This window comes from Bacillus seohaeanensis, from assembly GCF_042684945.1.
Classification (GTDB): domain Bacteria; phylum Bacillota; class Bacilli; order Bacillales; family Bacillaceae_B; genus Rossellomorea; species Rossellomorea seohaeanensis.
The window spans coordinates 1-191,690 of sequence record NZ_JBHUMF010000008.1; the positions used below are offsets into that span (position 1 = coordinate 1).

The window sequence follows — 191,690 nt, forward strand, 5'->3', positions numbered from 1 at the left end:
CTTATAAAAGGCCACCAAGCAAAAGCGCGGTAGCCTATGTTACCCCAACATTTGACGTAGAACCTAGTATATTCACTACCCTGAATTCAATAACCTGCTTCTTTTTTACAATTCCATTACATAAATTAATAAGGTAATGCGATAGTTAATTGACCTAGAGGAATAGAACCTATAGTTACAAGAAGACAGTAGTGCTTTTCTCTGATACACGGATCCCCTTTCACTCTAAGAGAGGTTGCTGTTAATTTTTATAGGAGTGACATTTCCTTGGAAATTTCGACAGGATGGGTGAAAATTCTCTTTCTTTTCACGTTGTTCCCTTGGTACAATAAGAAGAGTGAAATTAATAGAATGCGTGGTCAATAGATTTAAAGAGGAGAGATTAATAGTGAAATGGAGTAAAATAGCAGCATCATTGGGCTTAGCTACTTTATGTTTTCTACCGTTTGGATCTGCACAAGCAGAGGATGGGAAAGTTACTGGGAAGGAACTTTCTTTAAGAGAAACATCCTTACAAGTTAAAACTTTACCAGAGGCGATGCCTCGTTTCGTATACGACTCAGGGTTTACTTTTGAGTATCCAGATGCTGTAAGAGGTATCTATGTTACTGGACACTCAGCTGGCGGTGGTCGTTTTGAGCAGTTAACGAAATTATTAGATAAAACAGATTTAAATGCGATGGTAATAGACATTAAGGATGATTGGGGGAATTTAACATATGAACCGGAAGCTTCTTCTCCGTATGCTAGTATTGGCCAACCATATATAAAAGATCCTAAACAACTTTTGAAGAAAATGGAAGAAAAGAAAATTTATCCGATTGCAAGGGTAGTGGTATTTAAAGATTCCGTTCTTTCCAAAGCGAAACCAGAACTTTCATTCAAAAATGGAAGCCAAGTTTGGAAAAATGGTAGTGGGGAATCTTTTGTTAATCCTTTCATGAAAGAAGTGTGGGATTATAATGTTGGAATAGCAATCGAAGCAGCAAAAATGGGATTCCAAGAAATTCAATTTGACTATGTAAGGTTCCCAGAAGGTTTTGAAACACGTGACAAAGAGTTAACGTATAATGGTGGTCCTTATGCAGAACGAAATTCCACTAACGTAGAAAAACGGGTTCAAGCTGTAACAGATTTTGTGGAATATGCCAAGAAGAAGCTTGAGCCATATGGAGTTAAGGTTTCTGTCGACATTTTTGGTTATACAGCAACACTCCCAGAAGCACCTGGTATCGGACAAAACTTTTCAAAAATTTCGGAGCACGTTGATGTTATTTCGTCTATGATTTATCCGAGTCATTGGACATCTTATTTTGGAATAGCAAAGCCTGATTTGGAACCATATAAATTAGTTAAAGAATATGCAAAGGTGGAGAAAGCCAAAATTGCAAAGCTTGATAATAAACCTATTTCTAGACCTTGGATACAGGATTTTACAGCTTCATGGTTAGGGGCCGGGAACTATAAAGTTTATGGTAAAGCAGAAATAGAAGCGCAAATTAAAGGTCTCCAAGACGAAGGGATAAATGAATTCCTTTTATGGGATGCAGGGAACACATATACAGAGGGTGTTGACTATACACCATAAGCAAAACGTCCACAATCGTTAGTGATTGTGGACGTTTTTTATTCGGAAATACTTAACATAAAAGAATAAAGCAGATTTGACATTTTTCGGATTATTGCTATCATAATATTGGAAACATTAACCACAGTTATGCCACAACCTACCTCTTCAAAGGTGATTCCTTTGATAACTCACTTTATCTAAACCTACGGATAAAGCTAACACCTAACATAATCAAACTGAATTCGGAGAAAATAGTTGTATTCCGTTAGTCAACAAAAAATTGTGAAGGAGTAGATCCATGCATTGGTATGAAAAGTTAAATCAATATTTTCCACAAGAAGAAATGAAATCAAAAGAGCATATGGAAGCTTTATTAAAAGAACGCAGTGATATTTACCATAAAGACGAAGGAAAGTACCATGTGTTAATGTATGCTGAGTTTGAAAAGTTCATATTTGTTGATTACGTTTTTGTTTCGAAGGATGCTCGAGGTCAAGGACTTGGCCATAAGTTGCTGGAAAAGCTTAAACAAAAAGCGAAGCCAATTATTCTTGAAGTAGAACCAGTCGATTATGATGATTCAGACACAGAAAAAAGATTGAAATTTTATAAGCGTGAAGGCTTCGAACACGCAAAAAATATCGGTTATAAGCGCCGGTCCTTAGCAACAAATAAAATAAATGAAATGGAAATCCTTTACTGGGCTCCAGGGGATGAATCGGAAGAGTTAATATTTGAATCTATGCAAAAAACATATGAGTTAATACACACTTATAATGATGAAAAATTCTATGGCGCATCATATCAGCCGGTTGATGAAGTGCTTGAAATTAGCGAAGACAAGCAAAAAGACATGTTGGAAAATATTTAATTTTGTATGAAAACCTAAAAACCTTATTGCTTTTTCATTCGCAATAAGGTTTTCTAAATGATAATATTTTATTCACTTTTACGTTTAAATAATAAATGTATGTGGTATAGTTTATTGTAAGCATTCTGATAATCATTTGTGAAAGTTATGTGTAATTAATATGACAAATTGCTTGAAACTATATTCAATAGAATTGTTTTAGGGTATAATACATAATAAGGATTTCTTCTTTAAAGTGATTTTAATTTAGGTGTAAATATAATGAAGTTTTCCTATAAATTATTCTAAATTTTTAAGGGAGTGTGAATGACCGTGGTAACATTATACACTTCACCTAGTTGTACATCTTGTCGTAAGGCAAAAGCTTGGTTAGAAGAGCACGAAATTCAATATAAAGAACGAAATGTTTTTTCTGAGCCTCTAAGTATCGATGAAATTAAAGAAATTCTTCGTATGACTGAGGATGGTACAGATGAAATTATCTCTACTCGTTCTAAAACATTCCAAAAGCTAAATGTTGATTTAGAAACATTACCTTTACAGGATTTGTTCGAACTTATTCAAAAAAACCCAGGCTTGCTGCGTCGACCAATTATTCTTGATGAAAAAAGATTGCAGGTCGGGTACAATGAAGATGAAATTCGTCGTTTCTTACCAAGGAAAGTTCGTACGTTCCAACTGTTAGAAGCACAAAAAATGGTGAATTAGTATATCCATATATATGGAACATTACATTGACCTATAAATTAAAAGGGCTGTCCTCAAAAGATGTTGAACACCTTTAGAGGGGAGCTTTTTTTCTTATGTATAATACTGCATGTCTTACACGTAATATTATATAAACAGGGAAAATAACCGGTGACTTCTAGTGACAGCTTAACGAGGGGGCCGCTCCTGATGGAAGTTAAACTTTATCCCGTATTAACAGCTAGTAAGCCTCTTTCATATTTCAAGAGGCAACAAGTTGTAAACGCCCGATCAGTTCAACTAATCATTAGTGCGGAAAACCACCACACAAAGTTAAACTTTATCACTTGAATTTTCTGCAAATATTCGCTAAAATGACAAAAACACGATGAAAAGATAAAATGGTTGGGTTAAAAAATGGGTACTCTTTTTATTCCATTTTCACTCTTTTTATCATAAAATAGAAGTACAAGGTACAGACTAATTAAAAAGTATGGTAATCTTCACCAACAGTCAGAGCAGGAAGCTCAGAGGGTGTAGTCCCTTCACAACTGAAGCAAGAAGGGAGAGGTGTTAAATGGAAATAGAACGCATAAATGAAAATACAGTTAAATTCTATATTTCATATGGAGATATAGAAGAGAGAGGTTTTGATCGCGAGGAAATTTGGTACAATCGCGATAGAAGTGAGGAACTTTTCTGGGAAATGATGGATGAAGTTCATCAGGAAGAGGATTTTGGAATTGAAGGTCCACTTTGGATACAAGTTCAAGCATTAGATAAAGGTCTTGAAGTGCTTGTAACGAGGGCACAAGTGACAAAAGATGGTCAACGTTTTGAATTGCCAATACCGGATGAGAAATTAAAAGAACTTCCTGTTGATGAACGAATGGAAGAACTCCTCGATCAACACTTTCAAATTAAGGAAAATGAAGAAGAAAATGCTGAAGTTTCCTTAGATTTCACACTAAAGTTTAACGACTTTGAGGATGTCATTTCTCTGTCTAAGCAAATGGTTTCGCTTTCTTTCGAGAACTTAACCACGAAATTAATGGCCTATGACAATACCTATTACGTATATGTCGACTTTGCTGAAGATCTCTTTACAGAAGAAGAAATGGATAATATTTTAAGCATTATGCTTGAGTACGGGGATGAAACTCGTATGACTATACATCGATTAGAAGAATATGGTACATTAGTAGTTCCTGAAAATGTATTTCAAACAATTACTACACATTTTTCATAATAAGACTGCCGGTTTCATGTTGAAATCGGTATTTTTTTGGTTACTTTTTAAAATATAACTTGTCACATTACCTCCTGTTTGAGTAGAATAGATACAAAATATAAAAAAGGGAGGCAAACAGTTGTTAACAGCTCTTACCGAAAGCAATAAAATAGTTAACACGCTAAATTTTACACGATTACAACTTAAATCACTTACAACGATTAAGAATCAATTTTATTGTCCTCATTGTAAATCACCTTTGCAATTAAAGGTTGGCTATCAAAAAATCCCCCATTTCGCCCATATTTCTACAAAAACATGTTCTTTCACCAATCAATCAGAATCAATTCAACATTTAACAAGTAAAAAGCTACTTTATGACTTATTAAAAACGAAGTATGATCAAGTACATCTTGAACATTATTTTCATAATGTTGAGCAAATAGCGGATATATGGTTAGAAACAGATACAGATTCGATTGCTATAGAGCTTCAGTGTTCTTCAATCTCTATTTCCGAACTAAGAAGGAGAACAAAAGGTTATTTGTCATCAAGAATACAGCCACTGTGGATCCTAGTTCAGCCTATTACCCACAGACTCCCCCTTTCGCTAACTTCTTTCCAACAATCTTTTATTCGGTATTCATCAACATTAGGGTATTTTTTACTCCAATTTTCCCCAGAAGAACGCCAATTCAATATTTATACACACCTTGTTCCTATATCACTTACTAAATTTAGCGGTAATAAAACCATACTCCCTTTAACAGGATTTTCCTTTCCGATAACATTATCACAAGTAAATCAAACTATTTGTTTAACGCCGGAAGATTGGTGGCGGTATCGAAAAAAGTGGAGTGCAAACAAAATTGGCTTCAGTGGGAGAAGAAAGGATTTGTTTTTACAAGAGGTTTACAATGATGGAGATATTTTTCAGTATTTACCTGCATATATTGGTCTCCCAGTCCCCCATATGATCCTTATAAAAAATCATCCTATTGAATGGCAATATTATATATGGAAAGATATCCTTAAAGGCAAAATGATACGTAGTAATATAAGGGTGTCGGAAGTGGTTAGTACATTGAAAGAAAGAATCAAGAAAAATAACCTCGTACTTAGGAATTTTCCATTTATTCGTACTCATCGATATGATTTGACCTATATTGTTCAGCAATATTTATTTTTACTACAAGAGTTAGGGATACTAGTAGAAGTGCAACAAAATATTTTTCAACTGATTCAGCCTTGGCAAACCTTTCAAACATTTGATGAAATGGAAGGATATAATGATGAGTTATTTTTAAAATGGAAGCATATATTAAATAGAACAAAGTTGCAGGAAAAGTCTTTTTAAGAGAGAATATGATTATAAGGAATTTTCTGTGTATTACGGAATGGAGGATTACGATGACAAAAGATACAGCGACAAAAAAATTACCAAATCGTGATGAGGTAGCAGAAAACTTAACTTGGAGATTAGAAGACATTTTTGCTACCGATGCTGATTGGGAACAAGAATTTAAGAAAATTAAAGAGCTTAGTACTAAAGCAGGGGAATTTAAAGGAACTCTAGGGGAAAGTGCTGAACAGCTTTACAACGCTTTATCGTTCCAAGATGAGATTATGGAACGGATGGGTAGGCTTTATACATATTCTCATATGCGTTATGACCAAGATACCACAAATTCTAATTATCAAAGCTTTGATGATCGGGCACGGAATCTTTATACTCAGCTTTCAAGTGAATTTGCTTACATGGTTCCAGAGGTATTGGCGATAGAGGAAGATAAGTTGAACAGATTTTTAGAGGAGAAAAAAGATCTACAACTTTATAAGCATGCACTGGAAGAATTAAATTTGCAGCGTCCACATATTCTATCAGCGGAGCAAGAAGGCTTATTAGCTCAAGGTTCTGAAGTATTGAGTGCTGCTAGCAATACATTTGGCATGTTAAATAATGCAGACTTAGAATTTCCAAGCATTAAGGGTGAAGATGGAGAAGAAGTAGATGTAACACACGGTCGTTATATCACTTTCTTAGAGAGTGGAGATCGTCGTGTCCGAAAAGACGCATTTAAAGCAGTGTATGAGACTTACGGAAAGTTCCAAAATACATTTGCCTCTACGTTAAGCGGCACTGTTAAAAAGGATAATTTTGTGGCAGAAGTGAGAAATTATGATTCTGCACGTCATGCCGCATTATCAGCTAATAATATTCCAGAGTCTGTATATGATAACCTTGTGGATACAGTAAATAAAAATTTAAACCTTTTACACAGATATGTGAAGTTGCGTAAAAAAGTATTAGGTGTTGAAGAGCTTCATATGTATGACCTTTATACGCCATTAGTGAAAGATGCAAAGATTGAAGTCAGTTATGATGAGGCAAAAGACTATGTTCTAAAAGGACTAAAACCATTAGGAGAGGAATACTTAGGCATTTTAAAGGAAGGGTTTGAAAACCGCTGGGTAGATGTAGTGGAAAACAAAGGAAAACGTAGCGGTGCCTATTCTTCTGGGGCATATGGTACAAATCCTTATATTTTAATGAACTGGCAAGATAATGTGAATAATTTATTTACATTAGCCCATGAATTTGGACACAGTGTTCATAGCTACTACACGAGAAAGTCACAGCCTTACACTTACGGAGATTATTCTATCTTTGTTGCAGAGGTTGCATCGACATGTAACGAAGCATTGTTAAATGATTATCTCTTAAACACTATCGATGACGACAAAAAGCGTTTATACTTACTAAACCACTATTTAGAGGGCTTTAGAGGTACTGTATTCCGTCAAACAATGTTTGCTGAATTTGAGCATTTAATTCATAAGAAAGCACAAAATGGTGAGGCGTTGACTTCGGAATTACTTACAAAAGAATACTATGCACTAAATGAAAAATACTTTGGTAAAGAAGATATTGCTATTGACGAGGAAATTGGCTTAGAATGGGCAAGAATTCCTCATTTCTATTACAATTACTATGTTTATCAATATGCAACAGGTTTTTCGGCGGCAACAGCGTTAAGCAAGCAAATTTTAGAGGAAGGCGATAATGCTGTGGAGCGTTATGTGGAGTTCTTGAAGTCAGGAAGTTCTGACTACCCAATTGAAGTGTTGAAAAAAGCAGGAGTAGATATGACGACTGCAAAACCAGTGGAAGATGCATGTAAAGTATTTGAAGAAAAATTAAATGAGATGGAACAGTTATTGGACAGAATAGAAGGGTAAGAACAAAGACCTTGAACAGCTGGAGTTTTAGGTGACGTAAACCATTCTTACGCAAAATTTTATCCATAATTGAACAGTCTATAATCTAAACATTAAAAAGAAGACCGATTAGTGCCTGCACTGAATCGGTCTTCTTTTTAATGTTATTGTGTCGAACCTTTAGTGAACGAAGGAATGTTATTGTTTTGATGAAAATGAGTTTATTAGAAAGTTCCTCCGTTATACCAATGAATTGGAATAGAGTTTTTAATACGAGGTTGAAATAGAGGATTAATTACTCTTTCTATTGTTAAATCCCCGAAACCTTTTACGTTCATTGAAGGATAAAGTGAGTAGAAGAAGTGACACAAATAATATTGGCGAAGTGATGTAAATTGGAATGACTTGCATTATACCGAGTATGTTCAAAAAGAAACTTATAATGACCAATAATAAAAGGATAATAAATTTTAATCGTCGTTGTCCCAAACTATTCACTCCTGTATTCAAGGTCTTTAGTATAATTTATGATGATCGACACGATTACATTCAAGGATTTTGACAATATTGTGAAATAACGTACAAACTACTTGTCAATACAAGTTTAGGAGTGATATATTAGGACTGTGAAGTTGATCACAAGCAAACATATACCCCTTTGTTTGACCGTGAAAAATTTCTCCCATCCCCTTTGTTCGTATGGAAAAGCCGATGTCAATTGGACATCGGCTTTTCTTTTATAAAATAATATTTTTTTGGCGTAAAATTAATAGAATTAAGACAGGAATCTCCAAAATGTTCCGTGTTTAGCTGGAACCTTCTCTACTTTTTGTTGAAGCATCCATTTCTTCATTTTCATTTTTACTTGAGAGAGGGGCATGTCATAGACAACAGCAATCTCTTTTTCTGCAACTAGCTTGTAGTATTGCATAAATTGTTCTAATGCAGGTAGCTCTTGTCTTGTTGGTTTTTCCGCCAGCAATTCCTCCAATATATGAACATATACCTCATAGGAATACACACCTGTAACCTTTAGTCCTTCATCTTCAATATTTTCATTAAAGAAAACAAGTGTTGGTATTTCATCAACTTCCATTTCAGAAGTGATTTTTAAATCGCATTGAAATGCTTTAGATGCAGAATCTCCGTGTATATCATTCATAAATTCATCAAGATCTAATTGGACGTCTGCTGCGCATTGTTTTAACACATTAAAATTTGAGATATCTAGTTTTTCTAAAAATAGTACTTCTTGCAGCTTTCGTAAAAATTTTATTCCTGCATGCTTCCCTTGTAGCTCCGCTGCTTTAATAGCAATAGAGGCAATAAAGGGAGATTCGATAGGATTTTCCATCCAAAGGTTTCCATCACAGGACATTCCGGAGCGGCTTGCTGCTTTTTCCCATTGTTGTGCAAGGGTTTCGTGCTTTCTCTTTGCGTTGAGGTTTAATGATGCCAGCTGCCCACTTACAATATAACGAATTTTAAAATATTGGCCATACTCGATATGGAGCTTTTTTAATGTCGGTTCCAATGCCCAGCATTCTGGACATAGAGGGTCAATAAACATATATATTTCCACTGGTTTCTTTTCGGGACGGCACCAATTCGGGTGTGCCCCATTTATATGCTTAGTCAAGGTCTTCACCATTTTTCGTATTTACCATATGATGAGCAGTCAATACTAGCCTATGGAAAAAATCTTCTCTTATAGGGCCCTCTAAATTGACCTCATCCATTGCTTTATGCATACATTCAAGCCATGCCTTTGCTTTTGATTCTGTAATTGGAAATGAGAGGTGTCTTGCTCTTAGCATTGGATGACCGTGTTCTTCTGTGTATAAAGGTGGACCACCTAAATATTGTGTTAAAAACTGTTTTTGTTTTCGGGCTGTTTCGGTTAGATCATCCGGAAAAATGGGTGCTAATTCTGGATGGTTACTTACTCTTCTATAAAAAGCATCAACTAGCATCGAGAGCTTTTTTTCGCCGATAAGTTCATAGGGCTTCATCGGTTTCTCGATCATATAAATGACTCCTTTTTCCTAAGATTGTATATTAATTTTAGCAAGGGTTTCAGGATATCTCAAACAAATAGACTTACAGTAAATAATTACAGTACTTTTGTGCTGTGAAAGAAGTTGGTACCGTTTCATTATATGTAGAATCATCGACTACTATTAATAAGGAAGAGCTAATTGTAAGTATTATATATTTTGATAAAGTCCTTGGTATTTTCTCTATTAACGTCATTGTACCTGTCTATTTAATACAGAGGCTGTTTTCGTAAAGTTTGTTGTTTGATCGTTTTTTTCCACTGTTGTTAAAAGCAATAATCTTTTAGGGAACAGCCAATACAAAAAAGAAGACTATTTCCATGTGAAATAGTCTTCCAATTTCCGTATTAGTAGTAATACGAGTACTTTACATTATGCTAAATAAGTTTGCGTAACTTTTTGAACATAGTTCGTTGTTTCTTTAAATGGAGGGATGCCGTTGTATTTATCAACGTTTCCAGGACCCGCATTGTAAGCAGCTAGTGCAAGTTCGATATTGCCATTATAGCGGTCTACCATTTGTTTTAAATATTTTGTTCCTGCAAAGACATTTTCCTCAGGGTCAAAAATATTATTTACTCCTAAGCTACGAGCGGTGCTAGGCATTAACTGCATAAGACCGGATGCTCCTGCTGGGCTGACAGCATTACTATTGAAATTAGATTCATGTTTAATCACAGATTGTATAAGTTTTTGCGGTAAACCATATTTATCAGCAGCTTTTGTAATAATATTTTCTATATCAACAGGAGCCTTCCAGTCCGTTTGATTAGAAAGTGATGGAAGACTTGTTAGTTTTCTTGTCATAGAAGGAGTAGATGGTGAATTTACCAGTTGTTGTACAACGCCTAATTTGCTTAGACTGCTGGTAGAAAGGTTTCCCGAACTCAACGCACTTGTCAATAAATTTTGGAATAAACTATTATTACTTTTGCTTGAAGAATTATTATTAAATGATGAGAAATTATTTATAGCTTGAAGTTCCATCATTGTTTTTAATTGCTGGACGTTCATTTGTTAGCTCCTTTACTTTGTCACAGGCTCTTTTCTCATAGAATATTGTTTTTACTTATGAACTCTGCCCGCTGATTAAACTTAGTTTATAGTTGAAAAGCAATAAACTTTAAGAAAACAACCTTGTTATCTATCTATTGTTGCCGTAACTTTGCATTATAGAAACGTTTAACTTTGTTCTCTGTTTTACGAGTGGGGATATTTCTTTCTTCTAGTAGAGAAAGAAAACGCTTTTGTCCGGCGTCATAATCCTTTACTTCATATTCTAGCTCATAATCTTCGACATTCATATAGAAACTTGCATCAAAAACAAGTAAACCATTCTTATATTCTATTTCTGCTCTTTTCGTTGTTAAAGTACCAAAATAATGTAATTGCTTTGTGGGAATTCCTAAAGATTGAAGTGTGTTGTTTACTTCTCCGAATGGGAATACGCCATCGTTTAGTAAAGCTTCTGCTTCTTCTTTTTGTAAAGTTTGATTTGTTTCTAATAACCCTTCTTCTAGAGGTGTCTTTAATGTAAGTGTATAGGTGTCCTGTTTAGAACGAATTCTTAATGCCGATTGCCTGTCTTTTAACGCAAAATTATTTGTATCAAAATAGTGATTTTCTTGAAAGGTGAAAAGAGACTCGTCGATTTTGAAATAGTTGAGTAGGGAAAAATACTCTTCTTTTGTTAATAAATTCTTGAATTCGATTTCTATCTCTTGAGACAATGGAAACTTCCTTTCTATTTTTGTTTTGTCAGGATGGGATGCATTTACTAGTATACATCGTAATAATCAATTTTAGGAGACGTAGATTATCCTTAGATGTTCTACTACTAATTATGGTAAAATACAGTTGATTGTTTTATAGGAAGGATGAGTGTTAATTATGAGAAAAAAGATTGCATTTCAAAAAGCAACAATAGAGAATGAAACGCTTATTTTACATACGGATCAAAGTGAGCTTTTAAAAAATACGGAAGCTGCTGGACAGGTGATTGTTGATTCTGATCAATTTGCATTTGTTTATTTAGCAGAAAATCCTGATGAATATGTTTATTTATACTTAGAAGAAAATATATGGAATGATCTGAAAGTGGCATTAAAGGAAAAAATGACTATTACGGCAAAAGCGGACGGAGTTACATTAGTGCTAGAAGGTTTACAAGAAGAACTGGAATACTTGGTAAGTAATATTGAAGGAAATGGAAACTACGGCGAGGAAATGGTTCAAAAAGTTGAATCTGTTTTCTTAGCTTGATTTAATTATTGTCTAGCTCCAGCGGCTAGAGGCTCGAGTCATAAGCCAAGTAGGCCAAAAAGGCAAAAAGCGCCTTTCTGGCCTACTCGTCTTATGCTTGCCGCCTCTGGGCAAGCCGCTTGCGCTTTTCGTATTGTCTAGCTCCAGCGGCTAGAGGCTCGAGTCATAAGCCAAGTAGCCCAAAAAGGCAAAAAGCGCCTTTCTGGTCTACTCGTCTTATGCTTGTCGCCTCTGAACGAGCCGCTTGCGCTTTTCGTATTGTCTAGCTCCAGCGGCTAGAGGCTCGAGTCATAAGCCAAGTAGCCCAAAAAGGCAAAAAGCGCCTTTCTGGTCTACTCGCCTTATGCTTGTCGCCTCTGGGCAAGCCGCTTGCGCTTTTCGTATTGTCTAGCTCCAGCGGCTAGAGGCTCGAGTCATAAGTCAAGTAGCCCAAAAAGGCAAAAAGCGCCTTTCTGGTCTACTCGTCTTATGCTTGTCGCCTCTGGGCAAGCCGCTTGCGCTTTTCGTATTGTCTAGAAGAGGTGAAAATATGAATCACTGGGATCAATTTTTAGCTCCATATAAGCAAGCAGTAGATGAGCTGAAAGTGAAACTAAAAGGGATGAGAAGGGAATATGAATTCAGTGACACGCACTCCCCAATAGAATTTGTTACTGGTAGAGTAAAGCCGATGGCGAGTATATTAGATAAGGCTAATCAAAAAAATATAAAACTAGAAGCATTAGAAACAGAAATGCAGGATATAGCCGGTTTACGAATGATGTGTCAGTTTGTTGATGACATATATGTAGTAATAGAAAGGTTAAGAGCAAGAAATGACTTCCGTATTATTGAAGAGAGAGATTACATTTCACACAAGAAGCCGAGTGGTTACCGCTCCTTTCATGTAGTTATCGAATACCCTGTGCAAACAATACAGGGGGAAAAGAAGATTCTAGTGGAAATTCAAATTCGTACTCTTTCGATGAATTTTTGGGCAACAATTGAGCATTCTCTTAATTACAAATATAAAGGACAATTTCCTGAAGAAATTCGTCTACGCTTAAAACGTGCCGCTGAAGCTGCATTTCGTTTGGATGAAGAGATGTCTTTAATACGCGAAGAAATTCAAGAAGCTCAAGCATTATTTACAAAAAAGAAAGAAAATGATAAGCGGTCACAGAAAAAAGATTAGACATGCATGTTCTACAGGAATTTCATTAAATGACAAAGGGTGTATAATTCATGAAATTTGCCATTACGTCAAAAGGTGATTCAAAATCTAACACTTTAATGCATAAGATGAGGACCTATTTACAAGATTTTGAGCTTACATATGATGAGGAGCAGCCGGACATTGTCATATCTGTCGGAGGAGACGGGACACTTCTATATGCTTTTCACCGCTATAGTTCTAGGTTAGATAAAACGGCATTTGTAGGGGTGCATACAGGTCATTTAGGATTTTATGCTGATTGGGTACCAGAAGAAATTGAGAAGCTTGTCATTGCAATTGCAAAAACTCCGTATCAGATTATTGAGTACCCACTTCTGGAAACAATTATTCGTTATCAGCATGGTGGAAAAGAAACAAGGTATTTAGGATTAAACGAATCAACGGTTAAAAGTGTTGAAGGAACACTTGTAATGGACGTTGAAATCCGTGGAGAACAATTTGAACGTTTTCGCGGTGACGGCTTGTGTCTATCTACGCCATCTGGTAGTACGGCATACAATAAAGCGCTTGGTGGGGCAATTATTCATCCGTCGTTACCATCTCTACAATTAGCGGAAATGGCATCTATTAATAACAAAGTTTTTCGAACAATAGGGTCCCCATTAATACTACCTGCACATCATACATGTATGTTAAAACCGGTAAATAGTCCAGATTTTCTTGTCACGATTGATCATCTATCATTACTTCATAAAGATGTTAAGTCTATTCAATATCGAGTAGCAGATGAAAAGATTCGCTTTGCTCGTTTCCGTCCGTTTCCTTTCTGGAAAAGAGTACATGATTCATTTGTTTCCGATGAGAAAGATTAAAGAAGGATTATCGCTATGAAAAGATACACGTTACGGTGGAATATAGAAAAGGAAGATAGTGGTAAGTGGGTTCGCCAATTTTTACAAGAGCAACTCATTTCCAAACGTACATTAACTGCCATCAAACATGATGGCGGTTTTATTTCTGTTAATGGAGAGGAAGTGAATGTAAGATATCCTTTAAAAGTGGGAGAAATACTAAAGGTTGTCTTTCCTCCCGAAAGGAGAAGCGAGGGGGTTATTCCAGAGGAGATTCCAGTAGACATCATTTACGAAGATGACGATATCCTTATTTGTGATAAACCTGCGGGAATGAATACAATTCCATCAGGGGATCGCCCTTATGGAAATTTAGTAAATGCACTTACTTCTTATTACGAACACGAAGAGATAGCTTCTACTGTTCATATTGTCACTCGCTTAGATCGTAATACCTCTGGTCTTGTATTAGTTGCAAAGCATCGACACGTACATCATCTGTTCAGCCTTCAGCAAAAAGAAAGAGGAATTAAAAGGAGATATGAAGCTTTTGCAGAAGGTTGTTTTACAAATGAGTTAGGGACGATTAACAAAAATATAGGTCGAAAAGAGAGTAGTATTATTGAGCGTGAGGTGAGAGAGGACGGACAGTATGCTTGTACTCATTATAGAGTACTTCGGCAAAAGGAGCACTTTGCTCACCTTATTCTACAGTTAGAGACTGGTAGAACGCATCAAATCCGCGTACATCTTGCTTCCATTGGACATCCATTAGTAGGAGATGATTTGTATGGAGGGTCTCTTGCGTTACTTTCTCGTCAAGCACTTCACTGTGTATCGTTGGGATTTTTTCACCCCGTGCAGAAAAAGTGGATGCAATTTAAATCAATGTTACCAAGCGATTTATCAAGCTTATTAAATGAACAAACGAAACGAGACTGATACTGATACAAACGTTGCCTGGCTGTTCTCAATGAGTGAGAAGCCAGGCGCTTTTCTTTTTTTATTCAAAGCTTCGAAATTTTTCTGGAACAAAAGGCATGCTAGAAGGAACGTTGACAATTTCCATTTCAGGGTACCGAAGGGCAGTTAATTTACCGCCAAAGACAGCCCCAGTATCGATGTTATAAGTATGATTAACTTTTCTAGGCTCTTTAATAGGAGTGTGCCCATAAATAATCCAAGCCCCTCCAGTATAGTTTTGCGCCCAATCACGGCGTACCGGTGTTCCATCTTCATTTGTTTCGCCAGTAATATCTCCATAAAGGACAAATGTTTTCACCCGCTTATTTTCTTTTCCTATTAGGTCTTGCTTAATACCTGCATGGGCAATTATTAGCTCTCCGTTATCTAAGACATGATAAAGCGGCGATTTCTCATAAAGTTCCATAAACATTTTCTTATATTTTTCTCTTGCCTCAGAGGGTAGTGCTTCAAGCTCGTTAACAGTCGTTTCTAATCCATGAAGCAGCTTTACATTATTACCTAAAAAGTAACGATAGAGTTTATTACAGTGATTTCCTGGTACATAATAGGCACGTTTATTTGATACAAGCTCCGACACAGTTTTAATAACTGCGAGTGAATTCGGCCCCCTATCCGTCAAGTCTCCGACGAAACCAAGTATCCTTTTTCCAGGATGGACTGGATAACCTTGGCTCCATTCGTAACCAAGCTTTTTAGTTAATTTTTTAAATTCTTCATAGCATCCATGAATATCTCCAATAATATCTATGTACATGTTATCACTCCATTTTTTTGTGAATAAATCCTTTTTCCTTTCCTTTTAAAAGAATTTATGACATATTATAGATTCGTTTGAGTTGTAGGTGAAGATAAGGGAAAGAGGAAAAGTTCTACGATAAAATATTCCCATTTTGTTAGTCGTAATACTTATCTATTTTTGGGAATTCTGGTTGGTTCCTCTTATTTTATCAATAAAAATTGCTGTAAGTAGTTTCGTTTTATACTAATTCTCAACCTAAATCCACTTCACTTTTTAGCAGACATTTAAAAAGTTTTTTGCTAGTATATTACCATCGAGTTTTTTGGTTTAGAGAGGAGGGTTTCTGATGAGCGATGCACTTCAGGATAAAGAAAAAGACAGTAAAAGGGTGTTGTATGACGAGGAGCTCCTTATTAGGGCCCTTCAGGAGGAAGAATTAGAATTATTTCGAAATGAATTTCTTGACCTGCATCCCTACGACCAAGCAAGGTTTTTCTCAAGGATAGATGATGATCTAAGAAATAAATTATACAATTACCTCTCACCAGATGAGATGGCAGACTTGTTTGAGAGTCTTGATATTGATGAAGATGATTATCAAAATATCTTAGCGAAAATGAATCCTACTTACGCTGCTGAAATGCTATCAGAGATGTATACCGATGATGCAGTAGACGTTTTAAATGAACTAGATAAGGAGCAGGTTGTCAGTTATTTGACGATCATGGATGATGAATCTGCGAAAGAAATCAAAGAGCTTCTTCATTATGAAGAATACACAGCAGGTAGTATTATGACGACAGAGTTTGTAGCTATTTCAGAAAACCAAACTGTCCGATCTGCTATGTATATATTGAAAAATGAAGCCCCAAATGCCGAAACGATTTACTACATTTATGTAATAGATGAGGAAAAAAAACTAGTTGGTGTTATTTCACTAAGAGATCTCATTATTAGCCATGACGATGTAATGATTTCGGAAATTATGAGTGACCGCGTGATGTCTGTGTCTGTGAGTGAAGATCAGGAATCTGTCGCACGAAAAATGAAGGATTATGATTTTCTTGCGCTTCCTGTTGTGGATTTCCAGTCGCATCTTCTCGGAATTATTACAGTCGATGATATTATCGACGTTATGGAAGAAGAGGCATCCGATGACTACTCCAAGCTTGCTGGTATCGCAGATGTTGATTCTATTGATCGCAATCCTTTTAATGCTGCCAAAAAGCGGCTTCCTTGGTTAATAGCTTTGTTATTTCTAGGCATGTTTACTGCTAGCTTAATTGGGCGTTTCGAAGAGACGTTAGATAAGGTTGCTATTCTTGCTGTGTTTATTCCATTAATTGCTGGTATGGCTGGAAACACTGGGACGCAAGCATTAGCGGTGGCGGTAAGAGGTATTGCAACAGGCGACCTTGAACAGGAGAGCAAATGGAAACTTGTTGTTAGGGAAGCAGGAACAGGACTTATTACAGGTACAACTTGTGGAATAGTTGTAACGCTTGTTGTATACGTTTGGAAGGGAGAATTCTTTCTTGGGGTTTTAGTAGGATTCTCTATATTGGTATCGTTATTCGTAGCTACACTTGCAGGTACGCTTGTGCCATTATTGATGCACAAATTGAAAGTCGATCCTGCAGTAGCTTCAGGCCCATTTATTACGACGATTAATGATATTATTAGTATTTTAATTTATTTCGGGCTAGCAACGTTATTTATGAATTATTTAATTTAGAGAAAAAGGAGGAGGATTAATGGAACAGCATGCATCAGTAACATCCCTAGTTATCGTAATATTGGCGGCATTTTTAACACCAATATTATTGCATCGTTTCAAATTAAATTTTATTCCCGTAGTAGTTGCGGAAATTATTATGGGATTAATCATAGGGAAAAGTGGATTTGATTTAGTAGGGCAAGATATGTGGTTGGAAACATTATCTACATTTGGATTCATTTTTCTCATGTTTTTAAGTGGAGTTGAAATTGATTTTTCTGCTTTTTCTAGCAGTAAGGAAAAAAGAGAAAAGCTACCGAACGGAAAAGACGAACCAAACAGGCCTCTAATTGCAACAATTATCTTTATCGGCATTTTTATCGTTTCTTTAGGTTTATCCTACTTGTTCGTTTTAGTTGGTCTCATTGAAAATGCGTTTTTAATGACCTTGATTATTTCAACGATATCCCTTGGTGTTGTTGTACCAACGCTAAAAGAAGCAAATATTTCAAAAAGTGGAATCGGGCAGATTATTCTACTTATTGCCGTGATTGCTGACTTAGTAACGATGATTCTATTAGCTGTATTTGTGTCCATATACGGTGAAGGGCATGGGAATATGTGGTTATTACTCGTTCTCTTTGCAGCAGGTGTCCTCCTATATATTATAGGGAAGCGAATGAAAAATAGGGTAATATTTGAGAGTCTGTCAACAGGAACGGTCCAAATTGGAACACGCGCAGTTTTTACATTAATTATGTTGCTTGTGGCTCTTTCCGAAACAGTGGGGGCGGAAAATATTTTAGGAGCATTTTTAGCAGGTGTGTTAGTATCTCTATTGGCTCCTAACCAAGAAATGATTCATAAGCTTGATTCATTTGGTTATGGGTTCCTTATTCCAATTTTCTTTGTCATGATAGGTGTAGAGTTAGATCTATGGTCCTTGTTAAGCGACAAGAAAATGCTTTTACTAATCCCATTATTAATACTTGCCTTTATTATATCAAAGATTATTCCGGTCTATTTATTAAGGCTTTGGTATGATAAAAAAACAACCATTTCTGCTGCTTTCTTATTAACGTCGACACTATCACTTGTTATTGCCGCTGCTAAAGTTGCAGAAGATATTAATATCATAACTCCTCAACTGAGTGGAACGCTTATATTGGTAGCAGTAATTACCTGTATTCTCACTCCGATTGTATTTAAAAAACTTTTTCCAAAAGAGAGTGGAAAAGAAGTGCAGGTTAAAGTTGCGTTTATTGGGGCAAATCAGTATACACTGCCTGTATCGAGAGAGTTAAAATCCTCTTTATATGAGCCTATTTTATACCATACAAAACAAGATAAAAAAGAGCACAATATTGCAGATTCTCTATATGAGATTGTTGAAGTTGATAATTTTGAGTTAGCAACCCTGGAAAGTGTAGATGTATTTGATGCAAATATTGTTGTGATATCAACGGGCGACGAAGAAATTAATGCTACTTTGGCAATTGCCGCTAAGGAAAAAGGTGTGAAAAGGGTTATCGTTAGAATTGAAAGCCCTGATTTGGAAGAGTCATTACGTGAACAGGACATTGAAGTCTTCTCCGTACTTCTTTCAACGAACGCATTATTACGTGCATTAATTGAATCACCAGCCGTTATGAATATTCTAACAAACCAAGAAACATCTCTTTACGAAATTAGAATGTTGAATGGTCAATATGAAGGACTATCACTTCGGAAATTCCCATTTACTGGAGATGTCATCTTTGTTCGTATTTTCCGAGGGAATGATTTCTTAGTACCACATGGAGACACAGAACTTCATATGAATGATCGATTAATTGTAACAGGTTCAAAAGAATACATTGATGAATTAAAACGTGAACTTGAGTTTTGTGAATAATATTAAAAGAAACGGAGTAGGCTTACATGTCTGCTCTGTTTTTTTTTGAAATTCTTTTACTTTCACTTTATTGATTAAAGGGGATTTTACTGGTGTAATCGAAATTAACTAGTAAAAGAAAAAAGAGGGGGTTAATTTATGTGGGAAAAAGAAATTTATAGTATAAGAATGAAAGTCATTCACTGTATAAAAGATATACCAGAACAAAAACTAAATTGGCAGCCTTCACAAGGAAAATGGAGTATTGCACAAAATGTTCTCCATTTAGCAGGAGCAGAGACTCGATTTTTAACGCTTGCACTGACTGCGGTAAAATCCCCATTAAAATCAGACTCTGCATCAGTTGATTTATCTGTATTTGACGATGCCTCGATTAAACTAAAAGCACCAATTGAGCCCTCGGATGAACCACAAACACTAGTAACGTTACTAGCTGCACTTGATCAATCAAGGCAGCTTACAAACAACTTTTTAGAAACGTATTCAAAAGCTGACTTGGAAGGAAAATATATGAATCATCAACGTTTTGGTATTATGCCAATATGGCAAGTACTAGAGTTACTCGGTAAACACGAACAACGTCACTTACATCAAATGAACCAGTTGAAAAAGGAGATTTTAAGTTAACGCTTTTCTTTTATAAAAAGTTCATGTAAAATTAGTATCAGGTACTAATAACATGTTCTAATTAATTTTTATAAAATAATATCAAGACTCGAATTATTTATCAAGGAGGATACATATGACTTTATCACTTCAAGGAAAAACGTATGTAGTTATGGGAGTAGCAAATAAAAGAAGTATCGCCTGGGGGATAGCTCGTTCTCTGCATAAGTCAGGAGCAACATTAGTATTTACATATGCCGGAGAACGTTTCGAAAAAGGTGTTCGTGATCTTGTCTCAACATTAGAAGGAGCGGAAGATTCACTTGTTCTTCCGTGTGATGTAACAGTTGATGAGGATATTGAAAAATGTTTTGCAACGATTAAAGAGAAAGCAGGCGTTATCCACGGAATTGCTCATTGTATTGCATTTGCTAACAAAGAGGAGCTAGCTGGTGAATACATGAATACAACGAGAGATGGCTTCTTATTAGCTCAAAATATTAGTTCTTACTCTTTAACTGCAGTAGCAAAAGTTGCAAGAGGAGTTATGACAGAAGGTGGAAGCATCATTTCCATGACATATTTAGGTGGAGAAAGAGTACTGCAAAATTACAATGTAATGGGTGTTGCCAAAGCGTCGCTAGAGCATAGCGTTAAATATTTGGCGAATGACCTTGGAAAAGACAATATCCGTGTAAATTCCATCTCGGCTGGTCCGATTCGTACCCTTTCAGCTAAAGGTGTGGGCGACTTTAACACTATTTTAAAAGAAATCGAAGAACGTGCACCATTACGTCGTAATACAACGCCAGAAGAAGTTGGTGATACTGCAGTATTCCTATTCAGTGACATGGCTCGTGGAATTACTGGAGAAAACATCCATGTTGACTCTGGATATCATATTTTAGGTTAACAAACCGACAAAAGAAAAAGATGACCTTCTAGGAATTTTGCCTAAAGGGTCATCTTTTTTATGTCTATAAAAAGGAAACCCATAGGCACTCCTAGCATACATATAAAAGTAGAATTTTATGGAGGTGACAATATGGGGAACGAAAGAAAAACAAAAAATAAAAAGCCGTTACTATATATACATCAACCGGAATTGCGAGAGGTTAAATCTAATATGCAATCCAATTATCGTTCACCAAATATAAAAACGGACAGTGCTAAACAAAAAGAATCGGTTTCTATTGTAAAAAAGAAAAAAAGAGAATATTTACAGGAAGACTTAGATTCAATCCAAGCCGAAATGGAAATTGAACAAGAAGAACAGGAACCACAATCACAACCGCAACCAAAACTAGGTGAAAATACAGGAAAATTTGGCTTTAAAAAAGTGAAACCATTCCGTGAAATGGATTTGAATGAAAAACTTGATTATCTAACAGAGTTTGGTGATGGGAAAGCACCATTTCCATGTGTTTTTACGACTGAGAACAACAGCTATAAAGGTGTTATTTTTTCTACGAATGGAACAGAGGTTGAAATTAAACCATTTCAAGGGGAGCATGTAAAATTAAATAAAAATGATATAAAGAGCATTAAAATGATTGGGTTATAGGTGACGTTTTCAGAAACTGTACCTGGTACTATAAATGCGAAGGAGCAGGAGCAGATCGAGTGAACTGTCGTGGTCAAAAATTAATTTCTATCAAAACAAAAATCGAGAGTTATTTCAACCCTCGATTGCTTTTAAAAATAATAATTGGTTAAAAAGACCAGTCGGATTACCCGACTGGTTCCTTCTTTAGCGTATTAGTCTTCATCACATTCAAGGTCAACATGCACATCTGCTACACATTGGATAGCACAGAAGCATTCTAAGTCTACTGTGATACAAATATCAGTTAATTTCCATTCGAATCCAGAAAAATTGCTTAATCCATCTGCATCATCATCTTCGTTATCACCTGGTGTCCAATCTGGTTTAACAAGTTGTAATGTTGCACAGCAGTTATCGAAAACATCTTTTACACGGAAGAATGGTAATTTGTAATAACCTTTTTTTACTTTAAAGACATCGCCGTTTTTTGTATAAAGTTTGAAAATGCGAGTGTTAGGGCGATTGTTTATAGGACTTACTGCACCTAATGGTGATAAGAAACAATCTGTTTCGCATTCAACGCATTCGTCTACTGCATTGTCCTGAAGATCTTTGATTGCACGTACAGCTGTACATACGCAGTTGTCTTCTCTTGAACCTGCACCGCTTTTCCTTTTTCCGCAACCCATAAGTTAGGTCCTCCTTGTCGTAATGATTTTACTTACATTAATAACATATTGCTAATAGGTATTTTGAGTAACGGACAAATGCCCGTTTCCTTTAATTTGGGCACCTAAAAAGAGAAAGGAAGTTAGTTATGGAGCTTAATTTTTTTCAGTTGTTGATCATGGGGTTGGCTGTGTTTCGGATGACGCACTTAATTGTGTTTGATAAAATTACAGAGTTTTTACGTGCACCGTTTTTTGATGAAGAAAAAGAAATTTCAGAGAGCGGGGAAGAGGAAATATATCTTATTCCGAAAAAAGGTGGATGGAAAGGGTTTATTGCCGAATTGATTAGCTGTTATTGGTGCACAGGTATTTGGGTAACGGTAGGATTATATATCGGCTATAGTTGGATACCGATTATAGCGGGACCTTTCATTACTATTCTTGCTGTTGCAGGAGTTGCTGCTATTTTGGAATCGGTAGTACAGCATTTAATATCGGAGTAATGTGCGGGCAAGACTTATTGCTAAGTTTATGAATCGTAAAATTAATACCTGTTATTTTGGTGGTGCAGGCTCAGTCGACTATATAGTTTGTGGTGTAAATGAAGCAATCTTTGAAAATGTAAGTAGGCAAATAGTGGAAACAAGCTTTTTTCTTTTTCATATAATGTAAAGGGGCTGGTTTAATAAAAAGGAGGCTGGGATTAATGAAGAACTATACAAATACAAAGGTTTCTATGTCAACATCTAAATCTGTCAACACGACAAAGAAAAAGAAAAAAGGTTGTGGGTGTGGAAAGAAGAATAAGAAGAATTAAGACTGCTCCTAGTGAGCGGTCTTTTTTTTTAATAAAAATTAAATTTAAGCAAAAAATAAGGAAAGAGTATAAATATGTGAGGGATATGAATGAAAAAATGTATTGTAGTAGTAAGTACTATCTTTTTAATTTTAGCAGCTTGTGCAAATAAGGAGGATGGGAAAGACAGTAAGGTAGCTCTGTTAAAAGCAACGGATCCACCACCAGTGGAACTTGTTGACCATCCTGAGACAGATAGTGTTGGACATGCTATCAAGAAGGAAATAGCGAAGATGGAAGAACTTTATGATGTAGCTGTTATCCAAGGGAAGGAGGAAATACTAGTTGCGTATAAAGTGAAGCATCTAGAACGGTTTCATATGAAAAGGATTGAGAAAAAAATGGACAAATATTTGGAAAAAAAGTATCCTGACGAGAATTTTATCTTATCTAGTGACTATAAAATCTTCCTTGAAACTGTCCGATTAAAAGAAAAACTTTCTAACCATAGTATTTCAAAAAAGGATGCTGAAAAAGAGTTTAAAGATATTGTTAAATTAAAAAAAGAAAAAACGTAGGAGGGAAATTATGGCCAAAGCATCTAAAACTCCTGAACAAAAACAATACGAGCAGTTAGAAAAGAATTTTGAAACAAAACGACCTGTATTTAAAAACTGTATAAAAGCCTTTTTTGTTGGTGGTCTCATTTGTTTATTAGGGCAAGCAGTTACTTATTTTTATATTTACTTTTTCAATTTTACAGAACAAACTTCATCAAATCCTACTGTTGCGACAATGGTCTTTTTTGCCATGCTTCTGACAGGGTTTGGGGTTTATGATCATATGGGGCAGTTTGGTGGAGCTGGAAGTGCCGTTCCTGTGACAGGTTTCGGCAATGCTGTTATCTCAGCTGCCATTGAACACCGGACGGAAGGACTTGTATTAGGAGTTGGTGGAAACATGTTTAAGCTAGCAGGCTCCGTAATAGTCTTTGGTGTAGTAGCGGCCTTTTTCGTTGCACTGATTAAGACGATTTTGATTCAGATAGGAGTGATTTAATGCTACAAGGATCTCGGTCATGGATGTTTGCCAACCAACCCGCTATTATGTCGACAGGAGTTGTTGGTGGTCCTTTTGAGAAAAAAGGCCCTCTGACAGCGGATTTTGACCAATTTTATGATGATTTATGGATGGGAAAAGATACGTATGAACAAGCAAATAGAGTATTAATTGAAGATGCAGTAGAAATTGCTTTAAAGAAAAGCGAAAAGAAAAGTAAAGATGTTCAATTTTTTCTTGCGGGTGATTTAATTAATCAAATAACACCATCAAGTTTTGCAGCTAGAACGAATGCGATACCTTACTTAGGGTTATTTGGTGCCTGTTCTACATCAATGGAAGGTTTAGCTTTGGCTGGATTTCTTGTGAATTCTGGCGGTGCCAATTATATCATGACGGGTGCTTCTAGTCATAATGCGGCAACAGAAAAGCAATTCCGCTATCCAACAGAATATGGTGGACAAAAACCTCCTACAGCCCAATGGACCGTTACGGGAGCAGGGTTTGCATTAGTTGGAAATGGTAATTCTTTACCTCATCCAATGCCCCGTATTACATCCGCTACAATTGGGAAAGTGATGGATTTAGGGTTGAGTGATCCGTTCAATATGGGGGGAGCAATGGCACCAGCGGCAGTTGATACGATTACGGGGCATTTCAAAGATCTTAATAGGGATCCTTCTTATTATGACTTAATTATCAGTGGGGATTTGGCAACAATCGGTAGACAGACAGCGATAGAAATGCTAAAGGAAAAAGGATATGTCTTAACAGAGGAAAAATTTAAAGACTGCGGCCTGCTTATATATGGGGATAATCAAAAGGTTCAGTCGGGCGCAAGTGGTCCGGGATGCTCAGCAACAGTTTTGTATGGCCATCTGTTAAATGAGATGAAAAAAGGCACATATAAAAGGATTCTCGTTGTTGCAACAGGTGCACTACTTTCACCACTAACCTTCCAACAGGGGGAGACAATACCGTGCATCGCCCATGCTGTATCAATTGAATTCATTTGACAAAGAAAAGTGGAAGCGGCTTGGTCAGCTCGCGAAGAAAATAGGGGTTTTCCTCAAAAGGCGCCTTTTGCCTTTAGAGGAAAATCATCTTTTTCCCAGCGAGCTAGCCGCTGGAACTGGACAAAGAAAAGTGGAAGCGGCTTGGTCAGCTCGCGAAGAAAATAGGGGTTTTCCTCAAAAGGCGCCTTTGGCTTTTAAAGGGAAATCGTCTTTTTCACGCGAGCTAGCTACTTAGGTTAAAGGAGGATGGAAACATGTTTGCAATGTTTTTTTGGGCTTTTGTAATAGGAGGAATCATTTGTGTTATTGGACAGCTCTTATTTGATGTAGCAAAACTTACACCAGGGCATACATTAAGTTTATTAGTGGTAATAGGTGCAATTGTTTCTGGTTTCGGACTTTATGAACCATTGATTGACTTTGCAGGAGCAGGAGCAACTATTCCAATAACGAGTTTTGGAAATTCCCTTGTAAATGGTGCCATGCAAGAGTCTCAAGAACATGGTTTAGTAGGCGTCTTAACGGGGATGTTTGAAGTGACGAGTTCCGGTATTTCAGCTGCAATTGTCTTTGGTTTTATTGGTGCAGTTATTTTTAAGCCAAAGGGATGAGGCAAAAAAGTCCAGAGTATTCTATTGCAGGAATACTTTGGACTTTTTTATTATACTTGCTTCATTTCATCCTATAAAGGTTTTCGAAAAAAGAAGTTTTTATTCTAACTTGACAGTAATGGCATACTAACAGTTGATTCCTATGATTGGGCAATCCCTTCTGACAATTCAAGATTAGCCTATACATTAATCGATTTTATTACATATGTTATTAGTGACTAAAGGTAAAAGAGAGGTGACATAATATGTTCGGATATGGCGGCGGATACGGCGGCTATGGTTGTGGCTATGGCGGCGGCGGTTACTACGGATCAACATTTGTATTAATCGTAGTACTTTTCATCCTATTAATTATTGTAGGTGCTAGTTTCTGCTAATAAAGTGAAGCTTTAATCAGTGGAGGGGATTCATCCCCCCCACTGATTGTTAGTTGAATCAATCGGGCATTTATCCCACAGTTACTCTTCTGCGATCTTTTGAAAACCCTTGAGGTGGGGGGCTGCCCGCTTATGCGGGATAAAAATATGGAGAGGGGGGTTCATTTGTGAAATTTCACCTTCTTCATAATTAATGTAAAAACAAAAACTTTTCAAATTCACTTTTTTACGTCTTTTTACATATGATGCATATAGTCAAAGGAGGCGTAAGAAATGAATAATAATAACTTTTTTAAAAATATCGAAAAGAAAACTGGCGTGAATATGAATGAAGTATTCGAGCTGGCAAATTCTTTACAAAATGCAAATTTCAAAGATGAAAAAACAGTACGAAGTGTTATTAAAAAGGTATCTAGGATTGCTAACAAACCTGTTTCACAAGAAATGGAAAATAAAATAGTAAAATCAATTGTAAATGATGGAAAACAATTGGATTTTGGCACAATTTCAAACATGCTTAATAAAGGAAAAAAATAATGTTTAACTAGCCATTAGCGGGGAAACTTTCTGCTGGTGGCTAGATAAGTTCTGCTTTAACCTCTTCTTACTACTAACTATTATTCAATAAGACGCAACTACGTAGTTTAGTTTCTCCTACCTAAACTAGCAAGAACTCGTATTTACCTTGATTTTATATGTCTTACTACTATGGCAAAGGAGAAAAGTTAGTCGATCAGTGACTGGTAGATGATAATGATGTATAATTCATAATATTATAAAAAATATAAAAAAACGTCATAAAGAATATTCACTTATACGTACTTTATAGTAGTCCTGTTTGCTAGTAAAGCTAACATAGCAAAAGGTAAATATGTTTCAGAATAAAAGTTAATGGAAATTAATAACTAAAGGAAGGTGAGTTAAATGGGTTATATTGCACCAGTTCAGCATTATCAATATCAACAATATCATGAACGAGGGCTGAAAACAGAAAAAGCTCCTTACACATTTCTTCCAGTTCAGCCAGTACGATTAAAGACAAAATCACAAGACGAATATGATGATTTTCAAAACATCAACAGCCAACAAACTTCACTAGAATCCTCTGATCTTCACCACCAGGAATACATACAGCAAGAAGTACCTACAAAACTAATCGCTACACTAACAGGAAAAGGAAACTATATTAACGAATATATCTAAATGTTCAAAAGAGGTACGTCCCTCGCTACTTTACCGTGCTAATGTAATGAGGGACGTACCTTAGGAAAGGGGTGTTTGAAGTGGAATTACAGCAGCTTTCTGCCCAGTGTTATGTACTTCGTGCGGCTGTGAATATAGGGTATATTACGACTGGAGGAAAAGGGTTGCTAATTGATACTGGGGTAGATGATTCTTCTATTAAAAAAGCGATAAAGCTGCTTGAAAAGGAGAAGCTCCCACTTGATTACTGTATTATTACCCATGCGCATGCCGATCATTTTGGCGGTGCTAATTATTTGAAAAAGACAATGAGAATTCCGTTATATGCACCGAAGGTAGAAAAAGCAATTATCGAAAATTCCGTGCTTGAGCCTATTTATTTGTTTAATGGCTCGTTTCCGATAGCGGAGCTAAGAAACAAATTTTTGGAAGGGAAATCTGTACCTATTGATCATGTAGTTGAGAATGGAAAGGGTAATATAGGACCATTTTCACTTGAAATCATTCCTCTTCCAGGTCACTCCTATGGTCAGATAGCTATTCTGTCAGAAGGAATATTGTATGCAGCTGACAGTTATTTTGGAGAAAGTACGTTAAAAAAGCATGTTATTCCGTTTATCAATGATGCTGACCAAACAATAGAATCATTACATAAACTAAAAGAGATTCCGTGCAAAGGTGCAGTACCGGGTCATGGAGAATTTGAAGAAAACTTCCATGGAACTGTACAAAAAAATATTGAGCTTCATGAAAAAATGATACAGAGGGTTAGGGAGCAAATAGAAGAAGCAACTGGAAAGGTAACTTTCAGCCAACTGCTTAAAACCTTTTTGGCATGTAATGAGTTAAATGTAGGGAACTTAGGACAGTGGCTTCTGTTTAGAACCTCCTTCACAGCCTATATTAGTTCATTAGTGAAAAAGGGTATTGTCCAATACACGATTCAAGACAATGAGCTATGGGTTACTACTATAACAAATTAATATCGCTGAACTAACAAGGTTTCTCTTTCTTGCCATTCAGAATATAGTACATCGTTGGCAGAGTGAAAGCCTTATTTTTTAGTTTAGTTTAAAGCGCATTTTCCTCTTCCTTGATTATTTTTAAATTCCGGACAGAAAAGAGTGATTTCCAATATAAAAAAGGATTGATCATAGCGATCAATCCTTTTAACATTACTAAATATTTTTTTTCATTGTTTTATGAGGAATACCGGCGTCTAAAAATTCACCTGAAATAATCTTATAGCCAAGTCCTTCATAAAAAGGAATTGCGTGTGTTTGGGCGTTCAACTTAAGAGCGGGAACCGATTGATTTTTAGCATATTCCTCAATTGCTAGCATAATTTCACGTCCTGCACCTTTTCCACGTTGTGAAGAATGCACACAAATTCTTTCCACTTTACCGACCTCATCGACTAATCGAAATCGCCCTGCTCCGACAGGTTCTTTTTGCGAATAAAGAACAAAGTGAGTAGAATCTTTTTCATATTCGTCGATTTCTTCCTCCATCGGTACATTTTGTTCATCGACAAAAACAACTTTTCTTACTGTGAAGGCATCTTGCTTTTGCTGTTCATTACGAGCTATAACTACATTCACTTTAATTAGCAATCCTTTCCTAAACGGAAGGTTTCATAAACTGTCCAAGATCCGTTTTCTAATTGATAAAGAAGGTGAAAGCGATCGACTGTTTCTTCATGATCAATCCCTTGCATACGGAGAGAACCGAATACATCAGAATGTTCATCATTAGATAATTTTTGTGCAATCGTAATATGCGGAATAAATGCATATTCTGGTTCTTCTCCCATGAAATCAGCTGAATGCATATCTTTGTAAAGGCCTTCTAGTTCTGGAGTTGATTCCACCTTAAAGTGAATGACGTTATTTACTGGCTGAAAAGAGCTTATTTTATAAGCTTTTAATGTAAAAGGCTCGTACTTTGCCGCAATTTTAGAAATCTTTTCAGCAATTTCTGTAATTTGAGTATCATCCGCAGAAAAAACATTCTTTAATGTTAAATGTGGCGGAATTAAAGCGTAGTGAGGATCATAACGTTTTCGGTAAGAATTCGCTTCATCTTGAAGTTTTTTAGTAGGGAAAATGACAATTCCATAATTCATTTTCTTGTACCTCCTCTATTTCAGTGAATGATAAAGTGAAACCACAATCAGTTGGGTTTTTCATTCTCACTGATTGTTAGTTGTACCAATGGAGCTTTTACGGGAAGTTATTTCTACCCCATACTTTCTAGACTGATGGTGGACAACCCGTTAAAGCGAGATAAATTAAAATCGCTTCTTATATTATAGCAAATTTTTCAAAAATTTAATATAGGTCTAAGTTAGTTGCCACCTTATTGTTACAATTTACTTCTTCCACCATAATAGGCAGTAGTAATTCATCCTCTAGAATAGAGAATTGAAATTTTAAATGAAATAAAACTTTCATTAGTGTACTTCTGCTAGTTAATGAAGGATACATACCTATCTATTCCTCGATGTCCGGTTTTGACCGGGGAAATGTCTTATAATAGAAATTCCCATTTCCTCGGAATATTAAAACATCATTTTTAGTGCACGTTTTAAATCAGGCTGCCAGTGCTTCCATGTATGATTTCCATCGAATTCTTCATAGAAGAAAGAGAAGTTCCGCTTTTCCAATAGCTCGTGCAACTGACGATTTGGAGTGAGAAAATCCTTTACTGTTCCATCCGTTGTTTTAACTTCGGTTTCCTCCTTACCGATAACGTGGTAAAGATTAAGCAGTTGTGGCTCTGTAAGCCTCTCTACAGCTTGCAAAACTTTTTCATTTACAAGTGGGGATTGCATAATAACTTTTCCAAATGTGTGAGGGTACTTTAATGCTGTCATAAGCGAAACGGTTGCACCTAGTGAATCACCGATGAGTGCACGTCCCATACCCATATGGTAGGTGGGATATTTATCGTCTAATAATGGAACAAGTTCGTGTGCTAAAAATCTTATGTATGCATCATTTTCTTCTCCATGCGGATGATATTTTCTTCTACGGTCTTCCACGTTTTTATATGGAATTCCAACGATAATCGTATTTTCTATTTCTTTTTTCTCAAGTAATTCATCCGCTAAGCGTGGAATTCTACCGAGTTGGAAATAGTCTTTGCCATCTTGAGCAATTAACAGTGAGTATTTATATAACGGAGAATAATTAGCCGGTAAATAGACGAGCATAGTGATTTCTTCGTTCAGTTCTTTACTAAAGAGGCTTAACTCATTGACAGTTCCTCTTGAAGTTGCCATTTTCATACCTCCAGATTCAATTATTAAGCGTTTACAGAAAGATTGTATCATATTTTAGTAATGAATACCTTGAACAAGCCTACAATACGAATATTTTAAAAAATGTTATAATTAAGAAATAGTCAAATTGAGCTAGGGGGATTTTAACGTGGTAAAAACAGTGCATTCTAAAGAAGTGACAAAAGCTGCATTTAATAGATTACAAGAAAGAGGCGTTAATCTTTCAGATATTGCTGAAATTGTTTATGAAATGCAGTATGCATATCATCCAGCATTGACATTAGCTGACTGCATTGACAGTGTAAATAAAGTTTTATTAAAGAGAGAAATTCAACATGCTATTTTAGTAGGTGTTGAGCTGGACGTATTAGCAGAAGAAAGAAAATTATCCGAACCACTTCAATCGATTGTGGAAACAGACGAAGGGTTGTTTGGAATTGATGAAACGATTGCCTTAGGTGCTTCATTAGGTTACGGAAGCATTGCAGTAACAACATTTGGACATCTCGACAAAAATAAAATTGGTATTATCCGTGATTTAGATACAAAAAGAGGAAAAGGTGTCCATACGTTTTTAGATGATATTGTGGCAAGCGTTGCGGCAAACGCTGCATCAAGACTTGCTCATAGCTTCCGTGACCAAGAAGAGATAGCAGAGGAAGATAAGAAGCAGTTTGAAGACGAAGGGATAAAGTAATACCTAGATTACTATTTGATAGATAGCAGGGGCTAAACTAGTGTTTAGTCCCTTTTAGTTGGACAAGATTCTCCCGTGAAAAACAATTTCAAAAAATAGAGCTGATCTAATGAAATGGGTTAAGTACTTCCTTGACAATATATAGTTCTAAAAAATGTAAACGAGTACTATATATTGACTAGATGAGGTAAAAAAGTCACCTATGGATTAGCCTCTTTTTAGAAAAGTAAAACATTCAGGGGGGGATTTCGGTTATGAAGAAACGCAGTTTATTTTTAGGTACTGCTCTTTTGTTGGCATTATCTATGATTCTTGCTGCTTGTGGTGGAGGATCTGGCGATGACAGTTCCTCTGGAGATGGAGAAGGAGAAGAAAAGGTAGACTTCATCGGTATCGCAACAGGTGGTACTGGAGGAACATATTATCCTTTAGGGGGAACACTTGCAAAGATTATACAGGACGAAACTGGAATTAAGTCAACTGCAGAAACATCTGGTGCTTCTGCTGAAAACATGGCAGCCATTAAAGAGGGAGATATTGAAATTGCCTTTACGCAGACAGATATCGCTTCCTATGCTGCGGATGGAGAGCAAATGTTTAAAGAAAAAGTAGAAAATGCACGCGGTATTGCAACGCTATATCCTGAAACAATTCAAATTGTCACAACAAAAGATGCTGGCATTAAATCAGTCGAAGACTTAAAAGGGAAAGTCGTGTCTGTTGGAGAAGCAGGTTCTGGTACATTGCTTAATGCCGAACAAATCTTAGAAGTTCATGGTTTAACAACAGAAGATTTAGAAGCGCGTAATCTGTCTTTTGACGATTCTACGACTGGTATTCAAGATGGTACGATTGATGCAGCATTTATTACTTCCGGAACGCCAACAGGAGCTGTTGAAGGTTTGGCTGCAACAGAAGATATTGCAATCGTTCCTATAGAACAAGCTAAAATTGACGAGTTGATTGAGAAATATCCATATTATGCAAAAGATGAAGTTCCAGCGGGCACATATAGCAAAGTGGATGAAGCTGTTACAACTGTAGCTGTTCTTGCGATGCTTGTCACTAGTGAAGATATTTCAGAGGATGTTATTTATGATGTAACGAAGGCAATTTTTGAGAATACGGATAAGATTACTCATGCTAAGGGTGAATTAATTAAAGCGGAATCGGCTTTGGAGGGCATGGGAATTGAATTACATCCTGGCGCAAAGAAATATTTTGATGAAAAAGGTGTTTCACAAGAATAATCCAACAAACAATGTCAGGCTGTAAAAGGGATAGACCGGTACTCATCGGTCTATTCTTTCATTTTAATCGTGTAGATATTCTGGGAGGTAGTATGACAAATAAGTGTAAAGTAACCTTTTTAATAATTATAATTCTTTTCTTTTCTGTCATCCTCACTCCCTTTCAAACCTGTTTAGTAGTAGAACCGAGGAACAAAGAAGGGAAATTCGCAATTATTTCGCTAAAACAATTTCCGACGTTTTCAATTCGGTATACTCACTCCATTCATCTTTCTGAAGTAGAAGAATACTACAAAAAAACAGAAAACAACCATATCCAGCAAACAAAGCTTGTCTATGAAGATACGGCAATTGGAATGCCTAGTAACGCAGAAGGAGGAGGAGACTTTGTTATAAGGGATGATGGTAAGTATATGATTGAAAACATGAAAAGGACATTTCCATTTATTGATGTTCGTGTTGGACAAGTGGTGGCGAATCATCGATTTATTTTAAATAATAATGAATATCCGCTATCAAAATATTTTAAAAAAGGAACTGTTGTAAGGTTGGAGATAAAAAAAGTTTCATTATGGGAGAAATGGAAAGGAGTGAGCGTTAGTGGAGGAGGATAAAGACTTTAAATCGCTATCGGTAGAACAACAGCAAGAACTATTAGAAAAGTATGATCCGGAAGCATCAACAAGAAAAATTCAACACGGAGCATTTAAGTGGATTATTTTTCTTGGACTATTGGCATTTTCCTTATTTCAACTAGTAGCTTCTATTTTTCAATTTATTCCTAGACAGCTGCTTTTGTCCATCCATTTAGGTTTTGCATTATCCCTGATTTTTTTATTATTCCCTGCACGAAAAAAGAATTTGAAAAAAAACAAAGTTGCATGGTATGACGTGGTATTATCGGTCGCATCAGTTGGGGTAGGGGCTTATTGGCCACTCATGCAAGAAGAAATCGTTAATCGTGTCGGCATTATGACATCAGCAGATTTCTATGTTGGATTATTAGCGGTTGTGCTTGTTTTAGAAGCGACTCGTCGTGCGGTAGGTTTACCAATTACGATTATTGCGTCTCTTTTCTTACTATACATGTATTATGGACGAATGATGCCAGGCTTTTTAACACATAGAGGTTATGATCTTGAAGATATCGTAAAAACGATGTTCTTTACTGGTGAGGGGATATTAGGAACACCACTATATGTTTCGGCGACATTTATTTTCCTTTTCTTGCTTTTCGGGTCCTTCCTTGTAAAAACAGGTGTTGGACAGTATTTTAATGATTTGGCTGTTTCGATAGCTGGGAAGCGAACGGGGGGGCCGGCGAAGGTTGCGATCTTTTCTAGTGCCCTTCAAGGTACGATTAGTGGAAGTTCTGTTGCCAATGTCGTAACATCAGGTTCTTTCACGATTCCGATGATGAAAAAACTTGGATACCGAAAAGAGTTCGCTGGCGGTGTAGAAGCAGCGGCATCAACAGGTGGCCAATTAATGCCGCCAATTATGGGGGCGGCCGCCTTTTTAATGGTAGAATTTATCGGAGGCGTTTCCTACTGGGATATTGCTAAAGCAGCAGCGATACCAGCTGTATTGTATTTCGCCGGTATTTGGATTATGACGCATTTTGAAGCAAAAAGAATTGGATTAAGGGGATTGTCCGACGAAGAAATGCCGAACCGTAAAGAGGTATTAAAAAAGATTTATTTACTTATACCAATTTTAACAGTAATTGTGCTTCTCGTAAGTGGAATGAGTGTTATGCGTGCCGCTTTATGGTCGATTATCGTAACTATTGTAGTTAGTGCTATTCGGAAAGATACACGGATAGGATGGAGAGATGCGATTGATGGGTTAGTTGACGGTGCCAGAACAGCATTGTCTGTTGCAGCAGCTACAGCGTGTGCAGGAATTATCGTTGGGGTCGTAACAAAAACAGGGCTTGGATTAACATTGGCAAATGGATTAGTTGATTTAGCAGCGGATTTAACGAATTCACCTAACGGAAAGCTAATCTTAACACTTGTATTTACGATGATCGCTTCCATTATTTTAGGTATGGGATCACCAACAACAGCTAATTATGTTATTACGTCAACAATCGCAGCTCCAGCTATCATTTTACTAGGAGCACCTGAATTAGCTGCACATTTATTCGTATTCTATTTTGGGATTATTGCCGACATTACCCCACCAGTAGCATTAGCTGCCTTTGCTGCTGCCGGGGTGTCAGGCGGAGAACCGATACGGACCGGTGTCAATTCCGCAAAGTTAGCTATCGCGGCGTTTATTATCCCATATATGTTCGTATTGTCACCTGAATTACTAATGATTGATACAACAATTCCACAGCTACTTTGGGTTGTATTTACGGCGATTACAGGTATGATGGCAATCGGTGCTGGTATGATCGGTTACTGGTATCGCAAAGTTTTCGTTATCGAACGATTCCTATGTGTAGCAGCAGGATTATTATTAATTTACCCTGAAGGCATGACAGATATTATAGGGTTAGTACTATTCGTCGTAATGCTTGTTCTTCAGTTCGTTATTAAACGAAAGGGTGGAGAAAAGAAAACAGCAGCAACAATGTAAAAAGAACCTAAGGCTTTTCTATAAGTTTCAGAAACTTATGGAAAAGCTTTTTATTGTTTTCTTTGTGAATTTTCCCCTTTAAATCAAAGGGAGCCGGGGAATTGTGTCTACTATTCCAGTGTGGAATTTTAATAGATTATTATTGACTTTTTTTCCATAGTAAGTATAATAAAATATGTAATAAATAAAGCGATCTGATAGTTCAGCGGGAGAATACGTCCTTGACAGGGACGGGGTCGGGGGTTCGAATCCCTCTCAGATCATAAATATGGTTGTATTAAAGGTTGAAGACATTTTCACTACAGTATAAAGTACTGTGGTCGTACTAAAATTTAGTATAACCTCGGTAAACCACCTCACAATTTTGTGAGGTGGTTTTTTATCGTCATGGAACTGATAAAATATTTGTATGTTTTATCAGTTTGCTATAATGAAAGTATAGTTATGGTTATAATTGTCGAATGGGGGAAGAGATGTTGAAAAAAAAGGTAATGTTAGCGGGGCATGCCAAGCTTCCACAAGGAATGGCTGCAAGTGATATTTATCAAACATTAACAGTAACTCTTGAAGTGGATTTTAAATATTGGGTCATTCTTGATGCCTCTTGTACGTTGGCAACTGGTCATGCTCAAAATTTTTTAAGTCAATTATTAAAAGGTTACAGTCTTTTGGATGGTCTTGATCCAATTCTTAGTACGATTGAAAACCATTATTATGGTAAAGCGCAATCTGCGTTAGTTGCTGCGATTAAAGACGCCTACAAGCACTATACGCAGATTAAAAGTAATTTAAATATTTAAAATTATTAAAAAATTAATTGACAAATAAAAGCTAAATTTATAGAATAGGATTTATAAGTTACTTGTAGAAAGGCAACCCCTTTCACAATCAGTAATTGCTAAGTATAACCAATGTTAAAAAATAACTGTAAAGTCTATCGGACTTCCTAAAAGAAGCCGCAAGTAGTCTATAGCCAGTTATATCATTTCAACATGAATGATATAACTGGCTATTTTTATTGCTTACATTTAAAAGGAGGAATAAAAATGAGTATGATTCAAGAAAAATTGAAGTCGTTTGTAGGAAAGCATGACACGTTTGAGGTAAAGGAGCATCCACATCATCATCGTCTTTATTCAATTGAAATTAATAATCAGGTATTGCGTGCATTCTTAGCGGAAAACGAAGAGGTGAATGCGCAACAGCTAGAATACGTTCCATATATGAGATTAATTTTAGCAGAACGCTTGCAAAGAGTGCTCGGCAAAACTTTTGTCGAGACTATGCGTGCAATTCTACATGATCGTAAATCGGGTGGTTTTACGGTCGGAATGCAGAACCAGACAACGGACGACCAGGATTATATCAAATTCTCTACAGCGCTTACACATTTAGTAGGCGGAGTGAATTTTGATGCTATGTCAGGCACATATTATGCAAGGTTCACCGTAAAAGATACAGACAACAGCGATTCTTATTTACGGCAGGCGTATCGTTTGTTTACGCTTCATACAGATGGAACGTTTGTAGATGAACCAACAGACTGGTTGTTAATGATGAAATTTGCTGAGGAAAATGCAGTAGGTGGTGAATCTCGGTTACTCCACTTAGATGATTGGGAGGAGCTGGAGAAGTTTTCAAATCATCCTTTGGCCACTAGTCGTATTGAGTACAAAGCACCTGCTAGTAAAAATGTTGGAAAAACAGTTTATAATCAAACTTTTTATGAGCAAAATGGGAAGCCTTGTATTTGTTTTATCGATCAATTTGCTTACCCTGCTACATTGGAACAAGCAACATATTTAAAGGAGCTTTCTGACTCAATGGAAAATAGTCAGTCAACAATTGCACTGCCACTCCCTGTAGGTGACCTTGTAATGGTTAATAATACGTTTTGGCTGCATGGAAGAGCAGCTTTTGAAAAAAATCCAAATTTACATCGTGAATTATTGAGACAAAGAGGTTATTTCGCAAAGGTATGAGTTAGCAATTAAAATTGGAGGAACGTACGATGGGAGATATTGTTGTTATTGGCGGAGGAATCGTTGGATTGTCGACTGCTATCTCGTTAAGCAGGCGTTTTCCTCATGCCCGTCTCGTTGTAATAGAAAAAGAAGATAGGTGGGCAAAACATCAAACAGGGAATAATAGCGGAGTGATTCATTCAGGCATTTATTATAAACCCGGAAGCTTAAAGGCGAAATTCGCCACTGAGGGTAATAGGCAACTAGTTGAGTTTTGCGAAAAAAATGACGTAAATTATGAGCAATGTGGAAAACTGATTGTTGCAACGAAACAGTCTGAACTACCGCTATTGGAAAATTTATATCAACGCGGAATTGCAAATGGTCTAGACATTTCAATCGTAGATGATGAGCAAATAAAACAGCAAGAACCTTATGTCAAGGGGATAAAAGCTATAAAAGTTCCGCAAGCCGGTATTGTTGATTATAAACAAGTCTGTGAAACAATGGTACTTCTTTTAAAAGAGCAGGGGGCTGAGCTTTACTTAAATACAGAGGTAAAGAAAGTGCTGGAACATGACCATAATGTAGAAATTATTACAACTCAAAACACATTTACCGCAAGTTATGTAGTGAATTGCGCGGGGCTTCATAGTGATCGTGTAACAAAGATGACAGGTGTAGAAGCCGATTTGCAAATTGTTCCTTTCCGCGGCGAGTATTATGAATTAAAACCAGAAAAAATCCATCTTGTAAAGAATTTAATTTACCCTGTTCCTAATCCTGATTTTCCATTTCTCGGTGTTCATTTTACAAGGATGGTTCAAGGTGGTGTAGAAGCTGGTCCAAATGCGGTTCTTAGCTTAAAAAGAGAAGGATATAAAAAGGCAGATATTGATTTAAAAGATATTTCCGAGGTTATGAAGTATAAAGGGTTTTGGAAGCTTGCAGCTAAATATTGGAAAGAAGGTGCTAAGGAGATGTGGCGTTCCTATAGTAAAAAAGCGTTCGTGAAAAGTCTTCAAGAACTCATTCCTTCTATTCAAGAAGATGATCTTGTTCCTGCTTCAGCAGGAGTGAGGGCACAGGCACTACAATCTGATGGAACGTTAGTAGATGATTTCTTCATTACTTCTGGCAAGCGTAGTATTCATGTATGTAACGCACCATCTCCTGCTGCTACAGCATGCCTTCCGATAGGAAAAGAAATTGCTAATAGGGTGCCGGAAATGAATATCAGTCCACGATGGATTGTTCATTCTTAGTGCCATACCTTTATCTAGGGTATCTCCTAAATTTGAGAGATACCCATTATTTTTAGCTTCATGTTAATTCAAAAAAGAATCAATGATACAGAATTGAATTATTTAATACAAAAATGAATCAAAAAAACATACGAATTATTCCAAAATAATGTCCTTTTGAATCAAAATTGAATTTTGATCTGCTAAAAATCCCTTTAATAGTCGAATTTTAGGGTTGGCATGCTTCTTGCTAGTTATATAAGTGAAGATATACTAAGGAGGAATATAGATAATGACCATTACATTAACAGATGAAATGCAGCAAATGAAGAGTATGATTCGAAATTTTGTTGAAAAGGAAGTAGAGCCTTACGCAGCGCAAATTGAAGAGGATGATGCCATACCACAACATTTAATTGATAAGATGAAAGAACTTGGTTTATTTGGAATGAGTATTCCGGAACAATATGGTGGAATTGGATTAAACACAGTAGAAAAGGCCATCGTATTAGAACAATTGGGAAGAACACATAATGGTTTTGTTTCGCTGATTAGCGCGCATACAGGGATTGGAAGCACAGGACTTGTAAAGTTGGCATCCGACTATTTGAAAAATAAATACTTGCCCGATATGGCAGCAGGAAATAAAATCGGTGCCTTTGCTTTATCTGAACCTGGGGCAGGATCCGATGCAACGAATTTGGCAACAAGTGCAGAGAAAAAAGGTGATTATTGGGTGATGAATGGTACGAAGCATTTCATCACAAACGGACCTATTGCTGATGTCTTTACGGTATTTGCGTTAACAGATAGAGAAAAGGGTGCGAAAGGTGGAATTACTGCCTTTTTAGTAGAAAAGGATTTTCCAGGTTTAATTATCGGTAAAAAAGATAAGAAAATGGGATTAAAAGGTTCCTATACATCCCAAATTATTTTTGAAGATTGTATCATTCCTGAAGAAAACGTAGTTGGTGAAGTTGGTATGGGATATATGTCGGCTCTTAAGATCTTAGGAGAAGGACGTGTAAGTTTGGCAGCGAGGGCAGTCGGTTCATGCGATAAGTTAATCGAATTATCTGCTAGCTATGCGAAAGAACGTATACAATTTGGTAAACCTATTGCCGATAACCAGGCGATTCAATGGATGCTTGCGGACATGGCAACGGAAACAGAAGCCGCAAGAACACTGACAATGATGGCGGCCCAAAAGGTTGATGAGGGAAAAAAGGTTATTAAAGAGGCGTCAATGGCAAAATTATTTGCTTCCGACGTATTTAATAGAGTAGCAGATAAGGCTGTTCAAATCCATGGTGGTATGGGGTATGTTTCCGATTATCCAGTTGAACGTTTTTATCGGGATGCACGTATTACGAAAATTTACGAAGGTACAAACGAAATTCAGCGTTTAATTATCTCTAGAAACGTATTGAAAGATTGCTAGAAGAGAGAGGTTTCTTTCGAACAAACGTTAAAAAGTCATCCTAATTGCTTGCGAAGATAACTATGCGGTTGATATCAAGAAACATTTGAAAATAGGGAGAAAAGAGGGATGCGTATGCGTTGGTTTATTCTAGTGTTGCTATTCTTTGGGGCGGTTATTAACTTTGCGGATAAATCAATCATTGGGCTTGCTGCTGTACCTATTATGGAGGAATTTGATCTTTCTTATGCGGAGTGGGGGCTTGTTGGAAGCAGTTATTACTGGCTTTATCCGGTAACAGGTATTTTGGGAGCGGCTTGGGCTGATAGACTTGGGGCGAAAAAGGTACTTGGGTTAGTAATGCTGACATGGACTGTCCTGCAATTTGGTGTTTTAGCCATTGCAGCTTTACCGTTGCTGATTATCTACAGAATTTTATTAGGTGCATTTGAGGGACCATTTAGTCCTGTTGCCTATAGTCATGCAGACAAGTGGTTTCCGGCGAAACAGAAGGGACTTGCTAATTCCGTAATAGTCGGCGGAGGTACTGTTGGTGCAATGATTGTTGCTCCGTTACTTGTTTCCTTAATTGCCATTTTCGGTTGGAAGATAGCTTTTGCTCTTCTTGGTGTTGCGAGTCTTGTCTGGTTCTTCTTGTTCCAATTTTTCACAAAGGAAAATCCAGTTAAAGCATATAACAAAGTACAGGAGAAAAAGAAGAAAAAGTTAGAGAAAATAAATGTGAAAGATTTTCTTAAACTTCTTGGGTCACCTACTGCTTTATTTACAACACTAGCCTATTTTTCAACCTATATTCTAGTCGTTTGGTTTTCAGTTTGGTTGCCTATTTATCTAGTAGAATCCGTACAAATGTCTTCCGCTCAGATGGGGTATGGAGTCGCTATAATTGGAGTCGTTTCTGTACTAATTTATACGTGTGTTTCTATGTTGTCTGATTATCTATTTAAGAAAAATCAAAATTGGCGTGTATCAAGGGTATTTGTTGTTGGTGGAGCGATGATTACGGGCTCAGTATTAATGGCATCGATCATTTTTGTTCAAAATCCAATCTGGGTTATTATTGCAATGTGTTTAGCTAAAGGTCTCACCTATAGCATTTTACCAATAGGACCAACTATTATGATTAATGAAATGAGTGAACGTGGAGGATTGATGACAAGTATTTTAACTTCGTCAGGTAATATTGCAGGTATTGTTGCACCGCTTTTGACCGGCTATATTATTAGTTTGGCTGGTGGAGATAAAGTTGCAGGCTATAACTTATCTGTTCTGTTCATGGCTATCCTTGTCGGAGCTTTTGGGCTATTATTTGCTATTTTCGTTAAACCATCTTTGGCAAAAGAGAATAAAGAGGATAAGAAACGTAACTTATCTGAAAATCGCAGCTTAAAATATTCATAGTTGTTTGGTTTGGTAACTGGTTTATAACAAATCAAACCGAGTGTTCACGATGCTATTTGATTTAATCGTAGTTTTGGAAAAGGTAAAATGGCAAGATTAATAGAAATAAGAAAGGAGGGGGACGGGATTTGTTAGTTACAGTGGAGGATATTCGCAAAAGGTTTGAGAGTAATCCATTCTTTTTACATATAGGATTTGAAATCATTCAATTTGAAGAAGGCAAAGTCACTATAAAGTTAAATATTGAAGAATATTTACTAAATGTGAATGGAACTCTTCACGGAGGCGTTCATGCTACTATGCTTGATACTATTCTCGGAATGGTTACTCGTTCTGTAACGAAAGCAAAGGTTGTAACAACAAATCTAACGGTTCATTATCTAGCCAGTATATCAGGAGGAGAAATATTTGCAGAAGCGAAGGTCCTCCAAGAAGGACACAAACTTGCCTTTACAGAGGGAGAGATTAAAGATACAAAAGGAAACACAATCGCAAAGGGAATTGGTACATTTAAGCTTATTCGCGATGAGCGAAAATAAGAACAGGATTCATGTCCCATTAGAAGCATGAGTACTCTATACCTAGAGTGAAAAAAACTTGATCTATTATCCGAGTCGGCTTGTATGTAAATAGACCAATTTATTTTGAATAAAGCGAGGACTGAAAACAAATAAAGAAAGAGGCTTTATCAAAAAGTTATCGAGAGATAACCTTTTGTGAGCCTCTTTCTCTTCTTCTTCAAGAAAGTATAAAACTTTGTATGCAGAAAACTACATTATTGAAGTGAAATACGCCTAGCTTTTGTTCTTACTATAAGATAAGCAAGAAAATAGAAGTAACAATACCAACATAAATGAGTGTTACCATTGTAAAGCCCATAATATCTCGGATTTTTAGACCAGCAATTGCCAGTAGTGGAATTGCCCAAAATGGTTGAATCATATTCGTCCAAGCATCTCCCCAGGCAACAGCCATAACAATTTTAGCAGGGTCAACCCCCATTTCCAAAGCAGCCGGAATAACAATCGGTGCCTGTATTGCCCATTGCCCTCCCCCTGAAGGTATAAATACATTTAAAAATCCAGAAGATAAAAATGTGAAAAGTGGAAGGGTAGCGCTTGTTGAGATGTCGGTAAAGAAGTTCGACAACCAGACAGCTAAACCAGATGCACCTAGCATTCCCATAATTCCTGCGTAGAAGGGATACTGTAATGCAAATTGACCAACACTCCCGGAAGCTTTTACTAATCCTTTTCCAAGTTCTCGAACATTTCCGAATAATAAAAGTGCAAGTGTTAAAAAGATCAAATTTACTGTATTTAAGTTAAGATCCAACCCATTTTTCATAAAATGATTTACCAAATAGGATAAACCTAACAAACCTCCAATAAGTGTAATAACACGGCTTTTTTCTAGTCTATCATTTATATAGTTCGTTTGTTCTGCTGCGCTTTCCTCATCAATCGAATCAACTAGTAGTGCTTGATCTACAATGAAGCGGTCTTCTTTTCTTTTCGGGTGAATCATTTTCATAATAAACGGTAGTGTTAAGAAGACGACTACAACAATTGCAATATTAAGAACAGACAATAGCGTTTCAGAAGTAGGAATGATGCCTATCTGATCTTGAAAGATATGATCTTGTGTAGCTACGAACAGCGCTGGGGAGGAGGAAAGACCGCCTTCCCAAATAACAAATCCTGAATAGCCAGCTGCCACTAGTACGCGATAATCCACGTCATGAACCTTTTTCGCAACAAGCTTCGCCATAATTCCAGCAACAACCAATCCAAAAGCCCAACTAATCAAGGAAGCTGCCAGTGAAGTAAACGTAACAAGTAATATGGCGGAATTAGGTGATTTGCACTTTCCAGCTATTGATTCCAGTGTACGAGAAACCGGTTTTGTCAGTGCCAAAGCGTAACTCATGATAAACGTTGTAATAATTTGAGCAGTAAAGGTTAATAGTCCCCATAGACCATCTCCCCAATACGTTATCATGTCAAAAGGACTGCTTTCGGTAATAAAGATACCACCTAAAAACGTAATGATGGTAAGCAAAACAGCAAACACAAATGCATCTGGTAACCATTTCTCTGCTAACCTTGCAAATGCCAGTGCAATCTTGGAAAGAAAATTATTTTTCTGGTGCTCTACTGGATGATGCTGTGGTTCTTTCTTGATATTTGGCTCCATCTTAAGTCCCCCTTGTAGGAATGAATTTTTTTAATTGATGCTTTTGAATTTTTCCTACCGATGTTCTCGGAAACTCTTCCATGAAGTGAACAGCGCTAGGAACTTTAAATTTGGCAAGTTTCGTTTTGCAAAAATCAATTATTTCTCGGCTAGAAGGTTTATAGCCATCTTTTAAAATAACAAAAGCATGAATAGATTCATCCTTTATTTCATCAGGAACTCCTACAATAGCACTTTCAAATACTGCCTCATGCTCATTGATAATATCTTCTACCTCACTTGCTGCTACATTTTCACCGGAACGTTTGATCATGTCCTTTTTACGATCGACAAAGTAGAAATAGCCATCGTCGCGGTTTTTTCGTGCGATATCACCAGTATGAAGCCATCCGTCTTTTATTGTACTGTTTGTAGCTTCTTCATTATTAAAATAACCTTTCATAATGGTTCTGCCTGGAATGCCAGAAACGGTAATTTGTCCTTCTTCTCCGTCTGGTACTTCATGATTGTTTTCATCGACAAGCTTTACACTATATCCAAGAATCGGACGACCAATGCTTTCATTATTGTAATGACCATCAAGCGAATTGATAAGTGGCGTTCCAACTGTTTCTGTCATGCCGTATAGTTGCCTTAGAGGCACTCGATAGCGATCTTTGAAAGTGTGAAGTTGGTCGTTTGTAATGGACTGGGCGAAAATAATGAGTCGTAATCCATTTTTAGCGTCTGTAGGGTCATAAGGCTTCTTTAAAATCATTTTTAATGGTGCGGCAAATAAGGATCCAACAGTTGCTTGTAATCGTTTAGCCTGTTTGAAGTAGTTGGAAGCACTAAAGCCCTCTGTAATAGCAATGCTGGCACCAGCAGTCAAAGCTGGCATCGATAAGTAATACTGTCCGTTACCATGGAAAATTGGTAGAACTACTAAAACGCGATCGTCTGGAGATATTCTTAGCGTTTTGGACATTACTTCTCCAGCAAAAAGATAATTGGCATGGGTAATTAACACACCTTTTGGCTTGGATGTCGTTCCTGAAGTATATAAAATAGAAGCGATATCATTACTAGACACATTAGGAAATTGAGAGAGCGGCTCTGTTTGTTCTATTATTCTTTGGAGACAAACGCCATGCTCACTTTGTCCATTGCTTCTTGATAAAAATAATCCATTTATTTGATCATAAAAACTAGCAAACTTATAAACATACTCATCTTCTGTAATTACTAATTTTGACTCCGAGTGTTCAAACAAATAAGCAATTTCATCCTCTGTAGAAAGAATATTAGTAGGGACCATTATCGCCCCCAGAGAAGTAATAGCAAACCATGAGATCATAAAATCCATGCTATTCGGTAAATGAAGAAGGATTTTATCTCCCTTTTTAATCCCCCGGGTTTGAAATGCATTCGCTAGTCGGCATACTTTATCGGTAAACTCCTCATAAGTGAGGGAATATGACATCTCCTCCTTATCCTCAAAAACGACAAATGTTTTTTGTGGATGAAGGGATGTCATCTCCTGTAAGAGGAGAGGGATAGTTCTATTTCCAATGATATCTGTCATATTTTTTTCTCCTGGTCCTTAGACATTTCTGCTAGTTTCTTTTTAATAATTTTCCCACCAGGATTACGAGGGAATTCTTTAATAAACTCTACGTATCTAGGTACTTTAAATTTAGAGAGGTGTTCACGTGCAAATGCGACAACCTCCTCTGCCGTTAGCTCTACATCCGGTTTTTTGACTATATAGGCCTTAACTTCTTCTCCATATAATTTATCTTTAACGCCTACAACGGAAGCTTCTAGAATTTTTGGATGTGCATACAAAACATTTTCCACTTCAATAGAATAAATATTTTCACCGCCACGATTAATCATGTCTTTTATTCGATCCATAATGTAAACAAAGCCATCCTGATCAATGTAGGCAATATCTCCAGATTTCCAATAACCATCGATAAAGGACGAAGCATTCGCCTCTTTGTTGTTCCAGTAGCCTTTAACAACCATCGGTCCTTTAATATATAGTTCTCCAATTTCCGCTGGTCCGCAATCCTCTCCATCTTGATTGACAATTTTTAAATCTCCAACCGGAACGGGTAAACCGACAGAACTAGATTTCTCGATTGGATAACTTTCCGGCATAATGGTTGCTGGAGAAGCCGTTTCAGTAGCACCATAGGCATTATGAAGGGAAGCGTTAGGAAAATATGTTTTTAAGTCCTTAATTGTTTCCTTCGACATCGGAGCCCCTCCATATGCGACAGTTCGAACATAACCATACGAAAATGTTTTGAAAAATGGAGTAGACATTAACATGATATAGATTGTTGGAACGTTAAACATAAAATTGATTTTTTCCGAAACTAGTAATTCAATAAATGGCTCTGTACGATATCGATCCATTAAAACATTGGTTCCACCTACTAAGATTACATGGAATAGTTGTCCAATCAGACCTGTAACATGGAAAAGTGGAACGGCAATTAACGTACGCGTATGATGGTTTGTTTTTAAGACATGTTTGTAATTCAGAGAACTGTGAATGATGTTAATATGACTGCCGACGGCTCCTTTTGGAAGTCCGGTAGTACCAGATGTATACATTATATAAAGTGTGTCTGTTTCTGACGGTGCTTGATAGGGTGTTTCAGATTTAGGATGATCATTCAGTAATTCATCGTGAAAGGAGTACATATTTTTTAATGGCTGGTGCTCATCAATTAACATGCAGGATGGAGTATATCCGTTTCCTGTCAACCAATCTTCTAATGGTTCCGCTAACGTGCTATTTGTTATTAACATTTTTGCTCCGGAATCCGTAAGCATGTAGATTAAGTCACGTGCTGTGAGCTTAGTATTAAGTGGCACAAAAATAGCCCCAATTTTAGCACAAGCAAGCACAGTTAAAGCGAATTCTATTTCATTCCCAAGTAAAAGGGCAATTCTATCTCCCTTTTTTATCTGTTTTTGTAGTAAGTTAGAGGCTACCGTATCCACTTGTTCCTTTAGTTCTTGGTAGTTTAGGCGGATATGGTCTTTAATTAGAGCTTCCTTTGTAGGGAATTTCTCTGCTGCATTTACTAGCATTTCATATACATTTGATGGTCTGTCTGCAAACACTTTTACATCGTGTCCATAAAGTCTTTTCTCAATAATCATAAAATTTCCCCCATTTCATAATCTATTTATTGATAATGAATTATTTAGCAGTCCAACCACCATCAACATGCAAAACTTGGCCTGTAACATAGTTGGATGCACCGGACGCAAGAAAGACAATAGGACCGGCTAAATCTTCCTGATCTCCAATACGGTTTACCATTGTATTCCCAACAATTTCTTTATAACGCTGCTCATCTTGAAGCCAAGTAGCTGTCATTGGTGTTTTAATGTATGCTGGTGCGACCGCGTTCACATGGATGTTATAAGGAGAGAGCTCACTTGCCCAGACCTTTGTTAATTGGTTGATGCCCCCTTTACTAGCTGCATAGCTTGTTTGTGAGGGCATACCAATACCTCCCAAGATAGAAGAAATATTGATGATTTTCCCGTTCTTTTGTTTTATCATTTGCTTTGCGGCTGCTTGTCCAACTAAAAAGATTCCTTTTAAATTTGTATTTAATACTTTATCCCAGTCACTTTCTTCTACTTCTACCAGCGGCTTCCGAATATTCATTCCAGCATTATTGACCAAGATGTCAAGCTGACCATGGTGTTCGATAATTTCATTTACCATATTATCGACTTGTTCTTTATTCGTTACATCTGCTTGTATCCAAGAGAAGTCCAATCCCTGATTGTTCATCTCTTCGACAACTTTTTGGAGTTCATCTGCTTTACGACTAGAAATGATTACCTTCGCCCCATTTATTCCTAAAGCACAGGCCATCGCTAAACCAATACCTTTACTGCCACCTGTAACAAGTGCGACCTTTCCGTCTAAACGGAAGGAAGGAAAATTACTAATATTCATACTTACACCCCATTATTCTGAATTTTTTTATTAGTCTCACCTTAACTATTGCAAATTCCGTGCCAAGTTGAGATATTTTGCATTTGCCTGCGAAAAATGTAAGTTTTTAGAGAGAGGAGTCTAACGATGTCTAAATGTGTCTATTGAAAGCAAAAAAAATGATTCTATAAAGAATCACTTGGAATTATTGATGAAATTATGAATCAGGGCTGTTATATCCCTAGACGTTGCATTTTTTTGACTAAAGTGGACTGGCTAATTCCCAGGAATTTAGCGGCTTTTCTTGTGGTTTTATACTTGACCATTGCTTTTAAAATCATATCTCTTTCTATATCATGAAGTATTTCCTTCATTGTTTTTCGTGAAGCTTGGCATTCGGAGGATGGTTGATTGGTAAAAGGAAAATGATTGGAATCAATAAAATCATTTTCTGCTGTTACAACGAGTCGCTCTATCAAGTTTTGCATTTCTCTAATATTCCCTGGCCATGAATAAGATTTCATTGTAAAAAAAGCATCGTCCGTCAATTGTTTATGTAGATTATATTTTTGGTTAACCTTTTGTAAAAAATAATGAGCAAGTAGCGGTATGTCTTCTTGTCGTTCACGTAAAGGAGGAATTTTAATGGGAATAATGTTCAACCGATAATATAAATCTTCGCGAAATTCTCCTTGTTTTACTAACGACTCCAGATCTTTGTTGGTTGCAGAGATGACGCGAACATCAATTTTAATTGTTGGACCGCCACCAATTCTAGTAACCTCAAACTCTTGTAATACCCTTAATAGTTTTACTTGAAGTGGTAACGGCATTTCACCAATTTCATCGAGAAAAATAGTTCCACCATGTGCCTGTTCAAATAAACCAGGACGACCTTTGTCATCTGCACCTGTAAAAGCACCTTTTTCATATCCAAATAACTCCGATTCCAACAAATCTTTTGGGATGGCTGCACAGTTTACTTTAATAAATGGTTTAGTAGAGCGGCTACTTAACTTTTGAATAAGATTGGCAATAACTTCTTTTCCGACACCTGTTTCCCCAAGTAGTAAAACGGTAGAGTTAACGTTTGCAATTTTCTGTGCCATGTCAATAGCTGCTACCATATTATCACTGTTGGCAATAATGCCTTCATGCATGATAACTTGTTGTTGTTTATGATAATGCTCTAACTCTTGTAAATAATGATTAGCCAGTGCTTTTGTCTGATTCAATTCTTCTTTTAAGTTATTTAATGTTGATACGTCTCGTAGGTTTGTGACAACAAACAAAATGTCGCCATTCTCATCAAAAATTGGGTTTCCGGTAACTAATAGTTCTTTTCCATTTATTGATTGAACCATCGTCAATCGCTCTTTCTTTTTCAATACATTTAATGAGATAGAATCCGATATAATACCTTCTTGTATCAAATCTTGCATATGTTTACCTATTAATTCCTCTTCTGTTATCCCCGTAACCCGAGTATATGCTTTGTTCAGCTTCAGGGTGTATCCATGTTTATCTGTTATAAACATTGGGTCATAGCTAGAATTAAAGGCTGTTTCATATTTCCTCGCGAGTTCTTTTGTTCGCTTGAGTTCATCTGTCAATTCTTTAATCCGTTGTTGAGGTGTATCCATTAATTGAGTATGAATTGTTAGCCCCTCCTTTTTGTTTTATTCTAAATTATCTGATTACATTTTTCATCACTTTTTTGAAAAAAAGTAAAGTATTAACTAATTTTATCTTGATATGGAAATTTAAAGGTAGTGTAGGTGGCACATGATTCATCGGTTTAGACAGTATGTTTTGAATAAATCATATGAAATTTAATCTCTCACGAATATTTTGTTAATGAATTGACCAAATCCCTCCATGAAAACAGCAGCACGAGAGCTTAATAAAGATTTATTGAGAAGAATATAGGAGTCCTTGGTGACAAGAGATCATTTCATTTTGAAATTGGTCTTTTTCTTCGTTTGCTGATAAGGTAGGTGAGGGTAGTTGACTAATAAGTTACAAATGTGATGGATACCGACAAATCTGTATACGGTTAGGTAATAAGGGCAACGACTTAATCGCTTAATAATCTTATATTTTGTACTCTTGTAGAGAATAAGAGGTAATTGGTACAATTCTCATCATTTCTGAGTGTGATATAGATAACAGTTTTACTATTGAGATAAGGATATACTAAAATAAAGAATCTTTTAAGGAGGTCTTAAAAAGTGAAAGAACCTCGTTTACAAACCTTATATGACCAAATTGGTGAGGATATGATTAATCAATTAGTGGATGCTTTTTACCCAAGAGTATATGCTGATCCAGACTTAAGTCCGTTATTTCAAGGAGATATGAGTGAAATTATGCGAAAGCAGCGAATGTTTTTAACACAGTTTCTTGGTGGACCTCCCTTATATAGTCAAGAGTTTGGGCCACCTGCGATGAGACATCGCCATCTGCCATTTGAAATTACGCCAAAGCGGGCAGAGTGCTGGCTGCGTTGCATGGGAGAAGCATTTGAAGAAGTAGGATTGGATAAACAACCAGCAGGGGAAACTTTTTACAATCGATTAAAACAAGTTGCAGCGATCATGGTCAATTCTGCAGAAAATAATTAATGTAAATGGGAAGGTTGAGTAACAAACCTTCCTTTTTGTCTGCAATTATAAAAGGGAGCTGTTAGACTTAGTACTGTTGAATAAAGATGATATTTATAGTACCAATAGTACTTATTATTTTTAACAACGCCTGAAAATGAAGAGTGGATTGAAGCGGAAAGTAATAGTAAACTTCCCCACAAGCAACAAACTTTATGAAAACAGCCTTTGTAAAAAATAGAATGAGTGCATACGACAGTTCTGGTTGACAAGTTAACTTAGATTTATTATAATTTCCAATTGTAAATTAGTATGCATAGCAACTAAATAGTGGAGGTACTTTTGAAATTGACTTTTCAAGACTATATTAGTATTAAAATTCATAAAACAGACTTGAATCTTACTAGTTATATTAAGACGAAATTAGAGCCATATAATCTTGCACCAGAACAAAATTTAGTTATGATGCTGCTTTGGGAAGAAGATGGATTGACTCAAAATCAAGTTGCGGAAAAACTAAATAAGGACAAAACAAATATTGCGAGAATGGCTTCCAATCTCGAAAAAAAAGGTTTTATTAAAAGGTGCAAGTGTCCTGACGATGGTCGTTCTCAAAAGTTATACCTTACTCCGTGCGGAAAGAAGCTTAGTGAAAAGGTGATTCCACTTGCAGATAAATTTAATGAAAAAGTATGCAAAGATTTTTCAAAGGAAGAGTTGCTAGAGTTAGAGAGACTCCTTTCAAAAATTAATCGGAATGTCCAAGAGCTAGTTTAAAAAGGATACATAATCACATTTAATTGCTATAACAACTTTTAATATTTTTACTCAGGGGGTTTTTTACATGGCAAAAGTTTTATTTATTAAGGCGAATTCTAGACCAATTGAACAAGCGGTAAGTGTTAAACTTTATCACACTTTTCTTGATAGTTATAGAGAGTCACATCCAGAGGATACAATTATAGAACTTGATTTATTTGAGGAAAACTTGCCTTATTATGATACAGATAAAATTAATGGAATGTATAAATTAGCTAATGGAATAGAGCTAACTTCTTCTGAAAAAGAAGCAACAGACATAGTGAATAAGTATTTAAATCAATTCCTTGAAGCGGATAAAGTCGTAATGGCTTTCCCACTGTGGAACTTCACTATACCAGCTCCATTGCATACGTACTTAGATTACATGGGACAAGCGGGTAAAACATTCCGTTACACTGCGGAAGGGCCAGTTGGATTACTTCCTGATAAAAAGGTAGCTCTTTTAAACGCAAGAGGCGGAGTATATTCGGAAGGTCCTGCTCAATCATCAGAAATGTCTGTTAACTATGTAGATACATTGTTAAATTTCTGGGGGGTAGAGGACACTACTACAGTAATTATAGAAGGTCATAATCAATATCCAGACAGAGCAGAAGAAATTATTGAAGAAGGTCTACAAAAAGCAGCTACTGCGGCTAATAGTTTCTAATTTCTGTAACCTAAAACTACTAAATGATTCTTTAAGAGGATTGCCGTGGCAATCCTCTTATTTTACGTGAAAATTAATTGTTACTAGGTAGATAAGGAAAGCATGGATACTTGATTGTCTTAATCGCTACTTTAGGTTTGCTTACCCATTCTTTATAGGTTTTTGGTGAAATACTATTTACTCTACTGCCATCATAGTATATTGGTCTATCTTTTTGGTTAGTCACATTATCCTCCTTAAAAAGTACTATTATACTTTTATTATACCTACTATTCTGAAAATTTAAATATAATTCTTTGTTATCGTTTATTAGTTAATCGTATAACATCTTAAACTGTAGTATGAAAAGATAAGGGTCTTTTCTCATAGATCGTTGTTTTCACTTATAAACTTTTCCCGTTGATTTCCGCTATAGGCACTAGACACTCAGCTTCGCCTGCGGGGTCTCCCACTTCCCTCTCTTCCCGTAGGAGTCAAGTGTCCTCCGCTCCAATCAACTCAGTAGTTTAAACTTAGTTTTTCATTAAAAAGCAACAAACTTTATGAAAATAGCCAAAGATAAAGTGGTAGACCTCCCACATAAAAAAATACTAATATCAAAAAAATTATCATCAAAATACAAACTAGTTAGTATTTTAATAATAGGATATTAATATTTTTTAAAAGAGAAGGGATGATTACGTGGCATACGAGTTCAAATTACCCGATATTGGAGAAGGGTTACAGGAGGCAGAGATTATTCGCTGGCTTGTGTCTAAAAGCGATCAAATAGAAAGAGACCAACCTATTGTAGAAGTGCAAACAGATAAGGCGACCGTTGAAATTTCGACACCTGTTGCTGGAACCGTACATACATTAGCTGGGGATGAAGGAGGAGTGGTAAAGGTTGGAGAACCCCTCATCACGATTATCCAAGAATCTGAAACTCTAGCAAACACACCTTCTCCTCCACAAGAAAACATAGCAGCTACTACTCGAAAAGAAAGTGTCATCGCGATACCTCAAACTGGGAAACCTTCCAAAGACAGACTACCACAACCAAAACAAAAACGAATTGTTGCGGCACCAACCGTACGAAAGAAGGCAAGAGATTTAAACATTCCTATTAAAGAGGTTACAGGCACTGGGAAAGCAGGGAGAGTTACAGAAGAAGACCTTTACCGATATTTAAAAGAAAAGCAAGAGCCCCCATTAATTAAACAAGAATATAGGAGTCATCCGGAGAAAATACGAACGGAACGAATTAAAATCAGAGGGTTACGAAAAGTTATTGCGGAAAAGATGACAAGGTCAGCCTATACAGCACCACATGTAACGGGAATGGATGAGATTGATGTATCAAATCTTATCCAGCTACGAAAAAACATTATTACGCAACTAGATAAGGACGCTAAGATAACGTACCTACCATTTATCATGAAAGCAATTGTTAAGGCTTTAAAAGAAAACCCTTATTTTAATTCTTCCATTGACGAACAAAATAATGAAATAGTTTTAACAAAACAATATAACATTGGGATTGCTACAGCTACAAAGGAAGGGGTAGTTGTTCCGGTAATAAAAGAAGTAGATCAAAAATCAATTTTGGAGATTGCAGAAGAGATTGCCAATTTAATAGAAAAGGCACGTCAAAATAAACTCTCAATGGAAGATATAAGTGGTGGTACTTTTACGATTACGAGTACAGGTGCAGATGGAGGTTGGTATGCTACGCCGATTATCAATTATCCAGAAGTGGCAATTTTTGGGGCCCATTCTATTAAGAAGAAACCAGTTGTTGTTGATAATGAAATCGTCATTCGGAGTGTGATGGGAATATCGATTACATTTGATCATCGTGTTATTGATGGGGAACCAGCAGGGAGATTTATGAGGATTGTTAAGGATACGTTAGAGCATCCGGAATTATTGCTATTAGATTTAAGATAGATTCCAAATGGTGTCTAATCTTTTCATTAGTTTTAATATAGTTACATTTAGTTACATTTGTTAGAGATATCGTTACAAATGAATCCGATATTCTGCATTAAAAAACTGTTTAGTTCACTTTTTATAAAAAGGATCTATAAGGAGGCCCTTCCATGTACGATGAAAGTACTTTAGTTAAAGAAAAATTTCAGCTGTTGGATGAAAATGGTCAGTTTGATGATTCAAAGGGCTATGACTTTGACGATGATTTGCTCGTGAAGATGTACAAATGGATGGTGAAAATGAGGAGTTTTGATGTCCGTTTGTTAAAAATGCAACGCCAAGGAAGAATTGGTACGTATGCTCCTTTTAGTGGGCAAGAAGCGGCCCAAATTGGAAGTGCTGTAGCTTTAGATTTAAAAGATTGGATTTTCCCAAGTTATCGGGAAATTGCTGCCTGCGTTACACATGGACTTCCGATGAAACAAGTGTTGCTCTATGTAAAAGGCCATTTTGAAGGGGGGAAAATTCCAAAAGAGCTTAATATTTTCCCAATCCAAATTATTATTGCTGCTCAAGCTCTTCATGCAACAGGATGTGCATGGGCTTCTAAATTGAAAGGAGAAAAACAAGTATCTGTTAGTTATTTTGGTGACGGTGCCACGTCAGAAGGTGATTTTCATGAAGCATTAAATTTTGCTTCGGTTCATAAAGTTCCTACCATTTTCTTTTGTCAAAATAACCAATGGGCTATTAGTGTGCCACTAAAGAAACAAACGGTCAGTAGCACAATTGCTCAAAAAGCCATTGCTTACGGGATGAAGGGTGTTCGAGTTGATGGAAATGATGTGTTAGCTGTCTATCAAGTAATGAAAGAAGCGGTTGCCCGTGCACGAAATGGAGAAGGACCAACATTAATAGAAGCTGTGACATATCGACAGGGACCTCACACGACGGCGGATGACCCAACGAAATATCGAGAAGAAAAGGAGGTCGAGAACTGGATAAATGTAAAAGACCCTATTACTCGGTTTCGTCAATTTTTAGAAAAGAAAAACCTCTGGACAGTTTCTCAAGAAGAGGCGCTCCAAAAAACATGTAACGAGGAAATTGATCAAGCGATTCAAGAGGCGGAAGAGGAGCCACTAATTCCTACATATGCCGCTTTTGATTATGTATATGCGGAAGGGAATACACTTTTACAGGAACAGAAAGAAGAGGTTCAGCGAAATGGTCAAAGAAGGGAGGATGTGTAATGGCAAAAAAAACGATGATTGAGGCTATTAATGAAGCAATGGAACAAGAAATGGAACAAAATGAACGAGTCATTGTGTTAGGAGAAGATGTCGGGAGAAATGGAGGAGTCTTCCGTGCTACTGATGGATTACAAGCTCGATTTGGTGAAGACCGTGTGATTGATACACCGTTAGCAGAATCGGGTATCGTCGGAACAGCTGTTGGATTATCTGTAAATGGCTTCCGTCCTATTGCAGAGATTCAGTTTTTAGGGTTTGTGTATGAAACAATGGATCAGCTATCCGCTCAAGCAGCTCGATTACGATTCCGCTCAGCTGGTAGATTCCATGCACCGATAGTAATTAGAAGTCCGTATGGTGGTGGCGTTCGTACACCGGAGTTGCATTCCGATAGTTTAGAGGGCCTTTTTACACACTCTCCTGGGTTAAAGGTTGTTATGCCGTCTAATGCATATGACGCAAAGGGTCTTCTTATTTCGGCGATTCGTGATGATGACCCAGTTGTTTTTCTAGAACCAATGAAGTTGTATCGTGCGATCCGTATGGAAGTTCCTGATGAAGCTTATACGCTTCCAATTGGAAAAGCGAATGTAGTAAAAAAAGGATCGGACCTCACGATTGTAACATGGGGAGCGACTGTGCCACTTGTTACAAAAATTTCCGAGGAGTTTATGACACACGGAATTGATATTGAAGTTATTGACCTTCGAGCACTTCAACCACTTGATGTAGACACAATCATACAATCTGTTGAAAAAACAACGAAATTAGTTATTGTTCATGAAGCAGTCCGAAATAATGGGTTTGGTGCTGAAATATCGGCGGTTGTAAATGAGCGGGCTCTATTTTCATTATCAGTGCCAATTGTAAGGGTGACGGGTTATGACACGCCATATCCTGTTCCTACTATGGAAGATAATTGGCTTCCGAATGCGGATCGAATCACAACAAAAGTAAAAGAGCTTTTAGCTTATTAAGGGGGTGCCAAGATGAAATTGTATAAAGAGTTAGTGACAATCATCAAGGATGAAAATCGTGTATCGATAAATGAAACCATTCTTGAGCAGCATAGTAAGGGCTTGGCGTATCATACTCCCGTGAAGCCGGATATCGTTGTTTTCCCAACAACAACAGAGGAGATACGAAGCATTCTCGCTTTGGCAAATCTGCATCAAATACCAGTAACCCCATACGGAGCAGGGAGTAGTCTTGAAGGACATTTTATTCCTGTTAACAAAGGCATTATGATCAATTTGACGAGGATGAATAAAATAATCGACATTCGCCCAGATGATTTTATTGTAAAAGTACAACCAGGGGTAACAAGAAACCAATTGAATCAAGAGTTAAAAAAGTATGGCTTGTTTTTCCCAGTGGATCCTGGTGCTGACGCATCTATTGGGGGAATGGCTTCCACCAATGCGAGCGGGACAAATAGTGTTAAATATGGAACAATGAAGGATCAGGTACTAGGTCTAGAAGTAGTGTTAGCGAATGGGAAAATAATTAAGACGGGTGGTATGGCTATAAAGTCATCTGCTGGTTATAATTTAACAAGTTTATTTGTTGGATCGGAAGGGACATTAGGAGTCTTTTCTGAAGTTACGTTACGTTTAAAAGGCATCCAAGAAGCTACTGTAGCGGGGAGAGCTTTATTTTCTTCAATTGAAGAAGCGGGAAAAGCTGCTGAGACGATGTTAAAATCCGGTATTTCTTTTGGGAAAATAGAACTTGTGGATGATCGAACGATTAAAGCTGTTAATGCATATAAAGAAACGAACTATCAAGAAGTTCCAACGCTATTTATTGAAATTAGTGGAAGTGATCAATCCGTCCAACACGACATTGCCGTAACACAGGAAGTAGCAATGAGTGAAGGTTGTACATTATTTGAATTTGAAAATGACTCATTAGCAAGAGCTAAGCTATGGGAGGCACGACATCATGTTGCATTTGCTATTCTAGCAGCTAACCCAGGCAAAGGGATGCTGTCAACAGATGTATGCGTACCGATTTCAGAACTTCCAAATGCGATTATCGAAACAAGAAAAATCACTGATAAGTTCCAAGTAGATGCAGCAATTTTTGGACATATCGGAGATGGTAATTATCATGCTGTTATGTCCATAGATGAAGATAATGTGGGAAAAATAGAAAAAATCAATGAACATATCGTTCAATATGCATTAAAAAAAGGAGGAACATGTACGGGTGAACATGGAGTTGGAATAGGGAAAAGGAAATTCCTGTCACAGGAACACGGAGATGCCGTTAAAGTGATGAAAACAATCAAAGCTTCATTAGACCCAATGGGGATATTGAATCCTGGGAAAGTGTTTTAAGATATTCTCTACTCTGGTGTTTTAACGCGTTAATAGAAGGAGTGGAGGAATCCAATATCATTGTTGAACTTTTTGTTTTTCACAATTGAAACCACTTACAATTTATATGTGATTGCAGTATACTAGATTTGTCTTGAATTTTCTGAATTATCAGGTTTGGACAATGCATACTAGGTGATTAGTATGTACTATCACTTTTTGAGAGGATGATCTTTGTTGACCAACCATTTTAAATTTTATCCAAAACGTGTTCCGAATTCGTTAACGGTACCGGAAACAACTCTTGTGGACAACCTCGAGATTTCAGCTCGTCGTTTTCCGAATAAGACAGCGATTAACTACTACGGTACAAAAATGAGTTACAAAGAAGTTTTTGATGAAGTAGTAGCTTTAGCAGGTTATTTACAAGAAATCGATGTTTCTAAAGGCGATTACGTCCTGTTATATATGCAGAATTCTCCACAATGGATTATTTCCTTCTATGCCATTGCCCGTGCAAATGCAGTTGTTGTTCCAATCAATCCAATGAATACAAGCGAAGAATTATCCTTTTACATTAAAGACTGTGACATAAAAGTGGCATTAGTTTCTCAAGAGCTATATGAAAAAGTTAACCCGCTAATGGAGAAGACTTCCCTTGAACAAGTTGTCGTTGCAGCTTACTCCGATTACGTTGATCTAGACACTGAATTAACCCTTCCAACAGAAGTATGCACACCACGCCAAACGATCACAAGACCTAATCTTACACTTTGGACTGAAGCACTTTCTGCAGGTTACAATCCAAAGGAAATAACAGCTACTGCTGATGATTTAGTTGTTATGCCGTATACATCTGGAACAACTGGATTGCCAAAGGGATGCATGCATACACATAAAAATGTACAAGCAAATGTGATTACTGTAACTTTCTGGCAAACGGTCACCAGTGATTCTATCCATCTATTAACCTTGCCATTGTTCCATGTTACTGGAATGCTTCATAGCTTACATGGTCCACTAGCCGCAGGGTGTGAAATTGTTGTTATGACAAGATGGGATAGAGAAGTCGCACTGAAATTGATAGAAAAGAATAAAGTAACACACTGGACTAATATAAGCACGATGTTAATTGATTTTCTAGCAAACGCTAACCTTAACAAAGAAATGATTAATACTTTAGAAATTATTGGCGGAGGGGGTGCCCCGTTACCTGAAGCTGTCGGCGAAAAGTTATATGAATTGACAGGTTTACGGTATGCAGAAGGGTATGGATTGTCTGAAACGATTTCTCATACCCATTTTAATCCACCAGATCGTCCGAAAATGCAATGCCTTGGTATCCCCTCTCCAAATACAGAATCAAAAATTATTGATCCAAAGACATTGAAAGAACTAGGGCCTGGTGAAGAAGGAGAAATCGTTGTTAACGGTCCTCAAATTTTTCAAGGATACTATAATCGCCCAGATGAAAATAAAAGCGTTTTTATTGAAATTGATGGCAAACGATTCTTTAGAACAGGTGATATAGCAAAGTATGATGAGGAAGGCTATTATTTTATTGTTGACCGTATCAAACGGATGATTAACGCTTCTGGTTTTAAAGTTTGGCCAACAGAAGTCGAGTCGATGTTGTATAAGCATCCAGCAATTCAACAGGCATGTGTTGTCGGTGTACCAGACCCAAAAAGAGGAGAAACAGTAAAGGCATTCGTAATTCTCCAAGAGAAAGACAAAGGGAAAGTGTCGGAAGAAGAGATTATTGAATGGTCTAAAAGGCAAATGTCTGCATACAAATACCCAAGAATTGTTGAATTTAGGGAACAACTTCCAACGACAAGCAGTGGAAAGCTTTTATGGCGTCAACTTCAAGAGGAGGAAAAAAAGAAAGGCAAGGTGGCGCGATAATGGGGGGAGAAGTAGAAACAGTAAGAGGAACAATATCTATTAATCAACTAGGGAAAACACTGATTCATGAGCATTTTGTATTTGGATATCCTGGGTTCAGTGGTGATTATACGTTAGGTGCATTTAATTATAACAAAGCACTTGATAAGGGAGTACAGATCGCAAGAAACATCCTTTCACAAGGTGTTAAAACAGTACTTGATCCAACGCCGAATGAATGTGGAAGAAATGTAGGGTTTTTGAGAGATATATCAGAAAGGACAGGTCTTCAAATTATTTGTGGAACAGGTTATTACTATGAAGGAGAAGGAGCAACACCCTATTTCAAATTCCGACAAGGACTCGGTTCTGCTGAAGAAGAAATTTATGAAATGTTTATAACAGAAATCACGGAGGGAATTGAAGGGACAGGGATTAAACCAGGTTTTATAAAACTAGCATCAAGTAAAGATGTTATTACAGACTATGAAAAAATGTTTTTTAGAGCTGCAGCTAAAGCTCATAAAGAAACAGGAATCACGATTTTGACCCATACGCAAGAAGGTACGATGGGACCTGAACAAGCGGAATTATTAATAGAACTTGGTGTCAATCCAAATTGCATCGTTATTGGGCATATGTGTGGAAACACAGATATATCTTATCATGTACGAACTCTTGAAAAAGGGGTCAGAATTGCGTTTGATCGTTTTGGGATTCAAGGATCAGTTGGCGCTCCGATGGATCAACAAAGAATTGCGACACTTCTTGAATTATTGAAGTTAGGATACGAGGACAAAATTTTCCTTGCCCATGATACCGTTAACATCTGGTTAGGAAGGGAACCCAAAATGCCTGTGCAGGTTCAGGAGTTAATGAAAAACTGGCATCCAGAACATCTTTTCCAAAACATTATTCCAGAACTTAAACAGTCAGGGGTAAATGATGACCAATTGGAAACAATCCTTGTTGAAAATGTAAAAGCATTATTTTCAAAACAGGGTTCTGTAGCGACTAACTAAGAGGTTGTACTGCTATCTTGATTAGGAAACCTTCCATAAATAGAAGAAAGAAAACGCGGAATTTTCATCCGAACTGATGAAAATTCCGCGTTTTTTCTATTGTTTCTTGAATTTATGTTTTCAAGGTTAACTACTTACAATATTTAATATTATTTGTTAAGACGCTTGGACCCAATTTTTTTGTCTTCGTGTTAGAAGGACGAACCTGAACAGTTACATTCTGCATTTCTGCTGTAATGGAATCAATTTTTCCAGCTGACGTGACACCATTTTCTCGAGGAGTAGGATGAAGCTTAAAACGCCAACTAATTACATCGGGGATAAATGCAAAGCCTTCATAACTATCGTACTCTCCAAAAGAGGATGGTTCAGGAAGGTGTACAGAAAGAATACTAATATTTGTTCGTGCAAAGCTCGGTGTTAATTTTACTTTGTAGACTAGTGCTACACCTTTAGCATTTGTATGGTTTTTGTCAACTGGTTCCAATATCAAACTACAAGGCATTGAAATTGCACTTGTTTGAGAAGGACACATGCCAATAATAGACATAAGAAATAATACAAAAACAAACTTTTTCATTAAGCATCCCCCTGTTTCTTTTGGCTAATTTACCCGAAAATCTTATGGATTATAACTAGATAACATTGAGGTATATATAAAGTTTCCAGAATTAGAAGATGTATGTAGTAATACTTTAATAATGCATTCAGGAAATTCTCCTTCAATATGGATATAGTAATACATAGCCCTGTTGCAACGTCTTATCAAGACAAGTTGAAATTCCTTTGAAAAGTTCGTCAGTATGTAAAAAATTACTTCTATAATAAGAAGTTAGATATTGAAACTAGCCCATAAACTAGCCCATAAACTAGCCCTAATATTATTACCCTATAGCAATATAACGGATTGAATATACGTAGAATTTTAAGTTTTGTATGAAATATGTAAAAATTTTGTATAATCATCGAAGAATTTCTGTATTAGTAGAAACGTACATCAAAAAAGAAGTGCATTTTCATCCATTCGATTCTTCCCGATAGTTGAGGTTACGCTTTTCCTCACTTCAAAGGTTTCTTATTATCCCCAGTTTGAATACATTTAGAAGTGAAAATGCTTACATTTCTTTTTACAATATACGACATACTTCGAAAAAATATAAAATGTACAAAAGTTTAAAATTCAAAGAAGGAAGGCACTCCTCATGCTAACGTTTTCAATAATCAAACAGTTATTGTAAATATGGTTGATTTATGTCGAATTTTAATTATTTACAGAAAACATAGATTAAAGAATAATATAAATTATACCAATATTATGAAAAATAAACACTTCTTCAATGAATGGGGGGGGAGACAGATAAGAGGAAGTGAAATTTATTCAAGGGGGAACGATTGTTGGGACATATAGAAAAGCCATGGTTGAAATTTTATGATGAAAAAATTAGTGAGTTTGCAAATTTTGAAAATATCTCATTACATGAAATGTTTACAAAAGCGGTTGAACGCTTCTCCAATAACACGGCAATTACACTTTATAATCAGACATGGACATACCAAGAAGTTTCAAACATCGTTGAAAAGTTTGCAGCATCATTACATACATTAGGGTTTGAAAAAGGAGATCGACTCTCGATCATGCTACCGAACTCACCCCACTATATTTTTTCTTTATTCACTGCATTTCGTTTAGGTGGGATTGGAGTCCAGGTTAATCCGATGTACGTTGGACCTGAGATTAAACATGTATTGAACGACTCTGAATCAAGATTTATGGTTGTTTATGAAGATATGTATTCAAGGGTAAAAGAAGTGCAAGAGCAAACCTCCCTTAAAAACATTATTGTCGTCGGTTTTGGAGATAAAAAAGTAGAGCTTGCTGAAGGGGATTTCTACTTTAATGATTTTGTTAAAAAGACTGTTGAATCAGCACCTAAAGTAACAGTTAACCCGAGCGAAGACGTTGCTGTTTTACAATATACCGGTGGTACAACAGGAGTCTCTAAAGGCGTCATGTTAACGCATAGAAACTTAATGGCAGACATTGAGCAAGTAAATGATTTTATGTTTAGAGCAATTGATGTGCCTTCAAATGCAAAAGTCATGGCCATTCTCCCAATGTTTCATATTTATGGACTAACTTGTAACGTTTTTCTTGGTTTACACGTAGGGTGTAACCTATTAGTCCTTCCACGTTTTGTCGTGCAAGAGGTTGCTGAAGTAGTTAAACGTGAACAACCGTTTCAATTTTCGGCAGTACCAACGATGTTTGTTGCGCTAAACAGTCTCCCAGATTTAGAGGAATATGGTTTCGATAAAGTGAGTCATTTTAACAGTGGTGGGGCCGCTATGCCAATAGAACAGCTTCATTTGTTTGAATCACGAACAGGTTGTAACTTATGTGAAGGTTATGGATTATCAGAAGCGTCACCTACGACGCATTTCAATCCAACATACCTCACACGTAAAGTTGGCAGTATCGGTATACCAGTACCAGGCCTTGAATCAAAAATAGTAGTGGAGTCAGAACAAGAGTATGTTGAAGTTCCAGTAGGGGAAGTTGGAGAACTAGTTGTTCGTGGTCCACAGGTGATGAAAGGTTATTGGAAGCGTCCCGAAGAAACCGAACTCGTGCTAAAAGATGGGTGGCTTCACACAGGGGATATGGCTCGGATGGATGAGGATGGTTATTTCTACATTGTTGATCGTAAGAAAGACATGATTATTGCTAGTGGATATAATGTCTATCCACGTGAGGTTGAAGAAATACTTTACCAACATGAGGCAGTACAAGAAGTAATCGTTGTTGGTGTCCCAGACCCGTATAGAGGAGAAACAGTGAAAGCGTTTCTTAAGCTAAAAGAAGGATCCATCGCGACAGAAGAAGAAATTATTCATTACTCCAAACAATTTTTAGCTCCTTATAAGGTGCCTAAGATAGTGGAGTTTCGAGATGAACTACCAAAATCTGCAGTGGGTAAATTATTGAGAAGAAAACTTCGTGATGAGGAATTGGAATTAAGTAAATAAAAAAAGACATGGGGGGAATTTTTATGGATATCAAAAGCTTATACAATATTGAAGGGAAAACAGCAATCGTTACAGGAGGCGGACGTGGACTAGGAGAACAAATTGCCGTTGCATTTGCAGAAGCAGGAGCCAATGTTGTTGTTTGTTCTAGAAAATTAGAAGCTTGCCAAGAAGTTAGTGAAAAACTTGCGAAATATGGAGTTCGTTCTCTTGCGTTACAATGTGATGTTTCTAATTCAGATGAAATTGAACGGGTTGTTCAGACAACGAAGGAAGAGTTCGGAACAATTGATATTTTGGTAAATAATAGTGGAGCATCCTGGGGAGCACCAGCGTTAGAAATGGAAGCGGATAAATGGGATAAAGTTATGAATATCAACGTCAAAGCAGTATTCCAATTTTCGCAAGCAGTCGGTAAAGTAATGATGGAGCAGCAGTCAGGAAAAATCATTAACATCGCTTCTGTAGCAGGATTCGGTGGTCAGAAAGCTGAGGTAATGGATGCCATTGGTTACACAACAAGTAAGGGAGCAGTAATTGCGTTTACAAAGGATTTAGCAGTAAAATTAGCACCGCATAATATTCATGTTAATGCGATTGCGCCAGGATTTTTCCCAACAAAAATGGCAAAAGGTGTATTAGATTATGCCGGAGAAAAAATCCTTGACGGAACACCAGCTGGTCGTTTTGGATCCGACTTTGACATGAAAGGCCCTGCATTATTTTTGGCTTCGAAGGCGTCGGACTATGTTTACGGACATGTACTGTTAGTGGACGGTGGATCAAACGCAGCGGCTATTTAATAGGTACTTATAAATAAAAAAACCGAGATTAATCCTCGGCATTTGACAGGTTATCTGAGAGAAATTGAAGAACTTTCTCATTTGTTGCGTCAATAGATTCTGTAATGTAAATGTGGCCCGCTCCAGAAACGGTGTGTAGCTCAGCTCCTTGAATGCGTTCGGCAAGTAATTTGCCATTTTCGTATGGAACTAGTCGGTCTGCATCACCGTGAATGACAAGCGTTGGAACTTTAATCTTATCAAGATCCTGAACAGTATCATGGGCTAAACAAGCTTGAAGTTGTAGCATATAGCCGTGTGGTGGTGTTTCAATTTCAATTCGTTTTTCGATATCTTCCTTTATTAAGTCTGAATGTTGTTCAATAAATTCTTTACTGTAAAGAATCGGTGTAGCTGCCCACGCACTTTCTTCAGGTGATAAAGATGTGCGGGAAAGCATTAACGAATTGACTTCTTCTGAGGGCTGAGTATGGGTAGCTCCTCCAGCGGTTGTACAACCTAGAACAAGAGAACGAACCCGATCTGGATAGAGTATAGATAATCTTTGGGCAATCATTCCACCCATGGAAATCCCATATACATGGGCAGATTCAATGGACGCAGCATCAAGAACGACTTTTGCATCTTCCGCCATCATTTCAATAGAATAGGGTTGATTTGGCTTACTACTTTTACCAACACCACGATTATCAAAAACAATGACTTTAAAATGTTGAGCTAATGCTGGTAATGTCCGGTGCCAGGATAAAGAATTATTCCCGAGTCCCATAATAAGCAGTAATGGCTCACCTTGTCCGTGTACTTCATAATAAAGATTTACATTATGATGATCTACAAATGGCATGGAAAAACCTCACTTTAAGAAAGTTTATATTCTAATCTATGATTATCGTAAAATAATAAGAACAATAATTTATATTATTCACTAAAATCTGAATTGACTAAAATATTTTTCTGTTTTATTATTGATAGAACATACCTACTGGTTAGTATAGTAAGGAGCTTGAAATGCCGTGTAAGGACAACGAGAGTTATCATGCGTATAAAAAATGGGAAGAAGAGTGGAATGAATACCTAAGAGGCTTAGCAAACTGTCATCGATTCGTTGTGTTGGTAGAAGAAGTGCTAGATATTCATCTTGAACGGGTCCAAAATATGAGAGTGATTGGTCAAAAATGGTTAAACCAAATGGAATACCCAAATAAGGATGAGGTAGCTCATATCGCGAAGAGGACTATCGTTCAGGAAGACAAGCTTGATCATCTAGATGATTTAGTTTATATGATTGGTAAAAATTGGAGTTTAACAATGAAATCCATTACTACTCTTAAAGGGGTAATGGACGAGATGAGACTAGTCCTAGAAGAACAGTTGAAAAATAAGAAGACCGGATTGGATCAATTAAAAGAAGAATTGGACGAAGTAAAGTCACTTTTTTTGTAGATGGCTTCTTTTTATAAAAATGGGGGAAATGATCATGACAGTAAAAAATGAAAATGAAAAAAATGTTTCAAGTTTGGACCTTTTATGGAATCAAGCATTTCAAGAAGTTGATGCTTGGATGGAAAGGGCAAACTATCGGGAAGAGGTTATTGTTCAATCAGCAAAACAATTAGCAGAGAATGTGAAACGAAGTCAAAAAAATAGAAAAGAGCTTACAGAGCAGTTTTCTAAAGAACTTGGTGAGTGGGAACAAAAGTCAAGAGAAGAGCTTCTATCAGCAACAACAGGGCTTCAATACTTATTTCCATTGAAATCGTATGAAGAAATTAATAAGCAACTAGACCAAGTTAAAAGCAAAACAGAAGAATTAACAGCAATCCCTTTCCGCAATCTAGCAAGCGGAGAAAATGTCGACAGTTTTGTCGACGCATTTACAAAATACATTGAGTTTATTCAGAAAAATAGAAATCAGTATGTTGTAAATGTGAAAGAAACAGCCTCCATTATCCAAAATAATCAACGAGCATTTATGAAAGTTATGACAAATCAAGTAAAAAATATGTTCTTTCCGTTCCATAAATACATGGAACGTTCAAACGAACTAACAAAGTCATAATCAAAGAATGAGGGGGACTACTAATGTCAAGAAATAAAACATATGATCCGTATGATACGTTTAAGAAATATAGTGACCAGTGGGAAAAACAGATAAATGATATGATTCATTTATGGACAAATAATCGAGAATTTGTACAATTTTCAAGAATGAATTCTGATGCGCATGCACGTTTTTTAGAAATGCTTAGAAAGAACCAAGAATTGTTAGCAAGTCAGTTAAACTTTCCAACGAAAAGCGATGTAGCTAATATTGCAAAATTATCACTGCAAACAGAAGAAAAGATTGATTCATTAGAGGAACAGATTTGGAAATTACAAGATTCTGTTGATTCTTCTAATAAAGAAATTGAAAGTATTGTAGATGTTTCTAGTGACATTATTAAGCTTACGAAACGGCTTAAAACGGAACTTACAAAGACGAAAAAAGAATTAGCTGAAACAAAAGAGATGAGATCTGAACTACAAGAAGTTAAAGGTGAATTGGCTGATATACATAGTTTAAAAGAGGAAATTGCCATCCTCAAAGAGCTGATGATTACAACTAACGATGTAGAAGCAGAAGAAAAACAAGAGCAACAACGTGAATTAGCTCTTACAAATTCTAAATGATGATGGATGAGGAGGAACAGATTTGGCAACGGATACACTAAACAAAAACCTAATACCCTCTTATGATGTTGAAAAAGAGATGAAACGATGGAATAAATTTTTAAACATTATAAATGAACCTGAACCTAATGTTGACAATACGCCAAGACATGCAGTTTGGAAAAAAAATAAAGCCACATTATGGTACTATCCTGCTGTTGAAAAGAAATACGATGTTCCTTTATTTTTTGTTTACTCCCTATTTAATCGATCTTATATTCTAGATTTAGCACCGGGTTCAAGTGTTATTGAAGAACTAGTAAATAGTGGTTATGATGTTTATTTATTAGACTGGGGGGTTCCTGGTTACGAAGATAAAGAGATTAGTATGGATGACTATATTATCGATTACATCCAAAAAGGAGTTCAGCGTACACTACGACATTCGGGTGCTAGTGAAGTGTCTATTGTCGGATATTGTTTAGGTGGAACGTTAGCATCTATCTATGCTGCAGTTGCAGAGGAACCAATTAAGAATCTAATTGTTGCGACAGTTCCAATCGATTTTAGTACGTCACCTCTCCCAGATAAATGGGCGAAAGGATTAAAAAATGGTGAATTCAATATCGACCGTTTTATAGATGTTTATGGTCTAATTCCTGGTCCGTATGTGGAAGGTATGTTTAGATCGATGTCTCCAGTCTATTATAGTCCGTATGTAACGCTGTTAAACCGTGCATATGACAAACGTTTTGTTGATAAATGGCGCCGTATGAACAAATGGACTAAAGACCATGTACCATTTACGGGTAAAGCATTCCGACAATTAAATAATGACTTATTTAAAGAAAATAAGCTTGTTAAAGGAGAGCTTACAATTCGTGGTAAGAAGGTAGATTTAGGAAAAGTTGAGGCAAACCTTTTGGTGATTAGTTCAAGTAATGATCATCTTGTACCAGAGGAACAAAGCTTGCCACTAATGGACTTAGTATCGAGTGAAGACAAAACGTATCAGCTTGTAGAAGCAGGGCATGTTAGTTTAGCATTAACAGGTAAGTTTGCTGGTTTAGTAGATAAGTGGATATCCGAGCGCTCAGGTGAAAAGATAAAGTAGTAGTTAGTTAACTGTCATAGTTTACATCGTACATCATACAATAAAATGGAAGGGGGAAGGACAAGCTCCTTCCACCCTATCCTGCACTTGGTGTCACTTTATGTTTATTTAAAAAGCGGCGTAACGTTTGGTTGAACTCTTCGGTAGCTTCTAATTTCGCAATGTGGCCGGATTTCTTAAAAATTACTAAATCAGATTGAGGGATTTGTTCATGCATGAGGATTTGGATCCAAACAGGGATGACGGAGTCGTATTGGCAGCCAACGACGAGTGTTGGAACTTTTATGGTTGGTAACAATGAACGATTATCAACCTCCATACACGCTTTCATTGATTTTAAATAACCTTTTCTATTTGGTTTGTAAAATTTGAAAAACTCCTCAACATTTTCTTTTTTCCAAGAGTAAAGACACGTTCTTGCAGCCATTATATTTTGCTGGCGAGGAGATAACATAAGAGATCGTGCTTTCCGAATTTTAAACACCATTTTTCTTAATTGCTTTGGGGCATAATGGAACGTGCTAATTAAACTTAATGATAGACATTTCTCAGGAGCTTGACGATAAATTTCTTGAGCTACAGCACCACCCATCGAGAGTCCACATATGTGAGCGCTTTCAATATTTAGATCTTCAAGTAGGGATAAGACGTCACTCGCAAAATTTTCAATTGTGATGCCTTCCAGCGTCTGGTTATCACCATGTCCCCTTAAGTCTGGAATAATTAGGTCATATTGATCCGCTAATTCAAATTGTTTCGTCCAGCCTTCTTTTACTTCTCCTAATCCGTGAATAAGGACTAGCGGCTCACCGTCACCCATACGTAAATAGGGCATCATTGTATCGTAACTTTTTAATTCTTCCACATGTATTTCCTCCTTCAACTATTTGGTTGTCTTTATCGCCAAATTTCATAAAAAATAAACATTTTCAACAGTTTCTGTTGTTTTATATATATGCAGTGTTGACACAATATAACTTATATGTGTAAAATACATATATAGAAAATGATTATCGAGGTGAAAAAAGTGGCAAATGACAACAAAGATCAAACTTTAACTCCAACAAAAAATTTTATTAAGCCATTTATTTTATTACTTCTCAGCAAAATGTCCTTACATGGCTATGAGATGATTCAAAAGTTGCAAGCATTTGGATTAAGAACAATTGATCAGGGAAATCTATATCGTTTATTGCGAAAACTAGAACAAGAAAATTTAGTGTCTTCTGAATGGGATATTACAGGAAGTGGTCCCGCCAAAAGGAAATATTCAATTACCGAGACAGGAATCACCTACTTACAAGGATATGCAAATCAATTAGAAAGTTACCAATCAATGTTAGACCAATTTTTTAACATGTATTCAAGTTTTCTTGAGCTCTACATCCCTTCTTTTCAAAAGAAGGATTCTATAGAGAAATCTAGTAACAATAAGGGGAGGAATAAACATGACTCAAAAGAAGAGCGAACAAAAGAAGAATGAACAAAAGGAACAAGAATATTTATCAGATTCTATTGTAAATACAATATGGAATCAATATGAGGGTGCACTACAAAGATCTCGTAAGCTTCGTGAAAGTCGTTATGAAGCTTACATAAAAGCACTTCAGGAATCAACAAAATTTAGTTCTGAATATCGCAACACTCTTAAAACATTTTATGAAGAAACAAAAAAGACAAACGCAGATGTGATAAATCAAATCCAACCCAAGAATTCTGAAGAAAAGTTTCTAGAAAAAAGGCAAGAACTACGCGATCAATGGAAAAACGTTGGAAACCAGTGGGAAAGCCTCTTCCTAACACCAATTAAATCATCCTTTGATGTGGCAGAAAAACTAGAGAAAAGAGCGATTGAAAATAGTAAGACCTATCTTGAAAACTTAAAGAAAAGCAGCAAAGAACGCTCCGCTGCATCGGATGAATATATAAAATTAGCTAGAGACACGCATCAAAAATTTGTGCGTCGTGTTGAGGACAGTGTAAAGGTTTTGGTGAGTGTAGGAGATAAATAAAGAATGATGATTAATTAAATAGATGATATTAGAGCTTGTAGATGGAATTGGTTGTTGATGCCGATACGTTTATAAGCTTTTTTTTTACTAGATATGATGTAGGGATTAGGTTTCATTTGATAGGTAATCTATGAAATGATGAAGGAGGGAAGAACGAATGAAAATATCCGGAAATTCTTGGATACTTATGTCTGTCTAGTTACAGTCTTTAGGGGGGATCTTTAAAGAAAAATATTGAGGGGAAAAGGCAATCCACTTTTCTGTGAGTTAAGAATGTTGTTAAATAGTTAAATAAGCGTTTGAGTAAATTTTGTTTAAACTTTCCGAATGCTTGTCGTTCTTCATCAGACCAGTTCTTCAGAAGTTCTGTAATTTTAACCATTCGAGCTTGTTTATAGTCGGTTAATTCTTGTTTCTTCACATTCGTCACCTGAAGGAAGTGCGCTCGCTTATCAGATGAGTCAGGCATTTTATATACATATTTCTTTTTATCTAGGGGGTGCTTATCTGCTTACAGTCAAAATATTAAGTTGAAATTCATCCGCTAGTCCCTTTACAACAGCATATCTATAAGAGTCTATTTGGTGCAGGAAAAGGTAGGAAGATTAATCAAGGTTGGCGAATTTTTTATCGGTTGTAATTGGTGTAATCCGATGAATTAGGGTGGCCAGTTCAAACTCGATGGTTCTTAGCGAATAGTCATCCATGTTTTTCTACCTTATTTTTATGCTCATATGATAGCATCATTGCAATTGCTTTGTGTTCAGTCAACTATACACTTCATTGACATTGCGCTAATTACTTGTATAATACAATAATGCAATTTTACTATATACTTTATTGAATAGAAAAGTAAATTCATGGTAGGAGGCTGAAAATGCAAGCTCATGAAATCATGATTAATCAAGTACATAAAGTGAAGGAAACTGACACGGTACGAACAGTCATCGAAAAATTTATTGAACATCGTATCAGCGGCCTTCCGGTAGTAAACGATAGAAACGAGATTATTGCTTATGTGAGTGATGGAGATATTATGCGATATATCGGTAAGCATGAGAATCTAGTCGTGAATTCTTTTTCCTATGCTTTCGTGGTGAACGGAGACGATGAAGAATTTGAGGAAAGAAAAAAACGACTGATGAATATAAATGTTCTAGACATTGCTAAAAAAAATGTTTTTAAAGTTTCTTGGGATGAGGACATAGAGAATATTGCTGCTTTTTTAGGAAAAAAACAAATTAAGAAACTACCAGTTGAGAGAAACGGAGTATTATTTGGAATCATTAGTCGTGGGGATGTTATTAGACATTCATTCAAATCCATATTGTAATAGATTGTCATTTCCTATTAAATAATCCTGCATTTTCTAACCATAAGAATATTTTTTGAAACGGGAAATAGTTTCTCGGAGAACGGAATAGTTACAGTTTTATTTGCGAAAGGAACTTGTTATTAATAATTATTACTATTAAGGTTTTAATATATTAGGGTGGTTCATCATTGCTATAATGGATGAGCCACCCACAATATTTTTTAAAAAATCCATTTAAACTGATTACATAGATTAACTAGTGCGATATTTTTCCACCGCTTAAATCCCCGTCGGCCACGTAGCTAATAGTCTTTCACTTTTCTCTTTTTTTGAAGTTAATAAGAACTCTAACGACTGACTAAGAAATTTTCTCGTGTCCTCGGGTTTAATGATATCATCGATTAAATGTTTGGCCGCTGCTTTGTAAGGTGAACTATCGAAGGACCAGTTTTGTAATAATTGTTGGCGCATTTCTTCAGGGTTTTCTGATTGAGCTATTTGTCGACCGTACACAACGTTAATCCCAACTTCTGGACCAGTAAAATTAATTTCAGCTGTAGGCCAGGCTACGACTAAATCTCCACCCATCCCAGGTCCACACATATTTCCATAAGCTGCCCCGATACTTTTTCTTATTACAATCGATATTTTTGGAACGGTTGCTAAGGCGAGAGCCTGATTCCATACCATGATTTTGGTCGGCATTTTTGCTTTTTCCGCCTCACTGCTGATGCGAAAGCCTGGTGTGTCATGAAGGAAAATCAATGGGATATGGTAGGAGTCACATAAGCAAATAAATTCTGTCGCCTTTTGGCATTCTTGTGGGCCAGCAGCACCTGCAAAATACTTTGGTTGACTCGCAATGATACCAACGACATGCCCATTAATATGTGCAAACAATGTAATAAGACCTTTACCAAATTTTCGTTGATATTCAAATGTTGACCCATCATCAACAATCTGTTCAATAATTCGATTCATATCATAAACACGATTGCTTTGCTCAGGGAGAATAGAGTTTACTTTACTAACAAGGCGATAAGGATCATCAGTCGTTACTTTCATTGCTGGTCTTTCATTAGCATTTTGTGGCATATAGTCGAAGAATGCCTTCTGTGCTTCGATACACTCGTCCTCATTTGCACCATCGTGATCAATTTGACCAGTGTATTTATTATGAATATCCACACCGCCTAGCTCTTCTGGTGTCGTTTTTTGACCATTTGCAAGCTCTAGCATTCTAGGGCCAGCGATAGCCATACAGGTACCTTGAAGCTGAGTGACAAAATCAGATGAGACGGCCATCCATGTTGGGCCACCAAAGCTATCCCCGAGTATTGCGGACATGGTAGGGATTTGTCGATGCTGAGTTAACATTTCTCTTGGAAATAGCTTATCACTGATGCCATCCGACCCCATTCCATCAGGCATACGTAAGCCACCACCCTCATTAAGTAAAAACATTGGTAACCCATTTTTTATTGCAAATTCATGAATCTTTTTTGATTTTCGGATATGAACATTACCCTCTGTTCCTGCTAGTACAGTCTTATCACCTGCTTGGATAACAGCAGGTCTGCCGTTTACTTTTCCTAATCCTGCAATTAATCCATCTCCGTAGCTTGCCTTGTCCACTCCACTTATATCGGAAACATTTAACGCACCTAGTTCTTGAAATGTTCCAGAGTCTACTAATTTAGCAATCCTCTCTCTTGCTGTTAACAAACCTTTTCTATGCTGTTCCTCAATTTTAGCTGGGCCACCGCCAAGTTTAGCTTTTTCTTTCCGTTCTGTAAGTTCATTCGTTAAGCTTTTTAGTGTCTCCATTATGAACTCTCCTTTTTCTAAGGAAAGCAACTCGAACCCTTAGACGAGCTACTTTCCTTTTGGTATCGCTAATTCCCAAAAAAAACTAGAAAGATTGTGGTCTTTTCAATAAAGCTTATCGCTTCTGGCTGGGCCGCTCCCAACTTTACAGATTTACTTATCCTTTAACAGTTTTCTCAACACTTTACCAGAAGGGGTGGAAGGTAGTTGGTCTATGATTTCTACATATCTAGGATACTTATAAGCGGCCATATGCTCCTTTGACCAACGGATAATATCATTTTCTGTCAGTTTATTAGTCGATGAGTCGTGTAGCACAACAAACGCTTTCACCGTTTCACCACGAATTGGGTCTGGTACGCCAATCACGGCAGACTGCTTGATGGCTGGATGGTTGTTGAGTAATGCTTCGACATCCTCTGGGAATACACTGTAACCTGAGCATTTAATCATTTCTTTTACGCGACCTTGAAAATATAAATAGCCTTCCTCATCTATATAGCCAATATCTCCTGTATATACCCAGCCATTTTTTAATGTTTCAACCGTTGCTTCTTTTCGGTTTAAATAACCTTTAAAAACGCCAGGACTTTTAATTACAATTTCACCGGATTTCCCTGGTGGTTGATTTTGCCCTGTTTCGGGATGTACAATTCGAAGCTTTGTGTTATAAATTGGTATTCCGCACGATCCAAATTTAATTTTCTCTTTGGGCATGAACGTGTCACATGTATGGGTTTCACTCAGTCCATAGGCTGCTTCATAGAGAACACAGCCCTTTGTAACCTCTTTCCACTTAGCGGCCAATTCTGCGGTAACTTGTAATCCAAAACTTGTTGCTAAATTATTTTTTAACGAAGATAAGTTTCTTTCCGAAATATTAGGTAATTGAAGAATGGCACCATTCATCGGAGCGATACTGTACCATGCTGTAATTTTATATTGTTCAATCGCGTCTACTGTCGCAATGGGATCGAATCGAGTAAACAACACACAAGGAATCCCTGTATATACAGGGGTATTGACCCCCATAACCATTCCAGCGATATGACTTAGTGGTGCACTAGCCATTATCCGGTCCTGACTTCCTATTCCATTTGCCTGAGCAGAAGCAGCGGTCTTAAACAGGGCGTTCCCATATGTAAGCTGGGCACCTTTAGGTCTTCCGGTCGTTCCTGATGTAAAGACCATAAGTCCAATATCGTTCCATAAATCAATATCTGTGTGTTCCTGTTGCGGAGTTTCGTTTTTTATAATAGTGAGAAGATCATCGGTATCAGAAAGTGTAAGCTTTTGAAGTGATAGTTCTGGACAAATGGGTAGTGTAGGTTCTTCTAGGAGGAAATCTTGGTAGTTTGTTGTAACAATGAAGGAGAGGGAATCACTTGTTGCTTTCATTAGTTCGTCGTAGCCGTCATCGCTGGCGACAATTCCAATGATTGGAGCTTCTTTTAGAAAATAAGATAATTCGTCAGCTTTATACATCGGGTTAAGCGGGACGACGACACCACCTAATTGTTGAATGGCAAAGTGTGTAATGATATATTGGGGACAATTTTGCATATAGATAGCAACGCAGCTTCCTTTTTTAACCCCTTTTTTGTGTAAATAACTGGATAACCGCTGAACATTATCTAAAAGCTCTTCCCAAGTTATTTCTGTTCCATAATAAATATACGCTGTGTCATTTTTACGATGTTGTCCATAATAAAGCAAGTATTCATATAATGTTTTTTCACCGTGTAAATAGTTCAACTTTGTTGGCAAGCTTGCAGGCCAATAAGGACGGAGTTTTTCAACCATTTTTATACCTCCAATTGTTTAGAAAAAATCCAAATGAAAATGTTCTAATTGATTAATAGTTTAGTGAAGAATTAAAAATGGAAAAATACATAACAACCTCCCGGATTTATTATTGAATATTCTGTAAATAACCCTCATTCTAGTATACTTGTAATTAAATGTTCATTCAAGTCCTCTACAATTATTTTGTCATTACCCGTTTACATCTCCAAGTTTTATGTTAAAATTCAAAATATAACCAATTAAATAAAGTTGTCACTAGGGGAGCCTTTTAAAGGCTGAGATTAAAGTATACTTTAAGACCCTTTGAACCTGATCTGGTTGATACCAGCGTAGGGAAGTGGAATGATAATGGTATTTTTTCAATTGTTATCTATATAAAAACCACTTTCTTACATCATGTAGGGAAGTGGTTTTTTGTTTAGTTACAGTACCTAAAGTCCCGAAATCTTTTCTGAAAATAGTTGAGGTAAAGAACATCCTCTATAGTTTTCCTAGAAAAGCTATCGTCTTTAGTCGAACCACTTCCATTAAAGTTATAGAAATAGGTTTAATAGGCAACGGAAAGGAGGCTTTACATGGAATATGAAATGCTAAAGGAAGAAGTAATGGATTTTATTGAGGACAATAGAGAAAAAGAGAATGCGGAATTTTTCCAAATGGCTTCAAAGGTATTTGCGTTTCAATATAAATCAAATTCTACTTATAGAAAATATTGTCGCAATAAACGGGTATCGCCGAGAACAATTAAGCAGCTACAGGATATTCCTGTTGTGCCAATACAAGCGTTTAAAGAGGTAGATCTAGCATGTTTTCGAGTAGAGGAAGCAGAAGCTGTTTTTATGACGAGTGGGACGACGAATCTAGAGAAAAGAGGAAAAAACATTCATAAGTCTTTACATATATGGAGACGGTCAATGCTGTGTAATTTTCAGCAAGGAATGATGGCCGGAAAGAGAAACATGCGAATGATTGTTTTATTTCCGAATATAAAAGAAATGCCAAATTCTTCTTTGGCAACGTATTTGGACCTTGCTGTAGAACATTTTGGTACAGAGGACAGTGAATATGTTGTCAGTCAAAATAAATTTGATATCCCTCGTTTTCTTGAGATAGTGAGAAAAGCAGAAAAGAAAGGGGAAGCCCTGTTTATTTTGGGAGCTACATTTTCATTTATTCAGTTTATTGATTATTGTCATGAGAACCGAATTTCGTGCGAGCTTCCATCAGAGAGTATTGTTATGCATACGGGCGGTTCAAAAGGAAAGACTCGAGAAATGGGGGTCGAGGAGTTTACAACGGAAATCTGTACCTTATTTAACCTTTCCAAAACTCAATGCAGAAATATGTATGGTATGACTGAACTCAGCTCGCAATTTTATAATTTTGAGAAAGCGTCCGATTTTATCCCACCTCATTGGGTGAAAACATTCGTCATCGATCCTGAAACACTACAACCTGTTAATAAAGGAGATAAAGGGCTTCTTGTTCATTATGACCTTGCAAATGTTCATTCCGTATTTGGAATCCTTACAGAGGATGTTGGGATAGAAACAGATGAAGGTTTTCGTTTATTAGGCCGAATGGAAGGGGCAGAGGCAAAAGGATGTTCATTAGCAGTGGAAGAATTGACGACAGTGGGTAAAAGTAGATGAAAACAAGCATTCAACAGCTGGATTGTTACTTTATCCCAAGTGAAATAAATGCCAAAAGCGAAAAATTGGTCTTTCATAATAACAACTCTTCTATTCAACTCAATGTTCCTAAACTAGAAGTGAATGACTTACAAAAGATTATCAAAGTAATTAGACAGAATCGGGATCGTTATGTTAAAAAACTTTCTACAAATGATATTATTTCGATTATAGACCGTGCGATTGAGCTTTGGCTTGACCCAAACTTTATCTATCGAAGGCTAGCAGAGGAGTATCTACCAATCATAACCGGATATGATGGGGAAATGATTCATTTGTTTTTATCAAAGTATTTAAGAAACTTCCGAAAAGAGAAGTTACAAAGAATGATAGAGGAAGATTTTCCAAACCCATTTGTATTAGACGAGTTTCGACCAAGGAGGGCGGGGGGGTTATATAGAGCATATGGGCCAAAAATGATTACTCACTTTTTTTCTGGGAATGTTCCGGGCCTTCCGCTATACAGCCTGGTTGCGGGAATGCTAGTAAAGTCTGCCACGCTTGGAAAGGTTTCGTCGTCCGAGCCGTTGTTTCCAGTACTTTTTACGAAAACGATTGAAATGGTAGACCCCGATTTTGCAAAAACGATGGCAATTGTATGGTGGAAAGGTGGAGATGAATTGCTTGAAAATAAAGCTTTTACTCAAACAGAAGCCGTTATTGCCTATGGTAGTGATCGATCCATTCAGGCGATAGAGCAAAGAATACCATCAAACGTTAATTTTTATCCTCATGGACATAAGATAAGCTTTGGCGTAATAACAAAGGAAGCGTTAACGAGAACGTTAGGGAGAGAAACAGCAAGAAGAGCGGCACATGATGCATCATGGTTTGATCAGCAAGGATGTTTGTCCCCGCATGTTTTCTTTGTCGAACGGAAGGGGGATTATTCTCCGAAAGAATTTATGGGAATGTTAGCAAATGAAATGAGAAACGTTGAGACTAAAATGCCTAGGGCAAAGCTGTCATCAAGGGAGAATAATTTACTAATACAGGAGCGATCGAAAGCTGAGTTTCAATCGTTTACGAATACAAAGGTAGCTATTATCCATAGTAGGAATTCAACAGCTTGGACTGTTGTGTATCGGGAGGATGATAAATTCCCGCTATCCACACTTAATCGCTTTATTACAGTGGTTCCTATTCACTCAATCGAGGAGCTGTCGGAAAAGCTGGACCTTGTACGGGAATATTTACAAACAGCTGGGGTCGCAAGCTCACCTGCCCGATTTCAGAAAGTTATCAATCTATTAGGAGAGCTTGGAGTCAATCGTATTTGTTTTTTAGGAAATATGTCTAACCCAGAGCCAGGATGGCATCATGATGGACGCTTTTCGATTGCGGATTTGGTAAGGTGGGTTGATGTGGAATCCACTGTTGAGGAAACGATGGACACATTTGATCCATTTCGAGATTAATGCGTTTGGAAAGAGAAAGTGGTGTAGTTTTTTGAGCATTGTAATAGATGATTTACGTTTAGCGTACGACAAAAAAGTGCCTATACTAGACAACATCAACCTTGAAATACAAAAGGGTGAATGTATAAGTATTATTGGAAAAAGTGGTTGCGGGAAATCTAGTTTGTTGAAATGCGTCGCTGGTCTTACTGCTAACTATGAAGGCCGTGTTTTTATTCATGACGAACTTATTCAAGAACCGCATGAACATGTTTCTTATCTTTTTCAAACTCCTATTTTATTAGAATGGAGATCGGTCTTAGATAATGTACTGCTACCATTGGAGTTAAAGCGAAAAGTGATGAAGGAAGACAGGAATAAAGCGAAACAGATGATGAAGCTGGTCGGTTTACAGGATGCCGCGTATAAATATCCTCATGAATGCTCTGGCGGAATGAAAGCTCGTGTTGCATTAGCTCGAATGCTTATCACTGAACCAGATGTGCTTTTATTAGACGAACCTTTTTCGTCATTAGATGCGATAACAAAAGGGCAACTGCAAAAAGAGTTATTAAACATTTCACAAGTGATGAAGCCGACAATTATTTTAGTCACTCATGATATTGAAGAGGCGGTGTTATTATCGGATCGGGTAGTTCTTTTAGGAGGAAAACCTGCATGTATAAGTAAAGAATTTTGGCTGGACTTGGATGAAAAAAGAGATGCTTCTATTAGGTTCAGTGAAAGGTTTGTAAATGTAGTTGCAGAAATTTATGAGAGTGTGGAACACCTATGAAAAAGCATCTACTTTATTCTTTTTTTCTATTAGTTGTTTTGCTAACCGCCTGGGAAGTCGTTGTCCGTATTCGAAGCATACCGGAACTTATTTTGCCAACACCTTCTGTTATCTTAATGGACATAATCCAGTTAGTTAAAAGTGGATTTATTTGGCCGCATTTGAGGGTAACAGTCATTGAAATTATCGCGGGCTTTTTGATTGGTTCACTTGTAGGTCTTTTATTAGGAGTTACTGTTTCTCAATCTAGCTTGTTGAATAAGGTGCTTCATCCTTATATTATTGCTTCACAAGCAATGCCTAAGCTCGCCTTGGCGCCATTATTTGTCCTTTGGTTCGGGTATGGTATTTTGCCAAAGCTTCTTATTATTGCATTAATTTGTTTTTTCCCCCTTTTTGAAAGTTCGTTAACAGGACTGAGACTTGTCGATGGGGAGAAGGTAGATTTATTTCGTAGTTTAAAAGCTAGTAAGCTACAAATTTTATGGAAGCTTCGAATTCCTGTTGCTATTCCATATATCTTTTCTGGTATGAAAGTTGCGATAGTACTCAGTGTGGTTGGGGCGGTTGTCAGTGAATTTATTGGCGCAAGCGAAGGATTAGGGGCTCTTATCATTGTCGCTCAAGGATCGATGGATACTCCGATGATTTTTTCTTCCTTCCTCTTGCTTACTGCGATTGGCGTTAGTTGTTATCAAATAATGGACGTTTTAGAAAAAAAGTTATTTAAAAAATATACATTTCATAGGAGAAACTAATGATGAAGAAATTTTCGCTTATATCTCTTGTTGTCGTTGTTCTTATTATTTCCGGCTGTAGCAACGGGACAATGAATCAACAACCAGGTAGCAGTAGTCAGAAGAATACAGATGGTTTAGAAAAAATCCGCATGGCATCCTGGAGCAATGAAATTGTTGAGCAAAGCAACTTGTATGTAGCCGAAGAAAAAGGCTGGTTTGAAAATGCTGGGATCGACTATGAATTTGTTCCTGGTGCAGGAGGTGGGGAGGCAGTAAAAAATATTGTCGCAGGTAATGCGGATATCGCTTTTGCAAATATTGAAGCTGTCCTGCTTGCGATTGAAAAAGGCGCAGATTTAAAAATAATCTATAATATCTACCCGGAAAATGTATTTAATCTTGTATCGCTTAAAAAGAGTCATATTACCAGTATAGAAGATTTAAAAGGGAAAAATATCGGGGTGTACAGTTTAAGTAGTGGAACGTATCAAAATCTACAAGTTCTATTGCATTCTGTGGGTATGAAGGAAGAGGATGTCAATATTATTCCAACTGGGGTATTAAATTTTGCTCCCCTAATGAATGGGAAGGTTGCCGCTACAGCAGCAACAGACACGGGATTATATGATGCGAAGCAAAAAGGCCTTGGCGATGTTGATGTGATGGAAGTAAAAAATGTATTAAATACTCCGTCTGACGTGTTTGTTGTCACTTCTGATGTGTATGAAAAAAAGCAAGATGCATTAGTGAATTTTTTACAGGTATACAAAGATAGTACGCAATATATGATGGAGCATCCTAAAGAAGTTGCTAAAGTAGCAATAGAGAAGGCAATAGATGGTAAGGATGAAGCACGTAATCTCGAAATCATTAAAATTAGAAACAAGTCTGCTGAAAACAAGAAAGAATTAGGCTGGTTGGATCTTGATGTCGTAAAGAAAGTAGAAAAAACATATGTTGAGTTAGGGTTGTTAAAGAAAAGTGTTCAAATTGAAAGTGCGGTCACAAATGACCTTGTTGAAAAATTGAAGTAGAAGGTTGATAACTTATGAATATATCACTAGAGGGAAAAGTAGCATTAATAACAGGATCGAGCAGAGGAATAGGTGCAGAATTAGTGGAAGGTTTTGCTAAACATGGGGCGAACGTCATCATTAATTATGTGAAGAGTGAGAAGTTAGCGCATGATTTAGCAAAGGAAATGGTTAATAAGTACAACGTTGACTGCATTGCAGTCAAAGCGGACGTTACGAAAGAGGAAGATGTTGAAAGGCTACTATCGGTAGTTAGAGAGGAATTCGATAGAGTGGATATTTTAGTGAATAATGCCTTACATTCCTATCGTTTTGATCCTGACCAGCGAAAACTAGCTTGGGAAATCGATTGGGAGGATTATCAACGACAACTCGATGGTTCTTTAAAGGCTTCGTTTTTAACTTGTAAATACAGTGTTCCTCTTATGAAGGAAAATAGTTTTGGAAGAATCATTAATATGATTAGCAATCTAGTTCAACGTCCAGTTGTTCCTTACCATGACTATACGACCGCGAAAGGGGCACTCCTTTCTTTTTCGCAAAACCTTGCTGTTGATCTCGGTCCATTTGGAATTACGGTAAATTGTGTAGCGCCGGGTATTGTTTATCCAACCGAAGCAAGTAAGCTGACAAAGGAAGAAGTGAAGAACAGCATCATTGAGCAAACACCGCTTGGGAGGATTGCAAAGCCAAATGATATTGTAGGGAGTGTGTTATTTTTTGGTAGTAAATGGTCGCAGTTTATCACGGGTCAAAATATTATCGTTGATGGAGGATTTACGATGAAATAGTGGGTTTGTAGCTTGTTATAAAAATTGGCTCTTTTCTCATCGATTGTTGTTTTTACTTATACATTCAGCCCGTTGATTAAACTTAGTTTTTCGTTCAAAAGCAACAAACTTTACGAAAAGAGCCTAAAAATTAAATAGGCAGCACTAGGGGAGTCTTTTTAGACTGAGAATGATGAATATCTAAACCCTTTGAACCTGATCTGGTTGAGACCAGCGTAGGAAAGTGGAATGGGAAATCTAAGTTTTTTCTGAACACTCTTCGTAGGCTGAAGAGTGTTTTTTTATCCCATATTAACGGACAGTAAAATCCCCTCCCACTGATTAAAACTTCATTTTATGGTTACTGGAATCTAAAAAAGGAGTTGTTTTATGGAAGCAAAACCGTTATTACATGCAATTTCTACAGGAAAGCAATCAATTGATAGATTGGTAGACACCGCTCGAGGTATACATCCATTTGTACAAGCAATTCATATTCGCGAACATGATAAATCAGCAAGGGAGGTTTATAAAATAGGAAAGCGTCTCCTTACTGGTGGTGTTCCTCCGGGGAAAATTATTATTAACAATCGAGTGGATGCAGCAATTGCTCTGGGGGTAAAAGGTGTGCAACTTGGATTTCATAGTTTGCCGGTCGAAGTGGTAAAAAGTGTATTTCCATCACTCTCTGTTGGGAAATCGGTACACTCTTTCCAAGAAGCGATGCAGGCAGAAAAAGAGGGGGCTGATTATATCCTATATGGACATGTTTTTCCAACTAATTCAAAAGATGGTATTGCACCAAAGGGGATGGAAGAATTACAGAAGGTTACATACCATCTCAACATTCCTGTGATTGCGATTGGAGGAATCAAACAGAAAAATGTAGTGAAAACAATGGATACAAAGGTAACAGGTATAGCTGTGTTATCTGGAATATTTAATGCGGTTGACCCAATACGTGCAGCCAAAGACTATGCAGACATTCTGGTAAATGGAGATGATTTTACAAATGAAGAAGGTTTATGATGTCATCATCATTGGTGGTGGTGTAATAGGGAGCTCTATCGCCTACAGCCAAGCAAAGCGTGGAAAAAAAGTATTGGTGTTGGAAAAAAACCGTTTAATAGCAGAGGCATCAAGTGCAGCTGCTGGAATGCTCGGGGCGCAAGCAGAAATTGATGAACATATATCGATGTTAAAGCTTGCATTGAAAAGTCGGGCAATGTTTCCTTCTCTTATCCGAGAACTGGAGGAGCGTACAGGAGTGGATATCGGACTTGTCAACAAAGGTATGATTAAAGTGGCGGAAACAGAAGATGAAGTTGTAAATTTGAAAAAGCAAATTTCCTTTCATCGTGATTGGGACGAAGCGGTAAAGTGGCTGACAACCGAGGAACTGCTAGAGAAAGAAGCATTACTTTCACCATCATTACTAGGGGGAATGTATATTCCGAATGATGGACAAGTGATTGCTCCAAGGCTTTCGCTAGCTTTTATAAAGGCCGCTATGGAATATGGAACTGACTTTTTAGAATATAGCGAAGTAGTCGATTTCCTAATAGAAAATGGTTGTATGCAAGGGGTGATAACGGCAACGGATACGTTTCATACCGAAAATGTAGTAGTTACGACTGGTGCGTGGACTAGTCAGCTTTTAGCAAAAGCGAATGTTGAAATGAACGTTTATCCTGTTAAAGGAGAGTGCTTCTCTGTTATACCACGTGTTCCTTTGGTTTCTTCTACGATATTTTCTGAGCTTGGATGTTACATTGTTCCGAAAAAAGATGGACGTGTAATTGTCGGGGCAACGAGCTATTGCAATACTTTTGATAAAACAGTTAGCTTGCAGGGACTATCAAAGCTAATGGAACGTGCCGGATCCCTTCTCCCTGAGATAGGAAGTGCTAAATGGGAAAAGTCATGGGCGGGTATCCGACCGCAAACAGGGGATGGTTTACCTTACATCGGAGCCCATCCACATTACAAAGGTCTTTATATTGCCGCAGGTCATTATCGAAATGGAATTTTGCTCAGCCCAATTACAGGGAAAATGGTCTCGGATATGATCGATGATGTTGTGACAAAAGAAGACATTTCTTTATATCATTCTTTTCGCGTCGATAGGAAACTTTCAACAAAACAAACAACATAGGGGGGAGTAGAGTGGAATTAATTATTAATAGCGACAAAGTGCAGGTTCCTGAAACTGTAACTACTGTTTCAGATTTGCTTGCTCATTTTAAACTAGATCAAAAAGTTGTAATTGTAGAATTAAATACAACTATTTTAGAGAAAAGCAATCATGGAGAAACAAAGCTAGCTAATGGCGACAAAATAGAAATTGTACATTTTGTAGGAGGCGGATGAAATGTTGAAAATCGGAACGTACGAATTTAACTCAAGATTACTTTTAGGAACAGGAAAATATCCTGATTTTGATATCCAAAGAGGGGCTGTAACTGTTTCAGAAACAGAAGTACTGACATTTTCTGTTCGTCGGATGAACATTTTTGAAGCAAATCAACCTAATTTTTTAGAAAAACTAGATCTCGAAAAATATAAATTACTGCCGAACACAGCTGGGGCGAAAACAGCAGAGGAAGCTGTCAGGACGGCAAAACTCGCGAAAGCATCAGGACTTTGTGACATGGTTAAAGTAGAGGTGATTGGTGACTTCAAAACACTTCTTCCAGATCCTGTTGAGACACTTAAAGCATCGGAAGAGCTATTGAAGGAGGGGTTTATCGTTTTGCCATATATTTCGGATGATGTTATTTTAGCAAGAAGGCTTCAAGAAATGGGCGTTCATGCCATCATGCCAGGTGCGTCTCCAATTGGGTCGGGGCAAGGAATCATTAATCCGCTGAATATTAGCTTGATTATAGAGCAAGCTACCGTTCCGGTTATCGTTGATGCTGGAATTGGCTCTCCGGCAGATGCTGCACTGGCAATGGAGTTAGGGGCAGATGGTGTGTTGTTGAATACAGCTGTTGCAGGTGCTAGCGATCCTATAAAAATGGCTAAAGCGATGAAGCTTGCGGTTGATGCTGGAAGATTAGGCTACGAGGCAGGCCGGATACCGAAGAAAAAATATGCAACCGCAAGCAGTCCAATGGAAGGGATGAGTACTGTTTGAGTGGGCGTTATTCAAGGCAAGAGCTATTTTCCTTTATAGGAAAGGAAGGACAGCAAAAACTTAGTGACAAACATGTTTTGATTATTGGGGCTGGAGCACTTGGAAGCGGCAATGCGGAGACGCTTGTGCGAGCAGGTGTAGGAAAAGTGACAATTGTCGATCGCGATTATGTAGAGTGGAGTAATCTTCAGCGCCAGCAATTATATACGGAACAAGATGCGCAAGCCCGCCTACCAAAGGCAGTTGCTGCGAAAAGACGCTTGACTATGATTAATTCCGAGGTGACGATTGAGGCAATTATTGCTGATGTAAATGTGCAGGAACTAGAGAATCTTCAACATGGTGTTGACCTCATCATTGATGCTACCGATAATTTTGATATAAGGCTGATTATTAATGATATTGCTCAAAAATATTGTATTCCATGGATATACGGAGGGTGTGTTGGCAGCTATGGTATAAGTTACACTGTTTTGCCCAAAAAAACACCTTGTTTGCACTGCCTACTCGAAAGTGTTCCGATGGGCGGGGCAACTTGTGATACAACGGGAATTATAAGTCCTGCTGTCCAAATGGTAATTGCATATCAGTCAGCAGAGGCATTAAAAGTTTTAGTAGAAGATTTTGAACATATCAGAAAAAAACTCGTCACGTTTGATTTATGGCAAAATCAATTTGTATCGATTTCAGTTGATGCATTGAAAAAACAAAATTGTGTATCATGTGGAAATAATCCGAGCTTTCCATTTTTAGCCTATGAAAATCAGTTGAAAGCAGCTGTATTATGTGGGAGAAATACTGTTCAGCTTCGACCACAAGAGGGCGGTAGCAGAAACTTAGAAGATTTAGCACATCATTTACAGTTGACTAGAGGAAAAGTTGAACGTAATCCTTTCTTGCTATCTTTTGAAATAGAGGGAAACCGTATGGTTATTTTTCAAGACGGCAGGGTGCTCATTCATGGGACAAAAGATATAACAGAAGCAAAAACGATTTATCATCGATACTTAGGGTAGGATATTATCCTTGAGAGGAATTTGCTGAGCTTACACTCTACACTCTTATTCCTATCTTTTCAGGTATGGTCAATTTAAGTCAATTACGAGTAGTGATAGAACTTTTCAAAAAGAGTTTGACATTCTATCATTAGAACCCGGTGTTTGTTAAGTAATGTGTGATAAAAAAGCTGCCGTTATCTAAAAACGGCAGCTTTAAATCAATGTATTAAATTTTTATCTCAACATCAGCATTTTTCTTCAATTCTTCTACATGCTGTACAAGTTTTTCGGATTTCTTTTGCTGTTCAAGTTGGGATTTGATTTTAGGCTTTACTTCCTCATATTCTGGTACATCTTTTGATTCACCTTGTTTCGCGAATTGATCGTAAAACTTTTTAATCTCTTCTTCTTTCACTTCGTCTACAGTAATCTCTTTTTCTACGTAGGCCATATACTTAACATTTGCAGCGATTTCAGATTTTAATTGGTCAAGCGAAAAGCCAGATTGCTTCATCGCTTCTTCAAATTTTTTCTCGTCTTCATATTGTGCTTTGATTTCATCAAGCTGTTTGTTAATTTCCTCTTCAGACGCCTTGTATCCTTTTTCATCGGCCTTTTGAAGAAGTAGAGTTTGTCCAATTAAGCTTTCAATCGTTTGGTCTTTAATTGTTTTAGCAGCTTCTTTAGAAGTGGGGTCTTGACCATTTTGCTGAAACGCCATTTGCGATTGTGGAAGAATATTATTAAAGTCCTTACCAGTAATTTCTTCTTTATTTACAATCGCTACGACTTTGTCTTCGTCAAGTTTTTGTTTATCTAATTTTTTTTGCAGCTCTTCCATTTCTTTTGCCAACTCTTCTTGTGATTGGGCATTCTCTTCTGTCTTTTCTTTATCATCAGATTTGTCTTTGGTTTCTTCGTCTCCGCCACATGCCGCTAATAATATAACAGCTAGGCCAATAATAAGTGGGTACAGTAGCTTTTTCATGATTTTGTCTCCTTTCATTAAACAAAACGAGGAAAATTTCCACGTTGCACAAAAAAATCACTTAGTGGGCATTTTATATGATTTTTATAAAAAAGGAAAGGCTTTTGAATAAATTTACTTGTTTGTAATAGCTTTGAAATAACTAGTTTCACTACTGTTATTCAAAAAAGACCTCCTACATCAATGCAGGAGGTTAAACAATGGGGACTAAAGAATACTGCCTTACAAACCTTCTAAATTTAGTATAGATACAATTTTTACTTCCCGCAATTCTGATTGGGAAAGCTCTCTACTTGATTGAGAGCTTTCCCAATATAAAGTCTCCCTATAACTTTCTTTTTTACTAAAAGATATAACTCTACGAATAAAGGAGGAAACAATATGGAGGGGGCAAATTCTGTATATAATTAATAAAAGGAATAATAAAAAATCAACAGTTATAGAAACAAAAGAAGGAAGAGGGTTTAAAACTCTTATACGAATTGGAATAAGAATGAAAATGTATAATAAAGAGATTATATTGTCACATTATAAAAGAATGGATTTTATTAAATTATAATAATTATTAATTGATATTAATTATAATTTAGTATATAATACATATATAAAGAGATGAAGGAGAGATATATATGGCACAACAACTAAATGTCAAATTAAACAAGCAATTAGCAAACTGGAATGTACTTTACACAAAACTTCATAATTATCACTGGTATGTAAAGGGTAACGACTTTTTTGTACTACATGAAAAGTTTGAAGAGTATTATGGTGAGGCAGCAGGTTATATTGATGAAATTGCTGAAAGATTGCTTTCTATTGGAGGGCAGCCAATTGCGACGATGAAAGAGTATTTAGAATCTGCTTCTATAGAGGAAGCAAATGGCGTGGAACAAGCTAGAAATATGGTTCAAAACTTAACAGAAGATTTCAAAACAGTTATTAAAGAATCAAAAGAAGTGATTGAGCTTGCTGAGGATGATAATGATCAACCAACAGCTGATCTATTTATCGGAATTCGTGCTTCATTAGAAAAACACGTTTGGATGTTATCCGCATATATAGCATAAAATGATGCCTGTCCCTAGGTCTAATGACAAGATGTCAAAGACTGGGGACAGGCATTTATTTTTCCACATTTGCTTCTAGTTTCACTTCTACATTACCTTGGATAGCTCTTGTAATCATACAGGATTTCTCTGCTTTTTCTGTAAGTTTTTTAGCTAGTTTTAATTCTTTTTCCGTTGCTTGCTCTGAGAGTATTAAATGCGGTCTGTGAATGATCGTTTGATAGGTAATAACTCCGTTTGTAACTTCGACAATCCCTTCCGATTCCATCGTGAGTTGTTCTTTATCAATTTTACTTCGTTCTAGCATCGCTGCGAGCGTAATAATATAGCAGGTTGCTGCAGCACCAAGCAGCATTTCATCTGGATTTGTCCCTACACCTGGTCCGTCCATTTCTGGTGGAATGGAAACTTTCGTCACAAGGTCTCCGGTTTCTATTGTTCCGACGTCATTTCTTAATCCCGGCCAATTTGCTTTTAAATGAAAATGATGTTGTGTCATCAAAACCCTCCTTACTTACTTCACTATCTACTATTATAGAGATAAAGGGGAGATTTTCCTAAAATATGCTCTTGTGTACAATGGGGACAGATAAAAAAATATCACAGTGAAAGACCTCGAGTGGGGGTAGATGGAGAAGCCAGAGAAAGAAAAGCAAAAGCTAGACAACAAAAAAAGACTCTGGAAAACCAGAGTCTTTACATAAAGCGTTATTATGCTTTTGTTACGTTAGCAGCTTGGTCGCCACGGTTTCCTTGAACGATTTCAAAAGAAACTTTTTGACCTTCTTCTAAAGTTTTGAAACCTTCGCCTTGAATAGCTGAGAAATGAACGAATACATCGTCTCCGTCTTCGCGTTCGATGAATCCGAAACCTTTTTCTGCGTTAAACCATTTAACTGTACCTTCTAACATTTTGTTTCCTCCTCGTGTGCGTTCCACACAAATGTATTACTATTCTTGCTCATTAAAATATCAAGGCGAAAAGCTTTAGAAACTGTTCAATCCTTACATTCCGAACAAAAATAATTCTCTATTATCATAACAGGGTTAAGGAGAAATGGCAAGAGATTCTAAAAAATTGGGCTCTTTTAAAAAACTAGTTTACTTACTGTATTCCTATTTAGAGGATTCGTGTAAAGTGGGAGTTCTTTACACGAGCCTTCTCACTTACACGTTATTCAACAATAACTAATTACGATTATTATTGGAAAAAATAAAGATAAACTTTTGCACAGGAGAGTTATACAATGCTTTTTCATATTAAACGAGTGTTTTTGCGCTTTTTTCTTGAACGTTATTATGATCAATCAGCTCAACTTGGATATTATTTAATGCTTTCAGTTTTTCCATTTTTACTTTTCGTTTTTTCTCTTATTAGTTATCTTCCTATTACGGAAACGAATGTCCTCTTACTAATAAAACCATTTGCCCCAGCAGAATCGTATGAAATGATTCATGATACTGTTGACCGAATTCTTTCTACGAGAAGAGGGGACGTCTTGTCAATTAGTGCTATTTTTACATTCTGGCTATCCTCTATGGCTGTTCAATCATTAGTACGCTCATTGAATGAAGCCTATAATATTAAAAGAAAGAAGTCGTTTTTTCTTGCTCTTGTTTACGATTTACTACTAACAATTGGGTTTATGGTCGTTATTTCATTTTCACTAATTGTCCCTGTACTAGAAGAAATAATACAACAATCAAATTTCACACAAGCTCATTTTTCGGATGGTTGGAGTCAATTATGGTTATTACTTAAGTGGGGAATGGGTTCTCTCTTCATGTTTTTTCTTTTTACTTTTTTATATCTAGTAGTACCGAGCAGAGTTATTTCGGTTATTTATGTTATTCCAGGTGCGTTAGTTGCCACTTTCGGTTGGCAAGCAGTGTCCTTAGTTTATTCTCGATATGTTCGTTGGAATGATTATACGGAAGTTTACGGACAACTAGGGAGCGTTATCACGCTGATGGTGTGGTTTTACTTATCCTCTGCGATTTTGCTTTTAGGTGGGTTGTTAAATGGAAGTATCATTAGAGGAAAAAATGACTAAACTGCAAAAAAATTCATTGGTAAAAGTTGAAGTAATTGACTGGTGTTTTAATGAAATAAAAAAGAAGACCTATTTCTATCCGAAACGGTCTTCTTTCTGCCATACTTGTTAAGTTAAGCATCTGCCATCATATTTGTAAGCTTTTTAGAAATAAGGAGAAGGATGATACCAAGGAAGATTGCTGTTCCCCCGATAACAGCAAAGATCTCCAAATATCCTAATGATGCTGTAAGGGAAGCAAGTTGACCAGCAACAATGTTTGCGACACCAGTTGATGCTAACCAAACTCCCATAAGAAGGGAAGCAAGTTTAATTGGCGCCACTTTACTTACAAGAGATAAACCAACTGGCGATAAGAAGAGCTCACCCATTGTGTGTAAGAAATAGGTAAAGATAATAAATAATACATTTGCTTTTACTGCAATATTTGCTTCATCTGATCCAGTTTGTAATACGGCTGGGATTAGAACCATAAATCCTAGACCGAGAAGAATCATTCCCATTCCCATTTTGGTTGTAGTTTTCAAGTCACCACGATTTGTTTTCGACAGTTTTAACCATAAAGCAGATAGGATTGGTGCAAAGATTACAATGAATACTGGGTTAATAGACTGGAACCATGATACTGGAATTGTATAACCGAATACTTCTCGATCAATAAAGTTCTTTGTATAAAGAGTAAAAGAACTACCAGCTTGTTCAAAACCAGCCCAGAAGAAAACAACAAAACATGCAATGATTAAAATTGCTGTTGTACGTTGCTTCTCTTTTTTCGTTAAAGGAACATTTTTGTTTTTATTTTCTGCCTTTGTTACTGATTGAATTGGCTTTAGTCCAACATTACCTAGATATTTTTTACTTTGTGTAGTAAAAATAATTTGCCCAATGGTCATTCCAATAGAAGATGCTAAAAATGCCCATTTAAATCCGTAGTGCATTGTGCCATCTTCAAGTGCTGTTAAGAATAAATCTTCTGCTAGAAAACCTGCTACTAGTGGGGCGAAAAACGCACCGATATTAATTCCCATATAGAAAATAGTAAATGCAGCATCTTTCCGTTTATCATTTTTGGGATATAATTCTCCTACCAATGTGGAGATATTTGGTTTAAAGAAACCGTTTCCAATAATTAGGAGAGCTAGCCCCAAGTATAGTCCCCATTGTGCATGAATTAAAAATAGTGTGAAGTCTCCGAGTGCCATTGTAACACCGCCGATAGTAATGGCTCTCCGCAGTCCGATGTAATGGTCAGTAAGCCAACCACCAATTATAGGTGTAAAATAAACTGCCCCTGTATAAAAACCATATAAAGCCATTGCTTTTGCTGGATCTAAACCAAGGCCTCCACCAATATAAGCTGTTGTTAAGTAAAGTATAAGAATTGCTCGCATCCCATAATAGCTATAACGTTCCCACAGTTCCGTAAAGAAAAGGAGGTATAACCCTTTAGGATGTTTTTTTCCTTGTGGCAAACTTTCAAGTGTTGATGTTTCCACTGTATCACTCCTGATTGTCTGAAATTTTTGTCACAGTAATTTATTATAATTCAAAAAAATTAATATTCAATGATTTTTGCAGAAGTATTAATATTAAAAAGATTCACCGAATTTTAAATAATAGTGCCATTTTTACTAATGTTTCTCATTAGTTACATATGATTGAGTGATTGGGAAATGTATAAATATTCCGGTGCAGTCAGAAATAGAATTCCCCTCTTTTAAAATTTCTCCAAATGCTCTGTTTCTATTCTCTAAAGGCAATGAGTAAAGTTAAAAAATCAATCCGTGAAAATATTCATATTTTGTTTCCCGCTTCATAGGCTTGTACAAAGAAAGGAGAGATGGTCAGTGAAAGATTTAATTTATTGCACTGTTTGTTCAGGAAGTTCATTTGATGAAGGAGAATATTATCTATTAGAAAGATATCAGGATGGTGAAGTAGCAGAAGCGGATTTTGACAGTCAGTCATCCATTCCTTTACTTGGAAATTTATACTTATATATTTGTAGGGACTGCGGTTTTGTTATGTCGTTCACGCGTGAAAAACAGGTGTTGAAAAATAAAAGGAAAAACAACAAAAAATCCGATTTGACATGGAACATACGGTAATTTTTAGAGTAGCTATTTCCTCTTCCTTATTTGTGCAATTGTCAGAATAAATCTATAATATAAGGGATAATAAATGGGAAGGAGAAATAATAGTGAATACATACCCTAATACCAAGGCAACAATGGAAGTAATTAAGCAATTAGTGGAGATTCCAAGTCCATCTGGGAATACAGATAGAGTGATTTCATTTGTAGAGGAATATTTATCCGATTGTGGAGTGCAAATGTCTAGAACGAGAAAGGGTGCTCTAATCGTTACGATTGAAGGAGAAGATACAAGCAATCACCGCTTGTTGACTGCTCATGTTGATACACTTGGTGCAATGGTAAAAGACATAAAATCCGATGGCCGCTTACGTTTATCGATGATTGGAGGCTATAAATGGAATGCAGTAGAAGGAGAATACTGTCAAATTGAAACAGCTTCCGGTAAAACATTTACAGGCACTATTCTAATGCATCAAACATCTGTTCATGTTTATAAAGATGCCGGTGACGCAAAGCGTAATGAAATGAATATTGAAGTACGTATTGACGAAAAGGTAAGAAAAGCTGCCGAGGTTAGAGAACTTGGTATTGAAGTAGGAGATTTTGTTTCCTTTGATCCGCGTGCAGAAATAACAGAGAGCGGTTATATTAAATCGAGGCATTTAGATGATAAAGCGAGTGTAGGAATGCTACTGCAACTTATTCGTCATATTAAAGAAAGTATGCTTACGCTTCCTTATACAACACATTTTTTAATATCTAATAATGAAGAAATCGGTTATGGCGGAAACTCGAATATTCCAGAAGAAACAGTCGAATATTTAGCTGTTGATATGGGGGCACTTGGGGACGGACAGGCGTCAGATGAGTATACTGTTTCTATTTGTGCAAAAGACTCGTCAGGCCCATACCATTATGGGCTACGAAAACATTTAGTGCAGCTCGCAGAAGAAAATGGCGTTGAATACAAAGTAGATATTTATCCTTATTATGGTTCGGATGCTTCCGCTGCAATTCGTGCTGGATTTGATATAGTTCACGGGTTGATTGGAGCAGGAATTGATGCATCCCATGCGTATGAAAGAACACATGAATCATCCTTGCAGCATACGGAAAAGCTTTTATTCCATTATGTACAGTCAAAAATGGTAACGAAATAAGGGAGATTGCAATAAGTAATAATATTTTCCTAAGTATGGGTTATATTGCCCGTCAATGTAGAATAATGAATAATAAAGGATTGCCGAAAACGTAGTTTGACGGCAATCCTTTTTTAGAGAAAAGTGGAAGCGGCTCGTTTAGAAGCGACAAGTATCTCGCAAAGGCGTTTTTTTTGCCTTTTGGAGATGGTTGACTTATGCCTTTGAGCCTCCAGCCACTGGAACTGGATAGGTGCATCCCTAACTACTTTAATGTAATTGTTCAATTTGGTAGGTTCGGCTCTTATCATTTACGACCAATTAAGGTAAAATAGATTTTATATTGAAATTTTTATGTATATGCGAGGGTTAAAATAATGAATACATATGACCTAATAGAGAGTATTAAATTAAAAAAAGTATTTGGTGATTTGCCGGAAAATACGACAAATCTTTTTGTTGATTCTAGAAAAGTTACAAACGGGGGTATGTTTGTTTGTACAAGGGGCTATACCGTTGACAGCCATGACTTTGTACATAGTGCAATTGAAAATGGAGCAACCGTTATTATTGCGGAGAAACAGCTCGATGTCGACACAAGTAAAGTGGCGCTTGTTGTTGTAAAAGATACTTTTAAAGCATTAGCTCAATTATCTAATAAATTTTATGATTATCCATCCCAAAAGTTAAATGTATTCGGTGTAACAGGCACTAATGGAAAAACATCTGTTACAAACCTCATTCATGCTCTTTTACGAAAAGATGGTCAACGCTCAGCACTTTCTGGAACGATTGGCTTTGATCTAGATGGAGAGCTTTATCCAAGTGAGAACACAACATGTGATACGTTGACGAACCAAAGAATGTTTCAACAAACAATCGATAATAATATTCCGAATATGGTATTGGAGGTTTCTTCGCACGGATTGGCACTGGGAAGATTATGGGGAGTAGACTTTGATGTTGTCGCATTTACTAATTTAAGTCATGACCACTTAGATTATCATGAGACAATGGAACACTACGGTTATGCAAAAGGTTTATTATTTTCCCAACTTGGTCAGGATTTGTCTAATCCAAAATACGTAGTGCTTAATCATGATGACGAATGGTTTGATCGCTACCGTTCTATGACACCACATGAAGTAATAAGCTATGGAATGGATGCCAATGCGGATTTCAAACCAGAAAACATAACGTACTATAACGACTTAACAACTTTTACTATGGTTTCCCCAGAAGGCCGTTTTGAGGTTGAAACAAAGTTGCTTGGTGAATTCAATGTTTATAATATTCTCACGGCAATAGCGTGTTTATACGCAAAGGGAATGAAAGTGTCACGGCTAGTGGAATTAGTTCGTAGCTTACCTCCTGTAAACGGAAGAATGGAAAAGGTAGACATTGATGCACCTTTATCTGTCTATATTGACTATGCCCACACACCCGACGCAATTGAAAAAGCGATTAAATCCGTATTGCCATTTAAAGAAAATAAAATTATTTTCTTAGTAGGAACAGGTGGTAATCGTGATAAATCGAAGCGTCCGACAATGGCAGAAAAAGCATCTATTGCGGACTATGTAATTCTTACAACAGATGATCCTCGTTACGAGAGCTATGAGAGCATAGTGAAAGATCTTGAAAAAGGAATGCAGCATGATCAATATGCTCTCATTGGAGATCGTGAAGAGGCAGTTAGACATGCGATAGACATTAGTGAACCTGGAGATATAATTATCTTCGCAGGTAAGGGACACGAAGACTATCAAATAATTGAAAACACAAAATACCCTCATAGTGATAAAGAAATTGCTAGGGAACAAAGTAAAGTAAAATATATAAAATCGTAAACGAAGAAACGAGCCGATCGAGGTTCGTTTTTTTATTGAAAAATTACTATTTATGAAACTTAATTAGTTTTCACTAACATAAAGTATGATAGGGATAAATAATTAGTTAGTCTTGAAAATTACAACACAGTAATTTGTGGAAAGAGAGGGTAGGTATGGATGGGTAAAACTAGAAGACGTAATACTCCTGCATTTACTATGTTGGCTTGACTAGGATTAATTATTTTCACTTCACTAATTCTAATTGGACTTTATACACTAGATGAGCCACTTATGGTGAAAGGATACTATTTGATGGGAACTGTTGGAGTAATCATTTCGTCTTTGACTGTTGCTAAAGTGGTAAGAGACAATCAAGAGGATGATGAAGAAATTCAAAGGAATCGGCAACAATAGTATTAGAAAAGAAGGAAATTGACTAGTCGATTTCCTTCTTTTTAATTAAAATGCTTATTATTCTTTGTTTACGTATTCAACCCATTTACATAAGAGCCTATACAAACATTCCAGCAATGGCAGCACTTAACAATGATGCTAGAGCTCCGGCAATGACAGATCTAACACCTAGTCGTGCAATATCACTTCTACGATTAGGGGCAAGGTTACCTAAACCGCCTAATAAAATAGCAAGGGAAGAAATATTGGCGAATCCGCAAAGTGCAAAGGAGATGATTGCAACGGTTTTGTCAGATAGGTTTCCAATTTCAGGGGCAAATGCAGAATAGGCAACAAACTCATTAATAACTAATTTTTGACCAATAAAGTTTCCTGCGATAATAGCTTCGTCCCAAGGTACTCCGATTGCAAAAGCAAGTGGTGAGAAAACATAACCTAATATTAATTCAAGTGACAAGTTGTCTGCTCCAAATAAACCGCCAATTCCACCTAAGATGCCATTAATAAGTGCAACTAATGCAATAAATGCAAGTAGCATTGCACCAATATTTAATGCTAATTCAAGTCCTACACTAGCACCTTTTGCAGCTGCATCAATCACGTTAGTAGAGTCTTCATCCGCTTCCATATCAAATTCTTTAGGTTCAGGTGTAGTCTCCGTTTCCGGAACAAATAGTTTTGCCATAACTAAACCTGCAGGTGCAGCCATGAAACTTGCAGCAAGTAAAAATTCAAGTGGTACTCCTAACAGAGAATATCCGATGAGTACAGATCCTGCTACAGAGGCAAGTCCACCAGTCATTACTGCAAATAGTTCTGATTCCGTCATTTTTGATAAGTAAGGGCGAACAATTAACGGGGCTTCCGTTTGTCCAACAAATATGTTAGCAGCAGCTGACATTGATTCTGCTTTTCTTGTGCCGAGCAGCCAAGAAAGTGCTCCACCCAAGATTTTAATAAAGAATTGCATGATCTTTAAGTAGTAAAGTACAGAAATTAAAGATGAGAAAAAAATAACAACAGGAAGGACATTGAAAGCAAAAACATAAGCGATATTGGTTTGCTCTTCAAATAATCCTCCAAATAAAAAATTGATTCCTTCATTTGAATAGTTAATAATTTGGTTTACTCCTTTAGTAAGGAGGTTAAGACCATCTTGTCCCCAAGATGTCTCTAATACTAAAAATGCAAATATTATTTGAATTGTAAGTCCACCGAGAATGGTTCTAAAATTGATGGATTTTTTGTTGTTAGAAAATGCGAAAGCGATTCCAAGAACAACTAAAATACCGATAATACCCCAAAGGTATTGCATAGTTTTCACCTCTTAAGTTTGTGTTATTGTTTGCTTGATAGCATAGGTTTTTTATTTTACAATGCTTTAAGAGGTCTGACAACCTTAATTATTGACTTTGTTAAAGCATTTATAATTAATATATAATGTTAGTATGCGATAAATAAGCGTATTCATGAGAGGGGATTTTCAAAGTGAAGGTAAGAAAAATTTTTTTTGATAGCGAAGAAAAAAAGGTTTTCATACATGAAAATAAAAAAGAGGAGTATATAATGGTAGCTATTCCTGAGCTCCATTGGTCAATTGATTTTACATATGATGAGGAAGATGTTCAAAGGAAGATTTATGCCACTTTGATTGGAAACATTGACGAACAAGAAGCAGAAGCATTAAGTGCCCGCATCTATCAATGGACAAGGGAGATGTAATAGAATCATTACTCTTTTATTCTTTTTGCCGAAGTGTGAATAGAATGAATCGAGTTGCTATCTTGTCAATTATTCTGATTTTCTACGTATTGCAATACAGGTAGAGAAAGAATATGATGAAGAGGCGATATTGACAAGAAAGGGTTTTTTATAGATGAATAATGACTTTAAACAGGAGGTTCAATCAAGAAGAACCTTTGCAATTATATCCCACCCTGATGCTGGGAAAACGACATTGACGGAACAACTTCTTCTATTCGGTGGAGCTATTCGAGCAGCAGGGACGGTAAAAGGGAAAAAGACGGGGAAATTTGCTACGTCTGACTGGATGGAAATTGAAAAACAAAGAGGAATCTCGGTTACATCCTCTGTTATGGCATTTGATTTTGAAGGATTTCGTGTAAATATACTCGACACACCTGGTCACCAAGACTTTAGTGAGGATACGTATCGAACATTAATGGCTGTAGATAGTGCAGTAATGATTATCGACGCTGCTAAAGGTATTGAAGCACAAACATTAAAGTTATTTAAGGTTTGTCGAATGAGAGGAATTCCAATCTTTACGTTCATTAATAAAATGGACCGACAAGGAAGAGAGCCTCTAGAATTATTAGAAGAACTGGAGGAAGTTCTCGGCATTCAATCGTATCCGATGAATTGGCCAATCGGAATGGGAAAAGAGTTTCTAGGTATTTATGATCGTTTCCATAATCGAATTGAACAATTTCGTGTTGAGGATGAGGATAGATTTATTTCTTTAAATGATGATGGAGAAATTGATGGAGACCATTCGCTAAAGGATAATAATTTATATAATCAAGCATTAGAAGATATTATGCTTCTAACGGAGGCTGGCAATGATTTTGATAAAGAAAAGATTGCTACTGGTGAACTGTCTCCAGTGTTCTTTGGAAGTGCTTTAACAAATTTTGGTGTCCAAACATTTTTGGAAACATATTTACAGTTTGCCCCTTCTCCGCAACCAAGAAAGTCAGATGTAGGCCCAATCGATCCTGCGAGTGAAGAATTTTCTGGTTTCATTTTTAAGATTCAAGCAAATATGAATCCTGCACACAGGGATAGAATTGCTTTCCTTCGAATTTGCTCAGGACAATTTGAGCGTGGAATGAGTGTGAATTTAGCAAGGACAGGGAAACCAATTAAACTTTCCCAATCAACTCAGTTTCTAGCCGATGACCGCAGTACAGTAAACGAAGCTGTCAGTGGGGATATTATCGGAATTTATGATACAGGTACGTACCAAATTGGTGATACTATTGTGGGAGGAAAGCAAAAATTTCAATATGAAAAACTTCCGCAGTTTACACCTGAACTTTTTGTTAGAGTAACTGCAAAGAATGTGATGAAGCAAAAACATTTCCATAAAGGAATTACCCAGCTTGTTCAAGAAGGTGCCATTCAATACTATAAAACGCTGAGCACGGGAGATGTCATTCTAGGAGCGGTAGGTCAACTTCAGTTTGAGGTTTTTGAACATCGGATGAGAAATGAATATAACGTAGATGTTGTGATGGAGCCAATCGGTTCCAAAATTGCTCGCTGGATTGAAAACGAAGAGGATGTAAAAGATTCGATGTCCAGTGGTCGGAGTATGTTGGTTAAAGATAGACATGATCGTCTTGTATTCTTATTTGAAAATGACTTTGCTATGAGATGGTTCCAAGATAAAAATCCAGAAATTAAATTATATAGCTTGCTTTAATAAAAAATCCCCTTGTGCAAAGGGGATTTTTTATTAATGATATCAAGCCGCTTCCACTTTTCTATTGTCCAGTTCCAGCGGCTAACTCGCTATGAAAAAGATGATTTCCCTCTAAAGGCAAAGGGCGCCTTTTGAGGGAAATCCCTATTTTCTTCGCGAGCTGTTCGAGCCGCTTCCACTTTTCTGTTGTCCAGTTCCAGCGGCTAACTCGCTATGAAAAAGATGATTTCCCTCTAAAGGCAAAGGGCGCCTTTTGAGGGAAATCCCTATTTTCTTCGCGAGCTGTTCAAGCCGCTTCCACTTTTCTATTGACAAACTTCGTATTTTTGTTAGAATACAAATAACAAATTGCTTTAGCGCTTAAAAGCGTTTAAGTAGAAAAGAATACCAAACCTAAGTAGAAAAGTAGGGTGGCTTTATACAGTTGATAGAGACTAGATGGTTGGTGAAAATCTAGGTTAAAGCATTATCCGAAGTACACTGCTTGTAAAAGGGTTTTATATTAGAAGTGGATAAATAGTCCGGATTAATTTTGGAGACCTATTTATCAATTAGGGTGGTACCGCGGAGAGCTTCTTCGTCCCTACATTGGGATGAAAGAGGGCTCCTTTTTTTGTTAAAAATGGTAAACAACAACTTGGATATTAACTGAGGGAGTGCTTGAAACATGTTTAATATAAAGCCTATCAATAAACCGAAAACAATGGAAGCAGTCATTATGCTTATTCTTATTTTGGCAATTATAAGCTCTAGCATTATCGTATTTGGCTCTGTGCCACATATTCCTATTTTAATTTCTTGTATTATTTTAATGGGATATGGAATCGTTAAAAAAGTCAGTTTTAAAGAGATTGAACAGGGAATGGTCAACGGTGCCAGTGGCGGGATTGGGGCGGTTCTGCTATTCATATTCATTGGTGTACTAGTCAGTAGCTGGTTAATCAGTGGTACGATACCGACTCTTATGTTTCTTGGGTTTGAATTTATTTCTCCCCATTTTTTCTTTGCTATTGCTTTTGTCCTCACAGCACTTTGTGGGTTATTCATCGGCAGTTCTTTAACAACTGCTGCGACAATTGGTGTTGCACTTATTGGAATGGGGGAGGCACTAGGAGTATCACTTCCAATAACAGCGGGGGCAATTGTTTCAGGGGCTTTCTTTGGGGATAAGATGTCGCCATTATCCGACACAACTAATTTAGCTGCATCAATTGTAAAGGTGGATCTTTTTACGCATATTCGAAATATGGCATGGACGACTGTTCCTGCATTTATTATTACTTTGATCATTTTTGTGAGTTTATCTCCAGGGGAAAATGCGATACCGTTATCTGATTTAAAGAGTATTCAGGCAGGATTAGAAAAAACGGGTCTTATCCATTGGTACAGTCTAATTCCAGTCGTTATTTTGATTGCTTGTATATTATTTAGAGTTACCGCTTTGCTTACGCTTGCTATTAATGCTGTTTTATCGATTGGTTTGTCCTTTATTCATCAATATATGCCAGTAAGGGAATTGTTCCAAATATTATTTTCAGGGTATGTCTCCGAAACGGGGATTGAATCGGTGGATTCCCTTTTAACTAGAGGTGGAATTAATAGCATGATGTTTACAATTTCTCTTGTTATTTTATCTCTTTGTTTAGGGGGGTTACTTTTTAAATTAGGAATCATACCTGCAATTCTTCATAAAGCATCATCTATATTAACATCGACGAGAAGGATTATTGTATCTACTGCGTTGTCAGCTATCGGAATCAATGTTGTTATTGGAGAACAATATTTATCAATATTGCTTACGGGCGAAGCCTTTCAATCCCAATATGAAAAAGTAGGGTTGCATCCGAAAAACTTATCTCGAACATTGGAAGACGCAGGAACAGTTATTAATCCGCTTGTTCCATGGAGTGTTTGCGGTATATTTATTACAGATGTTTTACATGTATCCACAATAGAATATTTACCTTTTGCATTCTTTTGTTTGCTTTCCCCTGTTCTTACGATACTATTTGGATTAACAGGCTGGACATTAAAAAGGAATTTGATAGTGAAGGAAGATACATCTACTTCTAATTAGCAGAAAAAACTCCGGTTAAACTCCGGAGTTTTTTCTTTTAGGAAGAATACGTCCTAACTATTCTTTTTTGTTTTCCCTAAAATATATCGGGGAAAGTATCGCCGGAAAATATAACTGCTGACACCTAACATTATACAGTGAAACATAGGTAAGAACCAAATTCCATATACGTACAAGATTCTGTTTGCTATCATAAAGCACTCTATTAGCAGTAGAAAAAGCACTGTTCCACTATAATAAAAAATATTTCGGTTACGATAGTAAATAACGAGGCTGTATAACAAAGTAACGAAACTAAAGTAGAGAACGCCTCCGACAACTAAGTCCCGATCCCTATTTTCAAAAAGGTTAGGCTGTATTTCTACTATATGCAGTAGTGCGGAGAGTACCCATGCGACGGTTGTAACAACCGTTATTAAAGCAAAAAACAGGGACCAAAAGTGGAGTATAGTTGTTTTTCTGTTTGCTAATTCTTTATACCATATTTTCCCTAAGGAAAAAGCAGGAAGTAAGAAGAAGCAAGTGTAATACGTTTTCCACCAATGATGTTCATACACTCCTAAATGTAAAAACCATTTTTCAATTAGTAAAAACAAACCAACGAAAAGGAGGACCCAACGACCTTTTAAATTAAATGCTGCTGTAAATGTAACAGCAATAGGAACAGCTAGTGCCTGAGAACTTATGGAACCAAGCACATTGTCATCATAGTGATTACTTAATATATTAGGAAAGTAGTGATAACTATCTAAAAGTATGAAAACGATTAATTCAAAAAAATAAGCTAAACCGGAAAAACCGAGCCAAAAAAAGAATACGAGTAGAGTTTTCTTTTGGTAATACGTATAGCCTAATAACAGCAAACTAGCGATTGTTAATAAAAGGAACGGAATCCAATTGGGCATAACCTAACCCCTCTAGTTTATATTCTCAATTCTTAGTTTCATCCTAAGATCCCTATCTCAAAGCTTGAGGAACTGGAAAAGCATAAGAGGGAGATAGAAGCCTCCCCACTAATTGAAGTTTCATTTTATTATTTTTCACAAAAAGACTGCTTTTATGAGTAACATTTAGAACCTAGTTAGATTTCTAAAATGCTTTAATATTGATAGTGGAAACTAAAGTGATTATAGTAAGGTTAGCATCTTTTTTACATAATAAAGGAATGGGTGAAAAAGTCGAAGTTCCATTGAAATATAGTTTAAACCGATGGCTCTTTTCGTAAAGTTTGTTGCTTTTGAACAAAAAACTAAATTTAACCTACTGAGTTGATGGGAGCGGAGGGGACTTGACTCCTGCGGGAAGAGAGGGAAGGGGGAGCCCCCCCCGCAGGCGAAGCTGAGTGTCTAGCTCCAGCGGCTAGCTCGCTGTGAAAAAGATGATTACCCTCTAAAGGCAAAAAGCGCCTTTTGGGGGTAATCCCTATTTTCTTCACGAGCTGACCAAGCCGCTTCCGCTTTTCTAAGAGGCTCCCATTCCTCCCCGAGGAGTCTTGTGCCCGTAGCGGAAATCAGCGGGCTGAATGTATAAGTAAAAACAACAATCTATGAGAAAAGAGCCAAACAGATAAACAACATATATAGAGCATAGCTGAAAGGAGTTATCGAGGTTTGAAGATAAGTGATTTTTCAATACGGCGTCCTGTATTTACTATTATAACGATGCTATTAATTATTATTTTAGGTGGGGTGTCGCTGTTAAAGATACCTTTAAAGCTAATTCCCGATTTGAATCCACCTGTTGGCGTCGTAGTGACGAGTTATCCGGGAGCGGGTCCGACAGAAATGGTAGAAAAAGTGACGAAACCTTTAGAGGAGAACCTAGCCACACTACCAGGAATCAAAAATATTCAGTCCACCTCCCAAGAGAGTTCTAATTTTATTTTATTAGAATTTTCTTGGTCTACATCCATTGATGAAATAGAGAATGATGTTCTGCAGAGATTAGAACAAACTTCTCTTCCAACTGATGCGGACAATCCTCGGTTTTTAAAGTTCGATCCAGCACAATTTCCGATTATACAAGTTTCTTTAAGAGAAACGGGTAATGACAATAAACTACTCGCCCTCGCAGAGCAGTTGAAGCTAGAGTTAAATAGAGTGAAAGGCGTTGCGAATGTAAATGTGTCTGGAACATTGACAGATGAAATTATTATCGAACTAGACCAAGAAAAGTTAAAGAAAAATAATTTGTCTCAATCAGATGTAGTAAATACAATTCGAGCCAACAATATTACCGCTCCGGGAGATACGATTAACACAGAAGGGAAGACGCTGACAACAAGAGTCATTAGTCAGTTAAAAACAGTCGATGATATCAAAGACTTGACGGTGGGAGTAAATCCTAAGACAAAGAAAAGTCTCTTAATAAAAGACGTAGCAAGTGTAGAAAAGAAAAAGCAAGATGCATCGACTATTACGAGAGCAAATGAGCAACCAGCTGTTTTATTAAGTGTTCTTCAGCAATCAGATGCGAATACGGCGTCTGTATCAAAAGCATTTCAAGATGAACTTGAAAACTTATTAGATCAAAACCAATATAAGCATATTGAATCGGATATTTTGTTCGATCAAGGTGATTACATTACAAAAGCAATTGGAAATATCGGAAGTTCCCTTATTATTGGGGGAATATTTGCTATGTTGGTCTTATTTCTATTTTTGAAAAATGTGAAAAGCCCTTTAATTATCGGAGTTGCTATTCCATATTCAGTAATTGTCACATTTGTTTTGATGTTTTTTGCTGATTTTGCCTTGAACATTATGACATTAGGTGCTCTTGCGCTAGGGATTGGAATGCTTGTCGATAATGCCATTGTTGTTATTGAAAACATTTATCGGCATTTATCACTTGGAAAACCGCCAAAGGAAGCTGCTAGTATTGGTGCAAAAGAGGTGGGCGGAGCAATTACTGCCTCAACGCTCACAACCGTGGCGGTCTTTTTACCAGTAGTGTTTATCTCGGGATTATTAGGTCAACTTTTTACAGAATTTGCTCTTACAATATCATTCAGTTTAATTGCTTCCCTTGTTGTGGCATTGACCGTGATTCCAATGCTTGCTAGTCGTCTTTTAAAAAAACCGAAAGGAAATTTAGAGGCAAGACATCGCCGTTCAAAAGGAAGAAAGACGTTTCAACGGTCGATTCAGTGGGCGTTAAGACATCGCTTTGTTGTTTTATTGCTTACTATTATGATGCTTGCTGTAAGTGGTTATGGTTTAACGACGGTCGGTACACAATTCTTACCGTCAACAGATGAAGGTTTCTTTAACATGAGGGTCGAACTCGAAAATGGAACATCTTTGAAAGAAACGAACAATGTTGTGGCGAGTATTGAAGATCAATTAGACAAAGAAAAAGATGTTGATGTGTATGTTAGTCTTGTTGGTACAACGCAAGAAGAATCATTTAGAGGGTCAGGATCAGCGAATATAGCGGAAATTTATGTAAAAATGAAGCCGCTTGAAAATCGAGATCAATCTATTTTTGCTTTTGCTGATGATATAAAACCAACCATACAAAAGGTTGCAAAAGAAGTGAATAAATCAGCGGAGGTAGATTTTAATTTGCAATCTACCTCCGGAACAAGCCCGCAAACATTAACATTTGATGTTCGTGACATAGATGAGAAGCGATTAAATGAAGCAGTAGACAAAATTTTGCCTACTTTAAAAGAGCTAGATGATGTTACGGATGCGAGTACAGATAGAATGGAAACAGTGAAGGAAGTACAAATGAAAGTAAACAGAGACAAAGCATTGCAGCAAGGGTTGGCTCCAGCACAGGTTGCAACACTTGTACAAGATGTGACAAGAGGAGTGCTTGTAACTCAAATTGTTGAAGAGAAATCTGATGTCTTAAACGTATTTGTACAATATGATCGTAATATTACCGAAAATCTAGATTCATTAAAGAAGCTACTAATTCCAAATGGAAGAGGAGAGTATATTCCATTAAACGCTATCGTCGACTTTCAAATTGCTAATGGACCTGTCAGCATTCAGCGGATTGATCAGCAGCACGCAGTACAATTTAGTTTAAAGTATACATCTTCCACTAATTTAGGAGCAATTTCCAATAGTGTTGATAAAAAACTAGAAGCGTTAGATCTACCGGATGAGACGCAAATCTCCTTTAGTGGTGACAGGCAGCTTTTAGAAGATTCAATTGATGATATGGCACTGGCGTTAGGTCTTGCGATTATACTAGTTTATATGATAATGGCGGCACAATTTGAATCATTTAAATATCCGTTTGTCATTATGTTTACTGTACCGTTTATGGTCATCGGTGTAGCGATTGCACTTGCTGCCACTTCTACTCCTATTAGCGTGTCAGCAATCATTGGTGTACTAGTCTTAGCGGGAATAGTTGTAAACAATGCGATAGTCATTGTGGACTACATTAATCAGCGGAAAGCGGCTGGGATGGAAAGCATAGACGCCATCATAGCATCTGTTCAAGATCGGGCAAGGCCGATATTAATGACTGCATTAACGACGATACTTGGCTTACTTCCATTAGCACTTGGAATTGGACAAGGAACGGAGATTAATCAACCGATGGGAATTGCAGTAATTGGTGGGCTTGTGAGCAGTACCTTACTTACTATTTATGTTATCCCTGTTGTATATAGTTTGTTTGATAAACAAACAAGAAAAATAAAACGAAAAAATATAAATAAATAGACCTAACCCATTATAGAACTGACCAATTTAGGTCAGTTCTATTTGTTTACCCTTTAATAGGAAGTTTTTAATAATTCATTTAATAATGAAAACGTAATAATGAACGAGAAGATGGTCAAAATAAAGGGTGTAAAAGCGGAAATAGGAGGATTTAAAAAATGCTGCCAGAATCTACATATAACCTTATATATCGATGCTCTTCATTAGACTCATTTTTTTACCAGTTAGGAATAAAAAATAAAATAGATAGTGGTGGGTAATGAAATCACTTCCTAAGCTTGAAGCACTATTATGGAGCATAGCACTTCCAGGGTTTCCGCAGCTACTCACCGGTCAGCTAGTAAAAGGTATCCTTTTTGTCTTATTGGAATTTTTAATTAATATCCAGAGTAATTTTAATGAAGCGATAATGCAAAGCTTTTTAGGAAACACAAAGCAAGCTGCACAAATAATTGATTATCAATGGTTAATGTTTTATCCATGTTTATACATGTTTGCTATGTGGGATGCTTACAAATTTGCATTGCAGAAAGAAGAGAAGTTAGCCTATCTACCTTTTGTATTCTCTGCTTACACCGTTACTGTTGGGTTAATGTATTCTCCAAGAGTATATATTTTGGACAAGTTTATCGGGCCAATTTTTTTTCCAATGTTGTGTGTGATTCCGGGGGTTATTATTGGATTAGTGATAAAAAAGATTCTTTTGCTATTCCAAAACTAATGGTTTACGAATACACGTAATTCATGTACAATAAAGATACAAATTAATTCGGTTTTTCCTGACAAAGGGGAGTAGCTATAGGTGTGAACCTAAACAAAGTCGTCATTTCGTGGATTTCTTCCATCGGCTTTGTTGGCATATTCGTGTGCTAAGCAAGACCTTTGCCTTATTTAGGCAAGGGTCTTTTTGTATTGATTAAATTCCTTGCCTATTGAAAAACTAGGAGGAGAATTTAGGAGGGAATTATTTTATGGATGCTTCGATTATTTTAGAATATGGATGGGTGTTGCTCGTCTTAGTGGGGCTTGAAGGTATTCTAGCAGCGGATAACGCTGTTGTAATGGCTGTAATGGTTAAACATCTGCCAGGAGAACAAAGGAAAAAGGCGTTATTTTATGGGTTATTGGGTGCCTTTGTTTTTCGTTTCATGGCATTATTCCTTATTTCGTTTTTAGTTAATGTATGGCAAGTTCAAGCTATAGGTGCACTTTATCTTTTCTATATTGCTATTCATCACTTTATGAAAAAGCGAAAAGGTGATGATGACAAAGATAAGAAAGAACAGACAAAAGGGTCGGGCTTTTGGACAACAGTCTTGAAGGTAGAATTAGCAGATATTGCTTTTGCTATTGATTCTATGCTTGCAGCAGTGGCTCTCGCTGTAACGTTGCAGCCTACAGGTTGGTTCGATATTGGTGGAATAGATGGTGGACAGTTCCTTGTCATGTTCTTAGGAGGAGTTATTGGTCTTGTTATCATGCGATTTGCGGCAACATGGTTTGTGAAATTACTTGAGAAATATCCAACACTTGAATCAACAGCATTCCTAATTGTTGGCTGGGTTGGAGTTAAGTTGGCAGTTCATACTTTAGCGCATCCTGAGGTAGCTATATTAGATCATCATTTTCCAGAGTCTACAGGTTGGAAGCTTGTATTTTGGTCTGTGCTAATAATACTTGCTGTAGGTGGATATCTTTTATCTAGAAAAAAAGCAAATCAGGTTAATGTGGAAGAAACTAATTAACATTTTAATAAAAACGAAGCGGTCTAGTTTAACTATTGCTAGACCGCTTTTTGTTTTGACTGTTTTCTAAAAAATGGTTGCTTTTAATAACAGTTGAAAACGTAGAGTGGATTGCAGCGGAAAGGAGCAATCCGTTGCTCACAAACAATAAACTTTATGAAAACAACCTTTATTTTTTTACAGCCCCCAGAAAGCTAGAAATAAAAACGTAATAATTTTAATGAAAATGTCGTTTTAAACTCGATATAATGTATTGATTAAAAAAGCTTTATCATGATGAGCGTATCCCTATAGTTTGGTGTGAATTGGAATTTAATAATAGTTCAGTCTCCTCATTTATCCATTGATTTTAACCATGATACAAGTATAATTATGGGCAGAATGAGGTGAGACTGATGATGCTTTTTTTCCTATCTATTATTACGAAGCGTAAGGTAAAGCCATCGCTAGAGGAAATGGCGATTTCTATTCAAAATGGTGATGAGCAATTGTTAAATAACGTTCTAGAAGATTATAAACCGTTTGTAAAAAAGACTGTGTCCTCTGTATGTAAACGATACATAACGGATAATGACGATGAGTTTAGTATAGGACTTATCGCATTTAACGATGCTATCTGGAAATACAATCAGACACGGGGTTCTTCTTTAATCAGTTTCGCAGAAATAGTAATTAAACGTAAGGTTATCGATTATATAAGAAAGAACGCAAAAGATAATACAGTAGGAATGGAACAAGCTAGTTTATCGGATGAAAATAGTGCTACTAGTTCGGTGATTGAAAATTCCATTTCTGTTAGTGAATATGAAAAGCAGCAAGAAGCAAGCAATCGTGGGGAGGAAATCCTCGCTTTTCAGAAGCAACTTCAACAGTATAAATTAACCTTTCAAGAATTAGTAGAAAATTCCCCAAAACATGAAGATGCAAGGTTAAATGCCATTTCTATTGCACAATTAATTGTTCAAAATAGAGAGTTGAAAAGCTACTTACTTGAAAAGAAAAGGTTGCCGATGAAGAAACTGGAAAAGCTAGCAAACGTAAGTAGAAAAACAATTGAGAGAAATAGAAAATATATTATTGCAATTACCATCATATTAATGGGAGATTATTATTACTTAAGGGATTATTTAAAAGGGCGGTTGGATATATGAGAAAAGGAATAATAATGGATATCGAAGACAATCTCCTCATTATGATGACTCCAGAAGGGGAATTTTTGAAAGGGGAAAAACGGTCTGACTATTCCTACCAAATAGGAAAAGAAATTTTCTTTTTCCCTATTCAAGAAGAGAAGAGGAAACAAAAGAAATTTTTGTTTTCGTCCCTTTGGAAAGTTGCTTCCATTGCAGCTGCTTTTCTAATCATTATTACAATGGTATCAGCATCCTTACTCCAGAATAAAGAAGCATATGCATATGTGTCGGTGGATATTAATCCAAGTATGGAATTGTCTGTAAATCATGATAGGAAAGTAATGGAAATTACTTCTTTTAATAAAGATGCGGAAAAAGTGATAAGTGAATTAAATGATTGGAAAGGAGAAAAGGTAGAAGCAGTAACAGAAAAAATTATTAAAGAATGCGATGAACTTGGCTTCTTAACAGAAAATCATACTATTGTTATTGCTTCCGTCTTTACTTCGCTTGCATCCACAAAAGACGTTAAAGTAATAACAAACGAACTAACCTCTTTTGAACAAAGTATTGAAAAAGAAACAAATACAAGCATTACTTATAAAGAAGCTTCTAGTAAAGAGAGAAAGGAAGCAAAAGAAAAAGGAATGACTGTAGCAAAATTTATGAAAGAAAAAGATGATACAAACAGTGAAAGTCAAAAAGAAAAGGCTAAAGATAAAAAGGACTCGGCGAAAAACAACAGTCTATCTGCGGAGCAGGAATCTTCTAATAAACCTTTGAAAGAAAAACAGTCCATTGGAGATAATAAGCATAAAAAGGATAAACCATCTAGCGGGAGAAACAACCATAAAAAAGAAAAGCATTTAAACGAACAAAATAAGCAAAACAAGCATCATAAAGATAAAAGCAGAGTCAATAACGGTAATCAATCAAAAGGTAAAAATAAAAATGTAAGACCTCAACATCGAAAAATAGAGCATCCAGGAAATCATCATGAACGTAAAGCTGAAAAGCAAAACAACAACCATAAGAGTGAACATAATGGTAAGGGACATGGGAAATCAAATCATAAACATGAGAAGAAAGATAAAAAGGAAAAGAGACTGCGCTGAAGCAGTCTCTTTTGATTCCATTTATTATTGGTTTTGTTGTCCTTGTCCTGATAACTGTGATTGTGCCTGCTTGACAAGACGTTTCGTGATTTCTCCACCAACAGAACCATTTGCACGAGAAACTGTGTCTGACCCTAAGTTTACGCCAAATTCTTGGGCGATTTCGAACTTTACTTGTTCCATATACTGTTCTACACCTGGTACTAATAGTTTATTGCTGCTTCTAGCCATGACTAGAAACCTCCTTTATTAAATAGTAGTAGGAAATTTTTTTCCGTATCTCTATTATCTGTTTTTCTACCATATTCATGAGTGGTAATTTTTCTTAGTTATTGGAGAACACTAAAAATATGTCAGGTATTGAGAATTTAGGTGTATGGAATAAATCAAGTTATTTGTTCTAGACACAGTTCTACATAAACATACTAATAAAAAAACAAAAAATTTGTCATTATCTCTTTCATTCTCTACCGTTATTATTTAAGATAGATAAGAACTTATAGGAAGGGAATCGCTTTTATGTTGTTGAAACTTAGATTAACACTGAACAAATTAACGCCAGCTCAAGTGATCGTTTCTTACTATCTAATTGGTATAACTATATCAACCATTTTATTAAGTTTACCAATTGCCCATAAGCCTAGGGTCGAATGGACGTTTATTGATGCTGTTTTTACTGCGGTTAGTGCAGTAAGCGTTACAGGATTATCTACTGTTAGTATTGTAGATACCTTTAGTACAACAGGGGTATTCATTTTAATGTTCGTACTACAAATTGGCGGTATTGGTATCATGACACTAGGAACATTTTTTTGGTTATTGGTCGGGAAAAAGATTGGGTTGAAAGAGCGTCAACTGATTATGACGGATCAAAATCAGTCAACTCTTTCAGGGTTAGTAAATTTATTGCGTCAAATACTATTATTAATTATTTTAATTGAAGCGATAGGAGCCCTAATACTAGGAGTATATTTCTTAAATTACTACCCAACATGGCAGGAATCTTTTTATCATGGGGTTTTTGCATCTGTTACTGCTACAACTAATGCGGGGTTTGATATAACTGGAGAATCACTAATTCCATATGCTAATGATTACTTCGTACAGTTTGTTACAATTATTTTAATTACACTTGGTGCAATTGGATTTCCTGTATTAATTGAAACAAAAGATTTTGTTGTAAATAGAGAACGTAAGAAACATCATTTTTCTTTGTTCACAAAAATAACCACATTAACATTTGCTGTTCTCTTAGTTCTTGGGACAGTAATCATAGTTTTACTAGAAATGAATCATTTTTTCAAAGGGATGGATTGGCATAAAGCATTTTTCTATGCATTTTTCCATTCTGCTTCAACTAAGAGTGGTGGACTCTCCACTATGGATATGAATGCATTTTCGCTTTCGACACTGTTATTTCTTTCAGGTTTAATGTTTATTGGGGCCTCTCCAAGCTCTGTAGGTGGGGGGATTCGAACAACTACTTTTGCCTTAAATATCTTGTTTTTATTTCATTTTGCAAGAGGAAATAGGAATATAAAAGTTTTTAAAAGAGAAATTCATGAGGAAGATTTGACAAAATCAGTAGTAGTCACCATAATGGCGACATTTTTATGTTTTCTTTCTGTATTGATACTTTCTATAACGGACAGTAATCATTCACTTATTCAACTTATATTCGAAGTAGCATCGGCATTTGGTACAACCGGTTTGTCGATGGGAATTACTCCCGAATTATCAACGGTAGGAAAATGTGTGATTATGATCTTGATGTTTATTGGAAGAGTCGGTATATTAAGTTTCTTAATCATGATTGGTAAAAAACAAAAAGCAACAAAATATCATTATCCAAAGGAACGAATTATTATTGGTTAATTCTAAAGGCTACCTAGTTATGGGTAGTCTATTTTTTATAAAAACTCCTCTTGTCTTCATATGAATGTAATCCAAATTTGGGGGGAATCTAATCTTTAGAAAGGGGATGTTTACTTTGGCAAAAAGAAAAGCACAACATGATGCAGCGAAAAAAAACAATAAAACTCCAAAGAAGAATTTAGAGGAAACGGAATTTTCTGCGGAATTTGCACATGGTGAAGATACAGCAAAAGGAAAAAATCGTAACTCCTATAAAGGGAAAAAGGGTAGAGGCTAATGGGAAAGAAAAAACAAAATTTCCGTGAAGAATTTGGCCAAGAATTTGGTGATATTAACTTTGCTAAACATTATGAACTAACACAAAAGCAATCGAAGAAAAAAGAGGAAAAGAAAAAATGTTAAGCCGATTTCGGCTTAACATTTTTTCTTAGTATTCATACACTGTCTCTTTATCAAATGTAAATAGTTTTGACTCTCCAGAAGATGGTTCGTAATAAGCAAGGATATATTGAGATGTTCCATCCGCCGTTTTTATTTGCTCAAGAATTGTATGTTTGTACAGGTCTTTTTCTGACAGCTCTAAATGAGTAAATTCTTCTCCAATCATCGATGGGGATACAAGGATACGTTGGTAAACTTCAGAACGGTCGCTCTTTGTCATTTCATGCTTCCACCAAGCTTTTCTTGGTTTATAGCGTTGGTTTTGTAAATAGTCCCATTTCATTAACCCTTCGATAATATCGACATTATCTACTTTTATTTCCAATAGGAACTGATGAAGTCTTCTAAATAAATCTTCTAGCTGATGACCAATTCTAGACCAACCTTGATTTTCCCAGTAGGATCCGAATTGTTGAAAGAAGTCAAACGGTGTTTCAAAAATAGTCGTAACGAGATATTCAATCGTTTTGTCCATCCGATGATCGTTCCAATACTTTTCCAATACATCTTCCACTTGCTTAATTCGAACAATATCATCAAAGGAAAGAACATTGTTTCCTAATATCTCATAAGGAGAATGATCCATATAAATGTATTGATGATCATTTGCTCGAATTCTTAAGCCAGTACCTCTCAGCATTTTTAAGAAACCAAGCTGAAGTTCTTCTGGCCTTAGTGCAAAAACATCATTGAATGTTTTTCGGAATGAATGATAATCTTCTTCCGGAAGCCCCGCAATCAAGTCAAGATGCTGATCAATTTTCCCACCGTCTTTTACCATCGTGACAGTTCTCGTTAATTTTTGGTAGTTTTGTTTCCGCATAACAAGATCATTCGTTTCATCATTTGTTGATTGTATTCCGATTTCAAAACGGAATAGCCCTTTTGGTGCATTATCATTTAAAAATTGAATAACCTCAGGGCGCATAATATCTGCTGTTATTTCAAATTGAAACACGGTGCCTGGAAGATGTTCGTCTATTAAAAACTGAAACATTTCCATTGCGTAACTGCGGCTAATATTAAATGTTCGATCAACGAACTTAATTGTTTTTGCCCCGTGTTTCATGAGGAAACGGATATCCTCTTTGACTTTTTCCCTATCGAAATATCGGACACCGACTTCAATAGAAGATAAGCAAAATTGGCAACGGAACGGACACCCTCTGCTCGTTTCAATATAAGTTATTCGTTTTGATAAGTTAGGGAGGTCTTCTTCAAAACGAAATGGGGAAGGTAGTTCACGAAGATCTAGCTTATTTCGCTGCGGATTGACCACAGGTTTTCCATCTTTCAAGTACGCTATCCCGTGTACGTTTGCCCAATCTTTTTCGCTATCTAGCTCAGTCAGCAGCTGCTTGAACGTTTGTTCTCCTTCACCGATAACAATAAAATCGATATCTTTTAGCCTGTCGAGCCAATAAGTGACATCATAGCTGACTTCAGGACCTCCAAGAACAATCGTGACGTCTGGAAGGATTTTTCTAAGCATTCCAATTACAGTAATCGTCTCTTCAATATTCCATATATAACAGCTAAAGCCAATTACATCGGGCTTTTTAGAAAATAAATCTGACACAATATTCATTGCGGGGTCTTTAATCGTATACTCCGCAATTTCACTACTGTACTCTGGTTCTGCATACGATTTTAAATTACGCAATGCTAAGTTTGTATGAATAAACTTGGCATTTAAAGTACTTAATACAACTTTCATCATTTCTATACTCCTCGTCTTCTGGTGGGATGCAGAAAAGCCCCCACATATTAGCATTACATGACATTCAGTAAAAAATATAACATGTTATATTCTAACGAAGCTTGTTCAAAAGCTCAATGATGAAAAACTTCCTTTAAAAGGGTGCTCCAAAAGTTATGGAAAAATAACTATCGCATTTAACATGCTAGATAGATTGTCCGGGTGAAAAAAATGGTGAAAATTAATTGTAAATATAGGAAGGATTTTATCAATATGGTACGAATTATTAACTTATGATAAAACTTATGCAGGGTAAATGGAAGGGACTGACCTCAATGAAATGTGTCAGCCCCTTGTTGGTTTTTAATGTTCGGTTATGTTTTTGTGTGTATCTTTTTTAGTTAAAAATGACTTTAATTTTGTCGACTTTAACTCTATTAGTGGCTGGGTTATACTAGTAAGAATTTTTGTTGAGAAGAGCATTGTGATCATTAGCGAAACAATTAAGAGAACCACAAGCGATTGTTTAGGATCAATCGTACTTTCGAGCTCACTACCGCGAAATGTTCGAATGATAAATCCATGTAATAAATATACGTATAGGGTATTTTTCCCCCACTTGGTAAAAAGCTGACGTCTTTGCGGAACGAATGTAAAGAAGCCAAAGACCATTAATATGTTTAGGGTATAAACAATGGCTCTCATTCCAAGACTGATTATATTTTCACCTCCAAGCTCTTCATACGGTTTTGATCCAAGTAGCCACTTATCGGAGAATTCTGGCATAAAATACATTCCAAGAAAAACAAGCAAAAAGGCAATACTAGCGATTAAGCGGGCCTTTCCTGTTTTGAAATAGTCAAAGTGTTCCTTTTTCATGTAATACCCTAACAAAAATAAAGGGAAAAATACAAATGTTCTTGATAAACTTAAATAATTTGATATTTCATCAGCAAACCCGATAAGAAGTCCAATGCTGAATGCGATACAGAGTCCATATAGTGGTTTTAATTTAAACCATTTAATGAAGATATATAGTAAGGCATTCCAGCAGAATAAGCTAATTAGGAACCAAAGAGACCAATGTGGATCAAAGGGATCCATTATAAAGGTCGATTGGTGGTCTTGAAAATAATAAAAAACGGTATAAATAATCTGAAACATAATATACGGTAAAATCAATTTTTTTGCCAAATTTCCAATATACCCTTGTTTCATGATTCCTTTAGCAAAGAAACCGGATACTAATATAAATGCGGGCATATGAAAAGTATAGATAGTTTTATACAATGAAAGGATAAATGGATCGCTCTCAATGTAGGATCGAATTAAATGTCCAAACACAACTAGAAAAATCAATATAAATTTAGCGTTATCGAAATAACTATCACGATGTTTCATAGTTTCACCAACTTTATAAAAATTCATTATAGGATACATACCCAAGAATACAATGATTGAACCGTTTATTACATTGTTAATTATCACCAAAAAAAAATTGAGACATACGATTTAATTTGATAAATGGGTCTAAAGAAAGGCTTTAATCTGTTAGGGGGACTAGGAATGACAAATGGAAGTGAACTTGAAATGAAAGAGGTTAAGGATGAAGTAAATATGATTGAACGTGAGATTTGCAGTGCTTCTCCTATTCCAGTGTTAATCGTGAATGCAGAGTTGAATGTTGTTTATTGCAATGAAATAGCCTGTGCTTGTTTAGGTCTAACGAAGGATACTATATATGGTCAATCATTTATCCAATTCTTTTCGGCTGTTCCGTCACCCATCCTCTCTCATTACAAATCAGTATTTCGAACAGGAGAACAGTTAGAAGACGAAACATTAATGAATACAGCAAAAAACGAAATCATTCATGTAGAATTAATTATGAAAAGATCTACACATTCTTCCAATACCTTTGTATACTTCAAAGATGTTACAAAGCAGAGAGAAAAAGAACGGAACGAACAAATGTCATTACATATGTTGTCTAATATTTTTCAACAAGCTGCAGAAAGTATCATTTTATTTGATTCTAAAGGGAAAATTAACGATGTGAATGCTGCCTTTTGTAAGCAAGTAGATATGGAAAAAAAAGATTTGTTGAAGCGTGATATTCGATCGTTCATACCAGAGAACTTTGTATATAAGATTGAGAAGGTTCAAGAATTATTGGATAATAATCGCAGAGCTAGGGGAGAAATACCGATTCAGCACACAAACGGTGTTTCTATTGTCGAATTTACGACAAGTCCAGATGTACATCATAAACTGCATATGGCGATTCTGCGAGATGTTACGGAAAAAAGAAAAATAGAAATGCAATTAAAAAGAAGTGAGGAATTATTTAAGGATTTATTTGATGAAGCGATCGATGCTATCGTCCTTTGGGATCATGATGGTAGAGTATTAAAAGCCAATCAGTCAGCATTAAAGACGTTTGAATGTTCACTGTCAGAAATATTAACAAAGAAAATCAAAGACTTTGTTTACCCATTAGAGCAACAAAAGTTTGATACTGTGATGGAGGAATTGAAAAATAAAGGAGCCGTTCGGGATGAAATTTTATTCCTAATGCCGAATAATCAATTAAAACATTTAGAGTTCACTTCTAAACTTCATTCTGGTGATGGATATAACATGACAATTTTCCGAAACGTAAGCGAACGTTATCAAATGGAAAAAGAGTTGAGAGAAAGCGAGGAAAGGTTTAGAAAAATCTTTGAAGGTACGTTAGATGGCATGCTACTTACTAATCATAATTATGTCGTTGTTTATGCGAATCCAGTTGCAAGTGATATTTTAGGATTGGAAAAGGATCAATTAATTGGAAAAGATATTAGGGAGATACTCAATATCAGCTCAGAGGAAGAAAAGGATTACCGAGATTATCTAGTTAGGTTGAAAGAGGAAGGACAAGCAAGTTTACTGAGGGCCATTCAATTAGACGATGACAGGACGCAGTATATAGAGCTTTCTTCTAAGTATAATCTACTCTCTAATCTGAATTTGACTGTTATGAGAGATATCTCTGAACAAGTTGAAATGCAGGAACAATTAAGAAAATCTGATACACTCAGTGTTGTTGGGGAGCTAGCAGCAGGGATTGCCCATGAAATACGTAATCCGATGACAGCGTTAAAAGGATTTATTCAGTTGCTTGAAAACAGTGTAGACAGTAAACATGATATGTACTTTAATGTAATAAAGTCAGAACTGCAAAGAATTGAAACGATTATTACCGAGTTTTTAATCCTGGCAAAGCCACAAGCAATCCAATACCAGGAAACGAACCTTGAGAAGATTATGAGGGATACAGTCGAACTACTTAATGCACAGGCTATGATGCATAATGTCCAATTTGATCAGCATTATCAGAAGGACCTACCACTTATTATTGCTGAACCGAATCAATTAAAACAGGTATTTATCAACATCATAAAAAATGCGATTGAAGTAATGCCAGAAGGTGGAGTTAATTCTATCTACATGGAAAAAACGGATGAAAATATGATTCATATCTTGATCAGAGATCAGGGAATAGGAATCCCAAGGGACAAACTGAAAAAGCTTGGGGAGCCTTTTTATACGACGAAAGAACGGGGAACTGGATTAGGACTTATGGTAAGTTACAATATAATAAAAGAGCATAATGGAAGAGTGAAGGTAGAAAGTGAAGTAGGAAAAGGAACAACATTTCATTTATACTTACCAGTCAAGTAAATTCGCGCTTATAGGGAAGGAGCTAATAGTTTGCCTCAAGATACTATAATAATAGACAGTCCTGTTGGAAACTTAGAGATCAGTGCAGATGACACTGGCTTAATTAGAGTCGAGTTCGTAACAAATAACGTTACTGAAGAAAGTGAGAATCCGATACTAATAGAAACTAAAAAACAGCTAGATGAATTTTTTTCGGGGCAACGAAAAGAATTTGATCTTCCCTTGCATATAAAAGGGACAGCCTTTCAAAAACAGGTTTGGGAAGTGTTGAAAACAATTCCATACGGCGGCATCTTGTCTTACCAACAAGTAGCAGAAAGGATCCAAAACCCTAAAGCTGTCCGAGCAGTAGGGCAAGCAAATAAATCGAATAAATTTCCAATTATTATTCCATGCCACCGGGTTATAGGGAAAAACAAAAAGCTTACAGGTTACGCAGGGAAACAGGTGGATAAAAAAGAAATACTGCTTAGTTTGGAAAAAAAGTAGAATAGAGTATCGTTTTTCAGTTACTCTTTTTTGGTAAAAAGTAAAGGGCTAAGCATATTTAAAATATGCTTAGCCCTTTTGACTACAAGCCAATCAGCTAACGATTAAATCCTCTTTTTTACCACTCTTTTGGCTCGTAGTTTAGCTCTTTAAATAATTGATTGCGTTCTTTCTTTGATAAATCTCTCCACTGTCCAAGGGGAAGGTTTCCTAAATGAATATTCATGATTCGGGTTCGTTGCAGTCTATAAACGTCGTATCCTAGCTCAGCACACATACGGCGAATTTGGCGATTTAACCCCTGTGTTAAAGTGATCTGAAAATCAAATTTTGATAACTGTATTACTTCGCAAGGAAGTGTTTTTGTACCTAATATTTTTACTCCCTCTGACATCGCCTTTAAGAATTCAGGAGTGATCGGTTTATCTACTGAAACAATATACTCTTTTTCATGCTTATTTTCGGCACGCAAAATTTCGTTTACAATATCTCCATCGTTCGTGAGGAGTATTAAGCCGTCTGAATCTTTATCTAATCGTCCAATATTATATATTCTTAATGGATGATTGACTAAATCAACAATATTTCCCTTAACATTTTTCTCCGTTGTGCTGGTAATGCCTACAGGTTTATTTAAGGCAATATAGACATTATTTCTTGCCATCCGGATTGGGTTCCCACTTACTTGGACATCGTCCCCAGGCTCGACTTGGGCACCTATTTTTGCAACTTTTCCGTTTATCGTGACTCTTCCTTCACTAATTAATTTATCTGCACCGCGTCTAGATGATTTTCCAGACTCGCTAATATATTTATTAATTCGCATGATAACCACACCTTTAAGTTGAGGATTGTTTTATTAGAATACCCAACTATCGCCTTATTTTCAAGAACTTTTCAAGACTTCATTTGAATTAGAGCGAGGAAGTTAATCGGAAAATTTACTTTTAGAGAGAGTAGGCATTATTTATTGACCTGATGAAATTTCCCTGTATGATTCTTCAACTTCAATATGAATACGAATTGCTGTGTGCAATAGGTCTGTTTTTGCTTCGTTAATGGAGGTAGCTCTTCTCACCATCTTTTCTAACCTGTTTAAAGCCCTGGATATGTTTTCAGAAGTAGGCCGTGAAGATGCCAAATAGTCTTTATAACTTTGAAAATATTTTACGAATTCTTGAGGGTCTTCTGTGTCAACAGCATTGGCAGCAAGCGCTAAGCCGTAAGCTGCTGTAATTTCCATTGCAGGAGCTTCGTTCACTTTTGATAATGCGATTGCTTCATAAAAGTCCTCTATCTTATAAAGGTGAAGGTATTCTATATTAGGAAGTTTTTGTTGATTTAAAATAGTTAAATGATCTTCATGCCACGCTAGGGATTCCGGGATAGTATGTGTTTGTGTCATGATATAACTCCTTTACTTGCATATGTATTTTATATAGGAGGCTTTTCAATTGTGGGTTTGTGCACATAGAAAAGCCTCTTTCTGATGAAAGAGGCTTGAAGTTCAATATGCTTCTCACCTCTTATCTGCCAGAAAGTATCCTTCCTGTTGGAATTAGCACCGTGCCTTACTGTGGACTATGCCAGGCGAGTAGTTCGCCCCGTTTTACAACGGTATTACGGTCGGTTGCTGGGCATCATAGGGCCAAATCCCTCCGCCAGCTCTTGATAAGAGTTAAATATTAGTTTGTTTATTTTTACTTGAGATGTATAATATCCCAAATTATTCTAATTGTCAACTTTTACTGCTTAATAAAAGGAAGGTCGTCTATCTTGAAAAATAGGTATCTTTTTTCTTACTTTCTCTACTTCTGTGAAATCTATTTCTGCATGGATAAGTTCCTCATGTTCGGAACCTTCAGCTAATATATCTCCCCATGGATCGATAATAAGAGAGTGGCCTGCAAATTCATTATTTAGATCAGCACCGACCCTATTGCAGGCAATAACAAAACATTGGTTTTCAATGGCTCTTGCTTTTAATAGTGTTCTCCAGTGATCAACCCTAGCTAGTGGCCATTCAGCGACAACAAAAATTACTCTTGCCCCATTTATTACATGTTTTCTAATCCACTCTGGAAATCTGATATCATAGCAAATCAGTCCTGCCATTTGCGTGTCGTTGAGCGTGAATAACCCGTCTTCTTCTCCTGGTAACAAATAGTGGTGCTCATCCATAAGCTTGAAAAGATGTAGTTTTGAATATTTTTTTACTAGTTCTCCTTGGTTATTTATGGTAATCATTGTGTTTTTTACACCGTTTTTTGTCTTTTCTGGAATGGATCCGCCGATAATATGAATTTGATGTTCCGCTACAAGTTTCTTCAAAAATTTAATACTATTTTCTCCTCCTAGGTCACTTATCTCGTCGATTCTTGTTAAATCATACCCCGTCGTCCATAACTCAGGAAGAACGACAAGCTCTGCTCCTTGTTCGCTAGCCTTTTTTAGCCATTCTTGCACATGAATTTTATTTTTGTCTGGTGCACCAAAAGCAATATCTATTTGTGCAATAGCAATCTTCATTCCCATATTAGTTCCCCCTCGTTATCATTTTCGAAAAATTTTTACTTTACATTCTTTCGTTTCCGTTATATCATTTGTGACTAGAAATTTAAAGTAAAATAATTAAGAATATTGTTAATTGTCCTACGCGCATTCGAAAGGGATTTTGGTGAAAGGTAAAACAGAAAAATTAATAATCGTCTGGCAGGTGGTAAAAATGAAAACATTTAATCAATCAGATTTGTTGAAGTCTCTGCCTCAACAATTTTTTGCATCTTTAGCAGCGAAAGTGGAGAAAGTTACGGAAGAGGGGCATGATGTTATTAATTTAGGACAAGGAAATCCAGATCAACCGACCCCTTCGCATATTGTCGAAAGTTTGCAAGAGGCAGCAACTTCTCCAGTTAATCACAAGTATTCTCCATTTAGAGGAAAGCAAGAATTTAAAGAGGCTGTAGCTAACTTTTATAAGAGAGAGTATGAAGTAGAAGTCAATCCTAACACGGAAGTTGCAATACTTTTCGGTGGTAAAGCAGGGTTAGTGGAACTTCCACTATGTTTATTAGACAGGGGGGATACTGTACTTGTCCCGGATCCAGGATATCCCGATTATTGGTCAGGTGTTACGCTCGCTGGTGCGCAAATGGAAACGATGCCGTTGAAGGAAGAGCATCATTTTTTACCTGTGTATAGTGATTTAGAAAAAGAAACATTGGAAAAAGCAAAACTAATGTTTTTAAACTATCCAAATAACCCAACGGGAGCAACTGCTTCGCAGAGATTTTTTGAAGAAACAGTTGAATTAGCGAAGCGAAACGATATTTGTGTTGTGCATGATTTTGCTTACGGGTCTATCGGTTTTGATGGAAATACGCCAATTAGTTTTCTACAAGCAGAAGGTGCTAAGGATGTTGGTATAGAAATTTACACACTATCTAAAACCTATAATATGGCTGGGTGGAGAGTCGGTTTTGCTGTAGGGAATCAAAGTGTAATAGAGGCTATCAATTTACTTCAGGATCACTTATATGTAAGTATTTTCGGTGCCGTTCAAGATGCTGCTATTACCGCTTTAACAGACTCGCAAAGATGTGTTTTGGAACTTAGAGATACATATGAAGAACGCAGAAATGTGTTAATAGAAGGGCTACAAGAAATTGGTTGGGATGTAACAGCACCTAAAGGGTCGTTTTTTGCTTGGTTAAAGGTCCCAGATTCCTTTACCTCTGTAGAATTTTCCGACTACTTACTTGAAAAAGCAAAAGTTGTCGTAGCACCTGGAATTGGATTTGGAGAATACGGAGAGGGCTATGTAAGAGTAGGTTTATTGACTGATTTAGACAGACTAAGAGAAGCAATCAATAGAATAAAAGATTTAGGATTATTTAAATAGAAAGTAAGTCAAAGGTCCGTCCCTCACTGCGTTAAAGCGACGAGGGACGGACCTTTTTTTATTGGAAAAGATAAAAATTTGTATGTAAATAATAGTTTTATGGGAGTACTCTATGTCTAGTTCTAGCGTCTAGAGACTCGAGGTCTTTTTTTTAGAAAGCTTGTCGTATCCGGGCAAATCGCTTCTATTTTTGTACTGAAAAATTTGTCAAATGAACGAGTATTCATTGTTGTTTTGTCTATTTTTGCGAATCTATTTACTTTTATGTTAATAGTTGGGATAATGCTCTAGTAATTAGTATTTCAACTTCAAAGTAGTCATCATATAGGTAGATTCTTAGCAGTGCAAACGTATCCATTATATGAAAAAGGGGTCTTGGAACTAACATGTATTCTTCTATTAAGAAAATTTTCCTATTAATATTAATTAATAAAAAGCGATCAAAAATGATAACGGTTGGAAAAAAATATGGGTTAACGAACAAGCAGACAGTTTTATATAGTCAGCAGCTTGATAAGCTATTAGATCAATATCAAAAATTAAATAGTAACAGTAAAGAAATGAAGTCATCACCAACAATTAGTGAATACAAAGCTTCCCATTATTAAAATATCAAAAGAAAAAGCTGTTGCATTACTACAACAGCAAGTCGTTAAAACATGTCAATTAACATAATCATAAATAATATTCCAACGATAAACGAGTAGGTAGCCTTCCGCTCATTTCCATCACCATGACTCTCAGGAATTAATTCCTTATATATAATAAAAAGCATTGCACCAGCAGCAAAGGCGAGTCCGTACGGTACTAAAAAGTCAACATAGGTTGTAAGGTAAAAACCTAGTAGACCTGTAACGATTTCAATTGCTCCAGTCAAGGTTGCAATAATAAAGGCTTTAAAGCGATTAATTTTCTGATTTACTAAAAATAAAGCAACTAAAAAACCTTCTGGAGCATTCTGAAGTCCAATAGCAAATGCAATTAGGTTCCCAGTGTCGCTTTGTTCAACAGAGTAACTCACCCCGACTGAGAGGCCTTCTGGAATGTTATGCAATGTTATTGCAGCTATTATCAACATTGCTTTTTCATCAAACTCAATCCCATTTTTTGAGTGTTCGAGGTCAATATGAGGGATATTTTTTTCCATAATAGTCAGAATTGCCACACCAAGAAAAATCCCAACGACTAATGGAAGTAATCCACCGCTTGTTAGTGCTTCAGGGATCAGGCTAAGCATTGAGGCTGCCATCATGATCCCTGCAGTGAAGGCAAGAAGTATATCTCTCCAACTATGTGTAACCGACCCAGGAAGAAATAAAATAATTAAAGCCCCAATTCCTGTAGAAAGTGCAGACAGAGTACTTCCAATTAATACTTCATTCATTTCTATCAATACCTTTCATCTATCTCATTCAATCATATTTCACATTTTGATAAATCATAACTAAATAATTATGATTATACAGGAAGATTAGAGAAAAATACCAACTATTTATTTACACATTACTTCTTTAATATCAATTCCCCTTGAAGATATCCCTTTAGGCAGAGTTCAAAATGATTGTGATGGAGATAACATTACAAAGATTTTTTTGCTATCATAAAGGTAATAGCTATACTTGGAGGGACAAAATTTGGCTAAAACTGCTTTTAGTACATTAACTATAGTAGAAACCAGTGATGTGCACGGTAATATCTTCCCTATATCTTATGGTTCTAGAAAAACGACACCATTAGGTTTAGGGAAAGTTTCTACTTACGTAAAAGAATTGCGGGAACAAAAGGACAATCTACTCGTTATTGATAATGGTGATCTTATTCAAGGAACGCCATTAACGTATCATTATGTGAAATTTTTAGCTCATAAACCAAATCCGATGATAACAGTGTTAAATAATATTGGATATGATGGAGCAGTTGTCGGAAATCATGAGTTTAATTATGGGATAGGACCATTAAAATCAGCTGCTAGTCAAGCAAATTGTCCGTACTTGTCCGCAAATATCGTTCACAAAGCAACAAAGGAACCTTATTTTGGTATTCCATATTTTATTAAAACTTTTTCAGATGGTTTAAAAGTAGCTGTACTAGGAGTAACGACGCATTATATACCTAATTGGGAAAATCCTAAACATATTAGTGATCTCCATTTTTATGATGCGGTAGTTTCTACCAAAAGGTGGGTTGGATATATTCGGGAAGTAGAGCAACCGGATGTAATGATTGTCTCGTATCATGGAGGTTTTGAAAGAGACCTTCAAACGGGAGAGTCATCCGAAGTAGAAACAGGGGAAAATCAAGCCTATCGTATTTGTCAGGAGATAGAAGGTATAGATGTGCTTTTGACAGGACATCAGCATAGACAACTAACTGGTAGCGTGAACGGCGTAACAATTGTGCAGCCTGGATACAATGGACAATTTGTGGGAAATGTTACATTACAACTTAAAAAAAGGGGTGGTGAATGGATAATTATTTCAAAATCAAGTGATCTCGTTGATTTGTCAAACTTCGAAAGTGATGAAGAAGTGTTATCCTTGGTCCAATCGTATGAGAATGCGACACAACACTGGCTTGATCAACCAATCGGTAAAATAAATGGAAATATGGAAATAGACAGTCCACTGCAAGCAAGGCTTGTAGAACATCCGTGGATCGAGTTCATTAATAAGGTTCAAATGGAATCAACAGGTGCTGATATTTCTAATACAGCATTGTTTAATAATGCAGGTCTAGGACTGCCTCAGCATGTTACAATGAGAGATATCGTTTCAAACTATGTATATCCCAACACGTTGACCGTTATTAGATTAATGGGTCAGGATATAAGAGCAGCACTAGAGCGGTCGGCATCTTATTTCCTTCTTTCAGATGATGGTTCTGTACAAGTTAATCCTAAATTTTCCATTCCAAAGCCACAGCACTACAATTATGATATGTGGGAAGGAATTGATTATATTATTGACCTAACAAAGCCGATAGGCGAAAGAATTACCAAACTTCAGTATCAAGGAAATGATATAGAAGAGAGTGCACAATATGATGTTGTGATGAATAACTATCGTGCGGGTGGTGGCGGAGAGTATAAAATGTTTTGGGATAAGCCAGTAATAAAAGATATACAGATTGATATGACGGAGCTACTAGCAAATTATTTTCTAAAGCATGAAGAGGTAAAGGCGACTGTTAATCATAACTGGAAGGTTATTACAAAATAAGGATTGACACTTTCATATAAAATTCTGTATAATGATTTGAAACTGAGATATTTGTTCGATTAAAGGAATGATGAACAATGAATGAACAAACAGAAGTCAAACAATCTTTAAAATTATTTATCGTATTGTCAAGGGCTTATAAAGCTCTAAACGAAGAAATTAACAAGCATATTGCGGAAAAAGGCTTGAACCCTACAGAGTTTGCTGTGTTAGAACTTCTTTATCATAAAGGAGACCAGCCACTTCAAAAAATTGGTGGGAAAATTCTTCTAGCAAGCGGAAGTATTACTTATGTAGTAGACAAGTTAGAGAAAAAGAAATTGATTAACAGGGTTGCATGTCCAAAAGATAGACGTGTTACGTATGCACAAATAAGTGAAAGTGGAAAAGCATTAATAGATGACATTTTCCCAGCACATGAACAGAGAATACATGAATTAATGTCAGTATTATCTATCGAAGAAAAAGATCAGGCAATCGAATTACTCAAGAATGTTGGATTGTCGATTAAAGACTTATCCTATTAGTAAAAGTGGGTGCTTCTTATATGGAGCACTCATTTTTTTATTTACTGGAAGTGGTTAGGGGAACGAGGAATAAATCAAGTGAAAGGTAGTAGATATAAAGTAGGGAAAAGAGCTGGTCGCCCAACCAGCGTGGGGAAAGGCCCATATCGAACTTGAAAAATCCACTTCTGTTTTCCCCTGCTTGTACATATGGTGAAGTAGTAGGGAAAAAAGAGGTGATAGAACTGAAGAAAATTACTGGTTCTTTTCAAATAGCTGCTGTATATGTTGGTACAGTTATCGGAGCCGGATTTGCCACAGGGAGGGAGATTGTCGAATTTTTCACTCGTTTTGGCTTTGTCGGATTTATCGGTATACTAATCAGCGGCCTTTTGTTTATTTATTTAGGTTCTAAAATTATGATGAAAGCTCACGAAATAAAAGCGACATCCTTTGAGCAATTTAATGAATACTTATTTGGAAAATGGTTTTCTAAATTTATGAATATTTTAATGATGGGGATGCTCCTTGGTGTAACGGCCGTAATGCTATCAGGAGCAGGTGCTCTGTTTGAAGAACAGCTAGGATTTCCTAAACAAGTTGGTGTGCTTCTAACCATTATATTAGGATTTCTAACAATGATAGTGGGAATGAAAGGTCTTTTTGCAGTTAATACTTTTGTTGTTCCATTAATGATTATATTTAACGTATTTTTGATGCTGCATTCCATAAGAGATCCACTTTTTCTTGAAAGTATGTTTGAAATCCCATATGTAGATGATGGATGGAAGTCCGTAATTGCACCATTCACCTACGCTGCTTTCAACCTTGCGATGGCTCAGGCAGTGCTTGTCCCGGTAGCGGCTGAAATGGAAGATATCAAAATGGTTAAGTGGGGAGGTTATTTAGGGGGAGCTCTACTTACGCTTATTTTAATTTCTAGCCACTTTACCCTTATTACAATTCCTAATGTTACTTTTTATGAAATACCAATGGCGATTGTTGTAAAGTCAATGTTTTCGGGGGTATACATTATTTATATTCTAATTATCTTTGGCGAAATATTTACATCTGTCATTGGTGGTGTGTTTGGGCTAGATAAACAGTTGAAGAATTATTGGAAGGGTTCATCTTTAGTCGTTGTGTCTTTTATCTTTACATTTGCCTATTTATTAAGCTTTTTTGAGTACAGTAAATTACTTGCCTATTTATATCCTCTGTTCGGATATTTCAGTCTTGTTTTCATGGTACTTCTGTGGATGAAACCTTCTAAAGAAAAGTTTTCCTGATTGTTTTAAATAGGCTGTTTTCGTCAAGTTTATTGGTTGTAAGCACTGACCGTCCTTGCTGCTGCAGGCACTTACTTTCCTCTATTATCCCGTGGGAGTCAAGTGCCTTCTGCTTCAATCCACTCTATATTTTCAAAAGTAACATTTTTTGGAAAACATGTTTTAAATAAAAGTCTATGTCTAGCATTAGTACATACTTCTTTACTTGTTTGTTTCCTGTGCATCGTTATTTTCTGGATAGAGGGAAAGAAAATGGTCCATGTTAATAGGAGAAGGGAGGTCATTCGTTTGACAAAATCAAAACATGAAAAAGAAAGACAGTGGGACGTGAGAAAACAAGAACAGCATCCGCACGGGAAGGTTTCTTCTTTCAAAGAGCTTGCTGAAGATGCTAGTGGGAAAAATAAATAATATATAATTGGGGTGACAGGGCGATAATCGTATGAAAGCACCGTCTTCCTTTCCTGTTCACATTTTAAAGCACCCATGTTTTAACGAACATCAAATTCTTATCTTGTCTTTATTTCAAGGCTCTTTTCTCATAGATTGTTGTTTTTACTTATAAATTTTGCCCGTTGGTTTCCGCTACGGGCACAAGACTCCGCTGCAATCAACTCAGTGGGTTAAAATTAGTTTATAGTTGAAAAGCAACAAACTTTACAAAAATAGCCTATTTCAAAAAGAAAGTGCCAAGCAACTCCCTTTTACTATTCGGGAGTTGCTTGGCACTTTGTTTCCTAATATGTTTTTTGCGAAATCTTTACCCAACAATTTTATAATTTTTATGATTTACAACTGTTTTTTCTTCTAATTCAAGGTCACGATAATTAGTCATATAGGTTAGATCCACGATAACAGAGTTTTCATTTACCTTTTCAACGACACCTTTTAAACCGTCTTTAAATTCAATAATATTTCCGATATCTGCTTTTGGCATATTGAAGAGCTCCCCCTTTTTGATATTTCCCAATATTCTACAGTCGGTTAATAATATTTTGACGTAAAATTCCGAAAACGTAAAGAGTTTTTTGAAAAGTTAATAAAAAGATAATTCTTTTCGGAAGTTTTTTTTTACACTACAATAATAAAAAAGGAGGGACAGTAATGAATGAAGAGCAGGCTTTATCTAGCATTGAGGCTTTAAGAAAACAAGAAATTAGTGAATTGACAATTAAAAAGACAGATTTTCTATTTTTTCGAGATATACTGGTGAAACAGGAAGATTTCAAGCATTTTAGAGGGATAGCACAAAGAGGAGGAGACATTCTTTATCACTATTCTGAGACTCCTCGTAGTTAACAGTTTATTCCGCATTAACGGAAGTACTGTCGCTGATTGAACTGTATTAAAACAGGGTTAATGTTGTCTGTTTTGTTATCTAAGCATAAGAACAAAAGTCTGTGCTTTAGGGTTAAAGCACAGACTTTTGTTTACTTTTCCAATTAATCATTTTGTATTTTAGGTATAGGGGTTTCATTTGATTAGCGATTTTCTTGAATAAACATTTTTAGATGATCAATGATTTGTTGCTCTGTTTTTTCGTCTTCAACAGCTTCAAAACCATACATATAAGCATTTGCGTAATGCCGCTTCCAAACAATCTTTCCAAGAATAACAATTGGTTCATCTGCTAGCGAAAAATGTACTTCTAATAAAAATTCTTTGTTCTCAAGAGGCATGTCTAAAGAGGATGTAAAGCATAAACCACCCGGACTAATATCCACAACTTCAATTGGGGCTTCACTTGTCTCCTTCATGTTGTCACTACTAACGATTAATATTTTAAAAACTCCTTCTAAAGGAGTTTCAAATGTGTAACGAAACGATTCTTCTCGTCTATATTTCATTATTATCACCTATTAAAAAGATTTTTCAATCTAAAAAAATCACGCAATCTTTTATTTTAAAGAAAGGGTGAACTTATTCCTATAATAATAGATATTCTAAAAAATGAATAGAAGAAAATAATAATAGATTATAAAAAGTCATTTTTTGATCTGGCTGTTTTCACAGAGTTTGTTGTTTTGGGAATAAACTAGTGACCATTTCTTTCCACTTCAACCCATTTCACGCTATGTTTTTAAATGTTATTAAAAGCAACAACCCTTTTAAAAAGAGCCTTTTATTTTTAACAATATCCGACAGAAAGGCTGTTCTAATCTATCCCATTTTGCATACGATGATAGTAGAAGTAGTAAGAGGGGAGAGTAATTATGAATTATAAAACAGAGCAGGCATTAAGGGTAAAAAGCATTGCCCTTGATATCATTGAAGAAATAGTTCAAGACGACAAGAAATTTCCTAATAGAGATTTAAAACAGTCAACAGAACTTTTAGCTAGATGTATTTGTGACCTTGTCAATGTCTATACAAATATTACAGAGGATCATGAAGTAACATTAAAAGGAACGGTTATTAAGGCTAAAGTAAGCTACAATTCTTTAAAGTCCTCCTCAGTCAAAGCTAAATAGATAAGCTCGGAAAATTGGCTTGCTCCGTTTGTTGGAGCAAGTCGTTTTTTATTTTTAAGGCTCTTTTCTCATAGATTGTTGTTTTTACTTATACATTAAGCCCGTGGATTTCCACTACAGGCACAAGAAACCTCGGGAGGAATGGGAGGCTTTTGGAAAAGCGGAAGCGGCCTGGTCAGTTCGTGAAGAAAATAAGAATTACCCTCAAAAGGCGCTTTTTGCCTTTAGAGGATAATCATCTTTTTCACAGCGAGCTAGCCGCTGGAGTTAGACCCTCGCCTGCGGGGTCTCCCACTTGCCTCTCTTCCTGCAGGAGTCAAGTGCCCGTAGCGAAAATCAACTCAGTAGGTTAAACTTAGTTTTCCGTTAAAAAGCAACAAACTTTACGAAAAACTTACATGGTGGCTGAAACCAAGCCGCCACCATCTACTATAAAGAAGCAAATTTGATGCCAAAGTGGTATAGAGTCGATTCATTTTGGTTATCCTAAACGATTTTATGATGCTTAAAAATACTTTTTTTCATACAAATAGCCATTTTTAAAGAGCGTATAAAAATTTCTGCATTTTTGATATCTAGTCCCCCCTCGAGGGCCCTTACAGAAAGGTAAAAAGCGTCTTTCTGTGAATGCTGTCTTGTACTTGTTGAGGTGAGAACATGGCTTGCGATATTATTTTTCAAAAATTTTAATTTATCGAACAGAAAATACGAAAAAATGTCATAGAAGTGGCAAATTCATGAAATACTAAAAAAAATCGTGCATTACAATTGTGAAACTTTGAATTGCATGCTATTCTTTTTTATTGAAAAGGCTTAAAATAATGATGGAATTTGTAGATTGTTGACGATTTATCTATAATCCATTAATTTAATGAAGCAACCAAAAAATATTTTTAAAATAAGGAGTAGATTTTTTATGGCACAAAAAACATTTACAGTAACAGCTGAAACAGGAATTCATGCACGTCCAGCAACATTGTTAGTACAAGCAGCAAGCAAATTTGATAGCGAAGTACATCTTCAATACAAAGATAAAAAAGTTAATTTGAAATCTATCATGGGTGTTATGTCTCTAGGTGTGGGCAAAGATGCTGAAATCACTATTATCACAGAAGGTAATGACGAAGCAGATGCTCTAAATAGCTTAGAAGAGACACTAAAAAAAGAAGGCTTAGCTGAGTAATGTCTAGCATTTTAAAAGGAGTTGCAGCTTCAAACGGTATTGCAATTGCAAAGGCGTATCGTTTAGTAGAGCCTAATTTAAGCTTTGATAAAAAATCAATCGAAGATACAGCGGAAGAAGTAACTCGATTTCAACAAGCACTTTCAACATCTGTTTCAGAACTTGAAGCAATACGTGATAAAGCAAGAGAGGATCTAGGAGAAGATAAAGCGGCAATTTTTGAAGCTCACCTTCTTGTATTAAGTGATCCGGAATTAATAACACCTATTGAGGACAAAATCAATAACGATCAAGTGAATGCAGAGTATGCATTAAAAGAAACAGCAGATATGTTCGTTACAATGTTTGAGCAGATGGATAATGAATATATGAAAGAGCGTGCTGCAGATATACGTGATGTAACGAAGCGTGTTCTAGCACATTTACTCGGTGTGGAAATTTCCAATCCGAGTATGGTAACAGAAGAAGTTATCATCATTGCAGAAGATTTAACACCATCTGACACAGCTCAATTAAATCGTCAATTTGTTAAAGGGTTTACAACGGATATCGGAGGAAGAACTTCTCATTCTGCTATTATGGCAAGGTCGATGGAAATTCCTGCAGTTGTAGGCACAAAATCGATTACTTCAAGTGTTGAAAATGGAGATACTGTTATTGTTGATGGATTAAATGGGGAAGTACATATTAATCCGACACAAGAAGTTATTGAAGAATATAAGAGTATACACGCTAAATATGAAGAACAAAAAGCAGAATGGGCGAAACTCGTTAACGAGAAAACAGTTTCTGCTGATGATCATCATGTAGAATTAGCTGCTAATATTGGAACTCCAAAGGATCTAGATGGTGTTCAAAATAATGGTGGTGAAGGAGTCGGTTTATACCGTACAGAGTTCCTATATATGGGGAGGGATGAACTTCCTACAGAAGAAGAACAATTTGACTCATATAAAAAGGTACTCGAAGGTATGAAAGGTAAACCAGTCGTTGTACGTACACTTGATATTGGTGGCGACAAAGAGCTTCCATATTTAAATCTTCCAAAAGAAATGAATCCATTCCTAGGATTCAGAGCTATTCGTCTTTGCCTTGAGGAGCAAGAAATTTTCCGTACTCAGTTGCGAGCACTATTAAGAGCAAGCACATACGGTAATTTAAAAATCATGTTCCCGATGATCTCTAACTTGAATGAATTTAGAGAAGCGAAAGCAATTTTAGAAGAGGAGAAAAAATCTCTGCAAGAAAGTGGAGTAGAGGTTGCAGAAAAAATCGAGGTTGGAATTATGGTTGAAATTCCATCTACAGCTGTTATGGCAGATATTTTCGCAAAAGAAGTTGACTTCTTCTCTGTCGGTACAAATGACCTTATTCAGTATACAATGGCAGCAGATCGGATGAATGAACGAGTATCGTATCTTTATCAGCCATATAACCCAGCGATTCTTCGCTTAGTTAAAATGGTTATTGATGCTGCACATAAAGAAGGAAAATGGGCAGGCATGTGCGGAGAAATGGCAGGAGATGAAATTGCCATTCCAATCTTACTAGGCCTTGGCTTAGATGAATTTTCCATGAGTGCAACTTCTATCCTACAAGCACGTTCTCAAATCCGTCGTTTAAATAAAGCTGACATGGAAAAACTTGCAGAAGAAGTATTACAATTAGATACAAATGAAGCTGTTATGGAAGCTGTTAAGAAAGTCATTTCCGAGTAACAGTAAATTTTTATAAAAAATAGGTTTAGTACTTAGTGAAATGAGGTAAAGTATATATGTCGAACAGGCAAATACTTTTTAGCCTTTTCATTCTCATTTCCCCCTATTAGTGGATTGTTGGACTTTGTCCTTCAATCCTATTTTTTTGGGTATTTTCGCTTCCATTACTATCTCGTAAGTACAAGGTTTGCACCCTCTAAGAAACATTCTACTTCGCATAGACGGGCAGTAATCTCCTGAATGATTGAAGACTAACATTATCTTATTATAATTTATGAAAGCGTTTTTTTAAAGGGGTAAATAAAATATTTTTCCTCGATATGTTTAACGATATGTTTAGGTGGGTAACCTAATACTAAGCACGAAATTGGAGATTTATTTCTCACACCCCCCCTTTTCCTTTTTAGAACTAGTTGTAGATATTTCTGCACTAGTTCTTTTTTTATTATTTGCCGGTGGGGTTGAGGAGAGTGCTTGGAACAAAACCTACGCTCTCCTCCTGGAAAAGAGACAGTGAACTGTACCTGTGTAAATTCCAGTATTGTTTTAGGAACAATCTGGCTGATTCTTTCTACTATGAAAAATTAGTAATTACCAAGTAGGCTAATTGCATCAAAATTAAAAACAAAGGTTTTAAAACCAGTCTTTAAAGAAAATATATGCTGCATAAGACAAAGGGAAAAAACGAATAATAGTAATGGTTAGATAGCCAATTTAAAAAATGTAAAGGGGAATGTTATATGGCTAAGCGTACAAAGAAAAACGACCCTCAACAGAAGAACAAAAAAGGATTTGATTCTTCTCAAATAGATCAAGAATTTGCCCAGGAATTTGGAAGTGCAGCAGCAAATAAGGCTCATAAAGAGAAAGCGAAAAAAGCTAAGGCATCTAAAAATAGCGGTAAATATAAAGGCGGATTTTAAAAAAAGGCTGACCCTAAAATGTAACATTTTAGGGTCAGCCCTTCGTTTTTAGCAAGTTAAAATTGCACTTTATCAGTGACTTGATTAAAAAATATTTCTATTCGATCCATTCCTTCTTCTAATAGTTCCATCGAACAGGCATAGGACAACCGGAAAAAACCTTCTCCATAGGAGGAAAATGCACTGCCTGGCACAACCGCTACTTTTTGCTCCTGAGCTAATTTCAACGAAAAGTCAAAAGAGCTTAAGGAAAGTTCAGGAGGAATCCTGACAAAAAAGTAAAATGCGCCATCTGGCTTAATGACTTGTGGAAAGCCAATTTCTTGCAAACGTTTATGAACAAATTCTCTTCTTGTTATATATTGTTTCTTCATTTTGTCGCTATCATGGATGCCGTTTGTCAGTGCTTCATATGCAGCTGCCTGTGAGATAGAAGAGGCACATGATACATTGTATTGATGTACTTTCAATATGTGCTGACAGATTGTTTGTGGAGCAAATAAAAACCCGATTCTCCAGCCAGTCATGGAATGGGATTTTGAAAGTCCATTAATGACAATTGTCTGTTCTGGAAGCTCATTTGCAATGGAATAATGTTTATCATCAAAGGTTAATTCACTGTAAATTTCATCAGCCAATACAAAAATATCTTTCCCTTTTAGTAAGGAGGAAATATCCTGTAATTCTCCTTTTGTCAGGGTGACTCCTGTCGGATTAGACGGATAAGGCAATATAACACATTTTGTTTTTTCTGTTATGTATGGCTTAATCAAATCAGCTGTTAACCTGAAACTATTATCAGTAGTATCAATATGAACTGGTTCTGCACCGCACAAACTTATTATTGGCTCATATCCAGGGTAAATTGGTCCAGGTAGTAATACTTCATCACCGGGTGTTAGAATCGTTCTTAGCGTTGCGTCAATAGCCTGAGAAGCTCCGTTTGTAACAATCACTTCATTGTCTGGATTATAATGTAGATTGTATTTTTCTTTTACAAAGTCTACTGCAGCCTTGCGAAGTTCTATAAAACCTGCATTATGCGTATAAGTGGTAAAATTATTGTCAATCGCCTGTTTTCCAGCTTCTTTAACATGAAGGGGAGTAGGGAAGTCGGGCTGTCCAATCGTTAATGATATCATTCCTTCGATAGAAGAAACTAAGTTGAAAAACTTCCTTATACCGGATATTTCGAGATTTTTTACATTTTCATTAAGTAAATGATCCATAAAGTACACCTTTCTTTTTTTAGTTAGGCTGTTTTCTTTTCTAAAGGCTGTTGCTTTAATAACAGTTGAAAACATAGAGTGGATTGGAGCGGAGGACACTTGACTCCTGCGGGAAATAGAGAAAAAGTCGAGACCACGCAGCGGAAAGGAACGGTCCATTATCCACAAACAACTAACTTTACGAAAACAGTCTTTAGTTAATACATATTTTATCATGAGATTAGACGTATCAATAAGTTTTATTATTATCATTTTCGGGTAAACCTTTAACTATTGAAATAATTGTATTGGTTAGGAGTTTATTATGATTCGTACTTGCATTGTGATGGATAACGGGGAAGTTGTTTACAATGTCCCATTATCGCAAATAAAAAAACCGGAGGTTAGTTGGTATTGGGTAGACTTTGCCGACCCTTCAGAAAAGGATATTAGTATATTAAGAAAGTTTTTCCGTTTTCATCCACTTGCTATTGAAGATTGTTTGGATGAATTTAGTCAGCGACCGAAGTTGGATTTTTATAATAACTATTTTTTTCTTTTGCTTCACGCCATCCATCAAGAAACATTAGATTTACAGGAAGTAAATCTATTTGTTAATTCTAATTTTATTGTTTCCTTTCATAAAGAACCAGTGAGGGAGATAAATAATTTATGGAAAAGTATTAAAAAAGAGGCAAATAGTTTGAACCCTTTTATTGTGATGCATGGCATCATCGATAGGTTGGTTGATGATTATTTTCCTCTAGTCTATAAAATTGAGGACCATTTAAATAAAATTGAAGAAAATACAGAACAGGACACTCAAAATGATATTATGGATGAGCTTTTTGATGTAAGACATGATATGTCGAAGTTAAGAAGAACGTTAGTGCCAATGAGGGATCTACTTTACCGTATTATTAACTCGGGAAGACTCAATTCTTTAAAAGAACAGCAACTATATTTTCATGATGTGTATGACCATTTAATTAAATTAGTGGAAATGTTGGAATCTTATCGAGAATTTTCATCAGATATTAGAGATAATTATATTTCCATTAATTCGGATAAGATGAACAGTATAATGATGACATTAACGGTTATTACAACTATTTTTATGCCACTTACATTTATCGTTGGACTATATGGGATGAATTTTACGTATATGCCTGAACTGGAATCACGTTATGGCTACTTTATTGTATTAGGAGTAATGCTGTTAATCGCTATTATTATGTTTGGGTTCTTTTTTAAAGTTGGTTGGTTGCGATTTGGGATAAAAAGAAGAAGCAGACGAAGAAGACCCCTTCGCTTAAAGTAATTTATGTTAAAAATAAATGCGGCAAGAAAAATTGATGAATCCTATAATCTGGCATTATACTAGATTTTTTTAAATACAAACGTTAAAATAGTGTAAGGATAAAAGAAGAATTCTGGCGGTGTTGTCAGGAGAGGTTCTAGCAAAACCCTCTATAAAAAACTAAGGATTACGGCATCTCCTTAGAGGTGCCGTTTGTTTTTTTTCTATATTCAACAGCTTGCACTGGAATGATGAAGTACTATTAAACGCTTAAAATAAAATCCTAACAGCAAGATCATGACAAAGTTTTTGTCCTGTTGAAAATTTGGGTAGTGATAGAGTCTCTTTCTTTTATATATGAAAAGTGAAAGTGGCTTGGCTTACGACCTCGAGGGCTAGCTGCTGGAACTGGACAGAAAAGAGAGGAGCAGTTTTATATGAAAAACGAAAAAGCAATAGTAGTATTTAGTGGTGGTCAAGATAGTACCACCTGTTTATTTTGGGCTAAAAAGCAATTCAGTGAAGTAGAGGCGGTCACCTTTGATTATGGTCAAAGACATAACGAAGAGATTGAATGTGCCAAAAAAATTGCGAAAGAGCTAGAGGTACCCCATCACATTTTAGATATGGAATTATTAAATCAGTTAGCCCCAAATGCCTTAACTCGTAAAGAGGAAGCGATAACCCACGAAGAAGGGGAACTTCCTTCTACATTTGTACCGGGAAGAAACTTATTATTTTTATCATTCGCAGGAATTTTGGCAAGGCAAGTGGGAGCTAAACATATTGTTACAGGTGTTTGTGAAACAGACTTTAGTGGATATCCTGATTGTAGAGATATCTTTATTAAATCACTAAACGTCACGTTAAACTTATCGATGGACGATACGTTTGTCATCCATACCCCGCTGATGTGGATTGACAAAGCAGAAACATGGAAGTTAGCGGATGAATTAGGCGCTCTCGATTATATTCGAGAAAAAACATTAACTTGTTATAACGGAATTATCGGTGATGGATGTGGAGAGTGTCCTGCCTGTTTACTTAGAAAGCGTGGATTGAACGAGTATTTAAAGGAAAAGGGTGATATAGAATGATGCAGCAAATATACCCGACACCAGTGCACGGTTATCAATTTGAACTCAATAAAGATTTTCATTTTGCTGCAGCACATTATATTCCTCATCCTGAAGCAGGAAGCTGTCAACTTACACATGGTCATACGTACTTTGTAAATATTACAATCGCTGGTGATTCACTAGACGATTCAGGTTTCCTTATTAATTTTAAAACGATTAAAGACTTAATTCATAAACGTTTTGATCATACTCTACTTAATGATGACAACTGTTTTTCTAATAAAATCGCTGAAAATTTTCCTACGACAGAAGTGATGGCAAAAACAATATGCGAAATTATTCAGAAACATCTTGATACATTAGGGCATAAACCTCAATGTTTGCAAGTGTTTCTAAGGGAGACACCTACAAGTTATGTTATTTATCGCTCGAAGGAGGCAAAGTAATGAAAAAGCTTCCTATCTTAGAAATATTTGGACCAACGATTCAAGGTGAAGGAATGGTAATTGGGAAAAAGACCATGTTTGTGAGAACAGCTGGATGTGATTACAGTTGCTCATGGTGTGATTCTGCTTTTACATGGGATGGATCTGCGAAAGACGAAATAAGATTGCTCACACCGGAAAAAATTTGGGAAGAGTTAAAAGAAATTGGTGGGAAAAACTTTTCTCATGTAACAATTTCTGGAGGGAATCCAGCTCTATTAGCGAACTTAGTAGACCTGTTAGAAATATTTAAGGAAAATGGTGTTCAGTCAGCATTAGAAACACAAGGTAGCAAATGGCAGGATTGGTTTTACTCTATTGATGATTTGACATTATCTCCGAAGCCGCCAAGCTCTGGAATGCTAACAAATTTTCATAAGTTGGATGAAATTGTGGAGAGGTTACAAGCAAGTGGATCTCATTTTAGCTTGAAGGTTGTCGTTTTCAACGATGAAGATTTAGACTATGCCAAAAATATTCATACTCGCTATCCTACTGTACCGTTTTATTTGCAAACCGGAAATAGTCAAGTTCATGAAGGAGATAACGAGAAGCTGGTCGGGGATTTAATAGAACAGTATGAAGATCTTATAGATAGAGTATGTAAAAGTCAAGACTTAAATAATGTACATGTACTGCCACAACTTCATACGTATGTATGGGGGAACAAAAGAGGGGTTTAAGGACAAAAGCTTGAGGGGCTAGAGCTGTACGTAGACCGCTTCAATAATGTAGTTACTCACATATATTATACAAATAGCTCATACAAAATAAAAAAACGGTTAGAGAGGAAAATTCCTACTCTAGCCGTTTTTTATTAATGAAGATAATAGCTTTTACTCATCAAAAAACTCTTTTAAATTATCATCATCTTGGCCATTTACGTAAGGGTTCTCTACTGTCGGATCCTCTTGATCTAAATTGGTCTTAATAACAAGAGATGGACTTGTAGAAGCATTGGCAATTACACGGTCTTCTAATTGTTTGAAATCAGGTAACTTATTTCTTTTGTTGTTAGTTGAATCCACTTTTTTACACCTCCTACTAGTAGAATGTTGTGAAAATGTCGTGATTATGTAAAAGCTGTGAAAATTATGTGATTTTTCGTGAGCGAAAAGAAAAAAGATAGTCTCTTCTTCTGTTGTTTAAGAAAAATCCCTCAACTTCCTAAACTCTTATTAAAGTTGTTCGATATAATAAAGAGAGGGCTGGCCGAAAAAGGACTTTTATGGTCGGTTTTATTAGATACTAGGTATGGAAGGGCGTAGAGATATGAATGATTCACAGGGGATTTTATTAGAAAGTGGAACGAATGAGCTTGAAATTGTCGAATTTGAAATACAAAATAGTAAATTTGGTATAAACGTTATAAAGGTAAAAGAAATTATCCAGCCTGCACCAGTAACTCCGATTCCCCATTCCCACTCATATGTGAAAGGAATTATTCAGTTAAGAGGAGAAGTGTTACCTGTAATAGATATGGCTGTAGTGCTTGGTCTTTCTGGTGTCGATAGTAACCAGTCAAAATATATAGTAGCCGAGTTCAATAAGCAGAAGGTTGTTTTTCACGTTGATAATGTAACGAAAATTCACAGAATATCATGGGATCAGATAGAAAAACCTTCTGACATGTATAGCAGTGGAAATACGCAAATTATAGGAGTTATCAAACGTGGGGAAGAAATGATTTTGCTTGTAGATTTTGAAAGTATTGTAATGGAAATCAACCCTGACTCTGGAATCCATGTAGACCAAGTGAAGAAACTTGGAGTCAGAGAGCGTCAAAATAAAAAACTAGTTGTTGCGGAAGACTCTCCATTATTAAGAAAGCTTTTAAATGATACGTTAAAAGAAGCAGGGTATGACACGGTTGAATTTTTTGAAAATGGAAAAGATGCATTAGCTTATTTAGAATCACTGGCAAAGGAAGTTGAGGATATTGCGGAACACATTCAATTAGTTATTACTGATATTGAAATGCCACAAATGGATGGCCATCATTTGACTAGAAGAATAAAAGATCATGACAAATTATCGAAACTTCCAGTAATCATTTTCTCTTCTTTAATTACGGATGATCTCAAACATAAGGGAGAAAAGGTAGGGGCCGAAGAACAGGTTAGCAAACCGGAAATTACGGAATTAGTTTTGAAAATTGATCAGAACATATTATAATAAAAGTTTATTTTATACTTAAGTAGCTTAGCGTTAACGAACTTTTTAAGTATGTTAAATCAATCCTCATAAAGTGAAAAAATAGCGATTATTATAATAGTCGCTATTTTTTTTATTCTATAAATGTAATATTCCTTTTTTACTTCAACGAGAGTTTGCGTTAACGCGCTAAAATGTAGGGGTAAAAAATTAGAAAAAACTATCACCTAACTTTTTGAAAACAGGTTTATTATAGGACCGTTTCTTTTTGTTTTGATATTTAGGATTATTGTCAGATATACCAGTATATCGCTCTAAAATTGATTTTGCTTGTTGTAGGCTCATACGGCATTTTGGATTTCTAGAACGCTGATCAAGTGACCCTAAATGGGGAAGGACTTTAAAATCTTCCTTGGTCGGAGGAATATGAAAAGTATAATCACCACAGGATACTAACACATCCGATTGTTGTCTACTGTATTTGGGGTTATTGGAAAAGTGAAGCCCTACTTTGACAGCTTTACTGTCTTTAATCATTTGCAGAAGTGCTTGCTTCTTTAAAGAATATAAATACTTTGGATTACTTGCTGTTTTTGCATGCCGGTTAACAGTAAAAATTGCTTTTGAGAGGGTAGTTACGGATGTTGCAGAAGGGGTATTGTTATTGTTACTCAAGGTAAAATCTCCTTTCTATCTCTATATTGTAGACTATTATAACCTTTTTTTACGAGATTGGAAAGGTGAGGAAAAGAGAAGTTTTTTGAGGAGTAGGATTATTCGGAAAAGTGTAATGAGCTAATTTATTTCATACAATATTATAAATATTTATAAAAGAAAGAGGCTGGGACATAATTAAAATACTGTCCCCTAAATACGAACGATGTTAGGTTAAATTGTTTCGTAATCGCTGTTGATTTCCGTGTCAAGACTTCGCTTTCCGCGGGCGGTCGGTGAGCCTCCGGGAAAAGCGGAATCGGCTTGGTCAGCTCGTGAAGAAAATAGAGAAATACCCAAAAGGCGTTTTGTGCCTTTAGGGTATTTCATCTTTTTCACAGCGAGCTAGCCGCTGGAGCTAGACATGCGCTGCGCTTTTGCGGGGTCTTACCTGTTCCGCTTTCCCCGCAGGAGTCTTCGTCTTGCACTCCAATCAACAGCTAGAACAAGTTAAAAAGAACAACACGTTTTATGAAGACTTATAAAAAAACCGAACTAATTCGCCTTCGAAAGAAAGAATTAGTTCGGTTTTTTATTCACCTAGAATACATTTTTCCCAGCCTCTCTCTTTGGTAGGAAACTGTAAACCAATTACTCATGGGTAATCTTTTTTCGAATTATATAAGATTAGCCCCTCGAGGTCATAAATCAAGTAACTCAAAAAAGAAAAAAACGCCTTTTCGAGTTATTCACCTTATGCTTGTCAGGGCTAATCAAGCCACCTCCACTTTTGTTATTACCGTGGGTAAACATTTATATTTTCTGTTATATTGTAAGGAGGGATCCCTTGATTTATTCCTCCACCATATGGGCTTCCGTACTGTTGAGCAGGTCCGTAAGCTTGATAAGGGTATACAGGATATGGAGGGTAGTAAGGTGGTGGGTAGTTTGGCCTGTTGAAAAGGAATGGACTAACCGCTAGACCTGCTAAACCTCCTGCAAGAAATGGCCAAAATCCGAAGAAAGGAAAAAACCTTTGATTTCCACCGTTTCTATATCCAATTCCTGGATGGTAATAGGGCAACACTTGATTACGATACATCTTTAAAACCTCCTTTCTATCTCCTCTATAGCTTATGGTTGAATATCTAGTCCTGCGACTGATTATACACGTAATGGGCATTGTAATTGTTATGAGTCTAAAGTTCTATATAAGAGATGTGTAGAATATTTTTTAGAGAGATATAGGAATAAATATATATAAAAGGTAGAATGGAATAAAACCTATATAAAACTAGCTTATGAATTGCAAAGGATATGATACAAATGGTTCGTATAACGGGGAAGTTAAATAGTAGTAAAGAATTAATTGGAATAGAACAAATTCTACATAACATTATTGTTGATCACATAAATGATATTGTTTTCATTATGAGGGTGGAAGCAGGTCCGAAGTTTCGCTATGTGTTTGCAAACCATTCTGCCATGCTTCATGCAAAACTAAAAGAAAATGACATGGGGAGGTTATTAGAAGATGTGTTAACAGAAGACATAGCGACAATGCTTCAAGCTAAGTATGAAGAACTGTTAACTGTTGGTGACACAATAAAATTTCAAGATTCTCTTACTCTTGATGTTGGAAAAAAAGTAATAAATGAGTCCGTTTTAACGGCTATAAAAGATGAGGGTGGAAGTATTCAGTATGTAGTATCTATTACAAGGGATATAACTTCTGCCACAGAAGAAAAGAGAGAATTAGAGCAAGCAAAGGAGCGGTATAAGTCGATAATCGAGCATAATATGGATGCCGTATTCACTCTTAATTTAGAGGGAGATATTGTCGATGCTAACGATGCAGGTGCCAAACTTACTCTTTTTACAAAGGAAGAACTAAAGGGGAAAAATTCATTAAGCTTATTTAGTAATCAAAATAGTAAATTGATAAAGAAATCGATCAAACAGACATTAGAGGGCAATTCATCGACTATTGATAATTGTTTATTAAAGGATAGAACAGAAACGGAGAAAATCGTTCAGCTAAGGTCTATTCCAATAGTTGTTGAGGGCGTGTGTGAGGGCATCTATATGATTGCCAAAGATGTTACAATACATCATGAACAAACAGAACTAATTCATTATATGTCTCTTCATGACCATCTCACAGGATTATGGAACAGAAAAGCACTAGATGAACATGTCCCATTGTTGATTAATCGCATGGAAGAAAATAATGCAGAGCTTTCTGTCATATATATTGACTTAGACCGGTTTAAGTTTGTAAATGACACATTAGGATTACAAGGTGGAGACTTGTTTTTAAAAAAAGTGACAAACAGGCTGAAGAGATTAACAAATGATGATTGTCTTCTTTATCGGCAAGGTGGAGATGAGTTCATCTTCCTTTTAAAGAATAGTAGTTTTGAGAAGACAGAAAAATGTGCAGAAACTATTCTGGAACTATTTAAGGAACCATTCTGTATTCGTGGCCAGGAGTTTTATATTAGTCCTTCTATGGGGATTAGCCAGTATCCGAATGATGGTTATGACTCAAATTCTCTTATTCAAAAAGCTACACAAGCACTTTTTCAAGTGAAAAAACAGGGGAAAGGGAATTTTCGTTTCTTTCAAACTCACATGAAATCTAGTTTTCCGAATTACATGATCATGGAGGCGCATTTAAGAAGAGCAATAGAAAAGAAGGAGCTTTATCTTCATTATCAGCCTCAAGTGAATTTAGAATCAGGGGAAATGGAAAGTCTGGAGGCATTAATCAGATGGGAAAACCGAAAATTTGGATTTGTCTCACCTGCTCAATTTATCCCCCTTGCTGAAGAAACTGGACTTATCTATGCAATCGGTGAATGGGTGCTTGAGCAAGTATGTATTCAGCTTCAGAAATGGAGAAATAGAGGGCATACTAATGTAAGAGTGGCGATTAATATTTCACCGAAACAGTTTTTGAAAGAAGGGTTGATTAATACGATTCAGTATTATTTGCAAAAGTATGACTTGCCTCCTGCTAATTTAGAAATTGAAATCACGGAAGGGGCTATGCAGGATACGGAGCAAGCATTGAAAGTATTAGAAAAACTGAAACAGTTAGGTGTGTACATCTCAGTTGATGATTTCGGTACCGGTTATTCATCATTAAATTATCTAAAAAGATTTCCGATTGATATATTAAAAATTGATCAATCGTTTGTACGGGAAATTCAGTTGAATCAAAAGGATGCTGCGATAACCATGACGATTATTCATTTGGCTCACAGCTTAGGGCTGGAAGTTATTGCAGAAGGAGTGGAGCAGGAAGATCAGATGCTGTTTCTAAAAGAGGCACAGTGTCAAAAAGCACAAGGTTACTATTTTAGTAAACCGATTAGTGCAGAAGAAATTGATAATCATTTAGAGAAAATAAGCTAATGAAAAAGATACAGTGGAAAGCTGATACGTTGACAAAACAGAAGCTTGTAAATTAATTTAGGCAATATAGTGTATGCTATAATTATTCAATAGAATGCTAGGAAGGAGATGGGTTATGAATCACTATAAACGTATGGAAATCCTATTTCTCCCTACCGAAAGAGGCATGATAAAAGTCCACATATATGGATATATTAGACCTCGATCTTTAGGTCATGTTTTTGCTGAGTTTAACAATGTTACTGTCGATGCAAAAGGGTATAATCGCAATAAGACAATAATAAAAACGTTGACATGCCTTCACAACACGCTTGTGAATAATAAAGATTCTTAGACCAATAGAGGCTGGGACAGTTGTGTTCTAGGTGAATAAAAAAACCAAACTAATTGAATCCAAATTAGTTTGGTTTTTTTAAAGTCTTCATAAAACGTATTGTTCTTTTTAACTTGTTCTAGCTGTTGATTGGAGTGCAAGACGAAGACTCCTGCGGGAAAAGCGGAACAGGTGAGGCCTCACAAGAGCGCAGCGAGCTGGGCAAACCGCTTCCGCTTTTCTGAGAGGCCCCCCATTCCTCCCCGAGGAGTCTAGTGCCCGTAGCGGAAATCAACGGGTTGAATGTATAATATAAGTGAAAACAACAATCTATAAGAAAAGAGTCTTTAAATTAGTTTTTATTTTGCCTTTTCAAGTGCACGTTCGACTCTTCCGATGGGGATAGAATTTTCGACATGTCCATTGAGTAATATGGTATAATTATACAAGAAAATGAGTGTGGAGGTGTTTTCATGGACGCATTAGAGATAATGACCAATATAGATAATGTTATTCCGTACTACCAGCCAGTGTTTAGTGCAGATGAGCATAAAATTACCGGTTACGAAGTTTTAGGAAGAATTATTGCTGAAGATGGAGAGGTTCATAGTCTTGGCTCATTTTTTCATGATAAAGATATACCAGATGAATATAAGTTAGAAGTGGATGAAGCGGTTACTCGTAAAGCGTTGGCACATTTCTTACAAGAAAAAGAACAAGGTCTATTATTTATAAATCGTGATCCAATGCATCTTATCGAAGGTGCCGGTGAAACATTTTTACATATGTTAAAAGAGTTTAAAAAAGAAGGGTTAACATTAGATCGCATAGTTTTAGAGATTTCAGAGAAAACATTTTTTGGTGATTTCGATAAGCTCGTTCACTTACTGCTCTACTATAAAACGTATGGGATAAAAATAGCCATTGATAATGTTGGTGGCGAGAGTGGGCATTGGGATAGACTGTCACAGTTTTCACCTGATATTTTAAAAGTTGATTTGCATCAATTACGAAATGATATTAGTAATCAAGCATATAAAAATATATTATTCAGCTTATCTATGTTAGCGAGAAAAATAGGATCATCCTTGCTTTTTGAAAATATCGAAATAGAGTATCAATTGCAATTCGCATGGAGAAATGGTGGTCGATATTACCAAGGGTTTTATTTAGAGAAACCTTCGCCTAACTTTTTGGAAGAAGCCATTTTAAAGAATAAATTACGGAAAAAGTGTCATGATTTTATTGTTTTTGAAAACCGTCATCTTGAAAAAGTGTACTCTCTTGCGGATAAATTACAATTAAAACTAAGTGACCAATTGCCCAAACTTAAAAAACAGGCAGAAAACGATGATACACTACTACTCTTATTAGCAAATCATTTTTCTAATGAAAGCTTTCGATTATATATTTGTGATGAAAATGGTTTTCAGCTTACAAGTAATTTAATCAAAATAAAGAAAGAGTGGAAAATTGAATCTGAATTTCGAGGGAAAAATTGGAGTTGGAGACCGTATTTTCTTGAAAATATTTATAAAATGAGACATGAAAGAAAAGGTCTATTATCAGATGCTTATTGCGATATTGAAACAGGTGAATTGATTCGAACTTTCTCCTATCCAATTGGGGAATTTCAGTATTTATTTATGGATTTATCGTATGACTTTCTTTTTGAGCAGGATGGTCTTTTGTATTAACTTCTTATTAGTTTGTTTATTGTCGGTACGGTGTATTTTTAATAGTATATTGTGTGAAAACTTGTCTTAAGGATAGATTACATCCTATAAGGCAAGTTTTTTTTATCCCACATTAACGGGCGGTATCTCCCTACTAATCGAACCTTCACTTTATATCCATAAACTAGGAATTTGCAACTGACTCGTTTTTCTAGGTTTGAACGGCAAATTTAGAGGGAAATTACGAAATATAAGGTGAACAATGTCACTATATGTAAGTAATTTACGATGAACTCTTGTGCTATCGACAAATTTCCGTTGTTAAAATGAATACATCACAGTGAAGATGTTAGTTAAAAGAATTCTTATGAGAACTATCATTTTTAGCTATTACGAATTTGAGGAATAAAGTAGGGGGGAAGGGGATGAAGGTCAATAAAGTAATACTCTCAATCATTCTTTTTTCATTATTAACGGCATTTGGACATAATCAGACATCGATATTTAATAAGGAACAAGCGATAACCATAGTAGAAAAGGCATTTAAAACACAAGTCTCTTTAAGTGAAAAGCCACGTTCTATGCAACAAATAGAAAAATTATTAGACGGTTATTTTACGGAAGAATTTAAAAAGTCATTTATGAAGGAAAATGTAGTTGGAATGGATGATGGATATGTGACATTGGGATCTGACTTTGCTCCATATTACATTCCGTTTTTTCACTATAATGAGACGACAAATGCTTCGTATGCTAATGGGAAATGGTATGTATGGGAAAAAAGGTTAGGCAGTGAAAGTGGTCCATATTCTACGCCTACTGGGGTAGAAGCGGTTATATTAGTGAAACAGAATGGGACATGGAAAGTGTCTGACATTACATATGAACTTCCTGAAAATGTGAGTAGCCCTTAAAGGCATGCAGTTATAAACGACTGCGTGCTTTTTTAAGGGCTATTTTTATAATTTCAATATAGAAGGTAATTCATTTAATTGCTGGCTTGTAATAACTTTGTCGTCAACGATAACGACAGGAGTGGAAAATAATTTGTATTTATTAATAAGCTCATCTTTTGCACGATTGTCTTTTTTTATATCCTTTTCGTGAAAGTCGATTTGTTGTTCTTTTAAAAAGTTTTTTACAAATTGGCATGGCGGACAATCTGGTTGCGTGTAAACGGTAATTTTCAAATTTTATTAGCTCCTTGCTCTTTGATTAGATAGTCAACAAGCCCCATGGAGGACACCATAAGATCTACATCAATAATGGTATGGATGGGGTGGTTTTCCGAAAAGCCTCTTTGTTTCAAAACAATGTTTACTTTTTCTTCTAAAGAGGCTTTGATCTTTTCTGTATTTTCCTTAAAATCCAGTTGGGTAGAAAAATGCCCCCTGCTTGTTTCTACAAATATATTGAGCCATTTTTTCACTTCTGTCAAAGCGAATGGTACATTTTCAGACATTCCGTAATGACCAAAATAAATCCGGCTTAACTGCATCTCTTCAAAAAGCTCCAAGGAAGCCAGCGTTTCCTTAGGGTCAAACTGATTTGGTGATGTGGAAGGAAGAAAAAATGCTGGATGATCTTTTCCCGCAGGATAATGAATTCCAGCAGTATCACCAGCAAAAATCCCGTTAGATGCTGGATGATAAATACTAAAGTGATGCTTTGAATGTCCTGGTGTATCATAAAAAGTTAATGTACAATCATTGCCGATAGTTAATGTATCTTTATGATGTTTAATTATGACCTTATCTTCTGAAACCGGTATAATCGGGTCAAATAGTGTTTCAAACCTGTCTCCGTAAATTGCTTTTGCTCCTGCGGCTAGTTTTGTGGGGTTTATTAAATGTTTTGCACCTTTAGGATGCACAATAACTTTAGCGTTAGGACATTCTTGCAATAGTAATCCGACTCCGCCAGCATGATCTAAATGAATATGTGTAACGATTATGTAGTGGATTTCCTCTAATGAGATATTCAAGTCTTTGAGACCTGCTTTTAGATAGGGAATAGAAGGGCTTGCAGATGTTTCTATGATAGTGATGGCTTCCTCATGAAGAATATAGGCACCGGTTCGTTCTTCTTGTTGTAAGTCATGTAAATCAATTAGTGAAACTTTAGGGTGTATTTTTTTTATAGACACGAACAAAACTCCCTTTTTGAATTTTACGATAATTAAAGTATACAAAATAAATTCTATTTGATAAAGCTTTGTAATGGATTTATTAGGATAATATCTGTTACAATGCAAAAGCTATAAAGAGATTTTGAACTGTCGAAAGGAGAGGCTTAGATTGTCTCAATTACTTGGTATCATACAAAGATTAAAATCATTACAAGAACAGGCTGAACAAGGTGAAACACAACAACGTTTTTTTGAATGGAACGGACAAAAAGTTTGTGAAGTGAAGTATATTCCAAAACAAGATACTTTTGAAATTGAAGTTCCCCAAGATAAACAAAAAGGGAAAATTTTTCCCTTTGACAATATTGATATCACTGCAATTGAAATTTACGAGCTATTACAAGAAGCGGACCAAACAAGGAAGTAATAATTTTATTTTAAAGAAGAAGGCTGCCCCGTAAGTGCTTGGCATTTGCTAGTGGATCAGCCTTTTTTGTTTTGAAGAGTAGATGTAAGCATTTTCAAAACAAAAAGAGGGTTTTGTGGTAAACTAAAAGTGATTAGTCTTTTTAATTTTTTGAATGAGGGGTTGTTCATGATTTCTTTACATAGTAAACAGTTTCTCGAGACAAATATTAAAGGTTTTATCATTCCTTCTGAAAAAGTGGCGCATGTGCAAATTGGGAATTCGTTAGAACATGCATTACTTGTGCTAACGAAAAGTGGGTATTCTGCTATACCAGTATTGGATACAAAGTACAAGTTTAATGGATTAATAAGCTCTAGTATGATTACAGATTCCATTCTCGGTCTTGAAAGAATCGAATTTGAATTGCTAGAAGGAAAAAAAGTTGAAGAAGTGATGGTAACAAATATCCCTCGTATCTCTATTGATGCGAAATTCGAAGAAATAATTGAATTGCTAGTGGATTATCCTTTTTTATGTGTTATTAAAGAAGATGGCTATTTCGAGGGGATAATGACTAGAAGAATTGCTTTAAAACAATTGAATCGCCATATTCATAGATTGAATCACTTTTTGTAATATTATATATTGTGATAGTAAGTGCCTGGTCTTTCTTATATGTAGTTTATAACTACATATAAGAAAGTGCCGGCATTTTCCTTTTTTGTCTGGGATGTAGGTTTTCGTATAGAGGAGATGACATTGGTGAATAGTGCTTATCGTTTAAAAGATAACAAAGAGACGAGGCGTCCCTTTGTTTTGGCTGCTGTTATGCTTGCTATGTTTATGGGAGCAATAGAGGCTACAATAATTTCCACGGCAATGCCCGCAATTGTCGGTGATCTAGGGGGTTTTTCTCTATATAGCTGGGTATTTTCTTCTTACCTTTTGATGAATGCTGTTACGGTTTTGATTTATGGTAAACTTTCAGATTTATTTGGACGAAAACCAATTATTACCACAGGAATTATTATTTTCTTAATAGGATCCCTCCTTTGTGGTATAGCAGGTTCAATGGAACAATTAATTTTTTTCCGGTTTATTCAAGGGCTGGGGGCAGGGGCTGTAATGCCGTTAGCAACAACTATTGTAGGAGATATTTACACGAAGGAAGAGCGGGCGAAAATTCAGGGGTATCTTTCTAGTGTATGGGGGATTTCAGCGATTAGTGGCCCTGCAATAGGCGGTCTGTTGGTAGAGTTTGTCAGCTGGCGATACGTTTTTTGGATAAACATTCCACTTGGGCTACTCGCGATTGCGGGGTTACATTTCTTTCTTCATGAAAACATTGAGAAAAAGAAACCAGCTATTGATTATGTTGGGGCTACTATTTTGACTATTTCCATTTCCACATTAATGTTTATTTTAGTGGAGGGCGGTGTCCATATTGCTTGGTCTTCTTGGGAAGCAATTTCTCTTATCCTCATCAGTAGCGCTGGAATAGTAGCTTTTATCCTTTATGAAAAGAGACTTGATGAACCGATGATGCCATTTGAATTGTGGAAGTCACGGTCCATCCTTGTGGCGAATGTCGTGTCGTTAACCACAGGTGTCATGCTTATTGGTATTTCAAGTTTCTTGCCCGCGTTTGTACAAGGTGTAATGGAGAGAAGTGCCACTATTGCTGGTTTTACCTTGACAGCTATGTCGATTGGTTGGCCAATTGCATCCACGGCGGCAGGTAGGCTTTTGTTGAAAATTGGTTATTTTAAAACATCCCTAATCGGTGGGGTATCCCTAATTGTCGGAAGCATCTTTTTCGTAACGATGGACCCTGCCGACGGACCTTTATGGGCTGCTTGTGGCTCCTTTTTTATTGGTGTTGGTATGGGGCTTACATCTACCTCATTCATTGTTTCTATTCAGAGTAACGTAGAATGGAAAATAAGAGGAATTGCAACAGCAACCAATATGTTTATGAGAAATCTAGGAAATACTGTTGGAGCAGCACTTCTAGGTGGTATTTTAAATAGCAGAATTCAAGCCTATATTGAAAAAAATGGTACAGAAGGAATGAATATTGATACGGTAAATTTGCTATTAGATGAATCGAAGCGACAGGAGTTATCTTCTACTGTACTTAAAACATTACAAGAGGGGTTAACGGTATCTTTGCACTGGGTATATATATCAGTGTTGATTTTTGCTGTGATCAGCTTTATTTTTATCATTTTTATTCCGAGAAAAGAGTAGTATTGCTGGGGGGGAGTCGTTAATGGCTCCCTCGTTTTTTCGTATAATATAGTTAGGCTCTTTTCTTATAGATTGTTGTTTTTACTTATACATTCTGCCCGTTGATTAAACTTAGTGTGTAGTTTAAAAGCAATAAACTTTACGAAAACAGCCTAAAGTTAAAATTTTAATCGGTGGGGGACTGCCTGTTAATGCAGTATGTATAAAACTATATTTACATACTAATGTTCTATTAAATATTTCATTTAATGGATCATGAAATGTTTAATAAGTTAAGATATAATATAAGAAAAACTTATGATTAGGTGATGATATGGCATTTTCTGAATATCAGTTGCTTTCCGTTTTAGCTCAAGAGATGAATATGAGAAAAGCAGCAGAAAGATTATTTGTGTCGCAGCCAGCACTTTCGCAGAGGTTGCAAAATATTGAAAAGGAGTGGGGAACAAAGCTGTTTTTACGTTCTCAAAAAGGTCTTTCGTTAACTCCAGCAGGAGAGCTTGTTGTAAAACTGGCAGATGAGATGTTGCAAAAAGAGGAAGGGATTAAAGAAAAGATTCAGGCACTTGAATTTGAGGTGCATGGGACATTAAAGCTAGCATGTGCTTCTATTGTAGGGCAGAACTGGCTTCCGAAAGTATTAAAAAAATTTGTTGAACGGTATCCGAGGGCGAAAATCTCGCTTGTAACTGGTTGGAGTAGCGAAATTTTGAAATCGATTTATGAAGATGAAGTACATATAGGAATAATCCGGGGTACTCCAGATTGGAAAGGACCCAAGCATCATCTATTTCATGACACATTATATTTAGTAGATAAAGAAATTAAAACAATTGAAGAGGTAATGAAAACGGATCGCCCGTTTATTCAGTTTAAAAGTGATTCTAACTATTATCAAGAGATTCAAGAATGGTGGCACCGGCAGTTTCATACATCGCCAAAGCGGACTTTTGTTGTAGATCAAATTGAAACATGCAAACAAATGACACTGAATGGAATTGGGTATGCTATTTTACCAGCCATTACATTAAATGGTGCTGAAAATGATATATATAAAATCCCATTGAAGGATGAACATGATACGTTAATCCAGCGGGACACATGGTTGTTAGGATATGAATCAGCATTCAAATTAAGACAAGTAGAAGCATTTGTAGAAGTGGTGGAGGAATACTTACAAACAGAAATTGATGAATATTCTTAAAATACTTGTCTTCTATTCTCTAATTTGATAAAGTGATTCAAGAGAATTATTCGAAAATCTTACATATATGTTGGAGGGGAAAATAATGAAAATGATGGATGCTAACGAAATTATTTCGTTTATTCAAAATAGTGAGAAGTCAACACCTGTAAAGGTTTATGTAAAAGGAAATTTAGAAGGAATCGATTTTGGAAGTTCTGCGAAAAGCTTTATTACTGGAAACACAGGAGTGATTTTTGGTGAATGGAGTGAAATTTCCTCTGTTTTGGAAAAACATAAGGAAGATATTGAAGACTACGTTTTAGAAAATGATCGTCGTAACTCTGCTATTCCATTACTAGATCTTAAGGGTGTGAAAGCTCGAATTGAACCAGGTGCTATTATTCGTGACCAAGTGGAAATTGGGGATAATGCTGTTATTATGATGGGTTCTACGATCAATATCGGATCTGTTATTGGTGAAGGTACGATGATTGATATGAATGTTGTATTAGGTGGACGTGCAACGGTTGGGAAAAACTGTCATATCGGTGCGGGTGCTGTCTTAGCGGGTGTCATCGAGCCACCTTCTGCTAAGCCTGTCGTTATTGAGGACGATGTGCTTATCGGAGCCAATGTTGTTGTTCTTGAGGGAGTAACAGTAGGAAAAGGAGCTGTTGTTGCCGCTGGAGCAGTTGTAGTGGAAGATGTTCCTCCGTATTCTGTTGTAGCTGGCACTCCTGCTAAAAAAATTAAAGATATTGACGAATCAACAAAATCTAAAATTGAAATCAAACAAGAGCTTCGTCAACTATAATATTAATTTTTTACAGAACCTTTCCCGAAAATATATTTTTAGGGTTATAGTTTAAAAGCCAGAAAAGGGTGACAGGTAAACCCCTTCTTAAACACAGCCGACTAAAAAAAGGTTATAACCTTTTTTTAGTCGGTCTTTTCGTATCACATAATAGCATTTATTAGATAAAGGAGTAACCAAAAATGTCAGTTCCAACATTTGTAGAAATAAGAAGACAACTACATAAAATTCCTGAGCTAGGGTTTAAGGAGTTCAAAACACAAAAGTTTTTATTGGATTATTTGTCAACACTTCCTCAGGAGAGAATTCAAATAAAACAATGGAAAACAGGTTTATTCGTAAAAATAAATGGTGTAAATCCATCCAGGCTAATTGGTTATCGGGCAGATATAGATGGGTTGCCAATTGACGAGGAGACAGGTCTTCCGTTTAAGTCTGAGCATGATGGGCAAATGCATGCCTGTGGCCATGATTTTCATATGAGTATTGCACTTGGAATTTTAACTCATTTTGTCCACAATGTGATAGAAGATGATTTATTATTCATTTTTCAACCTGCAGAAGAAGGTCCCGGTGGTGCGAGAGAAATGTTGGAAAGTGAAATAATGAAAAAGTGGAAGCCAGATTGTGTATTCGCTCTTCATATCGCTCCAGAATATGAGGTCGGTACAGTTGCTGTTAAACCAGGACTACTTTTTGCGAATACATCGGAATTGTTTATAGACTTTAATGGTAAGGGTGGGCACGCGGCATACCCTCATCATACGAAGGATATGATTGTTGCAGCATCTATGTTTGTTACGCAACTACAGTCAATCATTTCTAGAAATGTTGACCCACTCGACAGTGCAGTTGTAACAATTGGTAAAATGGAAAGTGGAACAGTTCAAAATATTATTGCCGAACGAGCACGTCTTGAAGGAACAATTAGAACATTGTCTGTAGAAAGCATGAGTCAAGTAAAAAAACGCATTGAGGCTCTTTTAGAAGGAATAAAAGTTGGATATGGTTGTGAGGCAGTAATAGATTACGGAAGTATGTACCACCAAGTCTTCAATGATAAGAAATGGACAGAAAACTTCCTATCCTTTATGGAAAATTGGGAACAAGGGCAAATAGTTATTTGTAATGAAGCAATGACAGGTGAAGACTTTGGCTACATGCTAGAAGAAATACCAGGATTCATGCTTTGGTTAGGGGTGGCGTCACCGTTCGGCCTGCACCATTCTAAATTAAATCCAGATGAAGAGGCGATTGACTTCGCTATTTCATTGTTTACAGATTATATAAAAACGATATAAGTATTTTAATTTAAGGTTGATTTAATAAAAACACCCGGAACCTTTTCATAATTGTACAAGTTATGTACGGAAAGGTCCGGGTGCTTATTTATTTCTACTGTTCTTTCTTTTCGATATACACTTGGTGAGGAAAAGGAATTTCAATATTATTTGCATCTAATGTTTCTTTTATTGCTTTACGAAGTTTCCGTTCTACTGCCCACTGCTCCATATTTTTTGTTTTTGCTAGTATTCTTAAGACAACGTCTGAGGCCCCTAGCGTTTGAACACCGAGTACATTTGGACCTTCTACAATGTTTGTATCTTCGGCAGCAATTTTGTCACAAGTGTTTTGAATAACAGCTATTGCGTTATCAATATTATCATCATAGGAAATACCAATATCAACGAGGGCTCTCATGTTTCCTCTTGAGTGATTACTCAAACTTGTTATTTCGCGGTTTGGAACAAAGTGTAAAGTTCCATCAAAACCGCGTATTTGCGTGGTTCGGAGTCCCACTGATTCGACAATTCCTGAAAAACTTCCCGTTGTCACATAATCACTGACATCTATTTGTCTCTCAAGAAGAAGGAAAAATCCTGTTACAACATCACTAACTAAGCCTTGTGCACCAAATCCAATTGCTAATCCAATTATCCCTGCACCAGCAAGTATTGCCGTTACGTCAATATTAATAATTTGCAGAACGGTAACGATTAGGATAAATAGTAACAAATAGCCGAGAATATTTTTGGATAAATGCTGTAATGTTTGAGCTCTTCCACTAGAAACATTTTCTCTTTGTTCGTAACGAGAAAATGCCCGTTCGATTACACGGTTTCCTATCCCTTTAACAATTAGGTAAACAATATAAATAAGGAGTATTTTAAGTGCTCCTAAACCTATTTTAATAAAGAAGTCACCCCATTCGAAGTTGCCCAGCTTGTCTCCAAGAGCGTTCATGGCAAGTATGTAATTCAAAAAAATCATCCTTTCTATTAGGTAGAACATTTTAATTTATATCAGAAAAACAATATTCCTGTCAAAATGAGCATACTGTTTTATTCCCTCTATAAGTAAAGCTAAACCAAAAATATAGAATAAATTCACAAAATAAGAAAAGGAACAAGCACGTGATATTTATTTTGTTGCTTGTTTTTAGGATGAAACTTATTCTCTTTTGGATAAATCAAAGAGGGAGTAGATCTATATAATTAATAATAGTTTTAAACTATATTTATTATAAATAGTTGTCGGCTAGAAATATGCATCCTATTATAAGTTCATTTTTCAGAAAAATGTGATTGGGAGCGTCCCTACTGATACAATGTATACATATTTAGCTTGGATTAATACAGATCGTAAAGACAACGGTCTTACCCATTGGCTGCTGATACAAACTATATGGTGGCTAGCAAATATGGTGTCCTAATTGAGGGCGAAGGTGTTGCACTTCGTGGGTTATTCATTATTAATCCTGAAGGTGAACTTCAATACCAAGTAGTAAACCATAACAAAATTGGTCGTAGTGTTGATAAAACATTGCGTGTGCTTCAAGCATTACAAATTGGTGGTCTTAGTTAGCATAGCTAACTGGAAACCAGGTCAAAAAACACTTTAATCTATAACATAAGAAAAACTAGCCTTTGGTTAGGTCCTTCCTCCCAGATAAATAGAAGGAATATCAAATGAAACCTAGAACTTCAAGGTGCAACTGAATGGCTTAATGGAGAAGTATCTAACTAAGGCTGAGCTAATTAGAGAAAAGCCTACACTTATCTATTTTTGGTCAATTAGTTGTCATTTATGTAAAGAAGCAATGCCATAAGTGAATGAATTCCACAATCAATACAGTGATAAGTTAAATGTTGTTGCTGTCCATATGCCTCATTCTGAAGATGATTTAAATATGGAAGATATTAAAAGAATTGCTGCTGAATACGATATTACACAACCAATTTTTGTTGACAGCGAGCATAAACTTACAGATGCATTTGAAAATCAATATGTCCCTGCATACTATGTTTTTGATAAAGACAGAAACCCTCGTCATTTTCAAGCCGGTGGTAGTGGAACGAAGATGCTAGAGAAACGTGAATAAGGGATTGCTTAATCTATCTAGATGGGAAAGGGGCAGTCAAAAGACTGGTCTTTTTTTACGGCTGCTTGATGGACAGGATTTATAAGCGAAAATAATAATCTATGAGAAAAGAATTTTTTTATTAATCTTTTTACGGTGATGGTGCAATACTCTAGATTAGAATTTCAATTCAAAAAATAATAAAAAATCAAAAAATAGTGGAAAAATATTTCGAAACTCGATATATTTAATAGTACGTTCATTTATCCTGCTACTAGAAGTTTTATTTTTTCATGGTTTACGAGGAATGGGAGGAATACGCACTAAACTGAGGTAGGGGGAAGTTCACTTTCACATCAAGAGGAGGGGTTTAATTTGGAAACATTTAAAAAGTTAAAATCTTTTTATTGGCCTTATAAAAGGTATTTTTTTACTTCCATGATTTTTTTGCTTTTTGTTACGGGTATTACTGTTATTTATCCAATGATTTTGCAACTTACAATTGATGAGGTTGTATTAAAAGGAAAATATAATTGGATTCCATACTTAGCTTTAGGATTTGTAGGGATAATGCTTATTAAAGGAATAACAACTTACATTCATCAGTACACAGGTGATTTATTCGGAATTACTTCTGTGTATCGATTGCGGAATGAGCTATATAAAAAACTGCAATACTTACCATTTCGCTATTACGACAATGCCAAAACAGGTGATTTAATGTCACGACTTACAGCGGATGTTGAGTCATTTCGATTCTTCTTATCCTTTGGCTTCTCTGAGCTATTAAGATTTTTCCTGCTCGTTTCCATTAGTTTTTGTGTAATGTTTTATTATTCGCCATCGTTAACTTTTGTAACTCTATCATCCTTGCCGTTTCTTGCTATCGCTGTCTATAAGTTTGATAAAGCAGTTCATCCAGCTTTCCGAGGAATAAGAAAGTCCTTTGGAAAATTAAATACGAATGTTCAAGAAAATATAAGTGGTATTAACACTGTAAAGTCATTGTCGAGAGAAAGTTTTCAAATTAATAAGTTTAACCATTCGAATGGAGATTACAAAGAAAAATATTTATACACTTCAAGTATTTGGTCGAAATACTTTCCGCTTATGGAGTTACTCGGGAATGTAAGTGTTGTGGCGCTTTTGGCTTATGGCGGTTACTTGGTCATGAATGGAAGTTTGCGGCCAGGAGAATTGGTCGCTTTTTATAGTTTAGTTTGGTATATTATTTGGCCAATTATGAATCTAGGATTTACAATTAATTTATTTTCTCAGTCAAAAGCATCTGGTGAAAGGCTACTTGAAATATTAGAGGCGGAAGAGGATATTCAGGAGATAGATCATCCAGTACATGTTGACCGGATGAAGGGGGATATCGAATTTAAAAACGTAACATTAAAATATACTGTAGATGATGAAGCGGCCTTAGAAAATGTCTCCTTTACTGCTCACCCTGGTAAAGTTATTGGTTTAATTGGTGCAACTGGCTCTGGTAAAACCAGTATTACGCAGTTAATTACACGTTTTTATGAGCCTGGTAAAGGAGAAATACTTATTGACGGAAGAGATGTAAAAGAATACTCTCTTAAATCATTAAGAAAAAATATAGGTTTTGTATTGCAGGAATCCTTCTTATTCTCTTCCACCATACAAGCAAATATCTCTTATGGTCGCCCAGAAGCGACGATGGATGAAATTATTGATGCTGCAAAACGAGCACAAGCGCATGAGTTTATTATGGAATTGCCAGATGGATATGATACAAGACTAGGAGAAAGAGGACTCGGGCTATCTGGAGGCCAAAAGCAAAGAATTGCTATTGCTCGTGCAATTTGTACAGATCCAAGCATTTTAATTTTGGATGATGCCACAAGTGCTGTGGATATGGAAACAGAATTCCGAATTCAAAAAGCATTTAAAGAGGTTATGTCTGATCGCACAACAGTTATTATTGCCCATCGTATTTCTTCTCTAAAACACGCAGATGAAATTCTCGTGTTAGAGAACGGGAAAATTGTTGAAAGAGGGGTACATGACTTCTTAATGCACAATAATGGACCTTACCAACGGATTTACGATATTCAGTATAAAGACCAAAAAAAAATATTACAGACACAAGAAGGGTAGGTGAGGGATTTGAAAAAGAAACAAGAACAATCAACTATTCAAAAAAGATTTCACTACTCTAGTGACCAAGTTATTGACAAATCGTTTAACTGGGAACAATTATGGAGACTACTAACTTATTTGAAGCCGTATTCGAAAAGCTTATTACCCTTATCTATCATTACAGTGATTATTAATACAGCTGTTAGGCTTGCAATCCCAATATTAATAGGTGTGTATACATTAGACAAGGCAATTAGACAAAAGGATGGAAATCTTTTATTTATCTTAGTAGGGGTTATAGCTGGGTTATATATTTTGAATTATATTGCCAATGTTTTGCGAATCAGATGGATGAATATGCTTGGTCAAGGAGTTATTTATGACCTAAGAAAGCATCTATTCAGTCATGTTCAAGGGCTGTCACATCGTTTTTTTGACCAGCGCTCTGGTGGGTCGATACTAGTAAGGATTATGAATGATATTAACTCATTGCAAGAATTGTTTACAAATGGGGTTATTAACCTGTTAATGGATATGATTCTGCTAATAGGGATTATCGTTATTCTATTTACATTAAGTCCAGAGTTAACGCTTGCTGTTATGGTAATTTTGCCAATTATGTTCTTTATTTCCACGAGTTTAAGAAAAAATATTCGTCGTTCTTGGCAAGTGGTTCGTCTAAAACAGGCAAAGCTCAATTCCCACCTGAATGAAAGCATTCAAGGTATTCGCATAACACAGGCATTCACGCAAGAAAAAGAGAATATGGAATACTTTGACGGAGTAAATACAGAAACTTTCGATAGCTGGCAGACTGCAACGAAGAAGAATGCCATGTTCCGTCCATTTGTAGAATTGACGAATGCAGTTGGAACAGCAGTATTAATCTGGTATGGAGTACACCTTATTCAGTCTGGTTCGCTTGAACTAGGGGAGTTTGTTTCGTTTGCATTTTATCTTGGAATGTTTTGGGAACCAATATCAAGGCTTGGGCAGGTATATAACCAGTTGCTTATTGGTATGGCTTCATCTGAACGTATATTTGAATTTCTTGATGAGCAACCAATTGTTAATGATAAAGATAATGCAAATGAACTAAAACAAATTAAAGGGCATATAAGTTTTGAAAATGTTGATTTTGCGTATGATGAAGAACGAAAGGCATTAAAAGGTATCAGCCTTGAAATGGGAGCGGGGCAGACCGTAGCATTAGTCGGTCATACTGGCTCAGGAAAAACAACAATAGCCAATCTTATTAGTCGTTTCTATGACCCGACAGCGGGGAAAGTGAAAATTGATGGTATTGATTTGCGAGATGTAACGGTAGCGAGCTTAAGAAATCAAATAAGTATTGTTTTACAAGATACATTTATTTTCTCCGGTACAATTAAAGAAAATATACGCTTTGGTCGACCGGATGCATCGGATGAAGAAGTAATAGAAGCAGCAAAAGCGATTGGAGCTGATGAATTTATTCAAAAGCTTCCGAAAGGGTATGACACAGAAGTAGAAGAACGTGGAAATATTCTTTCCGTAGGAGAGAGACAGCTACTATCTTTTGCCCGAGCACTTTTAGCCGATCCGAGAATAATAATTTTAGATGAAGCCACTGCTTCTATCGACACAGAAACAGAAGTGAAAATACAATCCGCGCTAAAACGACTTTTGAGTGGACGGACCGCTATTATTATCGCACATCGTCTATCTACTATTCGTGAATCGGATAATATCTTTGTACTAGATCATGGGGAAATAATTGAAAAAGGCAACCATGATAGTTTAATGGATCAGCAAGGAGAATACTATGAACTAGTAAAAGCACAATTTAGGATGTTAGAGGCAATATAATCTTAATAAAAAACTGTAGTTCCCAATCAAACTAAGGAGCTGCAGTTTTTTTGTGCTAAAATAAATTTATATAGTTGAAAAGTGGAAATAGCTTGTTCAGCCTCAGGTATAGCATAAGACTAACATTCTAGAAAGGCGGTATTTACCTTTTGGGGTAATGGCTTATGACCTCCGAGGGGCTAGCCACTGTAATAAGACAATACGCTATTGTTTGGGGGAGTTCTGATGAAAAAGGAATTTGTTGTTATTGGATTAGGTAGGTTTGGGGGAAGTATTGTTCGTTCTTTAGCTGAACAGGATATGGAAGTAATGGCGATTGATAAAGATGAAGACAAGGTGAACGAGTTTTCAACGATTGCTACTCATGCAGTTGTGGCGGATACAACAGATGAATCTGTTTTAAAAAGTTTAGGAATCAGAAATTTTGATCATGTTATTGTTGCGATTGGGGACGATATCCAATCAAGTATATTAACAACACTTATGTTAAAAGAAGTAGGAGCACCAAATATTACAGTAAAAGCTCAAAATGATTACCATGAAAAAGTTCTCATTAAAATCGGTGCAAATCAAGTAGTACACCCTGAGAGAGACATGGGAAGGCGTATTGCGAATAATATTATTTCAAACAATGTACTTGACTACTTAGAACTTTCAGATGAACATTCAATTGTAGAACTAGTCGCAAATGGTCATCTTGATGGAAATACACTGATTGATTTAGATATCCGTGCTAAATACGGTATTAATATTGTTGCGATAAAGAGAGGACAAGAAATATTTGTTTCTCCGCAAGCGGATGAAGAGATTAAAGAAGGAGATATTCTTATCGTCATTGGAGCTGATACAGATATAAATCGCTTTGAAAAAAAGGCATTATTATAATATTTTGACCTGTCTGGGTTAGGTCTTTTTTATTAATGCAGTGGAGGTTAAGAGTTACTCTTGAGAAAGTGAATAAAGAATTTCTTTTAATGAGGCTTGTTTTCGCATCATTTGTTGCTATATTTTGCTTTCCGTGGGCGAACCGAGATCCTCCTCACAATGCTCACTATTCCCGCAGGAGCTTTGTGTAAACCAACTGCTGATGAAGCCGGAGCCTTCACTCATATAAATCTCTTTGTTGTTTTCACTTATAAAGTCCGCTCGTTGATTAAACTTGGTGTGTAGTTCAAAAACAACAAACTTTACGAAAACAGCCTTTAGAAAACAACTTAAACAAATAAAACCCTAATCCTTCCCAATACATCCAAGATGTATTGGGAAGGCAGGGTTTTATTTGTTTTTATTATACCTCCATTATGATTGGTAAAATCATTGGACGGCGTTTTGTTTTTTCATATAAGAAAGGTGCAAGTGTATCTGTTATTTCATTTTTAATTTCAGACCATTGAGATGTTCTTCTTTCTAATACTTTAGCAAGATGCTTAGAAATAATATTTTGTGCTTCATTAATAAGATCTCCAGATTCTCTCATATATACGAATCCTCTAGAAATAAGATCTGGTCCAGAAGCAATTTTGAATTCTTTCATATCAATGCTCACCACAACAACTACTAGTCCTTCTTCTGACAAGATTCTTCTGTCGCGTAATACGATATTGCCAATATCACCGATACCGCTTCCATCAATATAGACGTTCCCAGAAGGAATTTTGCCCGCGACTTGAGCTGCATCATTACTTAATGCCAATACTTCACCATTGTCCATAATAAAGTTATTATTTGGATCAACACCACAGTCTACAGCTAGCTGTGCATGCATTTTTTGCATTCTGAATTCACCATGTATCGGCATAAAGAATTTAGGCTGCATTAATCGAAGCATTAATTTTTGCTCTTGCTGTCCACCGTGCCCAGAAGTATGAATATCATTTAATGGACCATGAATGACTTCAGCACCTGCACGAGAAAGCATGTTAATTGTTCTGTTAACACTTACTGTATTCCCCGGAATTGGTGAAGAAGAAAATACGACAGTATCGCCAGGTTGAATTTGAATTTGACGATGTGTTCCGTTGGCAATTCTTGATAAAGCTGCCATTGGCTCACCTTGTGAACCGGTACATAGAATAACTACTTCATTTGCAGGAAGTCTGTTAATTTGCCCATGTTCGATGAACGTATCCTTTGGTGCATTGATATATCCTAATTCTTGACCAATCGTAATAGCGGCTTCCATGCTGCGTCCGAAGACAGCAACTTTGCGGTTATGATATACTGCTGATTCAACTACCTGTTGCAGGCGATGTATGTTCGATGCGAAAGTGGCAAAGATGACACGGCCTTCTACTTTTCTGAAAATGTCATTAATACTTTCACCAACTTTACGTTCAGATAATGTAAAGTTAGGTACTTCTGCATTTGTACTGTCAGAAAGGAGACAAAGCACTCCTTCTTTACCAATTTCAGCCATTTTTGTAAGGTTCGCAGGTTCTCCAACAGGTGTAAAGTCAAATTTAAAGTCACCAGTATGTACAACATTTCCTGGTGGTGTTTTAACCACTATACCGTAGGAATCGGGAATACTATGTGTAGTCCTGAAGAAGGTGACAGACGTTTTACGGAATTTGATAATATCATCTTCACCAATAATATTTAGTTTTGCGCTACGTAATAGCCCATGTTCTTCTAATTTGTTTTTGATTAGTCCCATCGCTAATTTACCAGCATAGATAGGAATATTTACTTCACGAAGCAAATATGGAATCCCGCCAATATGGTCCTCGTGACCATGTGTAACGAATAGACCTTTAATTTTATCAACATTTTTTGCTAGATAGGTGTAGTCTGGAATTACATAATCAATTCCTAATAGCTCATCTTCAGGAAATTTAATCCCTGCATCGATTAGGATGATTTCGTCTTGAAATTGTACGCCGTATGTGTTTTTACCAATTTCGCCTAAACCACCTAGAGCAAAGACAGCGGTTTGGTCATTTTTTACAAATTTCATAATAATTAATTCACCAACTCAAAGGAGGAATTATTTTTTTCGTAATCTAAAAATGATCCCTCTAGTTTTTGGATGAATTCAATGTTGTAAAATTGGTCTTTTAGTTTTAGGCGTACTTCTCTTTCTGAATCTGCTTCCATGTAAAGTGATTTGGTGCACTCACGTACAGGCACCTCGGCTTTACTTTCTTGATAAAATACTTTGAAAATCATGTTTTCTCTCTCCTTATCCGTTTTCAAAAAATCTAACTTCTTTATATAGAAAAAGTTATCAACAAATATAAATGCTCCATGCAAAGTTAAAATGACCTAAAGAAAGGCTGAGACTGTCTAGTAGAGTGGAAGTGCATACTTTTAAATTATAAAAGCTTATAGGCATTCCGAAATATGTTTCATCAGACAAACTCTTAGATAATGGAGCTTAGAAATAAACTATTTGTTTAAAATAGCTATCCACTTGTACTAATTCATACTTTTAAAAAATAAAAAGCTATATATGCTAAAGATTATATCTAATTCACTCTCTTAAAGAAAGTTTTCTATTATTTTTCATTGTTTATAGTTCCTATAGGTCAATTAAGAATAGGGCTAGTCCTATATATAGGAAAGTTCACTAATAGGACTAGCCCTAATAATTGTAAAAAGAAAAATATAACAATATAACCGGAGCAAAATCATAAGAGGTCAATTAGAATAAATATCTTAAGCAATAGTCTTTTTTCTCAATATATCTTTCCATTGTTTTAAAAGCTTTTTCCTGAGCTTTTTTAACATGGACTTTCACTCCTTATCTTTAGTTTACCGAGATTTGGTTATGAAGTAAAGGTGTAACATTTTAATCGTCCCTTTTGTCTTACTTATAGTGTACGGATTTCCTCGAAATATTTACATGGTGAAGTATGGAAATTAAAGGCTTCATCGATTGACAATTTTAGTGATAAGGTATACCGTAAGTTCGGAATTAACTATCTTCATAAAATAAAAAAGTGGAAGTGGCTTGGAAAGGTAACAAGCTTTTCGAGAACGAACCTTAGGCAACTGAAACTAGAAAAAAGGAGTTTTTCTGTGAAAAAAATTGTATTTTTTGATATAGATGGAACGTTATTGGATCATGACAAAAATTTACCAGACTCTACTAGAAAAGCCGTTCGCGAACTACAGGAAAACGGTACCTATGTCGCAATTGCAACAGGAAGAGCACCGTTCATGTATGAAAGTCTTCGTAAGGAGTTGGGGATTGAATCATTTGTTTCATTTAACGGTCAGTACGTGGTGTTTGAGAATGAAGTAATTTATACAAATCCTTTAAATAGAGAAACGTTAAAAGAATTGTTAGAGGATACGAAAAAAAGGGAACATCCCGTAGTTCATCTCAACCATATGACAGCGAAAGCAAACAATAAACATCACACGTACATTGAAGAAAGTATGGCGAGTTTGAAATTCCCTCATCCAGAATACGATCCAGAATTTTACATGGATAAAGAAATATATCAATCATTACTATTTTGCCAACAGGAGGATGAGCCTTTTTATCGGAAAAAGTATGACAACTTTACATTTATTCGTTGGCATCAGTATTCGATGGATGTCCTGCCAAAAGGTGGTTCTAAAGCAGAAGGAATTAAGAAAATGATTGAGAAACTAGGGTTTGACTTGGAAGATGTATACGCTTTTGGTGACGGATTAAATGATATTGAAATGATTCAATCTGTCGGTAATGGAATTGCTATGGGAAATGCCGTTCAGGAAGTAAAGAATCATGCAAATTACATAACAAAACATGTCGATGATGATGGAATATTGCATGGCCTGAAACATTTTGAGCTTATTTAAGCATTCTATAAAAAGCGAAGGGGCGTTCTTTTTTGAACGCCCCTTCGCTTTTTATTTTACATTAGTGGTAGCAAACTACTACTAAATTTTTAAAGAAATTCCCTTTATCTTTCGATTGGAAGAGCATCAGGAATAGGAGACAAAGGGTTTTTTTCATCAATATGATCATAGAACATAATACCATTTAGGTGATCAATCTCGTGTTGAAAGACAATGGCAGGAAGTCCTTTGAGACGAATCTTAACTTCATTTCCTTCCACGTCCCATCCTTTAACCGTTACTCTTGCATAGCGAGGGACATAACCTGGAACGGCACGATCAACTGAAAGGCAGCCTTCTCCTGATGTCAAATATGCTTTTTCAACAGAGTGGCTTATTATTTTAGGATTAAAAAGAGCATAGCTGTATAAAGTTCCCTTGTTGTCTGTAACATGTACAGCGAGCATTCGTTTTGAGACGTTTATTTGCGGAGCAGCAAGTCCGACCCCCGACCTTAATCCATACTTAGCAGAAATTTCGGGATCTTGGCTGTTTTTCACATACTCAAGTAGTTTTATTAGTATTTCTTGATCTTCCTTTGATGGTGGGAGGGCAACGTCGTCTGCAACCTTGCGCAGGCTAGGATGTCCCTCTCTTACTATATCTTGCATTGTAATCAAGAACTGTTCCTCCTGTTCGATACATTGTTTTTGTTTATATTGGTAGCTCTGTTAATACAGCAAAACCTTGCCGTCCTATGGACGATAGATAACCACTGAAACTAACAAAATTACACATAAGTGATAATAATTATGAATTTAGTCTATCAAAAACTATAAAAAAAGTTAACTTACAAGTTGTTTGGAAATAGATGTTTGTATATCAATGACTCATATTTTGAAATTGTGTGTATCTAGCTCTAGCTGCTAGTGGCAAGATATTATTTCTTGAAAATAGGAGGTCAACTAGAAATTCTATAACATATTACTTGTCTAAATGAATATCTTTTAGTAAGGGAAAACTTCAATCGACAAATTATTCTATGGTTTGAAAACCCTATTGTCAAAAGTGAATTGGACCGATATAGTAGTAAATGTCATATAGTTAGGGGGATAACGCAGTGTCGAAAATTCGCAATATATTTCTTCTATTATTAGCAATGTTTGTTCTTTCCGGGTGCGTGGGTGGCTCTACTCCGGAAGAAAAAATATACAATGTTTTAGAAGAAACTGTAAAAAAAGAAGAGCAATTTGAAGAGGTTCAAAAACCATTGAAGGAATTAGAGGAAAAAGAGCAAAAATTGTTTAAAGAAATTATGAGCCTTGGAATGAAAGAAATAGATAAAATTGTTAAACTTTCTGACGAAGCGTTAGCAAATGTGAAGGAAAGAAAACAAAACATTGAAAAAGAACAAGAAGCAATGGATGGTGCAGAAGAAGAGTTTAATAAAGCGGAAGACTATGTAAAGAAGCTAGAAGATAAGAAACTCAAAAAAGAAGCACAAACTCTTATTGAAAAGATGAGTTCTCGTTATAAAACGCACGAAAAACTTACAAGTGCATATTTAGAAGCACTTGCTTTAGATAAAGAATTATATGAAATGTTGAAAAAAGAAGACCTGAAAATGGAGAGTTTAGATAAGAAAATTTCAGCCATTAATAAAAAGTACAAAGAAGTAATTTCGGTAAATGAAAAATATAACTCCCAAACAGAAGAGTTTAATAAATTAAAAAAACAATTTTATAAAAATGCCAAAATAGAAATTGAAGAGTGATTAGAAAAAAGCTAATCTTACAATACCCTTGTAAGATTAGCTTTTTTCTTTGTTACCTCTAAAGGTATTTCCTCTATTCAATTCGCTGCCACCTTAGTCATATTATTCAGAAAAAAACTTGAATCCCATTTAGTGTGAAGGGAATTTTTAACAACATATTAAAGTAATCTATAACAGATGAAAATTCACACTTTTTTTGTATAACAGATATGATGTAGGAATTAGTACAGTTTGACGAATGAATATTTAGAGGGAATCATGACTTTTTAAAAATAACGAGTAAATATAACACTTTGTGATTGACGAAAAGAATTTTGTTGTTGTATTATTAGTACCGTGATAACAGATTTGTATTAGTCAATCAATGAAAAATACTGATACAGTTTTGTTTAATATAAAAACAAGGTTTTCAATTTTTACTTTTGTGGAAAACTAGAACTAATAAATGTCCATGATTATTGTTGTAGACCTTACTATTTTTGGGCAACATAAACTTTGTGTGTATTAGACCAAAAATAAATTGCAAAAAGAAAGGATAGGTGACTTCGATGGCTTCTAAAACAAAGAAGACACAATTCGATGCAAAGAAAACGCTCGAACATATTGAAGAACAGTTTGAAATGTTTCAAATTTTGAACGAAGAAGGCGAAGTAGTAAACGAAGACGCAATGCCTGATCTGTCTGATGAACAGTTACAAGAATTAATGCGCCGCATGGTATATACTCGTATTCTTGATCAAAGATCAATTTCACTTAATAGACAAGGGCGTTTAGGGTTCTACGCTCCAACGGCTGGTCAAGAAGCCTCTCAAATTGCTTCTCATTTTGCACTTGAAAAAGAAGACTGGGTGCTTCCTGGATACCGTGATGTACCACAAATCGTTTGGCATGGCTTACCATTATGGCAAGCGTTCTTGTTCTCTCGTGGACATTATGTAGGAAACCAAGCTCCAGAAGGTGTTAATGTAATGTCTCCGCAAATCATCATTGGTGCACAGTACATTCAAACGGCTGGTGTGGCACTTGGACTTAAAAAGCGCGGTAAACAAGCAGTTGCTATTACATATACTGGTGACGGTGGATCTTCACAAGGTGATTTCTATGAAGGAATCAACTTTGCAAGTGCTTATTCTGCTCCAGCAATTTTTGTTGTGCAAAATAACCAATTTGCTATTTCTACACCACGTGATAAGCAAACAGCCGCAAAAACAATTGCTCAAAAAGCAGTTGCTGTAGGTATCCCTGGAATTCTTGTAGATGGTATGGATCCACTTGCAGTATATTCTGCAACACTTTCAGCTCGTGAGCGTGCTGTTAATGGTGAAGGTCCATCATTAATTGAAACAATGTGCTATCGTTATGGTCCACATACAATGGCTGGTGACGATCCAACACGTTATCGTGCATCTGAAATGGATAGCGAGTGGGAAAAGAAAGATCCATTAGTACGTTTCCGTAAATTCTTAGAAGGTAAAGGTTTATGGAGCGAAGAGAAAGAAAACGAAGTAATCGATGAAGCAAAAGAAGATATTAAACAAGCGATTAAAAAAGCAGATGGAACTCCAAAACAAAAAGTTACTGATTTAATTGGAAACATGTATGAAGAGCTTCCATATAACCTAAAAGAACAATTAGAAATTTATAAAGAGAAGGAGTCGAAGTAAGCCATGGCGCAAATGACGATGATTCAAGCGATCACTGATGCACTGCGCACAGAACTACGTAACAACGAAGACGTATTAGTTTTTGGTGAAGACGTAGGTCTAAACGGTGGTGTATTCCGTGCAACGGAAGGACTTCAAAAAGAATTCGGAGAGGACCGCGTATTTGATACACCACTTGCTGAATCAGGTATTGGTGGTCTTGGAATCGGACTAGCTCTTCAAGGGTATCGTCCAGTTCCTGAAATCCAATTTTTTGGATTTGTTTATGAAGTAATGGATGCAATAAGCGGTCAAATGGCACGTATGCGTTACCGTTCTGGTGGTCGTTATAATGCCCCAATTACAGTTCGCTCTCCATTTGGAGGCGGAGTGCATACTCCTGAGCTACATGCAGATAGCTTAGAAGGGTTAATGGCACAACAACCAGGATTAAAAGTAGTTATTCCTTCTACACCATATGATGCAAAAGGACTTTTAATCTCTGCAATCCGTGATAACGACCCTGTTATCTACTTAGAGCATATGAAACTTTACCGTTCATTCCGTGGAGAGGTTCCGGAAGAAGAGTATACAATTGAAATCGGTAAAGCAGATGTGAAACGCGAAGGTACTGACCTTTCCATCATCACTTATGGTGCGATGGTACATGAGTCTCTTAAAGCGGCGGAGGAACTTGAAAAAGAAGGCTACTCTGTAGAAGTAGTAGACTTACGTACGGTAAGTCCTCTTGATATTGATACAATCATGGCATCTGTTGAGAAAACAAATCGTGCAATTGTTGTTCAAGAAGCTCAGAAACAAGCGGGTGTAGCTGCGAATGTTGTAGCTGAAATTAATGACCGTGCAATCCTTAGCTTAGAAGCACCTGTACTTCGTGTAACAGCACCTGATACAGTTTATTCTTTCTCGCAAGCAGAACCAGTATGGCTTCCAAACCATAAAGACGTTCTTGAAACAGCGAAGAAAGTTTTAGAATTTTAATTTAGGAAGAGCAGAAGGGATATCCCTTCTCTTTTCCATTGAATAAATGGAAACTCCTACTAACTGTTAGGGGAAAGACCTGAAAAGTATATTTGCAGCTGTCACTTATAAGGATTATACGATGGTTATTTTCCGGTTAGTGTGGAGAAGAAGTGAAACGATTGACTTTATAACAACATATTTTTTAACATACAGGAGGGCGAATTCATGTCATTCGAATTCAGATTACCAGACATTGGTGAAGGTATTCATGAAGGTGAAATCGTTAAGTGGTTTGTAAAACCAGGCGATAAAGTTGCAGAAGACGATGTTCTTTGTGAAGTACAAAATGATAAAGCTGTAGTCGAAATTCCATCTCCAGTAGAAGGAACAGTAGAAGAATTGCTAGTAGATGAAGGTACAGTAGCTGTAGTTGGTGATGTATTAATTAAATTTGATGCACCAGGTTATGAAGATCTTCAATTCAAAGGTGAAGAAGAGGACGGACAAAAGGCAGAAAAAGCTGAGGAAAAAGCAGCTGAAAAACCTGCAACTGAAACAACAGACAAACAAGCTGATAACGATGCAGAAGTAGATCCGAACAAACGTGTTATTGCAATGCCGTCTGTACGAAAATTTGCACGTGAACAAGGTGTCGATATTCGTAAAGTATCAGGTAGCGGTAAAAATGGTCGCGTCGTAAAAGAGGATATCGAAGCATTCTTAAATGGAGGTAATAAAGCTGCTGCTGTTGAAACAACAGAATCTGCATCTGCAGGCACAGAAGCTAAAGCTGCTTCAGCTCCAAAACTTCCAGAAGGTGAATATCCTGAAACTCGTGAACCAATGAGTGGAATTCGCAAAGCTATTGCAAAAGCAATGGTTAACTCTAAACATACTGCACCACATGTTACATTAATGGATGAAATCGATGTTACAAAACTTTGGGATCATCGTAAAAAGTTCAAAGAGGTTGCAGCGGAAAAAGGTGTGAAATTAACTTTCTTACCTTACATCGTTAAAGCATTAACAAGTGCTCTACGTGAATATCCAGCTCTAAATACTTCTTTAGATGATGCTACAAATGAAATTGTTCATAAGCATTATTTCAATATCGGTATTGCTGCAGACACAGACAAAGGTCTTCTTGTTCCAGTAGTAAAAAATGCTGATCGCAAGTCTATGTTCTCTATTTCAGATGAAATCAATGTATTAGCTGGAAAAGCACGTGACGGCAAACTATCTGGTGATGAAATGAAGGGTGCTTCTTGCACAATCACAAATATTGGTTCTGCAGGTGGACAATGGTTTACGCCAGTAATTAACCATCCAGAAGTAGCTATTCTTGGTGTTGGACGCATTGCTCAAAAACCAGTAGTCAAAAATGGTGAAATTGTAGCAGCACCTGTGTTAGCATTATCATTGAGCTTTGATCATCGCATGATTGACGGAGCTACTGCTCAACATGCTCTTAACCATATTAAGCGTTTGTTGAACGATCCAGAACTTTTATTAATGGAGGCGTAATGCAATGGTAGTAGGAGATTTTCCAATTGAAACAGATACTATAGTAATCGGTGCTGGTCCTGGAGGATATGTTGCAGCAATTCGTGCAGCACAACTCGGACAAAAAGTAACAATTGTAGAAAAAGAAAATCTTGGTGGAGTTTGCTTAAATGTAGGTTGTATTCCATCAAAAGCCCTTATCACAGCAGGACATCGTTTTCATCAAGCGCAGCATTCCGATGATATGGGAATTGTTGCTGAAAATGTAAAAGTGAACTTTGATAAAGTCCAAGAATGGAAATCCGGAGTAGTTAGTAAATTAACTGGCGGTGTTGAAGGACTTCTTAAAGGAAACAAAGTGAATATTGTACGTGGTGAAGCATACTTAGTCGATGGAAACACTTTACGTGTTATGGATGAAAATTCTGCACAAACGTATAAATTCAAAAACGCTATTTTAGCTACAGGTTCTCGCCCAATTGAGATCCCAAGCTTTAAATTCTCTGAGCGTGTTCTAGATTCTACTGGAGCATTAGCGCTTAAAGAAGTTCCAGGCAAGCTTGTTGTTATTGGTGGAGGATATATCGGTACGGAACTTGGTACAGCATACGCTAACTTAGGTTCTGAAGTTACCATTTTAGAAGGTGCAGACGATATCCTTAGCGGTTTTGAAAAACAAATGACAACAATCGTGAAAAAAGGCCTTAAGAAAAAAGGCGTTGAAGTTGTTACAAAAGCAATGGCTCAAGGTGTTGAAGAAACAGCTAATGGTGTTACTGTAAAATATGAAGTAAAAGGTGAAGAGAAAACAGTTGAAGCAGATTACGTGCTTGTAACAGTTGGTCGCCGTCCTAATACGGATGAAATCGGTCTTGAAGAAGCGGGTATTGAACTATCTGAACGTGGTCTTATCAAGATTGATAAACAATGTCGTACAAATGTACCTAGCATTTATGCTATTGGTGACATCGTAGAAGGACCACCACTAGCACATAAAGCTTCATATGAAGGTAAAATTGCTGCAGAGGCAATCTCTGGTGAAGCAGCAGAAATCGATTACCTTGGAATTCCTGCTGTGTGCTTCACAGATCCTGAATTAGCCACTGTTGGTTATTCAGAAACAGAAGCGAAAGAAGAGGGCATCGAAGTTGTTGCAGCTAAATTCCCATTTGCTGCGAATGGACGTGCTTTAGCTCTTAATAGCACAGACGGTTTCTTGAAGCTTGTTACTCGTAAAGAAGATGGACTAGTAATTGGTGCTCAAATTGCTGGATCTGGTGCATCTGATATGATTGCAGAACTCGGTCTTGCAATCGAATCTGGTATGACAGCAGAAGATATTGCGATGACAATCCATGCTCATCCAACTCTTGGTGAGATTTCTATGGAAGCAGCAGAAGTTGCTATCGGTAGTCCAATTCATATTGTAAAATAAGTTAATACGTAAAAAAGGTGATCAGCTAGCTGATCACCTTTTTTTGCGTTCATAAAATTCATTTTTAATGAAGCAGGGAAGCCATGAATATACTGTTCTATATCTTACTTTTAAAGGATGATTTTAAGTGAAATTATATATCGCCTTTTTACTTCAAATGATTTTATGGAGTATCTTTTATCTTGCCGAGTGGTATTCTCACAAAGATGGAGTTCAGTATAAGTACATTATGTTCTTAGTGATCTTTTATTTGGCATTTATATTAACAAAGAAAATAGTGGAGTCTAAAAAACTTACATTATTTATTACATCCTTTAGTTTATCTTGCTTTTTTATTATGAAAGTATTGGTTGAAAATATAGTGAAATTTATATAATTTCTTCCATATAAATTCAATAATATGATAATATAACCAAAGTATAAGTAGAAAGGTGAGTTAAATGAATAAGACTATTGCAGCAGGATTGCTGCTACTACTAGTAACAGCATGCGGGAATGAAGAGGCTGTTAAGCAGAATGAAGAGAAGGAAACACCGAAACAAGAAATCGTTGATTCAGACGAGAGAGATAACGCGGAAGAGAATGAACAAGAGAATGATGACAAAAAGGCAGAAGAGGAAGAAGTTACAGTACCACAAGAACCTTTATACGAGATTAATGAGGGGGATTATAGTATTCAACCAATTGATACTGCAAATGAAAAAGTAGCACTAGTGACGATTGACGACGCTCCGGATCAACATGCACTAGAGATGGCTAAAGTATTAAAGGAACTTAACGCACCCGCGGTTTTCTTTGTGAATGGTCATTTCCTTGATACACAAGAGGAAAAAAATACATTAAAGAAAATTTATGATATGGGTTTTGAAATTGGTAATCATACATACTCCCATGTAAAGCTTACCGATAGTTCAATAGAAGAACAACAAAAGGAAATTGTTTCTTTGAATGATCTTGTTGAATCGATTACCGGAGAGAGACCTAAATTTTTCAGGGCACCTTTTGGAATTAATACTGACTACAGTAGACAGGTAGCACAGCAGGAAAAAATGGCTTTAATGAATTGGACGTATGGATATGATTGGGAACCCAAGTATCAAACGAAAGAAGCGATTGCAGATATTATGGTTAACTCCCCATATTTAAATAATGGAGCGAATCTATTAATGCATGATCGAGCATGGACGAGTGAAGCCCTTGGTGACATTGTAAAAGGCTTAAGAGATAAAGGGTATGAGCTAGTAGACCCTGACACAATTAAAACTCCTGCATCATAAAAAAACAATCGGCGGATTTGCCGATTGTTTTTTTATCTTGGGTTCTTTTCTCAAAGATTGTTGTTTTTACTTATACATTCTGCCCATTGATTTTCGCTACGGACACTTGACTCTTCAGGGAGGAATGAGTGACTCCGGGAAAAGCGGAAGCGGCTTGCCCAGTTCGCTGGAGCTAGACATCGGCTGTCTCTCCCATCCCTCTCTTCCCGCAAGAGTCGAGTGTCCTCCGCTCCAATTAACTCAGTGGCTAAACTTAGTTTGTAGTTTAAAAGTAACAAACTTTCGAAAATAGCCTTGTACTAAGTATAGTAAAGAAAATTAATATATGAGTAGGGTAATCAGTCTTAATTTAACAGCTAACTAATATTGTAGGTGAAATTACCATAGAAAAAATAAATGTGACATACAATTTGGGCTTGAAATTTTAATTGTGTTATATTATTATAGATTCAGATAAGAAAAAGCGCTTTCAACCAACATCATATAAAGGAGTGAAGAAAGATGGGTACAATTGTTTGTCAATCTTGTTTAAGCACTATTGAGCACTATGAAGATGAGAAGGTATCTGTTCTGTTTTCTAACTGCTGTAATTGTGATGAGGATGTGGAAATAGACGATTAATGTAATGCCTTTGGGGAGAAATGCACTGCATAGTCAAATGTAAGGGGTAAAAATAGATATAGAGGCTAAAACGATATGTTGGTGGCATATCGTTTTAGCCTCTATTTTTGTAAGGAATACAGTGAAACTTCAATCGGTGAGGGATTTCTTCTAGCCCGTTAATATGGAATAAAAGTACAAAGGTAAAACTAAATTAGTCTACCGAATAGCTACATGTTCTTTTATTACACGTAAATGCCGTAAATCAAAATCTTCGGGCCCTTGTACAGGAAGACCTGCTTCCATGTTTGTTTTTATATAATCGATGTTTTCTTTTGTGATAATCTCTCCTGGGATAAAAATAGGTATTCCTGGAGGATAGACCATGATAAACTCCGCAATAATTCTTCCGACAGATTGATCAATCGGGATTACTTCTGTGTCTGCGTAAAACGCATCTCTAGGTGTAATTGACAAAACTGGGATATCTGGAAGTAGAACGGTTGTGCTGTGAATGTTTCCTTGTTTTCTAACCTGAGTTGCCAGTTCAGAAAGGGCAGAAATTAATTTGTTTCCTTCTATTTTCGTGTCACCAGGTGTGATAATACAAAGAACATTATATAGATCGGAAAGTTCTACCTCAATATTATGAGCTTCACGAAGCCATTTTTCTGCATCGAATCCAGAAATACCTAAATCTTTGACGGAAATTATAAGCTTTGTTGGGTCATAGTCAAAGGTAGCTCTTGTTCCTAAAATTTCCTTGCCGACACAATATAACCCATTTATATCATTAATTTCTTTTCTCATATATTGTGCTAATTGGATTGTTTCTTCAATAAGCTGTCTTCCTTCTGTTGCTAGCCGTTTTCTTGCAACATCAAGTGAAGCAAGTAATAAATAGGAAGTAGAGGTAGTTGTTAACATACTTAAGATGGTTTGTACTCTTTTATAAGATACTAATCCTTCTTTTAAATTAAGAACCGAACTTTGTGTCATAGACCCACCTAGTTTATGGACACTTGTAGCGGCCATATCGGCCCCAGCTTGCATAGCAGATAGGGGAAGGTCCTCATGGAAGTGTATATGTACTCCATGCGCTTCATCAACGAGAACAGGAATGTCGTAGGAATGGGCTAGTTCCACAATTTTTTTTAAATCTGCTGAAATACCAAAATAAGTTGGATTAATTACCAAAATGCCTTTTGCATCAGGATGCTGTTCTAAAGCCTTCGTAACAGCGTCAATAGTAATTCCATGAGAGATACCTAAATCCTTATCCACATCTGGATGAATAAAAATAGGTGTTGCTCCTGAAAAAACGATAGCCGTCATAACTGATTTATGCACGTTTCTGGGAACAATTATTTTATCTCCAGGTCCACAAACACTCATAACCATCGTCATTATGGCGCCGCTTGTTCCTTGTACGGAGAAAAAGGTATGGTCTGCTCCAAATGCTTCTGCAGCCAAATCTTGTGCTTGTTTAATCATTCCTTTTGGTTGGTGGAGGTCATCAAGAGGACCAATGTTAATAAGGTCTATTGATAGTGCATTCTCTCCGATAAATTCTTTGAATTCCGAGTCCATCCCTGCGCCTTTTTTATGGCCAGGTATGTGAAATTGAACTGGATTTTTCTTACTATGTTGGACTAGGCCGGTAAATAACGGCGTTTCATATTGTGACAATTCATTCGACACCTCTTTAATTTAAATCTGTATTATTGTTAGTGTAAGTTGTTTTATATACATTATTCTTTAAGTTACCCGTAGAAAGGTAAGAACGTAACATTTCTCACAAACAAAAGAATTATAGCACTACGATATTTCTTTGCATAGTATTAGATGCCCATTTTACAATCTATATTTTTTGATAGTAAATTCGAAGGGAATTGACAGGAGAATATAGAAATAGAAAAGATAGGAGGGGTTAGTGTATGAAATGGAAAACAAGAGTATCAGAATTACTAAATATAAGATATCCAATAATTCAAGGTGGGCTTGCACATCTAGCCTATTCAGAATTGGCTGCTGCCGTTTCAAATGCAGGAGGGTTAGGACAAATTACGGCAATGTCGCTTTCTGACCCGCAAGAGTTAAGGGAGGAAATTAAAAAGGTTCGTTCCTTGACAGATAAACCATTTGGGGTTAATTTTGCTATCGGTCAGCATGGTAGACCATTTTCTAGTTTTGTTGATGTAGCAATAGAAGAAAAGGTGCCGGTTATTTCGGTGACAGGAGGAAATCCGACGCCGCTTTTTCAACAACTAGATGGTGTAGATGTGGCTAAACTTGTTCTCGTAGCTTCGAAAAGGCAAGCGATAAAAGCAGAAGAACTTGGCGCTGATGCTGTCATGGTTGTAGGACAAGAGGGCGGGGGACATTTAGGGAAAGAAGACATTGGAACCCTTGTGCTCGTTCCGCAAGTGGTAGATGCGGTGCGGATCCCTGTAATCGCTTCTGGAGGAATAGGGGATGGAAGAGGACTCATGGCCGCTTTATGCTTGGGAGCAGAAGGTGTAGAAATGGGGACACGCTTTATCGCTACAAAAGAATGCGTCCATGCTACTGAAAGTTATAAACGTTCCTTGATTGAGGGTACTGAAAATGATACAGTCGTTATTAAACGATCAATCGGGGCACCCGCGAGAGCAATAAGAAATAGTTGGACAGATAAAATTTTAACTATTGAAAAAGAAAATGGTGGCTATGAAAAATTAAAAGACTATGTTAGTGGAGATGCTAATAAACGGTACATATACGACGGGAAAATAACTGAAGGTTTTGCGTGGGCTGGACAAGTAATGGGAATGATTGAAGATTCTCCTACAGTAGAAGAGTTAATTAGTCGAATGATTAGACAGGCAGAAACTATTCAAAATAGCTGGTCGCGTTAAAAATTGTTGACAGAAAATTAAAGATGCATCTAGGAGTGATTACATATGGAATATCAGTATCCGTTTGATTTAGATTGGTCTACTGAAGAAGTAATTGATGTCGTTGCGTTTTTTCAAGGTATCGAAAAGGCATACGAAAAAGGAATCAGTAGAGAAGATTTAATGGCAGTATATAAAAGATTTAAAGAAATAGTACCAGGTAAAGCAGAAGAAAAGAAAATTTTCAAAGAGTTTCAGGAGTCTAGCGGGTATTCTTCTTACCATGTTATTAAGGAAATGAAAAAATCTGAAAGCAATTCTCACATTAAAATGAATTAGAGTAAATAAGGACTGATTGCATCTGTGTTATTTTTCACTAGTTGCAGTTAGTCCTTATTTAATAGATATAGATATATTTTTATGCGTGTTTAACTTAACTTATAAAGGGGTAGAAGTGTTTTAAAGGTACTCTCAATTTTTTGAATAAGCTCTGAGCCACTCATGTTAACCACTTCATCTTGATCAAGGTGAATACCACAAAGGATTTCAGCCTTTTTAACGGACTGTAATCTTTTTACAAGAGAATGGAATTCTTCATCTGACATAGAAGAAAAAGCTTTTGCATCTGGCTTTGTATGATCGCCGGACCAAACAAAGGAACTTGGAATAATTTTTCTTATCTCTTGTTCTTTTTTTTCTAATTCTTGTCCATACTCTGATTTAATAGGAGCTTCATAAATCACCGCAAACCATACAAAAAGGTGGGTTTCCCAAAGTCCAATCTGAAAATGAGGATGCTTTTTATAACCTCGTTTATTATTGGCAAATGCAACCCACGTATCATTTGGAGGGTTTACAGAGCGGCGGGCATGCTTGGCTACATGAGGAAACATTTCTTCACCAGTTAAAGCAGATAAAGATACAGAAAAGTGTTCTCCTAATGCTTCTAGTTTTGGGCGGATATCAGATATAATTGCTTCCATTCTATTTTCAAGACCATCTATTGTAAAAATTTTGAAGTCATTTGATGTGAAACCTGTAAATTCCATTGGTACAACCTCCTACATGTGTTGACAATATTTTAGCATAAGGTAAGTTGTCTTATAAAATAAATTGATTGTCCCGTATTAATGAGCAGTAAGTCCTCACCTTAGGAATTGAACAATTATAGGTAGGGGATAAACTGCCTGTAAATACCCGATGGGTGAGATAAAGTGAAACTTACCGATGCGTTCACAGAGGTTTAGTTGAAATAACCAGGTTGGTACTGACGGTTTAACATCCACTGATAAGTGGAAATGTTAGTAGAACGAGATCAACAATCAGTGGAGAATGAAAGAAAATCCCTAATAATTGAAGTTTCGCTTTATAAGAGAATGTAACGAATAGTAGGTGAATACACATTTTTGTTACGTGATGATAAGAAACGTCATAATATGTATTAAATATTATCAGAAGAGTTAGAAAATAAAACCACCTGGAAGGGGTGCTATATCCATGAAACAAGTAATGAACACGTCTAAAAAACGCGATATCCATCAACAACGGTTAGCTGTTCTTAGATTAGAAATGGATTATGAACTTGCTGTATTATTTGAAGCGATGGAAGCGGATAATAAAGACATTCAAATGAAATCAAAAGAAAAATTAATGAAAATAAGAGAAGAGTTAATTCGGCTAAAGGCTTTGTAGGTTAGTAGAAGAGGAGTAAAGGAAAAATGCAAATAAGGTTTAAACGAATGATTTGATGCGAACTCTAACCTAGGAATATGAGTTCGCATTTTTCGTGTTGCTTGAATAGAAAGTTGATTTATCTTAAGCTAAATAAAAGGAAGTTGTTACTAATTTAATTTTTACATACGAAAAAAGCATTTATCTCGCACTAAAGGGCAGTAACCCCACCTTAAGACTTAGAGGAATCAAGGCATGTGTGGAGAGGTAGCTGTCCAATCGGTTCAACTAACAATCATCGGGGGATGGAACCCCTACTGATTGAAGTTTCACTTTATATTGCATATTTGGAGGATGAACAAATGACAAATTGGATGGAGCTTGATCAGAATATACGAGAATGGATAGCTGAAGCAGGAAAACGTATTCGTGCTTCTTTTCAAACAGAATTAAATATTCAAACGAAGTCAAACCGGAATGATTTAGTAACGAATATTGACAAAGCTACGGAAGAATTTTTTACTGATAATATTCGAAATATTTACCCGGATCACGAAATTGTTGGCGAAGAAGGTTATGGTGACGAGCTTCAGGAAATGAAAGGAATTACATGGGTAATTGATCCAATTGACGGAACAATGAATTTTGTCCATCAACAAAGAAACTTTGCGATTTCTATAGGGGTTTACGAAAATGGGGTAGGTATCCTTGGCTACATTTATGATGTTGTTCATGACGAACTTTATTTTGCTAAAAAAGGCGAAGGTGCTTATATGAACGACATAAAGCTTGAAGAATTAAAGCCTGTCGATATTGAAGACAGTATTGTTGCTTTGAATGCTTTATGGGTAACAGAAAATAAACGAATAGATCCTACAATTTTAGCACCGTTAGTTCAAACTGTAAGGGGGGTTCGTTCCTATGGATCGGCTGCGTTAGAAATGGCGTATGTTGCATCTGGACGTCTTGATGCTTACTTGACAATGCGTTTGGCCCCTTGGGACTTTGCAGCTGGAAGAATTCTTATTGAAGAGGTAGGCGGGAAAGTCACAAACCTTAAGGGGGAAGACTTGAATCCGCTTGAAAAGAGTTCTGTATTTGTGGGGAATTCTCAGTTGCATAAAACAATTCTAGAAAAGTATCTATACAGGTTTAAATAGTTATTAATGCTGATCAAAAAAAGTGAAATTTTTTTGATCAGCATCTTTTTTATTAAAGCTTGCCTTCTTCCCGATATTTCTTCTTCGTTGTAAATCCAAGCCCCATTACAGCGATAAGTATAATAAGACTTAGAATAGCAATTACTAAACTTTTAGCACTTATTGCAATACCGAACCCCATAATAGAAAGTGCTGCTAAGACTGCAAATAGAACAAATATCCACTTAATATTTTTCATTTCCAATTCCTCTCCCTTATGCTAAGTACAGTTTTGTACTTCTTTTTATAGTTGGCTATTTTCGTAAAGTTTGTTGCTTTTTAACGGAAAACTAAGTTTAACCTACTGAGTTGATTGGAGCGGAGGGCACTTGACTCCTGCGGGAAGAGAGGGAAGTGGGAGACCCCGCAGGCGAAGCCGAGGAGGCTCCCATTCCTCCCCGAGGAGTCTTGTGTCCGTAGCGGAAATCAACGGGCTAAATTTATAAGTAAAAACAACAATCTATGAGAAAAGAGCCTTATAATTTAACTATATCAATTTTTTCTAGTTAGAACACTTGAAATAAATCTAAATAAGTTTTTGGAAATAATTTCTCATTCTAAAATGTTAATATTTCCAATTTAGAGTTTGGACGTGAGGGGCTGATCAAGCCACTTTCATTTTTCATTGTCCAGTTCCAGCGGCTAGAGGTCTTTTTCAAAAAAATAGTTGAGGGTAAACGACGACCCTCTTCTGTTTTCTTGAAAAAGCTTGTCACCTCTAATCAAGCGCTTCCACTTTTTTATTCTACATAATTTATTTCGGGTTTTCTACTGTCTGTGATATAATGGTACAGTTAAAAACAATGACGGATTTCTTGTTGAATGATGTCAATATTCAGGAGTGGGAAAATGAACTTAAGAAATGATCTTAGAAATATTGCTATTATTGCTCACGTAGACCATGGTAAAACAACGCTAGTAGATGAGTTGTTAAAGCAATCAGGAATTTTTCGTGCAAACGAGCAAGTAAGTGAACGCGCAATGGATTCCAATGATTTAGAAAGAGAACGTGGTATTACAATCCTAGCTAAAAATACTGCGATTCAATATAAAGATACTAGAATTAATATCCTTGATACACCAGGACATGCTGACTTCGGTGGTGAAGTTGAACGTATTATGAAAATGGTTGATGGTGTTCTGCTTGTTGTGGATGCGTATGAAGGCTGCATGCCTCAAACGCGATTTGTATTGAAAAAAGCATTAGAGCAAAACCTTACTCCGATCGTTGTAGTAAATAAAATTGATAAAGACTCAGCAAGACCAGAGGAAGTTATTGATGAAGTACTTGAGTTATTTATCGAGCTTGATGCGAATGACGAACAATTAGAATTCCCTGTTATATATGCTTCAGCACTTAGTGGTACAGCAAGCACAGATCCAAATCCCGCTAATCAAGATGAAAATATGCAATGTTTATATGAATCCATTATTGAAAATATTCCGGCACCTGTAGATAATCGTGAAGACCCATTACAGTTTCAAGTAGCTCTTTTAGACTACAATGATTATGTTGGTCGTATTGGAGTTGGTCGTGTTTTTAGAGGGACAATGAAGGTTGGACAACAAGTTGCTCTAATGAAATTAGACGGTTCTGTTAAACAATTCCGTGTAACAAAGATATTTGGTTTCTTTGGGTTAAAACGAGAGGAAATAGAAGAGGCTCATGCAGGTGACCTTATTGCGGTATCTGGTATGGAAGATATTAACGTTGGAGAAACGGTTTGTCCTGTAGAGCATCAAGAACCACTTCCTGTTCTACGTATTGATGAGCCAACATTACAAATGACCTTCCTTGTAAACAATAGTCCATTTGCAGGACGAGAAGGAAAATTTGTAACAGCACGTAAGATTGAAGAACGTCTATTAGCACAATTACAAACTGATGTAAGTTTACGGGTGGATCCAACAGATTCACCAGATGCTTGGACAGTGTCAGGACGCGGTGAACTTCATTTATCTATTCTTATTGAGAACATGCGTCGTGAAGGATATGAACTTCAAGTATCGAAACCGCAAGTTATCGTTCGAGAAATTGATGGAGTAAAAAGCGAACCGGTAGAACGTGTTCAAATCGATATTCCTGAAGAGTATATGGGTGGTGTAATTGAATCACTCGGTTCTCGAAAAGGTGAAATGCTAGATATGATCAATAACGGAAACGGACAAGTTCGCCTTGTATTTATGGTTCCTGCCCGTGGCTTAATAGGTTATTCGACTGAATTTATGACTCTAACTAGAGGGTACGGAATTATCAATCATACCTTTGACAGCTATCAGCCAATGCAAAAAGGTCGTGTAGGTGGACGCCGTCAAGGAGTTCTTGTTTCCATGGAAACAGGTAAAGCAACTCAATACGGTATTATGCAAGTAGAAGATCGTGGTGTAATCTTTGTAGAACCAGGTGTTGAAATTTACGGTGGTATGGTTGTTGGGGAACATACTAGAGAAAATGATATTACCGTTAATATTACAAAACTTAAGCATGCAACAAATGTCCGTTCTGCAACAAAAGACCAAACGGTTACAATTAAAAAACCTAGAATAATGACATTAGAAGAGTCGCTTGAATATTTAAATGATGACGAGTATTGCGAAGTAACTCCGGAATCTATTCGTTTGCGTAAAAAAGTTCTTGATAAGAGCGAACGTGAAAGAGTGACTAAAAAGAAAAAGCTTACAGAAACTAATTAATTTGTCTAGGACTTGGTAAAGGAGGGGAAAGGAATGGATGTATCAGAACGTTTGTCCTTTTTTGCAGCCCTTTATCGTGTAGATCAAAACGAAGAATTAGGTATGTGGCTTTTGTATCTAACAATCGTCGGTTTATCTATACTTGTATATAAATTAGGATTTGCGAAAAAGCTTCCCTTATTTAAATCAATTATTATTTACTTTTTCCTTTTCTTTGGAAGTACGGTATTAACTTTTTTAGGGATCTTTTTACCGGTTGCCGAAGGTTTGGTTGTTGCAGCCTTTATCTTGATCATCTATAAAATACGTTTAAATAATGAGAAAAAACAAGGGAATATATAGAGAAAAGGGGGACTGTTTAAATTTAAACAGCCCCCCTTTTTTATAAATAAGATAGTATACAGTATGGCATTGTAGAGACATATCTAACAGCTACTTAGATGTGTTCACAGTTGTTATTTATTCAGTTGAAAATATTAGAACTCATCTGTTACCTTTGGTGATCGGTATAAGCGGAAATTCCCTGTAGCAGCTCGCTTTTCCGTTTTTTCCTTAATCCTGTCACGGCAAGGTTGGCACATATATGTGTGTATCGGTCGGTTTCTAAGTCTTTTAGCTTCTAAAGAATCGTCTTCTATATTTTCAATAATTTCACATAATGCACATTTAACTCGCATTAAAACACCTCTTTTATTATTCTAAACATATATTTGGTAATCCTAGTATATCATGTAGAAAGAAGTTACGCCTTTCGATTGATTTTTTGTCATTTTTCGATACAGTAGGAACTATAGTATAATGGAATTGTTACAATAAAGAGGACCTCTAAAAGCCTGGAGAAAATGACCGGTGGCAATCTCCTGCCTCGTTCCTCGGAAAAGAAGTACACCTTTTCTGCGTTTACTCCCACATTTCCTTGAACATTACGGTTCTCCTTGTCTTTATGCTTGAGCATGTACTACCAAACAGAGGAGGAGTGACATGGCAAATCGTATTGAGCCGAAATTAATACCAGAATTATTTGATGAACTTCAAACAGAACGTTTTGTTACAGTGGCCACTGTTGACTATGAAACAGGTGGACCAAGTGTAAATGCTATTTCTTGGGTGATTGCAAGTGACGAAGAAACGGTAGTTTTTGCTGTCGATAGACGTTCGAAAATCGTTGAGAATGTAAAGTACAATCATTTAGTCGTTATTAATTTAATTGCTAATGAATCTACGTACTCCATTAGTGGAGAAGCGAGAATCCTCAAGGAAAGGCTAGAAAATGTGCCATTGAAATTATCGCTTATTAGAGTATGCATTCATGAAGTGAAGGATGTGATGTTTTATGGTTCGAAAATTTCTACCGAACCTGGGTATGAAAAAACATATGATGAAAAAGCGGCAGACCGCCTCGACCGACAAGTAATAGAAGCCATGAAAAACAGTGTAGACAACTGATTTTTCATGGCTTTTTTCTTTGCAAACTTGTTTTGAGGTGAGAAGAATGACTGTAGTTTTAGTCCATACGGTGATGAGATTGATCGTTCTGCTCTTTGTTTAATTGTTTTTCCTTTTGGTTATTCATTTTCTTTTTCGGTTCTTCTGGAGCATTCTCTGAGTCGGTATTTTGCAAAGATTTCGGTGTTTCTGGAATAATTCTACCGGTAATATCAGACAATTCATTCATTATTCCTTGTAATGGTTGTCCACTTTGAATATCTGAGCCTATTTCATCCAAACGAGCATTAATATCAGGGTCAGCTACTACAAGTGCTTGGGCACCATAAGGGTCATTTTTTAATGCTTCGGCAACGGAATATTTAATCGTGCCTACTTCGGAGCGGTCAATATTAGAATCAACATCAATGCCTACAATTGCATACTTCCCTACAACCACAGCGGTAGCATCTTTAACCGAGGGGACACCTGATGCAAGATTAACTAGATGCTGTGATATTTCCTCTCCTGTTTTTCGTTCTACATGTTGAATATTACTGTCTTTTACTGTGATGGTGTTAGGCTTATTAGAATCAGTATTATTGTTATATCCAACATTATTGTTTTGATTATTGTTTGTGCACGCAGCTAAAAAGGAAACAAGAACTAGAATGGAGATGATTCTATTCATTTAAATACCTCCCTATTTTAATCACTGTCATTTCTTATTGTGTAAAATTCTTCTATCTTTATACGTTGTTTCATATATTTTAAGCAACGGGCCGTCCAACCATAAATAGTAGCTTTTGAATAACCGGATGATAAGGGGCTACATACAATGGAAATAAGATATTAGGAGCAGGAGGCATCGATTTGAATAAAATTTACGTATTAGATACCAATGTCTTGTTACAAGATCCATATTCAATTTTTTCATTCCAGGATAATGAAGTGGTAATTCCAGCAGTTGTATTAGAAGAGGTCGATTCTAAAAAGCGTTATATGGATGAATTAGGAAGAAATGCAAGGCATGTGTCAAAACTAATAGATAATTTAAGACAAGAAGGAAAGCTCCATGAAAAAATTCCTTTGCACAATGGGGGTACGTTACGCATTGAACTTAATCATCGATCATTTCAACAACTTCAAGAAATATTTGTAGAAAAGACAAATGATAATCGAATTCTTGCGGTAGCAAAAAATCTTTTTTTAGAAGAAGAAGCGAAAAAAGATGGCAGAGCGGTAATATTAGTTAGTAAAGACACACTTGTTCGCGTAAAGGCAGATGCCATTGGTTTGCAGGCAGAAGACTATTTGAGTGATAGAGTAGTCGAAGTAAATGATATCTATTCTGGATTTGTCGAGTTATATGTATCAAAAGACCTGCTTGATTTGTACTATGAAAAAGGAGAAATAGATGTTTCAAAAATAAAAAATCAAAGGCTTAATTCACATCAATTCTTGATTCTGAAGGATGCGCTTGGAAGTTCTGCATCAGCACTGGGAATGGTGGATGCATCAGGAAAAAAAGTGAAAAAACTAATTTATGATAGTGAACATTTGTGGGGGATTCGAGCTAGAAATGTTCAACAAACGATGGCAACAGAATTACTGCTAAGAGAGGATATTCCATTGGTGACGATGGTTGGGAAGGCTGGAACAGGTAAAACGTTACTTGCACTTGCAGCTGGTCTGCTTCAAACGGAAGATTACCAGTCCTACAAAAAACTATTAGTCGCCCGCCCAATAGTTCCAGTCGGAAAGGATATTGGCTTTTTACCGGGAGAAAAACAAGAAAAATTAAGACCGTGGATGCAACCGATATATGATAATTTAGAATATCTTTTTAACGTTAAAAAACCAGGAGAACTTGATGATATTCTAGCGGGAATGGGTTCTATTGAAGTGGAAGCTTTAACCTATATTAGAGGAAGGAGCATCCCCGAACAATTCATTATTATTGATGAGGCACAGAATTTAACAAAACATGAAGTAAAGACAATTTTAACTCGTGTTGGTGAACGAAGTAAAATAGTGTTAATGGGAGATCCTGGTCAAATCGATCATCCTTATCTAGATGAATATAATAATGGTCTAACTTATGTAGTTGAAAAATTTAAAAATCAAAACGTAGCTGGACATGTCAAGTTATTAAAAGGGGAACGTTCAGGTTTAGCACAGCTTGCAGCTGATATACTTTAAGATTAAAATACAATGGTAAAGTATGCAAAAACTGATCCAGGTGTTCCTGGATCAGTTCATTTTCAGGGTATGGATAACTACTATTCAATTGTAAAGCTTGTAACTCTTTTAATTGGATTTTGTTTGTTTGAACCGTCTTTAAAATAAATGTATACTGGACCGTCTTCTGTTAAAGGCTTTCCTTTATTAGAAAATCCGAGCAGCAGTTGTGAGGCAGTCTCTAGCTCAAAGGAAAACGAATCGTTTTCTGTATTAATGATAAGTTTAGAAGCGCCTTCCTTTGGTTCAGCATTTTCTAAAAAAGGTAGAAAAGGAATGGCAAAAGTCCCAGTTAATATTTTTTCTTTTAGGTATTTTTTTTCTGTTTTTAAAGTGGGAGGATAAGTTGCCCCCTCTTGGATCTCTCTGGACCAATGCTTAGAGATGTTTTTTGTATACTCTTCTAATTCATCGTGTTCAACATTTGTTTCTTCAAAGTATGTATCTAAATCAACTTTCCTGTCATCAAATATCCATACAGTTGGATCCAACGTTATCGTATAATTTACTTCACCATTAATTGGCATGATCATATTCAAGTTTGATTCCCCCTAGACCTCTAGTTGATAATTTTAGTATATCGTTTATATGGGGAAATGTCACATTTTCTATTTTAAATGTTTGTCAACTGATAGTAACAATGGTTTTAAAGAAGCTTAGACGGAGAAGAGAGTTATGTTTGAAGCCTTATCTATTCAGCGCGGAGGTAAATCACTTATTTTTCTTGCAATTTGAGGGGATTAACGATAAAATTTTGAGATAGAAATATTTTTATTTGTTCGGTAAGGGGGGATCAACGTGGCGTCTGAAATGACTATTAATCATCGAGATAAAGCCTATGCATTATTAAAGGCGGACGCGGAAAAGATTTTACAACTTATTAAAGTTCAAATGGATAATTTAACGATGCCCCAATGCCCTTTGTATGAGGAAGTATTGGACACCCAAATGTTCGGATTATCTCGTGAAATAGAGTTTGCGGTTCGTTTAGGGTTAGTAGATGATAAGGATGGAAAAGAGCTTCTTGATTCTTTAGAAAGAGAACTTTCTGCTCTTCATGAAGCCTCTACCAAAAAGTAAAATAGTTATGACAACTCAAACAATACTTCTTTCTGTTGTTTGAGTTTTTTTATCCTGAAGAAATAAATTTTTTTGGAATATAATTAAGGGGTTTAACTTACATAGAGGGGGTTCATCTCTTCAAAGGGAAGGAATTTCCTTTTTTATCGAAAAAGTTTATCCCCATCACTCCCACTTTCCTAAGGATTAGAGAAATTGAAAAAGAGTAGGTGGCGGATAAACTACCTTAATCTAGCTGTGGCTCCTAGTTCTCGAGTTATAAGATATGCTGCTGCGCTTCGAGGGTGGGAAGTTGCCTACACTTTTTAGTGTGAACACCTGGTTGGTTCAACTAACAATTAGTAGGAGAGGGAAGAGAAGCCCAACTGATTGAAGTTTCACTTTATAAAAAGGATTGGAAGCGACTATGATAAAAAAAATAATAAAATCCTATGATTACTCATTAATTGCTGTTTACGTATTTCTATGTTTATTTGGACTAGTTATGATTTACAGCGGTAGCATGGTCATGGCAGTTGAGCGTTTTGGTTATGAGAGTGACCATTTTTATAAAAAACAGTTAGTCAACATTATTATCGGATTTGGTGCATTTACCTTTGCGGCCTGGTTTCCTTACAAAGCATTTCAAGTCGGAAAGATATTAAAGACGTTGATGGTTACCATTGTAGGTCTTTTACTTGCTGTACATGTTATTGGGGTTGAAATAAACAATGCGAAAAGTTGGATAAATATTGGAGTAATGCAAGTGCAGCCCTCAGAATTTGCGAAGCTTGCAATAATTATTTATCTAGGAGCTGTATATGCAAAGAAACAGAGCTATATTGATAGTTTCAATAAAGGAGTCATCCCTCCACTTGCTTTTTTAGGATTTATTTGCTTTCTTGTTTTTTTAGAGCCTGACTTTGGTACTGCAGCTATCATTTTTACTATTGGCTTCCTTGTAATTTTTTGTTCGGGTATCAGTTTTAAAACTTTTTCTAAACTTGCAGGTCTTGGTATCGCTTTTTTAGTTGTCTGCTCTCCGTTCATCTATTTAGCTAGGGATTATATTTTTACAAAGGAAAGAATGAGCAGAATTGAAGCGTATTTATCTCCTTTTAAGTATGCTCAAGGCGAGGGATATCAACTAGTAAACTCTTATTTAGCTATTGGGTCAGGCGGTGTGCAAGGATTGGGTCTAGGTCAAAGTGTTCAAAAACTAGGCTATTTGCCAGAACCACATACAGATTTTATTATGTCGGTTATCGCAGAGGAACTAGGAGTCTTTGGGGTGACATTCGTTATAGTTGGATTAAGTTATATTGTACTTCGAGGCATATATATAGGAGTAAAGTGTAAGGATCCATTTGGGACTATGCTTGCTATTGGAATTTCTAGTATGATTGGTCTTCAAGCGTTTATTAACCTTGGGGGAGTTTCTGGTTTAATCCCTATAACAGGAGTTCCTTTGCCTTTTATAAGCTATGGTGGATCTTCCTTATTAGTACTATCTTTATCTATGGGACTACTTGTTAACGTTTCTATGTTCGTAAAATATGAAAAAAAATATAAAATAAAGAAGGAAAATAGTCAAAGTTCGTCGAATAATATAAATAACAATAAAATATATAATTTTTAGAACTTAGTTTTTCTTTAAAAACATTAGTCTAGGGTAGCCCCTAAGATACTGTCAATTATCTTTTGGGGAAGCCCTTTTTTCATAGACTAGAACTTACAATTTCATGTACTGAGAGGAGATACTAGAATGAAGAAGATTCAAAAGGTATTAGTGGCAAACAGAGGAGAAATTGCCATACGAGTATTCAGAGCTTGTACGGAATTAAACATTCGTACAGTTGCAATTTATTCTAAAGAAGATTCAGGTGCATACCACCGATATAAAGCTGATGAAGCATATTTAGTAGGTGAAGGAAAAAAGCCTATAGATGCTTACCTTGATATAGAGAATATTATCAACATTGCAAAGAGTTCTGATGTAGATGCTATTCACCCAGGATATGGTTTTCTATCGGAAAATATTTCTTTTGCTAGAAGATGTGAAGAAGAGGGGATTGTGTTCATTGGACCACAGTCAGAGCATTTAAATATGTTCGGAGACAAAGTGAAAGCTCGTCACCAGGCACAAGTAGCAAACATCCCAGTTATACCTGGTAGCGATGGACCTGTTTCAAGTCTAGAAGAGGTCGTTAGTTTCGGTCGCAACCATGGCTTTCCATTAATGATTAAAGCGTCATTAGGTGGCGGTGGTCGTGGCATGAGAATAGTCAGAAGTTTAGAAACATTGAAAGAATCCTATGAACGTGCAAAATCAGAAGCGAAGGCTGCTTTTGGAAATGATGAAGTATATGTTGAAAAGTTCGTTGAAAACCCTAAACATATCGAGGTACAAATACTTGGAGATGAGGATGGAAACATAGTCCATCTTTACGAGAGGGATTGCTCTGTTCAAAGACGTCATCAAAAAGTAGTCGAGATAGCACCTTCTGTCTCGCTTACGGAAGACTTAAGAGAACGAATTTGCGAGGCTGCAGTAAGATTGATGAAAAATGTTAACTATGTAAATGCGGGTACGGTAGAATTTTTGGTTGCTGGTGATGAGTTTTTCTTTATTGAGGTTAATCCACGTGTCCAAGTAGAACACACGATTACGGAGATGGTTACTGGTGTCGATATCGTTCAAACGCAAATAATGATTGCACAAGGTCATTCCTTACATAGTGACAAGATTGGAATTCCTTCACAAGAGAAGATTGTCACAAATGGTTATGCTATCCAATCTCGTGTTACGACAGAGGATCCATTGAATAATTTTATGCCTGATACAGGTAAAATTATGGCTTACCGGTCTGGTGGAGGGTTTGGTGTGCGTTTAGACGCAGGAAACGGTTTCCAAGGTGCAGTGATTACTCCTTATTATGATTCTTTGCTCGTCAAACTGTCGACATGGGCGCTAACATTTGAACAAGCGGCATCTAAAATGGTCCGTAATTTACAAGAATTTCGGATTCGTGGAATTAAAACGAATATCCCTTTCCTAGAAAACGTTGTTAAGCATGAAAAATTCATGACAGGTGAATATAATACTTCATTTATTGATTCTACTCCGGAATTGTTTATTTTCCCGAAACGAAAAGACCGGGGAACAAAAATGCTTTCTTATATAGGTAATGTGACGGTAAATGGCTTTCCGGGTATAGAACGGAAAAAGAAGCCTGTTTATAGTAAAGCAAGAATCCCTTTAATTACAGAGTCAGGACCTGTCCCGTCTGGAACAAAGCAAATCCTTGATGAGCATGGTGCAGATGGCCTCGTGGATTGGGTGAAAAATAAGAATGGTGTTCTCTTAACAGATACAACATTTCGTGATGCTCATCAATCCCTACTTGCTACGAGAGTAAGGACGAACGACATTAAACATATTGCAGAGCCGTCAGCGAGACTTTTACCTGATTTGTTTTCGTTTGAAATGTGGGGAGGAGCAACATTCGATGTATCTTATCGTTTCTTAAAAGAGGATCCGTGGAATCGTTTACTTACATTAAGAGAGAAAATTCCTAATGTTCTTTTTCAAATGCTTTTAAGAGCTTCTAACGCGGTAGGGTATAAAAATTATCCTGACAATGTTATTCGGGAGTTTGTTGAAAAATCCGCTTTTTCTGGAATAGATGTTTTCAGAATTTTTGATAGCTTAAACTGGGTAAAGGGGATGGAGGTAGCAATTGATGCAGTACGTCAAAGTGGTAAGATTGCGGAGGCTGCCATTTGCTATACTGGAGATATTGATGACCCTACAAGAACGAAATACGATACTGCATATTATAAAAAGCTTGCAAAAGAATTGGAAGCACAAGGGGCTCACTTGCTGGCAATAAAAGATATGGCAGGACTCTTAAAACCTCAGTCTGCTTACAGACTTATATCTGAATTGAAAGATACTGTTAATTTACCAATTCATTTGCATACGCATGATACAAGTGGAAATGGAGTTTTCACTTATGCAAAAGCTATTGAAGCTGGTGTGGATATAGTGGATACTGCACTAAGTACAATGTCTGGGCTTACTTCTCAACCTAGCGCCAATACCCTTTATTATGCAATGCAAGGTACTGAAAGGAAGCCTGAGGTAGATATTAATTCACTTGAAACACTTTCTCATTATTGGGAGGATATCCGTAAATATTACCAAGATTTCGAAAGTGGTATGATGTCTCCACATAGTGAAGTATATAAACATGAAATGCCTGGTGGACAGTACAGTAATTTGCAGCAACAGGCTAAAGCTGTAGGGCTTGGTGACCGTTGGGAGCAAGTGAAAGAAATGTATGCAAGAGTCAATCATCTTTTTGGGGATATAGTAAAAGTTACACCATCTTCTAAAGTTGTAGGAGATATGGCGCTATTTATGGTGCAAAATGAGCTAACAGAAAGTGATGTATTAGAACGCGGGGATAAAATTGATTTTCCAGATTCTGTTGTGGAATTGTTTGAAGGCTACTTAGGTCAGCCCTACGGGGGATTCCCCGAACAGCTGCAAAAGGTGATTTTAAAAGGACGGGAACAAATAACCGTAAGACCTGGGGAACTATTAGAGGATGTAGATTTCAATCTATTAAAAGAGAAGCTCTATAAAGAATTGGGAAGACAAGTTACGAGCTTTGATGCTCTAGCTTATGCCCTATACCCTAAAGTTTTTATGGAATACAATCAAACAGTAGAGCAATTTGGTGATGTTTCTGTTTTAGATACGCCGACATTCCTGTACGGTATGAGATTAGGTGAAGAAATAGAAGTGGAAATTGAAACGGGTAAAACATTGATTGTAAAGCTTGTTTCTATCGGACAGGCACAGGCTGACGGAACAAGAATTGTTTATTTTGAGCTTAACGGACAGCCACGTGAAATTGTCATTAAAGATGAGAATATTAAATCCGCTGTTGCTACAAAAGCAAAGGCTGACCCTAAAAATGAAAGTCATATTGGTGCATCTATGCCAGGTACTGTTATTAAAGTAATTGCAGACAAGGGAGAAAAGGTGGAAAGAGGAGATCACTTATTAATCACCGAGGCAATGAAAATGGAAACGACTGTTCAAGCTCCTTTTTCTGGAGTAGTTAAAGATATCTATGTGCAAAATGGGGACGCATTAAGCCCTGGAGATCTATTAATCGAAATACAAAAACCTTAAACAATAGAAAACGAGGCTAACCAAAAGGTTAGCCTCGTTTTCATACTGTTGAAAAACAATCTTGGCAATAGACAAAACATGAAAATCTCGATAGAATTCCCTCGTAAATCAAAAGAAGCGAGGGGATTTTTTTATGTATGTTACTTATTCCAGACAAGAGATAGAAGCAAATCGAAGGTTCTATGAAATGATGTATGATGCTTCCCATCATTTAGTGAAGATGGATCCAATCATAGACTGGGATTTTGTGTCGAAGCGGTTAGAAGGTTTCTATCCCCATCGTATTGGTCGACCAACAAAGGACCCGATTGTGTTGGTGAAAATCTTGTTGATTCAGTATTTGGAAGGCTTTCGTTCGGTTCGTTTTACGTGTAAGCAAGTAAAGCAGAACGCAACGTATCGTTGGTTTTTAGGCATTTCTCCTCAAGAGAAAGTTCCCAATCACTCGACAATCTCTAAGTTTCTTTCGCAACGTCTGCAGAATACGATGTTTTGGGAGGGGCTTTTTCATCATTGTCTTTGTTCGATTCACAAAGAAGGATTTATTGCGAACGAAACATGGGTCGCAGATGAAACAGAATTAAAGGCGAATGCCAATAAACGCATCCGTAAAACAAAGGTAGAAGAGAAAATCATAGAAGAAAAAGACGAAGACTTAACGATCATTAATGAATATCGTGCGCGTCACGGGAAGAAACCTCTTCCAGCAAAAGGTCCAAAAATAGAAGAGAAACGGACAAACATTAGCCCGGTAGACTCTGACGCACGCTTATCAGTCAAACACGATGAACGTGGGAGATTTGCGTACTTTGAGCATCGTATAGTGGATTCGCTTCATAACTTTATCATCGCGACGGATGTCACGGCTGCCAATGTGCCAGGTCATCGCAAATTGATGGGACAAGTGGAGCAATTAAAACAATTATTTGGTCAATATGCGAAGGAAATAGCACTCGACTCCGGCTACTATAA

The 191,690-nt window shown here is 36.4% G+C and carries 185 protein-coding genes, 1 tRNA gene, 3 pseudogenes and 4 riboswitches; of the genes and pseudogenes, 136 read left to right on the forward strand and 53 right to left on the reverse strand.

The window, feature by feature from the left end; all coding sequences use genetic code 11:
• Positions 1-385 precede the first annotated feature (385 nt).
• From ACFSUL_RS02970 to pepF, 7 genes are all read left to right on the forward strand, one after another.
• A complete protein-coding gene (locus ACFSUL_RS02970; protein WP_377932884.1) occupies positions 386-1,588 on the forward strand; it encodes a putative glycoside hydrolase in 1,203 nt (400 codons plus the stop codon).
• 280 nt (positions 1,589-1,868) lie between these two features.
• Complete coding sequence (locus tag ACFSUL_RS02975) at positions 1,869-2,441, forward strand: GNAT family N-acetyltransferase (protein ID WP_377932559.1); 573 nt, start codon at positions 1,869-1,871, stop codon at positions 2,439-2,441.
• A gap of 312 nt (positions 2,442-2,753) precedes the next feature.
• On the forward strand, positions 2,754-3,149 hold the full coding sequence (gene spxA / locus ACFSUL_RS02980) for a transcriptional regulator SpxA (RefSeq protein ID WP_071414001.1): 396 nt from the start codon (positions 2,754-2,756) through the stop codon (positions 3,147-3,149).
• 189 nt (positions 3,150-3,338) lie between these two features.
• On the forward strand, positions 3,339-3,479 hold the full coding sequence (locus ACFSUL_RS02985) for a hypothetical protein (RefSeq protein WP_377932561.1): 141 nt from the start codon (positions 3,339-3,341) through the stop codon (positions 3,477-3,479).
• 226 nt (positions 3,480-3,705) lie between these two features.
• A complete protein-coding gene (mecA, locus tag ACFSUL_RS02990) occupies positions 3,706-4,377 on the forward strand; it encodes an adaptor protein MecA (RefSeq protein ID WP_377932563.1) in 672 nt (223 codons plus the stop codon).
• A gap of 121 nt (positions 4,378-4,498) precedes the next feature.
• Complete coding sequence (locus ACFSUL_RS02995; protein WP_377932565.1) at positions 4,499-5,716, forward strand: competence protein CoiA; 1,218 nt, start codon at positions 4,499-4,501, stop codon at positions 5,714-5,716.
• A 53-nt stretch (positions 5,717-5,769) separates the two neighbouring features.
• On the forward strand, positions 5,770-7,599 hold the full coding sequence (gene pepF / locus ACFSUL_RS03000) for an oligoendopeptidase F (RefSeq protein ID WP_377932567.1): 1,830 nt from the start codon (positions 5,770-5,772) through the stop codon (positions 7,597-7,599).
• 754 nt (positions 7,600-8,353) lie between these two features.
• Here pepF and ACFSUL_RS03005 read toward each other — a convergent pair.
• The 4 genes from ACFSUL_RS03005 to ACFSUL_RS03020 all read right to left on the reverse strand — a co-directional run bounded on the left by ACFSUL_RS03005 (position 8,354) and on the right by ACFSUL_RS03020 (position 11,365).
• Positions 8,354-9,217, reverse strand: a complete 864-nt coding sequence (locus ACFSUL_RS03005) for a ClpXP adapter SpxH family protein (RefSeq protein ID WP_377932569.1) — start codon at positions 9,215-9,217, stop codon at positions 8,354-8,356.
• Complete coding sequence (locus ACFSUL_RS03010; protein WP_377932571.1) at positions 9,210-9,605, reverse strand: globin domain-containing protein; 396 nt, start codon at positions 9,603-9,605, stop codon at positions 9,210-9,212. The genes ACFSUL_RS03005 and ACFSUL_RS03010 overlap by 8 nt, the downstream gene beginning before the upstream one ends.
• A gap of 402 nt (positions 9,606-10,007) precedes the next feature.
• Positions 10,008-10,649, reverse strand: coding sequence for a lytic transglycosylase domain-containing protein (locus ACFSUL_RS03015; protein WP_377932573.1), 642 nt, complete (start codon positions 10,647-10,649; stop codon positions 10,008-10,010).
• A gap of 134 nt (positions 10,650-10,783) precedes the next feature.
• The gene (locus ACFSUL_RS03020) at positions 10,784-11,365 is read right to left on the reverse strand and encodes a CYTH domain-containing protein (RefSeq protein ID WP_377932575.1); all 582 of its coding nucleotides are present in this window, start codon (positions 11,363-11,365) and stop codon (positions 10,784-10,786) included.
• Between the two features lie 160 nt (positions 11,366-11,525).
• Here ACFSUL_RS03020 and ACFSUL_RS03025 point away from each other — a divergent pair, with 160 nt between their 5' ends.
• From ACFSUL_RS03025 to ACFSUL_RS03040, 4 genes are all read left to right on the forward strand, one after another.
• Positions 11,526-11,897 carry a UPF0738 family protein gene (locus tag ACFSUL_RS03025; RefSeq protein WP_377932577.1) on the forward strand — a complete coding sequence of 124 codons (372 nt, stop codon included), beginning with the start codon at positions 11,526-11,528 and terminating at the stop codon, positions 11,895-11,897.
• A 529-nt stretch (positions 11,898-12,426) separates the two neighbouring features.
• Entirely contained in the window at positions 12,427-13,071 is a 645-nt protein-coding gene (locus tag ACFSUL_RS03030; RefSeq protein WP_377932579.1) for a GTP pyrophosphokinase, read from the forward strand.
• A gap of 50 nt (positions 13,072-13,121) precedes the next feature.
• Positions 13,122-13,925: an NAD kinase gene (locus tag ACFSUL_RS03035; RefSeq protein WP_377932581.1), complete on the forward strand. Its 804-nt coding sequence runs from the start codon at positions 13,122-13,124 to the stop codon at positions 13,923-13,925.
• A 15-nt stretch (positions 13,926-13,940) separates the two neighbouring features.
• On the forward strand, positions 13,941-14,846 hold the full coding sequence (locus ACFSUL_RS03040; RefSeq protein WP_377932583.1) for an RluA family pseudouridine synthase: 906 nt from the start codon (positions 13,941-13,943) through the stop codon (positions 14,844-14,846).
• 61 nt (positions 14,847-14,907) lie between these two features.
• On the opposite strand, the gene prpE is transcribed toward ACFSUL_RS03040, so the two are convergent.
• Complete coding sequence (gene prpE, locus ACFSUL_RS03045) at positions 14,908-15,645, reverse strand: bis(5'-nucleosyl)-tetraphosphatase PrpE (protein ID WP_377932585.1); 738 nt, start codon at positions 15,643-15,645, stop codon at positions 14,908-14,910.
• Between the two features lie 331 nt (positions 15,646-15,976).
• Here prpE and mgtE point away from each other — a divergent pair, with 331 nt between their 5' ends.
• The 5 genes from mgtE (at position 15,977) to ACFSUL_RS03070 (ending at position 21,411) form a co-directional block, all read left to right on the forward strand.
• Positions 15,977-17,365 (forward strand): magnesium transporter, encoded by a 1,389-nt coding sequence (gene mgtE / locus ACFSUL_RS03050; RefSeq protein WP_377932587.1) that lies wholly within the window; start codon positions 15,977-15,979, stop codon positions 17,363-17,365.
• 19 nt (positions 17,366-17,384) lie between these two features.
• A complete protein-coding gene (locus tag ACFSUL_RS03055; RefSeq protein WP_071413103.1) occupies positions 17,385-19,241 on the forward strand; it encodes a monovalent cation:proton antiporter family protein in 1,857 nt (618 codons plus the stop codon).
• Between the two features lie 138 nt (positions 19,242-19,379).
• Positions 19,380-19,868, forward strand: coding sequence for a DinB family protein (locus ACFSUL_RS03060; RefSeq protein WP_377932590.1), 489 nt, complete (start codon positions 19,380-19,382; stop codon positions 19,866-19,868).
• 115 nt (positions 19,869-19,983) lie between these two features.
• Positions 19,984-20,760: an enoyl-ACP reductase FabI gene (fabI, locus tag ACFSUL_RS03065; RefSeq protein WP_377932592.1), complete on the forward strand. Its 777-nt coding sequence runs from the start codon at positions 19,984-19,986 to the stop codon at positions 20,758-20,760.
• 132 nt (positions 20,761-20,892) lie between these two features.
• A complete protein-coding gene (locus tag ACFSUL_RS03070; RefSeq protein ID WP_377932594.1) occupies positions 20,893-21,411 on the forward strand; it encodes a CotO family spore coat protein in 519 nt (172 codons plus the stop codon).
• A gap of 194 nt (positions 21,412-21,605) precedes the next feature.
• Here the strand turns inward: ACFSUL_RS03070 and ACFSUL_RS03075 are convergent, their stop codons facing one another.
• Positions 21,606-22,082, reverse strand: coding sequence for a CotY/CotZ family spore coat protein (locus ACFSUL_RS03075; protein WP_377932596.1), 477 nt, complete (start codon positions 22,080-22,082; stop codon positions 21,606-21,608).
• Between the two features lie 128 nt (positions 22,083-22,210).
• Between ACFSUL_RS03075 and ACFSUL_RS03080 the strand changes: the two genes are divergently transcribed.
• The 9 genes from ACFSUL_RS03080 (at position 22,211) to ACFSUL_RS03120 (ending at position 28,109) form a co-directional block, all read left to right on the forward strand.
• Entirely contained in the window at positions 22,211-22,567 is a 357-nt protein-coding gene (locus ACFSUL_RS03080) for a DUF1360 domain-containing protein (protein WP_377932598.1), read from the forward strand.
• Between the two features lie 403 nt (positions 22,568-22,970).
• On the forward strand, positions 22,971-23,438 hold the full coding sequence (locus tag ACFSUL_RS03085) for a sporulation protein (protein ID WP_377932600.1): 468 nt from the start codon (positions 22,971-22,973) through the stop codon (positions 23,436-23,438).
• A 10-nt stretch (positions 23,439-23,448) separates the two neighbouring features.
• Entirely contained in the window at positions 23,449-23,919 is a 471-nt protein-coding gene (spoVAC, locus tag ACFSUL_RS03090; RefSeq protein WP_071413096.1) for a stage V sporulation protein AC, read from the forward strand.
• Positions 23,919-24,935: a stage V sporulation protein AD gene (gene spoVAD, locus ACFSUL_RS03095; RefSeq protein ID WP_377932602.1), complete on the forward strand. Its 1,017-nt coding sequence runs from the start codon at positions 23,919-23,921 to the stop codon at positions 24,933-24,935. The genes spoVAC and spoVAD overlap by 1 nt, the downstream gene beginning before the upstream one ends.
• Positions 24,936-25,189: 254 nt before the next feature.
• Positions 25,190-25,546 (forward strand): stage V sporulation protein AE, encoded by a 357-nt coding sequence (gene spoVAE, locus ACFSUL_RS03100; protein ID WP_377932604.1) that lies wholly within the window; start codon positions 25,190-25,192, stop codon positions 25,544-25,546.
• Positions 25,547-25,791: 245 nt separating this feature from the next.
• Positions 25,792-25,923: a YjcZ family sporulation protein gene (locus ACFSUL_RS03105; RefSeq protein ID WP_377932606.1), complete on the forward strand. Its 132-nt coding sequence runs from the start codon at positions 25,792-25,794 to the stop codon at positions 25,921-25,923.
• A 273-nt stretch (positions 25,924-26,196) separates the two neighbouring features.
• Positions 26,197-26,460: a stage VI sporulation protein F gene (locus ACFSUL_RS03110; RefSeq protein ID WP_377932608.1), complete on the forward strand. Its 264-nt coding sequence runs from the start codon at positions 26,197-26,199 to the stop codon at positions 26,458-26,460.
• 387 nt (positions 26,461-26,847) lie between these two features.
• Complete coding sequence (locus ACFSUL_RS03115; RefSeq protein WP_377932610.1) at positions 26,848-27,126, forward strand: hypothetical protein; 279 nt, start codon at positions 26,848-26,850, stop codon at positions 27,124-27,126.
• An 80-nt stretch (positions 27,127-27,206) separates the two neighbouring features.
• A complete protein-coding gene (locus ACFSUL_RS03120; protein ID WP_377932612.1) occupies positions 27,207-28,109 on the forward strand; it encodes an MBL fold metallo-hydrolase in 903 nt (300 codons plus the stop codon).
• A 195-nt stretch (positions 28,110-28,304) separates the two neighbouring features.
• On the opposite strand, the gene ACFSUL_RS03125 is transcribed toward ACFSUL_RS03120, so the two are convergent.
• The 4 genes from ACFSUL_RS03125 to ACFSUL_RS03140 all read right to left on the reverse strand — a co-directional run bounded on the left by ACFSUL_RS03125 (position 28,305) and on the right by ACFSUL_RS03140 (position 30,409).
• Positions 28,305-28,727, reverse strand: coding sequence for a GNAT family N-acetyltransferase (locus ACFSUL_RS03125; protein ID WP_377932614.1), 423 nt, complete (start codon positions 28,725-28,727; stop codon positions 28,305-28,307).
• 5 nt (positions 28,728-28,732) lie between these two features.
• Entirely contained in the window at positions 28,733-29,251 is a 519-nt protein-coding gene (locus ACFSUL_RS03130) for a YjcG family protein (protein ID WP_377932616.1), read from the reverse strand.
• 205 nt (positions 29,252-29,456) lie between these two features.
• A complete protein-coding gene (locus tag ACFSUL_RS03135) occupies positions 29,457-29,579 on the reverse strand; it encodes a hypothetical protein (RefSeq protein ID WP_377932618.1) in 123 nt (40 codons plus the stop codon).
• A gap of 107 nt (positions 29,580-29,686) precedes the next feature.
• Entirely contained in the window at positions 29,687-30,409 is a 723-nt protein-coding gene (locus ACFSUL_RS03140; RefSeq protein WP_377932620.1) for an alpha/beta hydrolase, read from the reverse strand.
• Between the two features lie 148 nt (positions 30,410-30,557).
• Here ACFSUL_RS03140 and ACFSUL_RS03145 point away from each other — a divergent pair, with 148 nt between their 5' ends.
• The 11 genes from ACFSUL_RS03145 (at position 30,558) to ACFSUL_RS03195 (ending at position 41,534) form a co-directional block, all read left to right on the forward strand.
• A complete protein-coding gene (locus ACFSUL_RS03145) occupies positions 30,558-31,106 on the forward strand; it encodes a phosphatidylglycerophosphatase A family protein (protein ID WP_377932622.1) in 549 nt (182 codons plus the stop codon).
• 254 nt (positions 31,107-31,360) lie between these two features.
• A complete protein-coding gene (locus tag ACFSUL_RS03150) occupies positions 31,361-32,356 on the forward strand; it encodes a TAXI family TRAP transporter solute-binding subunit (RefSeq protein ID WP_377932624.1) in 996 nt (331 codons plus the stop codon).
• Positions 32,357-32,448: 92 nt separating this feature from the next.
• Complete coding sequence (locus ACFSUL_RS03155) at positions 32,449-32,970, forward strand: DUF1850 domain-containing protein (RefSeq protein WP_377932626.1); 522 nt, start codon at positions 32,449-32,451, stop codon at positions 32,968-32,970.
• On the forward strand, positions 32,957-34,945 hold the full coding sequence (locus ACFSUL_RS03160) for a TRAP transporter permease (protein ID WP_377932628.1): 1,989 nt from the start codon (positions 32,957-32,959) through the stop codon (positions 34,943-34,945). Before ACFSUL_RS03155 ends, ACFSUL_RS03160 begins: the two co-directional genes overlap by 14 nt.
• Positions 34,946-35,136: 191 nt before the next feature.
• A tRNA-Val gene (locus ACFSUL_RS03165) sits at positions 35,137-35,208 on the forward strand.
• 198 nt (positions 35,209-35,406) lie between these two features.
• Positions 35,407-35,745 (forward strand): DUF3870 domain-containing protein, encoded by a 339-nt coding sequence (locus ACFSUL_RS03170; protein ID WP_377932630.1) that lies wholly within the window; start codon positions 35,407-35,409, stop codon positions 35,743-35,745.
• Positions 35,746-35,991: 246 nt separating this feature from the next.
• Positions 35,992-36,927 (forward strand): glutarate dioxygenase GlaH, encoded by a 936-nt coding sequence (gene glaH / locus ACFSUL_RS03175; protein WP_377932632.1) that lies wholly within the window; start codon positions 35,992-35,994, stop codon positions 36,925-36,927.
• A gap of 29 nt (positions 36,928-36,956) precedes the next feature.
• Positions 36,957-38,174 carry an L-2-hydroxyglutarate oxidase gene (gene lhgO / locus ACFSUL_RS03180; protein WP_377932634.1) on the forward strand — a complete coding sequence of 406 codons (1,218 nt, stop codon included), beginning with the start codon at positions 36,957-36,959 and terminating at the stop codon, positions 38,172-38,174.
• A 271-nt stretch (positions 38,175-38,445) separates the two neighbouring features.
• On the forward strand, positions 38,446-39,594 hold the full coding sequence (locus tag ACFSUL_RS03185; RefSeq protein WP_377932636.1) for an acyl-CoA dehydrogenase family protein: 1,149 nt from the start codon (positions 38,446-38,448) through the stop codon (positions 39,592-39,594).
• Positions 39,595-39,708: 114 nt separating this feature from the next.
• Positions 39,709-40,995 (forward strand): MFS transporter, encoded by a 1,287-nt coding sequence (locus tag ACFSUL_RS03190; RefSeq protein ID WP_377932638.1) that lies wholly within the window; start codon positions 39,709-39,711, stop codon positions 40,993-40,995.
• 128 nt (positions 40,996-41,123) lie between these two features.
• Positions 41,124-41,534: a PaaI family thioesterase gene (locus ACFSUL_RS03195; RefSeq protein WP_377932640.1), complete on the forward strand. Its 411-nt coding sequence runs from the start codon at positions 41,124-41,126 to the stop codon at positions 41,532-41,534.
• A gap of 271 nt (positions 41,535-41,805) precedes the next feature.
• Here ACFSUL_RS03195 and ACFSUL_RS03200 read toward each other — a convergent pair whose 3' ends face one another.
• From ACFSUL_RS03200 to ACFSUL_RS03220, 5 genes are all read right to left on the reverse strand, one after another.
• Positions 41,806-43,191: a short-chain fatty acid transporter gene (locus ACFSUL_RS03200; RefSeq protein ID WP_377932642.1), complete on the reverse strand. Its 1,386-nt coding sequence runs from the start codon at positions 43,189-43,191 to the stop codon at positions 41,806-41,808.
• A gap of 1 nt (position 43,192) precedes the next feature.
• Positions 43,193-44,755 (reverse strand): class I adenylate-forming enzyme family protein, encoded by a 1,563-nt coding sequence (locus ACFSUL_RS03205; RefSeq protein WP_377932644.1) that lies wholly within the window; start codon positions 44,753-44,755, stop codon positions 43,193-43,195.
• Positions 44,752-46,353 (reverse strand): class I adenylate-forming enzyme family protein, encoded by a 1,602-nt coding sequence (locus ACFSUL_RS03210; RefSeq protein ID WP_377932646.1) that lies wholly within the window; start codon positions 46,351-46,353, stop codon positions 44,752-44,754. Before ACFSUL_RS03210 ends, ACFSUL_RS03205 begins: the two co-directional genes overlap by 4 nt.
• A gap of 40 nt (positions 46,354-46,393) precedes the next feature.
• Positions 46,394-47,167: an SDR family NAD(P)-dependent oxidoreductase gene (locus ACFSUL_RS03215; RefSeq protein WP_377932648.1), complete on the reverse strand. Its 774-nt coding sequence runs from the start codon at positions 47,165-47,167 to the stop codon at positions 46,394-46,396.
• A gap of 212 nt (positions 47,168-47,379) precedes the next feature.
• Positions 47,380-48,759, reverse strand: a complete 1,380-nt coding sequence (locus ACFSUL_RS03220; protein ID WP_377932650.1) for a sigma-54 interaction domain-containing protein — start codon at positions 48,757-48,759, stop codon at positions 47,380-47,382.
• Between the two features lie 618 nt (positions 48,760-49,377).
• On the opposite strand from ACFSUL_RS03220, the gene ACFSUL_RS03225 reads away from it, so the two are divergent.
• The 3 genes from ACFSUL_RS03225 (at position 49,378) to ACFSUL_RS03235 (ending at position 51,220) form a co-directional block, all read left to right on the forward strand.
• Positions 49,378-49,770 (forward strand): globin domain-containing protein, encoded by a 393-nt coding sequence (locus tag ACFSUL_RS03225; protein ID WP_377932652.1) that lies wholly within the window; start codon positions 49,378-49,380, stop codon positions 49,768-49,770.
• 321 nt (positions 49,771-50,091) lie between these two features.
• Entirely contained in the window at positions 50,092-50,526 is a 435-nt protein-coding gene (locus tag ACFSUL_RS03230; protein ID WP_071413073.1) for a MarR family winged helix-turn-helix transcriptional regulator, read from the forward strand.
• A gap of 67 nt (positions 50,527-50,593) precedes the next feature.
• Positions 50,594-51,220: an FMN-dependent NADH-azoreductase gene (locus ACFSUL_RS03235; protein ID WP_377932655.1), complete on the forward strand. Its 627-nt coding sequence runs from the start codon at positions 50,594-50,596 to the stop codon at positions 51,218-51,220.
• A gap of 73 nt (positions 51,221-51,293) precedes the next feature.
• On the opposite strand, the gene ACFSUL_RS03240 is transcribed toward ACFSUL_RS03235, so the two are convergent.
• A complete protein-coding gene (locus ACFSUL_RS03240) occupies positions 51,294-51,446 on the reverse strand; it encodes a hypothetical protein (protein ID WP_377932657.1) in 153 nt (50 codons plus the stop codon).
• Positions 51,447-51,901: 455 nt separating this feature from the next.
• Between ACFSUL_RS03240 and ACFSUL_RS03245 the strand changes: the two genes are divergently transcribed.
• From ACFSUL_RS03245 to ACFSUL_RS03270, 6 genes are all read left to right on the forward strand, one after another.
• Entirely contained in the window at positions 51,902-53,149 is a 1,248-nt protein-coding gene (locus ACFSUL_RS03245) for a dihydrolipoamide acetyltransferase family protein (protein ID WP_377932659.1), read from the forward strand.
• Positions 53,150-53,301: 152 nt separating this feature from the next.
• The gene (pdhA, locus tag ACFSUL_RS03250) at positions 53,302-54,384 is read left to right on the forward strand and encodes a pyruvate dehydrogenase (acetyl-transferring) E1 component subunit alpha (RefSeq protein ID WP_377932661.1); all 1,083 of its coding nucleotides are present in this window, start codon (positions 53,302-53,304) and stop codon (positions 54,382-54,384) included.
• On the forward strand, positions 54,384-55,361 hold the full coding sequence (locus tag ACFSUL_RS03255) for an alpha-ketoacid dehydrogenase subunit beta (RefSeq protein WP_377932663.1): 978 nt from the start codon (positions 54,384-54,386) through the stop codon (positions 55,359-55,361). The genes pdhA (ACFSUL_RS03250) and ACFSUL_RS03255 overlap by 1 nt, the downstream gene beginning before the upstream one ends.
• Positions 55,362-55,373: 12 nt before the next feature.
• Positions 55,374-56,726, forward strand: coding sequence for an FAD-binding oxidoreductase (locus ACFSUL_RS03260; RefSeq protein WP_377932665.1), 1,353 nt, complete (start codon positions 55,374-55,376; stop codon positions 56,724-56,726).
• Positions 56,727-56,939: 213 nt separating this feature from the next.
• Positions 56,940-58,613, forward strand: a complete 1,674-nt coding sequence (locus ACFSUL_RS03265; protein WP_377932667.1) for a long-chain fatty acid--CoA ligase — start codon at positions 56,940-56,942, stop codon at positions 58,611-58,613.
• On the forward strand, positions 58,613-59,614 hold the full coding sequence (locus ACFSUL_RS03270; protein WP_377932669.1) for a phosphotriesterase family protein: 1,002 nt from the start codon (positions 58,613-58,615) through the stop codon (positions 59,612-59,614). The genes ACFSUL_RS03265 and ACFSUL_RS03270 overlap by 1 nt, the downstream gene beginning before the upstream one ends.
• A gap of 130 nt (positions 59,615-59,744) precedes the next feature.
• Here ACFSUL_RS03270 and ACFSUL_RS03275 read toward each other — a convergent pair whose 3' ends face one another.
• Positions 59,745-60,194, reverse strand: a complete 450-nt coding sequence (locus ACFSUL_RS03275; protein WP_377932671.1) for a hypothetical protein — start codon at positions 60,192-60,194, stop codon at positions 59,745-59,747.
• A gap of 815 nt (positions 60,195-61,009) precedes the next feature.
• Here ACFSUL_RS03275 and ACFSUL_RS03280 point away from each other — a divergent pair.
• Both ACFSUL_RS03280 and ACFSUL_RS03285 read left to right on the forward strand, forming a co-directional pair.
• Positions 61,010-62,641: a long-chain-fatty-acid--CoA ligase gene (locus tag ACFSUL_RS03280; protein WP_377932673.1), complete on the forward strand. Its 1,632-nt coding sequence runs from the start codon at positions 61,010-61,012 to the stop codon at positions 62,639-62,641.
• Between the two features lie 23 nt (positions 62,642-62,664).
• Entirely contained in the window at positions 62,665-63,444 is a 780-nt protein-coding gene (locus tag ACFSUL_RS03285; protein WP_377932675.1) for an SDR family oxidoreductase, read from the forward strand.
• 28 nt (positions 63,445-63,472) lie between these two features.
• On the opposite strand, the gene ACFSUL_RS03290 is transcribed toward ACFSUL_RS03285, so the two are convergent.
• Positions 63,473-64,288: an alpha/beta fold hydrolase gene (locus tag ACFSUL_RS03290; protein ID WP_377932677.1), complete on the reverse strand. Its 816-nt coding sequence runs from the start codon at positions 64,286-64,288 to the stop codon at positions 63,473-63,475.
• Between the two features lie 164 nt (positions 64,289-64,452).
• Here ACFSUL_RS03290 and ACFSUL_RS03295 point away from each other — a divergent pair, with 164 nt between their 5' ends.
• Genes ACFSUL_RS03295 through ACFSUL_RS03310 form a run of 4 tightly spaced genes read left to right on the forward strand, consistent with a single transcriptional unit; the run spans position 64,453 to position 67,207 of the window.
• On the forward strand, positions 64,453-64,887 hold the full coding sequence (locus ACFSUL_RS03295; RefSeq protein WP_377932679.1) for a hypothetical protein: 435 nt from the start codon (positions 64,453-64,455) through the stop codon (positions 64,885-64,887).
• A 34-nt stretch (positions 64,888-64,921) separates the two neighbouring features.
• Positions 64,922-65,503 carry a hypothetical protein gene (locus ACFSUL_RS03300; RefSeq protein ID WP_377932681.1) on the forward strand — a complete coding sequence of 194 codons (582 nt, stop codon included), beginning with the start codon at positions 64,922-64,924 and terminating at the stop codon, positions 65,501-65,503.
• A gap of 23 nt (positions 65,504-65,526) precedes the next feature.
• A complete protein-coding gene (locus ACFSUL_RS03305; RefSeq protein WP_377932683.1) occupies positions 65,527-66,114 on the forward strand; it encodes a polyhydroxyalkanoate biosynthesis repressor PhaR in 588 nt (195 codons plus the stop codon).
• A gap of 22 nt (positions 66,115-66,136) precedes the next feature.
• Positions 66,137-67,207 (forward strand): alpha/beta fold hydrolase, encoded by a 1,071-nt coding sequence (locus ACFSUL_RS03310; RefSeq protein ID WP_377932685.1) that lies wholly within the window; start codon positions 66,137-66,139, stop codon positions 67,205-67,207.
• A 76-nt stretch (positions 67,208-67,283) separates the two neighbouring features.
• Here ACFSUL_RS03310 and ACFSUL_RS03315 read toward each other — a convergent pair whose 3' ends face one another.
• Complete coding sequence (locus tag ACFSUL_RS03315; RefSeq protein WP_377932687.1) at positions 67,284-68,072, reverse strand: alpha/beta fold hydrolase; 789 nt, start codon at positions 68,070-68,072, stop codon at positions 67,284-67,286.
• A gap of 162 nt (positions 68,073-68,234) precedes the next feature.
• On the opposite strand from ACFSUL_RS03315, the gene phaQ reads away from it, so the two are divergent.
• Both phaQ and ACFSUL_RS03325 read left to right on the forward strand, forming a co-directional pair.
• Positions 68,235-68,690, forward strand: coding sequence for a poly-beta-hydroxybutyrate-responsive repressor (phaQ, locus tag ACFSUL_RS03320; RefSeq protein WP_084778448.1), 456 nt, complete (start codon positions 68,235-68,237; stop codon positions 68,688-68,690).
• Complete coding sequence (locus ACFSUL_RS03325; protein ID WP_377932689.1) at positions 68,656-69,219, forward strand: hypothetical protein; 564 nt, start codon at positions 68,656-68,658, stop codon at positions 69,217-69,219. The genes phaQ and ACFSUL_RS03325 overlap by 35 nt, the downstream gene beginning before the upstream one ends.
• A 208-nt stretch (positions 69,220-69,427) precedes the next feature.
• On the opposite strand, the gene ACFSUL_RS03330 is transcribed toward ACFSUL_RS03325, so the two are convergent.
• A complete protein-coding gene (locus ACFSUL_RS03330; RefSeq protein WP_377932691.1) occupies positions 69,428-69,640 on the reverse strand; it encodes a hypothetical protein in 213 nt (70 codons plus the stop codon).
• 456 nt (positions 69,641-70,096) lie between these two features.
• Here ACFSUL_RS03330 and ACFSUL_RS03335 point away from each other — a divergent pair, with 456 nt between their 5' ends.
• Complete coding sequence (locus tag ACFSUL_RS03335; protein WP_377932693.1) at positions 70,097-70,552, forward strand: CBS domain-containing protein; 456 nt, start codon at positions 70,097-70,099, stop codon at positions 70,550-70,552.
• Between the two features lie 261 nt (positions 70,553-70,813).
• Here the strand turns inward: ACFSUL_RS03335 and ACFSUL_RS03340 are convergent, their stop codons facing one another.
• On the reverse strand, positions 70,814-72,361 hold the full coding sequence (locus ACFSUL_RS03340; RefSeq protein ID WP_377932696.1) for an acyl-CoA carboxylase subunit beta: 1,548 nt from the start codon (positions 72,359-72,361) through the stop codon (positions 70,814-70,816).
• A gap of 153 nt (positions 72,362-72,514) precedes the next feature.
• Complete coding sequence (locus tag ACFSUL_RS03345; RefSeq protein ID WP_377932698.1) at positions 72,515-74,164, reverse strand: class I adenylate-forming enzyme family protein; 1,650 nt, start codon at positions 74,162-74,164, stop codon at positions 72,515-72,517.
• 250 nt (positions 74,165-74,414) lie between these two features.
• Positions 74,415-74,520, forward strand: a riboswitch (TPP riboswitch).
• A gap of 222 nt (positions 74,521-74,742) precedes the next feature.
• Between ACFSUL_RS03345 and ACFSUL_RS03350 the strand changes: the two genes are divergently transcribed.
• The 11 genes from ACFSUL_RS03350 to ACFSUL_RS03400 all read left to right on the forward strand — a co-directional run bounded on the left by ACFSUL_RS03350 (position 74,743) and on the right by ACFSUL_RS03400 (position 84,750).
• The gene (locus tag ACFSUL_RS03350; RefSeq protein ID WP_377932700.1) at positions 74,743-75,819 is read left to right on the forward strand and encodes a LuxE/PaaK family acyltransferase; all 1,077 of its coding nucleotides are present in this window, start codon (positions 74,743-74,745) and stop codon (positions 75,817-75,819) included.
• Positions 75,816-77,276, forward strand: a complete 1,461-nt coding sequence (locus ACFSUL_RS03355) for an acyl-CoA reductase (RefSeq protein ID WP_377932702.1) — start codon at positions 75,816-75,818, stop codon at positions 77,274-77,276. The genes ACFSUL_RS03350 and ACFSUL_RS03355 overlap by 4 nt, the downstream gene beginning before the upstream one ends.
• A 31-nt stretch (positions 77,277-77,307) precedes the next feature.
• On the forward strand, positions 77,308-78,051 hold the full coding sequence (locus tag ACFSUL_RS03360; RefSeq protein WP_377932704.1) for an ABC transporter ATP-binding protein: 744 nt from the start codon (positions 77,308-77,310) through the stop codon (positions 78,049-78,051).
• Positions 78,048-78,809: an ABC transporter permease gene (locus ACFSUL_RS03365; RefSeq protein WP_377932706.1), complete on the forward strand. Its 762-nt coding sequence runs from the start codon at positions 78,048-78,050 to the stop codon at positions 78,807-78,809. The genes ACFSUL_RS03360 and ACFSUL_RS03365 overlap by 4 nt, the downstream gene beginning before the upstream one ends.
• Entirely contained in the window at positions 78,809-79,825 is a 1,017-nt protein-coding gene (locus ACFSUL_RS03370; RefSeq protein WP_377932708.1) for an ABC transporter substrate-binding protein, read from the forward strand. Before ACFSUL_RS03365 ends, ACFSUL_RS03370 begins: the two co-directional genes overlap by 1 nt.
• A 14-nt stretch (positions 79,826-79,839) precedes the next feature.
• Positions 79,840-80,616, forward strand: a complete 777-nt coding sequence (locus ACFSUL_RS03375) for a 3-oxoacyl-ACP reductase (RefSeq protein ID WP_377932710.1) — start codon at positions 79,840-79,842, stop codon at positions 80,614-80,616.
• Between the two features lie 136 nt (positions 80,617-80,752).
• Positions 80,753-80,855, forward strand: a riboswitch (TPP riboswitch).
• A 130-nt stretch (positions 80,856-80,985) separates the two neighbouring features.
• Positions 80,986-81,624: a thiazole tautomerase TenI gene (gene tenI, locus ACFSUL_RS03380; protein WP_377932712.1), complete on the forward strand. Its 639-nt coding sequence runs from the start codon at positions 80,986-80,988 to the stop codon at positions 81,622-81,624.
• Entirely contained in the window at positions 81,608-82,750 is a 1,143-nt protein-coding gene (thiO, locus tag ACFSUL_RS03385; RefSeq protein ID WP_377932714.1) for a glycine oxidase ThiO, read from the forward strand. The genes tenI and thiO overlap by 17 nt, the downstream gene beginning before the upstream one ends.
• Positions 82,751-82,761: 11 nt before the next feature.
• A complete protein-coding gene (thiS, locus tag ACFSUL_RS03390) occupies positions 82,762-82,965 on the forward strand; it encodes a sulfur carrier protein ThiS (protein WP_071413044.1) in 204 nt (67 codons plus the stop codon).
• 1 nt (position 82,966) lies between these two features.
• A complete protein-coding gene (locus ACFSUL_RS03395) occupies positions 82,967-83,734 on the forward strand; it encodes a thiazole synthase (RefSeq protein WP_377932716.1) in 768 nt (255 codons plus the stop codon).
• Positions 83,731-84,750 carry a thiazole biosynthesis adenylyltransferase ThiF gene (locus tag ACFSUL_RS03400; RefSeq protein WP_377932718.1) on the forward strand — a complete coding sequence of 340 codons (1,020 nt, stop codon included), beginning with the start codon at positions 83,731-83,733 and terminating at the stop codon, positions 84,748-84,750. Before ACFSUL_RS03395 ends, ACFSUL_RS03400 begins: the two co-directional genes overlap by 4 nt.
• Before the next feature lie 208 nt (positions 84,751-84,958).
• On the opposite strand, the gene ACFSUL_RS03405 is transcribed toward ACFSUL_RS03400, so the two are convergent.
• Positions 84,959-85,720 carry a SurA N-terminal domain-containing protein gene (locus tag ACFSUL_RS03405; protein ID WP_377932720.1) on the reverse strand — a complete coding sequence of 254 codons (762 nt, stop codon included), beginning with the start codon at positions 85,718-85,720 and terminating at the stop codon, positions 84,959-84,961.
• A gap of 629 nt (positions 85,721-86,349) precedes the next feature.
• On the opposite strand from ACFSUL_RS03405, the gene ACFSUL_RS03410 reads away from it, so the two are divergent.
• Complete coding sequence (locus tag ACFSUL_RS03410) at positions 86,350-86,787, forward strand: Dps family protein (RefSeq protein WP_377932722.1); 438 nt, start codon at positions 86,350-86,352, stop codon at positions 86,785-86,787.
• Between the two features lie 55 nt (positions 86,788-86,842).
• Here ACFSUL_RS03410 and ACFSUL_RS03415 read toward each other — a convergent pair whose 3' ends face one another.
• Both ACFSUL_RS03415 and ACFSUL_RS03420 read right to left on the reverse strand, forming a co-directional pair.
• Complete coding sequence (locus ACFSUL_RS03415; RefSeq protein WP_377932724.1) at positions 86,843-87,286, reverse strand: OsmC family protein; 444 nt, start codon at positions 87,284-87,286, stop codon at positions 86,843-86,845.
• A 212-nt stretch (positions 87,287-87,498) separates the two neighbouring features.
• On the reverse strand, positions 87,499-87,699 hold the full coding sequence (locus ACFSUL_RS03420; RefSeq protein ID WP_071413038.1) for a cold-shock protein: 201 nt from the start codon (positions 87,697-87,699) through the stop codon (positions 87,499-87,501).
• 335 nt (positions 87,700-88,034) lie between these two features.
• On the opposite strand from ACFSUL_RS03420, the gene ACFSUL_RS03425 reads away from it, so the two are divergent.
• On the forward strand, positions 88,035-88,841 hold the full coding sequence (locus tag ACFSUL_RS03425; protein WP_377932727.1) for a YihY/virulence factor BrkB family protein: 807 nt from the start codon (positions 88,035-88,037) through the stop codon (positions 88,839-88,841).
• Between the two features lie 113 nt (positions 88,842-88,954).
• On the opposite strand, the gene ACFSUL_RS03430 is transcribed toward ACFSUL_RS03425, so the two are convergent.
• Entirely contained in the window at positions 88,955-90,337 is a 1,383-nt protein-coding gene (locus ACFSUL_RS03430; RefSeq protein ID WP_377932729.1) for a peptide MFS transporter, read from the reverse strand.
• A gap of 351 nt (positions 90,338-90,688) precedes the next feature.
• Between ACFSUL_RS03430 and ACFSUL_RS03435 the strand changes: the two genes are divergently transcribed.
• The 4 genes from ACFSUL_RS03435 to ACFSUL_RS03450 all read left to right on the forward strand — a co-directional run bounded on the left by ACFSUL_RS03435 (position 90,689) and on the right by ACFSUL_RS03450 (position 94,322).
• Positions 90,689-90,949, forward strand: coding sequence for a hypothetical protein (locus tag ACFSUL_RS03435; protein WP_377932731.1), 261 nt, complete (start codon positions 90,689-90,691; stop codon positions 90,947-90,949).
• 122 nt (positions 90,950-91,071) lie between these two features.
• The gene (locus tag ACFSUL_RS03440) at positions 91,072-92,097 is read left to right on the forward strand and encodes a M42 family metallopeptidase (protein ID WP_377932887.1); all 1,026 of its coding nucleotides are present in this window, start codon (positions 91,072-91,074) and stop codon (positions 92,095-92,097) included.
• A 356-nt stretch (positions 92,098-92,453) separates the two neighbouring features.
• Positions 92,454-93,926, forward strand: coding sequence for a UDP-N-acetylmuramoyl-L-alanyl-D-glutamate--2,6-diaminopimelate ligase (locus tag ACFSUL_RS03445; protein WP_377932733.1), 1,473 nt, complete (start codon positions 92,454-92,456; stop codon positions 93,924-93,926).
• Positions 93,927-94,145: 219 nt separating this feature from the next.
• A complete protein-coding gene (locus tag ACFSUL_RS03450) occupies positions 94,146-94,322 on the forward strand; it encodes a YiaA/YiaB family inner membrane protein (RefSeq protein ID WP_377932889.1) in 177 nt (58 codons plus the stop codon).
• Between the two features lie 97 nt (positions 94,323-94,419).
• Here the strand turns inward: ACFSUL_RS03450 and ACFSUL_RS03455 are convergent, their stop codons facing one another.
• Positions 94,420-95,637: a NupC/NupG family nucleoside CNT transporter gene (locus ACFSUL_RS03455; RefSeq protein ID WP_071413032.1), complete on the reverse strand. Its 1,218-nt coding sequence runs from the start codon at positions 95,635-95,637 to the stop codon at positions 94,420-94,422.
• Between the two features lie 173 nt (positions 95,638-95,810).
• Here ACFSUL_RS03455 and ACFSUL_RS03460 point away from each other — a divergent pair, with 173 nt between their 5' ends.
• The 3 genes from ACFSUL_RS03460 to nhaC all read left to right on the forward strand — a co-directional run bounded on the left by ACFSUL_RS03460 (position 95,811) and on the right by nhaC (position 99,847).
• The gene (locus tag ACFSUL_RS03460) at positions 95,811-96,044 is read left to right on the forward strand and encodes a YueH family protein (protein ID WP_377932735.1); all 234 of its coding nucleotides are present in this window, start codon (positions 95,811-95,813) and stop codon (positions 96,042-96,044) included.
• A 154-nt stretch (positions 96,045-96,198) separates the two neighbouring features.
• Entirely contained in the window at positions 96,199-97,770 is a 1,572-nt protein-coding gene (locus tag ACFSUL_RS03465; protein ID WP_377932737.1) for a peptide chain release factor 3, read from the forward strand.
• A gap of 667 nt (positions 97,771-98,437) precedes the next feature.
• On the forward strand, positions 98,438-99,847 hold the full coding sequence (gene nhaC / locus ACFSUL_RS03470) for a Na+/H+ antiporter NhaC (RefSeq protein ID WP_377932739.1): 1,410 nt from the start codon (positions 98,438-98,440) through the stop codon (positions 99,845-99,847).
• A 53-nt stretch (positions 99,848-99,900) separates the two neighbouring features.
• Here nhaC and ACFSUL_RS03475 read toward each other — a convergent pair whose 3' ends face one another.
• Positions 99,901-100,752, reverse strand: coding sequence for a hypothetical protein (locus ACFSUL_RS03475; RefSeq protein WP_377932741.1), 852 nt, complete (start codon positions 100,750-100,752; stop codon positions 99,901-99,903).
• Positions 100,753-101,457: 705 nt separating this feature from the next.
• Between ACFSUL_RS03475 and ACFSUL_RS03480 the strand changes: the two genes are divergently transcribed.
• The 5 genes from ACFSUL_RS03480 to ACFSUL_RS03500 all read left to right on the forward strand — a co-directional run bounded on the left by ACFSUL_RS03480 (position 101,458) and on the right by ACFSUL_RS03500 (position 108,528).
• Positions 101,458-104,535, forward strand: a complete 3,078-nt coding sequence (locus tag ACFSUL_RS03480; protein ID WP_377932743.1) for an efflux RND transporter permease subunit — start codon at positions 101,458-101,460, stop codon at positions 104,533-104,535.
• 259 nt (positions 104,536-104,794) lie between these two features.
• Entirely contained in the window at positions 104,795-105,256 is a 462-nt protein-coding gene (locus tag ACFSUL_RS03485) for a hypothetical protein (RefSeq protein WP_071413026.1), read from the forward strand.
• Positions 105,257-105,506: 250 nt separating this feature from the next.
• Positions 105,507-106,280, forward strand: a complete 774-nt coding sequence (locus tag ACFSUL_RS03490; protein WP_377932745.1) for a TerC family protein — start codon at positions 105,507-105,509, stop codon at positions 106,278-106,280.
• Between the two features lie 398 nt (positions 106,281-106,678).
• Positions 106,679-107,431 carry an RNA polymerase sigma factor SigI gene (sigI, locus tag ACFSUL_RS03495; RefSeq protein ID WP_377932891.1) on the forward strand — a complete coding sequence of 251 codons (753 nt, stop codon included), beginning with the start codon at positions 106,679-106,681 and terminating at the stop codon, positions 107,429-107,431.
• A complete protein-coding gene (locus ACFSUL_RS03500) occupies positions 107,428-108,528 on the forward strand; it encodes an anti-sigma factor domain-containing protein (protein ID WP_377932746.1) in 1,101 nt (366 codons plus the stop codon). The genes sigI and ACFSUL_RS03500 overlap by 4 nt, the downstream gene beginning before the upstream one ends.
• A gap of 24 nt (positions 108,529-108,552) precedes the next feature.
• Here ACFSUL_RS03500 and ACFSUL_RS03505 read toward each other — a convergent pair whose 3' ends face one another.
• The gene (locus tag ACFSUL_RS03505; protein ID WP_377932748.1) at positions 108,553-108,759 is read right to left on the reverse strand and encodes a small, acid-soluble spore protein, alpha/beta type; all 207 of its coding nucleotides are present in this window, start codon (positions 108,757-108,759) and stop codon (positions 108,553-108,555) included.
• Between the two features lie 288 nt (positions 108,760-109,047).
• Here ACFSUL_RS03505 and ACFSUL_RS03510 point away from each other — a divergent pair, with 288 nt between their 5' ends.
• The 3 genes from ACFSUL_RS03510 to ACFSUL_RS03520 all read left to right on the forward strand — a co-directional run bounded on the left by ACFSUL_RS03510 (position 109,048) and on the right by ACFSUL_RS03520 (position 110,805).
• On the forward strand, positions 109,048-110,403 hold the full coding sequence (locus ACFSUL_RS03510; RefSeq protein ID WP_071413021.1) for a TrkH family potassium uptake protein: 1,356 nt from the start codon (positions 109,048-109,050) through the stop codon (positions 110,401-110,403).
• 115 nt (positions 110,404-110,518) lie between these two features.
• Positions 110,519-110,680, forward strand: coding sequence for a hypothetical protein (locus ACFSUL_RS03515; protein WP_377932750.1), 162 nt, complete (start codon positions 110,519-110,521; stop codon positions 110,678-110,680).
• Positions 110,680-110,805 carry a hypothetical protein gene (locus ACFSUL_RS03520; protein WP_377932752.1) on the forward strand — a complete coding sequence of 42 codons (126 nt, stop codon included), beginning with the start codon at positions 110,680-110,682 and terminating at the stop codon, positions 110,803-110,805. The genes ACFSUL_RS03515 and ACFSUL_RS03520 overlap by 1 nt, the downstream gene beginning before the upstream one ends.
• Before the next feature lie 25 nt (positions 110,806-110,830).
• Here the strand turns inward: ACFSUL_RS03520 and ACFSUL_RS03525 are convergent, their stop codons facing one another.
• Both ACFSUL_RS03525 and ACFSUL_RS03530 read right to left on the reverse strand, forming a co-directional pair.
• Positions 110,831-112,561 carry a B12-binding domain-containing radical SAM protein gene (locus ACFSUL_RS03525; RefSeq protein ID WP_377932893.1) on the reverse strand — a complete coding sequence of 577 codons (1,731 nt, stop codon included), beginning with the start codon at positions 112,559-112,561 and terminating at the stop codon, positions 110,831-110,833.
• Between the two features lie 345 nt (positions 112,562-112,906).
• Positions 112,907-113,944: an acyltransferase family protein gene (locus ACFSUL_RS03530; protein WP_377932754.1), complete on the reverse strand. Its 1,038-nt coding sequence runs from the start codon at positions 113,942-113,944 to the stop codon at positions 112,907-112,909.
• Between the two features lie 165 nt (positions 113,945-114,109).
• On the opposite strand from ACFSUL_RS03530, the gene ACFSUL_RS03535 reads away from it, so the two are divergent.
• Together ACFSUL_RS03535 and ACFSUL_RS03540 are read left to right on the forward strand one after the other, a co-directional pair.
• Positions 114,110-116,266 (forward strand): PAS domain S-box protein, encoded by a 2,157-nt coding sequence (locus ACFSUL_RS03535; protein WP_377932756.1) that lies wholly within the window; start codon positions 114,110-114,112, stop codon positions 116,264-116,266.
• A 30-nt stretch (positions 116,267-116,296) separates the two neighbouring features.
• Entirely contained in the window at positions 116,297-116,755 is a 459-nt protein-coding gene (locus ACFSUL_RS03540; protein WP_377932758.1) for a methylated-DNA--[protein]-cysteine S-methyltransferase, read from the forward strand.
• Positions 116,756-116,873: 118 nt separating this feature from the next.
• Here the strand turns inward: ACFSUL_RS03540 and rluF are convergent, their stop codons facing one another.
• From rluF to ACFSUL_RS03555, 3 genes are all read right to left on the reverse strand, one after another.
• The gene (gene rluF / locus ACFSUL_RS03545; RefSeq protein ID WP_377932760.1) at positions 116,874-117,581 is read right to left on the reverse strand and encodes a 23S rRNA pseudouridine(2604) synthase RluF; all 708 of its coding nucleotides are present in this window, start codon (positions 117,579-117,581) and stop codon (positions 116,874-116,876) included.
• Between the two features lie 141 nt (positions 117,582-117,722).
• Complete coding sequence (locus ACFSUL_RS03550; RefSeq protein ID WP_377932762.1) at positions 117,723-118,160, reverse strand: hypothetical protein; 438 nt, start codon at positions 118,158-118,160, stop codon at positions 117,723-117,725.
• Between the two features lie 118 nt (positions 118,161-118,278).
• Positions 118,279-118,433, reverse strand: a riboswitch (SAM riboswitch).
• Between the two features lie 74 nt (positions 118,434-118,507).
• Positions 118,508-119,290, reverse strand: a complete 783-nt coding sequence (locus ACFSUL_RS03555; protein WP_377932764.1) for a carbon-nitrogen family hydrolase — start codon at positions 119,288-119,290, stop codon at positions 118,508-118,510.
• A 190-nt stretch (positions 119,291-119,480) separates the two neighbouring features.
• On the opposite strand from ACFSUL_RS03555, the gene ACFSUL_RS03560 reads away from it, so the two are divergent.
• Complete coding sequence (locus ACFSUL_RS03560; protein WP_377932766.1) at positions 119,481-120,656, forward strand: pyridoxal phosphate-dependent aminotransferase; 1,176 nt, start codon at positions 119,481-119,483, stop codon at positions 120,654-120,656.
• 386 nt (positions 120,657-121,042) lie between these two features.
• On the forward strand, positions 121,043-121,264 hold the full coding sequence (locus tag ACFSUL_RS03565; protein WP_377932768.1) for an aspartyl-phosphate phosphatase Spo0E family protein: 222 nt from the start codon (positions 121,043-121,045) through the stop codon (positions 121,262-121,264).
• Between the two features lie 44 nt (positions 121,265-121,308).
• Here ACFSUL_RS03565 and ACFSUL_RS03570 read toward each other — a convergent pair whose 3' ends face one another.
• Positions 121,309-122,040 (reverse strand): ZIP family metal transporter, encoded by a 732-nt coding sequence (locus tag ACFSUL_RS03570; protein ID WP_377932770.1) that lies wholly within the window; start codon positions 122,038-122,040, stop codon positions 121,309-121,311.
• Between the two features lie 250 nt (positions 122,041-122,290).
• Between ACFSUL_RS03570 and ACFSUL_RS03575 the strand changes: the two genes are divergently transcribed.
• The 4 genes from ACFSUL_RS03575 to ACFSUL_RS03590 all read left to right on the forward strand — a co-directional run bounded on the left by ACFSUL_RS03575 (position 122,291) and on the right by ACFSUL_RS03590 (position 126,080).
• Positions 122,291-123,874, forward strand: coding sequence for a bifunctional metallophosphatase/5'-nucleotidase (locus ACFSUL_RS03575; protein ID WP_377932772.1), 1,584 nt, complete (start codon positions 122,291-122,293; stop codon positions 123,872-123,874).
• A gap of 77 nt (positions 123,875-123,951) precedes the next feature.
• The gene (locus ACFSUL_RS03580; RefSeq protein ID WP_377932774.1) at positions 123,952-124,401 is read left to right on the forward strand and encodes a MarR family winged helix-turn-helix transcriptional regulator; all 450 of its coding nucleotides are present in this window, start codon (positions 123,952-123,954) and stop codon (positions 124,399-124,401) included.
• Positions 124,402-124,625: 224 nt separating this feature from the next.
• On the forward strand, positions 124,626-125,669 hold the full coding sequence (locus tag ACFSUL_RS03585; protein ID WP_377932895.1) for a YkvI family membrane protein: 1,044 nt from the start codon (positions 124,626-124,628) through the stop codon (positions 125,667-125,669).
• A 288-nt stretch (positions 125,670-125,957) separates the two neighbouring features.
• A complete protein-coding gene (locus ACFSUL_RS03590) occupies positions 125,958-126,080 on the forward strand; it encodes a DUF6254 family protein (protein ID WP_377932776.1) in 123 nt (40 codons plus the stop codon).
• 349 nt (positions 126,081-126,429) lie between these two features.
• Here ACFSUL_RS03590 and ACFSUL_RS03595 read toward each other — a convergent pair whose 3' ends face one another.
• Complete coding sequence (locus tag ACFSUL_RS03595; protein ID WP_377932778.1) at positions 126,430-126,606, reverse strand: YkvS family protein; 177 nt, start codon at positions 126,604-126,606, stop codon at positions 126,430-126,432.
• A gap of 167 nt (positions 126,607-126,773) precedes the next feature.
• Between ACFSUL_RS03595 and ACFSUL_RS03600 the strand changes: the two genes are divergently transcribed.
• Positions 126,774-126,968 carry a hypothetical protein gene (locus ACFSUL_RS03600; protein WP_377932780.1) on the forward strand — a complete coding sequence of 65 codons (195 nt, stop codon included), beginning with the start codon at positions 126,774-126,776 and terminating at the stop codon, positions 126,966-126,968.
• Positions 126,969-127,150: 182 nt separating this feature from the next.
• On the opposite strand, the gene ACFSUL_RS03605 is transcribed toward ACFSUL_RS03600, so the two are convergent.
• Positions 127,151-127,516, reverse strand: a complete 366-nt coding sequence (locus ACFSUL_RS03605; RefSeq protein ID WP_377932782.1) for a PilZ domain-containing protein — start codon at positions 127,514-127,516, stop codon at positions 127,151-127,153.
• A gap of 366 nt (positions 127,517-127,882) precedes the next feature.
• Between ACFSUL_RS03605 and ACFSUL_RS03610 the strand changes: the two genes are divergently transcribed.
• The 4 genes from ACFSUL_RS03610 (at position 127,883) to ACFSUL_RS03625 (ending at position 131,964) form a co-directional block, all read left to right on the forward strand.
• Positions 127,883-128,140 carry a hypothetical protein gene (locus tag ACFSUL_RS03610; RefSeq protein WP_377932784.1) on the forward strand — a complete coding sequence of 86 codons (258 nt, stop codon included), beginning with the start codon at positions 127,883-127,885 and terminating at the stop codon, positions 128,138-128,140.
• Between the two features lie 916 nt (positions 128,141-129,056).
• The gene (locus ACFSUL_RS03615; protein ID WP_071413008.1) at positions 129,057-129,323 is read left to right on the forward strand and encodes a phosphocarrier protein HPr; all 267 of its coding nucleotides are present in this window, start codon (positions 129,057-129,059) and stop codon (positions 129,321-129,323) included.
• A complete protein-coding gene (gene ptsP, locus ACFSUL_RS03620; protein WP_071413007.1) occupies positions 129,323-131,041 on the forward strand; it encodes a phosphoenolpyruvate--protein phosphotransferase in 1,719 nt (572 codons plus the stop codon). Before ACFSUL_RS03615 ends, ptsP begins: the two co-directional genes overlap by 1 nt.
• 740 nt (positions 131,042-131,781) lie before the next feature.
• Complete coding sequence (locus ACFSUL_RS03625; protein WP_071413006.1) at positions 131,782-131,964, forward strand: hypothetical protein; 183 nt, start codon at positions 131,782-131,784, stop codon at positions 131,962-131,964.
• Between the two features lie 56 nt (positions 131,965-132,020).
• On the opposite strand, the gene ACFSUL_RS03630 is transcribed toward ACFSUL_RS03625, so the two are convergent.
• A complete protein-coding gene (locus ACFSUL_RS03630; RefSeq protein ID WP_377932787.1) occupies positions 132,021-133,193 on the reverse strand; it encodes an aminotransferase A in 1,173 nt (390 codons plus the stop codon).
• A gap of 304 nt (positions 133,194-133,497) precedes the next feature.
• Between ACFSUL_RS03630 and corA the strand changes: the two genes are divergently transcribed.
• The 4 genes from corA (at position 133,498) to queE (ending at position 136,719) form a co-directional block, all read left to right on the forward strand.
• Entirely contained in the window at positions 133,498-134,493 is a 996-nt protein-coding gene (corA, locus tag ACFSUL_RS03635) for a magnesium/cobalt transporter CorA (RefSeq protein WP_377932789.1), read from the forward strand.
• A gap of 124 nt (positions 134,494-134,617) precedes the next feature.
• Positions 134,618-134,662: riboswitch (PreQ1 riboswitch) on the forward strand.
• Positions 134,663-134,909: 247 nt separating this feature from the next.
• On the forward strand, positions 134,910-135,569 hold the full coding sequence (gene queC, locus ACFSUL_RS03640; RefSeq protein WP_377932791.1) for a 7-cyano-7-deazaguanine synthase QueC: 660 nt from the start codon (positions 134,910-134,912) through the stop codon (positions 135,567-135,569).
• Entirely contained in the window at positions 135,566-135,997 is a 432-nt protein-coding gene (gene queD / locus ACFSUL_RS03645; protein ID WP_377932793.1) for a 6-carboxytetrahydropterin synthase QueD, read from the forward strand. Before queC ends, queD begins: the two co-directional genes overlap by 4 nt.
• Entirely contained in the window at positions 135,997-136,719 is a 723-nt protein-coding gene (gene queE, locus ACFSUL_RS03650; protein WP_377932795.1) for a 7-carboxy-7-deazaguanine synthase QueE, read from the forward strand. The genes queD and queE overlap by 1 nt, the downstream gene beginning before the upstream one ends.
• 153 nt (positions 136,720-136,872) lie before the next feature.
• On the opposite strand, the gene ACFSUL_RS03655 is transcribed toward queE, so the two are convergent.
• The gene (locus ACFSUL_RS03655; protein WP_377932797.1) at positions 136,873-137,064 is read right to left on the reverse strand and encodes a hypothetical protein; all 192 of its coding nucleotides are present in this window, start codon (positions 137,062-137,064) and stop codon (positions 136,873-136,875) included.
• A gap of 244 nt (positions 137,065-137,308) precedes the next feature.
• Between ACFSUL_RS03655 and ACFSUL_RS03660 the strand changes: the two genes are divergently transcribed.
• On the forward strand, positions 137,309-138,211 hold the full coding sequence (locus tag ACFSUL_RS03660) for a chemotaxis protein (RefSeq protein WP_377932799.1): 903 nt from the start codon (positions 137,309-137,311) through the stop codon (positions 138,209-138,211).
• Positions 138,212-138,400: 189 nt separating this feature from the next.
• Here ACFSUL_RS03660 and ACFSUL_RS03665 read toward each other — a convergent pair whose 3' ends face one another.
• Positions 138,401-138,865 carry a YkyB family protein gene (locus ACFSUL_RS03665; RefSeq protein ID WP_377932801.1) on the reverse strand — a complete coding sequence of 155 codons (465 nt, stop codon included), beginning with the start codon at positions 138,863-138,865 and terminating at the stop codon, positions 138,401-138,403.
• 859 nt (positions 138,866-139,724) lie between these two features.
• A pseudogene (locus ACFSUL_RS03670) lies at positions 139,725-139,946 on the reverse strand (hypothetical protein); the annotation flags it as partial.
• 224 nt (positions 139,947-140,170) lie between these two features.
• On the opposite strand from ACFSUL_RS03670, the gene ACFSUL_RS03675 reads away from it, so the two are divergent.
• From ACFSUL_RS03675 to ACFSUL_RS03690, 4 genes are all read left to right on the forward strand, one after another.
• Positions 140,171-142,264 (forward strand): sensor domain-containing protein, encoded by a 2,094-nt coding sequence (locus ACFSUL_RS03675; RefSeq protein WP_377932803.1) that lies wholly within the window; start codon positions 140,171-140,173, stop codon positions 142,262-142,264.
• Between the two features lie 115 nt (positions 142,265-142,379).
• Complete coding sequence (locus tag ACFSUL_RS03680) at positions 142,380-142,598, forward strand: hypothetical protein (RefSeq protein ID WP_377932805.1); 219 nt, start codon at positions 142,380-142,382, stop codon at positions 142,596-142,598.
• A gap of 452 nt (positions 142,599-143,050) precedes the next feature.
• The gene (locus tag ACFSUL_RS03685; protein ID WP_377932807.1) at positions 143,051-144,274 is read left to right on the forward strand and encodes an EAL domain-containing protein; all 1,224 of its coding nucleotides are present in this window, start codon (positions 143,051-143,053) and stop codon (positions 144,272-144,274) included.
• 404 nt (positions 144,275-144,678) lie between these two features.
• Positions 144,679-145,167, forward strand: a complete 489-nt coding sequence (locus tag ACFSUL_RS03690) for a DUF3993 domain-containing protein (RefSeq protein WP_377932809.1) — start codon at positions 144,679-144,681, stop codon at positions 145,165-145,167.
• Positions 145,168-145,212: 45 nt separating this feature from the next.
• Here ACFSUL_RS03690 and ACFSUL_RS03695 read toward each other — a convergent pair whose 3' ends face one another.
• On the reverse strand, positions 145,213-145,443 hold the full coding sequence (locus ACFSUL_RS03695; RefSeq protein WP_071412994.1) for a glutaredoxin family protein: 231 nt from the start codon (positions 145,441-145,443) through the stop codon (positions 145,213-145,215).
• Positions 145,440-146,399, reverse strand: a complete 960-nt coding sequence (locus tag ACFSUL_RS03700) for an MBL fold metallo-hydrolase (protein ID WP_377932812.1) — start codon at positions 146,397-146,399, stop codon at positions 145,440-145,442. Before ACFSUL_RS03700 ends, ACFSUL_RS03695 begins: the two co-directional genes overlap by 4 nt.
• A 151-nt stretch (positions 146,400-146,550) precedes the next feature.
• Here ACFSUL_RS03700 and ACFSUL_RS03705 point away from each other — a divergent pair, with 151 nt between their 5' ends.
• The 6 genes from ACFSUL_RS03705 (at position 146,551) to ACFSUL_RS03730 (ending at position 152,341) form a co-directional block, all read left to right on the forward strand.
• Positions 146,551-146,808, forward strand: coding sequence for a YkuJ family protein (locus tag ACFSUL_RS03705; RefSeq protein ID WP_377932814.1), 258 nt, complete (start codon positions 146,551-146,553; stop codon positions 146,806-146,808).
• A 168-nt stretch (positions 146,809-146,976) separates the two neighbouring features.
• Complete coding sequence (cbpB, locus tag ACFSUL_RS03710) at positions 146,977-147,426, forward strand: cyclic-di-AMP-binding protein CbpB (RefSeq protein WP_377932816.1); 450 nt, start codon at positions 146,977-146,979, stop codon at positions 147,424-147,426.
• A gap of 117 nt (positions 147,427-147,543) precedes the next feature.
• The gene (locus ACFSUL_RS03715; RefSeq protein ID WP_377932818.1) at positions 147,544-149,040 is read left to right on the forward strand and encodes an MDR family MFS transporter; all 1,497 of its coding nucleotides are present in this window, start codon (positions 147,544-147,546) and stop codon (positions 149,038-149,040) included.
• Between the two features lie 313 nt (positions 149,041-149,353).
• Positions 149,354-150,244, forward strand: coding sequence for a LysR family transcriptional regulator (locus ACFSUL_RS03720; RefSeq protein ID WP_377932820.1), 891 nt, complete (start codon positions 149,354-149,356; stop codon positions 150,242-150,244).
• 85 nt (positions 150,245-150,329) lie between these two features.
• Positions 150,330-151,040: a 2,3,4,5-tetrahydropyridine-2,6-dicarboxylate N-acetyltransferase gene (gene dapD / locus ACFSUL_RS03725; protein ID WP_071412988.1), complete on the forward strand. Its 711-nt coding sequence runs from the start codon at positions 150,330-150,332 to the stop codon at positions 151,038-151,040.
• Between the two features lie 182 nt (positions 151,041-151,222).
• The gene (locus tag ACFSUL_RS03730) at positions 151,223-152,341 is read left to right on the forward strand and encodes an N-acetyldiaminopimelate deacetylase (protein WP_377932823.1); all 1,119 of its coding nucleotides are present in this window, start codon (positions 151,223-151,225) and stop codon (positions 152,339-152,341) included.
• Between the two features lie 94 nt (positions 152,342-152,435).
• Here ACFSUL_RS03730 and ACFSUL_RS03735 read toward each other — a convergent pair whose 3' ends face one another.
• Positions 152,436-153,311 (reverse strand): mechanosensitive ion channel family protein, encoded by an 876-nt coding sequence (locus ACFSUL_RS03735; RefSeq protein ID WP_377932825.1) that lies wholly within the window; start codon positions 153,309-153,311, stop codon positions 152,436-152,438.
• Between the two features lie 310 nt (positions 153,312-153,621).
• Here ACFSUL_RS03735 and ACFSUL_RS03740 point away from each other — a divergent pair.
• The 5 genes and pseudogenes from ACFSUL_RS03740 to ACFSUL_RS03760 form a co-directional block, all read left to right on the forward strand.
• A pseudogene (locus ACFSUL_RS03740) lies at positions 153,622-153,942 on the forward strand (redoxin domain-containing protein); the annotation flags it as partial.
• A 77-nt stretch (positions 153,943-154,019) separates the two neighbouring features.
• Positions 154,020-154,422: pseudogene (locus ACFSUL_RS03745) on the forward strand (TlpA disulfide reductase family protein); the annotation flags it as partial.
• 354 nt (positions 154,423-154,776) lie between these two features.
• A complete protein-coding gene (locus ACFSUL_RS03750; RefSeq protein ID WP_377932827.1) occupies positions 154,777-156,531 on the forward strand; it encodes an ABC transporter ATP-binding protein in 1,755 nt (584 codons plus the stop codon).
• Positions 156,532-156,540: 9 nt separating this feature from the next.
• Positions 156,541-158,361: an ABC transporter ATP-binding protein gene (locus ACFSUL_RS03755; RefSeq protein WP_377932829.1), complete on the forward strand. Its 1,821-nt coding sequence runs from the start codon at positions 156,541-156,543 to the stop codon at positions 158,359-158,361.
• 225 nt (positions 158,362-158,586) lie between these two features.
• Positions 158,587-159,246 carry a potassium channel family protein gene (locus ACFSUL_RS03760; RefSeq protein ID WP_071412985.1) on the forward strand — a complete coding sequence of 220 codons (660 nt, stop codon included), beginning with the start codon at positions 158,587-158,589 and terminating at the stop codon, positions 159,244-159,246.
• Between the two features lie 403 nt (positions 159,247-159,649).
• Here the strand turns inward: ACFSUL_RS03760 and rnjA are convergent, their stop codons facing one another.
• The gene (rnjA, locus tag ACFSUL_RS03765; RefSeq protein WP_377932832.1) at positions 159,650-161,317 is read right to left on the reverse strand and encodes a ribonuclease J1; all 1,668 of its coding nucleotides are present in this window, start codon (positions 161,315-161,317) and stop codon (positions 159,650-159,652) included.
• Positions 161,318-161,322: 5 nt separating this feature from the next.
• Positions 161,323-161,529, reverse strand: coding sequence for a DNA-dependent RNA polymerase subunit epsilon (locus tag ACFSUL_RS03770; RefSeq protein ID WP_377932834.1), 207 nt, complete (start codon positions 161,527-161,529; stop codon positions 161,323-161,325).
• 852 nt (positions 161,530-162,381) lie between these two features.
• Between ACFSUL_RS03770 and ACFSUL_RS03775 the strand changes: the two genes are divergently transcribed.
• Positions 162,382-163,152 carry a Cof-type HAD-IIB family hydrolase gene (locus tag ACFSUL_RS03775; protein ID WP_377932836.1) on the forward strand — a complete coding sequence of 257 codons (771 nt, stop codon included), beginning with the start codon at positions 162,382-162,384 and terminating at the stop codon, positions 163,150-163,152.
• Between the two features lie 104 nt (positions 163,153-163,256).
• On the opposite strand, the gene def is transcribed toward ACFSUL_RS03775, so the two are convergent.
• Positions 163,257-163,811, reverse strand: coding sequence for a peptide deformylase (gene def, locus ACFSUL_RS03780; RefSeq protein ID WP_377932838.1), 555 nt, complete (start codon positions 163,809-163,811; stop codon positions 163,257-163,259).
• Positions 163,812-164,251: 440 nt separating this feature from the next.
• Between def and ACFSUL_RS03785 the strand changes: the two genes are divergently transcribed.
• From ACFSUL_RS03785 to ACFSUL_RS03820, 8 genes are all read left to right on the forward strand, one after another.
• Positions 164,252-164,905 (forward strand): YkyA family protein, encoded by a 654-nt coding sequence (locus ACFSUL_RS03785; protein ID WP_377932840.1) that lies wholly within the window; start codon positions 164,252-164,254, stop codon positions 164,903-164,905.
• 548 nt (positions 164,906-165,453) lie between these two features.
• A complete protein-coding gene (gene pdhA / locus ACFSUL_RS03790) occupies positions 165,454-166,569 on the forward strand; it encodes a pyruvate dehydrogenase (acetyl-transferring) E1 component subunit alpha (protein WP_377932842.1) in 1,116 nt (371 codons plus the stop codon).
• A 3-nt stretch (positions 166,570-166,572) separates the two neighbouring features.
• The gene (locus tag ACFSUL_RS03795) at positions 166,573-167,550 is read left to right on the forward strand and encodes an alpha-ketoacid dehydrogenase subunit beta (protein WP_377932844.1); all 978 of its coding nucleotides are present in this window, start codon (positions 166,573-166,575) and stop codon (positions 167,548-167,550) included.
• A gap of 207 nt (positions 167,551-167,757) precedes the next feature.
• Positions 167,758-169,056 (forward strand): dihydrolipoamide acetyltransferase family protein, encoded by a 1,299-nt coding sequence (locus tag ACFSUL_RS03800; RefSeq protein ID WP_377932846.1) that lies wholly within the window; start codon positions 167,758-167,760, stop codon positions 169,054-169,056.
• Positions 169,057-169,060: 4 nt separating this feature from the next.
• A complete protein-coding gene (gene lpdA / locus ACFSUL_RS03805; RefSeq protein ID WP_377932848.1) occupies positions 169,061-170,470 on the forward strand; it encodes a dihydrolipoyl dehydrogenase in 1,410 nt (469 codons plus the stop codon).
• Between the two features lie 127 nt (positions 170,471-170,597).
• Complete coding sequence (locus ACFSUL_RS03810) at positions 170,598-170,846, forward strand: hypothetical protein (RefSeq protein ID WP_377932850.1); 249 nt, start codon at positions 170,598-170,600, stop codon at positions 170,844-170,846.
• Positions 170,847-170,910: 64 nt separating this feature from the next.
• Positions 170,911-171,747, forward strand: a complete 837-nt coding sequence (locus tag ACFSUL_RS03815) for a polysaccharide deacetylase family protein (RefSeq protein WP_377932852.1) — start codon at positions 170,911-170,913, stop codon at positions 171,745-171,747.
• 501 nt (positions 171,748-172,248) lie between these two features.
• Positions 172,249-172,368 (forward strand): GapA-binding peptide SR1P, encoded by a 120-nt coding sequence (locus ACFSUL_RS03820; RefSeq protein ID WP_084778435.1) that lies wholly within the window; start codon positions 172,249-172,251, stop codon positions 172,366-172,368.
• A 198-nt stretch (positions 172,369-172,566) separates the two neighbouring features.
• On the opposite strand, the gene ACFSUL_RS03825 is transcribed toward ACFSUL_RS03820, so the two are convergent.
• The gene (locus ACFSUL_RS03825; protein ID WP_377932855.1) at positions 172,567-174,036 is read right to left on the reverse strand and encodes an aminotransferase class I/II-fold pyridoxal phosphate-dependent enzyme; all 1,470 of its coding nucleotides are present in this window, start codon (positions 174,034-174,036) and stop codon (positions 172,567-172,569) included.
• Positions 174,037-174,284: 248 nt separating this feature from the next.
• Between ACFSUL_RS03825 and ACFSUL_RS03830 the strand changes: the two genes are divergently transcribed.
• Both ACFSUL_RS03830 and ACFSUL_RS03835 read left to right on the forward strand, forming a co-directional pair.
• Complete coding sequence (locus ACFSUL_RS03830; RefSeq protein ID WP_377932857.1) at positions 174,285-175,244, forward strand: NAD(P)H-dependent flavin oxidoreductase; 960 nt, start codon at positions 174,285-174,287, stop codon at positions 175,242-175,244.
• A 45-nt stretch (positions 175,245-175,289) separates the two neighbouring features.
• A complete protein-coding gene (locus ACFSUL_RS03835; protein ID WP_071412972.1) occupies positions 175,290-175,562 on the forward strand; it encodes a UPF0223 family protein in 273 nt (90 codons plus the stop codon).
• An 89-nt stretch (positions 175,563-175,651) separates the two neighbouring features.
• Here ACFSUL_RS03835 and ACFSUL_RS03840 read toward each other — a convergent pair whose 3' ends face one another.
• The gene (locus tag ACFSUL_RS03840; RefSeq protein ID WP_377932859.1) at positions 175,652-176,272 is read right to left on the reverse strand and encodes a YktB family protein; all 621 of its coding nucleotides are present in this window, start codon (positions 176,270-176,272) and stop codon (positions 175,652-175,654) included.
• A gap of 448 nt (positions 176,273-176,720) precedes the next feature.
• Here ACFSUL_RS03840 and ACFSUL_RS03845 point away from each other — a divergent pair, with 448 nt between their 5' ends.
• Positions 176,721-176,915, forward strand: coding sequence for a hypothetical protein (locus ACFSUL_RS03845; protein ID WP_071412970.1), 195 nt, complete (start codon positions 176,721-176,723; stop codon positions 176,913-176,915).
• Positions 176,916-177,256: 341 nt separating this feature from the next.
• Complete coding sequence (locus ACFSUL_RS03850; RefSeq protein ID WP_377932861.1) at positions 177,257-178,054, forward strand: inositol monophosphatase family protein; 798 nt, start codon at positions 177,257-177,259, stop codon at positions 178,052-178,054.
• A gap of 52 nt (positions 178,055-178,106) precedes the next feature.
• Here ACFSUL_RS03850 and ACFSUL_RS03855 read toward each other — a convergent pair whose 3' ends face one another.
• Positions 178,107-178,292 carry a YlaF family protein gene (locus ACFSUL_RS03855; protein WP_377932863.1) on the reverse strand — a complete coding sequence of 62 codons (186 nt, stop codon included), beginning with the start codon at positions 178,290-178,292 and terminating at the stop codon, positions 178,107-178,109.
• 650 nt (positions 178,293-178,942) lie between these two features.
• On the opposite strand from ACFSUL_RS03855, the gene typA reads away from it, so the two are divergent.
• Positions 178,943-180,787: a translational GTPase TypA gene (gene typA, locus ACFSUL_RS03860; protein ID WP_377932865.1), complete on the forward strand. Its 1,845-nt coding sequence runs from the start codon at positions 178,943-178,945 to the stop codon at positions 180,785-180,787.
• Positions 180,788-180,820: 33 nt separating this feature from the next.
• Complete coding sequence (locus tag ACFSUL_RS03865; protein ID WP_071412966.1) at positions 180,821-181,129, forward strand: YlaH-like family protein; 309 nt, start codon at positions 180,821-180,823, stop codon at positions 181,127-181,129.
• A gap of 134 nt (positions 181,130-181,263) precedes the next feature.
• Here ACFSUL_RS03865 and ACFSUL_RS03870 read toward each other — a convergent pair whose 3' ends face one another.
• Positions 181,264-181,464: a YlaI family protein gene (locus ACFSUL_RS03870; protein WP_377932868.1), complete on the reverse strand. Its 201-nt coding sequence runs from the start codon at positions 181,462-181,464 to the stop codon at positions 181,264-181,266.
• A gap of 304 nt (positions 181,465-181,768) precedes the next feature.
• Between ACFSUL_RS03870 and ACFSUL_RS03875 the strand changes: the two genes are divergently transcribed.
• Entirely contained in the window at positions 181,769-182,233 is a 465-nt protein-coding gene (locus ACFSUL_RS03875) for a pyridoxamine 5'-phosphate oxidase family protein (protein ID WP_377932870.1), read from the forward strand.
• A gap of 58 nt (positions 182,234-182,291) precedes the next feature.
• Here ACFSUL_RS03875 and ACFSUL_RS03880 read toward each other — a convergent pair whose 3' ends face one another.
• Positions 182,292-182,903, reverse strand: coding sequence for a YhcN/YlaJ family sporulation lipoprotein (locus tag ACFSUL_RS03880; protein ID WP_377932872.1), 612 nt, complete (start codon positions 182,901-182,903; stop codon positions 182,292-182,294).
• Between the two features lie 182 nt (positions 182,904-183,085).
• Here ACFSUL_RS03880 and ACFSUL_RS03885 point away from each other — a divergent pair, with 182 nt between their 5' ends.
• Complete coding sequence (locus ACFSUL_RS03885; RefSeq protein WP_377932874.1) at positions 183,086-184,414, forward strand: PhoH family protein; 1,329 nt, start codon at positions 183,086-183,088, stop codon at positions 184,412-184,414.
• 80 nt (positions 184,415-184,494) lie between these two features.
• Here the strand turns inward: ACFSUL_RS03885 and ACFSUL_RS03890 are convergent, their stop codons facing one another.
• A complete protein-coding gene (locus ACFSUL_RS03890; protein ID WP_377932876.1) occupies positions 184,495-184,992 on the reverse strand; it encodes a peptidyl-prolyl cis-trans isomerase in 498 nt (165 codons plus the stop codon).
• A gap of 259 nt (positions 184,993-185,251) precedes the next feature.
• On the opposite strand from ACFSUL_RS03890, the gene ACFSUL_RS03895 reads away from it, so the two are divergent.
• The 4 genes from ACFSUL_RS03895 to ACFSUL_RS03910 form a co-directional block, all read left to right on the forward strand.
• A complete protein-coding gene (locus ACFSUL_RS03895; RefSeq protein ID WP_071412960.1) occupies positions 185,252-185,533 on the forward strand; it encodes a YlaN family protein in 282 nt (93 codons plus the stop codon).
• Positions 185,534-185,939: 406 nt separating this feature from the next.
• On the forward strand, positions 185,940-187,151 hold the full coding sequence (locus ACFSUL_RS03900; protein WP_377932878.1) for an FtsW/RodA/SpoVE family cell cycle protein: 1,212 nt from the start codon (positions 185,940-185,942) through the stop codon (positions 187,149-187,151).
• 126 nt (positions 187,152-187,277) lie between these two features.
• Complete coding sequence (gene pyc, locus ACFSUL_RS03905) at positions 187,278-190,718, forward strand: pyruvate carboxylase (RefSeq protein ID WP_377932880.1); 3,441 nt, start codon at positions 187,278-187,280, stop codon at positions 190,716-190,718.
• A gap of 133 nt (positions 190,719-190,851) precedes the next feature.
• On the forward strand, positions 190,852-191,690 hold an 839-nt coding region (locus ACFSUL_RS03910; protein WP_377932882.1), incomplete at its 3' end, for a transposase.

What these genes read in the sequence shown, in the direction of transcription:
- ACFSUL_RS02975 (WP_377932559.1), top strand. Translation starts at nt 1,869, where the DNA reads ATGCATTGGTATGAAAAGTTAAATCAATATTTTCCACAAGAAGAAATG.
- ACFSUL_RS02985 (WP_377932561.1), top strand. Translation starts at nt 3,339, where the DNA reads ATGGAAGTTAAACTTTATCCCGTATTAACAGCTAGTAAGCCTCTTTCA.
- mecA (WP_377932563.1), top strand. Translation starts at nt 3,706, where the DNA reads ATGGAAATAGAACGCATAAATGAAAATACAGTTAAATTCTATATTTCA.
- pepF (WP_377932567.1), top strand. Translation starts at nt 5,770, where the DNA reads ATGACAAAAGATACAGCGACAAAAAAATTACCAAATCGTGATGAGGTA.
- ACFSUL_RS03010 (WP_377932571.1), bottom strand. Translation starts at nt 9,605, where the DNA reads ATGATCGAGAAACCGATGAAGCCCTATGAACTTATCGGCGAAAAAAAG.
- ACFSUL_RS03015 (WP_377932573.1), bottom strand. Translation starts at nt 10,649, where the DNA reads ATGAACGTCCAGCAATTAAAAACAATGATGGAACTTCAAGCTATAAAT.
- ACFSUL_RS03025 (WP_377932577.1), top strand. Translation starts at nt 11,526, where the DNA reads ATGAGAAAAAAGATTGCATTTCAAAAAGCAACAATAGAGAATGAAACG.
- ACFSUL_RS03030 (WP_377932579.1), top strand. Translation starts at nt 12,427, where the DNA reads ATGAATCACTGGGATCAATTTTTAGCTCCATATAAGCAAGCAGTAGAT.
- ACFSUL_RS03035 (WP_377932581.1), top strand. Translation starts at nt 13,122, where the DNA reads ATGAAATTTGCCATTACGTCAAAAGGTGATTCAAAATCTAACACTTTA.
- ACFSUL_RS03040 (WP_377932583.1), top strand. Translation starts at nt 13,941, where the DNA reads ATGAAAAGATACACGTTACGGTGGAATATAGAAAAGGAAGATAGTGGT.
- prpE (WP_377932585.1), bottom strand. Translation starts at nt 15,645, where the DNA reads ATGTACATAGATATTATTGGAGATATTCATGGATGCTATGAAGAATTT.
- mgtE (WP_377932587.1), top strand. Translation starts at nt 15,977, where the DNA reads ATGAGCGATGCACTTCAGGATAAAGAAAAAGACAGTAAAAGGGTGTTG.
- ACFSUL_RS03055 (WP_071413103.1), top strand. Translation starts at nt 17,385, where the DNA reads ATGGAACAGCATGCATCAGTAACATCCCTAGTTATCGTAATATTGGCG.
- ACFSUL_RS03060 (WP_377932590.1), top strand. Translation starts at nt 19,380, where the DNA reads ATGTGGGAAAAAGAAATTTATAGTATAAGAATGAAAGTCATTCACTGT.
- fabI (WP_377932592.1), top strand. Translation starts at nt 19,984, where the DNA reads ATGACTTTATCACTTCAAGGAAAAACGTATGTAGTTATGGGAGTAGCA.
- ACFSUL_RS03070 (WP_377932594.1), top strand. Translation starts at nt 20,893, where the DNA reads ATGGGGAACGAAAGAAAAACAAAAAATAAAAAGCCGTTACTATATATA.
- ACFSUL_RS03075 (WP_377932596.1), bottom strand. Translation starts at nt 22,082, where the DNA reads ATGGGTTGCGGAAAAAGGAAAAGCGGTGCAGGTTCAAGAGAAGACAAC.
- ACFSUL_RS03080 (WP_377932598.1), top strand. Translation starts at nt 22,211, where the DNA reads ATGGAGCTTAATTTTTTTCAGTTGTTGATCATGGGGTTGGCTGTGTTT.
- ACFSUL_RS03085 (WP_377932600.1), top strand. Translation starts at nt 22,971, where the DNA reads ATGAAAAAATGTATTGTAGTAGTAAGTACTATCTTTTTAATTTTAGCA.
- spoVAC (WP_071413096.1), top strand. Translation starts at nt 23,449, where the DNA reads ATGGCCAAAGCATCTAAAACTCCTGAACAAAAACAATACGAGCAGTTA.
- spoVAD (WP_377932602.1), top strand. Translation starts at nt 23,919, where the DNA reads ATGCTACAAGGATCTCGGTCATGGATGTTTGCCAACCAACCCGCTATT.
- spoVAE (WP_377932604.1), top strand. Translation starts at nt 25,190, where the DNA reads ATGTTTGCAATGTTTTTTTGGGCTTTTGTAATAGGAGGAATCATTTGT.
- ACFSUL_RS03105 (WP_377932606.1), top strand. Translation starts at nt 25,792, where the DNA reads ATGTTCGGATATGGCGGCGGATACGGCGGCTATGGTTGTGGCTATGGC.
- ACFSUL_RS03110 (WP_377932608.1), top strand. Translation starts at nt 26,197, where the DNA reads ATGAATAATAATAACTTTTTTAAAAATATCGAAAAGAAAACTGGCGTG.
- ACFSUL_RS03115 (WP_377932610.1), top strand. Translation starts at nt 26,848, where the DNA reads ATGGGTTATATTGCACCAGTTCAGCATTATCAATATCAACAATATCAT.
- ACFSUL_RS03130 (WP_377932616.1), bottom strand. Translation starts at nt 29,251, where the DNA reads ATGAATTATGGAATTGTCATTTTCCCTACTAAAAAACTTCAAGATGAA.
- ACFSUL_RS03135 (WP_377932618.1), bottom strand. Translation starts at nt 29,579, where the DNA reads ATGAAAGTTTTATTTCATTTAAAATTTCAATTCTCTATTCTAGAGGAT.
- ACFSUL_RS03140 (WP_377932620.1), bottom strand. Translation starts at nt 30,409, where the DNA reads ATGGCAACTTCAAGAGGAACTGTCAATGAGTTAAGCCTCTTTAGTAAA.
- ACFSUL_RS03150 (WP_377932624.1), top strand. Translation starts at nt 31,361, where the DNA reads ATGAAGAAACGCAGTTTATTTTTAGGTACTGCTCTTTTGTTGGCATTA.
- ACFSUL_RS03155 (WP_377932626.1), top strand. Translation starts at nt 32,449, where the DNA reads ATGACAAATAAGTGTAAAGTAACCTTTTTAATAATTATAATTCTTTTC.
- ACFSUL_RS03170 (WP_377932630.1), top strand. Translation starts at nt 35,407, where the DNA reads ATGGGGGAAGAGATGTTGAAAAAAAAGGTAATGTTAGCGGGGCATGCC.
- glaH (WP_377932632.1), top strand. Translation starts at nt 35,992, where the DNA reads ATGAGTATGATTCAAGAAAAATTGAAGTCGTTTGTAGGAAAGCATGAC.
- lhgO (WP_377932634.1), top strand. Translation starts at nt 36,957, where the DNA reads ATGGGAGATATTGTTGTTATTGGCGGAGGAATCGTTGGATTGTCGACT.
- ACFSUL_RS03185 (WP_377932636.1), top strand. Translation starts at nt 38,446, where the DNA reads ATGACCATTACATTAACAGATGAAATGCAGCAAATGAAGAGTATGATT.
- ACFSUL_RS03190 (WP_377932638.1), top strand. Translation starts at nt 39,709, where the DNA reads ATGCGTTGGTTTATTCTAGTGTTGCTATTCTTTGGGGCGGTTATTAAC.
- ACFSUL_RS03200 (WP_377932642.1), bottom strand. Translation starts at nt 43,191, where the DNA reads ATGGAGCCAAATATCAAGAAAGAACCACAGCATCATCCAGTAGAGCAC.
- ACFSUL_RS03205 (WP_377932644.1), bottom strand. Translation starts at nt 44,755, where the DNA reads ATGACAGATATCATTGGAAATAGAACTATCCCTCTCCTCTTACAGGAG.
- ACFSUL_RS03210 (WP_377932646.1), bottom strand. Translation starts at nt 46,353, where the DNA reads ATGATTATTGAGAAAAGACTTTATGGACACGATGTAAAAGTGTTTGCA.
- ACFSUL_RS03215 (WP_377932648.1), bottom strand. Translation starts at nt 47,167, where the DNA reads ATGAATATTAGTAATTTTCCTTCCTTCCGTTTAGACGGAAAGGTCGCA.
- ACFSUL_RS03235 (WP_377932655.1), top strand. Translation starts at nt 50,594, where the DNA reads ATGGCAAAAGTTTTATTTATTAAGGCGAATTCTAGACCAATTGAACAA.
- pdhA (WP_377932661.1), top strand. Translation starts at nt 53,302, where the DNA reads ATGTACGATGAAAGTACTTTAGTTAAAGAAAAATTTCAGCTGTTGGAT.
- ACFSUL_RS03255 (WP_377932663.1), top strand. Translation starts at nt 54,384, where the DNA reads ATGGCAAAAAAAACGATGATTGAGGCTATTAATGAAGCAATGGAACAA.
- ACFSUL_RS03260 (WP_377932665.1), top strand. Translation starts at nt 55,374, where the DNA reads ATGAAATTGTATAAAGAGTTAGTGACAATCATCAAGGATGAAAATCGT.
- ACFSUL_RS03270 (WP_377932669.1), top strand. Translation starts at nt 58,613, where the DNA reads ATGGGGGGAGAAGTAGAAACAGTAAGAGGAACAATATCTATTAATCAA.
- ACFSUL_RS03275 (WP_377932671.1), bottom strand. Translation starts at nt 60,194, where the DNA reads ATGAAAAAGTTTGTTTTTGTATTATTTCTTATGTCTATTATTGGCATG.
- ACFSUL_RS03285 (WP_377932675.1), top strand. Translation starts at nt 62,665, where the DNA reads ATGGATATCAAAAGCTTATACAATATTGAAGGGAAAACAGCAATCGTT.
- ACFSUL_RS03290 (WP_377932677.1), bottom strand. Translation starts at nt 64,288, where the DNA reads ATGCCATTTGTAGATCATCATAATGTAAATCTTTATTATGAAGTACAC.
- ACFSUL_RS03295 (WP_377932679.1), top strand. Translation starts at nt 64,453, where the DNA reads ATGCCGTGTAAGGACAACGAGAGTTATCATGCGTATAAAAAATGGGAA.
- ACFSUL_RS03300 (WP_377932681.1), top strand. Translation starts at nt 64,922, where the DNA reads ATGACAGTAAAAAATGAAAATGAAAAAAATGTTTCAAGTTTGGACCTT.
- ACFSUL_RS03305 (WP_377932683.1), top strand. Translation starts at nt 65,527, where the DNA reads ATGTCAAGAAATAAAACATATGATCCGTATGATACGTTTAAGAAATAT.
- ACFSUL_RS03325 (WP_377932689.1), top strand. Translation starts at nt 68,656, where the DNA reads ATGACTCAAAAGAAGAGCGAACAAAAGAAGAATGAACAAAAGGAACAA.
- ACFSUL_RS03335 (WP_377932693.1), top strand. Translation starts at nt 70,097, where the DNA reads ATGCAAGCTCATGAAATCATGATTAATCAAGTACATAAAGTGAAGGAA.
- ACFSUL_RS03340 (WP_377932696.1), bottom strand. Translation starts at nt 72,361, where the DNA reads ATGGAGACACTAAAAAGCTTAACGAATGAACTTACAGAACGGAAAGAA.
- ACFSUL_RS03345 (WP_377932698.1), bottom strand. Translation starts at nt 74,164, where the DNA reads ATGGTTGAAAAACTCCGTCCTTATTGGCCTGCAAGCTTGCCAACAAAG.
- ACFSUL_RS03350 (WP_377932700.1), top strand. Translation starts at nt 74,743, where the DNA reads ATGGAATATGAAATGCTAAAGGAAGAAGTAATGGATTTTATTGAGGAC.
- ACFSUL_RS03355 (WP_377932702.1), top strand. Translation starts at nt 75,816, where the DNA reads ATGAAAACAAGCATTCAACAGCTGGATTGTTACTTTATCCCAAGTGAA.
- ACFSUL_RS03365 (WP_377932706.1), top strand. Translation starts at nt 78,048, where the DNA reads ATGAAAAAGCATCTACTTTATTCTTTTTTTCTATTAGTTGTTTTGCTA.
- ACFSUL_RS03370 (WP_377932708.1), top strand. Translation starts at nt 78,809, where the DNA reads ATGATGAAGAAATTTTCGCTTATATCTCTTGTTGTCGTTGTTCTTATT.
- ACFSUL_RS03375 (WP_377932710.1), top strand. Translation starts at nt 79,840, where the DNA reads ATGAATATATCACTAGAGGGAAAAGTAGCATTAATAACAGGATCGAGC.
- tenI (WP_377932712.1), top strand. Translation starts at nt 80,986, where the DNA reads ATGGAAGCAAAACCGTTATTACATGCAATTTCTACAGGAAAGCAATCA.
- thiO (WP_377932714.1), top strand. Translation starts at nt 81,608, where the DNA reads ATGAAGAAGGTTTATGATGTCATCATCATTGGTGGTGGTGTAATAGGG.
- ACFSUL_RS03395 (WP_377932716.1), top strand. Translation starts at nt 82,967, where the DNA reads ATGTTGAAAATCGGAACGTACGAATTTAACTCAAGATTACTTTTAGGA.
- ACFSUL_RS03405 (WP_377932720.1), bottom strand. Translation starts at nt 85,720, where the DNA reads ATGAAAAAGCTACTGTACCCACTTATTATTGGCCTAGCTGTTATATTA.
- ACFSUL_RS03410 (WP_377932722.1), top strand. Translation starts at nt 86,350, where the DNA reads ATGGCACAACAACTAAATGTCAAATTAAACAAGCAATTAGCAAACTGG.
- ACFSUL_RS03415 (WP_377932724.1), bottom strand. Translation starts at nt 87,286, where the DNA reads ATGACACAACATCATTTTCATTTAAAAGCAAATTGGCCGGGATTAAGA.
- ACFSUL_RS03420 (WP_071413038.1), bottom strand. Translation starts at nt 87,699, where the DNA reads ATGTTAGAAGGTACAGTTAAATGGTTTAACGCAGAAAAAGGTTTCGGA.
- ACFSUL_RS03425 (WP_377932727.1), top strand. Translation starts at nt 88,035, where the DNA reads ATGCTTTTTCATATTAAACGAGTGTTTTTGCGCTTTTTTCTTGAACGT.
- ACFSUL_RS03440 (WP_377932887.1), top strand. Translation starts at nt 91,072, where the DNA reads ATGGAAGTAATTAAGCAATTAGTGGAGATTCCAAGTCCATCTGGGAAT.
- ACFSUL_RS03445 (WP_377932733.1), top strand. Translation starts at nt 92,454, where the DNA reads ATGAATACATATGACCTAATAGAGAGTATTAAATTAAAAAAAGTATTT.
- ACFSUL_RS03455 (WP_071413032.1), bottom strand. Translation starts at nt 95,637, where the DNA reads ATGCAATACCTTTGGGGTATTATCGGTATTTTAGTTGTTCTTGGAATC.
- ACFSUL_RS03465 (WP_377932737.1), top strand. Translation starts at nt 96,199, where the DNA reads ATGAATAATGACTTTAAACAGGAGGTTCAATCAAGAAGAACCTTTGCA.
- nhaC (WP_377932739.1), top strand. Translation starts at nt 98,438, where the DNA reads ATGTTTAATATAAAGCCTATCAATAAACCGAAAACAATGGAAGCAGTC.
- ACFSUL_RS03475 (WP_377932741.1), bottom strand. Translation starts at nt 100,752, where the DNA reads ATGCCCAATTGGATTCCGTTCCTTTTATTAACAATCGCTAGTTTGCTG.
- ACFSUL_RS03485 (WP_071413026.1), top strand. Translation starts at nt 104,795, where the DNA reads ATGAAATCACTTCCTAAGCTTGAAGCACTATTATGGAGCATAGCACTT.
- ACFSUL_RS03490 (WP_377932745.1), top strand. Translation starts at nt 105,507, where the DNA reads ATGGATGCTTCGATTATTTTAGAATATGGATGGGTGTTGCTCGTCTTA.
- sigI (WP_377932891.1), top strand. Translation starts at nt 106,679, where the DNA reads ATGCTTTTTTTCCTATCTATTATTACGAAGCGTAAGGTAAAGCCATCG.
- ACFSUL_RS03500 (WP_377932746.1), top strand. Translation starts at nt 107,428, where the DNA reads ATGAGAAAAGGAATAATAATGGATATCGAAGACAATCTCCTCATTATG.
- ACFSUL_RS03505 (WP_377932748.1), bottom strand. Translation starts at nt 108,759, where the DNA reads ATGGCTAGAAGCAGCAATAAACTATTAGTACCAGGTGTAGAACAGTAT.
- ACFSUL_RS03510 (WP_071413021.1), top strand. Translation starts at nt 109,048, where the DNA reads ATGTTGTTGAAACTTAGATTAACACTGAACAAATTAACGCCAGCTCAA.
- ACFSUL_RS03520 (WP_377932752.1), top strand. Translation starts at nt 110,680, where the DNA reads ATGGGAAAGAAAAAACAAAATTTCCGTGAAGAATTTGGCCAAGAATTT.
- ACFSUL_RS03525 (WP_377932893.1), bottom strand. Translation starts at nt 112,561, where the DNA reads ATGAAAGTTGTATTAAGTACTTTAAATGCCAAGTTTATTCATACAAAC.
- ACFSUL_RS03530 (WP_377932754.1), bottom strand. Translation starts at nt 113,944, where the DNA reads ATGAAACATCGTGATAGTTATTTCGATAACGCTAAATTTATATTGATT.
- ACFSUL_RS03535 (WP_377932756.1), top strand. Translation starts at nt 114,110, where the DNA reads ATGACAAATGGAAGTGAACTTGAAATGAAAGAGGTTAAGGATGAAGTA.
- rluF (WP_377932760.1), bottom strand. Translation starts at nt 117,581, where the DNA reads ATGCGAATTAATAAATATATTAGCGAGTCTGGAAAATCATCTAGACGC.
- ACFSUL_RS03550 (WP_377932762.1), bottom strand. Translation starts at nt 118,160, where the DNA reads ATGACACAAACACATACTATCCCGGAATCCCTAGCGTGGCATGAAGAT.
- ACFSUL_RS03555 (WP_377932764.1), bottom strand. Translation starts at nt 119,290, where the DNA reads ATGGGAATGAAGATTGCTATTGCACAAATAGATATTGCTTTTGGTGCA.
- ACFSUL_RS03560 (WP_377932766.1), top strand. Translation starts at nt 119,481, where the DNA reads ATGAAAACATTTAATCAATCAGATTTGTTGAAGTCTCTGCCTCAACAA.
- ACFSUL_RS03565 (WP_377932768.1), top strand. Translation starts at nt 121,043, where the DNA reads ATGTATTCTTCTATTAAGAAAATTTTCCTATTAATATTAATTAATAAA.
- ACFSUL_RS03570 (WP_377932770.1), bottom strand. Translation starts at nt 122,040, where the DNA reads ATGAATGAAGTATTAATTGGAAGTACTCTGTCTGCACTTTCTACAGGA.
- ACFSUL_RS03580 (WP_377932774.1), top strand. Translation starts at nt 123,952, where the DNA reads ATGAATGAACAAACAGAAGTCAAACAATCTTTAAAATTATTTATCGTA.
- ACFSUL_RS03595 (WP_377932778.1), bottom strand. Translation starts at nt 126,606, where the DNA reads ATGCCAAAAGCAGATATCGGAAATATTATTGAATTTAAAGACGGTTTA.
- ACFSUL_RS03600 (WP_377932780.1), top strand. Translation starts at nt 126,774, where the DNA reads ATGAATGAAGAGCAGGCTTTATCTAGCATTGAGGCTTTAAGAAAACAA.
- ACFSUL_RS03605 (WP_377932782.1), bottom strand. Translation starts at nt 127,516, where the DNA reads ATGAAATATAGACGAGAAGAATCGTTTCGTTACACATTTGAAACTCCT.
- ACFSUL_RS03610 (WP_377932784.1), top strand. Translation starts at nt 127,883, where the DNA reads ATGAATTATAAAACAGAGCAGGCATTAAGGGTAAAAAGCATTGCCCTT.
- ACFSUL_RS03615 (WP_071413008.1), top strand. Translation starts at nt 129,057, where the DNA reads ATGGCACAAAAAACATTTACAGTAACAGCTGAAACAGGAATTCATGCA.
- ptsP (WP_071413007.1), top strand. Translation starts at nt 129,323, where the DNA reads ATGTCTAGCATTTTAAAAGGAGTTGCAGCTTCAAACGGTATTGCAATT.
- ACFSUL_RS03625 (WP_071413006.1), top strand. Translation starts at nt 131,782, where the DNA reads ATGGCTAAGCGTACAAAGAAAAACGACCCTCAACAGAAGAACAAAAAA.
- ACFSUL_RS03630 (WP_377932787.1), bottom strand. Translation starts at nt 133,193, where the DNA reads ATGGATCATTTACTTAATGAAAATGTAAAAAATCTCGAAATATCCGGT.
- corA (WP_377932789.1), top strand. Translation starts at nt 133,498, where the DNA reads ATGATTCGTACTTGCATTGTGATGGATAACGGGGAAGTTGTTTACAAT.
- queC (WP_377932791.1), top strand. Translation starts at nt 134,910, where the DNA reads ATGAAAAACGAAAAAGCAATAGTAGTATTTAGTGGTGGTCAAGATAGT.
- queD (WP_377932793.1), top strand. Translation starts at nt 135,566, where the DNA reads ATGATGCAGCAAATATACCCGACACCAGTGCACGGTTATCAATTTGAA.
- queE (WP_377932795.1), top strand. Translation starts at nt 135,997, where the DNA reads ATGAAAAAGCTTCCTATCTTAGAAATATTTGGACCAACGATTCAAGGT.
- ACFSUL_RS03660 (WP_377932799.1), top strand. Translation starts at nt 137,309, where the DNA reads ATGAATGATTCACAGGGGATTTTATTAGAAAGTGGAACGAATGAGCTT.
- ACFSUL_RS03675 (WP_377932803.1), top strand. Translation starts at nt 140,171, where the DNA reads ATGGTTCGTATAACGGGGAAGTTAAATAGTAGTAAAGAATTAATTGGA.
- ACFSUL_RS03680 (WP_377932805.1), top strand. Translation starts at nt 142,380, where the DNA reads ATGAATCACTATAAACGTATGGAAATCCTATTTCTCCCTACCGAAAGA.
- ACFSUL_RS03685 (WP_377932807.1), top strand. Translation starts at nt 143,051, where the DNA reads ATGGACGCATTAGAGATAATGACCAATATAGATAATGTTATTCCGTAC.
- ACFSUL_RS03690 (WP_377932809.1), top strand. Translation starts at nt 144,679, where the DNA reads ATGAAGGTCAATAAAGTAATACTCTCAATCATTCTTTTTTCATTATTA.
- cbpB (WP_377932816.1), top strand. Translation starts at nt 146,977, where the DNA reads ATGATTTCTTTACATAGTAAACAGTTTCTCGAGACAAATATTAAAGGT.
- ACFSUL_RS03715 (WP_377932818.1), top strand. Translation starts at nt 147,544, where the DNA reads ATGACATTGGTGAATAGTGCTTATCGTTTAAAAGATAACAAAGAGACG.
- ACFSUL_RS03720 (WP_377932820.1), top strand. Translation starts at nt 149,354, where the DNA reads ATGGCATTTTCTGAATATCAGTTGCTTTCCGTTTTAGCTCAAGAGATG.
- dapD (WP_071412988.1), top strand. Translation starts at nt 150,330, where the DNA reads ATGAAAATGATGGATGCTAACGAAATTATTTCGTTTATTCAAAATAGT.
- ACFSUL_RS03730 (WP_377932823.1), top strand. Translation starts at nt 151,223, where the DNA reads ATGTCAGTTCCAACATTTGTAGAAATAAGAAGACAACTACATAAAATT.
- ACFSUL_RS03735 (WP_377932825.1), bottom strand. Translation starts at nt 153,311, where the DNA reads ATGATTTTTTTGAATTACATACTTGCCATGAACGCTCTTGGAGACAAG.
- ACFSUL_RS03760 (WP_071412985.1), top strand. Translation starts at nt 158,587, where the DNA reads ATGAAAAAGGAATTTGTTGTTATTGGATTAGGTAGGTTTGGGGGAAGT.
- rnjA (WP_377932832.1), bottom strand. Translation starts at nt 161,317, where the DNA reads ATGAAATTTGTAAAAAATGACCAAACCGCTGTCTTTGCTCTAGGTGGT.
- ACFSUL_RS03770 (WP_377932834.1), bottom strand. Translation starts at nt 161,529, where the DNA reads ATGATTTTCAAAGTATTTTATCAAGAAAGTAAAGCCGAGGTGCCTGTA.
- pdhA (WP_377932842.1), top strand. Translation starts at nt 165,454, where the DNA reads ATGGCTTCTAAAACAAAGAAGACACAATTCGATGCAAAGAAAACGCTC.
- ACFSUL_RS03795 (WP_377932844.1), top strand. Translation starts at nt 166,573, where the DNA reads ATGGCGCAAATGACGATGATTCAAGCGATCACTGATGCACTGCGCACA.
- ACFSUL_RS03800 (WP_377932846.1), top strand. Translation starts at nt 167,758, where the DNA reads ATGTCATTCGAATTCAGATTACCAGACATTGGTGAAGGTATTCATGAA.
- lpdA (WP_377932848.1), top strand. Translation starts at nt 169,061, where the DNA reads ATGGTAGTAGGAGATTTTCCAATTGAAACAGATACTATAGTAATCGGT.
- ACFSUL_RS03815 (WP_377932852.1), top strand. Translation starts at nt 170,911, where the DNA reads ATGAATAAGACTATTGCAGCAGGATTGCTGCTACTACTAGTAACAGCA.
- ACFSUL_RS03820 (WP_084778435.1), top strand. Translation starts at nt 172,249, where the DNA reads ATGGGTACAATTGTTTGTCAATCTTGTTTAAGCACTATTGAGCACTAT.
- ACFSUL_RS03830 (WP_377932857.1), top strand. Translation starts at nt 174,285, where the DNA reads ATGAAATGGAAAACAAGAGTATCAGAATTACTAAATATAAGATATCCA.
- ACFSUL_RS03835 (WP_071412972.1), top strand. Translation starts at nt 175,290, where the DNA reads ATGGAATATCAGTATCCGTTTGATTTAGATTGGTCTACTGAAGAAGTA.
- ACFSUL_RS03840 (WP_377932859.1), bottom strand. Translation starts at nt 176,272, where the DNA reads ATGGAATTTACAGGTTTCACATCAAATGACTTCAAAATTTTTACAATA.
- ACFSUL_RS03845 (WP_071412970.1), top strand. Translation starts at nt 176,721, where the DNA reads ATGAAACAAGTAATGAACACGTCTAAAAAACGCGATATCCATCAACAA.
- ACFSUL_RS03850 (WP_377932861.1), top strand. Translation starts at nt 177,257, where the DNA reads ATGACAAATTGGATGGAGCTTGATCAGAATATACGAGAATGGATAGCT.
- ACFSUL_RS03855 (WP_377932863.1), bottom strand. Translation starts at nt 178,292, where the DNA reads ATGAAAAATATTAAGTGGATATTTGTTCTATTTGCAGTCTTAGCAGCA.
- typA (WP_377932865.1), top strand. Translation starts at nt 178,943, where the DNA reads ATGAACTTAAGAAATGATCTTAGAAATATTGCTATTATTGCTCACGTA.
- ACFSUL_RS03865 (WP_071412966.1), top strand. Translation starts at nt 180,821, where the DNA reads ATGGATGTATCAGAACGTTTGTCCTTTTTTGCAGCCCTTTATCGTGTA.
- ACFSUL_RS03870 (WP_377932868.1), bottom strand. Translation starts at nt 181,464, where the DNA reads ATGCGAGTTAAATGTGCATTATGTGAAATTATTGAAAATATAGAAGAC.
- ACFSUL_RS03875 (WP_377932870.1), top strand. Translation starts at nt 181,769, where the DNA reads ATGGCAAATCGTATTGAGCCGAAATTAATACCAGAATTATTTGATGAA.
- ACFSUL_RS03880 (WP_377932872.1), bottom strand. Translation starts at nt 182,903, where the DNA reads ATGAATAGAATCATCTCCATTCTAGTTCTTGTTTCCTTTTTAGCTGCG.
- ACFSUL_RS03900 (WP_377932878.1), top strand. Translation starts at nt 185,940, where the DNA reads ATGATAAAAAAAATAATAAAATCCTATGATTACTCATTAATTGCTGTT.
- pyc (WP_377932880.1), top strand. Translation starts at nt 187,278, where the DNA reads ATGAAGAAGATTCAAAAGGTATTAGTGGCAAACAGAGGAGAAATTGCC.